This is a genomic window from Sphingobacterium sp. HMA12 (genome assembly GCF_002933815.1).
In the GTDB taxonomy this organism is placed as follows: domain Bacteria; phylum Bacteroidota; class Bacteroidia; order Sphingobacteriales; family Sphingobacteriaceae; genus Sphingobacterium.
This window is the reverse complement of sequence record NZ_BEYR01000001.1, coordinates 2,554,479-2,785,164: the sequence shown is the minus strand read 5'-3', so window position 1 is coordinate 2,785,164 and position 230,686 is coordinate 2,554,479. Positions and strand designations below refer to the sequence as shown.

Here is a 230,686-nt window from a genome sequence, read left to right as displayed (position 1 = left end):
CAAACAAGCAATTACTGGGTATTATATTGGCCTGTCTATGCTTCTTTTTTATTGCCGCGGGGCTATTGCTCCAGGCAATTGATCCTACGGCTGGTGTATTGGATATCGGCATATTGTCCGTGCTGCTATTCGGTATATTGTCCGGATTGCTGGTCATTTACTGCTGCTATTGGCTACAGGAGATCCTTTGGCAACCGTTTAAATTCTTTCGGGAAAATTTCAGTTATCACTTTAATCAATTGACATCATGGCAACAATGCATTATTTATTTTTCGGTGTTCTTTTTTTCAATGTTCTCTTTCTTGGTGATTTTGGCCATCCTGCTGTAAAGCGGGGAATCTTTGGCAATCAGCCCAGGGCTATAGCTATTTGGGTCAGACCTGGGCATGACGGATCAATAACACGCGTTCGCGAACGCATTGTGGATATCGCCCTAGGGGAGATCGGTATCCACGAAGCAACAGGCAAGAATGATGGCGCTAAGGTGGAGGAATACCTGGCCTACACAGGTCTAGGCAAAGGTTATGCCTGGTGTGCGGCGTTTGTGTCCTGGTGCTACGGAAAGGCCGGACTTGCTGCGCCGCGCAATGCCTGGAGTCCGGCGCTCTTTCCCTTAATCCGGCGTTATACCGAACCGCAGATAAAGCGGGATAGCATTCGGCCGGCAGATCTCTTTGCGATCTATAGCCAGCAGCAGGGACGAATCAACCATGTGGGCATAGTTCGGAAAATCGAGGGGAACTGGTTGCTGACGGTGGAGGGAAATGTTGCAAACAGGGTATTGTCCAAGCGACGACCAATCGTGACGATCTATGCATTTTCAAATTGGTTAGACTGAGAGGATAGAGGCTATGGAAATAAAACCAACTTGTATTTTGTCTATACTCATTGGCTTGCTTACGCTGACTTCATGTAAGATCTATGAAAATAAACAGCGCGATAAACGGAAAGAATTTGAAATGGACTGGCAGCATCTCCAGCAGCGTCAGCGGCAATATACCTTCCGGAAGGATACGCTTTCCCGCTTATGGTATTTTTGGACGGATAGTGCTTTCCGCTTCCATCCGGATAGTGGATTGTTCGCACAGTCGGGAAGTTTACTGGGGCAAGAGCTGCAAGGAAGCATCAGCACACAATCGCGGGATCGGTCCGAAACAGATGAGCAGGGAAGGTTAAAGGCCAGTAAGCAACAACGGAATAGCAAAAAGCTGCTATCTGCGGAGTACCTATGGCCCTTCGGCTTTGTCTTAGTCTTGTTTCTCCTTTGGAAATGGTTTAGATCCCGTCTGTCCCCATAGCTGGTCATGGAAAGATGGTGTAGGATACTGAGTAATTGAATCTGCCGTTGGGCATTTTAGCAGACAACTCTTTAAAATCGAGTTTTGTCTGCTTTTTCTAGATTTAATTCCCTGTTAATTTTGAAGATGCTATCTGTTCGAAAATTGTCCATGGATGACTGTTCCCGTACAATATTGTGTATCGAAAATAGCTACTTCTATTTCTTCTTTTGGGGTAACTTGGACATTGAAACAAATAACACACCTCGTGGGACAGTCCCATTTTTCACCAAGATTACCTTCTTATTTTGTAACTTGGAGTATTTGAGTTCAAGATGTGTTATTAACCTCCGGTATTTTACACCTTTGATTTCAGATAGGGGATATGGTATTGTTCGTTGAATCTTTTCTTGTCATCTCGATAGCTCCTGACAGCGCCAAGTTTATGCATTATTTTAATATAGCACCAAGCAAGATCAATTTGATAGGGTTTAAAGCCACTCCGAGCACTTTTTGGATACAGATGATGATTGTTATGCCATTCTCCAGCAACTATTCCCGGCCATACTTGATTTATTGATTTATCTTTCTCATTAAAATCGATGCCTTCCCGTTGTTTGTCTTCTCCTTTTGCGTGACCTTCATAGTTGAATGTTCGTACACCTACAGACCAAAATCCAGCGGCGCCAAAAAGAGTACAGGCGAGCGCATGGCCACCGATCAAATAAAATATTGCATACCAGAATGCCCAATTTAATATCCAGGACCATATCGCATGTGAAGGATTTACATACGAGCCCCATTTTTGATATTGTGCATAGCAGTTGGCTTTTACACCTGTATGGCGCATGAGGAGTTTGACTCGATTATAGGAATTTTCTGTCAGGTCTTTAGCAATAGGCTGATGATTTACATCCGCTAAGAAACAGTATAAGAACCCTGCTTGCGCATTATAAGGATCACCGGGTTGATCTGATTTTGCATGATGCACGTGGTGCGAAATCACATATATTTCTTCCGGTATAACATTGATTGTTAAGTTCTGCGTAAAAAAACGCCAAAACCCATTCCGAAATTTGAATGCTCCGTGTGTGGCAAATCGATGATGCCATATTGTTCCATGGGTGCCCATGACGATCATACTGTAAATGAATGCAGCAAGTACCGTCCACCAGCTGAAATGGTATACTAAGAATAGCACAAAAAATGGAATAAGGCACGCTACTTTTAGCCAACTAAAAAATGGTAACCAATTGCGCTTGTCTTTAAAGATATTCAGACGTTTGAAGAATTCATTCAGAAGTTGTTTTTTACTAGGTTTTACGAGGTTTCCGTCGCTGTCTTTCCATCCGTAGGTAGGAACTTGTAGGACATGATCTAAAAAGGGCATTTATAATTATTTAATGAAAAGTTTTGCTAAGTTACCATATAATAAGGATAAAAACTGTTAATATTCAAAGTTTAACATATCATTTGCTATTATTCCGATATACTATCATTACGTTCTTTCAGTTTATTTTTGTATATTGAAGACCCTCTCTACGTGCAGTACCCTATCGAAGATACAAGAAGATCGTATGCAAGGGTCTTAAATGGTAAAAGAATTACAGGCGATAATCGTGTGTAATTTTAATGGACAATGTGAAATATCGTTCTTATTAATTTTAATACAGCCTTTTGCTGATTATATTCTCTAAGTCGATAATGTCGAATGGTTTTTCCAGATAGTCATCAGCTCCAGCCTGTTTAGCCAAGCTTTGTATATCTTTGTTCGCTGATAGATAGATTACAGGTATTCTATTGAATTCCTGATGGTTTTTTAATAATTGCGTCGCTTCAATTCCTCCAATGGAGGGTATCCAGTTATCCATTAAAATTAAGTCGGGTTGTATCTCATTGACCTTTTCTATTACGTCGTGGGAAGTAGAGGATACAGCTACTAAATATCCAAAGCTCTCCAATATCATGGTGATCATCTCCAACAATTGTTTGTCATCGTCAAACAGTAATAATTTTTTCTTTTCCATTCTTAAAATTTTTCGATCAGCGGAATAAGTTCATCAATATCAATAGGTTTAGAAATATAACCATCGGCGCCAGCACTTAGGCATTTTTCCCGGTCACCGGACATGGCCTGTGCAGTCACCGCAATTATGGTTACTTCATTAAACATTTCGCTGGACCTCCTAATCTTAGCGATGCCTTCATATCCATCTATTTCAGGCATCATCATATCCATCAGCACGATATTGACACTTTTATGCTGATGGAGTATTGCAAGCCCTTCTGCAAAAGAGGAGCTGCTGAGCACAGCATATCCTTTTGACTTAAGAACCAACTTTAGTGCAAAAATATTATAAGGTTCATCATCTATGATCAGAATCAATTTTTTATTGTCCATATTTTAATCAGTTGTATAACCAGACACGTAATAATGAAAGTAATTGATCGGTATCCACCGGTTTTGAAATATAATCAGATGCCCCGGCTATGATACATCTTTCTCTATCACCGATCATGTTTTTAGCTGTTATGGCGATTATCGGTATTTCACTGTAACGGGGATTTTGACGGATCATTTTAATCGTTTCATACCCATCCATTTCCGGCATCACCATATCCATCAGAATGACAGAGATATCTTGGTGCTCTTCAATTTTTTCTAGTCCCTCCTTTCCGTCCATTGCAGAAACAACATTAATATGATACCTTTCAAGGGCCTGAGTGAGATAATAAATGGTGCGTATATCGTCATCGACGATAAGTACCTTTTTATTTTTCAATACTTCTGTAATGGTTCCTAAAGACGAGCTCTTTGACCGTTCTTCACCGGAATAATTCCCCACTAAATGCAAAAATAGTCCAACTTCGTCCAGTATTCTCTGGTAGGAATTGGCAGTTTTGATGACAATTGAATCAGCATATTGCTTCAATTTTAGCTCTTCGGATTTCGAAAGATTCTTCCCTGTGAATACAATGATAGGTATATTTTCTAAACCGGATTTTTGACGTATCGAGTCTAATGTATCATATCCCATATTGCCCGGAACGCCCATATCCAGTATAACACAATCTGCTTTATCGGAACATAGGCTTTCTACGCTTTCCGCAATAGTGGTCTTTATTTCAGAAGTGATATCGTAGCTTCCCAGAAAGTTAGCAAGCGCTGTCGCATGTTTTGAATTTTCCTCAACAATAAGCACCTTTTTCGGATTCCGTGCAAGTGCTTCCTCAATTTTTATAAACATCTGGGCCATTTGTTCCACCGCAATAGGTTTATCAATAAAATCGATAGCCCCTTGGAGCAAACTTTCACGTTTTACTTCAAAAGATGACATAATATGGACTGGAATTGGACGCGTTATTGGATTGTTTTTGATCTCTGCCATAACCTGCCATCCATCTTTTACAGGTAATTGAATATCCAATAAAATTGCCATAGGCTTATACATGAGCGCTGCATCGGTTGCCTGGTCTCCACGTACGATAACTACCCCTTTATACTTTTGTTGCCGGGTGTACCGAAGCAATGCTTTGGCAAAATTAACATCATCTTCCACGATCAATATCACTTTATCGCCTTCTTTGATGTCATTGCGGTCATCATCAACATCCGGTGGGATAATGTCAGCGATGTGTGGGTTACTGGACATTATGATTTCCTGTGTTTCTTCTATGTTTTCCGCAATAGACTGTATAAGTTCTCCTGTTGTCGGAACAGTATTTTCTTCTTGATTTTGGGGAAGTACAAGGGTAAAAGTACTTCCTTTTTTTTCCTGGCTACTTAAGCGGATTTCCCCGCCCAACAAACGCGAGAGTTCACGGCTGATCGAAAGCCCCAGGCCGGTCCCGCCAAATTTGCGGCGTGTGGACCCGTCAGCCTGCTGAAAAGCTTCAAAAATGACTTCCTGTTTGTCCGGTGCAATTCCTATGCCGGTGTCAGTTACGGCAAAAGCAATCTGTCCATCTTGTGCATCGCTTGGAAAGATGGAAAGTGTGACCTGTCCCTCTTTCGTAAACTTGATGGCATTCGATAATAGATTCCGTAGGATCTGGTCCAGTCGCTGCCGGTCAGTTCGTATTGTCTTTGGCAGGTTGTCTGCCAATTTAATTGTAAATGAGAGTGCTTTTTCCCTTATAATCGGAGAAAATAGATTGTCCAGGTCTTTCGTAAGATCCGAAATTGTAACCTCTTGATAATCGAGTTCCATTTTACCGGACTCAATTTTTGAAAGATCGAGAATTTCGTCGATAAGGGTCAATAGGTTTTTTCCGGATAATTGGATGACCTCGGCAGATTCAATCTGTTCGGTTGTCAGGTTCTTTTCCGGATTATCTGACATCAGGCGGGAGAGTAGTAAAATTGAGTTGAGCGGTGTACGCAGTTCATGTGACATATTTGCCAAAAATTCTGACTTATATTTCGTACTCCGCGCCAGTTCTTCCGCTTTTTTCTGAATTTCCTGATTCCGGTCTGCTATCAACATATTTTTTTCCTCAAGCATTGCAGAGCGTTGCTCCAGCTCTCTATTGGCTTGCAGCAGTTCTTCCTGTTGTACGCGGAGTTCCTCTTCGGACGTCTGGAGTTTTTGGGTATGGATTTCGAGATTTGCGTTGAGATTTTCCAGCTCGGCTTGCTGTGCCTGGAGCTCCTCTGTCTGCGATTGTGTTTCTTCAAGCAGATGTTGTACTTTCAGTCGGGCCTGGGCTGCGACAATTGCTGCACCAATATGGCGGCCTGCTTCTCTATAAAAAGGGAGCTGAGGCCCTTCGAATTTTCTGAAAGAACCAAGTTCGATAACACCTATACAGGTATGACCATCAAAAATTGGAAGCAATAGGATCGAATGCAGGGGGAAATATCCTGCAGTAAAACTGACCACATTTTCCGAAGGATTTGGATTTTCTATGGTCCGTATTTTGCCATCCAAAAATACCTGCCCAACTGCACCTTCACCGGGCGCAATAAACTGTCGCATGGAGTCTTCATGACCATAAGCCCCTATCAGGACGAGCTGCGAATGCTCAAGGATATAAAGGGAGCCATTTGCACATGCACCATACGTGACCAATGTTTGCAATGCCTCGGAGGCTAGGTCTTCTTTCATTTTGTTGCCGACCAAAACTTCGTTTAGCAAGGCGAGCCCGGTCTGGCGCCATTCATTGTTGCTCAGGTCATCGAATGATTGTTTTAACGAATCCGCCATATTATTCAGTGAACCCGCTAAACTTCCTAGTTCATCATGCTCCTGGTCATTGATTTTAACCGAATAGTTGCCGGCAGCAATCTGTCCTGCAATACGTTGTGTTGCTATGAGCCGTTGGGTGATCTCACTATCTTTTTTCTTAAGGTCTTGTTCAAGTTGTACGCGTTTTGCTAGGTCGCGTCTTAGCCTTATATATGAAAATATGGTAATGAACAGTGAAATTATCGCAGCGATGATCACAAAAAGTGAGGTCAATGTAGATGCAGCATTGAGCTTTCCAGATCTACTGTCGAGCAATTTCTCTTCATTGTCCGTAAATCTAGCAATGAGGGCACGGCATCTGTCCATATATTTCTTGCCCTCCTCCATATCCTCTAAGGTGACCGTACCCCGGCTCTTTTTTATAGTGACCAGTCCGGTCATTGTATTGAGCCGGGACTCGACCAACTGACCGACACTATCTATTATTTTTTGCTGTGGAGGATTGTCCGATACCAGGTCACGGGCAGTGGCAATTGACTGAGGAAGGGAGTGTAAGCTGCTATAATAGGGGTCCAAAAAATGTTCCCTTCCGGTGAGCAGAAAGCCCCGCTGTCCAGTCTCTGCGTTTTGTAGGTCAATCAAAATTCTGTTCGATCGTGCAATAACACGTCGACTGTGATCAACCATTTCACTATTATGGATCTGATTTCGGATACTGAGATATGATGCTGTCGAACTGGTCAATAATAGGGCCAGTGAAAATCCAAAGCCGATCTGTAGATCTCTTAAAAAATGTTTTGGCATTGCCTGGTTCAATTTAAAGGTAAAGAAAAATAAAAAGTAGATCCTCCTGTGGGGGCGCTCCGTACCCCGATAGTTCCATTGTGCTGCTTAATTATTTCAGCGCAGATATAAAGACCTATCCCCAACCCCTGAAAGTTTACGGACGATTCTTCCACACGGTAAAATTTATCAAACACGTGTTTTTGTCTATTTTCCGGAATACCAATGCCACAATCGGTGACAAGTACGCTGACCGACTCAGATTCATACTGTACGTCTATTGTTATACAGGGTCTATTGACCGAGTATTTTATCGCATTACTGAGAAAGTTGACCAGGACTTGTTCAATACGTGTTTTATCACTCGTTATCGTGCGGTTGATAAGTTTGGGAGCGTAACGAAAATAAAAATCGACATCCGTGTTCATCTGTTTTATTGAAGCAACAGTCTCTTCAATAAGGTTTTCAATTTCAAAATCTTCTTTTTTTAAATTAAGTTGGCCATTGTCAATTTTAGAAATATCGAGCAGGTCTTTTATCAGCTCCTGTAATTTATCTACATGTCCATCTAGGGTAAGGAGATGTTTTTCGATAGAAGCAGTATCATTTAAGCTAATCAAGCGCATCATAAACTGAACGTAACCCTTAATACTTGTCAAAGGTGTCTTCAGTTCATGGCTGGCAATGCTCAAGAATTCGTCTTTCTTTCTTTCCAATTGTTTTCTGTGGTCAATGTCTGTCAGGGTTCCTACCCAAATTGGACCGGATTCCTGCTCACGGATCGGTGCGATGCGAAGAAGAAAATATTTGAAATTCTCTGCGCCAAGTTCTTTGATCCGAACTTCTTTTTCATAAACAGATCTGTGGGAAACAGCTTCATTCCATAGTGTTTTAATCTCGGCTTCCTCTGGATGTGTCGGAGGAAAAGAATCAGCAGACTGAACAAACTGATACCATTGGGAATTGACAAATTTTATGTGCCCGTCGAAGTTTGCAGTGAAAGCCAGTTGCGGTAAGGATTCGAGTGTCTGGTGGAGTTGGTCAACCTGTTTTTCAAGGGCACGCTGAGCTTTTTTGCGCTCGTCGATTTCAGATAGGAGTTGTTCTTGTATTTTGTTTAGCGCGACTGTCTTCTCATGGAGATCATAGAAAGTTTTGACTTTCAGAATGAGGATATCCGGATCTACAGGTTTAGTGACATAATCATGGCCACCGGAGGCATATCCTTGCGTGATGAATTTTTTGTCCTTGTTGACTGCCGATAGGAATATAATCGGGATATTTTTTGTTTTATTGAGACCCCGCAAGGTGGCTGCAACTTCAAAGCCGTCCATATCGGGCATCTGCACATCTAGAATTATGAGTACGTACTCGGTTTTCAGGGATTTTTTTAGTGCTTCCTCGCCAGAGAGGGCCGTGTCCACTAAAAAGTTTTTTGATTCTAAGAGCTTCTTTAATGAAAATATATTTTCTTCTTGATCATCTACAATTAAAATCATGGTTTCTGCATTTATGTTTGACGGTAGTTTAGATTCTATAAGTAAATGTTAAATATACACAGATTATTTGTAGCAATGCGCACTCCTCTGACTCAAATGGAAAATTTTCGATAAATTATAAAAACCGCAAGCAAATATAAATTTAACAATTACAGCAAAGGCATTGGACAATATAATAAGCAATTCAGTTTTTACTACTACATCCCGGATCTATAGGCAAAGTCCCGAGATCAATATTAGACGCGTATGTAATGCCACTGTGACGCTTATGATGTTTGCGTTTACCATTATTTCCTCATTAGTTAATATTTTGATTATATATTCTACTCGATTCTAAAACATCTTTGGAGGCAAAATAGTTGTGTAAAAATGTAGATAGACTAGACCTCGTTTATAGGGAAAAAAGATCGCTCGATTTACGAAGTTTCACCGAAGGGTCTATTTGACAGTACCCATGCAATTGCTCGCATGGGTACTGGTTTGAAACGAATCATTAGCAGATAAGCTGTCAATTTTTAAAGATCTAGTCTGGCGGGCTGAATTTATATGTATTTTTAGTAAACTATTTTCAATTTTAGTAAACTGTTTTCAATCAATATTGTTAGCCATATGATATATTCTAAATCTATGATCCGAAGCCTCCTGCTATTTTTTTTGCTGTTATCTTCCGAGATATTATTTGCCCAGCGTGCAGATTCAGTCCAAAATGGCTATGTAGCAAAAATGGAACGTTTTTTTAAGGAATCCGCAAAGCGGAGTATGCAGGATCTGGAAGTAGACAGGGCTGCGATCAGACAGAACAAAGTTTTGGAAGAAATTAAGCTGTTGGCGAGCCAGTCGCATACTTTTTTGAAAAAGGGATACGATTCCTTGCACGCTAATAAAGAATTGAATAAGTTGATCGCTTTGCACCAAATGGCAAAAGATGGCGTTTTCAGTCACACAGGATCTGCCCAGTCTTCCCGAAACCTTACCGTTACTTACAATATTTTAAATGCATTAGCTGCCGAATTGCAGGCGAATAAAAAGAGTATCGACAATTATCAGGACAGGTTGAGAAGATATAGGCTTGAACTGGATTCATTGAGCAATGATCCCTCGCTTTTTGTTTTCTCACATGATTCTGCTGAAGTTGCGCGTTATATGAAAAGGCTTCGGGTCGTGGCCGTTGAGATCTCTCCTTTAACGTTGCAATTAGAAGAAACGATCAATTACATTCAGGAAATACAAAATAACATCAATATGGAAATACTGAAGATAGGTGCCGATAAAGCTGAGATTGAGTTTTATCAAAAGCAACTGTCTATTCAGTCCAGCCAGCGTAATTTTGTCAATATATGGGAACCAAGGAAGTTCGACAGACCAGTACAGACTATTCTATATTTTTCGGCTGTTAAGGCCAAACTTCTTTTATCTTATTATTTGAAAGGGCACTGGGTAGCCATATTGCTATTTTTAATGCTGACCACAGTTATTTTAACTTACATTAATTCGCTTACAAAGGGTATCGATAACAAAACCATAGCTTCCTCTTTTTTATTATTAAAACGTCCCTTTTTTAGTGGACTTTTGATCGCGTTATGTATCGCGCAATTCCTGTTTCCTGCACCGCCATTCATTCTGACGTATCTATTTTTGATAAGTAGTGGTTTATTTCTCTCATTTGTGATGCGTGGATATATTACAGCTTATTGGATGGGTATTTGGCTGACGTTTTTCATCCTTTTTGTATTTGCCGGTTTGGACAATCTTATTCTACAGCCTTCACGGATAGAACGTTGGATAATGATTGTCATCGCATGTCTAGCTGCAATAGTGGGTTTGGCAGCTTTGATCTATAAAAAACCGAAATCAGATCTAAAAGAAAAATGGATTTTATATCCCATCGGATTTATGGTGATGCTCGAAATATTGTCCATTGCACTCAATTCCTTTGGCCGTTTTAACTTTAGTAAGGTCTTTATGATTGCCGGTCTGAGTAATGTGGTTGTTTGTATATTGTTTTTATGGGTGGTACGATTGGTCAACGAAGGTTTACAATGTGCTTCGACCTATTATAAGAATAAAGAGCGGAGGCTTTTTTACTTAAATTACAATCGGGTCGGACAACGCGCTCCATTATTTTTTTATGCTTTGTTGGTGCTGGGATGGTTTGTGTTATTTGGTCGAAACTTCTATGAATTCCGATTTTTATCGGATCCACTGAATGACTTGCTGAATAGCAACTATCGTCTTGGGACTTATCAATTTTCTGTTTTTAATCTGATTCTTTTTTTCTTCATCATTAGCTGTGCAACTATACTGTCTAAAATCGTTTCTTTTTTTGCTGCGGATTCGCAGTGGGTGAAAAGAGATAATTCACAGGAAAAGCAGTTTCGGTTGGGAAGCTGGATTCTTTTGATCCGGATTGCAATTGTTGTTATTGGATTCTTTTTGGCTTTTTCAGCACTTGGGATCCCCGTTGAGCAAATCGGTTTGGTGATAGGGGCCTTAGGTGTTGGTATTGGATTTGGTCTACAGACCTTGGTCAATAACTTGGTCAGTGGCCTGATTCTCGCATTTGAAAAACCCGTTAACGTGGATGATCTGATCGAAATAGGGGGTAAAACCGGGAAAGTTAAATCCATAGGGTTCCGTAGCAGCGTCATCGGTACGGCAGAGGGTGCTGATCTGATTATGCCCAACGGCGATCTTCTCAATGCGCATGTCATGAATTGGAGTTCGGGTGCCTCCAGGAAGCGATTCAGTCTGAGACTTGAGGTAAGGTATGGTACTGATTTGGACAGCATGTCCAGATTGGTAAAGGAGATATTTGAGCAAAATAACAACATACTACATTCGCCCAGTGTCGCGATACAGTATGCGTCGGTGAGCTCGCAAGCTGTCGTGGTAGACATTTATTTTTGGCTTAGATCAGGAATAGATGGTGCGCAAGTAAAGAGCGACCTTTTTACCAGCATACACGAGGTCTTTCGAAATGAAAAGATTGAATTCGCCTTACCTATTCAGGAAATTAAGCTCGACAATGCGGGAGAATAGGGAATAAGATCATTCATTAAATACATAATGTTAAACTTAAATAAAATACCAATGAATTTAATCAAATTTTTACTACTTGTGCAGCTCTTTCTATTGGGTGGGAAGAATATGCTATTGGCGCAGCAAAAAGATGATGTGATTTACCTGATGGACGGGCAACAAAAAAAAGGAAAAATCGTAACGATTGCTGATGATCTAATCAAGTTTTCCTATCCGGGTGAAAGCGTCTTGTACGAATTAAAGAAAGATAAAATTAACAAAATTGTATTTGCAAACGGCCGCGAGGAGGTATTTGAACAGACAGCCACCACAGAAACTACAAATGCAACTAAATCGTTGGGTCCCAGTGGTAATTTGTTGGCAGTCATTCCATTTGAAATTGCGAGTAATGACCAGAGCATTATGACCGATGTGATGCGAAAAAAAATACAGGAGTCCTGTGCGGAGGCAATTCAGGGACAAAAATTGGCAGTACAATTACAGGATCCGCGCACGACTAACGCCATTTTAGCCAAGAATGGGATAAACTTTGCAGATATTGAACACCACACGCCAGACGATTTAGCCAAGATTTTAAATGTTGATTACGTTGTTATGGGCGTTTACGACATCGAGAATAAAGGTGCCTCCACCTATGGATCCTCGGTGTCAACATATGATGCAAAGCAAAAAGGCGATAAAGAAAAAGGTACAGCGGTGACTTCAAATAATTCGTATACTGTCGTAAATTATGATACAAAGGTACATGTGACGATCTATGATAATACAGGCCGTCAATTGTTTTCGGATTCGCGATCCCCGTTTTTTGGAAATCTAGACTCTTACAAAGGGGCATTAAAAACCTTGGCGAAACGAATGCCGTTAAAATAAATAAAGCGATTTGGGGTCAGGCAATGATATGTTGAGGATTAATTTTTAGGAACAGATAGGCAGAGGCAATAGTTAAATTTTGGTTCAGTCTGACATAAGCATATGATATACGGGGTCGAATCCCATGGAGTGTGCAAAATGGAGCAAAAGAACGTTAATAATAAAAAAAAAGAAGAATTTTAAAACCTTATAGTATTGACAATGGTTTTTCCAGTACCTTAAATTGTTAGATTATTGTATTTTTTATAGGCTAGGTGTTGATTCCCTAGCCTATACTATTTTTTGGATAGACGATCGACTTTGCCAATGACAGATTTAATATTATCAGCAATGGATTGGTATATTTCGTCGACTGTTTTCATCGCTTTAATTTTAGAGGACGATTTCTGATCTAACATAAATGTGACGATTTTTTTCAGATCGCTCGTTTGTTGTATAGGTGGCAAGGAGAGACGGAGCAAACCCTGTAAAATTTAATATCGATTATTTTAGATAGGTCAGAAATTGGGGCCATAAAAAAACGCTTGATCGGGGAGATGCGAGCGTTTTAAACTAACCAATTATAAACCTAAATTATGAGTATAAAGGAATACACTTTCTGTGCCAAATTATGCAGCATGACAAAAATGCAGTGAATATTTTTGCTTACGCATATCAAATTGATCATTTTGCCAATATGATCGGAAATTAAAATATTACCTTTTGGCTTATTTTAGCATGCATATTTTTTTATTGATCTTGCAAGATGTACAATTTAATGTTATATTAACATCACAATTATACCTTTGTATAAATCCTTTGGAAATCTGATATAGCGTAAATATAGTTTAATGCGTCATGAAAGAGCTGTCTGATAAAGAACTGTTTGATGTGGTGAGAGAAGGCGATACACAGGCATTTTCTGTCCTGTTTGATCGCTATGGCGAGACTTTATTGAGCTTTATTTTAAAACGTATCGGTTCGATTACGGATGCAGAAGATATCCTTCAGGATGTTTTCGCCTCGTTGTGGAACAGACGACATAAGATCGAAATTCAGGATTCGATCTACCCTTATCTCTTCAAGGCGGCCAAGTATGAAGTCATCGACTGGATGGTTCGCGACCAAAAGCGGATCTCACATTTCGAACAGCTAGTCCTTCCTCTTAAAAATGAGCCTGCTGCCCCCAATGACAGTGATGAGCAATTGATGGCTAAAGAACTATCCTTTTTCCTTGACAATGAAATCGCCAAGATGCCCTTGACCATGCAGTCTGCATTCAATCTAAGTCGTGTGGAAGGCTTAAGCATTAAAGAAATTGCATTTCGATTATCAATATCCGAACAGACTGTAAAGAATAATATATCGCTGGCTTTGAGTCGATTAAAGCTTAAGGTGAAATAAAACTCAATTTTCTTCGGTACCTCTTCAGACTATCTCAGGTTATATTAATATATGACAGAAGATAATCAAAGAGAGCTGGCTCAAAAGTTACTCAAAAAATATTTAAGGGGAGAGTGCACTCCAGATGAAGAACGAATCGTGAACAAATGGTTCTTTTCATTTGATGACGAGCCCTCTCTGCCCATGGCGGAAAGTGAGGCGATATTGGGGCGATCCAAGAATGTGCTGTTGCGCCGATTCGAAGGGGAGATGGATGTTGCAAAACCCAACAAGAAGGTGTTCGTTTGGAAACGGATTGCTATCGCAGCCTCAATTCTCCTTGCATTAACGACAACGGTTGTACTTCTACAAAAAAAACAGACAGTTGCTGTGCCGCAGCTCGCTGCAATCACACCCGATACCTCTGGCGTGTTTAAAAATGATATTCTTCCGGGTGAACGCTTTGCTAAACTTTCCAATGAACGTGGAGAAACGCAGTTATTGGGAAAAGAAAATCAGGCCGAAGACATACAGCCCACAGCATTTAAGGGAAATCTCAAATTAGAAGTGCCTGCCGCGGGGACCTATAGCGTCGTGCTGAGCGATGGAACCACGGTCTGGTTAAATGCGGCCTCTACATTACAATACCCGGATCAATTTGCTGACGATGAGCGCAGGGTGAAATTGGTCGGCGAGGCCTTTTTTCAGGTGGCCAAAGATGCCAGCAAACCTTTTCGGATTGAAGTCGAAAACTCCGTTATCGAAGTACTCGGTACGAGCTTTAATGTAAATGCCTACCACAAGGAAATCAACACCTCATTGGTAGAAGGTAAGGTGAAAATTATGAGCCAGGGGCATGAAGCCTACCTCTCTCCCGGAAATGAAGCGATCATCAGTGTGGATAAAATACGTGTTCAGCCAGCAGACATACAAAAGAATACGGCTTGGCAACGCGGGGAATTTGTACTTGAAGGCAGTAGCTTTGCCGAGATTATCGACCAAATCGCGCGATGGTATAATGTGGATTTTGTCAATGCCGAGGATATATCTCCTAACAGTAGATTTGACGGGACACTCAGTAGGGAGGTCAGGCTCTCTGAGGTATTGAAAATTCTGTCGTACACAACAAACCGAAAGTTTGAGATCGATGGACGACGTATCATCATCCGTTAATACAATTAAGTTTTTACCAATTAAAATTTATAAAATATGATATAACCAGACGAATTAATCAAAAGGTCCAATACAATAGAAAAGGGGATGTTGACGCATCCCCTGTTGTCAAAGGCCAAATTTATTGAAGTGCGAATTCTATAGATTATTAAACCATTAACAATTCAAAGTTATGAAATTTTTTTCTCCATTAATAGCATGGGGGGACCGGAGAAGTCATTCTTATACCCTAAGCATTAAAGTCATAGTGACTATGAAGTTGATTTGTGTGCTGCTGCTAGCATTTACGATTGGTGCTAGAGCATCGGGATATGCGCAACAAGTAAATCTATCCTTGAAAAATGCCAAGATTGAAACTGTGCTTAAAGAGATTTCCAACCAGACCAAGCTCCGCCTTTTTTACGACGAAAGGCTATTTGAAAACACCTCGCGATTAGATATTAACGTAAGTGGATCCGATGTAAGGGCTGCACTGGCAAAGACATTACGCGGACACAATCTGATCTTTGATATCATGGGAAGTACCATTGTCATTAAAGAGAAAAAGCAGACAGACCGTGAAGTCTCGGGTGTCGTAAGGGATGCCTCCGGACCAATGCCTGGAGTGACCGTGACGGTATTGGGAGTGACGGGAATATCAACAAAGACGGATAAGGACGGCCGGTATAGCATACGCGTCCCGGAGAAGGCAATCCTTTTATTTCGTTTTATGGGCTATAAGGATGCCGAAATAAATATCTCTGACAAGAACAAAGCCGATGTACTGATGGAAACGTCTGAGTCGCACCTGGATGAGGTCATCGTGGTGGGCTACGGTACGCAGAAAAAGATCAACCTCTCGGGAGCGGTCGATCAGATCGGCGAAAAGTTTCTGGATAGCAGACCCATTACCAACGTCGGAACGGCCTTGCAAGGCGCTATGGCCAATCTGAACATTACACCGACTTCAGGAAGAGCAAACAGCTCGCCCGGGATCAATGTACGGGGATATACTTCCTTATCTGGGGGCGGGCCGCTGATCGTAATCGATGGGGTGCCAGCAACCAACGAAGAACTCAACCGGATGAATCCCATGGATATCGCCAGCGTGACAGTATTAAAAGATGCCGCATCGGCAGCGATCTATGGTAGCCGCGCTGCTTTTGGGGTTGTATTGGTGACGACCAAATCGGGAACAACAAAGGATATCAAAGTGACTGCCAACTCGATTTTTGGCGCAAAGGCGATTACACGGACAGTAGAGGTCGAGGATGATCCTTATCAGGTGATGAAATACAGAAACATTATGTCTGCTCCCTGGTACAATCTGTACGACGAGAAAATGCTCGAATATGGTAAACAACTGAGTGAAAATCCGTCGTTGCCTCGTGTGATCGTCGATCCCCAAAATCCAAATGCTTATATCTACCTGGGGTCTACCGATTGGTTTAAGGAAGTGTACAAAGATATACAGCCCTCGTATACCAATAATATCAGCATTGGACAAAAGAATGAGCGTTCTTCGTTCTATCTCTCAGGCGAATATTATAGACAAAATGGTATGCTGCGGATTAGCCCAGATACCTATGATCGCTATAATTTCAGGGTGAAAGGCGATTATAAAATTACGAATTGGTTTACCTTATCCAATAACACCACCTTTACAAGTGACAAATATGATCAGCCTTCGGCAATTGATCAGGGCTATCTCTATTGGCATAATGTCAACCGGCAGCCTTCACTAAATACCGTGTACAATCCGGATGGTACTTATACCGAAGCCGGAGTAAACATGATCGGTGCGGTAGCTGAAGGGGGGCGTAGCGTTAGTCGAAATAATGATTTTCAGACCAGCTTTGGTGCAAAAATTGACTTCATCAAAAATGTGTGGACCTTAAATGGGGACGCTACCTTTAGAAGGATTTCTGGTAAATCACATTTCTTTCAGGTACCGCTTGCCTACAGTACAGGACCCAATGTGATGAACAAGCAAAACTTTAACAGTTATGCCTCTAATGGAAGTGCCGAAACGCGTTATAATGTGTATAACATCTACTCGCAGTACCAACGGACACTCAAGGATCACTATTTTTCGGTGATGCTGGGTTTCAATCAGGAAGAACGGATCTATGAGTCTTTCTCTGCATCCCGGGATCAGTTGATTTCCAATTCGCTGCCGACAATAGGACTCGCTACTGGTCAAACTCCGTCAGTAGGGGCATCTGATTATGCCTGGTCGGTAAGGGGAGCTTTTGCCAGATTGAACTACTCCTATAAAGATAGGTATATCCTGGAGTCTAACCTTCGTTATGATGGTTCTTCAAGATTCCCTAAAAAAGATAGATTCGCCTTCAATCCTTCGGTGTCAGCAGCCTGGGTCGTTTCGCAGGAAAACTTCTTTCAGCCGATTAAGGAGACCCTGTCTAATTTTAAACTGCGGGGATCGTACGGGTCATTGGCAAACCAGGATTTAAGGGACAACTATTACCCTTACATTGCCAATATGTCCAAGGGGAGTGGTGCTATTTTGGACGGCAAGATTGTACCAATTGTAGGTAGTCCGGGCTTAGTGTCATCGACACTGACCTGGGAAACCATTACGCAGTCCAATTTTGGGGTAGATATCGGCTTGTTTAACAATCAGCTTTTTGGTTCATTTGATATCTATCGCCGTGATACAAAAGATATGTTGACAGCAGGTCGGACATTGCCGATCGTGCTCGGTACTGGTGTACCGCTAGAAAATGCGGCTAACCTGAAAACCAATGGCTGGGAATTGACCGTGGGATACAACAAAGAGTTTATGGTGGCCAGCAAACCGTTTTCGGTCTCGGCAAGGGTCAATCTGGCCGATAGCAGGGCTTATATTACAAAATACAGTAATCCGAAAAATAACTTAAACGATTATTACGTCGGTCAGGAATTGGGTGAGATGTGGGGACTGACGACCTTGGGATTCTTCCAGTCGCAAGAAGAGATCAAGGCACATGCCAATCAAAATGATGTCACTTCTTATCCCGGCACAAGGGGATTGGAACCGGGCGACCTCAAGTTTGCCGATATCAATGGTGACGGCAAAATAAACCGGGGCGACTGGACCTTGGATAATCATGGCGATTACACGATTATCGGTAACTCCAGACAGCGTTACAGTTATGGTATAGATCTGAATTCAAGCTGGAACGGTATTGATCTGCGTGTCTTCTTACAGGGGGTTGGAAAACGGAATTATTACCCTCCGGGTGGTGACCATTATTTTTGGGGTATTTATGCGCAGCCCTGGGCGAGTCTGACCAAGTTTAATCTGAACCATTGGACACCTGAGAATCCAAATGCGTATTTACCGAGACCCAAATCTTATGTAGCCGAGCAGAGTGGTATCGAACTGGCTGCCACACAGACCAAATATTTGCAGAATGCAGGTTATTTGAGGGTTAAAAATGTGACCTTGGGCTACACCCTTCCAAAGCTCATCACCGATAGATGGGGGATAGACCGATTGCGCCTGTTCGTCAGCGGTGAAAACCTCTTTGAGTTTACCAAACTAATGGATTACCTGGATCCAGAAATTGTTGGCGACCGGACGGCATATCCTTTTCAGCGGACATACTCGTTTGGCTTAAACTTTAATTTCTAAAATGACTATTATCATGCAAAATATAAAAAGACAAATTATCAAGATTGGAGCACTGGTAGGGGCCTTGTTCCTGATCATGAGCTGTAACGATGATTTCATGGAGCGATATCCCACCACATCGGTCACGCCGGAAGTGTTTTTTAGCAATGTAAATGATCTGAAAACCTATACCGATGGTTTTTATGGTAGTTTGAGTGCGCCGATAGCGGATCTGGGAACAGATAATCTGGCGCACCATAATTCCGGGAGCACAATTGATGAGATCATGCGCGGGGGGGTAACCCCTCAGAATGCTGCCGTATGGAGCTGGTCTACCCTGCGAAATATCAATTTCTTTCTTGAAAATGCCGGTCGTGTGAAGGGGGCCAGCCCTGCCGATGTGAACCATTATATCGGTATCGCCAAGTTCTTCCGTGCTCGGTTCTATATTGACAAGGTGAATCAGTACAGTGATGTGCCTTGGTACGGTAAGACAATGGGAACCTCGGATCTTGAGCTATTGAACAAGAAGCAGGACAGCCGAACGCTTGTAGTGGACTCGATCATGGCTGATCTTGAATTTGCCGCGGCCAATATCAAACCTGATGGTCACAAATCGACAGTCACCAAATGGGGAGCCCTGGCGCAATTAGCACAGTTTGCCCTGCAGGAAGGAACTTACCGTAAATATCACACCTATCTGAATCTGACTGGATCGGCCAATACTTTTCTGCAGCGCGCCGTTTCAGCAGCGGAAGAGATTATGAAATCGGCCAAATTTTCCATCAGCACCGCCGGTGGTGTCAACCGTGCTTATCGTGATCTATTTATCAGCCTCAATCTGCAGGCAAACCCTGAAACCATCTTGTTTATAGACTACGATAAGGATTTAGGTCGAAGACGTAATGCGCATACCGTTTTGGACTATGAGTGGGCACTGAGCCAAACGCTGATGGAAAGTTATCTGATGAAAGATGGAAAGCGTTTTACCGCACAGCCAGGTTATAAAACAAAGAATATTGATCAGGTTTTCGTTGACCGCGATCCCCGCTTTGAGCAAACTTTTATGAAACCTGGATTCCAAGCAGTCAATGCTTCAACCCCACAGCGTCTCAAACCAACATTGGGCGGGTATAATCAGATTAAATTTTATCCTGAAATAGCGGATATGATTAGCTGGGAAGCTGCCTATACAGATGCCTTTGTATTCCGTTATGCCGAAATCTTGTTGATCTTTGCGGAAGCCAAAGCCGAGTTGGGAATTCTTACAAGCCAGGCTGACCTCGACAAATCGATCAACCTCTTGCGCGCTCGTGTGGGGATGCCGGCTATGCAACTGGGCGAGGCGAATGCCAATATTGATCCGGTATTGCAAGCCTACTACGCCAATGTGAAAGGCGGCAATGTGGGACTTATCCTCGAGATCCGCAGGGAAAGACGTATCGAACTGGCTTGTGAAGGTCAGCGATACCGGGATGTCTTTCGATGGGAAGTGGGCGAACGCCTAGCTGATCAACAACAAGGAATGTATGTAAAAGCATTGGGAGCAATGGACGTGACCGGTGATGGAAAAGTTGATATTGCGATACTCGAATCTGCAAAAGATACCGGCCCGATCAAAGATTTGACAGAGGAGGAAAAGAAGAATATTTCCCTCTATTATTTAAAGGATGCCAATGGCAATAATACGTCCATCTATCTTGAAAATGGAAACAGTGGCCATATTATGTTCACCGTAGCAAGAGATAAAAAGAAGACGTTTGAAAAACCCAAATACTACTATTACCCGGTAGCCAATAGCCAAATGGTGCTGGATGGTAGCAAATTGGTACAGACAAATTTTTGGTAATTGATAGATTTTTTTTGACAATAAAGGGAAAGATAGGTGAATCCGATTGGCGGAAAGATCCTATCTTTCTTTATATATTGCTAATGAATTTTGAATAGATAACATGTTGACATGAGACGACCGATATACAAATTTATACTTCCTTTTTTACTGCTATGCAGTAACGCGATGTACGCACAATACCAGGGACATGTTTTTTTGGATCTTGATAAGAACAAAAAGATGGATGACCATGAAAAAGGAATGTCGGAGATTGTGGTATCCGATGGTTACGAAGTCTTGCCAACTGCTGCTGATGGTAGCTTCAGCCTCAAGAGGAATGAAAAGGCAAAATTTATCTTTGTGCGTATCCCGGCTGGATATAAGGCAAGTGGTACCCATTACATCAAGATTGATCCGAAATTGGACCGTTATGATTTTGGTTTACTCCAGGATGAAAAGCAAGCGGCAGACAAACTACGGTTTATCCAAATTACAGATACCGAAACACCTTTATATGGCGAATGGATAGACAATATACGTAAGTTTTCGCAACAGCAACAAGCCGCACTGATTATGCACACGGGCGATATCTGCTACGAACCCGGCATGCAGTTTCATGCCCGGCAGGTCAATAGCGAACTGATGGGCGTGCCGACTTATTATACCGTAGGTAACCACGATCTTGTCAAAGGGGAATACGGCGAGAAATTATTTGAGGATTTATTTGGTCCAGTCTACTATTCATTTGAGGCCGGACCAGCACACTTTGTCGTTACACCGATGCCCAGCGGCGACTATGCGCCAAGTTATAATCAGGATCAGGTCATCGCCTGGCTCAAAAAGGACCTCGCCCTGAAAGCGAAAGATAAACCGCTTATCTTTATCAATCATGACCTGATTGTAGGAAAGGATTTTGTGATGAAAGGAAAAACCGACTCCATCGATTTAAAGGCGTATAACCTGAAAGGGTACCTGTATGGACATTGGCACAATAACTATAGTTTTGGCAGCCGGGAGGGGGTAGCGGTCATATCCACAAATGCGCCGAACAAAGGGGGGATTGATAATTCTGTTGCCCAATTTATGGTGATTGATGTCGATAAAAACGGGATAAGAAACATAACGCCAAAGTACCCTTATCTGGCGGATCATATGGCATTGATTTATCCACAAAACAAGCAGATGCAAATTGAAAATGGACAGAACCTGGAAATTAGCGCGAGTGTATACCATACCGAAAAGCGTGTGCTTTCAGTATACGCTACTCGTATAAATCAAGAGGGCGCTGTACTAGAGAAGACCAAATTGAATAATGCCAGTGACTGGAATTGGCGTGGAACAATTACAGGTGCAGCTCATATGGATCAAAAGCAGGCTATCATGCTGGAAGTTAATTATGGTGATGGTACCCAGGCATTGAAGAAATTTGGATGGGATAGGGAATCTGCTCCGGCAGCGCTACTGCAGTTGACCTGGTCGAAAAATATGGGTGCAAGTGTGTGGAAGAGTTCTCCTCTGGTACAGGGACAACGGGTGTATGTGGCCAGTATGGATGATGCCATTGGTGGTAAAAGTAAAATTCAGGCCTTGACAAAGCAATCTGGAGAAACCGTTTGGACTTTCCAGACCCAGAATTCCGTAAAACAGAAGTTGGCGTATAGCAAGGGTTTGATATTGGCAACAGATATGGGGGGAACTGTTTATGCGATCAACGAAAAGGATGGTAAACTGGTATGGAAGCGGGAGCTGAGTGGAGGAAGGCTTCCGGGATATGTGAGCGCAGGTGTCGTTAACGATGGCATTTATTACACAGGCGCGGGAAACTATCTATCGGCAATTAAAGCGGATGACGGTACCATCATCTGGCAAAATCAGGATTGGAACGGCGGTGAAGGTATGCCTGGGGAGCTATTGGTCACCAATGGCTATTTAATTACAGGAGCAAACTGGAATAGCTTATTTGTCCATGATTGCAAGACCGGCAAACTCCTGTGGAAGAAAAATGATGCGGGTTTGCGTTTTAGAACGGGTGGGGCCGTTGCTGATGCCACTTCTTTCTATGTCGCTGGACTGAACAACCTTTTTCAATTGGATCAAAAGACTGGCGCTGTAATCAACAGGACAGAGAGCCAAGACGATTTTAAAATAATGGCTTCACCACTCTTGACGGAGGAATTGCTGATCATGCCGACAGCGACAAATGGGATAAAGGCCTTCGATCGTAACAGCTTGTCCGAAAAATGGAATTTCCAGACCGGAGAGGCTCTTATTTATACCTCTGCTTACTCAACGCCGGATCTGCATAAAAAAGTCGGTACCGTAGAATCGGGTATCCGCTATGCGGCCGGGAAACTATTTTTTGGTGGCTTGGATGGTTATCTATATGTGTTAAATCTGGATGGATCTTTAGCGCAAAAAATTAATTTGGGTACGCCGATATTGGCCGAAGTCACAATTCAGGGAAATGAGGTTTATGTGGCAGATTTTGCGGGTAATATCTATTGTTTTGCAATGGCCAAAAAATGAATGGATAAATCTGCTCGAAATTGAAAGCTACTCTTTTATTGTATGCTTTACAAAGAAAGCTTCCCGGTATGGATTGATGATGAAAGCATTAAATAGTCTGTCTGCCTCTATCCAGAGGCAGACAGACTATTAGCCTTTATATGGTTTTTTAGCGGCTTCTATCAATTCTTTCATTTCCAATTTGATATAGTCCACGTTGGGCGTGGATCCGGTAAGAAAGTATCTTATGTTTCCTTCCTTATCAATAATAAATTTGGCCGGGATACCATTGACACCATATTGAGCTGCCATGACTTTTCCTGTCTGTGGATCTTTTTGATCATCATAAAGCACCTCAAACGGATAGTTGTGTTTTGTGATAAAAGACACGACATTTTCTTTGTAGTTCTTATCCCGCTCCCAAGTGTTCATAAATAGGAATTGTACTTCTTTATCGTGTGCGTAAGATTCTTGCGCAGCCTTCATTCCCGGGAATGAGCGCACACAGGGCTGACACCAGGTTGCCCAGAAATCCAAAATCACAACTTTTCCTTTTAAACTGGCCAAGGATACCTTTTCACCCTTTAGATTGAGCAGTTCAAAATTAGGGGCAGGTTTAAAGGTCGCCATCTCTTTGATATGATTGCGGATGTTTTGTGTTAACTCCAGTTTCAGGGAAGCATTGAACTGCTCATAACCCTGGACCGATCCGTTCAATTCGGTATATAATCTTTTAAGATCATCTTCAACGGCAAACTGTCCTTTGGCATATAACTTTGTTAAAATATTATATGCCTCAAGCTTTCTGCCGGTTCCCATCAGCGATTTATAGTATACCATGGCTAATCCATCTGCTTGCTCGGGTGCTGCTTTCAGCGCATTTTCGATATATTCGACAGCCTCAGTGAATTTTTTTTGTGCAACAAGAATATTCACATAGGCCGACATCGAACTGGCATAGCCCATCGCCGCGAAGCGGGCCTTATTGTCCTTTTGTTCTTCGGGCAGTGTGAGGTAATAATAACTATCATCCATGGCAGTCTTCAAAAGTGGTGCAGCAGTAGTCGTATCGCCTGCCTTCAGCAGGATCTGACCAACTGGAATATAACCATTTCCACGCCAGAACCGTTCTTTCATTTCGCCAAGATAATGAACAGCCTTTTGGGCATTTCCATCATTGGCAAAATTCTGTGCCAAATTGGCCAAAACGTAATCATAGGTCAGTGGTTCTTCACTGAAATTTTTAAAGGGCCATTTTTTGATCAGTTCATTATATGCTTTTTCTTTCTCCTTTGACGTTCCAGCAGTGTAGAAGACATCCGTTATAAAGGCATCCCGTGTTATTGTGCCCTTTGGGTATTTTTTCTTGGCGATATTTTCAACGGTAGCCATTTCGTTTTCTTTGTCCAACGAACGGAGGATATTGATGGTCGTACGATAGTCCGCTTCCGTTTTGTAACCTTTGACTTCTGCGAGTAATGCCTTCGTTAAAGAATCTTTTTGTACCAACGTGCCTTTCTCAATAATGGGAAGGTATTGTTCGTATCTATTCGCTGTTTGTTGTTGCGCATAACCTACTGTCGTAGCGAGCAGGAGTGCGAGTGTTAAGGCTTTTACTTTCATGTTTTTTTGTTTTATTTTTCAACATTTTGTTTAATTGACCCGTTGCCCGGATTCTCTGTTGCTCCCAATGGAAAAGGCATAATCCAGAGATGTGATGTTGGGCTCAGTTGGACCGTCTTGCCGTCGATCGTTTTGGTCAGTGTGGTCGCAAGCGTACTTTCTTTGTTGAGGCGTTTGTAATCGGCAAACGGGATAATGGAATGAATCAGTTCATTCCGTTTAAGCTGCTGTATTTTTTTTATGGCATCCGTGGCATTTTGAGCGGTCAGATCCGTATAGTTTGCTGCAAGGATCCTTGTCTTACGGACTTTGTTGACAAGATCCATGGCCTTTTGGATATTTCCCTGACGCGCCTGACATTCTGCGGCAATGAGGTAGACTTCGACCGTAGTCAGGCCCTGTGTGTTATAGAATCCGGTCATCGTGCTGGTATAATAGGTGTTGGGCACCACTGTACGCAACTTCCAGCGTGAAGCGAATTTACTGTCTCCTTTTTCAAATCCAGCGGCACGTTCTACCTGCAGGGATAATTCCGCAGCAGTATAGTTTGGTGATTGGCCATGTCTGAAATAGTAATTCTCGACATAGGCAAAATCCATGGGCGTCTTCTTCAATGCATAGTTCGCAGGCTCTTCGATCTGCGATTTATTGGCATTATAGTAAGCTGTCCAGTCATAAAGTTTGTCATTGTATTCCAGCGCTTTTTCGCTATTTTCCAACGCATCCTGATAGTTGTCCATTTGTAGATAGATGCGTGCCAATAATGCATAGGCGGCTCCTTTGCCCGGATGCAGGATCGTTTGCCCCTGGTTAGGTAGCTTAGGGAGGGCGGTTTTGATATCATTGATCATGTAATCGTATATTTCAGCGATAGTGACCTGCTTTGATGGGGCACCTATATCCGCACTTTCAATCAAAGGAACCGATAGCAATTGGCCTGCTGTTTCACTGTCATAATCCGCGGCATAATAATTTGCTAAGGTATAATAACTGATGGCCCGGAGCACGCTTGCCGTAGCCATCAGTTCATCCCGCTGTTGGGCTGTGGCCTCCGTCATCGTCGGCCCGTGCTCTAAAATGAGATTGCAGACAGATATGCTCGAATAGGCATAATAGTAGGTGCTTTCATCGGAATTGTTGTAGACCTTCCGGTCCTCTTGTTCCTTCCAGTTATAGTTAATGTCCCACAATTTATAATAATTGAGGTTGGCCGGAGAGACAAAACGGTCATTGGGCAAAATAATAGCCTGGGGGATAGGGACCTGGTGAACAGTTGCTTCGTCGCGCAGTAGCGCCTCAAAATCCGCATAGGTTTGTGGGATTTTCTTGCCTTTGGGCAAGATGTCCAAATACTTATTGCAAGAAGCGAAAAACAGAACGGGTATGATCACAAGTAGGTATATTATCTTTTTCATAAGAATTTTAAATTAGAAGGTTAGGTAAGCGCCAAAAACATAATTCGGGGTACGATAGCCGCCCAGCATATATTTTGCGTTGCTGGATTTGGTAAACATGGCTACATTTTCAGCGTTGAACTGTAACCTTGCCTGTGCCAGGCGCATCTTTTTTATCCAGTCAGCCGGAAGCCGATAGGCGAGACTAATATTTCGGATCTGTACATTACGAGCGTCCAAGACATTGAGGTCAGCATATTGGTACACGGTGCCACTTGCTGAGTTGTAAAGATTTGTTTCTTCTGGAAATACCAAACGTGGAATATCGGTCTTTAGTTCATCTCCTTCCTGTTGCCAACGGTTGCGAATATCTTTGTTCATCGGTGCAAGGGTCGTAAATGTCAGATAATTGCCGATACCCATATAAGGTAGATCTGTGTTTCTGATCTTATGACCGCCTTCGTAGGTGAGCATCATTGAAAAATCAAAGTTTTTATAGGAAAGGCTATTTGTCCAGGAAAGCGTATGTGTAGGTACCTTCGTGCCTGCATAGACAATCGATTCCAACGTCGTTGGCGTTTGCGTGGTTTTGTTTCCATTTTCGTCGTACACCTGCGGTATTCCCTGCTGATCGAGTCCGGCCCATTTATAGGCATAAATCGCCTCGTATGGATTTCCTATACGCGGATAGGCATCGGGGTAATCCAATTGTAGGATATAAAATGGCGCTTTGACATTGACATAAGTAACTTTGTTTTTGTTATAAGCATAAAGTACACTGCTATTCCAGCTGAAATCTTTGTTCTGCAAGATGTTGGCATTTAATGTCAGTTCAACACCATGATTGGTCATCTGGCCATTATTGATGGCATAGGTGGAATAGCCAAAACCTTCCGTGGGTACACCCATGGTGGAGGCGAAGAGGTCTTTCCCTTGTTTCCGATAGTAATCCAAGCTTCCCGAAATGCGATTTCTGAACAAACCGAAATCCATCCCAACATTCGTAGTGGTTGTTTTTTCCCACGAAAGTGACGGATTGGGGCGGTCGGAGACCGTCCCTTGTGTTCCCCCGACGTGAGAATTGGTATTGTAATACGCTGTCATAAAAGGAGCAACATTTTGTAATATATTACCGCCGATACCATACGAAGTTCTTAGCTTAAGCTGATTTAACCAGTCCAGTTGCATGAAATTTTCCTCATTCAGATTCCATCCGGCACCCACGGACCATATCGGTTTGTTCTGATATTTTGAGCTTGTTCCCCATAAGTTTGATCTGTCCCAGCGCAAGCTTCCCGTGAGGAGATATTTTTTCGAATAGGCATAACCAACATTCCCATAAAAGGAAATAAAGCGATTGATAGATTCGTATTGACTGGCATAGTCATAATTTTGATTGAAAGATCCCACTGTACCTATTTTCGGATCGAGCATGGTGTAGGTGAGCGCATCGGGATCAAAATTGTAGAGATTTTGAAGCTGAGAACGCATGCGGTTGTTCTTGATCTCGCTACCCAATATGGCATTCAGGCTGTGTTTTTCGCCAAAGTCCTTGTCAATATTGATCTGTTGTCTGAAATTGAACGCATTATTCTTGAGATCTGTTGTTTTATTGATATTCCCATTGGGCATCATTAGTGTTGCTTTTCCATCGGCGATTAATGCAAATTGATTGACTCTCGATCTTGTATAATACGAGTTTTTACCATAGAGAAGCTCGAATTTTTTATTGCTGATCTCGTACTGAAAAGAGGCCGAATAGCTGAGCCAGTCTGCAATCTTTGCATTCAATTTGATGAAACTTCGGTTGGAGAAACCACTGGACTGTTCGATATTGTTTTTTATCTCGTCCAATGGCGTGATGTCCAATGTATTCAGGCCATACTGTTTGATACTGTTGATATTTGCCAAGCTCATATAATCGGCCATGTAAGCGGTATAATTGCTGCCGTCGCTATTTTTTAATGGATTGTAAGGCAAAAAAGAAAATCCGGGTTTTAGCACATCATAAGTTTGTCTGTCATCATCCGCATAGTTGAGAAATGAGCTCATTTCTACTTCCAACCATTTGTTGATCTGGGTGATATTCCTGAGATTGATACCCAGATTTTGGTTTTTACTGAAACGGTCTTCCAAGAGGTCCTTTTTGTAGGTCGTCGAAAAGTAGAATTTGCTCTTTTCCGTACCATTGGAAAGGTTCAGGTTGTACTGCTGGGAAAAAGGACTCCGTTTAGCATACTTGGCTACATCGTCATAATAACGATAACCCTGTTGGGAGAGACCGTCCAGCTCGGCATTCATTTCAGATTCATTGATCTGACCGGCGTATTTTTTGAGGATGGTGCGGATACCGAGACTTTGGTAAGACATATCGTCTAACGTACTTTGCGCCTGCGCTGGCGTCATTGTTTTTAAATTTGGGTTTTTCGCTGCCCATTCCCGTTCGATTCCGATCATATCCGCGGATGATGCCAGACGATCCGTATTAAAATAATAGGGGTTATGTGTCAGCGTTGCTGAAACATTGATTTCAGTCCCTTTATTTTTTCCCTTTTTTGTGACGATAATAACAACTCCATTGGCCGCGCGTGCGCCATAAATGGATGCTGCAGCTGCATCTTTTAAGACGGTAATGGACGCTATATCTTCCAAATTGAGGTCAGGGAGATTTTCTACTACGCTGCCATTGAAATTCATGCTTGTATTGTCTACGGGGAAACCATCGATAACATACAGAGGCAAGGTAACTCCCCTCATAGAGGTTGTTCCGCGAAGTAGGCCATTGTGGTAACCTGCAATACGGCCTTCTAGCAAGCTTCCTAGGTTGTTGAGCCGCTGCTGCTGCAGGCTATTTTTCGGTAGGCTGGAGAATGCCCCTGTAGCACGTTCTTTGGCAATGGTCTGATAGCCCGTATTGATGGTCACATCAACTTCCGAAAGACTGGTATTGCTTGGCTTGAGTACGATCGTAGCCAATTCTTCATTGACATTAATTTCAAGGGTCTCGTAACCCAAGAATGATACAGCCAGCGTGGCGCTACGCTGCGGTGAAGTCAGCTCAAACCGTCCGTTTTGATTAGACTTTGTCGAGATATTCGTGTTTTTAATTTTCACCGTAGCACCACTGAGCGGGATTCCGGCAGCATTTGAAATTTGTCCCTGCAATTTGTACTGTTGGCTTGGTGCTGATGGTGCTGTAGAAATTGAATTTCCGGCAGGTGCATTTTTTAATAAAATGGTGTTTTTAACAATCTTGTACTGGATGTTGTTGGCCGTAAATGTCGCGTCCAGGGCTTCCTTGAGTGATACATCGTTGAGACGAAGTTTAACTTTTGGAATAGTTAGCTGTGCCTCATCATAGACGAAATGATAGGCCGACTGTTTTTCAATCTGTTTCATGACAGAAAGAGCTGATTCGTTATTGGCCTGGATGTTAATCTGTCCGAAACTGTAGGAACTGCACAGTACCGAAAAGCCATAGAGTAGCACGGCCCTGGCTTTTTTGTTAAGCCTGGACGAATAGGTTTGTTTCATAGTAGGTGTGGGGTTAAGTTATCTGTTTATGCTATTGTTTTTTGATGGTTAAATACACTTTGTTGTTTTTCATCTGGCCTTGGATGTCAAAATAGGAAAGGATCTGCATGACATCGTCAAGATTGACGTTTCGAGGGATTTCTCCTGTGATCAGGCGGTTTTCGGCAGCTGCCTGGTCAACGACAAAATCAATATTATACCAGCGTTCCAATTCGCGGACAATACTTTTTATCGAGCTCCTTTTGAAGCTGAAAAGTCCATTTTTCCAGGCGGTAATACCGCTGATATCCGTATTTGCCTTTTGTAGATTTGTCTGTGCTAAGGTTTGCTGTCCAGGTTGTAAGATCAGTGATTGCTGTGCTTTATTTTTGCGCGTGACTTTTACCTTTCCATGGACCAGTGTGGTGATAGGCGTGGCATTGTCCGCGTAACTCTGGATATTAAACCCCGTACCCAGCACTTGGATTTCATCGTTCCCAACGGTCACTTTAAATGGCTTTTTTGCGTTGTGCGCAACTTCAAAATAACCTTCACCTTTTAAAACGACAGATCGTTCGTGACCAACAAATTTGGCTGGGTAGCTGAGGGTTGATCCGGCGTTGAGCCATACTTGGGTACCATCTTCGAGCTGGACCTGAAACTGCCCCCCGCGGGGTGTCTCCAGCGTGATCATTTGATTGTCCGCAGCAGTGCTGAGATCGAGATTGCCTGTATTCAGTTGTACCATGCCATCCCTATTGATCAGTTTGTCTTGTTGACCCAATGCAATTACCTCGCCATTGGGAAGGTGGAGGGTAGCTTGGTCATGCCCCGGTTTTATTGCGGCAAACAGTTCGGCAGCATGTTGCGTTTCTTTTTCGGAAAGCTGTTGCTGTGTATACTTATACATGCCAAATGCTGAGCTGAAAATGATGAGCGCTGCTGCAGCATATTTCCATACCGAAATACGTTTTTCTTTTTGTGGAAATAAATTCCGATCCATTGCATCAAGCTGCTCCTGAACAAATTGATCGTCCGGTATCTCCGGTGAACGATTTGCTTTGTGCAGATAGAAGCTATGAATGATCCGCAGTTCTTCGGGGGACGCTGTCCCCGATTTATATTTCCGGAATATTTCTTTTAGTGTTTCTTTCTCCATGCATTAGGCCGATAGCCATAAGTAGGCTATCTAATTGTAATGACGGCCAAACAGGGAAAAGGGAGTATAAAAAAAATAAAAAAAATGATCAGAAAAAAAAGAAAGAACCAAATTTCGTGCGCAGTATCCGTAAGGCATTATGTACCTGCTTTTTAATTGTTTTCTCGGAAGTAGATAAGAGCGCACTGATTTCTTTATAACTATGGCCCTGCTCGCGATTGAGTTCAAAAACCTCCCTGGTACGGGGCGACAGTTTACTCTTTTCCCGTTCGATCATAGCGGCAAGTTCTTTTTCTAAGAGGAAGTCATCCGTGTAGCAGATGCCCTGCTCTACAAAGGATAAGGTATCTTCCCGATATTTTTCTACTACCTCCTGATGGCTAAAATAGTCGAGTATTTTATTGCGGATGGATTTGATCAGATACGGTTCGAGCGACTGGCTGATTTCAATGGATGCTCTTTTATTCCAGAGCACAAGGAAAATGTCCTGAACGATATCCTTGCTAAGTTCGCTGTCCTGGGTCATTCGATAAGCATGGCGAAACAGGAGTTCTTTATAACGATCGAACAATTCCTTGTAGGCTAACTCATCGTTGGCCTTTACAAGTTGGAAGAGTGTCTCTTCGTTTAAATTGTGGTAATCGTACTGCACCGGGTTGTTGAGTTGATACTAGTTTGTAGAGCTAATTTAGGACATTGTTTTCAAAAATAAAAAACGAAAGTTTTAAAGCCTATCCTTCGATTTCGCGTTTACTTCATTTTTTCTTTGTTCATTGACCCAATTCGCTGATGGCCTCATCCGCCTATAGAGGGATGAGACCGTAAGCGAGTATCATTTTGTTTTTCTAAGTATCAGCATGCTGGTAGAAGAAGGAATTTCGTAACGATTGAGTTTATCTTTTTTGATCCCTTCAATTTCATAGCCACTTTCCGGATTGACTGTAAGTAAAATATTTGGAACCATAGCCGATTGATTTGTATTAAAATTTAACACCACACTTTTATCCTTTTGATTGTATTTAAGTGTTTCGATTTCTCCGACATCCGTGGTCAGCCACAAATTTTCTTTTGCCAAGAAAATGCGGCTTTTGGAAGCTGTTCTTATAGCCACTTCGATGCTGTTTTTAGCTACTTTGAGGTTGCCGCTGAATGCCAGCCAGCCAAATTCGGGATGTTCTATGATATAAGTGCCTGAATTGACAGCATAGCCATAAAATCCAGTGCCATAATCACCAGAGATGCCATCGTTCGCTAATGTCGAAGGATAAGAGTGGAATGCTGCAGGGCCAAAGCCGTCTGCAGTGACATTGGCCAATGCGCCCATCATACCGGCATGGCCAACACGAAGGAGGTAGAAATCATCCGGATGGTCACGGTATTCGGTTAATACTGGGATCGCATTTAAAGCTGAGCCATAATGATGAAGTTGACGCTCAATTCGGGATAATTTCCCGCCATAGACAAAATCCCAGTAGCGACGGGCACTACCGTTGTATCCCCAATGTGGTACTGTCGGCATATACGCTAGAATAGCATTTAAGGTAACCCGGGTTTTGTCGTCAAAACCAAAGTAGCGAGACCATAAGTAAACTTCTTCCTGACCCGTTGAATCCCAGGGCATTTCGCTACCGAATGGATAAGCAAGGCTTTTCCAATGTTCAGCCCGTTGGCGCATCACGGTTTCAAGTTTATTGGCAGCCTCCGTCAGGCCCTCACGACGCAGATCCTGGAGGATAAGCAAAAAGATACTGCCTTCCATCTGCCCGAACTGTGCGTAGTAAGGGGCTTTTTCGATCATGGCCATGCTGGTCTGGAAAGCTCGGTCTAAATAGATATCCCAGCTTTCCTCTTGGATCAAATTGCGGTAATTACGGGCGAGCCGATACATCACCCAATGTGCCGCTGCAACATGGGGATAGTTGTAGGAGCGTCCGATGTTGTCGGCTTCTTTTTTCGGCCATGCAGACCAGGTCTTCCAATTGATGTCTGTCTGATAAGTCCCTGCAGGCATGGAATCCGGTTCGTAGTAAAATAAGCTCTTGACCACCCCATATTTTTGATCTCCCTCCCTGTACTGGATACGGCCATACATCGTTTCATTGACAAAACGTTTTAATTTGCTGATCTCAGCAGGATTGGGTTGTACAACCTGTTTCATGATAGCCGCTAACCAGCTTGCGGCCCCGGCTTCATCACTTAGGCCGGCATACCAGGCGCGCTGTTCTTGGGTAACCAGTTTTTTTTCTTCGTAATCGTAGGTGATAACAGATGGTGATCGGCCAAAAAGGTCTTTGTCATTCTCGTACCACTGTGTCGTTGTCAGGAAATTTCCAAGATCATTGACCACATCTTTTTCGGATTTGATGACTTTATACTGAATCGTTTGTTCAATGCCATCCTGATAGGTGATGGTCAGACTTGCACGTCCCCATTGCTGCCCTTTTATCTCATACTGATGCCATTTGTGTGGTGTGTCTTTCAGTTTGGAAACGGTTAAAGCACCTTGAGGATAAACAGTTATATTTTTTACCGCTTTATGGTGTTTGATAAATAGTTTGACCGGATTATCCAAAGGAACAACATAGCCGGGAGCTCCGATCGCTACAGGTCGCTCGTTTTTCAAAAGCGTGCTTTCAATTTCTTTGATACTAGGTGCCAGTACAAACTTGAGGGCAAATGTTTTGGATTCATTTGGTTTTAATAAGGTCGAAGTTGCTGTGTTCCATTGTTCTATTCCTTTCCACTCGGTTTCGGCAAGGGCTTTGCTATGGATCATCCATTCATGGAAGCCTTCGAAAGTAATACTTTTGGGAGTAGGATCAGTATTTAAGGGATTATATGCTTCAAATCCGGCATTGATATAGGGCAAGACTAACAGACTCGGTCCGTTTCCATGTAAATGGTTGACTTGCATATAACCTGCATCTTTACCGATATAGGGATCGAAGAAGACATTTTGTGCATGCGCTTGATTCAAATTTTTCCGATCCATATTATTATTGAAAGGGAGAGGTATACCTAATGCTCCTATTTCAATAGTCTGTTCGGTAGGATTTTTTAGCTCAAATTTTAAGATCAGATCGCCCCCTACATTCTCCCAGCTACGCTTGACTATTAAGGGAATGTCCCCTAATGTCGAAGAGATTTCAGCAGCAGCTAAGATCGTTTTGGACGGGGGCAATTCGATTACCCTCTTGCGGTCCTTAGCCGAAGAATAATGCGACCAATCCTTTTCCCCCTGACGTTTAAGACTGATGTTGATATCTCCGATATGAAAGAAATTGTTGCGGTCCCGCTTCGTCAACAATTCTACTGCTGTATAATCGAAAGCCGTATCGCCCTGGACTTGCTGGAATGCGGACAATGTTTGAGAGGCGTTGAGAATCTTGACTTTCAGCTGGTTCAGCACAAAACTTTTGGCCCCCTGTCCAATTTCCAATGTTGCCGGCTGATTTTTTGTAGACTTCCATACGGGATGCTCATCCTGCTGACAAAATGCAGGCTGTAAAGATTGGATATAGAGTAGACTCGCTAACAGGTAGCAACTTTTCGTTAAATTCATTTCGCGCGATTAAAAGCGTTATTATTCCGATGGATATCAAGTAAACTGGTACAAATTTGACTTATAAAAGTCTTTTTTAATTACCAGATTTTAACCTAATGCAACTCATTATTGATATAATCAACTGCAATTGTTGTTTTGTAGACAGCTAAATCATAAATTTAATGTATAAGTGACATTTATTGTAAATTGTTTTAACCTTTAACGATTCTAATTTATGAAACCAATTCAATATCAGGTTGCTATTCCCAAAGATAGGACCGTTTTTATTCAGGAGGATTTGTTGGATAAGTTTTATCCTTATATGCATCGTCACGAGGAGTATCAGTTAATCTGGATCAAGGAGGGAACCGGACGGCTATTGGTCGATGATAATGTACATTGTTTTGAGCGGGGAGATATTTTCCTCTTGGGTTCTAACCAGGCGCATGTCTTTAAAAATGATTTTATGGATGGATTTGTGCAATCTGTTTCTGTCTTTTTTAATTTAAAAGGAACATTGTCCAGGATTTTAAATTTGCCTGAATTAAGTATGTTGTTGGATTTTATTGGTAAAAATGGTCGCGGTTTTAAAGTACCTAAAATATATCTTGCACAAGTCAGCAGGAGAATAGAGTCTTTAAAAAATTCAGATAGTTTAGGTCAGCTGGTTAGTTTTTTTTACCTGTTGCAATCATTAAACCGACTTTCATTCAAACTGAAACCCCTCTCAGGAGTGACAACTGCTGATTTTGGTGCTGGAGGATCCCTTAGAATTACATCGTTATGTGACTTTCTCGAAAATAACTATAAGGAGAACATTGGGCTAAATGAGATCGCCGAAAAGGCTAATTTAACTCCACAGGCCTTTTGTCGTTATTTCAAAAAAAGTACCGGTAAAACGTTCATCTCTTATTTGAATGAATTGCGGGTAAGAGAAGCCTGTCGCTTGTTGGGCAGGGAAGATTATGATTGTATTTCCAGAGTTGCCTATAATGCAGGATTTAATAGCGTCACTAATTTTAATCGGGTTTTTAGAAGCATTCTCGGCATCTCACCCAAGATGTATATCGCTAATTATAGAAATGTACGCTACCAATAATTGTAAATGTCAATATCCAGTAAGTAATGATTAAAAGCCGGTTAGTTTAGCGCTGATATAGTTGCTTTCTTTGATTATAAAAATTTTAAATGACTTAATTAAAGACCAACTATGGCTGAATTAAATTGGAAGGGTGTATACCCAGCAGTACTGACCCCCTTTAAAGAGAATGGTGAGATTGACTTTGACATGTTTGCTAAGAATACTGAAGCACAGATTAAGGCAGGGGTGCATGGTATTATCATTGCAGGATCATTGGGTGATGCAGCAGTTTTGGAGACAGATGAAAAATTTGAATTATTGACTTATGCAATCAAGGTTATTGCGGGGCGGGTACCAATTATATTAAATATTTCAGAAAATACAACAAAAAATGCGGTTAATTTTGCCATTAAAGCAAAAGAACTGGGAGCAGATGGTTTAATGTTATTGCCACCAATGCGCTATCGGGCTGATGACCGTGAAGTGGTCACGTACTTTAAAGCAGTAGCACATGCCACAGACTTGCCTATTTTGATTTACAACAATCCTGTGGATTATTCGGTTTTTGTGTCAACAGCTATGTTTGATGAACTGAAAGATTGCCCCACAATCGTTGCGGTGAAAGAGTCAACGCGTGATCTGACAAATATCACCCGAATGAAAAACAAATTTGGCGATAGATTTCATATTTTAGGTGGGGTGGACACGATCTCATTGGAATCTTTGGTCGTTGGAGCCGATGGCTGGGTTTTTGGTTTGGTCGATGCATTTCCAAATGAAACTGTTGCGATGTATAATCATGTCGTAAATGGTGATTACGATAAGGCTTTAGCGATCTATCGCTGGTTTATGCCCTTATTGGAACTGGATATTCATCCAAAGCTTATTCAATATATTAAGTTGGCCGCAACGGCGGAAGGAATAAGTACACCTTATTTACGCGCACCCAGACTTCCATTGGTGGGTGAAGAGGCTGAACGGATCAATCAGGTTATTGCTGACGGTATTGCTAGTCGTCCTCAGTTAAATTAAGAGCTGCAGATTAAATAGAAATAAGATACTGTAGGCGTTTGGTGGACACTGTTCGCCTACAGCTCATTTAAAAAAAATCCGAAATAGAATGAATCAACCACAAGAATTTTTAGATGACCGGGTTTGCATGGCTGCAGAGGCATTTCAATTTTTGAAATCCACCACGATTGCCGAGCGTGCTGCATTTATGCATGCTGTTGCTGATAAAATCGAGGGATTAGGCCCTGAATTGTTGGACACTGCCCATGCAGAGACGGCACTTCCTTTACCCCGGCTCACGGGAGAGAAAGCGCGTACAGTAGGACAGTGGCGCAGTTATGCCAATGCGGTAGCGTTAGGTACCTATACCGAAGCCCGCATTGATTTGGCAAATAGCGAAACTGGTAAAAGTGATATTCGGAAGTTTAATTTGGGAATAGGGCCAGTAGTGGTATTTGGAGCGAGTAATTTTCCATTTGCCTTTTCAACAGCCGGCGGTGATACGGCGAGTGCGATCGGCGCAGGTTGTCCGGTGATCGTTAAAGGGCATTCCGGACATACCCAAACGTCGGTTATGATGGCCGATGCGATCACTGCGGTCGTCAAAGATTATGGCTGGCCGGAAGGGGTGTTTAACCATATTCTTGGCGAGAATGTCCTGGGAACAGGTACGAAGATAGGGGCCTATCTGACTGCTCACCCGCTGGTTAAAGCGGTCGGATTTACCGGATCATACTGGGGTGGTAAAGCCTTGTTTGATCTTGCTAATCAGCGCCAGGAACCGATCCCGGTATTTGCCGAAATGGGTAGTGTAAATCCGGTATTTGCTTTTTCCCATATGTTGCAGGATCGCGCTGAAGCGCTGGCCAAAGAATATGCGGCTTCGCTAACCTTGGGTGTAGGGCAGTTCTGTACCAATCCTGGGGTATTTATAGCGGTAAAAAGCGAGGGGCTGGAGCGTTTCAAAAAAGCGCTGGCATCAGCCATCCTTGCTACTGCACCGGCTACAATGCTCAATACAGGCATCTATGCACATTTTGAAAAAAATAAGGTCACATTAAGCGGCCAGGCTGAGGTAACTGTGCTCGCAGAGTCAGGTATCGAAGCTGCAGAGGGACAGGGCCGTCCCAGAATCGTCAGTACCTCAGCAGCCAATTTTTTAAGAAACCAGGTGTTGAGCGAAGAAGTATTTGGCCCTTTTGCGGTACTCGTGGAAGCGGAAAATGAAGCGGAAGTACGGGCAATTGCGCGGCAGCTCAAAGGGCAGCTAACCATTACCATTGCAGCGACAAGTGAAGATGTACGGGCACATCAGGAGGTTTTCAATGTGGTAAAAGATAAAGCGGGACGTCTGCTGTTTAACGGCATGCCAACTGGAGTAGAGGTAGTCTATGCCATGCAGCATGGCGGCCCCTTTCCTTCCTGTACTGATCCGCGATTTACCTCTGTCGGACCGGATGCGGTGAAGCGTTTTGTACGCCCCTTAGCTTTTCAGAATTGGCCTGATGAATTCCTGCCAGTGGAGTTGAAAAATGAAAATGCATTGGGCATCGTACGTATCGTAGATGGTAGTGCGACAAAAGCAAGTATTTAAGACATTTTTGTATAGCAATTGATGAAGAAAACATTTTTTTGTATCGACTCACACACCTGCGGTTGCCCCGTGCGCCTGGTCGCAGGGGGAGCACCAGTGCTGCAAGGGCATTCGATGATGGAACGCCGGCTGCATTTTATGGAAGAATATGACTGGATTCGCAAAGGATTGATGTTTGAGCCCCGTGGACATGATATGATGAGCGGAAGTATTTTGTATCCGCCTATAGATCCCGACAATGATACCGGTGTACTGTATATTGAGACAAGTGGATGTCTTCCGATGTGTGGCCACGGGACGATCGGTACAGTGACCATTGCCATCGAAGAGGGGCTGGTAACGCCTAAAGTACCGGGAAAGCTCCGTCTGGAGACGCCCGCAGGCTTGATTCTGATTGATTATGTACAAGATGGGCCAAAGGTTAAGACGGTGAAACTCACAAATGTCAAGTCTTTTCTTTACAAAGAAGGGCTTAGCGTCGTATGCCCGGATTTGGGGGAGATTATCGTCGATGTTGCCTATGGCGGAAATTTCTACGCCATCGTTGACCCACAGAAAAACTTTAGGGACATCAGTGATTTTTCGGCGAGCCAGCTCATTCATTACGGAAAAATTATTCGTCGCTTACTCAATGAGAAAACGGATTTTATTCATCCCGAAGATGAAAATATATATGGTCTTAGCCATATTCAATGGACCGGAAAACCAACGAAAGAAAATTCTACGGGAAGAAATGCGGTGTTGGTAGGTGAAAACGCATTGGATAGGTCTCCTTGCGGGACGGGAACTTCCGCGCGCATGGCACAATGGTATGCCAAAGGGAAGTTGAAAAAAGGAGAAGAGTTTGTTCATGAGAGTTACATCGGTTCGCAATTTGTTGGTCGTATCGAACAGGAAACGACGACAATATTGCGTCAGCCAGCAATTATTCCTTCGGTAGAGGGATGGGCAAGGATTACGGGCTACAGTCAGATCATTATTGATGACGAAGACCCGTATAAAGAAGGATTTCAGGTTATGTAATTACTATTAAAATAGCAAAAAACGTGTCAACACAGCATAAAGGAAAAGTGGCTATCATAGGGGCGGGTATCGCAGGATTGTCCACGGCTTATTATCTCTTACAGGATGGTTGGGAGGTTCAGATTTTGGAGAAAGGTGACGGCCTGGACAATTGTTCCTATGGAAATGCAGGAATGATCGTTCCCAGCCATTTTACCCCATTGGCCGCACCGGGTATGGTGGCACAAGGAGTAAAATGGATGTTGAAAAGTAAAAGTCCATTTTACGTCCGGCCCGCATTGAATCTCTCATTGATCGACTGGGGACTGAAATTCTTGAAACATGCCAATGAAAAACATGTCAACCGAAATGCAGCCGCGATACGCGATCTGAATCTTGCGAGCAGCCGCTCATATGATGAACTGGCCCGGCAGGAGGGGTTTGATTTTGAGCTTAGGCAAAACGGGATTATGATGCTCTACAAGTCCGGTCATGTCGAGCAGGAAGAAATTGAACTGGCAGAAAAAGCCCAAAACCTGGGACTGGATGTAGAAATTTTTGATCAGGCAGGCATTCAGGCTTTGGAGCCTAATCTACGAATGAATACGATCGGCGGTATTTTATACAAATGCGACGGTATCTTGTATCCACCCAAACTAATGAAAATATTGACAGACTACCTGCTTGCCCATGGGGTGCAGATCAACTATCAGACGGAAGTAACAGGATTCAGATTTTCAGGCAAAAGGGTATCCGAAATCGTTACGTCAAAAGGAGCATTTCATGCCGATGAAATTGTCGTAACCGGGGGAGCATCGCTGCCAGCGTTAGCGTCGAAGCTGCATTTAAAGTTGCCTTTAATGCCTGGAAAAGGCTATTCTTTCATGTATAATACAACAGGCAATAATCAGATGATCCATGCCGCTTTACTCTTAGAGGCTCGCGTAGCGGTGACGCCAATGAATAATCAGATTCGCTTTAGTGGAACCATGGAATTAGGTCCGGCAAATGATAAGATATACAGTAACCGCGTCAAAGGTATCGGTGAATCTATCCCTAACTATTTCCCGGACCTACGGGTCGATTATCCGCAGGACATCTGGTTTGGTTACAGGCCTTGTTCGCCGGATGGGCTTCCTTATTTGGGTAGGACTTCCAAATACAGTAATGTCAGCATCGCGGGCGCGGGGGGGATGATGGGTTTGAGTCTAGGGCCCGCGTATGGAAAAGCGATTACGGCTTTACTGTCCGACAAAGCCACCGAAACGGATATTAGGGGCTTTAGTCCGGATCGGTTTCAATAGACAAAAATAAATCAAATGATGAAGAAAAACCACAATAACCCTAACCCAAAGAAATTTATAGTCATAGGCGTGCTTTGTATGGCTTCTTCGCTAACAGATGCCCAAGAGATGGATTTGTATCAACACACAACACCCATTGAGCCTTATATCATTCAATACCGCCATGATCTGCAGGCTGTTAATTATTTTTATGGTCCTATGCCCAATAACTGGGGATTTCAGCAGTCAGCGGCCTCCCCCGAGCAGATCGATAGATTGGTCAAAGTAGATGATGATTATTTGGCTAAACTGAAAAGTTTTGATTATAGACGGTTGAATACCAATGGGCAAGTCGATTACATCCTATTGAGCCAAAAAGTGCTACGGCATAAAGAAGAGCACAAAGAAACATATGCTTTATATAATCGGTTGCAGCTTTACTTACCGTTTGCAGACAATATCCTTCAATTTGAACAGCAGCGTCGTAGGGGTGCCGCGGTCGTGGGAAAGGATGTGGCGGTAATATTTGAAAAAACCACAGATCAGGTCGAGGCGGCGATCCAAAATCTAACAAATGTATCATCGATCGAATCTGCCGATGTCAATTTTTTGGTCAATATGGTAGAGTCATTGCGAACCCGTTTGGAAAGCGCATTTGATTTCTATAATGGATATGATCCGATGTTTACCTGGTGGGTGCCCAAATCTTATGAAAGTTTAAACGAAAAATTAAATCAATATAAAAGTGCTTTGCAGGCCAGGAGCAATTGGAAAGTCTTCAATGATGGTAGTAATATTGGTGGGCAGCCGATCGGAAAAACTGCGCTTGACAAAAAGCTGCGCGAAGAAATGATTGCTTACGATGCGGATGAACTCTTGCGTATCGCAGATCAGGAATGGGAATGGTGTGTGGCAGAGTTATTAAAAGCTTCCCGTGAGATGGGATTCGGAGACGATTGGAAAGCAGCGCAGGAAAAGGTTAAAAATACCTATGTACCGGAAGGACAGCAGCCCGGTCTGATCAATCAGTTATATGATCGAGCTCAGATATTTATCAAGCAGCATAAGCTCATCACGATTCCTGAACTGGCAGATGAAACCTGGGGGATGATCATGATGACTCCTGAGCGGCAATTGGTCAATCCATTTTTTACGGGAGGACGGGAGATCAGTATTTCTTATCCAACCAATAACATGACCTATGACCAGAAAATGATGAGCATGCGCGGTAACAATCCATACTTTTCTTTGGGTACGGTGCAGCATGAACTCAATCCGGGGCATCATTTACAGTATTTTATGAATAAAAGATATAAGCCCTATCGGGAGCAGAATTTCAATACACCATTCTGGACCGAAGGCTGGACCTTATATTGGGAGTTACTGTTGTATAGAATGGGTTTTGCCAAGACTCCGGAAGAGCGTATCGGAATGTTATTTTGGCGAATGCATCGTTGTGCGCGGATTACTTTCAGTATTAAATTTCATTTGGGTGAATGGACACCACAACAATGTATAGATTACTTAGTCAACAAGGTCGGTCATGAGCCTGCCAACGCACATGGTGAGGTGAAGCGATCTTTTGAAGGTGCATATGATCCTTTGTATCAATTGGCTTATTTGATCGGTGGCTTGCAGCTGCTAAGTATCAGTGATGAATTGGTAGGATCGGGGAAAATGTCCTACAGCGAATTTCATGACCGGGTCATCAAGGAAAATTACTTACCCATGGAGATGCTGAGGGCTATATTGACAAACCAAAAGCTTGGACCTAACCATCGGGCGAAATGGAAATTTTATAATTTTAAATAAATGTGATCCAACCCTAAATTATGAGTAATCAGGAAAATAGTCAAGATTTCAAAAAGTCATTGAGTTTATTGGACGCAACGATGCTTGTTGCCGGAAGCATGATCGGCTCGGGGATCTTTATTGTATCGTCGGATATCGCCCGAAATACGGGTTCTGCCGGCTGGCTGATGGTGGTGTGGTTGATCTGTGGATTTATGACGTTGGCTGCCGCCTTGAGTTATGGTGAGCTCAGTGCCATGTTTCCGAAAGCCGGTGGTCAGTATGTTTATCTCAAAGAAGCCTATGGACCGGTGGTCAGCTTTATGTTTGGCTGGACTTTTTTTGCCGTTATCCAGACGGCTACGATTGCAGCCGTGGGGGTAGCTTTCGCTAAGTTTACAGCTTATTTATTTCCGGTACTGGATGAAGATGTTTATTTGCTGGTGATAGGAGACTATCATATTTCATCTGCTCAGGTGTTGGCTATCGCTGTTATTTTGCTGCTCACCTTTATTAATACCGGTGGTGTAAAGAATGGTAAGACAGTACAGACCGTGCTGACACTGATCAAAATATTAAGTTTGGTGCTGCTTGTCATCTTTGGCTTTGCGGCTTTCGATCCGGAGGTCTGGAATCAAAACTGGTCTGCAGCGCGTATGTGGAATCTACAGCGATTAAATGTGGATGGATCGACAGTGGATTATGCTACCTTCGGTGCATTTGGTGCGATGTCTGCAGCACTTGTGGGGGCATTATTCAGCAGCGATTCCTGGCATTCATCTTCTGCGGTAGCGGGCGAAATCAAGAATCCACAACGCAACATTGGTATGAGTTTAGCCTTGGGTACCCTGATCGTGACGGTGATCTATATTTTGACCAATGTGATGTATACCGGTGTGTTGACGATCGAACAGATGTCCAGTGCACCTAAAGATCGCGTGGCTATGCTCGTGGCGCAAGAAATTTTCGGTCCCGTTGGAATCGCCATCTTGGCGATCATGATTATGGTCAGCACTTTTGGCTGTAATAACGGACTGATTCTTGCCGGTGCAAGGATCTATTACTCCATGGCTAAGGATGGTTTGTTTTTTAAGAAGACAGCGACCCTAAATAAGAATGCAGTACCGGCTTACGCCTTGTGGTTACAGGCGCTCATTGCATCGATATGGTGTCTGACAGGTAAGTATGGTGATCTGCTGGATATGATTACCTGCGTGGTAGTTATGTTCTATGTTTTGTGCATCATCGGCATCTTTTGGCTGAGATATAAACGTCCGGATGTACCGCGGCCTTATAAAGCTTTTGGCTATCCTTTTATTCCGGCCGTCTATGTTTTGATGGGGATCTCGTTTATTGTTTTGTTAGTCATCTATAAACCGCAGTTTACCTGGCCGGGCATTATTATCACACTTTTGGGGATTCCGTTATATTATTTTGTGAAACAAAAGGAAGCGAAGACATAAACCTACTTATTTTTAATCTTGCCTAGTTGCAATAGGAGGCAAAACAACACATAGGATTTAAAGAATAACAGATATGAAGTTAACATTTACAGCTGTTTTAGTGGTGCTATTGCAGCTTATGGCAATAGGGCAGGGGACATTGGCGGATTATAAACGGGCCAAAGAGATCAGGAGTTCATTGAGTAAGGTGTATCAGGTGCCACAGCAGATTATCTGGTCTGAAAAAGGAGATAGTTTTTGTTATTGGGTGAATCAGAAAGACAGCAAAAGGAGCCTATCTCTGGTGGATGCGCTCAACAGAAAAAAAATAGCTACTGATGTTGCCCAGATTGAAAAACAGTTATCCGCTCAGCTGGGTAAAGAAGTGAAATTAGGTGTTTTGTGGGGAAGGGATCTGAAAGTGCTATCGACAAACGAGGTTGAGTTTACGGAAGACAACGTGGTGTGGAAGTGGAATGGGGAGGAAAATAAGCTGAGCAGATTGCGTGATATGCCTACAACTGGCACTGACCGTCGATCGGGCGGATATTGGGGAGCACGCTGGGATGATAGCAAAGGTGAACCGACTGATTCGCCCGATAAGGTCTATACGGCTTATATTAAAAATAGCAATGTATATATCCGCAAAAAAGAGGATTCAAAAAGTGAGCGCCAGTTGACTTTTGATGGAAGTCCCGGGGAGTATTATAGCGCCCGTATCCAATGGTCCAATGATTCAAAAAAATTGGCTGCTTCAAAAGTGAGGAAGGCTGAAATCAGACAGTTGACTTTATTGGAATCTTCGCCGACCGATCAATTGCAGCCAAAATTACAGACCAGAGACTATAATAAACCCGGAGATGCGCTGTCGCAATACTATCCGACCATTATTGATGTCATCGGGGGGCGGGTGATAACGGTAGATCCTGCTCAGGTAGCCAATCAATTTTCACTTTCTGCACTTGTGTGGAAAGCGGATAACAGTGGAATCACATTTGAATATAACCAACGTGGTCATCAACGGTACGATGTGATGGAATTGAGTGCTATGGACGGAAAAACCAGAACCGTTATTTCAGAACGTAGTGCGACATTTATTGATTATAGCGGAAAGAAATACCGGAATGATCTCAAAAAAACAGCGGATATCATTTGGGCGTCGGAACGTGACGGATGGAATCATCTCTATCTATTTGATGCAAAAACGGGGGCATTGAAACAGCAGATTACAAAAGGAAATTGGGTGGTACGCAAAGTTGTCAACGTAGATGAGGATAACAAAAAGATTATTTTTGAGGCGAGTGGCATGCATCAGGAAGAGGATCCCTATCTTATCCGTTATTATGCAATTGGTTTTGATGGTAAGGGTTTGAAAGAACTTACTCCGGAAGCAGCCAATCATCAGGCAACATTTAATGCGGACCATTCTTTATTTGTCGATCTATATTCCCGGGTTGACCAGGCTCCGCAGGCCGTATTACGTCGGGTAGCCGACGGACAGATCGTCATGAATCTGGAACAGGCGGATATTTCGGAGCTGGAGGCTACGGGATGGCGTAAATCTGAAGTGTTTAAGTCCTTGGCCAGAGATGGTAAAACCGATATCTGGGGTATTATTGTCCGACCACGAAATTTTGACCCGAACAAAAAATATCCGGTGATCGAATATATCTATGCTGGCCCACATAGTTCTTTTGTCCCTAAATCATTTTCTGCTAACCCATCAGGACTTGCTGAACTTGCCGAATTGGGATTTATCGTAGTGCAGATTGATGGAATGGGAACGTCCAATCGCTCGAAGGCATTTCAAGATGTCGCCTGGAAAAATCTAAAAGATGCTGGTTTTCCTGACCGGATTGCCTGGATGAAGGCTGCTGCGCTTAAATATCCATCTATGGACATTGAAAAAGTCGGTATTTATGGTACTTCTGCCGGCGGACAGTCTGCTGCCGGAGCACTCTTGTTTCATCCTGAATTTTATAAGGTAGGGGTTTCATCCTGTGGCTGTCATGATAATCGTATAGACAAAATATGGTGGAATGAACAATGGATGGGCTGGCCGATCGGGCCTGAATATGCGGCGTGTTCTAATATTGAAAATGCGTATCGATTAGAAGGCAAGTTGCTGTTGATCGTGGGGGAGCTGGATGATAATGTGGACCCTGCATCGACCTATCAGTTTGTGAATCAGTTGATCAAACATGGTAAGGATCACGACTTCATTATGGTTCCGGGAATGGGGCATGCCTCTGGCGGAGATTTTGGAGAAAAGAAACGTCGCGATTATTTCGTGAAACACTTACTCGGGGTAGAACCTCCGGCCTGGAATATTTATTAGCGAACAAAAATCGAGCTTGCGAGCTCATAATTGATGATATAGCGATGAAAAGTTACCTATTTTTTTTGCGTTTTATTCTTGTTGCCACAATACTGACGAAAGGGTTCGTTATGGTACGGGCACAAAGCGGTGATCAGATATTGGATGGAATCGGTGAAACGGGCATGATCGCGCGATATGTATTTAACGGAGATCTGAAAGATTGGTCCCGCAACAACCTGCATGCGACAGCTGGTCATCATGCTACTTTTGTCAACGACAAGCGCTTTGGAAAAGTGCTGTCGCTATCGGGTGAAAAAAATGATTTTATACAGATCCCTGCCGATGCATTGACCGATATGGAGTCATTGAGTATCTCGGGTTGGATTTATTTGCGTTCGAAAAAAGAAGGCCAGGTTTTATTTGACTTTGGAAAGGATGCGCATAAGCATTTCTTTGCGGCTCCTTCGGGAACGAATGCTCAAGCTGGATTCCAAAGTGTAATGACTACAGGGGAAAATAATCAAAAAGGAGCTATCGCGCCAGCATTGGCATTGAATAAGTGGGTTTACCTGACGATCGTGGTGGATATTCCCGCTAAAACGATGACGACTTATGTAGATGCTGTACCTGTTGGTGAATCGAAGCAGATACCGCGTGAATTGACGGAAGTATTTGGATCATCCCGAGATAAGAATAAATTGTATATCGGAAAATCACTTTTGGCAGGATCGCCGACATTGGATGGTATGTTGCATGATTTTCGGATCTACCGTGTTCCATTGAGTAAAAATCAGCTTACAGAGATTTATACCAATGCACAACGTGGAGTAAGTAATCGTGCTGTAAATGTAACTAAGGTAGAGGATAACCTTCCTGAATTTCCATTGACGCAAGCGCAACTCTATAATGCATACTTGCTTGCTGTCCCGGATGTGCAGGTGGAAACAGCATTGGGAGATTTGCCACGTTTGCCAAGCTATGTACCGGGCACATATAAAGAGGGGGTGATCGGTCCCAAAGTACGGGTATTATGGCCTTCGCCAGCGGATAACAGTACCGTCCTGGAAGCCGGACGTTATACCATTACGGGCCGGGTCCCGGGAACAGCGATACAGCCTAAAGCAATCGTGACCATAAAGGCAGGCAAGACCGCTGACGCACCAAAGTTGAAGCTGGAAGCTTTTGATCTTAGTCAGGTTTCGCTACAAACCGATGCGGAGAATCACGAAACAAAATTTATTGAAAATCGGAATAAGTTTATCGAGACCTTGGGGTCCACTGATCCCAATTCTTTTCTCTATATGTTTCGTGATGCTTTTGGACAGCCACAACCGCAAGGGGCCAAGCCTTTGGGCGTATGGGATAGCCAGGACAGCAAACTCAGAGGCCATGCGACGGGTCATTATCTGACTGCGATCGCTCAGGCTTATGCGAGTACGGGTTATGATAAAACTTTGCAAGCTAATTTTGCCGAAAAAATGACCTATATGGTCAATACTTTGTACCAACTGGCCCAATTGTCGGGTAAACCGCAGCAATCAGGAGCTGGAGCTACAGCTGACCCGACTGCTGTACCTTATGGTCCCGGTAAATCGGCCTATGACTCGGATCTGAGCCGGGAAGGTATTCGGACGGACTATTGGAATTGGGGGGTCGGTTATATCAGCGCGTATCCGCCCGATCAATTTATTATGTTGGAAAAGGGGGCGAAGTATGGTGGACAAAAAAACCAAGTTTGGGCGCCCTATTATACTTTACATAAAATTTTGGCTGGCTTAATTGATATCTATGAAGTGAGCGGCAATGAAAAGGCGCTTCAGGTGGCCACGGGTATGGCAGACTGGGTGCATGCGCGACTTAGTCAGCTGCCAAAGGAAACGCTGATACAGGTGTGGAATACGTATATTGCCGGTGAATTTGGGGGAATGAATGAGACAATGGCGCATCTGTACCGCATCACCCATAAGGATCACTATTTGAAAACCGCACAAATGTTTGACAATATCGATGTGTTTTTTGGCAATGCGCAGCATGCACATGGATTGGCAAAGAATGTCGATACTTTTCGGGGATTACATGCCAATCAGCATATTCCACAGATTGTGGGCAGCATCGAGCTATACCAGGTGTCCAATCTCCCGGAATACTACCGGGTGGCCGACAACTTTTGGTATAAAGCTGTCAATGATTACATGTATAGTATAGGCGGGGTCGCGGGCGCGCGCAATCCGGCCAATGCGGAAGTTTTTACAGCAGAACCCGCCACCTTATATAAAAATGGTTTTTCCGAAGGTGGACAGAATGAAACCTGTGCAACTTACAATATGCTGAAATTAACAAGCAACTTGTTTCTTTTTGATCAACGCACCGAATATATGGATTACTATGAACGCGGATTGTATAACCATATTTTAGCTTCTGTGGCTGAAAATACGCCGGCCAACACGTACCATGTACCGTTAAGGCCCGGTGCGATCAAGCAATTTGGAAATCCCAATATGACGGGCTTTACCTGTTGCAATGGTACCGCAATCGAAAGTAGCACCAAATTGCAAAATAGTATTTATTTTAAAAGCAGGGATGATCAAGCTTTATATGTCAATCTATTTATTCCTTCTACTTTGGAATGGACCGAAAGGAAGGTGACTGTAGTGCAGAAAACGAGTTTCCCAAAGCAAGACGAGACGGAGCTGACCATAAAAGGGAACGGCAAATTTGATCTTCATGTTCGTGTGCCGGGCTGGGCAACTAAAGGATTTTATGTGACTATTAACGGTAAAGATCAAAAAGTACAGGCAGAGCCGGGTACATATTTGAAATTGAGCCGCAACTGGAAAAACGGTGACCGTATCAAGCTCAAAATGCCTTTCCAGTTTCATTTAGATCCGGTCATGGATCAACAGAACATTGCCAGTTTATTTTATGGACCGATTTTATTGGCGGCTCAGGAACCCGAGGCGAGAAAAGACTGGCGTAAAGTGACGCTGAATGCAAAGGATATCAGCAAATCTATCACAGGTGATCCGCAAAGTTTAGCATTTAAGATTGATGGGGTTGATTTTAAACCATTCTATGATACCTACGGACGACACTCGGTTTATCTAGATGTCACACTGAAATAATTTCGATTAATACAAAAAATTTTGAGGGGTACTTTGCTTGGCGAAGTGCCCCTTCTTATTCTACGTCAGTATAATCAAATTTTGATCTGCGCTTCGTCAATTTCTTTTTTGACGGCTTCATGAGCCAAATCGAACAACGTATTGTCCCACAGGACCTAAACGTTGGACGGGGTAGGTTTAGCATAAATTATAAAGCTCCTGCGCATAGTTGAGCTATGTCTGTACGTGAGACAGCATGTTAAAATACGTCAACTTTAGGATAATATAATTTCATGAATTTGGAATAATGATTTAAATTTGAGCGGAATAAGTCACCTAGACTCATTACAAAATTCATATTACTTATTTATAATGGAAAGTAAACAGTGTCATTTATTCAGGAGAATAACACTCTTGATTTTAATCGTATTAAATTTTTCATGTTTCTCTCCTGATCATAAAAGTGATACCGATGCTGGATTACCGGACACTGCGTTAGTGAATAAGCTCAACTTCAGGGCTTATGAGCATTGGTCCAGCTTTCCGGATTCTACGATTATGCTGAGCAAAAGAACGCTCTCGATGAGTGACAGCATGAGATATAGGACCGGAAAAATAGATGCATTCCGAAATCTTGGTATAGGGGCTTATGAGAAGGGGATGTACAGTGAAGCTATCGCGTATTATAATCAGGCCGTAGCGATTGCCACAGAGGAGAGCGACTATGGCAGAAAAGCTAAAATATTAAGTAATTTGGCAATGCCCTATATTGCCCTGGGGGGCCATACTGAGGCACTGAAACAATTAAACCTTGCAATCGAACTGGCCGACAGGTACCATCTTCCGTTGATAAAGGCGCATGCCATTCATAATATGGGAATGGTCTATCATTATCAGCAAAAGGATGATAAGGCTATTCTATACTACAAGGAGAGTCTCAGGCAATACGAATCGTTGGGAGACTCATCCAGATCGACCTTTATTTTAGGGAATATCGGCCATCTGTATTTACATAAAAATGATCTGCAACATGCGAAAGAGCTGTATGATCAATCTTTAGATCTGGCTGAAAAAAATAAAAATTATAAAGCCATTGGAAATGCGCTCCAATCACTGGGATCATTATATAGGGAAAAGAAGGAGTGGGATAATGCAATAGCTTACTATCTGAAGGCCAAAGCCACCCTTGAATCCACCGGCGAGCAAACTGAGTATTTAAGGTTGCTGGACAATCTTGCCACATGTTATTTAGATATGGATAATATGGATGAGGCCATTCGTTATTCAGAATTATGTTATGAAATGGCAAAGCAGAATAAACAATTGTATTATATACAGAACGCTGCAAACCGGCTTGGTACGATATTGGAAAAAAAACAGGAACTTTCCAGGGCAATTTTCTTTTATAAAGAATATAAATCCGCATCGGATTCGCTTTATAGTGCAGATAACAAAGAACAACTGGTGCGGAATGAAGAGGAATTTAAGTTTAAAAACCAACAAAATGAGCTAGAATCACGATATAATGCCAAAGTTTTGCGACGCAATTACATTTTGCTGGTAGCCACGGTGTTGATTGTTTCATTGTTAGTCATTGCGGTTCTTTTGGTGAAAAATGTCCAAGACAAAAGAAAAGCCAACGAGACGCTTCGTAATACAAATGAATTTATTGAAGAGCAGAATGCGTTATTGGAAGAATCGGATAATTTCAAAAGGTCACTTTTATCGTTGGTGACCCATGATGTACGCTCACCGATAAATAATTTAAACAGTATCCTCATGCTGATAAGGGATGGGCTTGTTCCGCCGGAGGAAATTAAAAAATTACTTTCCTCCAATAGCGAGGAATTTGATTCCATGATCAATTTAATTGAGAACTTACTGCTCTGGGTCAATCAACATCTGCACACATCGGATCTGGTCATGGGAGATTTTTATGTCAGGGATATTTTCCGGCAGATTCATGGTATAAATATGAAACGACTGGAGGAAAAGAAAATTAAACTACTGATTGAATGTGATGACGAGCTGAAGGCATCGGCTGATGCTGAGGTCGTCATGATAATTCTCCGAAATTTAGTTGACAATGCGATCAAATTCTGTAAACCGGATAATCAGATTACGTTAAGAGCAGGTATCAATGAGCAAAATAATCGCATTACATTTAGTGTCATCGACACGGGTGTAGGCATGTCTCAACAGGTTCAGGATAATTTATACGCTGTTTCTGAACCTGTCAGCCATCGGGGAACAAAGAATGAAAAAGGTTATGGTATCGGATTACAACTCTGCCGTTATTATCTGGCACTCAGCGGCAGTGAGCTTTTAATCGATAGCCGTGAAGGGCAGGGATCCATTTTTCGATTTGACCTGGACGGTTCTACCGATGGATGCTGTATAAAAAATATTAAATCACTTCGTGTTCCCGAGCAAATGTAATTAATTGTGTGATTGACTGGCAGTTTATTTTAGCCATCATTTTCCTTCTATGGGCCACGACGGTGTGGGGACTCAAAAATAATTTTTCGGCTGTTTTGGCAATACTGTCTCCACGGGCGAAATGTTTTAAAAGTTCAATTTCGCGCGGTGTAAATTTGACCGGGAGGGATTGATGGTTTTCAAGCAGCTTTTCAAAAAATGGATCAATAAAATTCTTACCTAACCTGATCGAAGCAACACATGATTTCAAGGTGTCAAGATTACTGGATTTACTTAAAATACCATCGGGATTGTAATTTTTCAACGTTTGGATGAGAAGTGGCGAGACAGCACTGGTCAAAAAAATTGTCTTCGCATCTCTGTTCAACCGGCCTATTTCAGGCAACAGGGATAGCCCTGTTTCTTCTGATAGGTAGTAATCTAAAAAAATATAGACTTTTTGGGTACCTGACGATTCTAAAAACCGAAGGAAGTCATCCTTACTGTCAAATGATTTTACAAAATGAAAGAGCCTGTACTTTTCTAGAAGTAAGGAAAAAGATGTGGCAAATAGACCATGATCATCTAAGATAACCGCAAGTTGTGAATCATTTGTTAACATAGCGAATTTTGAGTTCAGTAATCCAAAGTTACCTATTTAATTGACATTTCTTTTTATTTACCACTGATTTATTGTATTGTTTTTCGTAGCAAAAATTTGTTATATGGTTATAAAAACATAGCAAAAATTTGCTATTCGGCCATTTGTTAATTGATAATAGCATTTGTTTGTAGTTGATTTGGCGCAAATTTCCGGATATCTCTTCACCTACGGTTGAAGTATAGAAAAAATAGAAAAGTAAATAGTCTCAAATCAATGTTAATTAACATGAAATCTAAGTTTAGAAGTATTGGCAACATGGGAATGTTGTCCTTTGCAGCCTTAGCCTGTACAACCATTTATTCTTGTAAAGAAAGCAAAGACAGTGTAGCGGCAAGTGGCAAAGCCAGCGTCAGTATTCAGTTACTCGGCGTAGAAAACCCTATCGTCACCACAAAGAAAGCAGTTAAGGGTGGTAGCACTGCGGCCGCACAGACGGTAGTGATCCCTTTGACAAAATCAAGTTCTTTTGAAGCCACATTGACCAGCGAGCCGTCCTTAACAAGTGGCAGTCTATTGCGGGCCTCCTCCGGTATCCGCGCAGCGGTGACCGAAGAGCGGACGCCATTAGCAGATAACATCAAGTATAAAATCGTGGTGTACAACGCTGCCGGTGATTATGTAACCGAAAAGACCTATACCAATTCAGTCGATAATACGGCTGCGATCGCATTGGATGCAGAACAAACCTATACTTTTGTGGCTTATTCCGTCAATAGTACCGCAGCAGTTCCCGCGGTAACGGCACAGGCCGATCTTGCGAATGCCAGCCTGGACAACGTCAGTGCGGATCTGATGTATTTCAGGAAAGATCTAACGGTTCACTCGGGTGATAATAATCTGGATGTGGTCCTGAAACACAAGTATAGTGAAGTCACGACCAACTTAAGCATGGCGACTGAAATGACAGGGGCCATTACCAATCTGGGAACGACGACCATTGATCCTACACATCCGGGCGCAAATCTGAAATTGGCTGATGGTACGATTACGTACAATGGATCTACGGCGACGGCCAATGTTGAATTCCCTGGATTAGGTACCGGCCTACGTACGGTGTCAAGTACACCGACGCTATTGATCCATCCCGGAACAACAAACGGTGTTTTTAAGTTCGGCTCTATTACCATTGACGGCGAAACGAAGAACAATGTATCTGTAGCAGGCTTAAATATCGTCCCGGGCCAAAGGTATAACCTCAACCTGAACTTCAAAACCTGTACACAGCCTGTGACAGGTGGTGCCGATCTGAATTGGACCTATCCGGCTTCTGGTTCTGGTGCTGTGGTAGATGGGGTAACCCGTCCAGCAGGATATGTCGTGACAAAGACGTTAACAGCACCGGGCGCTGACTATGGATTCGTATTCGATATTCAGCAACTGGATAATTCCTTTAATATGGAAGTAAACGGCCAAAAATTGGCAACACAGGAGATTCAGTTTGAGGCAGGCATCGCCATCGCACCGCGGAATGTACGGTTTGCGGACGGAAGTCTTTATGGTGGAACCAACACAGCAGGCGGTACTGTCCCTCAGGTCTACAACCTGACCGGCACTTCGGCAAATCCGGTTGTTCGTGTAGTCATCAGTCGTGCGGGTGAGGTGTCCATGTATGGAAGCAAAAGCAATGGCGGAGAATTATATCCATTGGTGCTGACACAGGGTTCTTTCAACACCGTGCCATGGAACTCTACAACTAATACGGTAAAAATTACGCAGGTTGTACAGGGAGCGACAAAAATGGTCGGCGCCGGAAGCGGTAGAAAAAAGACTGCATGTCCTTAATACACGGTTAATACATTAGTTAAAAATAACAATAAAAAATTGATCAGATCATGAAAAATACAGATAGAAAAATTTATATAAGTCCACGCATTGAAACAATGGAAGTAGAATTGGAACAAGGCATCGCTGCTGGGTCAGCTGCTCCGGCAGATACCTTTGGCAATGACCCACAGGAGTCATGGAATAAAGGGGATGATGATAGTCGACTGATCAACTGGTAAAGATAAGCTCGATTTCTCCCGTAATTTTGAGAGTATATCTGCTACCATCCTCAATATTATCTCAGAAGCGCCGGTTTTTGATGCTGGCACTTCTGAGATAATGTTAACATGATCCACGATTTCAATTCGCTGAAGTTATTCTTGTACTTTTTCATATGCTAAGATACCTGTCTTATCACTGCTGATGACGCGTTTTTTTTCATCAAAAGACTCTACCTTAAATTTGATCGAAATTATACTTATTTTAATAGTAAGCGTCTTATTATCGTCGGATAATTTCCATTTTCCGTTGCGGGAGTCACCATTATGGATACCTTGAAATTTTCCGTTTTCCATAAAAACCTGATAGGTATCTTTAGGAGTAGAAACTTGGCCATTACTGTTTGTCTGTTTGACGAGTTTCCATTTACCAATAAGTTCTTTAGCAGTTTGGCTATACCCTGCAAAGGAACAAAGGATCAAAATTAGTGTTGCTACTATTTTCATGCTGTTGATTTGAATATATAACTTGAATAAATTTATGAAATATTTCCTCTTCTTTACCTGAAAATTTCTGTAGGAGCAATGCCGGTCCATGATCTGGGAATAGCTTTCAGCCCAAATAGCCTTGCCAATATCCAAGAGGTATTCCGATTGCTGTTAAAGAATATGTCTGTAACGCCCAGGTTTTTGATTTTTCTGCCGGTAATGCCAAATGGTACTTGCATCTCGTTCATCGTGACGCCACCATGACCTTTAGCAATGCCACCATGATCAGAAAGCAACAGAAAATAGCTGTCCTCGTAAAGTTGCTGTTCCTTCAGTTGATGAATAAAACGGCCAATTTCACCATCGACTTCTTCGATTGCCGAAATATATTCAGGCGACATCCAGCCATGTCCGTGACCGGCATGGTCAACGTGAACACTGTACAAAAATACCAGCGTAGGATCATTCCTGTTCTCACTGATAAATTTTAGTGCCTTCGCGTAGTTGTTCTGGTATTTATCGTTTTCTTCAAAGGAAACTTCATCGAGGTACTTTTTATTGATCGGATTGATGAGTTCGGCCCAGTTATAATAGAATGCAGTTTTTGAACCTGGTTTTTTATCTTTCAGTACCTTAAATATGGATGGTGTATAGCCATCAGTGTCTGTTTCGATCGCCTGGAGCGGATGCTTTGCCAATGTCCAATTATTCGCAGTGATGCCATGCTCTTCAGGTCCTTGTCCGGTAAGATGACTTGTCCAGTTGGGTAGGGTCACCGAGGGTAATACAGGTCTACTGCCGAGCGTTATTAATCCCTTTTCAAACAATTGGTCGATATTGGGATGTTTGGATCCCTTGAATCCTTCGGTACTAAAGCCATCTATGCCGATGATGACAACACGCTGTGCATCTACCTTCATGCAGGTAGCTACAAATAGGAATAAAAGTAGTGATTTCATTTTCATATGTTAGTTCTTAATAATTGAATTCGCTTGCGCGCTTCTGACCCTGTGATCAATTTGTTGATAAATGATCGCGTTTTTAGTTTTGACAAAGCTTATGATTGTGGCACATATCGCACAGATAAGGGCTACAAATAGAAAAATATTGGCTGTATTACCGGTGTAATCGATGAGTTTACCAAACAATGGTTCACCGATAGCGGCAAAGACATAGGCAAACATATTCATCACGCCTATGCCTGTGCCCACGAGTTTGGTCCCCAATAGGTCGGGACTTAGTGTCCAGAAGTTGGCCTGTGGACCATAGACAAAGAATCCTGAAGTAAACATCAATATACCAACCAAAAAATGGTTGTGAATAGGGACACAATAAATAAGAATGGCGATGATGCAACTGATGATCATTCCGGTACAGATGGATTTGCTTCTGTTTTTGTTGAAAATGAGGTCTGAGATATAGCCAAAAGAAACGGCCCCCAGCGCCATACCGATAGGGATAAGCAGGGTAAGCCACATATTGCCGGAGGATTCTTTGTAGTTGTTTCCCAAAAAATGGATCGGTACCCAGAAGATAAGCCCATAGCGTGCCATACTCTGAAAGCCGATAGCAAAAGAGGCGATCATAAAGTTGCGGTTCTGAAATACTTTTTGGTAGGATTGCTTCCAGTTTTCCTGTTTTGCGACGGATTCTCCTTCTTCATCCCCGATTGTATAGCCTTTCCTTTTGGGGTCACTATAGGCAACTGTCAAAAATACGAGTAATGCCGCAGCGAGCAATAGGATAGGATACCTGAAAAGGCTGCGCCAGCTTTGTTCCTGCTGGACGAGAATCAATGCCATAAAAAATGTCAGAACGGAAGAACTTCCTGCTGCCATGGTATAAAAACCAAAGGCTTTACCTCGCTCTGAACTGCTCCACCAATTGGAAATCAGCTTACCGCCAGATCCCCATGCCATGGATTGAAAATAGCCGTTCAGCGTCCAAAGAACAAGAATCACTGTATACGAACCGGCAAAACTAATGGCCAGGTTGCAAAGAATGGAAACACCTCCACCGGTGATGATCATCAGTTTGGGGCTCAGTCGGTCGGCGAGATTGCCATTGATCAGCTGGCCAACAGCATACCCCATCAGCATCGCAAAACTGATCCAGCCCACTTGTTGGAAGCTGATGTCAAGCTCTTTGGCTATCCCGCGGGCAGCCCAGCCAAAGTTGTGACGTCCCGTATAAAAGAACAGGTAACAAAACATGGTGACAAACAGCATCTTCCATTGATCTCTTCTGAACTTCTTTTCCATTAGAACTTTTCGTTTGAGGTATGAATAGATAGACCGGCACGAATGGGCTTTTGGCTTATCGCATAAGCTATCGCTGTATTGACTTCCTCGAGGGGAAATTCGTGTTCAATCAATGATTCAAATGGATATTTTTGCCAGTTTTCAATAATAAAATCTACGGCTGTAGAGAAATCTGTATAGTTGTAATTATGTAAGCCTTTTATGGTAAGCATTTTTCGGATGACTTTTTCGGCATCGATTCCGGTCTTACGTTGATTGAATACTGCTCCGACAAGGACGGCATGGCCATGGAGTGCCAAGGTCTCGATGCCCGTTTCCATGGCGTCAGGGGAGCCGCTCATGTCAATGAACCTGTCGACCGCAATATCCTGCAATAAGGTGCTGTCTTTGAGCTCGCCGAGGTGGACTGTATGGGTGGCACCAAAACTTTTCGCCATTGCTAAACGGTCGGAATTAATATCAGATGCAATAATGTTGTTTGCACCTGATTCCTTGCACATCGCTATGCTAACCAATCCTAATAAACCAATGCCGGCAATATGGATGTTTTTCCCGGCTACCGTATCAGCAAGTCGAAGTGCGCCGGCCGAAGTCGCTACGGCACAATTGATTGTTGCTGCCACAGCTAAAGGAATCTCTTTGGGCAGTGTACGTATACCAGTATGTGGACGAAGGATAATATGGGTGGCCAAGCCCCCGTGCAGATTGTCCTGCTCGGTAATCTGACGGTGTCCATATTTATATAGCTTATCGTTTTTTTGCGGTATTTCGGACTGGTAAACGTCCGTGTTGGGATCACTAGAAAATATGGTCCAGGTGACTATATCGCCGATTCGGAGTGGATTGCCCTGCATGTCAAGACCGCTGTGGGATGAAGAAATCTCTTCGACAACGCCGACAATTTCATGGCCTAAAATAGTTGGACAGGGCTCGCTGCGCAAGCCGCAATAGGTATGCAGATCGCTACCACAGAGTGTGGTGTATCGTATACTGACCAATATTTCACCTTCATTTAATTCCGGAATAGGTTTGTCAACTTTGAGAAGTGGTGTATTGGCACTGCTAAAAACATAGTAAGTTGCTAACTTTTTCATTCAATATAAATATACATAAGTTTTGTAATACTAAACAAAGTTTATGTATACTACATTTAGAAACTGTTAAATTTTTATGAAAAATTTGTTTCGCCTAGCTAGACACTTCATGAAGAGCGGTATATAGAAAAAGGTATATTTTACATGTTTTCACTATTTTTCTACATCACGAATAGCGTTAATATGAGTTCTTTTGTATTTAATATTTTAGTTATACATCAATTATGACACGATTATCCTTAATTATTGGAGTTTTCTTCTGGATTATTTCAATTCATTCATTTGCACAGAACACACAAAATTTGGACGGATCCTGGCGCTTTGCACTCGACGGGAAAAACAGTGGACTGGAGGAAAGGTGGTTTGAAAAGGATCTTGCCCACACGATTCATTTACCGGGGACAACAGATGAAGCTAGATATGGGACAGAAACAGTCGGATCAGACTTTGGTATATTAACCCGCTCATTTAAATATTATGGACCGGCCTGGTATCAGCGCGACATTGTAGTACCTGAGGGCTGGAAAGATAAACAGTTGTTTTTGAATCTGGAACGTGTGATGTGGCAATCCATGCTTTTTGTGGACGATAAACAAATTTCGACCAGGGATGCCTTAAATTCGCCACATCTGTACACACTTGGGACACTTAGCCCCGGTAGGCATCGGCTGACAATCCGTGTGAACAATGACATGATCTATAATATTGGGGACAAAGGGCATGCTTATACGGAGTATACGCAAAGTATCTGGAACGGTATAGTCGGTAAAATTGAACTTATTGCAAAAAATTCGGCTCATTTTTTCAATCCGCAAGTTTTTACATCGATAGCCCCGAAAGCGTTTCAGCTCAGGGATACTTTGCTGAACTTCGACGGAAAAAAAAGGTCTGTCAAGCTAGCCTACTCCTTTCGGGAACGCAACAGTGGCATTGTGGTATTTCAGGGAATACGGAAGTTTACTTTGCTGTCGGCGAAACAGCCAATCGAAATGACTGAAAATGTACCGGAGTCAATTCGGTTATGGGATGATATCAATCCGAATCTTTACACATTGACGATCAAATTGCTGGATGAGAAAGACCGGCAGTTGGATATGAAGGAGATGGAAATAGGTTTCCGTGAAATCAGTGCTTCCAGATCAAAGATTCTGGTAAACAAACGCCCCGTTTTTTTGCGTGGAAATTTGGACTGTGTGCATTTTCCATTGACCGGTTACCCGTCAATGGATGTTGAGGAATGGGAAAGGATCTTTCGCATTTATAAGTCCTATGGATTGAATCATGTTCGTTTTCATTCCTGGTGTCCACCGGAAGCGGCTTTTGTTGCGGCAGACCGAATCGGGCTTTACCTCCAGCCCGAAGTGATCTGGCTGGATTGGTGGATGGCCGTAGATAATCCGGGGCGAGAGGAAATGAACACCAAGGGCAGACCAAAAGGTCTTGGTTATAATGCCTCTGCAGATTCATTTGCGCAAAAAGAGATTGCGACGATGCTGGCCAATTATGGAAACCATGCTTCTTTTACAACCATGGCCATCGGAAATGAACTGGGCAATTCGGACTTTGGCGTGATGGAATCTTGGTTGAAGCCTTACAAGGAGAAAGATTCCCGAAGATTGTATGCGGTTTCTTCAGCACGAAAGATCACCGAATTGGATCAGTTTATCGTGACGCATTACATTGACAAACTCGGGGGGACCCGAGGATTACGTGGTGCTACCACGGACTGGGATTTTGAAAAAGTATATAGCCAGTCCAATATCCCCGTTATAGCACATGAAATCGGTCAATGGCCGGTTTACCCCAAGTGGGATGAAATAAAAAAGTACACAGGCGTATTAAAAGCAAGAAACCTCGAGCAGTTTCGCGAGCAAGCCAGAAAAAACAATCTGGAATCGCAAAATGAAGCTTTTGTACAGGCATCCGGCGCACTGAATCAGCTGATGTATAAGAATGAGATCGAGTCTTTTCTTCGTACACCTTCGGCTGCCGGGATACAGCTGTTAGGTATGCAGGACTACCAGGGACAGGGGGAAGCGCTCATTGGCTGGCTTGATGCTTTCTACGACAGCAAGGGAATTACAAGCCCGGAAGAATTCAGGATGCACCATGATACCACAGTGATGTTACTGCGTATGCCGAAATTTGTCTGGCAGACACAAGAAACATTTCATGCAAAAGTACAGGTCGCACACTACGGCAAGGCTAATATCCGCGATGCGGTTTATTGGAAGATTTACGATGGAACAGCACAGGTACTTTCATCGGGGGATTTCTCCGGTCAATTGTTTCGGTCGGGGAGTTCAGCGATTATAGGAACTTTTGAGAGTGATTTTTCCGGGATCAAAAAGGCGACGAAACTGACGGTGGAGGTGGGACTAAAGGGCCGGCCCAACATAAATCGATGGGAAATATGGGTTTATCCACCGGTGGAGGAGGATATGAAGAATATCTATGTAACCGACCGCTTTGACAGGAAGGCCGAGCAGGTTTTAAATGCAGGCGGTAAGGTATTGCTGGATGCTGCTGACCTCGGAAATGTGGTCACGGCAGACCTGATCAGCTTCTATCCGCTCTACTGGTCACTTACTTTTTTTCCGGGACAGGGAATCAATACCATCGGTCTTTTACTGCGCGACAAACATCCTGCTTTTGCTGACTTTCCGACAGATACGTATGGCAACTGGCAATGGCAGTCGATCTACAAAGGTGCCAAGGGGTTTTACATCAACAATTTTCCGTCTGACTATAGGCCTATTGCCCAGCCGATAGATGATTTTCATCGCAATAATAAGCTGGCTTCCATTTTTGAATTAAAGGTTGGCAAAGGGAAACTGCTGGTGACGGGCTTTAATCTGCAGGATGAGAGCAATCCGGTGAGCCAACAGTTGAAAGCCAGTCTTAAAAAGTATATGGCTTCGGATGATTTTGCACCTGAGTATGAGCCTAATTTGGATTCTTTACGAAAGATGTTTGTCTTCATCGAGCCTTTAAAAAGTGTGGCGCCGAAAGCCTTTAAGAATGCATTGTTGTATGTGGAAGCGGGAAAAAAAGTGAAAGAAATGGGGCAAAATATGGATTGGTCCAGTCTTTTGGATTTGAGTGAATCCAAAAAAGGAACGACTTATACTGTAAAAGCAGATGGTGTCTGGAAAGATGCGGTAGCATCGGCCTGGCAGGGTAAACACATGGAATTGACCCTGGATGTGCCACAGGGCATGATCGGTACTTTTTATGTCTTTTTCCATGACTGGAATAATCTAGGACGTCGCGCGGATATTGAATTTGAAGGTCGGCAATATACTTTAGGCCAGCACGATAAAGATGGACAATGGGTCAAATTGCATGTCATGCGGGAAGATTCCAACGACGGTGTATTAAAAATGAAGGTAAATACGAAAAAAGGTCCAAATATCATGATTGCAAAGATGGCTTTAACAGAAGAAGTAGATTGAACCCTAAAAAAACGCTTGAACAGGGGTATTATCAGGTTCTTCTTTTCCCAATGTTTAAACATTTAATAGTAATTTAAAAATATAAGGTGTTGTTAAAATATTTGTTTAAATTAAACGTTATATTAATGTGTTAAAAGGAGAAGACAATGACCCAAATACTGTTAGTTGACGACCATCAAATTGTACGCACCGGATTACGGATGCTATTGGAGTCTGACGAAAAGCTGGTTGTAACCGATGAAGTGGGGAGTGCAGAAGACGCACTGGTTTACCTCGAAAAATGCAAGGCGCCCAATCTTGTATTGACAGACCTGCAAATGAAGGAAATGGATGGCATTGCGCTTATAAAAGTATTGAAAAAGGTATATCCTGAGGTCAAAGTTGCTGTTTTGTCAATGTCGGAAGATCAGGGCAAGGTAATCGAAGCCTTCGATGCTGGTGCTGACGGTTACCTGTCAAAAGCAGCGGATTATACCGAAATTTTGTTCGGTATACAGCAGATCGCTGGAGGAAATCGTTACATGACGACTTCTTTAAGCTTAAGTTTTATGCAAAATTATAAAAATTTCACCACAATTGCCGTTGATATAAACACGATTTTAAAATACTATGATATCTCCGAAAGGGAATTTGCTGTATTGGAACTGATTGCTGAAGGTCTTACCAACGGTGAAATCGCCGATAAGATTTTCCTGAGCAAAAGGACTGTTGAAGGCTATCGCCAGCATCTCCTGGAAAAAACAAATACCAGAAATACAGCGCAACTTGTCCGCTTTGCCTTTCGGAATAATCTTCTTAAGTAAAATCCCTAAAGTTTCCCCAGTCTATTTTCTCTAAATAAATTTGAAAAATTGGAAGCAAGATTGTTCAAATAGGGGCGAGTAGCGATGGAAAATTGAAAATTTTCGAGTAGAATTACATTCGCCGGATTTGGATTTGATTATAGATCTTTTTTTAGCAGTAATGTATTGTTTTTTACAAAGTGTGATATCTATGTGAAAGGCAGTTTTTCTTGTTTCTTTCTTTTAATTCAAATATTTGCCAAGCAGAATAAGGGAGGACATTTCAGTTTGAGAGTTGCTGGATAGAAGCACTGCAAAAAGATATTGATAAAGACTTTTAACTACTGGCTGTATTGAATTATCGCTCGGGCCTAATTTGCGTGGGAGCTCGTGATAATATATTTGGATTATCTCGGCGGGGATCATCTGAGCCCTGCCGAGTTTAGTTACTCGTATTACCTATTTCCTCTAAAAATAATGTCAACTATTGAAGGGATTTATCAAAGAACGGAAAACGAAAATTTACTGAAAAACTGTATATTCTGATTATGAAAGTTTAACCATCAACAAATTCTGGGATAGAACCTAGACTTCGATCCCTATCATAATAGCGAGGGTTGAAATTTACAGTCGCCCGGTGGTACTTTAGCTTCTTTTGCTTCACTTCTCATTTTACCTATCTGGTATTTTATATCACCTGTAGCTATAGATTTTCCAGCTCTGGGATTATTTTCAGCTTTAATTAAGGTTGTTGTATCTGCTCTTGATTCTGATGCTATGAATTCATCTTTTTTGCAGGAATGTCCTAAAAGAATCAGTGTTGATGCAGCAATTAAAAAATATTTTTTTTTCATGTCTAATTGATTAGTTAATAGTACTATTAGTAATTGGAATGATAATCATCATTATCTGTTCGATCCGGCTTACCAGATTAACTATGATATATAATTTCGGTTCTAATATTTATTGTTCAAAGATATAAATTTATTTTCAGAGTCTATTGTGGATTTTATCGGCAAAGAGTTATTTCCCTATATCGAAAAAAACTATCGCTCCAATGGTTACAAAGTGCTTAGGCCATTCTTTGGCGGTCTAACAGCGATCAATAACTTATTGATGGATCCGCTGTTCAATGCTTACATCCCAATGATCCTAGCCTCTGGTGGGACAATGAGCTCCTGATTCAGAAAAACGAAGCGACAAGACAGAACTTTAAGGACATCCGACTCTTTTTGGCGCAAGCCAACAATGGGCTACTTCGGAATGTGAGCGAAGATGAGCATGAAATCGCTATTACCAAGTTTAAAACGGTATTGTAAAACGAACAACTCAAAAATCTCCAATGGAAATATGTCTTCTATGAAGATGATGACCATGGCACTGTTCCGCTGCTGGGCAACAACGATGGCCTGTGTTTTATATTTTCGGCTTATCGCTGGAACTTTCGTGATGCTCTAAAAGATCCGGCAGCCATTCGCAGCCATTTTGACCGTCTCTCCGCGGATTTAAATTACAAATTTCAGCCCACCGATTTTTTTTCAAAAAATGACCGACTTAGCAGTGGGGGGTCGGGGGGAACCGTTAAACAACTGGAAAAGATGCGACAGGAATATTATCCGAAAAAAAATAATTAAAACCATTTTTCGCCAGCTTTGTTCATTACTTGATATTTAGAAAGATTAATAGGTAAACGTAGGGTTAAAGGATAGTTTTTTTTGAGGCCGGAGCAGTAAGTGCTCCGGCCTTTTTTGTTTTGAAAAAGTGAAGGTCGTTTAATGAATTGGTTAATACAGTGTGCTATACAAATACAAGTCCGCTAACCTTCGCTGGATCGGAATCGTTCTGTTGTGCGCCGGATCGACAATAGAAGGATTCCAATAATTTAAAACAAAAAAGAAAAAGAGATGGTTATAACTATAGCATATTATCATTTACTAACTTATTCATAAATTCATGTCAGAAGAAAAATTATTACAGACGCTCATTAGAACCCAAGATGAAGTATGTGTTACAATCTCTGTCAACACACATCGAACACATCCTGATAATCTAAATGATAGAATAAAGATTAAAAACTTTACAAAAGAAGCAATTGATCGGCTTTTGGAAAAATTTGAGAAAAGAACTCTGTCCAATATCATCGGACGGTTGGAGCAGGTTGAACAGGAGATTGATGTGAATTATAACCTGGAAAGTCTACACCTTTTTATTTCGGATACTGTGGTAGAGGTATTCAGATCGTCATGGGAGACCAGTCAGGAAGGTGTTCACATCAGTGGTAACTTTGCGGTCCGTCCTGTTATTAAAGAGATCGGCCGCCAGACACATTATTTGATTATGTTGCTTTCACAAAGCGGAATCAAGCTTTATACTGCTCTGAATGGAAGTATTGTCCGCGAAGTGCAGAATGAAGAGTTTCCGATTGATGAAAATAGATTTTACAATACGCTCCCGGATCGAAGTAGTGATGCGAAACACCTAGACGATCTGTTGCGTGAATATTTAAACCGGGCGGATAAAGCGCTCATCAACTATAGCAACGAGGAAAAATTGAAAACACTCGTATTCTGTACAGAAGATAACTATAGCAAGCTGATGCAAGTTGCAGATCGACCGTCTGTATATTATGGTTACCTACCTATTGATTACAACAATGTCGAACCACATCAATTGGAGGCACGCGCTTGGGACTTTATGAAACAAGAACTGGAACGAAAAAATGAAGACTATTTCGGGGAGCTTGAATCGGCGATTGGTCAGGGCCTGGTACTGACTGACCTGCAAGAGATCTACCGGGCTGCTCAGGATGGCAAAGGGGATTTTCTAATTGTACAGGAGAGCTTTCATCAGGCAGTGAAATTAGTGTCAGATCGTGATATCGAAATTGTAGAAGACAATGTAGGTAAAAATATCGTAGATGATATCAGCAGCTTACTTGCATTATTTGTTGAAGAAAGAGGCGGACAAACGCTCTATGTACCAGAGATACCGAATCCTGAATGTCGGCCCATTGCCTTAAAAATAAGATATTAACCTGTACATTCAGATGTTATGTTACAGTAAAAGGGACTTAGGTTAGCTTTTAATATAGCATTAAGCCCCTAAAATCAATCGCCCAAAGCTTATGTATGTGAACTATTGGTAGTTGGTTTTAAAAAGATCCGGGTACAACAGGGTACCCGGAGCGGTTTTGATTGAGACCTTTCCTTTTTCCGCTTCTGATGGAATGATGGGCTAAAATGGTCAATTTCGCGTTCGAGTTGCAGATAACTTTGATAAATCTTCTGATCCAGGATACAATTATTGACTGCTTCCAATACAGCATAGCCAGGTTCATTGTGCTGTATGCAGTCTTTAAAGCGGCACAGTCCAACATAGTCCTTTATGTCCAGTGTATCGGTCTATCGGTCAGTTGTGGGGTGCTGTCAGTAGTCAGTCCGAATTGACGGACTCCGGGGCTGTCTATCAGTATCTCGGACTTGACGGGGTACAAGCTGGCCGCCACCGCCGGATTTTGTCGTTTCGGAAATTTGGTCCGAGAAATTCAGAAATTATTTTTTAATTTAGATAGCAGTTTAAACCAATTATTCGCAATCAGCCAAAGAATATTGAGGTAAAAGTTTATGTTCGCTTAACAGTAAAGTTAAATGGACGTTGTTAATTTATCCATATTTTTTTACCATAGATAACGAACCATGAGCATCAGGGAAACGCCTATTGAATTGAATACATTCACTCTTTTCCAGCAAGGAGATGAGAAGGCTTTTCGGCTTATATTCGAAAGTTATCAGCCTATGATCTTCGCGCGGGCCATACAGTTTTCTGGGCAAGTGGAGGAGGCCGAAGAAATTACCCAAGAAGCGTTTGTACAGCTCCATCACTATCGTGAGAGAATAACGGGGCCCGAATCACTCTATCCCTTTTTACATCGGGTGGCCAAACGTATCGCGGTCAGCAGCTTCAGAAGGAGGGTGCTGCACGAGCAATATGAACTCGATCAGCGATCAGGTTGGGAGGAAGCTTCTCCCGCATTGACGCAGCAGCTTGATTACAATGAATTGCAGCAGGAGCTGGAGAAGATCATCAGCGAGCTTCCCGAACAACAGCAACGGATCTATCGCCTCAATAAGTTGGAGGAGCATAGCTACCAAGATATTGCCGATCAGGTTGGCCTCTCAAAAAATACGGTACGCAATCATTTGGCTCTGGCCAGTAAGTTTGTACGTGTACGTCTGGACAAGATTTTCACCTTTTTTTTATAAAATTTACTTTTTCATTGGTACATCTTTCGCTTTCGTTCGATTAATCATCATAGAACAGCAAAGAAAGCATGAACGACAACAACGGATATCGTGAACTGATCCGAAAATATAGAAATGGCTCCTGTACCGCCGACGAGCTCAAACGCATCCGTGAACTGATCCATACACCTGAATTTTTGGCTGCACTGGAACAGCAATGGGAGGCTGGGATAGAACAGCCCTTTAAAACGACGGAACTCGACAGACAACGACAGTTTCAGCAGATCATGTCCGGTATATCCATGGCAAAGGAGAATAACGCTATTCCTACAAAAACTGGGAAGAGCCTGTGGAGCTCAATTGGGTTCAAGGTGGCTGCCTGTATCGCGTTCTGCGCCTTTGCCTCGCTCTTGTATTTTCTCATACAGCCAAAAGTTGGTCCCGGGGATTCGACCGCATTGTCGGATATCAATTCGTTGGTTCTGCCGGGAAAACAAACGGCGCAGATCTTGTTTGATGACGGTACAGCTGTGGACCTAGAAAAGATTGTCGGTGATACCACTATTGTACGGCCTGAATTTTCCGTCAGCAAAACCAGGGACGGTAAAATTACCTATCATTTCCATCGGGGCCAGAATGAAAACAGATTGGTTTATAATACTATTGTAACTCCCAAAGGGGGAGAGTACAAGCTGGTATTGCCGGACGGTACGGTTGTTTGGCTGAATGCCATGACAAAGCTGCGCTATCCTGTAGCTTTTCAGTCGGATACGCGGGAAGTGAATTTGGAGGGTGAAGCGTATTTTGAAGTAACCAAGGTGACAAATCTGGGGAAGCGCGTACCTTTTATTGTGAAGACAGGCGAGCAATCTCTGGAAGTTTTGGGTACCGCATTTAATATCTCAAATTACAATCAACAGGTAGTGACCACACTAACCGAAGGAAAAGTAAAACTGATCTATGCCGGCAATAAGGTGACAGAGAAATTCCTCGTTCCCAATGAACAGGCAAAATACGATGTCAGGAAGGCGACTTTTACAAAAGATGTTGTGGATCCGTTTTATTTCATGGCTTGGAAGAATGGAAATTTTGCATTTGACAATGCTTCGATTTACGAAGTGATGGGGGCCATAAGCCGATGGTATGACGTGGATGTTCATTACCACGGTGATCTGGACAAAGTCCGTTTCTCGGGATCCATATCCCGCTATGAAAATATCGATAAATTATTAAAGACGATTGCGCTGGCCGGGGGTGTCCGCTTCGATCGGAAAGAAAGGAGGGTGGATGTGATGTAGTACATAGACTTATCTCACAGAGCATCCGTCAAAAAAAACAGGAGTGTTGGAAGCACTCCCGTTTTTACTCGATGGATCCTGAACAAATCCTAGATTGATAGATCATTCGCTAATCATTAATTTATCAACCAATGCAAATTTATAAAAAAAATCGGGTACGTGTTTTCCCGATCAAGGAAAACATATGCTTTAAAATTCCAATTTCAATGAAATTGTCTATTGCTTTGCCGCTCTTATTTGCTGCAAATATGCATGTCGGAGCCATGACTTACGCGCAAAGGGTAAGCCTATCCATGAAAAACGCCAAACTATCCACTGTTTTGAAAGATCTGCAAAAGAAAAGTGCTGTAAATATCTTTTTTAATGAGTCTATCTTTTCGGGAAATAGCCGCGTCGACGTCAATTACAAAAATGTACCCTTCAACGATGTACTGGAAGATTTATGTACGAAATATGCCATTGCGTACAAACGTGTGGACAATAATATTGTGTTAAGCCGGAAAGCAGATGCTTCTTGGGCAACGGCAACAGTGCGTATAAATGTACAAAAGCGACCGGTCACAGGTGTCGTGAGATCTGCAGACGGTAAGGGACTTGCCGGAGTGACGGTAGCGGAAAAAGGCTATGCAAACCGGACCAGCACACAGGCTGATGGAAGTTTTCGCATTGAAGTGCAGGATCAAAATCCAGTGCTCCAATTTACCACTGTGGGTTATCAGGCGAAGGAAGTTTTTGTTCGCGACAACAGCCCGTTGGACATCCGGTTAGAGGCGCTGATCAATGCCATGGATGAAGTCGTCGTCGTGGGTTATGGTAAGCAGACCAAGCAAGATCTCACCGGATCGGTCAACCAGCTGGATGAAAAGAGTTTTAGGCAGGGGGCGGTGATCTCGGCCGATAATCTGATTCAGGGTAAGGTGCCTGGTGTCCGTGTTGTGGGCAATAGCGGTGAACCCGGAGGTGGTGTGGATGTCACCATTCGTGGAGTAGGCTCTATTCGCAGTGGCAGTACACCGCTGTTTGTGGTGGATGGTGTGCCGCTGAGCAACGAAAATGTGAGTCCAGGTGGTCAGGATATCGGATTCGGGTCCAGCCGACCTAAAAACCCGTTAAATTTTTTAAATACGAGTGATATCGAGTCCATTACCGTACTGAAGGATGCTTCTGCAGCGGCGATCTATGGTGCCAGGGGGTCGAATGGTGTAGTGATCATCACCACTAAAAAGGGAAAAAAGGGGGAGGCCAGCCTCACGGCAGATTCCTACCTGGGCTTTTCCTCGGTCGCACACAAGGTGGATGTAATGTCCGCAGATCAATACCGTGCCGCCATCAAGGACAAGGCTTTTGATCATGGAGCTAGTACGGACTGGCAGGATGTGGTCTACCGGACGGCAAAAACACGAAACAACTCCCTTTCTTTTTCAAAGGCGACCAATACCGGCAACTATTATGTCTCGGCAGCACAGATGGATCAGCAAGGGATTGTCAAGAATAGTGATTTTAGGCGGACTTCGGCCCGGGTCAATGCCTCGGAATCCTTTCTGGATGAAAAAAGACTGACCGTGGGATTTAACCTAACAGCCAGTGAAACCAAAGATATCGGTGTCCCCACAAGTGATAATACCGGCGCATTTGGCCAGTTGATCACCCACACGCTGATGGCCAATCCGACCCGATCGGTATTCGATGAAAATGGAAATTTCACCAATTTTAATATGAATGCCCACTACAATCCGATGTACTTGTTGGATATCTATCGGGATAATACGCGGACCCTAAGGGCACTGGGGAATCTGGATATTTCGTTTCGTATCATCGAGGGCCTTGTTTATAAGTTCAATCTTGGGATAGACCGTGCTATGGGTGAGCGCAATACAACAATCTTTCCCAACATCACGGACCTCAATCCGCGGGGCAGGTTTATGAAGTACAATCAGAATTCAAAAAATACTTTGCTGGAGCACTACCTTAATTACACCAAGCTAATTGATAAACATAAGATCGAAGCATTGGCGGGCTTTTCTTACCAAAAATTTGATAACGGTGGCAATGGATATACCATTGACGGAATCGCCAACAAAGGGGAAGGTGTCCTCCCCGAAAATAATCCCGGCTATGCTGGGCGTCCAACGACAGCAACGGGGTTTTCCCAGGTCAATGAATTGCAGTCATATTTTGCCCGTGTCAACTACAACTATGACAATCGCTATCTCCTGACAGCCTCCCTGCGTGCGGATGGATCGACACGATTTGGTAAAAATAACAAATATGGCTATTTCCCTTCTTTCGCGCTGGGCTGGAATGTGTCAAAAGAAAACTTTTTGAAGGATATTAAAGGGGTAAATGAGTTGAAAATCAGGGCAAGCTGGGGGAATACAGGAAATCAAGAAGTTCAAAATAAGATTACCAAAGCCAGTTATTCCCTGGCGGCGGGAAATGGTTATTATATGAACGATGACCTCGCTCTGGTCAATGGAGTATCAGTCAACCGTACGCCAAACCCGAACCTGAGATGGGAAGTGGTGACACAGACGAACTTTGGGGTAGACTTTGATCTATGGAAAAGTAAATTGTACGGAACGCTGGAATACTATAATAAAACCACAACGGATGCCATCTTAAATATTCCTTCACAAGTGCTGAGCCCTACGGCGGATATCTGGGTCAATATTGACGGAAAACTAGTAAACAAGGGCTTTGAATTCCTGCTGGGTTCAAAGCTGGTCAATAAGGAGCATTTCAGCTGGTCTGTCGATGTCAATGGTGCAACATTGCAAAATAAAATACAGAATCTGCCGGTTTCGGAGATTTTGTCGGGAGCCATTGCCGGTCCGGGACAATCGGGCGTGAATGTCAATATTTACAAAAGCGGTTACGCGGCGGGATCCTTCTACCTCTGGGACTATGAAGGGGTAGACGATAAAGGAAATTATAGCTATAGCGACAGCCGCCGCATCATTGAAGGGGCTTTGCCGAAGTTTACCTATGGACTGAACAGTCAGCTCTATTACCGCTCTTTTGATTTTTCCTTTTCATTTATAGGCCAGACTGGGGGGTATAATTTTAATAACATGGCGATGAATGCGCTCAATATTAATAATCTGGCTTCCGATAGAAACGTGTCAAATCGCTATTATGGGACGAACATCAGTCCGTCAAATAATCCGCAGATCTCAACGCTTTATCTTGAAAAATCGGATTTCCTCCGCCTGAATTCCGTTAGGCTCGGCTATTCGATTCCCCTGGTCAGCAAACAATGGGTGCAATCGATAGGACTGTATGTCACGGGACAAAACTTATGGACGCTGACCAAATACTCCGGTTATGATCCATTGATCAACAGTCCGCGTGTGAGCAACGGCAACCAGTCATTGGGTGTAGATTATACGGCTTATCCATCGGCGAAGACATTTTTATTTGGTGCAACGATTAAATTTTAACGATGAAAAAGATTTTTTTAAACAAATATGTACTCTGGCTATCGTTTTTATTGCTTTTAGGCAGCTGTACAAAGTTGGACGAACAGGTATTGGATGAGGTGCTCGGTGAAGATGCGTCAGATCCCGAAGGTGCCCTCGCTGCGGCTTACGACCGTTTGGGCAAAGGTACTTTTGTCGACCATGGCGGTGTTTTTGCCTTACAGGAATATACGACAGATGAGGCGGTTCTGGCTACCCGGGGAAGCGACTGGGGTGATGGCGGAAAATGGCGCTCCATGCACGAGTTTACCTGGGTGCCAGATAATGCAATTGTAACGGACAACTGGAATATGCTGACCAATGGGATTACGCGGGCAATGACGGCCATAAAATCCGTTACCGAATCGAATATTCCGCAAAAGAAGCTCTTTCTGGCTGAATCCAGAGGTTTATTGGCTTTTTATATGTATACCGTATTGGATCTGTACGGACAAGTACCTTACAGGGATCCATTGAACGAGCGTGCACCGCTCGAGATAAAAAAGGCAGCCACGAGCATTGACGAGCTGATCCTCGAGGTGGAATCGCTGATTCCTGACCTGGCAGCATTGGGTGAGCAATCCACGCACAATGGACGCTTTACCAAAGAGGCAGCCTATAGTCTATTGACACAGATGTACCTGAACAGGGCGGTATTTAAAAACCGGATGGCAAACACCTACGATTTCACCGAAAAAGCGGTTTCGGGTGAAGGTACAGATATGGACCGTGTGATCTATTATTCATCTTTGCTGATCAATTCGTCTAAGTTCAGGCTGGAAAGTAACTACTTCAATAGTTTTTCCATCAAAAACGAAAAAGGACCGGAGCTGATCTGGGTCATTACCCAAAAAATAGACAAAATCAGAAACGGCTCCAATTCTTTTGCCTATGTCTGTGTCGAACGGAATCAGCGGCCGACGCCGGCGAATCGGGGGACAAATGCAGCATGTATCACACCTGAATTTTATGCCACATGGAACGGCAATCATGATGACCCACGTTTTTCGAGGAAATACCAATATGGTGACGGCACCTGGTTTTATAATGACCGTGAACAGAGCGTTCCCTCAACCGATATTGTACCGGGGACCAATTTAATGTGGTTTCACTTCAACCGTGGTATTATGGAAGGACAGCAGTATGGCCCCAAATTAACCGCAAACGGTGCGTTTGAAATGACTTCTGACGGACGGATCAAAGTATCGGAACTGTTTATGGAAAAAAGTGCCGGCACAAAAATGATCTTTACCCCCGAACTCAATTTTGATGACCCCAAACAGGCTGTATTTAAACAGGATCAGATCAACCGTGGAGTGCGTGTATTTAAATATGAGTACGACCCGGGTGATGGAAACGGATCCAGTAATGTCGATATTCCGCTGGCGCGTTTAGGCGCTATTTACACCATGCGCGCCGAGGCTTATTTTAGGAAGGGAGAAATCAATCTTGCGCTCAATGATATCAATAAATTGCGCAGTTCACGGACTAGGGAAGCCCTATATGGCAATGCGCCGGGTAAGACAATTTCTTCGTTAACAGCCAATGATCTTTACCGTGAGATCGCTTTTGAGACCTACTGGGAACTGCTCCGCCGTCCGCAGATGATTCGATTTGGTAAATTTGACCTGCCCTTTAGCGCCAAACCTGCCTCGCAACCCTTCAGACGCCTGTTCCCAATTCCACAAAGTGTTATGGATGTTAGCAAGGAATTTAAGCAAAATGAGGGCTATTAATTATTTTAGAAAAGGCAAAACAATTTCCTACTGACCGATGTCAATAACCAAGTTAGGTTAGTGTATTCGATAAAAACCGGGGATGGATTTCCCCGGCTTTTATCGTTGCGCTCTTTTTTATCCTGGTCCATACATAGTATCCTCTTCCTTTTCCAGGAAGTGTTTTGCCGTGCTTATTAATAAAAAAGGAAAGATTGTAAGCAAAAAAGCTTTCCTTGAGGATATTGAAAACTATTGGGTGAAAGAATTGGGCGGGTAGCCCGGCAAAAGATCTATCTTACAATTTTGTAAGTTCTTTTATGGTGATTTAGGGATGGATATCTTTGAATATATTAAATAAAAGAATATGGATTTACAAAATAACATCATCGGTTTTCATCATGTATCAATAAAAGCGAAAGACTTCGAGCGCACGGTAGATTTTTATAAAAATTTCGGTTTCGAAATGGTGCACAAATGGTCTTTGCCCGATTTCAATTTGGAAAAATGTGTGATGCTTCAGCATCGGGCGATCAATTATTACCTGGAAATATGTGACGAAAATGCAGATATACCGACACAGGGAAGAAAGAGGAAGCCCGGTGACGAGTATATTGAGAATGCGCTATTGCATTTTTGTTTTATAGTGAAAGATGCTGATCTCGCCAGAAAACAAGCCCTTGCCTGTGGCGCAAAAGATCTGAGTGAGGGACTGTTTGAGCTGGATTTATCCGGTGAAATCAAATCGGTTCATGTGAGAAACAGTCTGGTATATAGTCCCAATGGGGAAGTAATCGAGTTCTTGGAGAAAGTAGATTTTGATTAGTCCTGAACCTGAAATTCGGACAGGTCGACCAAGATTTTTTCCAACTTCTGGCCCTTGGCTGTAAGCGTGTATATGGATGAAATCTTAGTCTTATTTTTTAAAATCAACCCATCCCGTACCAAATCATTCAATTGTTTGGAAAGTGTCCGGTCACTGACTTGGGGCAGAAGATGTTTGAAGTCCGAATAGCTTGCCGTTGTCTTAAGCAATTTAAATAAAATAGAAAGCTTCCACCGTCCGGTGATTAATGATAATGTCTTAAAAGCATTGCAATACTGTTGTAATGCTTTTTCATTGATTGTATTGGTCGAGTTTTCTTTACGCATACAGTTGATACTTTTAAATACCTCTATTTTTTTCTTCCGCACAATCCTTTTTCTTAAGATTGAATTTTACTCGTGGGGATAAGACTATGCAAATTAAAATAATTTGCGCAAACGTTTGCTCTCAAAAATTGATTTTTAAATCAAAAAAATCCTGTAAGTTTGTTTTGACGACCAATCATATCATTATAGGCCAGCAGCAAGAGTATGAAATCGACATTGTTAATCAAAGATATTTCTGATTTTGAAATGTTGGTGAATACCCATACCGACAAGCTAACACAGACAGCTTTTCTGAAAATTGGAAACCTGCAGGATGCAGAAGATCTTGTACAGGATCTCTTTGTCAACCTCTGGATAAAAAGGGAGTTCATCGTTGTACATGGATCGGTTCACAATTACCTTTATGTAGCCCTCCGGAATAAAATTATGAACTACTTTGCCAAAGCTAAGCTTCATCAGGATGTGAAAAATAGGCTAGCGGTAAATCTAGAGATCATGGATCTTTCTTTAGTCAATCTGTTAATCGAAAAAGATCTAAATACCTTATTTTCGGAAATTTTGAGTGAGTTACCTGCTCACATGCAGAGCATTTTTAAGCTGCGCAATGAAGATTTTACACTGAAAGAGATTGCTATTGCCCTAGGACTCGCGGAGCAGACCGTAAAAGGGTACAGTGCAGAAATGCACCGCCGTATTAAAGAAATGCTCATAAAGAGACATCCCGAATTTGCGCGCTCACTGACAGCATTGCTATCTTTTTTGCTGATCAAATAAATTTTAAATTCCTTACATACTTTTGAATGCCTCCAACTGTCTTTCTAGAAAGAGCAAACCTAGAAAGATTACGCGTGGATCAAAAACAGTTACAAAAACTAATTAAGAAATACCAGGACGGTACAGCCAGTGCGGCTGAGAAATTTGTTGTGGAATATTGGTACGAATCCTTGGGGAAACATACAACCGAAGATTCAGAAATAGATTTTATTCCAGACCGTAAAAATCTCAGAGACCGAATTATATTGGCAGCTGCTGAATACACCGATAAGCGTTCTGACAGCCGACGGGGCTGGTTATATACCGCCGTGGCTAGTGTCATACTGTTGATATTTTCAACTGTTTTATATTATCAATACTATTCAGGATCGCAGATCGATAGCCTGATCGAGCCGATCAAAATGGTATACCTAGATAGCGGAACCATATCCACTGGTACCGCCGAACGCACAACAGTCATCCTGAATGATGGTACCAAAGTAATTCTAAATGCCAATTCAAGCTTAACGGTTGGCAATTACGATCGTCTGCGGGATGTGAACCTCTATGGCGAAGCATTCTTTGATGTCAAGAAAGATCCGTCCAGGCCATTTACCGTACATGGTGGTGGATTGCATATCAAGGTGTTGGGTACCAGTTTCAATGTTAATGCTTATCCGGATATCCATAATACAGCGGTATCGGTGCGTACAGGTAAGGTTCAGGTTGACAATAACGAGAAAAATCTACGCACGTTGTTGCCGGATGAGAATATGGTCTACGATCGAAAGTCTAGTGATTTTAAATTGACAAATGGGACTTACCCCTTGGAAAGCTCCTGGTTATCTGATCATATTAAACTGGATCAGGCGAGCTTTGAAGAATTGAGCCAAACCTTTAAGAATTTCTACGGACTGACACTTTATACAGACGATGAAAAAATCCTGTCGGATCGTTATAATATTAGCTTCCGACAATCCAAAACAATGGCAACGGCGCTGGAAGAGATTCAGTTATTGACCGGAAAAAAAATCAGTTTTAAAAATAAGAAGGAGGGCAAAGAGATTATTTTATACTAAAAATAAAAGGGCTCACATAGTGTAAGACCCTTTACAGATAATTATGGAATCTATCTCACCCGATTCCATAATTGGTTTCATGGATGTAAAACCTTTAATCAATACAAAATTAACAAATGATTAACAAAAAACTAATAACAAAAGAAAAAAGAAGCAACAAATACCTTTCTTTAACTCTTGGTGGGACCCTGCTGCTATTTTCAGGCATTATTCCTTGGAACAGTACATTCGCACAGGAAAAAGGCAAGATAAACAACTTGAGTTATCAAAAAACGACGTTACGGGATCTTATCATCGATCTGCAAAAAAAGTCTGGATCAGATATTTCGTTCACGGAGAGCCTGGGCTTAAAAACTATAAGTATCACCAAATTTGATACTAAAAATGAATCCTTGGAACAGGTCTTGCGTAGATTATTGATACCTTATGGTATCCAGGTAAAAAAGACGGATAACGGCTATGTTTTAGCCAGACAAACACCGCGTGAAGGAAAGCCTATTTCTGGAAAAGTAATTGATCCGTCCGGTATGCCTGTTTCGGGAGCTACCTTAAACTTAAAGCGTGCCAACACAAAATCCAAAAGTGATGACGAAGGCGCGTTTTTGCTCGATTCGACCTTTCCTTCAGATACTTTATCCGTACATTTTATGGGCTTTAAGACCATCGATACCTTGGTGACAAACGACCTTGCGGGGGATCTGGTAATCCGATTGGCGGCTGACCGGGCACGCGAACTTGACGAAGTTGTTGTGGTGGGCTATGGCGTCCAAAAGAAAGTTAACCTCACAGGATCTGTTGCTGTCGTCGATGGCAAGCGCTTACAGGATAGACCGGTAAACAATGTCTCTCAATCACTTTATGGAACCGTCAGTGGCCTGACTATCGCTTATGGAAACAATGGCTTTGAACCCGGTGCCGCACCATCCGTGCAGATACGGGGGCAGGGTAGCCCCTATGTGCTGATTGATGGTACCGCAGGAGATATCAATACAATAGACCCCAACACCGTCGAAAGTGTTTCTATTTTAAAAGACGCTGCTGCATCGGCAATCTATGGTGCGCGTGCGCCCTATGGCGTCCTGCTGATTACGACCAAATCGGGGAAAGCTAATCAGAAACCACAAGTCGATTTTTCGATCAATGGAGGACCTACAACCATTATCAATAAACCAAAGATGGTGGATTCCTATACATTTGCGCGTGCCATGAATGAAATGCATGATAACCAAGGGGTCGCTAGATTGTTTTCCGAATCTACGATTGACAGGATCATAGCATATATTGATGATCCAACACTTCCCGAAACTGTTCCTGATACCAACAATCCGCGTAAGTGGTCAACCTATCAATTCTCGAACGGCAATAACGACTGGATAGATATTCATTATGGTAATGGTCTCAGAATGCAGGAAAATCTATCTGTAAGAGGTGGATCAAAAGACATGTCCTATTTTTTGTCCCTTGGACATGCCACTGAAAAAGGGGTGTTGAAAATCGTGGATGATAAGTATAAGCGCTACAATTTTCAGGGAAAGCTCGATGCCAATATCACGGATTGGTGGAAGATCAGTTCGAATACTCGCCTGACAAATGAACTGCGTAACCGGCCAATCTACAATGGTGAAGGGGGATACGGAATGATAATTCATCAGATCTTCAGGACACATCCCGAGGTGTTCCTTAAATCGCCAAATGGCTATTACTCGCAACTTTCGCGTGTACCGCAGATGCAAGCGGGCTATCAAAAATTGACGGACAATAATCTGGTTCAGCGTTTGGCCACAGAGATCAGCCCCCTTAAAAACTGGAAAATCAATGCAGATTATTCCATAGATTATAAAATCAACAATTATGAGGGCGTCAATCAGGTCGCTTATGAGGATGAAGTAGATGGTACGCTTGTACCAATAGCGCTTACGGTTCCTTCCTATATCAGTAAAGACAAATCTAATACCACCTATAAAGCGCTTAATATTTATACAACCTATAATTTAGATTTAGGAACGGAGCACCATTTTACGGCACTGGCTGGATTTCAAAATGAAACGAATTCCTATGATATGCTGAGTGGTCTGAAAAGGGAACTTATAACACCAGATGTACCCTCCTTAACAACAGCAACCGGTGAAATGCAAATAGCTGATGAACTTAGTCATTGGTCTACACTCGGCTATTTTGCACGTTTAAATTATAATTATGCGGATAAATATCTCTTTGAGGGTAATATACGGTATGATGGCACATCCAAATTTGCACGCGGTAAAAGGTGGGGTTCGTTTCCGTCGATATCAGCAGGGTGGGTTGTATCAAAAGAGAAATTTTGGACGGGAGTTGAGGCTTATATTCCTTTCTTGAAGCTTAAAGGATCTTGGGGACGACTGGGAAATCAAAACGTCGCAGCCTATCAGGATCTGGCATTATTGGGGGTGCAAAGTAACCTGAGCTGGCTTATTGATGGTATGCGTCCCGCTTATACGATTGCGCCAAACTTGGTCAACCGATTTCTTACCTGGGAGTCATCTCGTTCAATGAATACGGCCGTCGAATTGGGCTTTTTCCAAAACCGCCTGCAGGCCGAATTTGAATATTACCAACGTTTGACCTATGATCGTCTCGGACCGGCGCAGGCTCTTCCTGCTGTTCTGGGCGCCAAGATTCCACAGGAAAATAATTCGGAACTTCAGACTAGGGGCTGGGATTTTAGCTTGCGCTGGAATGGGAAAATAGGTTCCGATTTTAACTATTCCGTAGCAGCCAATGTGTTTGATTATAAAAATATAATTACAAAGTTTACCAATCCGACGGGTATCCTGACAACGGATTACGTAGGTATGGATGCCGGAGAAATTTGGGGTTATGAAACTGTTGGCTTGATCAAAACTAAGGAGCGCGCTGAAGAGATCAATGCATCGGGCTACCAAAAATTTATCAATGGCCAGACTTGGCAGACAGGGGATATAGAATACCGTGATCTCAACGGGGATGGGCTAATCAATAAGGGTAAAAACACCATAAATGACCATGGAGACCTTAAAATTATTGGTAATTCAACGCGCCGTTATCAGTTTGGACTTAATTTAACGGCTAACTACAAAAATATTGATATAGCGGTGTTTATCCAAGGTACTGGAAAGCGTGATTTATGGCTGGATGGGAATCTATTCTGGGGATTTCGGGCATGGAATCAGTCCTCCTTGTTCCCAGGGCATATAGATTACTATCGGGATGTTGAGGGAGACCGATATTCGGGACTCGGTATAAATACTGAGGCTTATTTTCCCCGTCCTTACAGTAATACCAGCCAGGACAATAAAAATAAACAGCAGCAAACGCGTTATCTGCAAAATGGTGCCTATGCACGTCTTAAAAATCTTCAGATTGGATACACCATTCCGCCGTTAATGCTCCAAAAAATTGGATTAAAACGCGCCCGCATTTATTTTTCTGGTGAAAATATCTATACCATTTCTAAACTTCCAAGCGGATTTGATCCTGAGACGGCAATGCTGGGAGAATATGGTAATGGAAAAAGTATGTTTTCACAGGCGATTTGGGCATTTGGGATGAATATCTCGCTGTAAACGCATTTGATTTGAATGCATAAGTAGCTACTTAAATAGCGAAGAAAAATTATATCAAGAAATGAATAACCAATGAAAAAAAATATAACCTTACTATATACGACAGTCATCTTACTGTTGTTGAGTTCCTGCTCCAAAGATTTTTTGGATAAACCGCCATTGACAGCGATTGATAATGAGATCTACTGGAAGACGGCTAATGACCTGGAAAATTATACCATACAATTCTATACTCGGTTTCCAGCCTTTGATTCTGTGGGTAGCTATTTGGGGGTGATCGGTTGGGATGGCACCCGTGGATCCGACGTTCAGATTTCCAGTTCGCCTAGTACGGTCTGGAATGGTACCGAATCACCTGTTTCATCTGGCGGAAACTGGAAATGGAGCAATATCCGAAGCGTCAATATTTTTTTTAAGAACTATAACAAATGCAAAGATCCTTTTGAAAAATATAAGCAGTTTTTGGGAGAAGCACATTTCTTTAAGGCCTGGTTCTACTTTGAAAAGGTCAGGCTCTACGGTGATGTTCCCTGGTATACGGAGCCATTGGAGATGGACTCTGAAGAACTTTTCAAAGCACGTGACCCACGTACGACAGTAGTCGACTCGATTTTGGCACACCTGGATAAAGCGATCGAATATCTTGATCCTGTGGCTACAGTAAAAGGTAAAAACAATAGACTTTCCAAACAGGCGGCTCTACTGTTCAAATCTAGAGTTGCCTTATTTGAAGGCAGCTGGCAGAAATACCATAAAGGGACAGTATTTGGTACCGCTGGCGTTGATCCCAATAAGTACTTTCGCCAAGCAGTTACAGCTGCCGAAACCTTGATGGATGCAAAATATGGGATGTCGCTGTATAGTAATAATGATCCCGAAAACGATTACTGTAAACTATTTTCCCTGAAAGATCAGCTTGCCAATAAAGAGGTGATCCTTTGGAAAGCCTATTCGATCAACCGTGATCTGTCACACTCTTTTCAGATCTATGTGTCCGATCGCACAGCGGGGATATCTATGACTTTTGAACAGGTACAGCATTACCTGGGACGCAATGGTCTTCCATATGATTATATTTCTCTTGGTAAGACTGTGAAAGGCAATGCTTTTTTAGAAAAAATACGGTCCGATTGTGATCCGCGGCTATCCCAGACGATCTGGACGCCAGGAGCCTTGATGTGGGATAATACCTTTGGTAAAGCCACTTTCAAAAAGCCGTTTTTGGATAAATCTGGTGAGGCCTTGAATAATACTGGTTTTCAGATTCGGAAAGGAAATGACCCAAAATCAGCTTTGGCCGGTGGTGGGGTCTCCTGGAGCTCAAGTGACGAAACTGGTGCCATCGTGTTTCGTTACGCCGAAGCCTTATTGAACTATGCTGAAGCGAAGGCTGAACTTGGTGAAACAGTCGATTATACCAAATCAATCAATTTGCTCCGCAAAAGATCAGGTATGCCGGATTTTGCTATTACCAACGATCCCAATAAGGACAGGTATGCTGATTATGGTTATAATTTATCAGACCAGTTAAAAGAAATCCGTCGTGAACGTACTGTCGAACTTGGAGCCGAGGGATTTCGCTATGATGATATCCGGCGATGGGCCGCGCATAAACTGGTGAAGGGAAAACGTCCCAAAGGTTATCCATTTCTGGCATCGGACTGGACAGGTACAAAAATCAACTATAAAGTTGATGCGGAGGGTTTGCTAGATCCTTTTGTAACACAGCTGCCGAATGGCTATGGATTTAAGGAAAACCGCGATTACCTGGAATGTATTCCGCTGAATGAAATCACATTGAACAATAACTTAAAACAAAATCCAGGATGGGAATAAAAATATTTTTACCGTTGTTATTCAGCTTATTTTATAGCATAGGCCAGGGGCAATCGTTGGTCAGGATAGGTTTGATCGCCGATCCACAGTACGCAGACAAGGATAGCCGTGGAAGCCGTTTTTATAGGAATTCACTTGTTAAATTAGATGCTGCCGTTGTGGCAATCAATAAGGAAGATGTAGACTTTACAGTCATGCTTGGGGATTTGGTTGATGTGGGAACAAAAGATCTGCCACCTGCAATTCAGCAGCTCGACAAGCTCAAAAAACCAGTCTATAATATCTTAGGGAACCACGATTATGTGGATGTTGAAGATGGAGCCGATTTATATAAGGCTTATAAAATGCCTGCCCCTTACTATACCGTAGCCAAAGGAGAGTGGCTGTTTATTCTGCTCAATACCAATGAACTTGCCGAGTATGCCACAACAGCAGGATCAGGCCAGCGCCAAGCCTGGCAATTACTTAACGATAGGCTCAAAACGGCAAAAAGGAGCAATGATCAGCCCTGGAATGGCGGTGTAAGTACAAAACAGCTCAAATGGTTGAGAAAGCAGCTCCATAACGCGCAGTCAACATCCAAAAAGGTGATCGTCTTCACACACCACCCTTTATATCCCGAAAATGGCCTCGAAGCACTGAATAATCGGGATATATTGACTCTCATCGAAAAATATCCGGTCGTAAAGGCCGTGATCTCAGGCCATCATCATCCCGGTAATTTTGCAACCTATAAAGGTATTCCAATGATTACCCTGGAGGGTATGATCGAAACTGACAGCCAAAATGCCTTTGGAATCTTGGAACTAGGGGCAAATCAGCTCAGTCTTCATGGGGAAGGCCGGATGACGTCCAGAAAAATTGATTTTTAAACGAATAAACTTAATATTTAAACACAAAAATTATGAAAAAAACAACGTTAATGTTTGGTAAGGCAGTCTGTATGTTTGCCTGTATGGCCTATTTGTTTTCTGGCTGTCAGAAAGATATGACAAAACAGGAAGAGAGCGCCCCCAAAAAAATGGGCAAAGTCAATACGACATTAGCTGGACCGACATTTGTTAGTGCACATCGATCCAACGATCTAATTAAAGTCGATGAAATTATTAACGAAGGCATCAATAGTCTGGAAGTGGATATTTATGTTGGCAATAAAGGCGGACAGCAAACCTGTCTCATTGGGCATGAGGCGGGAACAGCTACCGGACAGACTCTGGAACAGTATTTTGCTAATCTAAATCAGAAGCTTCCGAGCTATACCTCCCTTTGGTTGGATTGTAAAGATTTGAACAGCAGTGCAAATGAACAGTTATTCTTAAAGACGCTGAAGAAAATGGATAGTCTATATTCTATTAAAAATAGAGTATTGATAGAAAGCATGTATCCACAGTATTTAACTGGCTTTAAACAGCTTGGCTGGAAAGTAAGTTATTACTGCAATTGGTCAGATTTGAGCGGTAAAACCCCTGCGCAGCAACAAGTTGTAATGGATGACATGTACAGCAAACTCAACACTTATGGGGTGGATGGAATAAGTTATGATGCAACGGTGGACAATGCAATGAAATCCTACTTCCCGACTAAAACTGTGGGTGGCGAGCGCGTAAAGATGTATGCTTGGGCACTGTCACGTTATTATGGTGAAACTGATCTGGCGAGTAAACTTGCTACATATGCACACCTCGATATTTTATTGATTACATTTTATTCGCCACAAGGCATTTTGATCGATGGAGCCAATTATAAAATCGCATCCGCATTAACAAAAGAACCTAGTAAAGTTGTTGATGTCAATGGCAATCCCCCGGTCAACGGTGAAGATGTGACATTATGGACTTACAATTATCCGACGTCATCCAACCAGGTCTGGAAGTTGAGAAGCGTTGGCAGCGGGTATTATGCGTTGAAGAGCATAGCTGACACCACTAAGGCATTGGAAGTAAGGGGTGGAGGATCGGCAAACAGTACACCTGTCCAGGTAGCCACCTTTACGAATACTTCGGCGCAACGGTGGAAGCTCACCTATGTGGGAAGCGGCAATTATAATCTAGAACCTGCATCTGCCCCAGGTAAAAACCTGGATGTAAATGGATCAAGTACGGCGGATGATACACAGATTCAGATCTATTCCGCCCATACTGGCAATGCACAAAAATTTAGATTAGTTAAACAATAAATCTCTGTGGTTATGGTATTTATTGAAAAAGTAAAAATGACAAACCTGTTTAATTTGCTGGGGATCCTAAGTGTGACAGGTCTTCTGTTTTTTTCCTGCGGAAAAAGCCATCCTGTCGAGGATACTCCAATTGGGATAACTGGTAAAAAAAGTTTAAATGTGATCCAGGGAGGCGTGAACGACCTGACGGTTGCAATCCCGATGGGAGGGAATTCCTTTGTGACCAATGGCCTCAGTGGAGCAGAAATTTTTGATAACTCAAATTATGGACTTCGCAATTGGACCAGTCTTTCAGCTGTAGTAAGTACCTATTTTAAGGTCACACAGTCTGGTACGTTGCATTTGGGTATAAAAGGCTATGTTACCACGGGGAGTAGCGTCGTTCGTCTGACTGTCAATGGGCAGAGTTTCGATGTGGCCATGACGGGGGGAGCGCCTGCAAAAGATTATTATGCGGGCTCGGTGGAGATTGCTACACCTGGTTATGTAAAAGTAGACCTTCAGGCAGTTAGCAAAACAGCTACATATATCGGTAATATGACTGACATTTTAATTGGTGGTACAGCCGCTTCGTCTGGTCTTACTTATGCGAATATACCGACAAGCTACTATTTTTCGCGTCGCGGGCCTTCAGTGCATTTAGTCCCTAGTCTTCCGACTGGTAATTCGTACGAATGGATGTACAACGAAGTTATCGTCCCTGCCGGACAGGATCCGGTAGGCAGCTATTACATGGCAAATGGATTTGGACAGGGATATTTTGGTTTTCAGGTCAACTCGGCAACACAGCGAAAAATTATTTTCTCTGTATGGGATCCCAGCAAGGAATCTGACGGAAAAACTACCGTCGTAAGCAACGGCACCGATGTGGCCGTCAGCGGTTTTGGCGGTGAGGGGACCGGAGGAAAAAGTAATTGGACCTTCAACTGGTCAACAGAAACTACATATAAGTTTCTGACCAGAATAAGACCGGACGGACTCGGCAATACATTGTATTCATCTTGGTTTTACGCGCCCGAATTGGGTACATGGAAGTATATTGCTACGTTTAAAAGACCAGCTATTTCAACTTATATAACAGGTGCCTATTCCTTTCTTGAAAATTTTAACAATACAATGGGGTACCTAGGCCGAAAAGCTTACTATTCAAACTTTTGGGTTCGGTCTACGACCGGTACCTGGATCGAATCGACATCCTGTAGGTTTAGTGTGGATGGTGCTGGTGACAACAACCAACGGGGAGATTACAAAGGTGGAGTTGAGAATGGTAGATTCTTTTTGCAGAATGGCGGATTTTTTAATGATTTAGTGGCTGAAAATAGTGTTTTTACACGACCAGCTATTGGCACGGCGCCAAATATAGATCTAAATAATTTGCCCATAAATTGATAATGGATTAGCTAAAGGTAAAAGGTCGTATTCCCTTTACCTTTACCTTTTATCAACCTGGGGAGTGTACGATATAGTTTCTGAGCCGGTAGCTCAATGACAACAATACTTTTCTGTTGTACCGAAAATCTAAATAGAATACCTTAAGGTCGCTGAACATCTTTTTCTCTTTTATATATTATCATCTATATATTATTTCATGGATCCAATTTTACATTGACTATGTGTTTTGGATTACAGTCTTTGGTATGACTAAGTTTTTCTTCAGCAGCAAGCGATAGCAGAATAAGCAGTATGATTATTCTGGTGATAATTTTTTAATTATAGTTTTATTACTTAGTTTTGGCGACTAGTAAACCATACTATTATTTTCTTATTATCTTTTTATTGTGGATAGTCAAACTATTATTACATTGCTTATTGTCGGGATTGTTATCAGTAAAACACTTATCGGAGTACTGATTTACTTTTTGATTCGAAAAAACCGTCTTCTGAAATCCAAGCAGTTAAAGTTAACAGCAGCTAATACTGCGCTTAATGAACAGGCCCAACGTATCCGGCATTATAATGAAGAACTTAAAATAGCGGAAAATTTTAAAACAAAGGTCCTGTCAATAGCATCACACGATCTACGCGCTCCATTTGCTTCGGTCGAAGTACTACTGACGATCAACGATATTTCTCTAATCGACAAGGAGGACCTCAGCCTGATTTTTACGAATTTAAAGAAGCAGGTTGCTAGATCCCGGGCGATGCTCGAGGAGGTGTTGCTCTGGACAGATTCCCAGTTGCGGGATAAACTTGAAAATACTGAAACCTGCAATATCATTGATCAGATAAATGGTATACTGGAAATGTATAGCATCGAAATTCAAAAATCCAAGATGCTGGTTTTAAATAATGTGGAGCAAGATTTTTCTGTCAATATACATAAAGAAATATTTTGTTTCGTGATTAGAAATGTCATCAGTAACGCAATTAAATATGGACGGACAGGCGGAAAGATACAGATCCTGCTGACGGATAACAAGATCGATCAATGGGAATTGACCATTATAAATGATGGCGATGAATTGTCGCCGGAGGTTCTTTACAATCTCAATTTTGTAAATAGCTGGGAACGTAAGAAAGCTGAAAATAAGAACGGTGCCGGATTGGGTATTTCCCTCTGTAGAGATCTCCTGAAGCGAATTAACGGAAGTCTGTGTTTTGAAAATAGAAGTAGCGAGGGCGTTTCAGTTAAATTGATTTTCCCCATAAACGTATAGGCGAATAGCACGAAAGAAATCGCGTCATCCAAAACATTTTCGGGGAAGTATTGTTGTAAGATGCAAGGTATGGCCCGAATGATGAAAATATTTCTTTTAAAAATAAGACCTTTTCTTGTATTGCCTTTTCTGTTTTTGACCGGCTGTTCAACTTTGATCAATAATGTTCAGGTGCAGACGCTGACAAAGAATTACTGTGCGCCGAATGTAGCCTATAAATCAATTCCCGTACAGGCAATTCCATCCGTCGACAGTACCAGGCTCAGAGCTGTTTTTTCTGACCATGATTTTGTATTGGTCAAATATCTCAACCTTTCGCCGCATATCATCGGTTATCTGGACAATCCCGGTAATCCCGCGGTGAAGCTGGCTGCAAAACAAAAGGTGACCGACAGATATATGCTGTTTGAAACGGAATTGAATGCTATTGCCGCGGAATTGGACTGCAATGGCGAGCGTATTGATAAGCTCGCAGGCTACATGGATGAATTGAATTCGAATACACAGACCCGACTGACAGTAGCCTCCATACTCTTGGGGGCTGTCACGGCGGTTACAGCGACCACCATCAAAAATGATAAGCTCAATAATGGCTTGAGCATCGCCGGCGGGGTAGGCACAGCGGTGTTGGGATTTATGACCCTAAATCCCAAAGGAAAAAGGGTCAGCATGCATTTGGAGCGCAATCTGCTCCAAGGTATCTGGTTTCAAAACAACAATGCACAAATCTATCCTGCGTCGGTATGGGGTATTTTATCGGAGAAGGGATTCAGTAACTCCGAAAATTTTTCGCTGGTAGAGACAATGCGGCAACGCTGGTTAAAATATGGCCTCGAGGATCAACAGAACAGTCCCTTGGAGAAACTTTATTTTAACACGGGTGGCATCTTCACAGCGGAGCAACTGCATGATCTAGCCAATATGCACAATGAACTGCAGGCGACCATTCGCTCCGTGCAGCAGGATTTGCGGAGCCTGATGCACACCCTCAGTACACTGGACTGAGCTCAGGGTATGTCGACATCGCTTTTTCGTTCGTTTTTTTTACCTTCTATTTTCGTTTGACCCGTCTATTTCCGTCTGATCTGCAATTTGACACCGAGGGCAAGCCCAATGTAGTCATCAAATTTTAGGTATTTATTCTGGATACCACTGACTAGATACAGATCACTTGTATGTAGATCATAATAAAATTTTATCCCTTCAAAATAGGAGGATTTGGATTTTAATTTATAACTGAAGTCTTGACCAACAAAAATATTGATACGTAGTCGAGTAGAAAACCTATAATAGCTGTTCGGATATTTGTCGGGTTCCTTGTACCAGAACTGTTTGCCCAGCGTCGTATTGAGGTAAACCCCGGTGCGCAGTGGATGATAGCTGATCTGCTCATGGAGTTGCACCTTAAAAGGGGTGTACGTCTGACGAAGTGTTAAGGTCAGCTTGGCACGGTCGGTATCATACTTGGGTACATAACCCAGCAAAAAGTCGGTCGACCACTGTTTCTGCCAACCATAATCCCAGCCCACACCCGCAGAAAATAAACCGATGGATCCAGCATACTGAACGAGGTAACTGGATGGTACAAGGTTGAAGGCCGCTTTTTTAAGTTCCTTGCTGTTATTGCTGCCGATATGCGTGCTGCTGCTATCGGTACCGAAAATCATGCCTTGCTCTTGGACGATTGTCTGGGCCGCACTGATTGTGGAAAAGAAAAGGGAAACAAACGCGAGGAATGATTTGCGTACTTTAATAGGAAACAAGTTCATGAGTATAGTGATCCTTGGTGATTGTAAAAATTATAAATTGACGTTTGCCGATGTTGGGGGTGCCGTAGTAGATGATGCCGTCCTTGAAAATATCATCTTTCTGGTAAATATGGTCATGGCCATTGTTGCAGTAGAGTAGGTTGGGGTATTGTTTAATGCTGTACTGGAAGACAGAAGCCACATTGTTGTTGAACTGATCGGATGTCGGCCTGGCATGCATGACCACCACGCTCTGCTCAAAGCGCCCTTTGTCCATCTGGCGCTCGTGCTCAATAAATGAAAAATCGGGTACCGGTGTGGAATAATCAGATTCCAATGCATTTGTATTTAAGCATAGAAATTTTGTTTTCCCCGCTATAAAGCTATAATTGGGGCTGCCAAACACCTGCTGAAAAATCTCTTCACCATTTGCGAGACAGTCGTGATTCCCCAACAGAGCGACGTAAGGCTGTTTTAGTTTGCCTAGAATATCGCGCTGCCATAGAAATTCCTTGGTAAGGCCAAAATCACTGAGGTCACCACCGTGAATAATAAAATCGATATCGTTACGGTTGTTGACTATTTTTACAAAATCGTCAAGTTCGTCGTGCCATCGCTGTGAGTCACTGATAAAAGCGTATCTAATGGTATCTCGTTCAGCATAATCATGTTCTATTTTTGCGATATTTTCAGCATTAATATGCTGCCTTCCATCGATTTTTCCGGAATAGGGATGGACATCAAACATATTACAGCCATGGATAAGAAGGAAGATGGGGAAGAGTACGAGGTATGTGCATTTTTTTTTCATTTGAATACTTTTATTGACTTTTTGAACTCAAAAGTAAGTTTTGAATATTAAAAGATACTTTTTGAGGATTATTATTACCCCAAAATGATATTCTATGATCTTGAATCAACAGAATCAGCCCGTTTTTTTTCCTTCTTTTGATCGCGTTAATGCATCTATAATTGCTCAATTTACGATAACGTTACCGCTACTTTATCCGGTAAATCTGTTGGATTTCTGTTCGTTAAGGTCTTTCTTTGGGATATAACGCAATTGAATAAACTCAAAATCTTACCTAAAAATGGATAAATTATGATAGTTCATATCCACAGTAATCGCACAGTTGCCGTTGGGACGATGCTGGGCTGTCTCTTCCTTTGGACAGGCATCGCTGCCGCGCAGACGACAACTGTCAAAGGAAGGGTCAGCAGCGCTGCTGACCAAACCGTCCTGATAGGGGCCACGGTTAGTAACCTGATGAACAAACTAGCCACAAAGACCGACAAAGAGGGCAATTTTAATATTTCAGCCAATGCAGGCGATAAACTCAAGGTTTCGCTGCTCGGTTTCAAAACCGTTGAAATCGCTGTTCCGGCCGCAGGCGATCTCCAGATCACACTCGAAACGGAAAGTCAGCAGATGGAAGAGGTCGTGGTCACTGCACTGGGGATCAAGCGCCAGGTCCGGGGACTGACTTATGCGACACAACAGCTGGATGGTGCCGCGGTCAACAATGCCCGCGACAATAGTGGTAACGTGCTGAGCAGTCTGACGGGGAAAGTCGCCGGTGCCGTAGTCACCACTGCAGCAACAGGGCCGGGGGCATCTGCCAGGGTAGTTCTCCGCGGTAACAAATCTATTTCAGGCAACAACAATGCGCTGATCGTGGTGGATGGTGTGCCCTACGATAACTCCAGTGCGCAACAGGCCAGCGGCACCACCTACAATTATGGTACAAGTGATGGAGCAGCAAATATCAATCCCGATGATATCGAATCCATCAATGTGCTCAAAGGGCCTTCAGCTGCTGCGCTTTATGGAAGCAGGGCCGCAAACGGTGCCATCCTTATTACAACGAAACAAGGCAAAGCGGGCCGGTATCAAATTGACTATAACGGCAGTGCATCCCTGGACCAGGTCAACCTGCTCAGTAAATTCCAGAATAGCTATGGGCGTGGAAATGGCGGCGTCACGGGTACCAATGTCGGAGAAAGCTGGGGACCCAGGGGAACGACCTACAAAAATAATGTCCGTGATTTCTTTGAAAATGCGGCTAGCTTCAATAACAGCGTCAGTACCTATGGTGGTACCGAAAAGGTGCAGGGCTACGTTTCTTATACCAATAATAAGATCGGCGGCATCATTCCGGGTAACGACCTCAAACGGAACAGCCTCAACCTACGGGTCAATACGGAGCTGATCCCCAAGCTGAAAACTGATGTTAAACTCAACTATGTCAACCAGCAGATCGACAACCGGCCCCGGCTGGGTGATATGGGGATCCCCGTGGAAGCCTATGTGATGCCCAGGGATATGGATAAGGCTGAACTACAGGATTATGAAACCATCGACCCCGTCACCGGCGAACCGCAACGGAAATATTGGTCTGGCTCTGCCGTCTATGACAACCCTTATTGGAGCACCAATCGCACCTCGGTCAATGAAGTCCGGGACCGTGTCACCGCCATGGGCTCGGCAAGCTACCAATTGACGGACTGGTTAAATGTCATGGGCCGGTTCAGTTATGATAAATACATAGATAAGACGGACGGTTCTTTTTATGCGGGTACAGTCTCCCTGGGCGATGTCCGTCCCGGCGGTAAATATTTTGAAACGCATGCACGCTATCAGGAACGCAATTTTGATCTCCTTTTCAACGGAAAGAATTCGATCAGTGAAGCCGTTAAAATCAGTTACAATGTCGGTGCAAGTTCGTTAAACCGACAGTATAGCAGTTTTCAGAATATGGCTAATGGGCTGTCCATTCCCAATGAATTCAGCCTAAAAATGGCGACAACACCTGAATTTCTTCTGATCAATGGCTATCAGCGACGCCTGAATTCGGTTTATGGTAGTGCGCAGCTGGCTTTTTTTGATAATATTTTTCTGGATATGACAGCACGAAACGACTGGACGTCGACCTTGAAGTCACCGCACAGTTACTTTTATCCTTCGGTCGGTGTATCTGCGATCTTTAACGAATGGCTCAAACTACCGGCTTGGGTCAGCTATGGTAAGCTGCGCGCCTCCTACACGCAGGTGGGTAACGACCCGGATCCTTATCTGCTCCAGCAGCTGTATTCTTTTGGTCTAGGTGCCGGAAAGGGCTTTATCTCACGCTCGCCGATAAAGGCGATCCCCGAATTGAAGCCAGAACTGACAAAATCCTATGAAGCAGGGCTGGATATGAAATTCTTTGCCAACAGATTGGGCTTTGACATGACGATATATAAAAGCAATACGATTAACCAGTTGCTGTTTCTGGGTCTGCCCATGGCAAGTGGTTATAGCCGGCAGTACATCAATGCCGGAAATATTGAAAACAGGGGAATCGAGGTGCAGTTGACCGCATCACCCCTGAAAAAAGAAAATCTGGAATGGCAGACCACCTTCAACTTTGCCGCCAATACCAACAAGGTGATAGAACTGCACGAAAAAACAAAACGTGCGACGATCACTGAAAATACCAAATATGCTTCAGTAGTGGTCAATGAAGGAGAGCGGTACGGTGATCTGTATGGCTATAAATGGAAAAGAGATGGGCAGACCGGTAAATACGTAGTGGACGGTAGTGGTCTTCCTGTGGTTGAGGCCAATCAGAAACTTGGTAATTTTAATCCAAAGGCTTTATTGGGATGGTCCAATTCGGTGCGTTACAAAAACTTTACGGTCAATGCCTTGATTGATACCCGTATTGGTGGCGAGATTGTGTCGGGAACCTCTGCTTACCTAGCTGCTTTCGGTGTGGCGGATTATACCGCTGATTACCGTGACGGCGGTCTGGTGCTGGATGCCGTGGATGCCAGTGGTGCCGCCAATACCAAGGCCATCACTGCACAGCAGCTCTGGACCCGCGTGTCTCAGAATGGCCGTGATGCCTGGGGTGAGTTCTTTACCTATGATATGACCAATGTACGCTTGCGTGAACTGTCTGTCAGTTATAAGTTTAACCTCAACAGCACAGCGGCGATCAAGAGTGCGCAGCTGATGCTGACGGGCCGCAATCTATTTTTCTTTTACCGTGGAAAATCCAAACTGGATATCCCGGGCATAGGAAAAACAGCTAATCCCATCGATCCGGAAGCAGCACTTGGCGCAGGGAATTTTCAGGGGGTCGAAGTGGGCTTGCCGCCTACCGTCCGCTCCTTTGGGCTGAATGTGAAGTTAACTTTTTAAATCCTTGAAAAAATGAGAAAGAGCACAATATATACCTCGCTATTAGCATTAAGCTTGCTATCCTGTACAAAAGACTTCCAGGATATCAATACTGATCCCAACAATATCACGGTGATCACGCAGCGTGAATTGCCTTTTATGTTTGCCAAGGCCCAGTCTTCGGCTGCGATGAACAGATCTTTTTACCAGACAGTGCAAAATCTGGGTGCGGATTTATATGCGCAGTATTTTGCACTTACCACCAATTCCTTCAGCACGGACCGCTATCTGCTGACGCCGGACTGGCAGCGCCGGTTTTGGACCGTAGTCTATGTGGATACAGCTCCCCAGCTCAAAAGTATTCTTGAAAATACCGATCCCAAATCGGGGGAGGCCGCATTGGCTAATATCATGTGGGTCTATGCCTTCCATCGGCTGACAGACCATTTTGGGCCGATCCCGTATTTCGGTGCTGCCGAAGCCAATGATATCATTCCATATGATCCCATGGATAAGATCTATGCAGATTTCTTTGAAAAACTGACGGCCGCCGTGGCTAATTTAAAGGCGCTGCCTACAGGGACGAAGATCTTTCAGGGCTACGACCTGATTTTTGATGGAGATACCGATCGTTGGATCCGTTTTGCCAACTCACTCCGTCTGCGATTGGCCATGCGCATTGCTAAAGTGGATGCCGGCAAGGCGAAAACCGAAGCGGAGGCCGCTGTGGCAGCAGGCTTAATGTCCAACAATACCCACAATGCCAGCATGCTCAAATCTTTATCAGGCAATGATACCAACGGACTGGCACAGGTCGCCGTATGGAATGAGTTTTCCATGAGCTCCACCATAGCCTCTTATTTAAAGGGCTATGCTGATCCGCGGCTAGGTGTTTATTTTCAGCCCAGTTACACTGGGAAGGTATTTAATAGTGTGCGCAATGGTGCCACGGCAACCGACCTTGGCAATCTACGCAACCAGTCGGGGTCCAATTCCAATGTGGGTACATACTGGGTGCGCTACAACGGTGCAGCTATCGAAGGAAACTTTACGCAGAACTTTCATGTGATGTGTGCCGCTGAATCTTTTTTCCTTCGGGCTGAAGGGGCCCTGAATGGTTGGAATATGGGGGGAGAGGCCAGGCAGCTGTATGAAGATGGCATAAAAACCAGTATGGAGCAATGGGGGATAATGGAATCGGCCCAGATCAACGACTACATCATATCAGATCGTGTACCTGCAGCACCGGGTGACTACTACAATTCAGCTGCAGTCGCCAGTACCCCAGTCAGATGGGCAGCGAGTCCTGCTGAACAGCGTGAACAGATCGGTATACAGAAGTGGTTGGCCATATACCCCAATGGCATGGAAGCCTGGGCTGAATACCGACGTACCGGATTCCCTAAAATGTATCCGCTCATCCAATCGGACAACGCGGACTTGCCTGTAGGGACATTCATCAAGAGATTACCTTATCCATTGACCGAGGCGACGGACAATCTGACTGAACTTAACAAGGGGCGCGCTCTGCTTGGCGGTACCGACAATGCAGCAACAAAACTCTGGTGGGATGTGGACTAATTTGGGTAAATTACAATGATAGACTTCAAAATAGGGCTAATAGCTTTAGGCATATTTATGGGATTAAATTCGAACATACAAGCGCAACATCAGCAGGTATTACCCCACGTGCTGGCAATGCCGGCAGAAATAGACCCGCTAAGGGTCGGGATGGAGGATCGGGCGGAACAGCTTATGGCGGCATTGGATCATGACACTGCGGCAGATCCGCAGCAAATTATCCGGGCGGTGAGAAGCAACCTGAAACTGGACGGATACGAAGTGCCACCACTGGATATGCAGCTTATTTCTTCGATCAAGCAGGATAGCTATACCATCCATACTTTGGTCTTCCAGAGCCTGCCTGGGGTATATGTACCGGCAAGCTTATATGTGCCAAAGGGAAAAGGCCCCTTTCCGGCGATACTGAACAGTCACGGGCATTGGCCTCCGGGAAGGCGCAGTGAAATCGTCCAGCGCACAGCGCACATGCTGGCATCCAGCGGCTATGTATGTCTATGCATTGATGCCATGGGCTCGGGCGAGCGTGGCCGCGAGCATCAGCATGAATACCATGGAGCCAACCTGGGGTCGGCGCTGCTCGATCTGGGTACACCCCTGATGGGAATGCAGCTGCTCGAAAATAGCCGTGCGATCGATCTGCTCTGCGGTCTGCCAGAGGTGGATCCCGAAAGGATAGGAGCTACCGGAGCCAGCGGTGGCGGCAATCAGACCATGTGGCTGGCTGCCATGGATCCTCGGGTCAAAGCGGCTGTCCCCGTCGTTAGTGTCGGTACCTTTCGCGCTTATATCATGAACAGCAATTGTGTCTGTGAACTCCATCCGAATGGGTTACTGCATTTTGAAGAAGGGCAGCTTTTGCAGACAATGGCACCCAAAGCAATCAAAATTATTACGGCACTCCGCGATGGTAATGGGGCCTTCAATGCGCAGCAGATGCTCAAATCTTTTCGTATTGCGAAGCGCGCTTATGTGCAGCAGGGGGTAGCCGAACGACTCGACTATGAACTCTTTGATGAGCCGCACAGCTATACCGGAGAAATGAACAAAAGTATGATCAGCTGGTTTGACAGGGTGTTTGCCGTGAAGCGCCGCGGAGATAATCTCCGAATTTCGGACTTCCAGCCTTTGGATACCAATGCGCTTGCTGTGCTGAAAGGGGGGAACAAGAAAGCTGGGATCCTTAGTATCCCAGCTTTTATCAACCGAGAATTCAACCGTGTAGAATCGCAGATTGCCACCTCGCTGCTGGACGGGGCTACATATAAAAAGCAGTTGCAAAAAATAGTCCTGATGGATACTGCTGACCACTTACTCCATGTGCAGTCGCTGGAGCCGCAGCAGGGCTGGCGTCGGATTATGCTGGAGAATGCCTCCGGGCAACTGATTCCGTTATTGATTAGTCCACCCCGTGAAGCGGTGAATGCCTTGCATGTCTACTTTCCTTCAAAAGGTAAACAAGTGGCGCCATTGTCGGAGATTGACGCGCTAAGGAGTAAAGGTGAAGGGGTTGTATTGGTAGATCTATATGGGCTCGGCGAGCGCGCCTCGGCGACCGCTGATCAGATTGATGGTGCCCTACCACGCTTTCATACGCTATCGCGCTCCCTGCTCTGGATGGGCAGCAACATGATGGGGATCTGGGCCACTGAAATCGGACTTGTCAACGACTATCTGCAACAAGAATATAGCAGCTATAAACGGCTGCTTGTAGCTGACCGTGAGACCGCCATCGCTGCACTGATCAGCAACGTGCTGGCTGACGCCGGGCAGACATTGCTCCTACGGGAGTTGCCTGTCAGTTACCTGCCGGACGAGAGCGGTGCACTGGACAGCTATAATATGGCCATCCATATGCAGGGTATACTCCGCTGGGGTGATATCCCGATGTTGCTCGCCCTCAATAAACCGCAGGTCAGCCTCGAGGGGCTCTATCATTTGAACGGTAAACAGTGTGGGCAGTTCGAAAAACAGCGGTTACAGGACAAAGTACGGGGCTATAAAAAGCAATTGAATAACCAAGGAGTACTCCTTATCAACTAAATACTATGGGAACAAATCGAAGATCATTTTTAAAACTGTCAGGACTGGCCGGAATTGGACTGATGACTGGCTGTACACAGGAAAATAAGGCTCCGACAACGGCCAAACTGGATCATATCAGACTGGAGGCCACAAAAAAATACAGTTCTACTTTTAATATGTCGGGCTATGCAGCTCCAAAAATACCCACAGTACGTGTCGGGTTTATCGGTGTCGGCAATAGGGGATCAGCTGCAGTAGAGCGCCTGAGCCAGATCGAGGGGGTAGCTATCAACGGCATCTGTGATGTACGGCCTGAAAAAGCTGCTGAAGCTAAAGGCAGGATCAAAACTGCCGGCCACCCTGCCCAGCTTTTTACCGATAATGCGGAACACTGGAAAAAAATGTGCGAACAGGCGGATTATGATCTGGTTTATATTGCTACACACTGGCAACTGCACGCTGAAATGGCCATCTATGCGATGGAACAGGGGAAACATGTAGCTCTGGAGATCCCCGCAGCGACGAGCGTGGAGGACTGCTGGCGACTGGTACAGACTTCGGAGAAAACCAAAAAGCACTGCGTCATGCTCGAAAACTGCTGTTACGATTACTTTGAACTCCTGACTTTAAACCTGGCCAGGCATGGTTTTTTTGGCGATATCGTTCACTGTGAGGGCGCTTATATCCACGATATCTTGGAGAGCTTTTTCGATGCTGAAAAGCGCTTTGACTTCTGGCGGCTCAAAGAGAATGCGGCGCGCAACGGCAATCTATATCCCACACATGGCCTGGGACCGGTCTGTCAGGTGCTGAAAGTAAACCGCGGAAATAAGATGGAATATATGAGCTCCATGTCTTCCAAAGATTTTATGCTCCAGCAAAAAGCGAAGGAAATGGCAGCGAAAGATAAACAGTTTGAAGCCTATGCAGAAAAACCGCTCCGCGGAAATATGAATATATCCAATATACTCACCCATAGTGGCAGTACAATTATGCTGCAGCACGATGTGAGTTCGCCCAGACCGTATTCACGCCTCCATCTGATCAGTGGCACCAAAGCTTTTGCGCAGAAATATCCGCTGCCGGGCAAGATCGCCATCGGCCATGCCGACTTTTTGCCTAGCGAAGAGATGGCCAAGCTCGAACAGCAATATACTCCGGGGATAGTCAAAAGGATCGGAGAACTGGCCAAACAGATCGGGGGCCATGGCGGTATGGATTTTATGATGGATTGGCGCCTGATCGATTGCCTGCGCAATGGCCTGCCGATGGACATGGATGTCTATGATGCGGCCAGCTGGAGCGTCATTGGTCCCTTGAGTGAATGGTCCGTAGCCAATGGATCCCAACCGATTGAAGTGCCAGATTTTACCTGTGGCAACTGGAAAAATAATAAAGTACATGATATTGACCTGGCAGCAGCAGAGACCAGCGCTGCCCTATCATAAAAGAAATTGAATGAGAACAACGCTATAAAATCAAGAAACGTGAACATTAGAACATTTAAAACCCGGGAAGAACTCGGACTACATGCAGGAACTGCAGGAATTGAAGCAATCAATGCCGCTATTGCGGAAAAAGGCGAAGCCAACATTATACTGGCGACAGGACAGAGCCAGTTTGAAACCCTTGAAACCTTGGTGTCCAGCGATTCTATCGACTGGAGCAAGGTGCGCATGTTTCATCTGGACGAATATATCGGTATGCCAATCAGTCATAGGGCCAGCTTCCGAAAATACCTGACCGAGCGCTTTGTGAATCAGGTGGAGCCTTTAAAAGAAGTCGTATTGATCAACGGTGAGGGGGATCCCGCCGCGGAATGCGTACGTCTGCATAACAAGATCAAAGCGCATCCGATCGATGTTGCCTTTGTGGGAATCGGGGAGAACGGCCATCTCGCTTTCAACGATCCACCCGCCGATTTTGACGTCAAAGAGGCCTATCTATTGGTCAACCTGGATGAACAGTGCCGACGTCAGCAGCTGGGTGAAGGCTGGTTTGGCTCACTGGCGGAAGTGCCACTACAAGCCATCAGCATGTCTATCCAACAGATTCTATCGTCCCGGAAAATTATCTGTGCTGTACCGGACGGGCGCAAGGCGCAGGCGGTGAAAAACTGTCTGACAAAACCGATTTCCAACCTGAATCCGGCCAGCATATTGCAGCAGCACGCCGACTGCACCTGCTATCTGGACGCGGAATCAGCATCACTTTTAGACTAATTGGACTCTTATGACAGCACCAGCACCCGATCGGAAAACCACCTGGGTATCTATAGGTATCATCGGAACGATGTTTTTTATCTTTGGATTTGTATCCTGGATCAATGCCATTCTTATTCCGTATTTTAAAATCGCCTGTGAACTCAGTAATTTCCAGTCATACCTCGTTGCTTTTGCATTTTATATTTCCTATCTGCTGATGTCGATGCCTTCCTCTTATCTGTTAAACAAAATAGGCTACAAAAACGGAATTATGGTCGGCTTCTGGATTATGGCCCTGGGGGCATTTTTATTTGTTCCTGCGGCTTATAACCGGGCTTATCCGATCTTTTTGCTGGGGCTATTCACTTTGGGGAGTGGACTGGCGCTGCTACAGACGGTAGCCAATCTTTATATCACGCTGATCGGCGAAAAGGAGCGGGCGGCCCAACGCATCAGTATGATGGGCATCTGCAATAAGGGCGCCGGTATACTGGCTCCCTTACTCTTTTCCTATGTCATTCTGCGGTCCCAGGACAATGAGCTCTTTAAGCAGTTGCCCCATATGGCGGATACCGCACGTGCCCTGGCTCTAGATGAATTGATATTACGTGTTGTCGGCCCTTATACCGTGGTTGGTATCATCTTGTTTCTGATCGGAATATTGGTCAAATTTTCTATTCTACCTGAACTGGAACAGCAGCGAGGGACAGCGGAAAATAGCAATGGCGGCAACAAGAGTATCGTTCAACATCCGCACCTAATCTTGGGTGCCGTGGCCATATTTCTGCATGTCGGCACACAGGTCATTGCGATTGATACGATCATAAATTATGCCGGTGCGATGGGGTTATCACTCCTGGAAGCCAAGGCGCTGCCCTCTTATACACTGACGGCAACGATACTGGGATATCTGTCAGGAATTGTCTTGATTCCCAAGGTATTTAGCCAGCGAACAATGCTGCGTTTCTGTACGGTTTTTGGGCTGATTTTGTCTATCTTGGTGGTGACAACACACGGGCATGTTGTCCTCTTTCAAATGGATCTGGATATTTCTATCTGGTTTATTGTGCTGATCGGGTTTCCAAATGCCCTGATCTGGGCAGGTATCTGGCCATTGGCGCTGGAGGGGCTTGGCCCGCTGGCCAAGCAGGGATCGGCCCTATTGATCATGGGGCTCTGCGGTAATGCGGTCCTACCCTTGCTCTACGGGGTACTGGCGGATACCATTGATCCTAAATCGGCTTATTGGATACTGACGCCCTGTTTTTTATACCTGGTATTTTATGCCTTTAAAGGACACCGGATTCAGCGATGGGCCGGACAAACGAAAACAATAACTTAATATGCGGATCATTACAAATGTTAATATTATCATGCCTGACCGCATGATTGCGGGTGGAACGTTATGGATTGCCGATGGTAAAATCGTAGCCATTAAGGAGGGGTATATCGCCAGGCAGGCGGTCGATGCTGCCTGGTCGGCTGCTGAGTGGATGGATGGGCAAGGCTTCTATCTGGCACCGGGATTTATAGATATTCATGTGCATGGCGGTGGCGGTGCGGATTTTATGGACAATACCGTGGCGGCATTTTTGACGGTTGCCGAAACGCATCTGTGCCATGGTACTACCGCCATGCTGCCCACTACATTGACCAGTGAACCCGAAGAACTGCTGGAACTTTTTTCGGTTTATGAGCTGGCGCGGGAACGAAACACACTGGGGAGCCGTTTTCTGGGCTTACATCTGGAAGGTCCGTATTTTGCGATGAACCAACGGGGGGCGCAGGATCCGAAATACATCCGCAATCCTGACCCGAAGGAATATATGCCCATCCTCGAGCGTTATCACCCAATCATCAGCCGTTGGAGTGCCGCACCGGAATTGCCGGGGGCACTGGACTTTGGACGTGCGGTAAGCAGTTACGGCATCCTGCTGGCTTTGGCACATACTGATGCGGTATATGAGGAGATCCTGCCTGCAGTGGAGGTGGGCTACCGCCTAGCCACGCACTTTTATTCGGGGATGTCCGGTATGACACGCCGTAATGCCTACCGTTATGCGGGTGCCATTGAAAGTTGTTTTCTTCTCGACCAGATCGATGTGGAGATTATCGCCGACGGGGTGCATTTGCCCGAACCTTTCCTGCGGCTAATCCATAAAGTGAAGGGCACAGACAAAATGATATTGATTACCGACGCAATGCGTGCTGCAGGTATGCCCGAAGGGAAAAGTGTGCTCGGAAGCCTGCGTAGGGGGACCGAAGTGATTGTAGAGGAAGGCGTGGCTAAATTGCCTGATCGCTCTTCCTTTGCCGGGAGTGTGGCTACGGCAGACCGCCTGATCCGGACTATGATTAATCAGGGTGGCGTGAGCCTGCCAGAGGCAGTACAAATGATGACAGTTAATCCGGCGCGCTTGCTTGGACTAGATCATCATATCGGGTCGATAGCAGTAGGTATGGATGCGGATATCGTGCTTTTTGATGATCATATCAATATCCAGCACAGCCTGATCGCAGGTGAACTGCGGTATAGTAAATAGAGGCTAGCCACGTGGACGTTTGGTCGAATCCCGTTGGATCAGCTTTCCGGGTAATATGATGTCCTGAACTTCGAAATCCAGATTTTTGATATGACGGATCAGCAGGGCACAGCTTTTTCTGCCGATCTCCATGGCAGGTTCTTCGATGGTGCTTAAATTGGGCTCAACGACAACAGCGATAGGATCATTTGTGAATCCGATGACACCAATGTCCCGGCCTACCCGAAGTCCACGCTGTTTGATGGTCAGGATAGCACCTACGGCTTTGCGGTCATTGGCCGCGAAGATCGCGTCGGGCGGGTCGGGGAGGGCAAGCAATTGCTGGGTATCTGTGGATCCCTGCCCCTGTGAGAAGCCGGAGAACACAATAAGCTGCTTATCTACGGGGATGTCATGTTGCTCCAACGCCTTAAGGTAGCCGCTTAGGCGCTGCTGGGTAAATTGCAGATTTTCGGGACCCGCGATGTGGGCAATGCGACGGTAGCCCTGCTGGATCAGGTATTCGGTGGCCTGCATGGCACCGGCAAAATCATCCTGAACAACTTTTGAAGCGTGGATGTTGCGGGGTACCCGGTCAAAGAATACGATGGGCATTCCTCTGGCCATGAGCTGCTCGAAATGCTCATTGGTCGATGAGTCAGAAGAGATCGAGATTAGAAGCCCATCCAGACTGCTTGTCGAGAGGTTTTCCAGAAGCGTTTTCTCACGTGCCACATTATCATTGGTCACATACAGTATAACATTATAGTCACGTTCATAGGCTTCCTCCTGGATGCCTGAAATTACCATGGAAAAATAGTAATTAGTGATAAAGGGGATGATCACACCAATATTTTTTGTTGAACCGGAAGCAAGGGCCGAGGCATTTTTGTTGGGTTTGAAGTTCAGTTTCTTGGCTAGTGCCAGTACTTTTTTTCGGGTTTCAGGGTTGACATCATGTGTATCCCGAAAAGCCCGTGAAACTGTTGATACCGAAATTTGGAGCATGCGGGCGATATCCTTGATGCCTAAAGGGTTTTTCATAGTGTTAGATAGGTTTAACAAATTTAGGATACAAAATACTAAAAACTATCGAAATAAGCAGGATTTCTCTTGCTACAAATCGCCGGTAGCTGGATGGCCGGAATTATTTCTATTCTAAAGTTAATGCCATAAATAATCCAATTTTAAGGAAAATGCAAGAGATGACAAGGAATATAATGTAATTTTGATTCATAGAACAAGTGTTTTATAAAGTATCAAATAGCATATTACTCAAATGATGATAAATCCAGAAGTGAGCAATCCTGATCATACGGGTTTTGTTCAGGTTCGCGGAGCGAAAGAACATAACCTCAAGAATATAGATGTTGATATCCCACGAAATAAACTGGTTGTGTTTACCGGCATATCGGGCTCTGGAAAGTCTTCGTTGGCTTTCGGGACCATCTATGCCGAAGCGCAACGACGGTACCTGGAATCCGTTTCACCTTATGCGAGACGTCTTTTTAACCAGATGTCAGTCCCCAACGTAGCTGCAATCCATGGACTGCCTCCTGCTGTTGCGCTGCAGCAGAGCCGTGGCGGAACTACCGTCCGTTCGACGGTAGGCAGTGTAACCACGATTTCCAACTTGTTAAGGATGCTGTTTTCGCGGGCAGGCGACTATCCGGCCGGACAGGCGATCATCTATGCAGAAGGATTTTCTCCCAATACCCCTGAAGGGGCCTGTCCTAAATGCCATGGTATTGGCCGTATCTATGATGTCACTGAAAAGTCGATGGTACCAGATGATTCGCTATCCATTCGCGAGAAAGCGATTGCGGCATGGCCATCAGCATGGCAGGGGCAGAACTTACGTGAAATACTTATGTTCCTGGGTTATGATGTGGACAAGCCTTGGAAGGACCTACCTAAAAAAGACCGTGACTGGATCTTATTTACGGATGAGACACCTACAGTTCCGGTATATTCCGGGCTTTCTGCAGCGGAGATGAAAAGGGCACACGAAAAGAATATGCCGCCCAGTTATATGGGGACATTTTCCAGTGCAAAACGCTATGTGTTCCAGACCTTCGCCAATACCAACAGCCAGATGATGAAACGTCGTGTAGCACAGTATATGCTGAATACAGATTGTCCGAGCTGCGGGGGCAAACGCTTGAAAAAGGAATCGCTCTCGGTAAAATTCGAAGGGGACGATATCGCCGAGATGTCGAATAGGTCGCTTTCCCAACTAATGGATATTTTTATGCCTTATGCGCAGGGTAAACACCTGAAAAGGGAGAAAAACAAACATCCTGAAAAAGGCATCGTGGCCCAGAATATTGCTATTGACCTCGTTGCAAGATTAAAGATCATGCTTGACCTTGGGCTTGGGTATCTTTCCTTGGAGCGGAGCACACCGAGTATTTCTCCGGGAGAATTGCAACGGCTTAGACTGGCGACACAGGTACACTCCAACTTATTTGGCGTCATCTATGTGCTGGATGAGCCATCGGCTGGTCTACATCCTGCAGATACTGAAGCCTTGTTGACCGTTCTTCAAAAACTGAAAGACGCCGGCAACTCGCTGTTTATTGTCGAACATGAGGTGGATGTTATCCGGCATTGTGACTGGATCGTGGATGTTGGTCCACAGGCGGGTATAAATGGGGGTGAAGTACTTTATAGCGGCCCACTTGAAGGCCTGCTTGCTGTGGATCGGTCATTGACACGTCGATTTATCAAACCTGAGCCGATAGCAAAAAAGGAGGTACGAAAGGCTGAGCATTGGTTGCAACTCAGCAAGATCAGCCACAATAATATAACAAATCTTGATGTGGCATTCCCCTTGGGCGTGCTCACCAGCATAACAGGAACATCTGGCTCTGGAAAAAGCAGCCTGGTCAGCCAGGCATTGGTGGATCTGGTCGCTGATTATTTGGGGCAGGAGCCAGAGGATGCAAAGGAAGTACAGCCTGAGCTTTCTGAGGAAAATCTGTCACATGCTTCGGGACTGATAGTCGATGGTATACAGCATATCAAACGGCTGGTGCGTGTGGATCAAAAGCCGATCGGTAGGACTCCCAGGTCAAATCTGGCGACTTATACCGGATTGTTTGACAAAGTACGTCAGTTATTTGCAGATACAGCGCTGTCCAAAAGCCGTCGGTATGATGTCGGCCGTTTTTCATTTAATGTGCCCAAGGGACGTTGTTCACATTGTAAGGGCGAAGGCTTTGTGATGGTCGAACTCCTGTTTCTGCCTAGTGTTTATACGCCTTGTCCAACTTGCAAAGGCACAAGGTACAATGAGAAGACCCTGGAAATAAAATATCAGGATAAAAATATTGCTGAAGTACTGGACCTCACGGTAGATCAAGCCTGGGCGTTTTTTGCGCATGACAAATCGCTACGCCAGAGTCTTGATGTGCTCAAGCAGGTAGGGCTGGGCTATATCCGTCTGGGGCAGCCTGCTACTGAACTGTCCGGTGGTGAGGCGCAACGTATTAAACTGGCTTCAGAACTGCAGCGTGTTCAGCGTAATAAAACGCTCTATATTTTGGATGAACCAACAACGGGTTTACACCCTTCGGATGTCGAGAAACTGATCAGTCAGCTTAACTTTCTGGTCGATGCAGGCAATACGGTTATCGCGGTCGAGCATGATATGCAGGTAGTGGCTTCCAGTGACTGGGTCATTGATCTGGGGCCGGGAGCAGGAAATGATGGTGGGAAAATTGTCGTTGCGGGTACGCCAGCAACTGTTGCCAAAAACAAGCAGAGTAAAACTGCTAAATATTTGGCAGCTTATATTTAATACTTATTTTTTGAAACTTTTTGGCCTCGGCGCTGGTCTTTCAATTACCTTAGGCAAGTTAGATTATTGTATTTATTTAAGGCCAGATGAGAGTCTGGCCTTTATTCTGCTTAAGAAATCCTTTTTGGTTCGCTGGATAATCGCGAAGGATACGAGTTGCATATTAGCTTCAATTTTTTTAGCCAAACAAATGGCATAAACAAAAAGTACCGAAGGATTTCATCTTTGGTACTTACTTTGGAACTGAAACTGCAGCGATCTTACACTGTTTTGCCATCACGCATCATCTTGATGAGATTATGCGCTTCTACCTGCTTGCCGAGCTGTGTATTGATTAGACTATGGACCAATTGCGAGAGCTGATCTGAACCTTCGTCAAGGGCGGTTTGATAAGCTGACTTAAAGGCATCTTCGCCTTGCTCACAGGTCTCCAGTAAGCTTTTTTCATCGTCTCCGATAATATTGACTTTTATCCCCATCCAGAGCCTGAATAGTTTGCCGCTCAGCATGGTGCTGTCAGTAGGTTGTTTTCCTTCAAGTTCGACATAGGGTGTCAGTTCAGTAATAAATTCCTTTGACTGTTCGATAAATTTTTCGAAAGTCGGTACGACTGTATTTAGGGCATGGCTGTTCGCCAATTCGATGGCCTTTTTATACCCTTCGATACGGTCGTTGTTAATTTTGATAATGTCATTGATAATTGCTGGATTATTGATGCTATTTTCCATAGTGTTCTTGGTTTATACGTCCACGTTTTTTATTTACAAAACAGGTAGACAAGAAATATCGTTTGTTTAAGGTTGAGTTTCCGTATTTTTCGACGTACCCGTATTTGTCCCAAATTTATTGTATTGGGTTAAATCTTTTTTTTAAAACTTTCTTCGGGATCAACGTGTTCTTAGGCGGAATATCGCCAATCATGCGATGTAATCGGAACTATGCAACAAGAAATTCATATAGCTATCATCGGGGGAGGCCCCAGTGGCCTGTTCATGTATAAAAGATTAATCGAAAAGAATATAACTGGTCTAAAGGTATCTATTTTTGAATCCAGAAAACAGCTTGGAGCGGGGATGCCCTACAGCTATGAAGGGGCGACAGCTGAGCATCTTACCAATGTTTCGGACCACGAGATACCGACACTTGTTACTTCGATCGAGGAATATGTACAGTCTTTATCGGAAACAACGCTTCACACTTATGGTATAGACGTAGATGACTTCAACAGGTATAAAGTTGTCCCCAGGTTGCTTTTCGGTCGCTACTTGTCCGAGCAATTTATGCTTTTGAAAAGACAGGCTGACCTTCAGGGCATCGAAACCCAGGTTTATCTATGTAGTCAGGTGAGTGATATTGTTGACATGGAAAGCCAGGGGCAGGTGAAAATAGTCGTTGGTAGTACCGATACGTATATTGTTGATAAGCTCATTATCTGTACTGGTCATAAATGGCCCACCAAATATGAGGGGAATGTCGAGCATTATTTTGAATCGCCCTATCCGCCATCCAAGTTAGCGTTAAAGACTAACCATGCTGTTGGAATCAGGGGCGCTTCGTTGACGGCGATCGATGCCATTCGTACACTGGCTCGTCATAATGGTGCGTTTGAACGCAACGATAAGGGAGAAGTATCCTACACGATAGATCCCGGTAGTGAAAATTTTAAAATAATGATGCATACCCGAAGTGGTTTGCTTCCAGCGATCAGGTTTCATCAGGAAGAACCTTTTTTAGCCAATAGCCTGCTGATAAGTGAAGAGGAGCTGATGCTGAATAGATTGGAAAATGATGGATTCGTTTCCCTGGATTTCTTATTTGAACGTAATTTTAAAGCACAGTTTAAAGAGAAGGATCCTGAATTCTATGCAATTGTAGAAAAGCTTAGCCTAGAAGATTTTGTGGAGACGGTGCTCAGCTTAAGGGGACAGAAAGAGCCATTTGATGTTTTTCGCCAAGAATATGAACAAGCGTTGCAATCTATCAAAAAACGTGAATCGATCTACTGGAAAGAAGTACTGTCGGCCTTGAGTTTTACATTAAATTATCCTGCAAAATATATGTCTGCCGAAGATATGTTGCGTTTGAAAAAAGTGCTCATGCCCTTGATCTCCATTGTGATTGCGTTTGTACCGCAAGGCTCAAGCCGGGAGCTATTGGCCTTGCATGATGCAGGTCGACTGGAAGTTGTCAACGTGGGTCATGACAGTCGGGTAGAGCCTGCTAGTGACATGGGAGCATACTATTATTACGCGGATGAATCCGGAATAGATCAAAAGACACATTATAAAACTTTTGTTGATTGTGTGGGGCAGCGTCCCATGGGATATGAAGATTTTCCGTTCAGAAGTTTGGTGGACAGTGGAAATGTTAGTCAGGCTTACCTCCGATTTAGATCTGCAGATCGTGCCAAGGATGAAATGCTTGCAGGTAATGACCATATTTTTGTTACCGCAGAAGGGGCGATTTTTTTGCAAGTACCAGGTATAAAAATTGACGATAGCTTCCGATTGGTGGATCAAAAGGGAGTTTCCAATCATCGTATTTATATGATGGCAGTACCTTATATAGGCGGATATAATCCAGATTACTCCGGACTGGATTTCTGCTCGGAAACTTCAGCTATCATTGCGGGGCAGTTGGCCGAAGGGGGATAAATACGGGACTTTTTAGGAAAAATACTGTAACATACTATTGTAGTATCAGCTGCTGATTTATTGTGATGTGCTATTGCTATATTTGGCCGCCCATCTAGGCCGTCAGGTGGTAGCCCCTTAAATCAATTGAAAAACATGCCTAAAACTATTTTAAGAAACCTACAGATAGGTTTTGGAATATCGCTGTTGTTGCTGATCGCCAGTTCTACAGCGTCTTATATTAGTATTCAAAAGCAGATTCACAATAGCGCCATGGTCGACCACAGCCGACGGGTGATGGGACGCGTCAATAAAATTCTGCAAGATCTCCAAAATGCTGAAACTGGCCAGCGTGGTTATTTGTTGACGGGGATGGAAAAATTTCTCGATCCCTATAAAAACGGACTCCAGTCCTTGCCTCAATCCTTAAGTCGTGCACATGATCTGACTTCGGATAACCCCGAACAGCAACGTGTTATCGATACCCTGTCTACATTGGTTCAATCCAGATTGGATAAGCTTGAAAATCTGGTGAATATTAAAAGGCGTGGCGGAGTCATCAGCGTTTCTCAGCTCGAACAGGGAAAGACTTATATGGATAGCTGTCGGCTATTGATCAGTAAAATAATAGAAAAAGAGGAGTCGCTGTTGAATAAACGTTCGGATGAATTGGCACGCTCTTCGGGCTATACCTCCATATTCGTGCTATTGGCGGCAGTGGTATCCCTATTGATCACTATATTTTTCTATTTCCGGTTAAGAAATGATTTTTATCAGCGGGAGCAATTACAGGCTGACCTGAAGCGTAAGGATGAAGAAATTCAGCGTCGCTTAAGTATTACGCAGCGCATAGCGCGTGAAATAGCTGCAGGAAATTACGATATGCAGGTTCAAGATGCCGAACAGGACGATCTGGGCAGTTTAAGTGGGTCACTCAATGAAATGGCCAAATCCCTTAAAACTTCTTTTGATGAACTGAATCAGAATAATTGGCATCAAGCTGGGCTTGCTTTATTAAGCAATCTTTTAATGGGTAATAAGATGCAAGCAGAGCTTGCGACAGTTACCCTGGGGCATCTGATTAATTATAGCAATAGTATCAGCGGTGCTATCTACCTTTTGGAGCAGGATCAGCTTGTACTGAGTGGCTCTTATGGGTTGGAAGATCTAGGAAATAAACGCTTTGCCCCCGGGGACGGTATGGTCGGTCAGGTGTTTAGCGATGCTAAAGAGAAAATCTTTGAAAATCTGGAAAAAGCAGATTATGTGGTCAGTTTTGCTTCTGGAAAAATTAAAGTAAACCACGTGGTAATTCTTCCGGTCTTTGATGGAAATCAATGTATTGGCGTGATGGAATTGGGTGCACTAGCGCCCTTTACCCCAATTCAACTTTCCTTTTTTAGGGATGCGGTGCAAAAAGTAGGGACGTCTCTCGCTGCCGCACAGGCAAGACTGGTGGTACAGAATCTACTGGAGGAAACGCAGGCCCAGACAGAGGAACTTCAGGCACAGCATACGGAACTGGAATCGCTAAATTCGAGTTTGGAAATGCATACTTATAAGTTGCAGGCCTCTGAGGAGGAGCTTCGGGTACAACAGGAGGAACTCGTGCAATCTAATCAGGAGCTGGAAGAACGGTCGAAATTATTGGAAGAGAAAAACTCGGAAATTGCTGAACGTAATATGGAGATCCAAAGAAAGGCCGAGGAGTTAGCGCAGAGTACCCGTTACAAATCGGAATTTTTGGCCAATATGTCTCATGAATTGCGTACACCGCTCAATTCAATCTTGCTACTTTCGCGGTTGATGGCCGAAAACTCGGACGGAAATCTAAATTCGGAACAGATGGAGTCGGCAGCGGTCATTCAAAGTTCTGGAAAGAGCCTACTGACATTAATTGACGAAATTTTGGATTTATCGAAAATAGAATCTGGTAAGATGGATCTCGACATCCAGTCGGTTTATTATGCCGATGTACTCAATGGTCTTTCCGCGATGTTTGGACCAATTGCGGCCGACAAACAGCTTGCCCTAGAAATGAAGGTTACTGAAGAATTGCCTTTGAGTTTGGATACCGATAAACAGCGGCTGGATCAGATCTTGCGCAACCTTTTGTCCAACGCCATCAAGTTCACTGCATCTGGTAAGGTATTACTCTCGGTATATGCGTGGCCAGCGCAGATTGGCCGTGTTGTTTTTGAGGTTCGTGATACCGGAATTGGTATTCCAAAAGATAAATTGCATGTCGTTTTTGAAGCCTTTCAACAGGCTGATGGATCGACGCGCAGGAAGTTTGGAGGTACGGGTTTAGGTCTTTCGATCAGCCGTGAGCTTGCACGTCTACTCGGCGGTGAAATTTTGCTCGAAAGTGAGGAAAATAAAGGTAGTGTGTTTAGACTTATTCTTCCTGAAAATAAAAATGCCGACATTCCAGCGCTTTTCGAACAAGTACAACTGTCATCAGCTACCTCAGCGGTGAGATTAGCCGGTAAGGAGGAGGAACAAGAAATCCTAGTACAACCTATCAAAAAATTACTGGATATCCCTATTCCGGCAGATGTTCCCGATGACCGGGAAAATATTGTGCCTGGAGATAAGATGATTTTAATTGTAGAGGATGATATTGAATTTGCCAAAATCCTTTTGAAATATACGCGTCAGCAAAACTATAAGGGGATTGTTATCGTTCGTGGGGATGTTGCTGCTGACATGGTCGCCCGCTATATGCCTTTGGCGGTATTGCTGGATATTCAGCTTCCGATAAAAGATGGTTGGCAGGTTATGGCCGAGATTAAGGAAAATCCAAAGACGCGCCATATACCAGTACATATTATGTCATCATTGGAAGTGAAAAGGGAGAGCCTGCTGCAGGGAGCAATCGATTTTATCAATAAGCCTGTGGCGCTGGAGCAAATGGGCGAGATGTTCAAGAAAATAGAATATGCTTTGACACGACATCCAAAAAAAGTACTTATTGTCGAAGAGAATCCTAAACATGCAGCGGCCTTGTCGCTTTTCTTGGGAAGCTTCAATATTGTCTCCGAAATCAAAACAAATGTAGCGGATAGCATTGTCGCCCTAGGGTCGGATGCTGCAGATTGTGTGATTTTGGATATGGGGGTTCCTGACCGTATAGGCTACGAAACTTTGGAGGCAGTCAAACGCAATGCGGGGCTTGAAAACTTACCGATCATTGTTTTTACAGGGAAAAATCTTTCGCAGGTGGAGGAAATGAAACTAAAAAAATATGCTGATTCAATTGTTGTAAAAACAGCTAATTCCTACCAGCGTATTTTGGATGAGGTGGGTTTATTCCTGCATTTAGTAGAAGAAAATAGTGGTTCTTCTTCTAAGGGCAGTCGTAAGCTGGATTTTTTGCAGGATGTACTTCACGGAAAGAAAGTGCTTGTTGCCGATGACGATATCCGAAATATCTTTTCCCTGACCAAAGCACTAGAAAAATATCAAATGACAGTGGTGCCGGCAACTGACGGAAAGGATGCCCTGCAGCAGCTTGAAGCAAATCCGGATATCGCAGTCGTCCTAATGGACATGATGATGCCTGAAATGGATGGCTACGAGACGACTGCTTTGATCCGTAAAAATCCGAGCTACGAAGACATGCCTATCATTGCTGTTACTGCCAAAACAATGATGGGCGACCGCGAGAAATGCATTGCTGCGGGAGCATCGGACTATATCTCCAAACCGGTTGATATTGATCAGCTGCTATCGCTGCTCCGGGTTTGGCTGTATGAAAGATAAGCTTATATAATAAAATAGAATGGATAAGAATAAGGTCATATTGATCATTGATGATGATCAGAACAATATATTTGCTTTAAAATTGGCCTTGAAATCAAGAGGCTTTCAAGCGCTGGGCTGTTTATCTGCTGAAGAGGGAATCGCTCAGCTCCAGGGTAACAGTACCATTGCTGTTGTACTTATGGATATGATGATGCCGGAAATAGATGGTTATGAAGCCACGCGGCTTATCCGGCAATCATGGTCTTCGGTGCGGCTCCCTATTATTGCAGTGACGGCACAAGCGATGCCGGGCGATCGCGAAAAATGTCTTGCGGCGGGCGCGAATGGGTATATTTCCAAACCGATTGATATTGAACTGTTAGTACACATGTTAGGAGAGTTGGCTGGATGATCGGTGGAAAACAGGTGGTAAACCACGAACAGGTAAAGGTATTGATGGAGGATGTGTTGCAACTGTATGGTTATGATTTTACCAACTATACCAAAGCATCTTTACTACGTAGGCTCAATCAGCTTTGCCTGCTCGATAATTTTGCGAGTTTTGCGGAGCTGCGGTATCGCGTTGTCAGCGACGCTAGTTACCTACAGCGATTTGTGGAAAAGATCACCGTCAATGTGACAGAGATGTTTCGTGACCCTGATTTTTTTTCATATTTACGGGCTGAGATCTTGCCTAAGTTGGGAACCTCGCCGTTTATCCGAATTTGGATCGCTGGCTGTGCAACGGGAGAGGAGGCATATTCCTTGGCTATCTTGCTGCATGAAGCGAAACTCTTACATAAATCATTGATATATGCCACAGATATCAATCCAACGGTGCTTGAGCAGGCGAAGAAAGGTGTTATCTCTATGGCCGACTTAAAATTATATAAGGAAAATTATCTGCTTTCGGGTGGGAAAGCAGATTTTTCAGCCTATTATACGGCTAATTATAATTGGGTAAAGCTTAATTCAAAATTGCGGGACCGTATCCTTTTTTCTTCCCATAATCTTGTCAGCGATGCTTCTTTTAATGCCTTTCAATTGATCCTATGCCGGAATGTACTTATCTATTTTGATACGCAATTGCAGAGTAGGGTACTGTCGCTATTTGACGAAAGCCTAGATACCCTCGGGTATCTAGCCCTAGGCAGCAAAGAAACGCTTCGTTTTTCTGCTTTGGCACCCAACTATAGTCAAGTTGGAAGTGAAAAAATCTGGCGCAAAATGAAGTAGAGGATCATTGCTTTATTTTTTTTCCGCTCCAACCGGAAGATCTAAAATGGCCATCAACAATAAATAATAACCTCTTTCCAATCCTGCTTTTTTTGCTTTTTGATCTATATTGTCCATCTGATGATTAATTTTTTTAGTTCTCATTATTCGGTTCATATAGATCAAAGGCTGTACCCAAAAGCTTCTTTCAATTACATAAACGTATTTTTTTACGCAAAATAGCGTAAAGACTTTCGATGGATATTGTGTGAAATACGAAGTGGATAGGTATTTAATACGCTGCTTACTGCGGCTGGGAGTATATGCACTGTAAAAAGAACAACAAGGTGCTCCTCCGTTTTAGATGATCACCTTGTTGTTTGTACATCAGTTTATGTGGCCGCTGATTTCATTCAATGCGGCTCCATCGGAACTCTGACTACGGAATTAGTAACCCGGATTCTGCTGATCTTTCATATTTGGTGCATTGTCAATGTCTTTCTGTGGAAAAGGCATCAAATAGTCTTTATCTTTTCGGAATATTCTGTTTTCTGTTGCTCCTTTGGTTTGTCCACCATTTAAGACGATGGACCTGTTGAGTACCTCCTCTGCGATTTTCCAGCGGCGTACATCCGAATAATACAGTCCTTCCCCTGCAAATTCGATCCTTCGTTCGTGGCGGATGCGTTCACGCATCTGTTCTTTGTTGAGTCCGGATGGTAAAACAGGCATCTTCACGGATGGCCTTGCGCGCACCTGATTGATGGCAGCATAAACTTCTGCAGTGGGTCCTGATAATTCATTCAATGCTTCGGCATACATTAATAGGACGTCAGCATAACGAATGACAATACCGTTAATCTGAGAAAGTCCGGTTCCACCAATCGCATTGGAAAGGCTCGTGTTGTTGTCATATATGGTATACTTCTTATAGCTATATCCTGTGTAAACGCCGGGCCAGCCATCTTCAGTAACAGGATAAGGAACAGAATTGTATAATACGCCCTTTCTGAATATTGTCTGATCGAGTCTCGGATCTCTGTTATTATTTGGATCTTTGGGATCCACAATGGGATTACCGGCGCTGTATTTACTGCCGTCTTTCATTTCATATTCGTCGACAAGATCTTGCGTAGGCTCTATTGAACTCCAGCCGGGGGCATTCGTAGGCGCATAAATGCCTAAGTAAATATCCCAGTTTGTCGGAAACCTGGGCTGTAAAAATTGGACATCGAAGATCACCTCGCTATTGTTTTCATTCGCTTCTAAAAAAAGTCCGCGATAACTTGGAAACAATTGGTATCCTAACTTCATCACTTCGGAGGCTGCTTTTACAGCGTCGTTCCATTTATTTTGGTAAAGACTGACACGTGTTAATAAGCCGTAGGCTGCTCCTTTGGTTACCCTTCCTTTTTCTGCAGGTTCTAGGGGAAGGAGTCCAGCAGCTGTGGTCAGATCTTTTTCGATTTGTGCATACACTTCTTCTTTGCTGCTTTTCTTTGCGTTGATCTGATCAATGTTAGGCGAGTCCAATACCATAATTACGCCACCCCAGTAGTTAACGAGTAGGGAGTAGTAATATGCTCTTAAAAAATATGCTTCTCCTTTCATCACGGCTTTTCGCTCCTCGTTCATCTGAATTTTATCGATGTTCGCCAAGAAATTGTTCGTTGCGGATATGCCACCATAAGCACCGGTATAAACACCGCCCATACCACCCAGACTTGTAGGCGTCTGCGCGCTTAGTGAAATATTCTTCCATCCTTCCCATGGGTAATTGCTATAAGCATTTGGTGTCAATACATCCAGATAGGGAAGTACTTCGGTCGTGACATCCCAAAGTGCTGAATAACAGCCAATATTGGCGGCCTTGGCATCTTCTTCTGTTTTCCAAAAGACTTCGGGTGAGACCGAGTCTTGCGGAAGCTTATTTAAAAAGTCCTTTTTACAGGAGATAGCAAGCGAGGATAGCGCTGCTAATCCAATCGTGATATATTTTGTTTTAATCATGAGATCCTTTTTTATATTAAAATTTTAAGTTTAAACCCGCGCTGATGATCCGGACATTTGGATATTGAGCTGGGGAAGAATTTGCGAGATCGCGCTCCGGATCCAGCCCCTCAAACTTGGTAAATGTAAATGCATTCTGTGCGTCAATATAGACGCGTAGACCTGCAAGCTTAAGTTTAGCAATTACATCGACAGGGAGGGAATAGCCTATCTGAATATTTTTAATGCGTAAAAATGAGGCATCTTGAAGCCAAAAGCTGTTATCAGCATAGTTTTGGCTATTTGAAGCGCTGTATTGTACCAATCTGGGGAGTTTAGCATTTGGATTTTCCGGGGTCCATGTATTTCCAGATTCCCATCTTTTGGCTACACCGGCCCCATTTAAGAAAGGAAAAAATAATTCACTTCCAACATAGGATTCGACATCAGAAACACCTTGTAGATTAACGCGTAGATCTACTCCTTTGTAAGCTAAATTGATATTGGCTCCATAGGTCCAGGTTGGGATAGGTTTACCCACAATTTGCCGATCATAGGCATCAATGATACCGTCGGGTTTTCCATCGGGGCCACTGAAATCTTCAAACTTGATATCTCCAGGCTGGGTGGGAACTGCATGCTGTTTGGCGCTTTCATCAACTTCTTTTTGAGACTGGAATATACCCAGTGATTTCCACATATAAAAGGCGTTGATGGGGTCGCCTTGAAGCAGGGCGTTACGCCCTTTTTGAGGATCAGGGATATAGTCTATTTTATTTTTTACATGAGTCAGGTTGAAACCCGCATTAATATCCAATGCGCCAATTTTGTGCTGGTAATTTGCAGATAATTCCCAGCCTTTATTGCTAACAGTCGCAAGATTGCGGAAAGGAGCGTTTCGAATACCAATAAAATCCGGGAGTTGTATTTGGCGTAAAATTCCCTCACGTTTATCCGTGAAATAATCAAAAGTGACATTGAGTTTGCGCTTGAGGATTGTCGCGTCAAATCCAATATTTCGTTTTGTCCCAACTTCCCACTTAATATTTTCATCCACAATCGACATTTGCGCAATACCGGTCGCAATATTATCGTTGATCGGATAGAAGCGGGCAAAGGCCAGTGTCGGTATATAGGCATAAAGGTCACGTTGGTCATTAAATCCCATACGGTCATTTCCGGACTTACCCCATGAACCACGTATCTTTAACTCGTCGAAAATTGTCTGACCTTTCATGAAATGCTCCTGTGTCACACGCCAGCCGACGGAAAGTGAGGGGAAGAATCCCCATCTATTTTTTGGTGAAAAACGAGAAGAGCCATCATAACGGGCTATGCCCTCGAATAGATACTTCTCCCGGAAGGCGTAGTTTAACCGACCGATGTAAGAACGAAGGGCCCATCCGTAAGTTGTCCCATTTGTGAGGGGAGTGGTCAGACCAGCATTGAGTTCCGATAGGGAATTGTTGACAAATCCCATAATCGAACCGGAAAGGGTACGATACTCCTCTTCCTCCTGACTATAGATCCCTGCTAAAGTAAAGTCATGGTCTCTGGCAATAGCCTTGTTGTAAGTCAAGCTACTAAACAAAGTTTTGTAAAGTGTTTTGTCCCAACTATTGCTGGCATTGGGACCTGATGCATTCATTGTCGAAGTAGCCGTATTGGTTTTTGGATTGTAAACTAAGGTTTTGGGAACAAATAACTGATTGTCATTGGTCGAATAGTTTATCCCGGCTGTCACATTGAATTTAAGTCCTTCAAGAAGATTATAATTTAAGAATATGTTGGTATTAATATTGCCATAGGCACTGTTGTTTTTTCCTTCGTTGACCATCGCCAAAGGATTTCTAAATTGGGCATTGATGGAGTTTACCCAAGTGGACGCATATTCGCCTGTAGATGTGTAGGTTCCGTAATAAGGCAATGTACGATACAGCTCTGTAAATAAGTTTCCTGAACCATTAAAGGACTCTTTTCGGTTTTGGTACCGAACCCCAGAACGCAAACCGATAGCTAAGCGTTCATTCACCTTCGTATCAATGTTAGTCCGTAAATTGTATAATTTAGCGTTTCCATTTTGAACAATACCATCTTGATTAATATAACCCAGTGAGACATTAAATTGTGTATTCCCCTCACCACCAGAAATACCAAGCTGATTGGTCTGTATCATAGCATTGCGCATAATAACGTCGAGCCAATCTGTATTGGGATAGATAATTGGATCTTGGCCATTCTGATATTCGTTTATTGTAGCCTCACTAAAAAACTTGGGGGCTCCTTGGTTGACGAGGGCTTGGTTGTACAGATTCATGTAATCCACGGAATTGGTGATCATTTCCGGTAATTTTGTTGCTGTCTGCTTACCATACGAGGTGGAAAAGTCTATTTTCACTTTTCCTTTTGCTCCTCGTTTGGTTTGAACCAGAATGACACCGTTTGCTGCTCTTGAACCGTAGATTGCCGCTGAAGCATCTTTTAAAACGGATATGGATTCAATGTCATTAGCGTTTAATGAACCGAGGGAGCCTACAATTCCGTCAATGATGACAAGTGCATCACTTGTCCCTATTGTGCCGATCCCCCGCACTCGGATGCTGGCACCATCGCGACCTGGCTGGCCCGATTGCTGATTGACCCATACTCCGGGTACTTGGCCAGAGAGCGCCTGACTTGCATTTGTAATGGGCCTATTTGAGACAGCATCGCCTTTCATTACACTGACAGAACCTGTAAGTGTCGCTTTCTTTTGTGTTCCAAATCCAACAACAACAGTTTCCTCAAGCTTGTGGACATCTGCTGCTAAGCTTATCGTCAAATTGGAGGAATTTTTTGTTAGTTGAATTTCCTTTGATAGGTAACCTATGAAACTGGCAAGTAGGACTCGATTTTCTGCGGCGATAATTGTAAATTTACCGTCAGTATCAGTTGTGGTAACTGTGGATGTTCCTTTTACACTGATATTTACCCCAGCGATAGGCTTGCCATCCGGATCCACTACTACGCCAGAGATGGTTTTGTCCTGCAAATTTAGCGTAGCATTTGTCAAGGCGTAATGGAGCGCACTTGCTTTCGTAAAGGATACATTTCCTAACAAAAGTAAAAATGCCGTCATCCCACCCAGAAAGTCAACGTTTAGCTTTCTTTTCATGTATTAAAATTTAGTTTATAAAAAAGTTCTGTAAATTTTATAGCTAAGAAGAATCACTTATTTGTTTGAATATTAATGTGATGTAATTTTTTAATATCTATAGGTGATGCTTCTATTCATTGGTCAATAGCCTTCTGTCTTTTGGGACTGATCGTGCTCATTATTTGTAGTGTAAAATTAGTGTGGCAGAAAATGGATTACCAACACTATTCTATCTGTTATTGGAATTATTCTACCCGTATTTCGATTGGGGATTGACCAGAATACGGGCTGAAAAAATGATGTTTTGAAGCTGGATGACCAGTGATGATTACAAAAGGATATAGGGCTATTGGGAACAGGCCTAAAAATGAAAAACCACCTAAAATGGTAGCGGCTTAAAGGGGGTGAATTGGAACACTATAAATCCATTTCTTTTCGAAACTCCCGAGGTGTCTTGTTCATAATGGATTTGAAAAACTTATTGAAGTTGGTCAGATTTTGATAGCCACACTCGTAGCAGATCTCTGAGATACTGAGTGTGCGGTCCATGAGTAATTTGCAGGCATGGCCAATGCGCATTTCATTGACAAAACGGGAAAAAGGTTTCTGCGTATGGCGTTTGAAAAAACGGCAGAAAGCATTTGGCGTCATATGGAGCATGTCACTGGCAACTTGTAGATTGACATCTTCTTTAAAATTGCTCATAACATAAAGGTAAACCTTATTGATGCGCTGGGTCTCCTGCTCACTAAAAGTCGGTCGATAACCCTCCGAAGCCAAACTTTCAAATTCCTCCGTTTCTTGTAGCAATTGAATGAGTTTGAGGAACTCTATAATTTTGGGAAATCCGTCTTTATCCCTGAGATTTTCCATAGAGGCATGGGCTTTATCCAATGTTCCGCCATAAAATCGGAGCCCACGCTGTGCTTTGCGGATAAAATGTTGCATTGCCTGAATCGTCTGGTGTTCGTCTGTCAGACGAAGTAAAAAATCTGCTGGAAAATAGACCACAATGGCCCGTGCACGCAGTTCATTTTCGGGTTTTAGAAATAGATCATCATTACGCCAGATATGGGGGATATTAGGACCCATAAGAACCAAGTCACCCTCCGTAAATGTAGCGACGTTGTTGCCAACTATACGCTTACCGAAACTTTCTAAAATTAAGACCAGTTCACATAACTCATGAAAATGAAGTGGATTGCTCAAAAAGTCCTGATCGACCAATTTGACATGGATTGTCTTTTCGCTGGGAGGAGTAAGTTCGATAAATTGAGGTTTCGATAATTTGTTCATAGCTAGATACATTGGTTGACTACAAAAATAAACGATTTGTCGGTATTTCAAACAATATTCACTTATTAATATGAAAGTTGTTTTTAATTGGGTGTAAATAGTTTTAGTTTTTGTATAATCAGTTTTAGTATTGCTTTTTAATGGCCAGTATCTTTACAAAAAGAACGTAACATCCGTATGGCGCGTTTGAATGGTGTGGAATTACAACCTATTATGACATGAAAAAAAGTAAAAAACTTGTTTTGTTGGTACTCTGGATCCTGATGGGAAGTTTGGGTATTGCACAGCAGGCAGCTTATCAATTACCGTACAGCCTGACTGGGGTTAAAGAGCCTATTCAGTCGTTGAATGGGAAATGGGAATTTAGATTTGACCGTGAATCTAATTGGGAGCGTATTCAGGTACCTGGGGAAGCTGTTATGCAGGGTTATGGTATCCAGCACGACAAATCATTTTTTTATCGGCGTAAATTTTTGATACCTCATTCTTATAAGGGAAGAAAGACGGTTGTCCGTTTTGATGGCGTATATAGTTTTGCCAAACTCAATATCAACGGAAAAGCCGTGACAAGCCATTATGGTGGATTTACACGGTGGGAAGTTGATATTACACCTTACGTTAGTTTTGGCAAAGAAAATGAAATTGAGCTTGAAGTGCAGGACCAGCTGGATGATATTTCTTATGCATCGGGTTATGCGCATCATCCCGTGGGGGGCATCCTCCGCGATGTGACTTTATTTGCAACAGCGAGCCATGCATTGACAGATTTTAACCTCGAAACACACTTTGATGCGTCTTACACTGATGCGGAGTTGAAATTGGATTTTATTGGTTTTGTAAATAAAGGGGCAAAGATTACTTATAAATTGACTGACCCAAGAGGCAAGGTTGTTTCCTTGGATGATAGTGAAAAGGTTATACGGGCTGGTAACAATAGCCATGTGTTTATGGTGCGTAAATCTGAAAAATGGGATGCCGAGCACCCGAATCTTTACCAATTGGAAGTGGAAGTAAAGGAAGGTGGCAAGCTGACCTATGCTTTTCGGAAATCATTGGGTTTCCGCGAAGTCAAGGTAATCAAGGATCAGCTCATGGTGAATGGAAAACCTGTGAAGCTACGCGGAGCCAACCGACATGATATGAACCCGATCCTGGGACGTAGTGCCTCCGCCTATTATGATAGCCTGGATGTGCAGTTGTTTAAAGAGGCGAATATCAATTTTATTCGTACTTCCCATTATCCACCCACCGAACGGTTTGTTGAATACTGTGATAAATATGGTATTTATGTGGAAGTAGAGACGGCTATCTGTTTTGTGGATACCTATAGACAGAAAAATTATGCTCCGGGTGCCTCGCAGAATGATCCCAAAAAAACGGATCAATACCTCAGTCAGTCAAGGGAGATGGTGAGTACCTTTAAAAGCCATCCGGCAGTGCTGTTCTGGTCTATTGGCAATGAATCTATCTACGGCGATAATTTTAAGAAAAGTCATGATTACGTTAAACAGGCGGATCCCACAAGACCGATTATCTGGAGTTATCCCGGATCGCAGACCACCGAACCAAAGATTTATGAAATACTGAGTATGCACTATCAGGATGTGTATGGCAACCTAACACAATTTGGCAAAAAGACGCGCAATTTTCAGGGGCATGGCATTCCGGCTTTATTCGATGAATGGGCGCATCCAGCCTGTTATACCTATAAAACATTACAGGATGATCCAAATATCCGGGAATTTTGGGGAATTTCAATGGATATGATGTGGGGCGGTTTGTTTCCGACACAAGGTGGTCTCGGTGGAGCGATCTGGGGTTATGTAGATGAGGTTTTTATGATTCCGCGGAAGCTGAAAAAAGGTACTGCTTTTTGGAAGGAATTTTCCCATACAGCTAAACCCGAAGATTTTCAGGGAGCGGCAGTGGGTTACGGTGAATGGGGGATTGTCGACGTGTGGCGCCGTAAGAAGCCTGAATTTTGGTCTACCAAAAAAGCGCAGTCTCCTGTACAGATCACAGTGAAAGGTAAGGTCTTAATTGATTTTAATCCATTTCAGCCTTTGATAATTCCTGTTTACAATCGCTTTGACCACAGTTCGCTGCAGGAAATAAAACTACAATATACCTATGCCGGAAAGACCTATGCGATGGAAATGCCCGATATTAAGCCGCATCAAAAAGGATATTTTCAAATTCCGGGCCTTGCGTGGCAAAACGGTAAGGAACTAGTCTTGCGTTTTGTAGACCGCAACGGTATGCTGCTGGATAGTTACCGCTATTATTTAGGACAGCATGATGTTAATCTGCCTGAGGCGAGCCAAAATGGCAATATCCAGCTGATGGAGGAGACTGATCGTTACCTGATTCAGGGAAAGAATTTTACCTTCCCAATTTCGAAAACTACAGGACTGATCGAAAATGCAGTGATCGATGGCAAAGTGGTGATCCAAAAAGGGCCTTTCTTGAATATGGATATTAATTTGAATCATTTGACTGGTGCCGAGGTACGTAAAAGCGCAAGTAAATACTTGCTTGAAGATAAAAATTGGGAATTAAGCAGCTTGGTTGTGCGTAAAAAGGATAATCTTGCTCTGGTTTCAGTGCTTGGGAAAAATGGAAGCTTATCCATTCAATTTGATCTCGTAATTGATGGAAAGGGGGAGATGAGAACAATGTATCACACAATAGGTGAACCCAATGGCTTCCTCCGGGAAATCGGACTTAAATACTACATCAGTAATAGACCTGATCGTATCAAATGGAGTAGAAATGGTTACTGGAATGATTATCCGGAAGAATCTTTTGCAGGTAATGAAGGGACTGCGAGCTTGTCTTCGGTGGATCAGGTGCAGTACGGTCAGGAGCCCAGACAACCTTGGTACATGGATACGCACAATTATTACTATTGGGCAGATCAAGGGGCACGTAGCCAGCATCCCTTAACGCAACAGGCGAAGGGGATGAAAGAAAATATCTACTTCTATTCGTTGGGGACAGGCAGTAAAGAACTATTGCATGTTGTCTCCAAAGAAGGCAATAACGCCTGTCGTATGGATCGGCTGGAGAATGGACAGCTGGTACTGTATATCAACAATAAATGGGATTATCCTGAAATCGCCTGGGGTAACTATTGTAAAACGTTGGAAGCATCTCCTTGCCAAGGATCAATTATGTTGAAATTCTAAACCTATTGTTATGCTGGCTTGGATCGATAAATTAATCTATCTCCTGTTAGTGATCGGTGCCTTTTTGGCGCCCTTATTACTGCATCTGGATCAAGGCTTTCAATTTATCCAGGAATTTACGGGATTTATAACACCGGAGCTATCTCCACGTTTGCTTATTCCTTGCTATTCAAGAATTTTTGGTTGGGTCAAAGCCCATTTATGAATCGCATATTAGTGGTTTTTATATGCACCATAGCGACGATGGTTTTAGTCAGTTTTCTGGACAATAGTACTTATCGTAGCCAAACAATGATCGTTAATAAATCGTTTTTTGTAACCTCCACAGGTTTCAAGTTGCTGAGTTTATTCATCTTTGGGGTAGTGGTGGCCTATATGTCTTTTTGTAGTAACATTACTTAATTATTATATAGAAAAAATGAAAGAAAACAATCTGGTGGAATGGGAGAACGATGAAGCGCTTTTTGCGCTTATCCGTAAAGAACTTTTTACAGCTGTCATCGGGGATGTCATGGACAAAATGGGGTTATACCATCAATTTTTACCACCAAATATACGACCTTTAACATCAGATTTATTTTTGGTAGGTCGTGCAATGACCGTGTTGGAAGCTGATGTCTGTGGAAATGCCGAGTATCAATCGAAAAACCCTGTCTTAGGGAAACCATTTGGATTTATGCTTGAAGCGCTGGATGATCTACGCCCAGGTGAAATTTATATTTGTAGCGGTTCTTCGCCAGATTATGCTCTTTGGGGGGAAATTATGAGTGCAAGAGCAAAAAAACTGGGCGCACATGGTGCAGTTGTCAATGGTTATTCAAGGGATACAACGGGTATTCTGGCTTTGGAGTTTCCTTGTTTTTCCATGGGTTGTTATGCGCAGGACCAAGCACCACGCGGAAAGGTCATTGACTGGCGTGTGCCTATCCATTTTGGGAATGTACTAATCGAGGATGGGGATATTCTGATCGGTGACATTGATGGTGTCTGTGTGGTACCACGTAAACACGAACAGGAGGTTTTTGCTCTGGCTTTTGAAAAAGCCAGAGCGGAAAAGGTGGTATTAAATAAAGTTATGGAAGGTATGGGAGCCAAAGAAGCATTTGAAAAATATGGAATTATGTAAGTTGAAATTATCCAAAGGCCGGTGGCTGGCGTTATTGCTGGCTTGTTCTACTTTGCGGCATGTGTCCGCACAGCAGCAGTTGCTGACTCCAATACCGGATCAATTAATAAACAGCAAAACCAGCAGTCTCTTGTTGAATGGTCAATGGAATTTCAGTGTTGCTGATTCTGGGCCGGTAGCTATTCGGGTACCGGGAGAGTGGGAGATGCAAGGGCAGCATGTAGCGACAGGGGAAACGGCGATTTATGAACGTACATTTGATATGCCTGAGGAATGGGTGGATAATCCGGTCTATATCCGCTTTGACGGCGTCAGCTCACATGCACGGGTTAAGATAAACGATCAGGTGGTCGGTGAACATGAAGGTGGTTTTGTTGCTTTTCAAGTTGATCTGACAGGAAAAGTAAAAAAAGGAAAGAATAAGCTGACTGTAGAAATACAGGCGAATACCATTAGTGATATCCTTTCCTGTGTATCGCAATATGCGGTTCATACTGTTGGTGGAATTTTACGTAAAACTACTTTGTTTACAGTACCTAAGGTGCATATTTCGGGTGCGATTGCGGAAACGGATTTTGATGCAAATTATGTGAACGCACAGCTTAAGCTCAAAGGACAGGTGGAGAATGGCTCAGCTAAAAAGCAACAAATTCAGCTGCGCTATTCGCTCAAAGATCAGCGTGGAAAATTAGTGCTGCAAAAGTCTTCTGGACAGGTGCAGCTTGAGGTAGGAAGTACGCGTGTGATCGAAAGCCAATTGAACGTTAAAAAACCAATGCAATGGTCAGCGGAAACCCCTTACCTCTATGTCATGGAAACGGACTTGATTGTCGAGGGCAAAGTCGTTCAGACGAATAAACAAAAGGTAGGATTTCGTGAAATTGAAATCGTCAACAATCAGTTACTGGTCAACGGAAAACCCGTGAAATTGAGGGGCGTGAACAGGCATGCTGTACATCCGCTAAATGGTAGGGCTTCGGACCCGGAAATAGATCGACAGGATGTTGTTCTGTTCAAACAGGCGAATGTCAACTATATTCGTACCTCACACTACCCTCCATCCGAGGAATTTTTGAATGCTGCGGATGAATTGGGGATGTATGTCGAAAGTGAAGCTGCCTTGAGCTGGATTCAGCACCATGCATCCCCGATCTGGCGTAAATGGGATTATAAGGATACCCGTTTTTTACCCATTATGCTTAGCGCAAACATCGATAACGTACTAACCAACCGTAAGCATCCGTCCATATTATTCTGGTCGTTAGGCAATGAATCCCATTGGAGCCCGTTGTGGGCAGAGATCAACCAACGTGTGAAAGCATTGGATCCAACACGTCCCACAAGTTTTCATGATCAAACTTGGGGCGGCTTCAATAACGGTGGTAGTAAGGCTGATATTGCCAACTACCATTATCCGGGGATTAACGGACCTTCGGCTACTGATACCATGAAAAGACCAACATTATTTGGAGAGTATGCCCACCTTTCGACGTATAATAGACGTGAATTATTGACCGACCCCGGCATAAGGGATGCTTACAACGCGCCGCTGGTGACATTTGTTGACTCGATCTACAGACACGCCGGTAACCTAGGGGGAGCAATCTGGAGTGGTATAGACGATACTTTTCACCTCCCTGACGGTCGTATTGTCGGTTATGGACCTTGGGGGCCTATCGATGGATGGCGCAGACCTAAGCCGGAGTATTTTGGTATGAAAAAGGCCTATTCGCCAATCAAAATAGGTAAACCGGTCTTAAAAGATGGGAAGCTTGTCGTCAATATTGAAAATAGGTATGACTTTCTTTCACTTGATCAGCTCAAACTCGTGGCTATAGTCGATGGTAAACAATTTCCGTTCAAAGGTGCTATCGGACCCCGTAAACACGGCCATGTAGTCCTGCCAGTCCCAACGGAGTATAGTTCATTGCAGATTATCGTCAGGGACAAGCAGGACTATGAGATCGAAAATGAACTGTTTCTGGCGGAGCGAAAAAATCAGGAAGAGTTTTTAGCGACAGATTTACAACTGAAACAAGATTCGGCGTATATTTATGTAAAACAAGGAAATCTGAATTATACATTTAGCCGAACCTATGGTAAATTGGTGGCTGTGCGGAAAAACGGTAAACTTATTTTGACCAAAGGGCCGGCGGTTGCACTGATCGAAGCCAATACGGAGGATGGAGGTAAACCAAACGTCGCAGGAGAAACTTATCAGAATAATATCGCACCACTGAAACAATATGAGCAATACACCTTATTTGCAGGCGCAGTGCAGGCGACGGATAGTGGTGATAGTATTTCAGTAAATATGGACCTTACTTATCAAAATGGAATAGGAAAACAGAAATTTATATTCCTTAAGAATGGTCTTTTGCGTGTGGAATATGACATGTGTTATCAACGGGGACAAGAAATGGATCTTTATCAATCCGGTTTAATGATGGAATTGCCCTTATCGTACGATAAATTAGCCTGGTCGCGCAAAGGTGCATTTTCAACCTATCCCGAAAACCATATCGGGCGTAATGAAGGTGAAGCATCAATGAATGCTGTAACACTATATGATGTGGAGGAGCAGGGGAAACCGCAGGCCAGGGATTGGAAAGATGATGCCAACAGCTTAGGGTCAAATGATTTTAGATCGACCAAGGGAAATATTCACTGGGCAAGCCTAAGTGGTCCTGATGCTAAAGTAACTGTTCTTTCCAACGGGCAACAACATTCCAGAGCATGGAAGCAAGATCAGCATATCCAATGGCTGGTAGCTGATTATTCAAACAATGGATCAGAACCTTTTTATGGATCGCCACATAGTTATGGCCGTAAAAAAATAAAAAAAGGGGATAAGTTAAGTGGACAAATTGTTTTAAAAATAAATTAAAAATCGAATAACAATGAAGATTATAGATGTTAAAGTCTGGTTGGTCGAAGGAGTAAAATACAATTGGACTTTGTTAAAGATTTATACGGATACAGGTCATACCGGTGTTGGCGAGGCTACCAACTGGCCCGGCAGTCCTATTGTGTTTGAGGCTGCCAAACATGTGGGCCAACGGATTATTGGTCTGGATCCCATGAAAACAGATTTTATCTGGACCAAGCTTTATCGAGACCTGAACTGGATAGGCCCCTATGGTGCCAGCATGTGTGCGATATCGGGTATTGATATGGCGCTTCTGGATTTGAAAGCCAAGGTGCTTGGCGTACCCTGCTATGAATTGTTGGGTGGAGCTTTCCGGAAAGAAATCCTGCTGTACGCGAATTATTGGTTCACTGGTGGTGGCCACAATCCGGAAGACTATGCCCAACAGGCGAGCGCTGTGAAGAGGGCCGGCTTCACGGGGTTAAAATTTGATCCATTTGCTCATACAAACTATCTGTATGGTGAGGATCTGGCTGCCAACCTTACCCTGACAGCCGAACAACAAGATTTAGCTTTTGAAGTGAGCAAAGCAGTACGCGACGGCGTGGGCGCCGATTTTGATATCATGATCGAAACGCATGCGATGTTGAACTATCGTGTAGCCGTGCAGATGGCACAGCGCCTTTCTGAACTGAATATTACCTGGTACGAAGAGCCTGCAGGACCGGAAAATGCAGACAACTTGCGTGCAATGCGCGAACGCATACCTTCCAATGTATCGATTTGTGTGGGAGAAAGGCATTATACCAGGCATGGGATCCGACCGGTACTGGAAAAGAATATCTGCGACATTATGATGCCTGATATTACCCGCTGTGGTGGCCCCTCTGAGATGAAACGAATGGCAACAATGATGGAAGCTTACAATGTACTGCTGGCACCGCATAATCCGAATGGACCGCTTTCAACTTTGGCAAGTGCCCATGTGTGTGCGTCAGTACCGAACTTTTTTAGGCAGGAATTTATGTTCAACGATGTTTCCTGGCGTGATGAAGTCATTGATCATCCCATTCAGGATATGGTGAAGAATGGTCATCTGGTGCTGAGTGATAGACCCGGACTGGGAGTGGATCTGATCGAGGAGGAAATGCTTAAACATCCGGGGATATTGGAACCGAGACCAGGTTTTTATGTATAAATTTTTTTAAGTAAAATGGCATTTACAATCGATCTGACAGGTAAAGTTGTTCTTGTAACAGGTGGAATTTCAGGAATTGGACTGGGGGTGAGCATGCAATTTGCACAGGCTGGAGCAACGGTAATAGCTTGTGCCGAATTACCGCTTAGCGATAAAATGGTGGCTTCATTTTTTTTAGAAATGGAGCCCTATCAACAGCGGACGTTCTATTATGAGGCTGATGTTTCGCAGGAAGCAGCGATTACGAAATTGGCCACGCTTCTGGAACAGGAACATGGCCGCCTGGATATATTGATATCCAATGCAGGACGAAATGTGTTCAAGGGCTTGGACGACTGTACGGTGGCGGACTGGAACAGTAACAGTACGTTGAATCTCAGTTCACATTGGCTGTTGGCCAAAAACCTTAAGCCGCTCCTTGTACAAGCTTCGCCAGGAGTTATCATCATCATGGCTTCTAATCATGCTTATGCGTCCATTCGGGGATGTTTTCCCTATAATGTTACTAAAGGCGCTTTATTATCCTTGGTACGTGCCATGGCTATTGAATGGGCACCGACAGTAAGAACCGTGGGGCTCGCTCCGGGGTTTATAGATACACCAGGAAATCAAAAGTGGTTTGATACATTTCCGGACGCTCATCAGGAACGTCAGAAAACCATCGATAGTCATCCTGTGAAACGCCTAGGTACAGCCGAAGAGATCGGCGGCTGGTGTGTATTTCTTTCCAGCGGATATGCTTCATTTGCAAGTGGAGCCACCTATCTGATTGATGGAGGCAGAAGTGCGTTATTGCAGGAGGAGTAGAAGACAGGGATATCGGTCAGGAAGCTTGAATCACAACCATTATGGAAAGTAATTTAAAAACAGCGCAGATATTGATAAATAGGAAATGTGTTCTCGGTGAGGGCATTTTGTGGAATAAACATGACCAATGTTTGTATTGGGTGGATATCCTACAAAAACGCATTTATTCCTATCATTTGGAAAGCAAGGAATCTGCGTTCTGGGAGCTACCGGGATATGTCAGTAAGATTGTTCCTCTGAAAGATGACCCGGGCAAATTTCTTATTGCCATGCAGGAAGGACTGGCAATTTGGACAAAGGAAAATCATCACCTCTCTATCTTGATACAGCTAGACACTGAAAATGGGCAAATTCGGACCAATGATGGAGGAATGGATCCGGAGGGGAATTTCTGGATCGGAACAATGCATATGAAAGCTTTACCGGATCAGGGAAAGCTGATGCGCCTCCGTGAAGGTGTTTTGAAGACGCTTATTGCTGCGGTGACTATCCCCAATGGAATTGTATGGTCCACAGACTCGCTCCATTTTTATTTTATAGATACTTATACGCGGGAAATCCGTCGTTATGCCCTAGATAAAGGAGGCGATCTCATGGAAGGATACGATACCTTGGTACGTGTACCAGGTGAACTTGGCATGCCTGACGGGATGTGCATGGGGCCGGATGGTCATTTATGGGTGGCACATTGGGGTGGTTTCGGTGTTTATAAGTGGCATGTCAAGACTGGAGAGCTATTGGATAAAGTGACTGTAAATGCGCCCAATGTGACTTCTTGTTGTTTTGGAGGACCTACAGGAATGGACCTGTTTATCAGTACGGCTCAAGAGGGCTTGGGGGCGGCGGAACTGGAGGCATATCCTGATAGTGGGAAGATTTTCCAGTTTAAGAATCTCGGATGCGAGTAGAAGAAGATTATAATCTGAGTTTAGCGCCCCTCTTTTTTATACGAATAATCTACTTTTATAGTTGGATGGCGTAGTACCTTTGATGGATTTAAAAAATTTATTGAAGTTGGGTAAAGAATTGAATCCACAGGCATAAGCAATATGGGTGATCTGGTTTTCGTCTTGGCCCAAAAGCCTGCAGGCTTCCTGTATACGGACTTCATTTACAAACTGTGAAAAGGTTTTTTTTGTACGTGCTTTAAAAAATCGACAGAATGCGGGTTTTGTCAAATTGGCTAACCTGGCTGCTTCTTCTAAAGAAATGTTATTTTCGAAGTTTTTCAAAACATAATTGTAAACATTATCAATAGCCTCACCATCCTTCTTTGAAGGACTAATAAGATAGGGCTCACTGGATAGTAACGTATACTCATCTGTATCAAGAAGAATTGCTAAGGACTCAAATAAACAGGCTGTTTTTTGAATGTCGGATGCACCGAGCATTTTTCGGAGCAACTTTTTCAGTTTACTTTTTGTGGCGCCATAAAATAACATGCCTTGCTTAGATCTGGCCAAGAATGCACTTAGATCTGTAATGTCGAATAATGACGAACACACGGAGCTGATTGCATCGGGGTGAAAAAATAGGGTTAAAGACTCAGGGGCTGGGCTGTTGATACCCATTTTTTTTTCATGATACCAAACGTGAGGAAGGCCTGGTCCAATAAATGTTAACTCGTCAGCTTCAAAATCATTGAATTGATTGCCTATGTACCTGCCGCCATTGCCTTCAATGATATGGGTCAATTGGCATTCGCTATGAAAATGATATGCTCCGGAAAATTGATTCTCTTTTCGGATTTCAAAAATACGATTTTTGTAATTTTCAAACGCTTTAGCATAAACTGGCCTCATGGATTCCAAGATATTTTAATGGAGAGTCTGGCAATGTAGACTCCAAACTTATGAATTGATTAATGATTTGTCACGTTAATCAAAAGACGTGATATAAATCCAACGGGCCATGTAATAAATGCTTAAAATCATGTAAAAAATTATTCTTCACTATAAAGCTGAGTCTATATAGGAAATTGAGTCGTCTTTTAAGTTCTCATTAAGCTGTTACAGTTTTATTAATATTGTCGATTTTGTGAAAGTTTTGGTCGATAAAGTGGTTTTTATTCGAAGAGATTACATCTAATTTTGTTAGTTAGATAGAACGAACCAATAGAAAAAGAAGGCATTGACGTACTTTTTGGTTGCCGCGCTTGTGTCGTTGCAAGGTGGGGAGAACCTAAAAAAGGCATGATTCAATAAATATTCGACTTAAAGAACAAAAATATCCATCAAGGGAATGAAAGCGATAGAAATTATAAAAGAAGGTCTTGTACAAACCGTGGAGCTGCCACTACCTGATTTGCAGGTGGGACATGTGTTGCTCAAAATAGATTATGTGGGGTTTTGTGGATCTGACCTTAACACGTTTCGGGGACTGAACCCGCTCGTCAAATTGCCCATTATTCCCGGCCACGAAATTGCGGGGACGGTGGTCGAAATAGGGGCGGATGTATCACCTGAAATTCAAATCGGTATGCGGGTCACCGTAAACCCATATTCTAATTGTGGACGTTGCGCCGCATGTAAAAATAATAAGCCCAATGCCTGTCAATACAATGAAACCATGGGTGTACAACGTCATGGTGCCATGGCAGCTTATATAGCAGTACCATATGAAAAGGTAATTCCGGGAGATGGCCTGTCAGCAAAGGAACTGGCGCTTGTCGAACCGATGAGTGTGGGCTTTCATGCCGTAGATAGGGCATCGGTAACCGACAATGACGTCGTATTGGTATTGGGATGTGGCATGATCGGAATCGGGGCAATAATTCGGGCCGTTAGACGTGGAGCTTCGGTGATCGCCGCAGATGTAAGCGAAAGTAAGCTTGCTCTGGCCAAACGTCTTGGCGCAAAATTCAGCATCAATACAGCTACAGAAGATCTACAACAGCGACTGGATGAGCTGACCAACTTCTTGGGTGCAGATGTCGTCATTGAGGCGGTCGGTAGACAGGAAACTTATCTGGCGGCAATTAATGCGGTGACGTTTACTGGAAGAGTAGTCTTCATCGGCTATGCAAAGGAGCTTATTCCTTTTGATACACAGTTTTTTGTGAAAAAGGAACTGAATATCATGGGCTCAAGAAATGCATTGCCAAAAGACTTTGAAGCGGTGATGGATTATTTAAAATTGGGAACCTGCCCAGTGGAACAACTGATTACAGCTGTCTGCACTCCTGATGGGGCACATGCTGCTCTTAACGCTTGGGTGAAAGATCCCGGAAGTGTGTTTCGGATATTGGTCGAATTCTGATCAATGACCCTACGACACGTAAATTTAGATTAAAAAATATTAAAAAAGCACGTTTCGTAAAAATTGAATCGACAGTGATTGCCGGAAATGGCCGCTCATTGGCCATAGCTGAGCTGGATTCCTTGAAACCTTAAGAAGTAAAACGATCAGGTATAGTAATATACCTGATCGTCGCTTGTGAATACATGGATAGCCCTAAATCAATCCTTTAGGGTGAATGCTAAAATAATTGCAGCTCGAATGGCAACAATTATTATATTTGCTACATTGTCAACTCATGAAAGCGAAACAATTCATATGGATCTTACTGCCTTTGATGCTCCTCCAGAGCTTCTCCACAGTGTGGATATGGACTGTTTTTCAGATCAATAGGGATTATATTGCCAAGTATGAATGTGTCAACCGCTTCAACGAACAAGCCCTTTCCTGTAGAGGGCAATGCATACTGATGAAAAAGATGCGTGAGCACGAAGAAAAGGAGCAAAAAAATCTTGAAACACGCATTATCGATGTTGTCTTTATCAACAATCCCCTGAATTTTATCTTCGAAACTTCGGTTTATGACGAAGCTGCCGCAACACGCACTTTTCCGGAAGTAAACGAAGAATATGCTTACAGCCCCATCTTTTCTATTTTTCACCCACCGCTCGTTTAATGTCTTTTTAAAGAACTTACGGGATAAATCGATTGCCTTTTTATACTAATGAGGCAATCCGTGTGTCTTTTTCCCTACAGGGATGACTTTGCATAATTTTCCGCGCCATTTAATACTTCCCGGTATATGTTCGGGATCCGATTGCCAGATCAGTTATCTGCATCAGATCAGTAAGCTGGAGGACGATATCGAATCGTCTGATCAACGGCAGCAATATGGGTTGGAAAACTGATTTACTGTTTTAAACAAAAATAAAAAAGAGAGCGAAATGAAAGCTATAATGAATATTGTCCTTACTTGTCTTGTGTTTATTGTCCTCATCGCCTGTGGAGGCAATGGCGGCAGAAAGACGGACTCAACTAGTCCTGCTGCAACACCGACAAAGATTAAATCGACTGATGAAATGTTGGATTATAAAACGGAAGGATCCAAAGGGGTAGGCGCTATTACATCTTTTACACACAAACCCTTCGATGCGCAGCTTGCAAACAAAGGGGTGGAACTATTCGTCTCAAAATGTGCAATGTGCCACGGTTTTGACCGGACACTGGTAGGTCCATCGCTTGACGGAGTGGTCAAACGCCGTACACCGGAATGGATCATGAATATGATGCTCGATCCCGCGACCATGCTTGACAAAGATCCGGATGCTAAGGCACTGAGTAAGGAGTTTGCGTCTCCAATGATAAGTCTGGGCTTGCAGCAGGAAGAAGCGCGGGCAATTTTGGAATACCTCCGTGAGCGGAATAGTGTGACAAAGTGATAGATTGAAGCGAATGAAATCCTACAAATTGAAAGCACTATTCAGTGTACTGATGGCCTGGGCAATTTGCCTGCAGGCAACAAATCTGTTGTGGGTATTTATTGGCTTTGAATGCAATCGTGATTATATCGAACAAAACCTATGTATCAATCGCTATGGTCCTGCCGCGACCTGTAAAGGTTTCTGCTACATTAGCGAAAAAACACTCGAACAGAAGGATGTCAGCGATGTGCTCGTCAAGGTGAAAAGTGCCGAGATACTGTTATTCGCACGACTTGACGATGCCGTAAGCTCGGAGTGTCCGTTTAGCTTTATTTTAAAAATATGTTATCCGCAATCCAGAGGTCATCAATTGTCTCAAGGTATTTTTATGCGGATTTTTAAACCCCCTATCGTATAACCATTCCCCTTGAATTTTTTATTAAAGAAAAGACTAAGACAATGGTAATACGAAAAGAAAAACTAGATTTTTTAAGACTAGAAGATATTGATTCGGCTTCCAACGGGATTGTTATTATGCCCATAGCCGAGTATTTACAGGTCAAGGGAAACCAGAACACATTGCATGCACGCTCGTTCTACAGCTTGCTGTTGATAACGAGCGGCAACCTGATGATGGTAGCAGATAAAAGAATGTATGCCATGGGCAGACATGATATCGTCAGCATAAGTTGCAATTGCGTCTGTAGTTTCCAGCATCATGTACCTGTTGAAGGATGTATTATTCTATTTACAGAAGCATTTTTTATGCAACGGTACAATACGGAAGTGATACATTATTTTAACTTTTTAAAATGTAACCAGATGCATGGCTTTGTATTGACAAGTGATGAAATTGAACGTTGTATTCATTTGATGGAATTGATGCAGGTGGAATATGATATAGCAAAATTGGGTTCAAGAGAAGTGCTACGCAATTATCTGAATATTTTACTTCAGATGCTGGGTCGGCAAATCACTAAAAATTTCGGCTTTGTGCAGATGGATGAAAAGGAGGAAAGAATAGTTGCATTTGAGACCTTGGTTGATGAAAATTATAAGCATAAACGATTTCCGTCTTTCTATGCTGAACGACTGAATATTTCAGTGAATTATCTGAACCGAATTTGTCGTGAAAAGAGAGCTATTAGCTGTGGTGCACTGATCAGAGATAGGATCGTATTGGAGGCGGAGCGCCTATTGTACCATACCTTCAAAACGGTAAAGGAAATTGCCTTTGAACTGGGGTTTGAAAATGTGCCTTATTTCATCACATTTTTTAAAGCTAAGAAGGGGCGCAGCCCAGAGGAGTTTAGAAAAAACCAGGAGACATAAACGACAGCCAAAGCGTCTTTTTCATCTGATGAAAAAGACGCTTTGGCTGTCTAATGGGCGAGAGTTACGAAAATGGAAGTATGTTGACCCTTTATCGAATGAGATCGGATAGAAATAGAAGGTATCGGAACTGTTATTTCTGCTTTTTGAGAGGATATAGCTGGATCTTTGAAAAAAAGAATAGCGATGGATTTTCCAATGTTTCATTTAGATTGGTTGAATGACCGATTTTTAATCGCTGCGGTGGCGATTATACATGTAATGATCAATCATGGCCTTGCGGTAGGTTTTATCCCTTACATTACTTGGCTTGAGTTTAAAGGGGTACAGCGTGCTGGCAGGGAACAGATCGCAGATTGGGAGTGGGATAGGCTTATCCATAATAAAATGAAAGTCGGTTTTATCATTACGACGACCATTGGCGCTATGACCGGTGTGGGGATATGGTTTACGGTTGCACTCGTCAGCCCTAGCTCGATAGGAAGTTTAATTCGGGTATTTTATTGGGCTTGGTTTACCGAATGGATCGTTTTCGTCACCGAAGTAGTTCTGATTTCTATTTACTACCTGAGCTGGGAAAGCGCCAATAAATCGCTCCGCTCCAAGTTGAAACATATCCGATTTGGCGCATTTTTGAGTATTGCTTCCTGGATTACCATGGTTATTATCGTTTCCATACTGAGTTTTATGATGGATCCGGGAAATTGGAATACGCATAAGAGTCTTTTCAACGGTTTTACGAATCCAATTTATATTCCACAGCTATTTTTTAGAACTCCGGTCGCCATGCTGATGGGCGGTGTATTCGGTATGTTGCTGACGACATTATTTACAAAAAAAAGATCAACGCTCCGCATTCAGGTGGTCAGACTGGGCGGCAAATGGATCTTGAGCTGGACACCGATTGCACTTGCAGGAGCACTCTATTACTGGAATGCAATGCCTGAGGCCATGAAAGCTAATATGAGCACAGCAGTGGGATCGATGGACTTTGCTGAATATTATGATATACTCAAGTATTTTATTGTGGGAGCTACGATACTTTCTGTTCTGCTTGCGATCTGGGCAATTTGGAAACCTCAAAAAGTAAACGTTACGTTGGTGATCGTCCCTTGTTTATTGATCTTTGGTTTTCTGGGGATTTTCGAACGGGTACGCGAGTTTGTCCGAAAACCTTATGTCATCGGTGGGTATATGTATTCGAATTTGTTGCGGGAAGAAGACTATGCGCTGTATAAAAAGGATGGAATTTTAAAACATGCCACCTATACTTCAGTCCAGGAAATAACGCCGGAAAACAAAATCGAGGCTGGTAAAAATGTTTTCATGCTTACCTGTAGCCGTTGTCACACCAGTAATGGCATCAATTCCATCGTTGATGTTTTTGAAAAAATGTATGGACGGGGCAAGCCGCTGGATGAGGAATCCATGTCGGCCTATATCCCCAATATGCACCAGGGACGTACGTTTATGCCCCCATTTCCCGGAAATAAAAAAGAACTTGAAGCAATTGTTGCTTACATCAAACAATTGCAAGGGACTAGAGAATCCCTGCAGGGTGCGCAGGTCGAAGGTATTAAGGTCAATCCGTTACAGAATATGGAGCAAGCAGTAAAAGCGTACGGAGATTCAGTATTAGTTTCAAAAAAATAAAAAAAAGAACTTTTAAAAATGCAAGTGAATTTACTACAGGTGTCTACTACACCCGTTCCCAGGGATCTACCTTTGGACCTTCCTTTACCCGAATGGCTATTGGTCACTTTATTGATCGGCTCATTTTTGCTTCATATCATATTCGTCAAATTAATGGTTGGAGGGAGCATCATTACTCTTTGGGCAGAAATTAAAGGATTGAAAAATCGTGACTACGATTTGTTTGCTTATGAAATAGCGAAGACGGTGACGGTCAATAAGAGTATGGCAGTCGTACTTGGGGTTGCCCCTTTACTGAGTATCAATACACTTTATACCATCTATTTTTATTCGGCCAATGCGCTAACGGGGCTGGCCTGGTTTATGATTATCCCGTTGGTAACCGTTGCTTTTTTGCTGACCTATTTACACAAATATACTTGGAGAGCAATGGCCAGCTACAAGTATTTGCACATCAGTATCATTGCATTGGCTGTGATGATTTTTTTAATTGTTCCAACGATATTCTTGACAAATGTTAACCTGATGCTGTTTCCCGAACGGTGGGGATATATTAAAGGTTTTTTAAGTGCATTGACACTGCCTAATGTGCTGCCGCGGTATCTGGAGTTTATTGGTGCTTGTCTGACGGTCACAGGTATATTTATCGTTTGGTATAACGGTAGAAAGTCATACCAGGTACATCTGTTGTATGAGACATTCAGCCGGGACAGATTGAAAAGACTGGGCTATTATATCACCACAGTTGGACTTGGTTTACAGGTAATCTTTGGCCTCATTGTTATGATCAGTTTACCTGCAAAGGGGATAAATTTTGAAGTCATTGAGTTGATGGTAGTCGGTGGGATAATGCTCCTTGTAGCGATGTGGTTTTCTTGGAAAGCACTGTCTGCGGATAACGAACTCAAACGGGATAGACAATTTTGGAAGGTCTTGATCAGTATCCTATTTTTTATTCTGGTTTATGGAGGAAGTCGTCAACTTTACCGCGAACAAGCGTTGCATCAGCATCGCGAGCTGATGGCAGCAAAAACTAAGGCGTTTGAACAGATGAGTAAAAAGGCCCGGGAAAGTCCGGTCAGCGATGCTGAAAACTTAGATATTGATCCCGCGTTGGGGAATCTAGCGAAAGGCTCGGCGTTATTTAAACAAAATTGTTCCAGCTGCCATAAGGAAAAACAGCGCTTGGTAGGTCCTCCGATTCAGGAAATGACGACGATCTATCGCGACAATGAAAAAGGATTGAAAGACTGGATCAAAGCGCCGGGTAAGAAAAGAGTGGATTACCCGCAAATGCCTGGCTTTCCACAATTGTCGGAGGTAGAACTGACCGAAATAACGAAGTATGTGTTGTCGATAAAATAAAAAGGCGATGAATTTGAATAAATTAAACCGTGATAAGGATCTGTTGCTGGATATGATACTGATAAGCGTGGCGTTAGGACAGGTCATTTATATGATTTTGGAAATAGTAAAATAAACAGTATGAGAAAATTTAAAGTTTCAAGAGGCTATCTGTCTTTTTTGTATCTCTTAGAGGCCACTTTATTGATGGCCTCGGCCTGGACATGGTATCAACACAAAGCGCCTCTTGTATGGCTGACGGTGTTGACAGGAATATTTTCAGCATTGATTGTGGTTTTTCAAGGCATACATATTTCTAGTCTGTACTTATTTATGCTAAAGGATAATACGCTGTGGCATAGTGATGATCGTCTAGAAAAAAACTATCAGTTTATTAAGGGGCTCTATTAAGATCTTTTACATAACCTCAAGATTCGGCAGCAGGCCAGAATTTAGCTCATTCGCCTGCTGCTCGAATCGTTTTTGAAAGTTGTTACGCTATTCCGCCAGTTCGATTTTTGAGACCAGGTATGTCTTTCCGAAATTTTTCGAATCATGACTGACGGTCGCCCGGATGGATTTCCATTTAGATACTGGTCGATTTCCGGTATTGACATTTTGTTTTATAGCTTGCCAGATTTCTTCTAATTTTTCGCCGACGATTTCATCGCTATAGCTGAGATGGATGGTGGTTCCTATATTGATGAAATACTTATTTCCTTCCTTTCGAAGTATAACTACATCGGGGCTGGGGATTATTCCCCGTATCAGTGATATTTCAAAAATCTCGTTATCCGTATATTTTTCCTTGCTAATAATTTTAATAAACTGAAGCACGTCTGAAGGGCCTCCGTCCATTAGTTCGGGACCTTTATAAGGAACCATCTTTGCTTTAACTTTATAATTATACCCCGGTTCTCGATCCTCAAAGCCAGACAATGGTAGCTCTGGGGATTCATTTTGTGGTAAAAGTAATGGTTGGTCATTGATAGAGCCATAACGGTGGCTGACTAAAAGTTCGACCTCTTGCCCTTCTTTCAAGTTAAACCGGCCGTATCCTTTCTCTTTTGAGCATGCGGAAAAAATAAATACTGTCAATAATAATAAAATATGCTTCATGGCTTAATAAAATGGTTTATAAAATTATTTCATTAACATTTATAACGATGAGGCAAATCTTTATGCTACATCTATTTACTTGCATTAATTTTTTATTTTGATGTTATTCTTTTTACATACACCGTTTGATGAGATATAAAGTGGGGCCTCTAGCTCTTTGTTTTCTAAATACCAAAGAATAGTGCTGTTGTTTTGTCGAGATCGCAATAGCGATGCATTTGGTCAACGGTGAGCAGCACTACGTCAAAATATTTCCTGCTTCTGAGCAGCAAAACCTTCCTTTGCTGAAAAAACATGAAGAAACAAATTTTATGTGCTATCTTGTTCAGTAGCTTAGCGACAATGACGGCACATGCCCAAAATGCGGTATCTGGACAGGTTGTTGTTGATTACGTCCCGCTGTCAAACTATATCCGACCGGAAGATAGTGTAAAGACTGGTTCAAAAAGTGACTTCAAAAGGATACGGTTTAATCTAGAGATCCCTTTGTCGACTAAGGTTGATTCAATGGGCAACATTAAACGTTGGTCATGGAAAGTGGGGGCTGCCTATGCGAAAATGGAAAACCGTAACTATGAGCAATCACTCTTTCCGACAGAAATGTTGAATGCTGAGATAGGACTGCAATATTTGACCTCGCTAAAGAAAAATTGGTCTCTGCTGACCTTTGCATCTGTTGGTATTTATTCCGATATGGTCAAAGTAGATGGTAAAGATCTGCTGGGGCAGGGAGGGGCGCTTTTTATCAAACGGTTTAAACCCAATTTAGCCTTTGGTTTTGGCCCGGTACTGAGCAATAGCTTTGGGGTACCGATGGTTCTACCTGGATTGTATTTCGACTGGAAGACAAATGGAAAAGTAAAATTTAACGTGAATTTTCCCCAAGGTCTTTCCGCTGCTTATCAAGTTAACAAGTTTATGGATTTGAGGGCGGTGGTCAATCTGGACGGGATGACGGCCGAACGCGAAAAGGACGGAAAGTCCACACTTGGAGGATTTATGTTGTTGACAGCCGGTCTTCAGCCCCAGTTTAACCTGGGCAAAAACCTCAAGTTACAACTAACGGGGGGGAGCACACTCGCACGGATGTATGTCGAAAACGATAGATCCATAAAGAGTATCTTCAAAGACAAGAAACAGGCTGATCCCCGTTTCTCACCAACGTTCTATGCCTCTGCAGGATTTAAATGGAATATGCCCTATTAACGGCTGAGGAGCTTTTTAAAAACGACGTTTTGGAGAAGCTCCTCTCTTTTTGTACGTGAAATGGGCAATTCTTGTTCAGCAATGTATACCCGTCCGCCGGAGATGATATCAATATGGTTGACATTGACCAGGTAGGATTTGTGAATGCGAAAGAAATGATTAGTGGGCAGAGCTTCTTCCAGCGCCAACATGGTCTGATGAATCGTAAGTGTCCGCTCTTTAAAATGTAATTTGGTGTAATTTTGCATACTTTCGGCATAAAGGATGTCGATCCATGAGATTTTGACAAAAGCGTCGCCTTGTCGGACAAAGAGCATGGTGTCGTTGGGACTGTAATCCTGTAACGTTTTGGTACGTTGCACAAATTGTTGATAGGCTTTGGTTGCCGCCTGAAAAAAACGCTGAAAAACAATTGGTTTTAGGAGATAATCTACGGCCTGTAAGCGGAACCCTTCCAATGCATACTCCGAATAGGCTGTAATAAAAATGCATAGGGGCGGATTATCGAGTGACTCCAAAAAATCAATCCCATTGAGGTACGGCATATTAATATCCAAAAAAATAAGGTCTATATCACCCTGTTGTAACCTGGATGCCGCGGCAAGGGCGGAAGGGAAAGTATCCACAAGTTCCAAAAAATCAACTTGCTCGGTCATTTCGGCAATATGCTGCCGTAATAACGGTTCATCGTCTACGATGATACATCTCATCTTTGTTTGTTCCATTTTATTTAGCAATTAAGATCGATCGTCAACTCGACGCAAAAGCTATTATCATACTTTTCAATCGTAAGGGAATAGTTTTTTTCGTATTGCAGCTCCAATCTCTTTTTGACATTTTCCAATCCAATTCCAGAATGTCTAGTCGAAGCCTGTTGTGGATAGGCCTGATAGCTGTTGCTGATTTGAAATCTGAAATGACCATTTTTTTCAGCGCAGTTGAGGCTGATTTTGCCTTTTTGATTTGGAAGCCGGTCAACATGTTTGAAGGCATTTTCGACAAAACAAATCAGCATCAGTGGTACAATATGAAGATCTTCTGTTGACTGTGACCAAGTGCAGTCGACTTCCAGTTCATCTCCCCAGCGCATCTGTTCAATACTGATGAAATTTTGTAAATATTGCAGTTCGCGGCTTAACAGTACGAATGACTGGTTGCATTCATAGAGTTGATAGCGCAGGATGTCAGAAAATTTCAATAGTAAATAATCGGCCATATCCACATTTTTTTTCATCAGAATATGGATATGGTTCAATACATTGAACATAAAATGGGGATTGACCTGATCTTGCAACAATTTGAGTTGGCTTTCCAGAAAATTCTGTTGCAACTGGCTATGGTCCTGCTGAATATTGGCATGTTCCTGATAAAACCGGATGCCGCAGGCTGTACCATTGATCAGCAAGGAGGAAGGAATAGATTTATAGCATTGAACAAATAAAAGTGTGGCCCGTTCATCTTCTGATAGTACCTGGCTATGCATAATAAAATAAACATCCACCACACTGATCAGTAGCGCTAAAATAAGGACGAAAAAGATAGCTTTGATAACAAAAGGCTTCATTTTCTGTGTCTTAATAGCTTTGGGTAAGATGCTATCACTCAGGAACTGCGAGATACTGATGGAACAGATCATAATTAATGAACTATGGATCAGTGCGCTGGCTGTATCCATATCCTGCTTCACCTGTATCCACAGGGCAAACCAGAGGACAAGCCAGAAGAGTGTGAGAAACAGGTGCCTATGGAGGTAGTTTTTTTTGAGAAACATGGGACAAAAATAGTCAAATATATAACAAAAACCTTTGAAGGCGAATACAATTGCCTCCAAAGGTTCTCATGTTAAAGGTTATGTTAGAATAAGAAGTAACCTACCCCAATGGAAAATGCCTGTGGTTTGGATTTAAAGGAGTTGCTAAGGTCAGAAAATCCGCGTTCGTAACGAAGATCGATGCTGAACTTTTGGATATCGACGCCAAGACCGCCCGTAAATTGGACATTGGACTTATCGAAATGTTTGACACCTTCTTTAATAGCTTTAAGTGGTGATAGGTTGTCATTCAAGGTGTAATTATATACTGCACCAGCAAATACACGTAAGTTCATATCCTGCTGTTGAATGATTTTATAGCCAACCATCACCGGAATATCAATGGCGTTCCATTTAAGTTTGGTTTCGGTTTGTCCTTGTGGTTTAAGAGCTGCTTTCCGTTTGCTGAATAGGGCCTCTCCCTGAATATAGGCGCTACCGAAGTTGACACGTGCCATACCACCTACATGGAGGCCCAAGGCATATTTGTCGTCCAGATCCGCCAGTTCCGTATTGAGTTTGTTCAAGCTGCTTCCACCTTTGATACCGATCTGAATGCGGGGTTGTTCCTGTGCGAATACCATTTTGCTTAACATCATCGCGAAGAGTACAACGCATGATAAAATTGTTTTTCTGTTCATTTTTATTGTTTTGATATGTACAAAAAGACGAATGTTCGGACCAGTATGGAAAAATCTTTGACGAACGGTGGCTTAGCGTTGACGAAAGCAGAAATGACGATGATGTCGTCGGGCACTGTATTTTCATGATGTCGATATGTGCATACTTTAAATCGATATCGCATAAGATATATTGTACTATTCTCCGTAAAATTGGTCTCTTAAAAAGAGTATTCATGATATCTAAAGCGAGCGAGAAAACGACTTTTACATGGCTTCCAAAAGTTATTTATGGTACAAGTAGTTTAGGCAACTTGTACAAAGAAATATCTTTTGTAGACAAATTAGAAATTATTCGGGCATGTGTTCAGTACGCCGAGGGCTTGGCCGTTTTCGATACAGCAGGTAAATACGGTGCTGGTCTTTCGTTGGAATCCATAGGTGCAGGGCTCAAGCAATTGAATGTTGATCCATCAACGGTGTTGGTTAGCAACAAACTCGGCTGGTATCGCATTCCTTTAGAAACGGAAGAACCTACATTCGAACCCGGTGTATGGAAAGGACTTCACTATGATGCTGAACAGCGCATTAGTTATACCGGCATCTTATCGTGTTTTTATCAGGGGAATCAATTGTTGGGCGATTATCCGGCACAATTAGTCTCGGTACATGATCCAGATGAATATTTGGCAAAAGCGGTGGATTCAGCCGATGAGAACAAACGCTATCAGGATATTTTGGAGGCTTACCGTGCGCTAAATGAATTGAAAAATCAAGGCAAAGTTCTCGCTGTTGGGGTAGGATCCAAAAACTGGAAAGTCATTCAGCGCATTGTTCAGGATGTTGAATTGGATTGGGTGATGATCGCCAATAGTTTAACGTTACACGATCATCCGGCTGAATTATTGGAATTTATTGCCAAATTAGCGGCCGCAAATATTGCTGTAATCAATTCGGCGGTATTTAATGGCGGATTTTTGGTCGGTAGTGAATACTACAATTATCAGCTGGTGAATAGGGAAAGCTTGGCAGGTGAAACATTGTATAAGTGGAGAGAGCGATTTTGGAAAATTTGTGAAAAATTTGCTGTTAAGCCCGCTGAAGCTTGTTTTGCTTATGGTTTCGGAATTGCGGGCATCAAAGCAGTCGCGTTGAACACGAGCAAAGCTGAAAAAGTGAAGGACAATGTGGCCATGGTGAATCGGGTGATTCCAATGGAGTTTTGGAATGAATTGACCGTTTCAGGTATAATCTAATTAGGGGTAGATGGCTCATTTGTTAATGCTGCCACGCTGCGTTTGTAACTTGTCGGTGTCTCTCCGGTCACTTTTTTGAATAGTCTATTGAAGTAAGATATATTTTCAAACCCCAACCTAAAGCTCAGTTCCTGAATGCTGCTGTCATCAACCAGCATCATTAACTGGGCTTTCTCTATTTTTTTGCGGTTCATATAGCTCAAAGGTGTGTCATTCATATGTTTTTTAAAAAGCCGGATAAGATGGTCTTTGGAAAGAAAAATTAGATCGGCAAGTTGGTCGATGGAAATGGACTGGTGAATATGCTCGTCGATATAGTTCAATACACGGGTGAGGCGCTTTTCGACCTGAGGTATTTTATCGCTTGCTGCCGCTAAGAACCGGCTCATCAATAACTGTATAATTGCGTGGCTTTCGGCTTCTCGGGCAAATGGCGATGTCACCTGTAAGGCAATGCTTTTCATCAATTCGGTTGAGTTTTCATAACGCTGAGGGTCATAAATAGACAAAGCACTTCCAGGATTGATCTGATGAAGACGAATGATAAGTTCCTGCAACAGTTGATTGGCCTTGATAACTTTAGGAAAAATGTATTGGTCAAAAATACTTGACATAATATTAGGATTTTCATAAATATGGATATAATATAATGAGAATTTTCCAATACATTCATAGCTATGATGGACATGGGCCGGTGTCAAATATAGATGTCCGGGAAGCATTTTAATCACTTCATTCTGTAGCATAATCTGTGCCTCTCCTTCGCAGACATAGTGTATCCTGGCAAAAGGGCTTTTAATATTTTTAAAATTCCAGTCCGCATCGTGCACAGCATATCCAATGTTTAACAATGTAAAATCTAGTCTGTTATTTTCCCTGTTTATCATAGTGATCTAGGTGAGTTATTCCGTACAATGATAAATAATTAGATCAGAATTACCTATAAGATTTTATAAGTAAATGTCGATAATGTGCTATTTAATCTCGGTAATGAAATTTCTTCATTTGGTTAATTCGACTACTTTGAGGGGAGAAGCTATAACTAGCTGTTCAGTAAAATTAATAAAATGCAGAAAAGATATGTTTTAATAAAGCAACTCTGTTGCATTTATTAAATATTGTTCCTAATTTTGTTCGAAACTAAAGCAAGAGGAGTGTCGCTGCTGGGGATTGGGGAGAAGTGAGATGAATCTGAAAATTAAAATTTAATAGCAAATACCATGAGTAAAAAACTACCAGTAACTGTCTTGAGCGGCTTTTTGGGGGCTGGAAAAACATCTTTATTGAATCATATTCTACACAATAAAAACGGTAAAAAAGTTGCCGTCATTGTTAACGATATGAGTGAGGTCAATATCGACGCACAGACCGTCGAACGAGAAAATGTACTGTCCCGGACAGAGGAAAAGCTTGTTGAAATGAGTAATGGCTGTATATGTTGTACATTGCGGGAGGATCTTATGGTCGAAGTTGAACGCTTAGCAAAGGAAGAACGATTTGATTATCTCCTGATCGAGAGTACAGGAATTTCGGAGCCAATTCCTGTAGCGCAAACGTTCAGTTACGCAGATGCTGACAACAATATTGATCTATCCTCCTTTAGTTATATTGATACAATGGTCACTGTGGTCGATTGTTTGAATTTTGCGAAGGACTTTGGCAGTGCTGAGACTTTGTGGGATAGGGAATTGACAGACGATGATCGTGACAATAGGACGATTGTCAATCTTTTGACTGATCAGATCGAATTTGCCAATGTCATCATCCTCAATAAAGTGGATCTCGTCGCCGAAGAGACAATAGGCACCCTCGAGGCCGCTATTGGTAAACTCAATCCTAAGGCCAAGTTGATCCGGACACAATTTGGACAGGTGAATCCGGAAGCGATCATGGGGACTGGTTCATTCGATTTTGAGGAAGCTTCGGCTTCTGTCGGTTGGATACGCGAACTTGAAACTGAGCATATTCCGGAGACAGAAGAATATGGTATATCTTCATTTGTATTCCGCTCGCAACGACCTTTCCACCCGCAGCGTCTACATACTTATCTTAATGAACGCTACCCACATAATATCATACGAGCAAAGGGCCTTCTCTGGTTGGCGTCTCGTCCTGATATTGCGATCAGCTTTAGTCAGGCAGGCGGAAGTGTGCGGATGGAAAGCGCTGGGGCATGGTGGAGCAGCATGCCTGAGGCGACACGCAACCAATATCCGATCTATGCTGAAGTGAAAGAAGATTTATTGAGGCGCTGGCACCCTGAGTGGGAAGACCGAAAAAATGAACTGGTATTTATTGGTCAGCATTTGAATAGAGCGGAATATTTGGCCGAATTGGAATCCTGCCTGTTGACAGCAGAGGAAAGCGATGATTGGCGCTTTACCTGGTGGAAAGATGAATTTCCTAAAAATCTTTAGACGGATCCTAAGATATTGATGTATGATCGGCAAGGTCATTAAACATCTGGCCTTTTCTTTTGATGCTATCTTGTTCATTGATAGTGACTAAAATATAATAATAGGAATCATGACTTTATAAAATACATAAGAGCAATTCATTTCTTGAAACAATTTCAGATTATTTATTGTCTTATGATTAGTTGAATGAGTAAAATATATATTCTTATGAAAAAAATAATTCCTTTTGCTTTAATGTCGAGTTTATTGGTCCTCGTTTCCAGCTGTGCTGCGATTGAAGGTATATTTAAGGCCGGTGTATGGTCCGGTATATTGCTGGTTGTAGTCGTCGTGGCAATTATTATATGGATCATTAGCAAATTATTCGGCGGGTCTAAGTAATCCAAAAAGGGTGATCGGATCAGGGCTATGAATGAACATTTTATTTACTGGCCCTGTTCTGATCACTGCCTATTGTTTTTCGGTCAAGTACTTCCAATATCGTTTAGGTACATGTTTCAAGTGGAGTTTTAAATTCTTCCGGGATTCAATCGTAGTGCTTTTAAAATAGGTTTTCCAGAGATGCTGGAATTCTTTTTCCTTCGAATCCAGATCTATTTCCAAACTGTGGGGGTTTTGAACCTCATTTTCACTACAGATAGATACTTCCTCTACATGGCGGCAATCGTAATAAAACCCGTAATTTCGCCTTATATCATAGATCAGCCACTTTTGGTCAGTAAAGCGATTCTTAAAAAAATCAATTACTAATGGAATGACATTAAAATCAGGTTCCACAATAGCTGTATACAAACCGTTGTCAGATTTGATAAATCGTATGAAGGCCTTCATCCGGTGTCTCTCCCGGCTCACTTTCTTAACCGTCTGATGTATGCGCAGCAGATCCGGGCGTCCATAGTTATGCATATCTATGTTTCCGGATTTGAAAAGTTCTACGATGAGCCGAAAGCCGTTGACCCATTCGGATGGACTATCGCTTAGAAAATTGTGGTAAAAGATCTTGGCATTTTGTGCCCCTATTATCTTATTCATTGCAGTCAGAATACGTAAAGCTTTAAGCTTATCTGTATGGATCTGCCGTTTCTGCAAAAAGATATTAATTTCAAGTTGTTGTGAAGTGGTGGGATTGATATCAAATTCTTTTCGTTCAAATGCTTCGAAAACACAACATAAATAGCCGTGATAGCTCCCATCGAAAATATAATTCATCAAAATAATGTTAACTGCTTTTGAATGCTATTTGATTCGGTGTTAGATTGATGTCCAAGAAGAGTTTTCCGAATCTGTTCCGGGTAATGAAATCCGGCACTGATGACGGTATCCTGGCAAATCATAAAGTATTTGGCTCTGTTAAAGGCAATTCCTAGCTTACGCAACTGGTATTCCTTTAATTTTCCGTATTGACGTGCCTGCACGATTTTGTTTGCGGATTGCCTGCCAATTCCGGGAATTCGAATAATTGCGCTATAATCGGCCGTATTGATATCGATCGGAAAGAACTGAGGATTTCGCAAGGCCCAAGCGAGCTTGGGGTCGATATCCAGTTCAAGCTGTTGATGTTTGGTATTTAGGATTTCGTGAAGGGAGAATCCGTAGAACCGTAACAACCAGTCTGTTTGATAAAGTCTATTTTCGCGCACAAGGGGTGGTGTGGTGCCGATTTGTGGAAGCGTACTATCCGTGGCGTTTATAGGTATATAACCTGAATAGTAAACGCGCTTAAGCTTATAATCTTTGTAGAATTCATTAGCGGTCTGCATAATCTGTAGATCGGTCTCTGGAGTAGCCCCAATGACCATCTGTGTACTTTGGCCTGCGGGGACAAACAACGGAAGTTTTTTAACAATCTTTCTATGCTGTTGTACGTTAAGGATTTCGTTTTTGACAATCGCCAAAGGCTCGCGGACGGATTGATGATCTTTTTCTGGAGCAACAAGCTTTAAGCCCTCCTCCGTAGGGATCTCCAGATTGACACTCATCCTGTCAACATATAGGCCGGCCTGCTTCAATAGGGACTCGCTGGCTCCTGGAATAGCTTTTAAGTGGATATAACCATTAAATCTTTCTTCGGTACGAAGCTTTTTTACGACGAGCATCAACCTCTCCATCGTATAATCCGCGGATTTAAAAATACCGGAACTTAAAAATAGGCCTTCAATATAATTACGGCGATAGAAATTCATCGTCAGATCGACGACTTCCTTCACTGAAAATGCTGCTCGTTGGACGTCATTGCTGCGCCTACTGACACAAAATGAACAATCGTAGATACAATAGTTGGTCATTAAGATCTTTAACAAGGAGACACACCGGCCATCCTCGGTATAGGTATGGCAGATACCGCTCGCTGATGCATCACCGATACCGTTGGTATTTTTTCGTTTTCCCCCACTTGAGCTACAGCTGACGTCATATTTTGCCGCGTCAGCTAAGATCTTCAACTTATCATCAAATCCAATCATGATCAATATTTTAGTAACACGATGTAAAATTACTATTTTTATTAGTAATTCAAGTAAGGGCGGGGCAAAAAAAAATGAGTCTGATCGGAGAATCATTTTTATCTATCCTTATTTCTATCCACTAATTATAAGAGTATAAGAAAGGACTTTTTTTATTGTAATCTTGACTAATATGATGTTTTCTGTAAGAGCACAAAAAAGCTTCTAACGCTGAACCGCTCGATGATGCTTTTTTTTTGAAAGACGCGGTGAGCAAGGCGAATGAAGCCTCTGCTTATAGTATTTTCCCCAGCTGCAATTGTTGCAATGCATATTTTCTTTTCATAAATACAAATTGATGTCTGATCGTTATAAAAATAGAAAAAAAAACAGCGCATTCGATTCACTCACCAGCGAAGAAATAAGAGTGGATGTGGGAAGGACAGGGATGACTAAAGTAGGAAGCCGTAAAGAACTACATGTTCATTACGGCCTCTATATTATAGTTTAAAAATTGTTTTTAGCTTAGCGTCTAAATCTTCATCACTTCCGCCTCCACCCCCATAACGGCCAACGATCATACCATTCGGATCGATGAGAATTTTGGTGGGAAGGGTATGGATACCATAGGCTTCGGACCGATCTTCGGATTTGTCAAAATCACCTTGTGCTGTTGTCTTTAAACCTCGTAATACATGTTTCCAAATACCGATCTTGTCCTGATCGACAGCTTTTCTCCAGGCTTTTGGATTACTGTCATCATCCGAAACACCGATGATTTCAAAACCTTTCCTTTTGTATTTGCTATAAAGTTGTAAAAGGTGCGGATTGCCTTTGCGACAAGGGACGCACCAGCTTGCCCAAAAATCCAGCAATACATATTTACCGCGATAATCGGATAATTTGAGCGCCTTGCCGTGAATGTCTACGCCCGCAAAATCGGTAGCCGGACTTCCTGGAGAGCCGGATTTTAACTTTGTAATTTCCTCCGCCAGTTCTTTCCCCTCAGCAGAGTTTCTGATTTCTGGTCCCATCTGCCCGTAGATGCTTTGCAGTTCTGTCAGATCAAGGCCACTGACAAAATAACGTAGCTGCGCGGCAGACACAGGTGAATTGGGATGTTGTTTGATATAAGATAACTGCTTGTCACGTATGATCTGTTGCGTAGGCGACATATCTTCTTTGATCTTTTCAAGCTCGTCAAGTTTGGCATTAAGTATAGTTTCCGTCGCACCTTGTTTCTTTAGTGCGATGTACTCCATGTTTTTTTTGTTGTACGACTCATTTAATGGCTTTAGCGTCAGTAGTTCGGCCTTGATCAAACTGTTATAGGTGTTATATTCGTCTTGCGTTTTTGATCCTGACAATATAATTTCTTTGGGGCGACTGGCATTGCCGCGAGCCTGTAGGACTCCAGATTCAACATAAAAACTGAGATAGCTATCATATGTCTGTGGTGGGCCACTTTTGCCATCATTGAAATAGCCCATAGCCTGGGTCGGGGACTGTACGTCACCAAGGTAACTGAATACTCCGTTGAAAATTTGTGTGCTATCGGATACTGTTTTGCCCATGCTATTGGTATAACGGATATGAAACCAGGATGCTTTCTCCGGGTTGTCAATTGCACCTTTAACAACAAAGGTGTTTTTATCCATGGCGGGGTCGCCGAGGAGCTCTGCCAGTTTTTTGTCGAGGTCTTCACCACGGAGGTTCTTGGCAATAATAACACCTTTGGGGTCGATCAAAAGGTTGGAGGGAATGGATTTGATATCATATAAAACCCCAACTTCGTTTTTCCAGCCCTTGAGGTCCGAAAGCTGCGTCCAATGGAGATTGTCGCTGTGAATTGCATCGAGCCATCTTTTTTGTTGTCCTGGATAATCGAAGGAGATGCCTAATACAGTGAAGTTTTTGTTTTTATATTGCTGATACGCACTGACGACATTCGGATTTTCCATGCGGCAGGGGACACACCAGCTGGCCCAAAAGTCGATTAGCAGGTATTTGCCCTTAAAGTCATCCAAGGATACTTTCTTGCCCAAAGTGTCTGCCTGTGTAAAGGCTAATGCCGTACGGCCAACACCGGTTAATTTATCCGTTTTAATACTGTGTTCTATTGCTTTAATGGGAACATTATTTTTTGCTTGCGTGCTCACTTGCTGCAGGAGTTCGTCTAACATCGCTAGCTCTTCACCATTACGCAGTGTAAAGAACATCGGATAAACAATGGCCGGACTGTTTTTGTGTTTTAGGACGAAAGCTTTGTCCAAGTTGGCCTGTTCTGCATTCTTGCGGTCTATCTCTTTTCGCAATGCCGTCATTTTATCCTGATCTTTGCTCTTCCGGGCTTCGCCAAATTGCGCATACAGGTCATCCAGTCCTGTCACTTTTGGGCGCTGCTGAAAGCTATTGTAATAATCTGCGAGTTTGCCCCCACTGTATTTAGCTTCTCTCAACAGGGGACTTTTGCCGCTGATATTTAATTTGCCTTTTTCCAAAAAAATAAAGGCACCATTCATCTCCCCGGTAGGTTTCATTTTTCCCACCTGAAAGATGTAAAAATCACCTTCGCCTTCAGGAATGTCCAGATCAAACCGGAACCCTTTTTCGGTCTGCTGGACTGAATCCTTCTGTCCATTTCCGAATCCAGAAAGATAAATCCATTCCTCTTTAGGTAGATTGTTTAATTTACCGGTCAGTATAGTATTTGTTTTTTGGGCGAAGGCCTGCGTGGCCAGTGCCAAAAATAGAAATGATAGTGTGCTCTTTTTCATGTTGCTATGGTCTATTTGAATTTCTTGGCTATAACGTGTTGAATGTTGCTTTCAGTTGGTTATCCATTTCTTCTTTTGATGTCGTATGTATAATAATTTTCCCTTCTTTGTCTAACAGGATGTAGGTCGGCAGACTTGGGATATCGTACAAAGTAGCAATCCGTGCGGGACTATTTTTGATCGGAAAATCGTCAGCTACCTGAATCCAGGGCATTTTTTCCTGTTCAAGAGCCTTGAACCAGTCGGGCCAGCGGCTATCATTGGTGACACCGACAATTTCTAAACCTCTGTCGTGAAAAGTTTTGTATGCTTCTTTCCAATGTGGGATGGCCTTGCGACATGGAACACACCAGCTGGCCCAAAAATCCAATAGAACGTATTTACCTCGTAAACTGGACAACTGAAAGTCGCTGCTGTCTGGTTTCAAGGCCTTGAAGTCTGGAGCTTGTTTTCCAGGCAATAGGGATTTTTTTAGCTCTACCTTGTTTTGTAGGTTTTTTACATAACTAGATTCCCTGGCAGGCGATTGGAAGACTTTCAGACGTTTGTCAAGCTCCGCAACGGGCATAGATTCGTTAAAGAGCTGATAACGCTGGAGCAGGTACGCTCCGGCCACGAGTGTTGGATGTTGTTGTGAGATACTGTCAATCCAATGCAACTCCCAAATTTTTTGTTTTTCAGCATACGTTTCCATTTCAGCACGGATGATTTCTTTATCTTCGGGTCTAGCCGCCGCCTCATATTTTTTATTGAGCGCTTTGAACATCGCTTTAGCCGCAAGACTTTTGGGATGATTTTCAAAAGCATTGAAAACCGACTGATTTTCTGAGCCACTCAGGCTAAAGTTTTGTAAGATGGCACCTTTACCCTCACCGTAGGCTGTATAATCGTAATGGTTGGATCCACTGGTGTCAGCTTGTAACCGAAGATCGCCCGATTCAATAAATAAGGTGGCCGACCAGTTGCCGGGTTCAATATTAATTGACATCATTTCGGGACGACTGATGGTGCCCATGAGCTTAAAAGCACCGTTTTGAATTTGTGCACTGTCTATGGTGATCGACTGTCTTGTAGAATCATCGAGCCGTTGTAACTTGATTGTCCCCATTGAAATGCCTTTGATCTGTCCACTTAAGGTATATTTGTCATCGGATTTCGGACGAACACAGCCCTGGATAAAGATGAGGGCTAAACAGGATAGCAAGGTATATCTCATTTTATTGACCATTAAAAATTTCACTTAATTTTTGTTGCAGCGAGGCACCACGAAGGTTGCGCGCAATAATTTTTCCGTCAGGATCGACTAGTAGTGTACTTGGTATCCCTTGGATGCCGTAGTAGGTAGAGACCTCATTTTCGAAACCTTTAAGCGAAGATACCTGTGACCAGGGCATGCCATCGTCTTTGATGGCCTTTTTCCATTTTTCAGCATTGTCATCCAGGGAAATGCCCACAACGGTAAAGTTGCTATCTTTGTATTTGTTGTAAGCTTTCAGAACATTTGGATTTTCGGCGCGACAAGGACCACACCAGCTTGCCCAAAAGTCGATAAGGACATATTTTCCTTTAAAGTCGTTGAAACTGATGGCTTTGCCCTCGGGGTCGTTTTGAGTGAAATCTAATATCGTCGCCCCAAGTGCACTTCGCTTAAGTACCTCCAAGCGTTGGGTAAGCTGCTTTCCCGTTGCCGTTGTCATCACACTTTTGTCCAGTACATCGTAAAGTGGTTTTACCTCTTCGTAGCTTCCCATCGCCGATCGATCGGAAACCAAACTCAAACTATAGGCACTCTTTGGATGTGCAGCAATATAGGCTGCTGCTCTAGAACGGCGTTCGTCACCGATTTGGTCAAGTTCCTGCTCCAGTTTTAATTGTTCCGCTTCGGTTACCTTGCCCCATTTCTGATAAAGGGGGGAAGAGCGTTGTTCCAGATCTTTTAGGGTTGCCTGATAGCGTTCGGCCTCAGCTTGAATTTTACTGCCCTTTGCTTTTAGCAGATGAAGCGAATCGGCGTGCCCAGTGATGTTAATTTGTCCGGCTTCCAGAAAAAGTTCAGCGTAACGTGAAGGAAACATGAAATAAACTTTCTGAGGTTCCGGCAGCTCAGCCTCCCAGATGAATCGGTCTTTTTTGAATTTGACCGTATCATTTTTCATTTTACCATCTTTTAAATAACTGATGGATACCTGTGCGTCGCCGATACCTTTGATCAAACCGGATACTTTTGCTTTTTGTGCGAAACATCCTATTGTTATCGTAAGCAACAATGCGCTAACGATATATTTTTTGTAGTTCATATTCTTGTCTTTTTTTTATAAAATACTATAAGTCAATGTTGTAACCTGGATTTTGTTCGCCAAATTTTGCATTGTCTGCAAATTCACTTTTTGGAACCGGGAGGATATACTGTTGTTTATTGGTTAGTTTGGGCCGGATGGCTGTCACGGTCGTTAGTGGTAAGCGTAGCAGACATAACCATTCCTGTCCATCCTCTGCGACCAAGCTTTTGGAGGTCTCTTCAAAATTGTAACGAAGCATATCTTCACGAGTGGTCAATGCGTCAAGCTTTGAAAAATCGGATAGCCCATTGTGTGTACCAATTTCTTTTAATATTGCTTTAGCGTGAGGGATAGACCCGTTATTTCGGAGCAGCGCTTCGGCTTTGAGTAGGTGTATTTCAGTTAGCCGGATCGCATAATAGGTTTCGGAAACAACGGTGGGTACCGTGCCTTCAGCAATATATTTGGTAAAAAAATAGTTGGCATAATTTTTACGAAAACTGCCGACCATCCATTCCTGCCTTGGGTCAGCTGTTAGCAGATCGCGTAAACCTTGTGTCGCACAGTACAAGGATGAGGCGCCGGGATAAAACTGCCGGCTGCGACTATAGGCGTAAGCTGGCTGGTTGGGTTGAGGCGAAACGGTCAGCATAACTTCGGTGCTGCTAGCTCCCTTGGTCCGGAAAATATCCTTGGCTAAAGGTTCAAGCCGATAAGGACTCTCATTGATAATGGCATCTGTGAGTTTAATGACTTCGGCGTAATCTCCCGCCTGACCACGGCACATAAGAACACGGGCCTTTAGCGCTCTTGCCGTCCAAATAGTTGCATAAAATTTTTCATTTTCCGCAGGACAGTGTGCAATCGCGTAATCAAGATCTTGCAAAATAGAAGTATAGCTTTCAGCAACGGAGGAGCGGGCCTTGGGAATATTACCGATGGTCACTGCCTCGTCGCGCAATAATACACCATAAGGACTTGAATGATCAAACCATTGACCATAAAAAGTCAGTAGTTTAAAATGTCCATATGCTCTTAAAAAACGAGCCTCTGCCTCAATCGGTTCACGTTCGGCTGTGGGAATGCGGCCTTGCGGCAATTTATCCATTCCGCCGATCAATGAGTTGGCAGCGTTTATAATACCATAGCTATAGGACCAATAGATCTCGGATGAACTGACCATCTGATTATCTTCCGGTGCTCCAGCCCCTGTACCATATCCATAGATCATATACCCGGATAACTGGGCTGGAAGACGCTCATTGTTTGTCCATTGAGTGATGTTATTTCCTAAGGAGACATTGGCAAAGCGAAAATAAACGCCATTTAACGCTATACGTGCTGTTGGTGCATCTAACACCGTATTGCCATCTACTTTCGCGTTTTCAGGCAGCGCTCCGAGCTGATTCTCGCAGGACATCAGACTTAGGGCGCTTGACATACAGGCTAATCCAACTAGTATATTGATGAATTTTCTTTTCATATTCTTTTCATTAAAGTGAAAAACGTAGTCCTAGAATAAATTGCTTTACGGCGGGGAAGGTCCCGGGATCACTTGCCCCATTGACTAAGCTATAAGGGTCATTGCTAACCTCGGGATCTACGCCCGGGTAACTAGTCCATGTCAGGATGTTCGTTGCTGAGCCAAATACAGAAGCTTGTGGTAAACCAATCCGTTTACGCCATGCTTCGGGTAGGGCATAGGTCAGCGTCAGTGATTTAAGGCGTAAAAACGAACCATCATAGACTGCGGCGCTATTGGTGTAAGCCGTTCCATTTTGGCCATAAAGGAGTCTAGGTCGGGTAGATGTCGGATTCTCGGGAGTCCATCGACCTAAAATTTCCGTTGTTTTATTTGATCGGTTGCTTACATTATTGTTTTGGATGTCGCCTTGGTATAGAATGTCGTTCCCATAACTGAATGTGAACAGTGTAGTCAGACTAAGGCCTTTATAGCTTATGCTATTTGTGTAACCGCCATAAAATTTAGGTTCGGCATGCCCAATGATTTCGTTTGCTGGGAAAAATTCACCTTCAGGAATTTTATAGCTAGGATCACCAATACCTAAATAAGGATCAAAATACATCCAATACTGATTTTTCTCTTTATAGGCATCCACTTGTTCCTGAGTTTGCAGAAGTCCTGTAAATACCTTCCCATAAATCAGGCCGAGCGGTTCGCCTTCACGAACGATCGCATTTCCAAGATTATAGTCTGTAATATCATTTGGGTTGGTAAAATCACGGTTTACATTCGTGACCAAAGAGCGGTTCAAAGATATATTGAATGCACCGTTCCAGTGAAGATCTTTGTTATCTATAAACGTGCCACGAAGTGAAATTTCCAGACCGCGGTTGCGGATATTCGCCAGGTTGGCGATGACGCTGCCGTAGGAAGAACTACCTGCTATGGCGCGTGTGAACAAAATGCCGGAGGTCGCTTTTTCGTAAATCTCAATGCTGGCACCGAATCTAGCGTTAAATAAACTGATATCCAATCCGGCGTCTTTCTGTAGTGTGGATTCCCAACGAATAGCCTCATTGCCTAACTGAGTAGGCACCATAGCACTTTTTCCACCATAGGAATAAGGACTGTATAAGGTATAGAACATGTTGTCCCCAATGTTTTGCGTACCAGTATAACCGGCACTCGCGCGGAGTTTGAGGTCATCGATCCATTTTAGACTTTTCATAAAGGGCTCGTCGGATATGCGCCAGGCGACCCCTCCAGAAGGGAAAAATCCGGTCCGGTTTACTTTTGGAAATTTGGAAGAAGCATCCGACCGCCCCGTAAAGGTAACAATATAGCGGTCTTTCCAGGCATAGCGTGCTCGCGTATAAAAACTGAGTAAGGAATTTTGGCCGCTGGTTCCCACTGCTGCTGTCACAAGACTAGCAGATGAGAGGTTGTTGAGATATTTGTCGTCCGGATAGCCCTGCGCAGTAACGCCAAAGAGCTGGGAGCGGGTTTTCTGCCAAGAAGTACCGCCCACAATATTGAATCGGTGTTGTGCATTAAAGATTTTATCCCAGGTTATTGTATTCTCAAAAAATAGATCGGACAATTGATTTTGTGATTGTGAACCGGTACCCAGGCTGGAAGTTCCTACGCCGTTAGCTGCCGCAATTAATGCATCTCCTGTGACGTAATTGCGCTGGTTTGTACTATTGTAATTGACTGAAGCCGTGCTTCTGAAGATCAGTTCAGGTAATATCTTATAGTCCGCAGCCACCGATCCTAAAAGTGAATGGCTTGTTGCTCTATTGATCCCATCAAGCAGAACAAGTGGATTCTGATAACCTTGATAGTCGTATCCACCGATAGACGCCCCTGTATATTTAGCGATAGAGCCATCGGCATTGTAGGCTGCGAAGGTAGGTGGAGCAAAGAGCGCTTGTGTATAGAGACCATTTGTGATATTATTCACCGTATACCCATAGCCAAATGTTGCCTGTGTGCGAAGTTTACTGGTAATTTCATTGTCCAGGTTAATCCGTCCGGACAGACGTTGAAAATCAGTTCCCAAGACTGCGCCTTGATTGCCGGTATAACCCAGAGAAATAAAATATTGGGAGGCATTGCCACCACCTCTGACAGAGAGATCAGCATTGTCAGATTTGCCCGTACGGGTGACTAGATCCAACCAATCCGTATTCGCTGGACCATAGAAATTAGGGTTATTGATGCGATTATCAAAATCCGCCAGTTCTTCCGGGCTGAGCTGCTCGCCAGCCGCCTTTCGGGCATCAAGTAGGTTGCGGTTTGCCTCTTGCATGACCATAATATATTGGTCACGATCGAGTAATTTGATCGGGCGCTGCTTACTGATACCATGGTAATAATTGGCTTCAAGTGTTGGTTTTTGATCGCGTTTGCCACGTTTGGTCGTGATAATGACAACACCATTGGCTGCGCGGGATCCGTAAATTGCTGTCGCAGAAGCGTCCTTCAATACATCAATTGTTTCAATATCACTGATGTTTAGTCCTGCAAGACTATTTAACCCGCGTGCAAATGAACCGGAGACTGCGCTGTTAGGATCATCTGATCCAAAACGGTCGACAGGATTGACTACTTCCGCTGAGTTGCTCACGTAACGGTTTTGTACGGTCATTTGTACGCCATCGATAATATACAAAGGGTCGTTACCACCCATCAGGGAAGTCCCGCCCCGAATGCGGATTTTGGCGACACCACCCGGTGAACCATCTGCCTGTATAACTTGTACACCGGCTGCTTTTCCCGTAAGCGCCTGATCGATGCTGGTAAAAGGTATATCGCGGATTTCTTTCACATCCACGGAGACAACTGATCCCGTCAGATCCTTGCGTTTGACACTGCCATAACCGACCACGACAGTCTCCTCCAGTGTATTTACGCCAGTTTCTAGTGTTACATTCACGCCTTCTCGACTATGCACCGCGGTGAGTTTAATATTTTGTGAAATATGGCCGACATATGATATGCGGAGCACTTGTCCGACAGCTGCACGGATCCGAAAAATGCCATTTTGGTCGGTCAATACAGTATTATTGTTTTCTCCGGAAACGTTTACTGTGACACCGGGCAAAGGGCGGCCCCGGTTATCGCGTACGAGTCCCTGAATACCAGCTTGGGCGGTTCTCACCGCTTTTTCCTCTTTGGAAATAATGATTAGGTACTCCCGATGCATCCGAAAACTTAGATCGGTATTCGTCAATAGTTCCTCAAGAATATCTTTGACGGGTTGGTTTTGGGCGTGTACAGCAAATGCTTCGCCCAGACCTTCGACGAGATCGTCACCATAAACAAAGCGATACTTGGTCTGGCTTTCAATTTCTTTTAACACCGTGCCTAACTTTACCGATGAAAGATGTAAAGTGGCGCGTTCATTTTGTGCCAAGGAATTACCTATCGCAGTCAGGTGGAACAGCAGGGTTAGGATGATGGTCAGTTTCACGAGAATGATAGCATTAAAAAGTTTAGGGTAATATCTTCCCTTAACGCGATTTGCGTTATTTTTCATAAGTTTGCAAGGTTAATGTAAACAATCGACAACAGTGCCTAGATTCGCCGTCGGAGCCTGTTGGGTTAATTAACGATTTTGGGAGTATGCCTAGCATGCTCCTTTTTATTTTATGTCTGGTTAGGTCACTGTCGCTTTCATAGTTTTGTTTTAAGGGTTAGTTAGGTAAATGCTGATGGTGCGCGGACCGATCTTTCGATAGTTGAAGGGGAGACTGCTGCGCAGACTTTGGAGTACATTTTGCAGCTCTTCACGATCATCGAATGCAGCGGTATATTTCCGGGAACTGATGTCCGAATTTTGGAATTCAATTTTAATATTATACCAGCGTTCCAGTGTTTTAGCGATTGAAGAAAGTGGCTCGTTGACAAAAACGAGCTTTTGATCTGCCCACGAAGTTTCGGCCAGTCGTTGTTCGGCATCATAGTGGGTAACGCTTTCCAGTTTATAGTCTGCTGGTTTTTTATGCACAGGCAGTTCAGTTGATATGCTGGCCTGAGGACTGCTTATCGGTGCGACAACTTTGTCCATGGGTTTGAGGAGAATCGGAGCCTCTGATTTGTTTTTCAAAATAATTTCTGCACTACCCTCAATAAGCGAAGCCGCAGTAAGCTCTTCATTGGCATAAGCCCGGACATTGATTGTCGTTCCCAATACGCGCACTTGCAGCGCTTGTGTCGTTACGGTAAAGGGTAAAGCTTTGTTCTTCGCAACTTCCATGTAGGCTTCACCGACAAGTTTAACCGCACGGTTTGTCTTGCCAAATCCAGCTGCGACATCCAGTTTACTGTCCGCGTTTAACTTGATCAGCGTACCGTCCGCTAACTTGATCGTTTTCTTTTCAGCGGGCAGCGTCACATAGGCGGTAGTTTCTGGTTTGTTGAAATGATATTGGAAGATGTACAAGGCCGTGATTAAACATAAAAGGATAAGTGAAGCTGCGGCATAATAGGTCCATTTTTTCTTTAATCGGACGTTTCTGACCGGTGGATTCAACTGCGCGGCAAGCCGCGCATAGTTTTGTTGGGCGTCAACCAAATAGAGCGCATCCTGCATTGCTAACAGTTCCTGTTTGGCGCGCTGTATGAGTGTCCCCTGTTCAGGATGATCCTTCAAGTAGCTCTCCCATTTCACGATTTCTGACGGATCTTGCTGTACGGCATAACGAAAGAAAGATTCGTCCAATATGAAATCCTGAATAGACTGGTATACACGCATGGTCTAAAAATTAGTAGTTTATATAGATAGAGCGCGCCAAGATTAGCTTTTACCAGTTATTTTTAGATAAAAAGTATAAGTTGCTGTTTTTCTGTTTGTTATTTTTTATATGGGAGGGACTAAAACAGGATTAGTAGTGGGAGAATTTGCTTCAGGTTCTGAAGATTCGTGTCTTTTTTTAGGGCATTGATAGCACTATGAATCTGGTTATAAACCGCACGTTTGCTCAAATTTGTTTTCACCGTAATTTCTTCGTAGCTCAAGCCTTCATAATAGCGGAGCAAAACAAGCTCTCGCTGTCGTTTCGGCAATTGGAGGATCGCATTTTTAAGGATGGTAACACGGGTGTTTTCTTCCTGACTAATAATGAACTGGAATTCTTCTACATCAGCGATATCGATGTTCGTATTGCTTTCGTGGAGGGCTTCAAATTTAGTTGTACGATCGAGGTCTTTAACCAATTGACGCTGGTAGCTTTTAAAAATATAGTTACCCACGTGATTCGCTGTACCGATGCTTTCGCGTTTTTCCCAAAAATAGAGGAAGGTGTTGTTTATACTGTCTTTGAGGGTATCCCGATCTTCCGTATACCGCATGCCATATTGCAGCAGGCTTTTGTAATAGGACATGTATAACTGCTGTAAAGCGGATTGTTCTCCACTTTGTAGCGCTTCCCACAATTGTATTTCCAGTATATCGCGATCCTTACTCATGAATGTCTTGTCCACTACAAAGTTAACATTATGGATATATAAAACGATAATGTTTTAAAAAATGAACCAATAGGATGTGACCAGGTTAAAAGTTGCAAATCCCTTTCCTTGACATCGCTTTCATGCCGCAGGAAAATAATCAGCAAAAGAGTTCGCTTGCCGCGCGCATGGCACATGAACGGTTAGCACCCATCTGACCTTTTCTTCAGATGAGGAAAATAGCTGCCAAAGAGGTTTCAGTCACTTGCATGTTACAATAGAAGTTGGCGATCCGCCATTTTAGGGGCGTTGTTGGAGCTCGTAAGAAAATTTATTACATTTTATTATTTAGATTGATTAAAAATAATACATTTGCAAAAAACTACCCATGAAATTGAAAACTGCAAAACGATGGTTTAACTGGCATAAATGGACAAGCCTAATCTGTACCATTTTTTTGTTATATCTCTGTATAACGGGGTTGCCGTTAATCTTTCATGAGGAAATTGAGCATCTTTTGGAGGAAAATAAGGAAGCTGTGGCTTCGGGACAGAAACTTAGTTTGGATGAACTTGCGCATATCGCCGAATCTAACTATCCAAATGAAAGCGTACGCTATGCTTTCTGGGATGACAATGAAAAGAACAAAGTCCTATTTGATGTGGTCGATAGACCGGATGCTCCTTATGAAAAAAGTAAGTACCTCGTACTGAATGAATATACCGGGGAGATCTTGGGCGCGCCAAAGACTGACGGACTTATGCACATCATCCTTAAACTTCATACGGATATGTTTTTGGGTATTCTCGGGAAACTGTTTTTGGGACTGATGGGGATATTATTTATGATTTCTATTGTATCCGGCATCGTATTATACGGCCCAATTATGAAGAAATATGATTTTGGGATGGTGCGAAAAAATAAATCAAAAAGACTGCAATGGTTGGACACACATAATTTGCTCGGTATTGCCCTCACAGCATGGATGGTGGTCGTTGGATTTACCGGAGTGATCAACACGCTGTCCGATGTGATTTTAGGACTTTGGCAGCAAGGTCAGCTCGCTGAAATGACTGCTCCCTATAAAAATCAGGAACCGCTGACCGGTAAACTCAGTTCGCTCGAAGAGGCCCGGAAAGCAGCGGAACTCACCGTTAAAGACATGAAAGTGTCGGTCATTGCTTATCCTGGGACTCCATTTACCAGTAAACATCATTACGCAGTTTTTATGCGTGGCAATACTGAACTTACCTCCAAGCTGTTGAAACCTGTATTGATTGATGCAAAAACGGGATCCGTGACTGATAGCCGTGAAATGCCCTGGTATGTCAATACTCTTTTTCTTTCCGAACCATTGCATTTTGGAAACTATGGCGGCCCCATTTTAAAGATTGTATGGGCTGTTTTTGATGTCTTTACCATTATTGTGCTCGTCACCGGTCTATACCTTTGGGTCGCCAGACGACGAGCCGAAAAGCAACAACAGTTACTTATCGCCAAAGAACCCCTATCATGAAAAAATCTTTCCTAAAACTTTGGGGAATGCCAATCCTGTTGGCCGTACTATCTCTTTTTGGACTTATCGCCGCACTATTGGGTGAGGGCTGGTTGGACCTTTTGGGATGGCTTGCGTTATCGGTTCCGCTAGTGCTTATTATCAGAAATTATTACAAATAAATTTTCCATAATCATGAAGAAGTTAATACTCAGTGCTTCTGTATTATCAAGTATCACCGCCTTTGCGCAACAAAAAGATTCTGTCAAGACACAGAAAATGGATCAAGTCATCATCAATGCCTACATCAAAAAAGACAGTGAATATGCGAATAAAATGCCGCTTAGGGCCATTGAAAATCCGCAGGTTTATTCCTCTATTGACCGAATAGCATTGGAAAATCAACTTATTTTCACTGTCGATGATGCCTATAGAAATGTAACGGGCTTGCAAAAAATGTGGAACGCGACCGGACGTGCCGGTGATGGCGGAGCCTACGTCAATCTACGTGGATTTATTTCAAATAATTCCATGCGAAATGGACTGGTAGCCCCTGTAAGCGGCACGATAGATGCCGTGAATATTGAAAAAATTGAAGTGCTGAAAGGCCCTTCCGCCACCTTGTATGGAAGTAATGTGACTTCCTATGGGGGTGTAATCAATCGGGTTACTAAAAAACCATATGATAGCCTTGCTGCACATGTACAGGTAGCCGCGGGAAGTTATAACTACTACCGTGCGCAGGCCGATCTTAATGCGCCGTTGACAAAAGATAAACAACTGTTGTTCCGGGTGAATACAGCCTACACGACCGAGGGTAACTTTCAGAATACGAAGGTGCATAACAAGTATTTTGCCTTTACCCCAAGTCTCACCTGGAAAATAAATGATAAGCTGGATGTAAACGTCGAATATGAATTATTCAACAATAAAGCACAGTCTGAACAGAATTTCTTCCTGATGGGGCCGCTATCACAATTTGGTTATTCTGGTATAAAAGATTTGGAGAAAGCCGGACTTGATTACAAAAAATCTTATGTGGGGTCTGGGCTTTACAATACGGGACGTACAAACAATCTTTTTGGGCAGGTCAATTATAAGATTAATGAATATATTCGCTCGTCTACTTCGATAAACAGTGCTTCGAGCTATTCGAATGGTTTTAACCCTTATTTCTATATTACCACAAAATCCTATGGTGCCGATGTGAACGATAAAGAAGTTGGTCTATATCGAGGTGATCAGTCTACAGCGGATAGCAAGCAGCGTTATCTACAATTGCAACAAAACTTTAATTTTGACTTTCATATTGGCAACATGCGCAATCGTACGGTTGTTGGTGGAGATTATCTACGGACCCGTAATGATCAGTTTTTTTATTTTGGAGTAATTGACTTTGTCCCGTTTACCGGCGATATGGATTACACTAATTTTAATGCAGATTATGTTACGAAATATTATAATACAATCCGAAATACGCCCGCTTGGGACGGCGCGACCTGGCCTTTGCGAAATAAATCAAACACCTATAGCGCCTATCTGTCGAATGTAATCACGCCGGTCGCGGGACTGAATGTCATGACTGCAATTCGTTATGAGAGTATTCAGTTTAAAGGTGGTGTAAAAGGATCCAATGAGACTCCCGATTACACACAGCGTGCCTGGTCACCCAAATTAGGAGTTGTCTATGAAATTATCAAAGATAAATTATCGGTATTTGGTAATTACCAAAACAGCTTTACAAGCAATGGGTATTTTGTTTCAGACACAGCTTCCAACCTCTCGCTTTCGGATCCCGAAAGAGCGAATCAATGGGAAGGCGGATTTAAGGCGGATCTATGGCATGGTAAGGTTAATGCAACGGTTAATTATTATAATATTGACGTGAAGAATACACTTCAAACCATTGGCTACACACCGCAGGGAAGGGCGATCGAACAACAGATGGGAAAACGTAATAGCCGCGGAGTTGAATTGGAAGTTAATGCTTACCTGGTAAAAGGATTCTCTCTTATTGCAGGACTGAGTTACAACGATTCGAAGTTTACAGAAACAACTGATGCGACTGTGCTAGGCAAAAGACCGAATACTGCTTCCTCCCCTTGGCTGGCAAACTTCAATGCTACGTATCAGTTTTTCGATGGTCACCTAAAAGGACTTGGCCTGGGGGTAGGTGGCAACTATGCAAGTGCTAATAAAATCATCAATTCGACAGTTGGTACTTTCGAACTACCGCAATATTTTGTCCTAAATGCCAATGCATTTTATGATACCCCTAAATTTAGAATTGGGGTGAAAGCGGATAATTTAACCAATGAGCATTACTGGATCGGCTATACTACCGCTAATGCACAACGATTGTTGAACGTTTTAGGAAGCTTCAGTTATAAATTTTAATCGGCTCCTTTTGGAAAAGCAAAAACCTTCAACTGATTAAAAATGAGGGTTTTTGTTTTTTTTCTGTAATGTTTTTGCGCTCTACTATCCTGCTGCTATTTTTTTATTGCTTCCAACATAAAAAGTCCTTCGGTCGTCAATGGAAGTTCCAGTATACGGTTTTGAGCATACACATCAATCTCAACCGAACCGAACCCAATCGTTTGTAATAGGTCGATATCTTTGGCCGGACGTTCGTGCTGGCTGATTTCCAATGCCGACTTGATCTCGTTTACTTCTTCGATGGCACCGGAAGGACATTGGTCGTGTCGGTCTGCGCTAAATATTATCTTCCCAAAATCCGCATCAAGGTTAATCAGTCGTCCGCCGGGTTTGAGCACACGCTCCATTTCCCGATAGCATTTCTCCAGATCGGGAATAGTCCAGGTCATCAACCGGGTGAAAACGAGATCAAAGGTATTATCTTCAAATTGGAGATGTTGTGCATCCATAATGCTATAATCGACATTCAGCTGTAAGTCTTGGCTGACTTGTTTTGCCGAATTGATCATCTGGGGAGATAGATCAACTGCTGTCACTTCAAAGCCGGCAAGATTCAGAATATTGGCGAAATAACCAGTAGCAGTTCCCACTTCAAGAACTTTAGTTCCTGATAACTTATTCCGAACCGATTTAAAAAACTCAAGCCATCGCTCTGTCTCCGGACGAGACCAGGCTTCTTCTCTTTCCTTAAGCCAGGAAGCACTTCTTCCATCCCAATAGGTTGCTATTCTTTCAATCATCCCGTTATTTTTTATGTCTACAAATTTATCCATATTATCCCGAACAAATGGTTGATTTTATGTCAGGAAGAATATAATTATACATACGCGATGATAGTAGAAGCTATATTGAAATAAAAGTCTCTGAAAAAAGCTATTCAACGAAATGAGCTCTATGTTGCGGGTTCCGCCATTATTTATCGTTTGGGATAGCAAAGAGCTGTTGGAAGACGTTGATAATATTGTCTTGGAGATGTTCTTTTATCGGGGCAAGTCCCTGTAGTAAGTTTCAAACTTAATCGAACTATTTGGTAGGAGCGGTTGTTCAATAGCAAACGACATATTATGGCAGAGAAAAATATGAACAATCAGGAAGCATTGGATAAACTGAAAACAATCATCGACCAAATCGACGTAGGTACTGTTTGTTCTTTTGGTAAGGGGGCTGTATATCCACATGGTGTTCCTATGAGTAGACAGGAAGTTGACGCTGCAGGGGATATATGGTATATCTGTTCAGCAGAAAGCGAAACTCATCAAAATATCGAGAACGACCCTAGAGTCTCGCTCTTTTATGCAGATCCAAAAAATTATACTTTTTTGAGCGTCAATGGTACGGCAAGTTTATCCAGGGATCAGGCGAGAATTGATCGTTACTGGAACAAAATGATGGAAGGCTGGTTTAAAAAGGGGAAAGAAGATCCTAACATTAGGTTAGTGCGTGTAACTCCTCAAGATGCGCATTATTGGGACTCGAATTCCAATATGATAGTCAATCTTTTTAACATGCTGAAGGTGGCGGTAACTGGTAATCCCGAAGATATCGGGAAGGAAGGTGATTTAAATCTCTGATCCGGAGGCTATGACATTATTTATGCCCACCTATCATAAGATAGATAACTTTTTAAAGGCTTGATCGAAGCGTATGTTGGTATAAAGATATAGCTGAATCGCGGGCGACGAATAGATCTAAAAGTCTACATATATTATTTTATGTAGACTTTTTTTGTTGTCACGTTTAGTTTTTACATGATTTTATATCTGATTTTCTCCTTATTAAGGATCTAGACTTGCTTAAGCCAAGAAAGTTTTTAAATACATAACAGAATCTAAGATATCCTATCTTCTAATAAAAAAATAGTATATATCCTTGTAGTGAAATATGAAGATAATTTTTTAGTGTGTATATTTGAATCATATAGACTGACCAAAACATTGACACTATGAAAGACCGAGAATTAAATGAATTGACTGACCAGGAATTATTGGAAAGAAAAAAGCAGCAAAAAAGCAACAAACTGATTAATGCCATATTAGTTGGATTTTGTGCTGGCGTATTGATTTATGGTATCGTGAATAAGGGGATTACTATTTTCACATTTATGCTGCTCGTTATGGGGGCTTGGGCATTTATGCGTTGGAAAAAAAATGACGAAGCTCTTGATGATGAACTAAAATCCAGAAATCTGAATAAGGAGTAACCTGTATATGTAAAAAAATAATACCGAAGCCTCAAAGCTTCGGTATTAGGATTGTGAAGAAATCCATATATCAATTTAACCTAGTCATTAGCTATTTTACAACGAAGCATTATCGCGCAACATTTTTATGTTGTCGTGCGCTTCCAGCTGTTTGTTTAATTGCATTGTCAGTACATTCTTTACATTAGGCGTTAGCTCATCAGTATCTTCCTCTAGTACCTTTTTATAAGTAGCTTTAAAAGCGTCCTCACCTTTTTCACAGCTTTCCAGCAAGCTTTTTTTATCGTTACCGGTGACATTCACTTTTATACCCATCCAAGTTCTAAAAAGTTTGCCACTAAGCATGGTAGCGTCTGTAGGCTCTTTTCCTTCGAGTTTTATGTAAGGTGTCAAATCTGCAATAAATGATTGCGATTGTTCGACGTATTTTTTAAAGTCTGGTTCCAGTTCATGTAGACCGTGGTTGTGTGCAAGTTCGATCGCTTTGTTGTATCCTTCGATTCTATCGTTATTGATCTTGATAATATCATTGATGATCTCGGGGTTATTGATGTTATTTTCCATATTAAATTTGATTTATATACATTTAAAAGACCTGATCAAGGGCTGTTTCGTTTGCCCAATATGCGATTCAAGTATTTAATCTATATTTAGGTATTTTTACGAACAGGGCCTCGGAAAACTTTAAAAATGGCATGATAACGGTGGGATTCGATATTTACTATTCCAATGCACGGGGCCTTCTTAAACGTTAATATTGCCAGATAGATCGGGTTTGTCATCGTCCTTTTCCTCCTGTTCGGACTGAGCGTCGTCCGGATCATGGGTGCGATCATCTTTGATCCCTGATATATCTGTATTTGGATTTTTATTATCCTCGTTAGGATCTGCCGTGCGACCATGTTGGTCGGTGAAGGTGTCTTTATTTAGCTTACTCAGATCCGGACTTGGCTCCCTTGGATCCGGGTTGGGAATAATTGTCATAAGAAAGATGCACATACCCCGATGTACAACTTTTTGGTTATTGAATGTTTTCATATAATGATCTTTTTTATATAGAACAGATCGAAGAAGCTTAATGTTGACCGAAGTAATACGCAATTTACTGCGTTTATACCTGAATGATATGAACCAAAGTATTGCAACCGAAAAAAGAAATTTTTAGTAACCGTCTTTAATAAAAATAATGCAAATTACCACCGTTTGGATTTGTTCTGACAACATTGATATGTCATGGAATGTATGGGATCGATTGCGTAGAAATTTTTGAATAATCTACAGCTAAAATGCTAATTTCAGAAAACTCTAGTCCTAAGATGCAGGGTCTTTTCTTGGTCACATTAGAAAGAAAGAATGCAGTAGGGGTATGTATTGTTTTTGTTGAAAAAAAGTACTGTTGATAGCTGCAGAGAGCATAATGATATCTGTAGTTTTAATATTCCATTGGGAGAATTTTTTTATGAGGAAAGAAAGCCAAACAATCGTCACGTTTAATAAAAATTTTATATTCTTTTTTATTCTACTGCTTTTCGGCCCCGGGCTAAGGGCTGGGTCGCTGGATAGTATCACGGTTGATCAAAATGGGAATGGTGATTTTACAAGTATACAGGCAGCGATAGCGTCAATTCGTGCTTTTCGTGGCGATAATGCCGTTAAAATTTTTGTAAAAAAGGGGATTTATAATGAAAAGGTGGTAATTCCCGCACATCTTGAAAATATTCAATTGATAGGGGAAGATGTGATGACAACCAAAATTGTCTACAACGATTATTCGGGTAAGACTGTGAACTGCCCGGATGAGACCGGACGCACAGTTCTCGGAACTTTCGGCAGTTATACACTTATGGTACGTGGGGATAAGATTTTAATTCAAAATATCAGTATTGAAAACTCCGCGGGTCCAGTTGGGCAGGCTATAGCACTGCACATTGAAGGAGATCGAATTGCGTTTGTGAATTGTCGTCTGCTAGGATTTCAAGATACGCTGTATCTGGGTAAGGGCAGAAGTTTTTTTTCGCAATGTAGCATCAATGGCAGCACTGATTTTATTTTCGGTCCAGGGACTGCTTTTTTTGAAAAGTGTAAATTAGTCTCATTGCGTAATTCTTATATCACTGCCGCATCGACAACGGTAGAACAAGTTTATGGTTTTGTATTTAATCAATGTGATTTTATCGGCATGGATAGTACGGTAAATCAAGTTTTTCTCGGTAGGCCTTGGCGTCCATATGCCAAGACAGTTTTGGTTGACTGCTATTTGGGATCGCATATTACAGCAGAAGGATGGAATGAATGGAAAGGAGATAAATTGTTTCCAGAGAAAGAAAAAACTGTTTTTTATGCCGAACTTGGATCCAAAGGGCCTGGCGCGATTGATCTTACGAAAAGGGTCGTATGGTCTCGGCAATTGCGTCTCAATAAACGACGAGAATATTCCTTGGCGAAAGTGTTGGGAGATTGGGATATCCATAAAATGATAGACGGGGCTCGCTAGCTTTCAGAACCAAGATAATATGAATTAAACTATTTCGTGCGGATGAAGCATTAAATAGAGAGTTCGGTCCAACAAACAAAGTAGCTAATCTTTAGCTACTTTGTTATTTATTCATGCGGAGTAAGTGCCAGTGACACAGTTTACAGAGATGTCACTCAGTTTTAATCGTTATTTTTTGGCATCAATATAAGGCTTATGGTACTGCTCATTGAAGCGTTTTTTGTCGTCGCGATAGCTACTGACGGCACCTAATTTGTGCATCAGTTTGATATAACACCAGGCTAGGTCGATCTGATAAGGCCTAAAACCACTCCGAGCACTTTTAGGATAGAGGTGATGGTTGTTGTGCCATTCACCAGCTACGATACCGGGCCAAAGTTGATTAATGGATTTGTCCTTTTCATTAAAATCTATCCCCTCCCGTTGTTTATCTTCACCTTTGGCATGGCCTTCATAATTAAAAGTACGTACGCCAATGGCCCAGAATCCAGCTGCACCAAATAGGCAACAGGCCAGGGCGTGTCCGCCGATCAAAAAGAATACAACATACCAAAATGACCAGTTCAGCACCCAAGACAGAATCGCATGGGTCGGATTAACATAGGAACCCCATTTTTGATATTGTGCATAACTATTGGCTGCAACGCCAGTATGTTTCATAAGTAGTTTGACACGGTTGTAAGAGTTTTCATTCAGATCTTTGGCAATGGGTTGATGGTTTACATCTGCCAAAAAGCAATAGAGAAATCCTGCCTGTGCATTGTATGGATCACCTGGTTGATCTGATTTTGCATGGTGGACGTGATGAGAAATTACATAAATTTCTTCCGGTATTACATTTATTGTGAGATTTTGCGTAAAGAAACGCCAAAAGGAGTTTCTAAATTTAAAGGCACCATGTGTGGAAAACCTATGATGCCAGATGGTACCATGTGTACCCATAATGATCATACTGTAGATAAAAGCTGCGAGGACCGTCCACCAGCTAAGGTGGGCAAAGAGAAAAACAAAGAAAAATGGAATAAGACAAGCTACTTTCAGCCAGCTAAAAAAGGGCAGCCAGTTGCGTTGGTCCTTAAAAACATTCAATCTCTTGAAAAATTCGCTGAATATCTGCTTTGGGCTAGGTTTAATAAGGTCTCCATTGTCGTCTTTCCATCCGTAGCTGGGGGTTTGGAGTACATGATCTAAAAAGGGCATTCTGTTGGTTGATTCTAATTATTGATAAAGTGCTAAGCTACGGTATATATCGGTTAAAAAGTGTTAATTCAAAAAGTTTAACATAATAAGATAACATTTTTAATGCTATTATTAGTTTTTGAGGTACAATAGCCTTTTTTGTCCCGGCCCACTATCTTTACAGGATCTACATGTGTCGATATAACTCCTCAGTAGGAATTTGACTACATTAATTTTAGTAAAATCAATAATATCTATCAAATTAGTAGTCTTTATGAAATTATTCCTATATTTGATTCATCGCACTTAATAGAATAGACGGATATGGCATTAAAATTTCTCGCAGAAAAAAACAGACAACAATCTTTAAGCGGAATTTCCACGCAAATCAAATGCGATGATATCCTGCGTGAGTTAAGCAAGTTGAAGGTTTTCAATCGGATTTTATATGTAGGTGCCCATCCCGATGATGAGAATAATAAACTGTTAACATTTTTTGCACAAGATCAGCTTGCTGATGCGGCATATTTGTCACTCACACGAGGTGAAGGTGGACAGAATTTTATAGGTACTGAGAAAGGGAGGGAGTTAGGTGTACTGCGTGTCCAAGAATCGCTATCTGCCCGGAAGACGGAAGGAACGAGGCAATTTTTTACGCGTGCAAAGGACTTTGGATTCGTAGAATCTGCGGCTGAAACCATGCTTGTATGGAATGAGCAAGCGGTACTCGCCGATATGGTATGGACTATCCGATATTTTCGCCCGCAGGTCATTATTACTCGATTTTCGCCGCATATTCCTGATCTCCATGGCCATCATCAGAGCTCGGCAATTTTGACCGAGCGGGCTTATGACCTTGCGGCAGATCCACAGGCCTATCCTGAACATTTAGAAAAGCTGTCTGTCTGGAAAGCGCAGCATCTCCTTTGGAACGTCTATCGGGAAAGTGGTGTCAAAGATATTGGCGGTAATGTAACACCTTTACCTGAGTATCTTGCGCTTCATATGCCTGCGTATAATCGTTATTCAGGTGTGCATTATGGTGAGATCGCTGCCGAAAGCCGCAATAAACATCGCTCCCAAGCTATGGCTAGTTTAACACAGCATACGCCCTCCGTTGAATATTTTGAACTATTGAAGGGTGAGCCTCTGGACACAATAGGGCTTGATTCTCTTTTTGCAGCACCAGAATCTTCGGATCAGTATATTCCTATTTTTAAGAAACAGGTTGATGGTTTGCTGATGAAGCATGCTGATGGAAACAATCGTGAATTTCCATTGGCCGTAGCGACAATTTTGCTCTGGATGAATACGGTACCCGCAAATAGTGCCATCCAGGAAAAGCGCAGTAGTTTGGAGTTGCTCTTATTGCGTTCACTGGGCGCATCTTTCGAAGTACATTCCACAGATGACAGGTGGGTGCCGGGAGCCAATGTTAACTTATCTTTGCAGGCCAATATACCAAAGGAGTCTGATTTGGTCTTGAACAGTGTGATAGTTCCTTTTTTTGAAACAGCGTATCATGAATCCTATCGATTATCACAGACTGAACGGGTTGAAATTACTGGTCGTCTCAGTCAGACGATCGATCCTTCATTCCCAACTTGGTTAAAGGAGGAGGGAGATAGAGGTAGTTATTCCCCCCGGTCTTCAGCCGATATTGTACTGTCCCAACAGGATAATCCAATCGTAGTGCAATTGCAGTTACAGTTTGCAGCTTTATCCATAGCGCTTACTGTACCTGTATTGAGCAACAATAAGGCCGTCACTATTTCCCCGGCGTTTACCGGAGCTTTTGAAACAGATATTGTTGTTTTGGCGGATTTTACAAGGCGTTCTATTTCGCTTGAGATACAATCCAATGTAGCTACGGTAGAGGCTGTCAATGTGAGGTTGACCGCAGCGGATGGACTGGAACTTTCTCCCAAAGAACAGTCTGTGGTCATTCGCGGCAATGCTTCTGAAATAGTGAATTTTCAGTTAACATCATTGGGACATACTGAAAGCATACAAAAGCTTGGTTTTGAAATTGAAACTGTTTACGGTGTCCATCAACATAGCATAAAATCGGTCAGTTATCCCCATATCGAAGAGGTGCGGTATTATCCTAAAGCAGAGTTACGGGTTTTAAATAGCTCGGTTGCAAGTCTGGCTAGCCGAATTGCCTACATATCGGGCAAAAATGATGAACTTGTAGCAAGCTTAAAACAGCTGGTGAATCATTTAGAATTGATATCTCCTGCAGCATTGAAAGATACAGATCTATCAGCTTTTGATGCAGTAGTTTTGGGTTTCCGAATTTATAATACAGATCCATACCTAGTGGATTTCCATGGGAAATTGCAGGAATATGTCCAAGCAGGTGGGGTTTTGATCAATCAATATAATACCCCCTATGACCTTTCTGCCGTGGAGGTGGGTCCGTATCCTTTGGCTGTTTCAGGCGAACGGATTAGCGATGCAGAATCGGCTATTCGCTTTTTGAATCCCACTCATCGGATTTTGAATTATCCGAATAAAATAGGCCAGCAAGATTTTGATAACTGGGTACAGGATCGGGGACTGTTTTTTCCAAAAGATTGGAGGAAAGAGTTTGAACCTATCCTGCGTACTCAAAATTCAAATAAGGGAAATGAAGATGGTTTGTTGCTCGTGAGTAAACAAGGCAGAGGTTACTATATCAACAGTAGTCTTTCTTTATTTAGACAACTCCCTGCTGGTGTGGTTGGAGCCTACCGTCTCTTTGCCAATATGTTGTCCATTGGTAAAACTGATGTTTACTAATCGCACGTTACTTTATTCCGCAGATAGGGTATAGTTCAATTGAGATCTGATTATTTTCTGATCCTTATCCAGCATGATTAACTTACCGGGTTGTGCCGTAAGGCGTACGAAATAGCGCTTATCCGTGTCGCTATCTGGATTCAGAATGTACAAAGTCGCATCATTATCTTTTTCGTAGCCACGCTCGATAAGGATTATTCCCTCGGATTTGATCGGCTGATCAGATTTTCCTAAATAGGTTTCCTCAAGCTTATAAGTTTCATTGACAAAGGTCAAAACCATTTTTATTCCTTCGCAGTCTGCACAAGGAATAGTTCCGATATAACGTTTTTGTATAACAGTTAAAGCTGTATCCTGCTGGTTGTTGTCATTGCTGGACATCTTGTCTGTGGTTGCAGAAGTGTCGATGGCTGTACTAACAGTTCCTTCATTAATATTGTGACAGGAGGAAATTATCAGGGTTACCATTCCGAAGGAAAGAAACTGAGCGATTTTGTTCATATATGTTATTGTTTAGATAAAAAATACAATTACTATACCAAGAAAATCGTATAGTAGATGATGTTGATCATGATTGATTTTATGCAACCATAACGGTATACATTGCTCTACTAGTATAAGAATAACCTGATGTTTTGTTTGCCTTGGCAATCTATCAAACCCGCAGCTTGAATTTTAGGAATAAAATTTTTGGAAGTAACGGGAGAAACTTAAAAAAGTAGCAAAAAAATATAAACTTTTTCAATCCTGGCATTGTGTTATACAGAGTAGTAATGTAACCACTTCGTGGAATAGCACTTTGATAAAAACATGTTGCTATATCATTTTCGAAGATAAACATTGAACGTATGAGTTTAAGCAAATACCGCGAAAAACGGAAGGATGAAAAAACACCGGAACCCTTTGGCGGAAAGCCGAACGGCAAGGAACTGAGATTTGTCGTACAGAAACATGATGCCTCTCATTTGCATTATGATTTCCGCTTGGAGATGGAAGGAGTGCTGAAAAGCTGGGCAGTGCCAAAGGGGCCTTCTATGGATCCGAATATCAAGCGACTAGCGATGATGGTCGAAGATCATCCCTACGACTACCGAAATTTTGAGGGAATTATCCCTAAAGGTCAATACGGCGGTGGAACTGTGATCGTTTGGGATGAAGGAACATATGAACCCGTAGAAGGTGCAAAGGATGATATTACCAATATGGACAAAAATCTCAGGCACCAGCTTTATTCCGGGAAACTCAAATTCAGGCTTCATGGGGAAAAGTTGAAAGGAGAATTTGCCTTGGTCAAAGCGCATGGGCGCGGGGATAACGGTTGGTTGCTGATGAAACTCGAGGATAAATATGCCAGCGATCAGGATATCACAAAAAAGGATAAATCGGTTATCTCCAGTAAAACCATTGCACAGATGGAAAAATCACCAGATAAGGTATATGGGAAAAAGATTATCAAAAAAGAGAGCACACTAAAGGATAAACACAGTACAACAAAAAAAGCTGCCGAAATGATTAGCGACCAGCTTGAAGCGAAGCCTGGACGACAATCAGAAGCTCGGGCTGTGCCAGATAAGCTGTTGAAAAACTCTCCGGCGCAAACCTTTTATACCCATATTGAGCCTATGCTTGCAACCTTGGTGGATAAACCTTTTGATAATGATGACTGGGTTTATGAGGTGAAATGGGACGGTTATCGGGCAGTGGCCTTTATGCATAAAGGGGAAGTGGAATTGAAGTCCCGGAATGACAAGAGTTTCAATGAAAAGTTTTACCCCATTTATGATCAGCTCAAGGAGATAAAACTCAATGCGATTGTGGATGGAGAAGTGGTTGTGTTGGACAAAAATGGTGTAGCAAATTTTGGTAGTCTGCAGAATTGGCGCAGTGAAGCTGACGGTGATCTTGTCTATTATGTATTTGATATCTTGTGGTATGAGGGGAAAGATTTAAAGAGCCTATCTCTTCTCGAAAGAAAGGCCGTTTTAAAAACAGTACTTCCGCAAAGCGAACAAATCCTTTTCAGTGAGCATTTTGATACTTCCGGGGCAGACTTTCTGAAAGAGGCGAAAAAACTAGGCCTGGAAGGGATCATGGCTAAGCGAAAAGACAGTAGTTATCACGCGAATAACCGCTCACATGATTGGTTAAAAATTAAAGCCAATAAGCGTCAGGAAGTTGTTATTGGTGGTTATACCCTGAACGATGATTCGGGGAAGTTATTTAGTAGTCTGCTTGTTGGTGTATACAAAGAGAAAAAACTCATTTATACCGGAAAGGTCGGTACCGGCTTCAATGCCAAGATGCAAAAAGATATGATGACCTTATTTAAACCATTGATCATAGAAACGACACCTTTTGCAGAAGAGCCGAATATCAATAAACCTTCACGCTTTCGTCCCAATCCACCACATGCATCGGTGACTTGGTTGCGGCCGGAGCTCGTATGTGAAGTTAGTTTTACGGAAATAACGAAAGATGGCGTTATGAGACATCCCTCATTTGATGGTATGCGAGAAGATAAAAATCCAACGAAAGTGATGCTTGAACAGGAAGAGTCAGTACAACAGTTTGTTGCAGATAAAACGAATCATATGCTTAAATCGCGTATAGCTGGAGGACGCAAGATTTTGTTAAATCCAACAGAGAAAACCCAAGTAAAAAAAATCAATAAGCGGGAGCTCAAGTTTACCAATCTCGATAAGATTTTTTGGCCAAATGAAAAGATCACCAAAGGCGAACTTATCAATTATTATTATCAGGTAGCACCTTTTATATTACCATACCTAAAAGGTAGGCCACAAAGTATGAACCGATTCCCAAATGGTATCAATGGAGAAGGGTTCTATTTTAAAGATGTTACCGATACCGCACCGGATTGGGCCGAACTTTATTTATATCAAAGTGAAGCAGATAATCGAGATCGACATTATTTAGTCGGAAAGGATGAGGCAACATTATTGTATATGGCCAATTTAGGTTGTATCGAAATGAACCCATGGAATAGCACAATTAAAAAACCGGATCATCCAACCTACTGTATCATTGATCTTGATCCGGATAAAAACTCTTTCGATCAGGTGATCGAAGCCGCTCAGGTGACCAAGCAGATTCTGGACAACATGGGCGTTCCTAGTTATTGCAAGACAAGTGGCTCAACGGGGCTCCACATTTATATCCCTTTGGGAAACAAATATACGTATGATCAGGCGAAAGAGTTTGCCCGTATCATCGTTACGTTGGTGCATGCTGAGATTCCGTCATACACTAGCCTCAAGCGCACCGTACGTGACCGTAAAGGGAAAATGTACCTGGATTTCCTTCAAAACAGACCTCATGCAACCATTGCATCTGTTTATTCGGTCAGACCCAAAGCCGGTGCTACGGTATCCATGCCGCTCCACTGGGATGAGGTGAAAAAAGGATTAAAGATGACCGATTTTACTATTTTTAATGCAATGGAACGGATAAATAGTATGGGTGATATTTTTAAACCTGTGTTAGGCAAGGGAATTGACCTCAAGAAGATCATCGGTGCCTATTCTGCGAAGTAATCTTATTTACATTAACGCATACGTCCGATGCGGAGCATTTGGCGTTCTTTATTTACGAACGGTTTCTATATTTGATGAAATAACGCAAACGGATGGTAAATGAACTTAATTTTATAGATATAAATTATGCGGTTTTGGCATCATAAGAAATCGGGCAAAAATCCCATTTTTATTGTTCTCAACATATAAAAATGGGATTTTATAATCGTGTTGTAGGCCTGTCTTTGTGTATTTCAGAACGGAAAACTTTTATTGACAGCGTTTTATTGTTCCAGCAGAGCCAATAGTTCTCTTGCAGTTTCTTCCGATGAACCGGGATTCTGACCGGTGATCAGCTTACCGTCTCTGACCACATGACTGCTCCAATCTTCACCTTTACTGTATTTTCCACCAAGCTTAACCAGTTCATCCTCAACCAGGAAAGGGACGACGTCTGTCAATTGTACAGCTTCTTCTTCGGAATTGGAAAAGCCTGTTACCTTCTTGCCCTGTACCAATGGACTACCATCGGCATTCTTAACAAATCGGAAAACACCGGGAGCATGGCATACCGCGGCTACAGGTTTATTGTGTTTCCAGAATGATTCAATCAATGTAATAGAGGTCTTATCATTCGCAAGGTCCCACAGAGGTCCATGGCCACCCGGATAGAAAATTGCATCGTAATCCTGTTCGTCCACTGCTGTTAGGACGATGCTGTTTGCCAGTTTGTTCTGAAGTTCCATATCGGCATCAAAACGTTTTGTTGCTGCTGTTTGGAAATCAGGAAGTGCGCTTTTGGGATCAATAGGTGGTTGTCCGCCTTTGGGTGAGGCAATTGTTATCGTGACTCCCGCATCGGCCATAACATAGTAGGGAGCTGCAAACTCTTCCACCCAAAAACCTGTTTTAGCTCCTGTATCTCCCAGTTGGTCATGTGAAGTCAAAACGACCAATACCTTTAAGTTCTCTTTTTTCATCTTTTAAAAAATTAATTGTTTAAATGATAGTACAAAGTAGGGCATAAATCTTTAGGCATCTATGTGATATACATCACATTTTAAAGAATGGTTTGTTTTGGTGATATAGATCACATTATTTACTCTGATAGAGTCGGCTGAGCGTCTCCCGGGAAACACCAAGATAGGCTGCAATCAAGTGTTTTGGGACAAGATTGTATAATTCGGGATATTGGAGCATCAATTCCTCATACCGACTGCGGGCGTCATTATTGAGTAGGGATAGAATTCTCTTTTGTAGACCGATATACCCCTTATTCGAACGCCATCGTAAAAATGTCTCCACCTCATGGATTTTCTTGCATACACGTTCACGGTCCTCAGCAAGTAGACAAAGCGTATCTGCATCGCTTACACAATCCAGGTTGACCGTTGCTTTCGTATAGTTGTGTAAGGCATTATAATCGGATGCCCACCAGGTTTGTGTGGCAAACTGTAGAATATGCATTTTTTGTTCATCATTAACCACAAAAGTTTTTAGGCAGCCATTGAGGACAAAATATTCGCATTCCACCGTATCGCCGATATTGATGATCGCTTGTTTCTTTTTAAAGGATACCGGTCTGAAAAAAGAAAAGAAATAATCAAATTGTTCATCATCTAATTGGACGGTTTTATTGATATGTTGTCTGAGAATTTCGCGACCGGTCATAGTTTAAAGTTATTTAATGGACTAAAATTAAGCAAAATCTCCTAATCTCTGAGCCGTGCATCTTTTTTTGGGAGCGCTTATATTTTTGATTATTCACTAGATAGGAAGGATGGAATAGCATCGTAGTATATGTCTTATCAACAAGTTAATACCATTTTCTAAATTAAAAGTGAAATAACACTATTTTAATACTGTATTAACAGGGGTTTAACAGGGGATTATCCCTGATAAAACCCTGTTAAATCCCTGTTATATCCCTGTTATTACGCTATTACTATCGGATTTGGGGTTAATTAGTTCCGAGCTTGTGTACCAGATAAAGAAGATTATGTTGTTTGTCTAAATCAATGTTTAACCGGTTTAGCTGAGATTGAAAATCTGTTTTTTTTACTTTTTATTTTGTTTATACAAAGTTTTTTTCTACTTTAGTGTTGCCCTTCACGGGCACTTTTCATAAAATAGGTTAATAATATGGCTAAAACACCCGGAGTACCCCATGCTATCGGGTGTTTTTTTTTATTAAGACTTTTTTCTGTATTCATTCGGCGTAACTCTATGTTGTTCTAATAATTTTGAAAGATGGTTTTCTTAACTGGACTCCATAGGCGATTTCACCAAGGCGTTTTTAGTGCTTTTTTGCTGCATTCAAACCAACGGGAAAAGATGTTGGTAAATTTAATTTCTTGTTGAATGACTTGATGGTTTTGATGCTAAATTGATTTGAAAATAAGTGATATATTTTACATTATTTATTCAGTGGGTTAGAATTTAATACCCTGATCATCCTTAAAAACGACGAATCATAAATCATCTAAGACGAATCGTAAGCGAAAGGAAATAGGGGTAAAGAAGCTCTTTATATTTGCGTCGAAAATTATTGTAGCTGTATCCCATGTGTTAATATTATGGAAATTATTAAAGCATTTATCACTTATTTGGTTACTTACGCCATTACTTATTATGGTATTAAGTATTCACTTTCCGATCACTTTTTGGTCAGTACGCTAAATATTGGAATTTCTGCGTTGGCGGCGACATCCATTACTGCTTTATTGTCAACTGATCGTTTAAAAAGAAATAAAAACGAAGCGTAAAGTCCTGTGGTTTGAAATTGGGAAAATAGAAAAAAAGAGGACGCTTTTTATGTAAAAGCGCCCTCTTCGAGATCGAAAAAAATAATCTCATTTATCTTTTTTCAAATTTATACGACAGCGTTGCCATAAAACTGCGCGGTGGAATCGGATTCACACTATAGTTTTCATGGATGTAATAGTTAAATGCATTGGTAATATTGGACAATTTTCCAAGAATACTCCAATTTTTATAGGTGTATCCAGCGGAAAAGTCAATAGTTGTAAATGGACTGACAGAAATCAGACGATTTACACCATCTCGGATATTTGCTTTCGTATTGTTCCATCCGGCATTACGTCTTCCGGTATAGAAGGAAGAGAATCCTAGTTTGAGTCCCTTCAGGCTGCCATTTTGCAAAGTATAAAATATGGTTCCATTTGCGGTGTGAGGTGTAGACCCGACCTGTCTCTCTCCCTCGGCATTCCCCATCTCACTAGTCTTTGTATATCTTCTAAAATTATAACTATAACCGGCAATAATATTTAATCCCTCTGCAAGCTGTCCACGTAAATCCAGTTCAACACCGTCCGATGCTGTTTCTCCGGTAAATTCTTTCATCAGCGCATCCTTGATCGTGCCATCTTCTGAAATAATCGCTTGAGCGAATCTATTGTTTTTAATTCGATATACGGAAGCATTCGCTGTCAAACGGCCATTCATAAACTCATTTTTTACACCGAATTCATATTGATCGATGATGGAAGGTCCTAATGAACGATACTCACGATCGTATCCGGAGTTAGCCTCAAAGTTGCTTGCGTAAGTCACAAATATGCTTGAGCTAGAAATCGGTTGGTAAATAAGACCAAATTTAGGAGACCATGCTTTATCAATTTTTGGACCAGCAGGTTTATTTTCAGTCAATGTATGGTTTCCTTGGTTATCTATAATCCTGGATTCCGGAGTTTTTTGATACGTGTATCTTACTCCTGCTAAAACCTTGAATTTTTCCGATAGTTCAATTAAATCTTGCACAAATACACCTGAACGGTAAATATCTGTTCTCGTGGAATTCTTGAAGGATGCATCTGGGATATCCGTACGTTCTCCTCCCGGTTGATAGATGTTTATGAGGTCATAGACTTTTGTCTTTCCATCTACACCGACTACATTTCCTTTATCGGAAATTTTAAAAGCAAAGTTCTTAACATCGGATTGATCTGCATCAGCACCGACCAATATCGTATGTTTAATTCCGGCAGTATAAAATTTACCAGTCAAATTTACCTGCTGATTCATGGTGATTTCTTTAGACCTCGTTTTATTCAAAGCAATGTTTAAGTCCCCATTTGCTTGAATCTGCACGCGCTCTGCGCCGAAGTAATCTCTATTGTACGATTGGGCACCCAATGCAATATTTAGCTTCCAGTTGTCATTAAACTTGTGATTTAACGCGGTTTGGAAATTGGCCTGCTCGGTGTCATTAAAAGCCCAAACTGTATTGAGAAATCTCTTTCTTCCAATAGATTGATCAATTTTACCATCAATAGTGCCGATACCAAAATCAGGCGTATTGTTCGCCTTCATATAATCGCCGTTTATTTCGATCTCGGTCTTTTCCGAAGCTTTTATGAGTAATGAAGGATTTACATATGTCCGTTTATTTTCGACGACATCACGAAAACTTTTTGCATTTTCATAAGTTCCTATCAGTCGAAAGGCTACAGTCTTGGATAATGGTCCATACACATCAACCGTCGGCTTGTAGAAATCATAACTCCCTGTTCGGAAGCTAACCTCTCCACCATAGTTAAATTTAGGTTTTTTAGTGACCATATTGATAACTGCTCCGCCACTTACACCACCATATAATAGCGCTGCACTACCTTTTAAGATTTCTATGGACTCCAACGTTGAGGCTTCAATAGATGCACTATTGTTTGTTCTGATTCCATTCTTAAAGATATTGTTCGCGCCTAAACTATAACCCCTCGCATAGAAATTTTCATTGACTCCACCTCGGTTGGCACCTAAGGCAACACCATTTGCATTTTTGAGTGCATCACTTAACCGATTCACCTGCTGGTCGGCAATGACCTGTTCATTGATGATCTGTACACTTTGCGGTAAGTCTTTATCAATAATACCAGCTTTCCCAATATGAACTTTTTGGTTGTTATGGGAATTGTATCCAAGTACTTCAACCTGCTCCAACTGGGACTCAGAAATATTCATCGCGATATTAACTGCTGAAGCTTTACCATCTTTAACCGTCACTATCTGCTCTGCAATCGTATTTCCGATACTTTTGATCCGAATGGTATATGTTCCATCCGAAAGATTGGAAAATTGAAAACTGCCATCAGAAGAGGTCGAAGTGGATTTCCCTAGTCCCATAATGGTTACTGTTGCCGACTCAATTGGTGCGCCGTCTTTCGTTTTTACACGTCCATGTACCCCTTTACTTTGAGCCGAAACATCCAGATGTATAGCTCCTACCAATCCCAGACTTAAGATAAGCCCCAGAAAAGATCTTTTCATTGTTAATATTGAATTAGTCTAAATTATTTGTCGACGCAAACATACAATTATTTTAGTTATTTAGACTGATTTAAAATAAAAAATAATTCATTTTTTATCTGACTTGCATCACAGCTGCAAGTCGCTGATAAGTCTGTTATTGGTCAACTTATCCTTAGTGGCTGTTATAGATCAACGATCATTTACGGATATACGGTAGATACGAATCGTAAATAAAAAAGACGGATTGTAAATAGATGGTATACTGGAGAAATAGACTTGATATATTTGGAATAGGAGATCAACACGTACCGGTAACGGTATAGCTGTTTTTCATTAGGTTAGAAGAAAGCCGTTCGGAATTCCCCGTTCCAACGGCTTTCGTTTTTTAGAAATTTGCGACTCTGATGATTAATTCTATCTGCTGATGCTTGCACGAGATGCTGTTCCTATGCTTGTGAAGGAGTTTTTTATCTTATCCATTTGTTATTCTGATTTTTATATAGGTTAGAAAAGTATTTTTGTATATCTTTGGTAGAGAACCAAAAGCCTTTAGCCTTGCCGCTGTTAATACGGAAATATTTTGACTTTTGGAAAGCGAGTAATTTTTGAATCATGAAATATCTTTTTGTACTGTTGCTCGGTTTGTTTTTATTGTCCGGTTGTGACAAGGAGGATGTTGATCCCGATTCTGTGGAGATCGATGGTAGTACATTAGCTAAAAAATTTCAGTTTATTAGTCGTTCTGTTGGTTTTTCGGTAAACCAGCTCTATGTGGATCAGACCGTGGACAAAAATTTTTATTTGGGAACGGTGTGGGGACTGAAAGATACCATGCCTACCGTTGGATTAACTTCCTTGCGCAGTCATTATAAGCCATTCAAAATCACAATAGTACCAACCACTCCTGTTATTTCCAGTGCCAAGATCGTACCAACGTTTGAAGGTGTTCGTTCATATGCCCGAAAAAATAAAAGTTCAGAGCTTGCTATGTCGGGGTTTTCTGTGACAGATTTCTTTGATTATGAGTCAATTCGTTATCACCTCAATAATAGTCCTGACGTAGACAGTGTCCTAAAGCTTGTGGAACACCATGATTCAACTACCATTAAACGAGCATATAGCTGTTTGATGCGTAGTGAAAATATCGCATTTTCTTTAATGGCGCAATTCAATGAGTTTTCGTCTGCCTTTCCAAGTAAAGATGTCGCTCAACTACTGCAGGCTGGTTTTAATCCCTATTATACGAATGTTGTGAATTACGGTACTCATGTGATTATGATGGGGGAAAGTGATTTTCCGCGAATTGATTTCAAAAACGCACTCGATAAATTACTGAGCGGTCAACCATTGACTGAAAAGGAACAAACGGTCCTTAACGCCTCAGATCTGTTGATCTATTTACGCGGAGGCAAAAAAGAAAGCTTTATCAAACGTGAAAATGGTCTACAAGGAATAGCAAAACTGGTAACGGAATTTAAAAAAGAGTTTGAAAAGCAAAGTAATTCATTTGATTTTCCCATAAGCTATTCACTCCGGAGCCTTGACAATTTTTCACTTTTGAAATTTTGGTATTCCTATGATTTTCTTGTCCGCGAGGAAAACAATAATTGAATCCACTAGCGAGGGGTTGTCGCTTTTTTCTTGCAATCTTAAACTGAATTTGTTTAAATCACATACGAATTGTGACATGACCAGCTCTGGTCAGAAAAACGGTGTTGGTTCCAGGCGTCGACCCAATGTTGGGCAAGAGCTATTGGCCGGTTAAAATCACTTGCTGTATCCACACTGTATTAAAAACAAACCTATATCAATTGTATTTGACTGCTGTATCAAATTCTTAAAGCAATATACATAATTTAACTGTTTTATCTGCCGCGCGGACGGGTTAATCGCGTTAGACCACCATATTTGTCCAGGCGGCTAAATTGAACAAACGGTTGCGTTTTGATCAGAGTTGCCAATGTTGATAATTCTCATTATTATCGTAGGGCTATAATCTGCCTGTAAGGAGATTGGCATTGTTCGTTTATAAAATCAGAAAATTGTGAAAAAATATATATTCCTTGCCAGCATTCAAATATTGTCAGCACTAGCGCTATCGGCTCAAACGGCAAAGTCAAACGCAGCATTGCGACTTTTGGGAACCCGGAGCTGGATCCGTGTGGACATGAAGGATAACCAGTCGGACATGTCTGGGACAAAAGTCTTCTGGGCGAAAACAAATAAAAAACCGCAAACTGCCAACGCCATATGGGCTGATGGGGCCAGACGTTATTATATTCAACAGGTAGATCCCGAAACGACCTATTATATCTGGTTAGAGTCTGCCGGGGGTAAATCGCTGGCAAATGGAAAGGTATATACAAGCAAGGAATGGGAGTTGGATGATACTGAACTGGATGAAGTGCAAAAAAATCCAAGTTCAAGAGCCGTTCCACTTGGCATGGAAGTCTATTGGCAGGATGAGTTTAATGATCAATTACTTAATCGCAATAAATGGACGACAAATTACTTTTCGTCCCTGAACTATCTGAATGCGAAATCCAGGGATGAAATGTTGCAAGATCGATTGCCACAACCTGCTTATACCTTAAATGGATCGGCGATCAATCTGTATGTCAATGATACAATTCCCAAACGGATCTTTACTGAAGGGGGAAACCAGAAAATTTCATCTATCCAAACCTACGATTGGAAGTCCAATGAAAATCTATTGGACAACAGTAAGGGCGGGTATTTTGAAGTTAAGGTAAGACGTAATCGTCAAGGGAATCCAAAAGGAACAAATACGGCTTTCTGGTTTGATTCACCCGGACCGGATATTCGTTATTACCTGCAGGCAGGTTCTGAAGTGGATGGAATAAAGGGGATCCGTCCAAAGGGACAGCTTTTCGAAATCGATGTTTTTGAGTATATCACGGCTCAATTTGTGATTCATGGACATGTTGATTCAAAAGGTGTATTTCAACGTAATCTTGCCACGCATATTGCAGAAGGTTATGAACACGTAGGACAGTGGCTGACCCACGGTGTGTTATGGACGCCGACGAGTATTAAGCATTACATCAATGGAGATCTGATCAAAGAATACACGAATAAAAACCAGATTTTCTCACCTAATCACTTTATGAATGTATTCCTTGGCGCTTACGGATCTGAAGGTGGAGTCAATATGGAGGTCGATTACATTCGTGCATACAACTGGCCTTTAAAGGCGGGGAATGAACTACCTAATCCTGATTTTGAAAGTAAAGCTGGACTTGCGCCTTGGGAAGGTGAGGCCACGATCGAAGATGGTAAGGGCGAAAAGGGGAGCAAGGCTGTAGTGCTCGCATCAGGGCAAAAAATCGAGCAATATGTTTATCTGGATCCAGAACAGTTATTTAACCTTACATATTGGGGTAAAGGTGAAAATATAAAGGTAGAGGTAGCTAATGTGGCTGTTGTTACCGGAGACCTGTCAACTGTGACACAACAAGTGCAGGATTTAGAAAAAAAAGGCAAAAAGCAAGAAATTAGTTTTGTAACCGGTCAGGAAATCAAGCCAAATAAAAAAATTGTACGCATCACATTTACGAATACAGGCAAGGACATGGTATACTTGGATAATATAACATTAAAGAAAAAATAGGCTGATTTAATTTCGCGGAACAATTAACCCTTCAAAACACGATTCTTGGTGTTGATAGTTTTAAGTAGACCGATGAAACAGCCTCCTTTAATAAAATGTGATCGTGTTCTGTGAAACTTACCTGGTGGAATACCAGTCAATTTCTTAAAGAAATGAGTGAAGGCAACCTGATCCCCAAAACCAAGTTCAACCATTGCGGCTTTGACCGAGATGGGAACAAGGCTCAAAAGACGCATGGATTCGACAAGTATGCGTTCTCTGATAACTTTTGCTGGTGATATCTCCGTGTGCTCTCGTGTCAGTGTAGCGAGATGACTTGAGGTAACATTTAATTTTTTTGTGTAGAATGTAACAGCACGTTCTTTGTTGAAATGGATTTCAACAAGTTGCAGAAATTTAAATAAAACAGGAGGTAAACTCCGATTTTGTAAGATTTTGCACAGGGTATTTTCTGTATAGGTACTGACTAAATCGCAGCGCGAAGCAAATCTTTTCGAAATTTAGTCTGTCAATACGAAGTTGATAAACAATGGTATGGTCCAATGCGCTAAAATGGCTCCGTTGTCCGGGAAAGACAAGATGTAATTGATATCCCCGCAAGTTATGTTTGCACTATCGGCTGTTTGGATATTCCTGTATCCAATGAAAAGAATGTTTTTTTAATTCCAATTGTTGGGGATCCTGTTTGATAAGTTTAATTTTCTCCAGACGGTTTTCAACCGTTTTCGCCAATAAGATATTTCCATTTTGATCGATTTCATAATCGTATTGATAACTATTCAATGTGAGTTTTTGTTGTTGGACATCAATTAGGATGGGTAAGGTCTGCGGATTGTAGTCTATATCACGCACAAAGACATGATCGTTGTCATGCTGAAAAGTGATCTGTCGCCATTCTTTGGGAATAGTTTTTATATCCTCATTGTTTTTTTCAAAATGGTAGATCCCGTAGAGTGGTGATTTTCTAAAATAGGTATTCATCAGCTCCACGGTTTTAAAAATCCCAATTACCTGTTGTACTCCAAAGATGATAAGTATTAATATTTTGATGACGGCAAGTCCCTTTCTCTTCCAAGCTGTATTGAATCGCGGTGGTTGAATCGTGGTCAACTGTGCTGGTCGTCCTTTTATAAATATGGAAAACAGTGTCTGAGCGAAAGGAAGCAACAAAAACAGGGAAAGTAAAAATAGTGCGGTCGAAATCATCTTGACAGGGACATCGTAAAAATAATTGATGGACATGATGTTGATGCTGGTAACAATAGTTACCAAAGCTCCCAATACAACCGTTTTTCTGAATAGAAGCAGTCCCGATAATATTTCGGCTATGCCAATAAGGATATTATAGCCTTTAGAAAAACCAATAAATGTCCAGGCCAATCCCATCGGAGAGTATTCGCCCAAGGGCTGCATGAGCTGCGTCAACGAGGGTGGTCGCATCTGCAAATGCATTACCTTGATTACGCCATAGTTTATCAACATGAGTGCAATATAGTAACGTATAGCTGTGGTCAGCCAATAATATAAATTTTCATAGTTTGGTCGCCTTGAATCAAATAGAGACCACATAACTGTACCTGCCGAAGCAATTATGATAAGGAGAAGTAACGATATCCAGCCATAGGAAGTGTCCCCACTACCATTAATAAAAACCGTGTAATCGTACTGATATCGTAAAATGGTTTTCGCAAACCAGGGAGTAAGCCAATGCATAAAGTCGGTTAGCGGTTTGCTGATGTACCCGAAAATTGGAAAGGCGCCATTATTGAATACAAATAGGAATGAAAAAATGAAAATAAATGAAAATCGGAAGATGAATTTCTTTGATGGGGACCATATTTTGATACTGTAGTCTGGTATAGAAGTCATAATGAAAGTTTATAGTGATTAAATTAATATTTATCCATGAAATTAAGTGCTTAAATAATTAATAAATTTACGTTTTTTCTTGTTTGACCAGAAGTTCTTATCTTGTTTTGAAGTATGGATAGCATGGATAAAATCAAAGCGTATTTCAATTCGCTCATTACGATGGAGACGAAGGACTGGGATATTTTTTCTTCGATGCTTACCAAAGTAGTTTTTCCCAAAAGATCACTGATTCTGGAAATGGGTAAAACGGAACGATACCTGTCTTTTATTGAGAGCGGTATTATTCGTTTCAATATTCCAAAATTAGAGTATGATTTTACATTTGGTTTTGCATTTGAAAACTCTTTTGTAAGCGCCTATGATTCATTTCTTACCCAGACACCATCGTCCTATAACCTTGAAGCAATTACAGATTGTGTCTTGTGGCGAATATCTTATACTGATTTGAATACCGTGTATAAAACGACACAGGTAGGGAATTTCATCGGCCGGAAGGCAATAGAAGATATATTTTTGAAGAAAATGAAACGCGAGTTCACCCTTCTTGAAGATTCAGCCAAGACGCGGTATCTCAATTTGATGCGAGAACAGCCTGAGCTGATTAAAAATATACCCTTAAAATACCTCGCATCATATATCGGAATCAGACCCCAGTCCCTGAGTAGGATCCGAAAGGAAATTTCTTAACAATTGTTCATTGATGAGGAACAGAAAGACCTATAACTTTGAAAAAAAAAGATTATGAAACCACTTTTTGTTTTACTTATTGTCTTTGTCATTGGCAACTTGTTCATTCGACAATACAAAGGTTGTATGGATTATCATCTGGCTGGGAAACTCGCTTTAGCTGCAACCTTATTGTTCACCTCACTGGGACACCTGATCTACACAAAAGGTATGATGCTGATGCTTCCTGATTTTTTTCCCTTGAAAAAAGAAGTGATTTATTTGACCGGATTGTTGGAAGTTATGGCCGCTTTCGGTTTGTTTATATCCTCACTAAGCCGTCTCACGGGCATACTGTTGATTGTCTTTTTTATCCTTATACTACCAACAAATATACTCGCCAGTATAAGACATCTAAATTATGAAACGGCAACTTTTGACGGGAAAGGTACCGAATACCTGTGGTTTCGCATCCCATTTCAGGTACTGTTGATTTGTTGGACTTATTATTTTGCACTATGTTAACTCATGTCTTCTTAACTTAAATATAGCAATAAGTTAACATTTAAAAGTTTAGTTTTATTTAACAATTTTTTATTTTTGCTAAACATTTAATAGTTAAATAGATGAAAGAAGCGATCAAGATGGTGGTATTTGACATGGCAGGTACTACCGTAAATGAGAATAATATAGTTTATAAGACACTTTGCCATGCGATTAATGATATCGGTGGTTATGAACTTACACTGATGGAGGTATTGGAGCATGGAGCGGGGAAAGAAAAATTACAGGCCATTAAGACCGTATTAAAAAAATGTGTGAACGTGGAAGACGAGCAACTGGCCGAGAAGATATTCCAATCATTTTTACAAGCACTTGAGAAAGCTTATGAGGTGGAAGACATTTATCCGAATTCAAACGCCAATGAACTTTTTGCAGTTCTGAAGGACATGAATATACTTTGCGTGTTGAATACAGGGTATGACCGAAAAACAGCAGAATCTCTTCTGAAGAAGCTTGACTGGATTGTCGGACGGGATATTGATGCATTAATTACAGCATCCGATGTACCTAAAAATAGACCTTATCCAGATATGATTGATCTTGCAAGAGCAAATTTTTCAATTACAGATCCCACCGCTGTTGTGAAAATAGGGGATTCAATTATTGATATTCAGGAAGGTCAGAATGCTGGTTGTGCTTTAAGTATTGGCATTACGACAGGGGCTCATCACGCTGATCAGCTAAAATCAGCCAATCCGGATTATATTATTGATGATTTATTGGAAATTGTTCCGATTATAGAGAAATACAATATTCCGAGTCAGGTGGTTTAATAAATAGAGATAATATAAAAAGAATTATAGCAGAAAGAGACCATCCACTTGGTCTCTTTCTGCTATAATAGATCAATCTAAATATGCGTATCTATTGCATCTGTATCCCTTCCATCGAATTTTGGTTTTTATTTTTCTTGAACATATTCATGTCCATTTTGCCAAAACGATAGGATAGGTTCAATTTGACAAGCTGCGGGTTGGAGAGACGATAATAATCCTGGTAGAAACCATCACCCGAAGAGATTATGGTATTTCCACGGGTTCTAAAGATATCGTTTACCGCCAATGTCACGGAAGCGGCCTGATTTTTCAAGAAACTTTTCTTGATGGCAAAATCAATTCCATAAAACGGTTTGATGTATCCCTGAGAGGAACTTTGGGCCTGATTCATCGGAGGACCAAAGGTCTGATTTTGTGTGACTGGCATATTTGTTTTCCCTTGATATTCAAAAGCGAGCTGAAGGTTCCAGTTCTTTTTCAGGTTGAATGTATTATTTAATTTTCCAAATACTGTCCACATACCTTCCGATGGTGTATTGTCATCTATTTCAATTTTTGAATTGTAGAAATTGAGATCTGCTGTCAGGTCCCACCATTTTTTTAAATTATTGGTGTAGGTAAACTCCGCTCCATAGTTTTTGCTTGAATTTGCATTAATATAGGTGTTGATGAAATCCATTTTATCGGTAATGGGATTGAGTTCCTGAGTCAGGTAACGGGTGATCAGGTTAGTGGTATATTTGTAATAAACCGAAGCCAGGAAGGTGCCTTTACCGTGTGTCCGGCTATAAGACAATTCGCCAGAAGTTGTAAACTCCGGAACGAGGTCAGGGTTACCACGGGTGATATTTAAGCTGTCGGTATAGTCAACAAATGGAATTAACTGAAAGAAGTTAGGACGATTGACACGACGGGTGACACTCATCTGTAGCTGATCTTTCTCTGTCAGTTTCTTGCTCAGGAATAGGGAAGGAAAGAGACTAAGAGGGTATTTATTGTGGAACTTTTGGTTCGTGTTGATTAGTTCACCGTCATAGGTGGAATTTTCTACACGCATACCGACTTTATAGGATACCCAATCCTTGAGGTTGCCACCAAGTGAAGCATACGCTGCATAGACCGTATTTTTGTTGTCGTAATTGGCTGACGCAGCGCTGATATCTTTATACTCATCTTCACCGCGGGCTTTGAGGGTGTTGCTATTCAGATTTTTGAGTTTGTTAATCTGCGCGCGAACCCCCGTCTCAAGTTTCATCCCATTTTTGAATGGTTTGACATAATCTGCCTGTACGGTCATGAATTTGTTGTCGCCAGATCCAACGTTCTTTTGGATCTGTGAACCAATGATTTCCCTGTTATCTAAATAATTGGTCGTGTAAGTGCCATTAGATTTGTTTGTTCCACCGAAATAATTGAAGTCCGCAGTCAATTCTTCACCTTCAGTTTTGAATTTCTGAACTAGGCCTGCCTGTAAACCCCTTGGTTTGAAACTACGTTCGGATTCGGAAATTCTATTGCTATTGCCTTGCGATTCCGTTGTTATCATTGTATTTTCATTTGGGCGAAATTTGCCTTCGACAAAGATTCCAGCAACAGATACCGTCGTGCGGGGACTAAGGTCATAATCTAATCCGAGCCTCCCAAAGGTGATCATTCCCTTTGTTTTACCCTCGATATCTTGTTCAACGGTAGAATTAACCCCATCAATTGTACTTTTCCGATAGCTATCGCCTTCGGTATTTGTCCGCATACGCATATTCATTCCCGTGAGGGATATATTGAATTTGTTCTGACGTAAATTGAGACTTCCCATAAAATTGGTTCCACCGAAACGATCTGCCCCAAGGGTAAGCATACCGTTGTAACCTGTTTTTTTATTCTTTTTCAGGATAATATTTAAAATTCCGGCCATACTCCCCGAAGCATCGTATTTGGCAGAAGGATTGGTGATGATTTCGATCTTTTCAATCACGTCAGCAGGTATTTGGTCTGGTGTTAGTGTTGTCGGTTTGCCATCTACAAAGATAGTCGGTGCCGCATTCCGGAGTTTGACATTCCCATCAATGTCGACTTGCACAGAAGGCATATTGCGCATGACATCAATAGCGGTACCGCCCGCTGCTACAATATTCTTTTCTACATTGTATACTTTTTTGTCGATATCCATTTCCAATAATGCTTTACGACCGGTAACGGTGACCTCTTCTAGCTTTCGATTGTCGTTCTCCAAGGTGATCGTACCGAGGTCTTTATTCAATACTTTGTCATCGGATCCATATTCGACAGTAAGGTCTTTAGCGGTATAACCTACTGAGCTTATTTTTAATTTCCATTTATCTTTAGTGGAGAGAGCGGTGAAATTAAATTTCCCATTTTCGAGTGAGCTCGTGCTTTTGAACAAGATCTCCCGCTCTTTGCCCGTAGACTGATCATGGATCACTCGCAGCAGATTGACAGAAGCCTGTGCGATAGGCTTGCCCTGAAGGTCGGTCAGTTGACCGGAGAGTTTGCCTTCAGTGACGGAAAAACCACTTGGACGACCACTTGGAGCCGTTTGGGCATGTAATGAGGCAACAGCGGTTGCCAATAGGAATGCTGCTATAATTTTTTTCATTTTTTCTTTGCTATACGGATCAATAGCCGGTGTTGAACAAATTGACCCAAGCAAATTTGAAAATGATTTCTATACGATGCAATCATCTGTAGACCGACGAACCGAATGTGTAGACGAATGGCTGTTATCGGATGATGTTATCTTGATTCGATGCCGCCTTCATATGGAACTGGGCCATATTTTTGACATACTTTTTGCCAATAGGTAAAGCGATTTCAGGTAATGTAAGTTTTGCCACTGTGCAATGTTCGATTCTAGCTTTGTTAACAATAAAAGAATTGTGTATGCGTAGGAAATCGCTTGCTGGTAATAGCTTCTCCATACCACGTAAATTACTTCGGGTTAGCAGCGGGGTCTGCCGGTCAACCAAATAGATTTTTACGTAATCTTTTAAACCTTCGATGTAGCTGATTTCGTTGAGATAAATCTTTGTTTTTTTATATTCCACATGAACGACAATATGTTCTTTTTCGACAACCTGTTTGTTGCGTAGTGTCATGATATCCTCTACCTTTCGAATCGCGACCGTGAGCCGTTCTTTTGAAATAGGTTTCAAAAGATAGTCTATGGCATTTAATTCAAATCCCTCAACAGCATATTGATGATAAGCTGTGGTAAATATAATTAGAGGTGGATCTTCGAGGTTCCGGACAAACTGCGTTCCTAATTGCTCGGGCATTTGGATGTCCAGAAAAATGAGGTCCACCGCCTGATTTTTTAGGTATTCGGCAACATCGACAGGGGAATGGAATTTCTGTAGAATTTCAATTTGGTCAAAACTCAATAAGTCATCCTCGAGCAGATTAAGCGCGAATGGTTCATCATCAATTAGTATACATTTAATCTTCATCTGTCATTAATCTGAGTGCAACTTCAAAGTATCCATCTACCGTTCTTTTGATGGATAGATCATGGCGATTGGGATAAAGCAATTGTAGTCTTCGTTTCACATTTGTTAACCCGATGCCTTCATTTGGCCGATGCTCGGTATATTGCAATATTTTGTTAGCAGATTTAAATACGAGTCCACCTGGAATATCTATGAATTGAAATTGTATGTCGGGAATATTTTTACTGTCCACGCCATATTTGAATGCATTTTCTACAAAATGAATAAACAATAAAGGTGGGATCATTCTGTTCTTGAGGGGGCTTTCGATTTTCAGGTCAACTTCTCCCGGAATGGGGAGCCGTAATGTCTGTAAAGCAATGAAATTGCGCATATGATCAATTTCTTTGAAAAGTTCGACCTTTGGTCCATCAACTTCATAAAGTATATAACGAAGCATTTCGGATAGCTTGACTATTGTACCTTCAGAATCAGGGGATTGTTTGCGGATCAGCCAACGAATATTGTTGAGCGTGTTGAATAAAAAATGTGGACTGATCTGGAGTTTCAAAATAGTCAGTTCTGCGGTTGTCTTTTCTAATGCGATTTGTTTGTTAAGTTCCTTTTGTCTTGCCTGTTCATTATAAAGAAAGATCATGGACGAGGTGATCATGCAAAGCGAATAGATAATTCCCGGACCGACAACAAGGCGAACAAAAAGTATATTCTCCTTTTTAAAATGAGCTAATTCTCCATTGGGGTTGAAATAGACGATTGCATAATTGAGCAGGACGTAGGCTATAAAGCCCAGTGCGATAAATAGGATAAAAACCTTTCGGCGGCCAAAGAAATACCTCGGTGCGACAAGGTAACAATGTAGATAAAAATTGCTCGCCAAAAAGATGATATTAGCAAGATGCGATAGTGCCGAATAGATTTTAAAATCAGCGATTTTGTCAGGCTGATAGAGATAGGTAATAAAAGGTAGTAAGAGCAAAATGACCCATATCACAATATGTAAATAGAATTTTCTAAAGAATCTACTGATCATGGGATATTCTTACTTAACGCTGTGTTATTATTGGACGATAATCAAAAATATAAAAATATTTGTGATACCAGCATAGATCTGTTGTGTGGAATGGTATAAATTTTAGTTCAATTGTTGTATATCGAAATATTTCAAGCGCATTGCCAGGTATAATTGCTTAGACTCTTCAAAATAGTTTTGTATTTTGCATACATAAACTTGACAGCGTGACATTCAATCCAAACCGATATAATAAAATGCCATACAGGCGATGTGGGAAGAGTGGTATCCAGCTTCCGGCTATTTCCCTTGGGCTATGGCAAAATTTTGGTGATATCGATCAGAAAGAAGTGTTTAGGCAGACCCTACATACGGCTTTTGACAATGGTATCACCCATTTTGATCTTGCGAATAATTACGGACCGCCTCCGGGCAGTGCGGAGCAAAATTTTGGAACGATAGTGACGACAGATTTTGTAGGATACCGGGATGAGCTCTTGGTATCCACCAAAGCGGGGTATACGATGTGGGAAGGACCTTATGGCGATTGGGGGAGCCGTAAATATGTTATGGCAAGCCTGCATCAGAGCTTAAAGCGTCTAAAGTTAGACTATATTGATATTTTTTATCATCACAGGCCCGATCCCAATACGCCATTGGAAGAAACCATGTGCGCGTTAAGTGATATTGTACGACAGGGAAAGGCCCTTTATGTAGGTTTATCGAACTATCCTGCGGATTTGGTAACGGAAGCGGCAGCGATATTACGCGATCTGAATTGCCCCTGTTTGATCCATCAACCAAAGTATTCCATGTTGGTGCGTAACCCCGAAGAAGGGCTGTTGAACATACTGGATGAAGAGGGGATCGGGATTATCGCTTTCTCACCTTTGGCCCAGGGCTTACTGACCAATAAATACTTACAGGGTAGTATTCCAACAGATTCTCGGGCCTCAAAAGAGCATTTTTTAAAGAGTACTGCTGTTACATCCGAGCTTATTACAAAACTGTCTGCTTTGAATGGCCTTGCTGCGCAACGTGGACAATCACTCGCACAAATGGCAATTGCCTGGTTATTGAAGGATCAACGCCTGACTTCGGTTTTGGTCGGAGCGAGAAACAGTGCGCAATTGACTGATTCTTTAAAGTCGCTCGAAAATTTAAGTTTTAGTCAGGAAGAGCTTCAGCAGATAGAAGCGATTCTATCGTCGACTTAATTTTTGGATAAACAATAAATGTCGATATATATGTTTGCCTTTAAAGCCAAATTGGAGATAATAGGAATCAACCCTTTTGTTTTTGTGCCCGATGAAATTTTACATAATCTCTTCGCCGAAGCTAGAGTGGATAAGGGCCATATCCCTATTAGTGGAAAAGTAAATGGTAAAGATTACAAACAGACCCTATTACGTTATAAGGGCGAGTGGCGATTGTATATCAATACCCAGATGTTGGCAAACTCTCCTAAGCGGATCGGTGAACTATTGGAAGTGTCTGTTGTTTTTGATCCCACTGAACGAAGTTTAGTGCCACATCCCGAACTTGAGCAGGCATTGACGGAAAATGACGTGGCAAAAGCTGTCTTTGACCGCTTGGCACCATCCAAAAGAAAAGAGATTATCCGTTACATTTCTTTCTTAAAGACAGATGAAAGCCGACGAAAAAATATTGAAAAGGCAATCGGATTTTTACTTGGTAAAAATCGGTTTATCGGGCGCGAGAAACCGGAATAAAAAAGTTTGTTGGAGGAATAGATAAAAAAAATAAAATGGAAGACGCAAAGGTAAGATGGGGAATCATCGGGTGCGGCGATGTTACAGAGAAAAAAAGCGGACCCGCATTTAATAAAGTTAAAGATAGCAGCTTGTTGGCGGTAATGCGGAGAGACGCTGCTAAAGCTGCCGATTATGCCCATAGACATCAAGTCCCGCATTGGTATTCGACGGTCGAGGACTTATTGGACAATCCGGCATTGAATGCTATCTATATCGCTACTCCACCATCCTCGCATTTTGACTATGCATTGAAGGCCTTGGAAGCCGGAAAAAATGTCTATGTTGAGAAACCGGTTACATTGAATGCAGAGGAAGCGAGGCTACTTTTGGAGGTTGTCAGGAAGACTAATGGCAAGTTAGTGGTGGCGCATTATCGCAGGCAGTTACCCTTATTTCTCAAAGTAAAAGAGTTGTTAGAGGCTGGGCAGATAGGAGCAATTCGGACGGTGCAGCTCCGGTTATGGCAGAGTCGGTTACCGGAATTAGTGACCAAGGGAGCAGCAGACTGGCGTACAGACCCAACAATTTCCGGAGGTGGATATTTTTTTGATCTTGCACCACATCAATTGGATCTGATGTTGTATTTTTTTGGCTTACCGATTTCCTTTGGAGGATTTAGCCAGATTCAGGATGCAGCCAGTACTGTCGCTGATCACACAACTGGAACTATATTATTTGAGAATCAGGTTGTTTTTAATGGAAGCTGGTGTTTCAATGTCAGGCAAGAAGATCATGTAGATCGCTGTGAGATCATAGGTAGCCGGGGGAGGATCAGCTTCTCCATATTTGGCAATTCCATAACAGTTCAATCTGATAGTGAAGAGCATGAACTTGTATTTGAGCATCCTGAGCATATACAATATCCAATGATCGCTAGTACAGTCGCTTTTTTTGAGGGGAATGGTCCAAATCCTGCACCTATGGAGGAGGCTTTGACTTTAATGAAAATTATTGATTGTTTTGCTGAGATAAAATAAGCGGCTAGTAGTAGACTAGCGATAGATTTCAACTCTTATAACAGGACAATCCTGAAAAGGAGTACTGTCATAAGAGTCATTTTTTTGTGCTTAAATTTTAAATCTTAGACAAGGCAGTATTGATAAATGATAGTTCATCTATTGTAAGGTCAATTGCTGTCGCTCCGGCATTAGCAATAGCCTGGTCTGCGTTTCGCGCTCCAGCTAATACAACGGTTATAGCAGGTTGCAAGCTCGTCCAGCGTAGTACCAATTGAGAGAGCGTAACGCCTTTATCAGCTGCCATTGGGCTGATGGTGTCTAAGAAAGTTTTTACGTTATTGAGGTCAAATTGCTGAAAGTAGCCGTTACGGTGATCATTTTCTTTCAATTTACCTTCATTAAAATATTTGCCTGTAAGCAAACCGCGTTCCATGGGGCTATAAACAATAATGCCTAAATGATGTTGTTGAGCGTACGGTATAAGTTCTTGTTCAATGCTGCGGTTCAACATGCTGTAACCTACTTGATTACTTGCGATTTGTATTGAATCCTGAGCTTCTGAAACTTGTTTGACACTATAGTTGCTCACTCCAGCTGCACGAATTTTTCCTTGTTGCAAAAGCAAATCTAAGGCCTCCATTGTTTCAGAAATGGGTGTGGTACTGTCAGGCCAATGGATTTGCAATAGGTCTATATAGTCGGTTTGCAGACGTTTTAGACTGTCTTCGACTTCTTTGATAACGCTAGCTTTGGCAGCATACTTGTAGACCGGGATAGTTTTGCCCTTTTCCTCGGCATCGAAGAAGAATTCACCTTTGCCTTGATTACTTCCGTCCCATACTAAACCAAATTTGGTTAGCAACTGAAGTTTGGATCTATCGTAACCCTTTATCGCTTCGCCTATCATCTGCTCACTTAAACCAAAACCGTAGAAAGGAGCTGTATCTATCGTGGTAACCCCATGATCGATGGAAGCCTTAACAGACTCGATAGAGTCTTTTTTTTCATTACCACCCCACATATTTCCTCCTATGGCGAAAGCACCATACGTGATTGCCGATAATTCTAAATCTGTTTTTCCTAATTTCCTGTATTCCATTTTTTATTATTTTAATTTTTTGTTTGCCCTCCACATATTTTCATCAAAATAAAAAGGAGCAACTTGCTCAATACACTGATTTGAATGATTGATGCTGCAAAGGTAGAACAGTATTTTCTATCATTAAAATAACTTAAATTGCATTTGTGTATAATTTTAATGATAGTTTGCGCTCCTTGTTCACAGATTGAATTTTATTTCTCTTTGTACTTCAGAAGAGAAACAGGTAAATTTAAGGGAACCAAAAGTGAACTTACGCACAAGAACCGTAAAGAATATAGAACCCATTGATATTTATAGTATGCGGATAGAAGAAGAATTTAAACCTGATGCAATCATTATCGGGACTGGCCTAGCAGGATTAACTGCAGCAATGGAAATTACCAACGCAGGAAAGAAGGTACTTCTATTGGATCAAGAGACCAAAAGAAATCTCGGGGGACAGGCATTCTGGTCTTTTGGCGGCTTATTTTTTATCAACTCACCACAACAACGTCGTATGGGGATCAAAGATTCTTTGGAGTTGGCGCAGCAAGATTGGTTCGGTACCGCAGGTTTTGATCGGGCAGCAGATTACTGGCCTCGTCAATGGGCCGATGCCTATTTGAACTTCGCTGCTGGTGAGAAATACGCGTATGTAACCAAGTTAGGTATTAAATTCATGTTTATGGTAGGCTGGGCGGAGCGTGGAGATGGCCGTGCTTCTGGTCACGGAAACTCGGTACCTAGATTTCACGTAAGTTGGGGAACCGGAACAGGAGTCGTTCAACCTTTTATAGAAAAGGCCTATACCGCAGAAAAAAATGGACTCTTGCAATTTAAATTTAGGCATCGTGTTACCGGGTTGATTACAGAAAATGGTGCTGTAAAAGGAGTATTTGGTGATATTTTAGAAGATGATGATCAAGAAAGGGGAGTTGCGACCAATAGAAATATCATTGACACATTCGACTATCATGCCCCGCACGTTGTCATTGCTTCGGGCGGGCTTGGCGCCAATCACGAACTGGTACGAAAGAACTGGCCTGAACGGCTGGGTAAAGCTCCATCCGCGATGATTTCTGGAGTTCCGGCATATGTAGATGGAAAGATGATTGCTGTCGCCGAAGAAATTGGTGCCCATACGATCAATAAAGATCGCATGTGGCATTATACCGAAGGCATCCAGAACTGGAATCCGATTTGGCCCAATCATGGTATACGTATTTTACCCGGTCCTTCCTCACTTTGGTTTGATGCGAAAGGAAATAGACTTCCGGCGCCATTTTTACCGGGGTTTGATACCTTGGGTACACTAAAGCATATACAAGATAGTGGCTATTCGTATTCCTGGTTTATTTTGACACAAAAAATCATAAAAAAAGAATTTGCGCTTTCTGGCTCCGAACAAAATCCAGATATCACCAATAGGGATTATAAACTCTTCCTCAAACGGATTTTCGGTAAAAAAGCCCCCGCACCGGTTGAAGCGTTTAAGGAGAATGGGGTAGATTTTATCGTTTCGGACACATTATCGGAATTGGTCCGAAAAATGAACCTGCTGTCGGGAGATGATCTGTTAAATTACGAATCTATTGAATCACAGATCATGGCAAGAGACCGCGAGTTGGATAACAAATTCTCTAAAGACACGCAAGTCAATTATATCCGTAGTACGCGAAAATATCTCGGTGATCGGCTTGGAAGGGTCTCGTCTCTACATAAGATATTGGATCCGAAGAATGGACCATTGATTGCTGTACGTTTACATGTGCTTACACGTAAGACGTTGGGCGGGATTAAGACAAACCTTGACGCACAGGTCCTGACAGTGGACGACCAAATTATCGAAGGACTGTATGCAGCCGGTGAAGTTGCTGGTTTTGGCGGTGGCGGCATGCACGGGTATAGGGCATTGGAAGGGACATTTTTGGGCGGTTGCATTTTTTCGGGTATGAAAGCAGGAAAACACATCGCCTGGAAGATGCCGAAGGCTCCCTAAAAACGTAAAACTCGTTTCAATAGAAAGAGAATTTCTTTATTTTTCCTAATCCTCCTGATTAAATGTTATATTAGTTACCTCTAGGGAAAGTGCTGCATGAATCGTCTTTACAAAAAAGATAGTAGAGCAAATCAAAATAAACCAAACTAAGCAATGAAAAGAAAAGATTTTATCCGCAATGCAGGAATCCTGACAGCCTCAGCACTCTTTGCCAATACACGTGTTTTCGGTTTTCAATCTGAACTTATCCGTGTTGGACTGATTGGTGTAAACGGTATGGGCTGGTCCAATCTAAATGCAATATTGAAAATTCCCGGTGTCCAATGTACAGCACTTTGCGATGTTGATGAAAATATACTCCGCAATCGGGCTGAAGAGTTAAAAAAACGAAATATTACGGTCCGAACCTATATCGAGTATAAAGATCTGCTCAAAGCAAATGATGTGGATGTTGTAATCGTGGCCACGCCAGATCATTGGCATTGCCTACAGATGGTAGATGCTGTTGCAGCAGGCAAGGATGTATATGTTGAAAAACCTATTGGAAATTCCATTCGGGAATGCGAGCTAATGGTTGCTGCAGCAAAAAAATATAAACGTGTGGTCCAGGTTGGACAATGGCAACGGAGCCAGCAGCATTTTAGGGACGCTATGGCCTTTGTACATGGTGGAAAACTGGGTAAGATCCGTTTGGTAAAAGCTTGGGCGTATCAAGGATGGATGAAAAGCATTCCGGTGCTGCCTGATGCTTCGGTGCCTGCCGGTGTTCATTATGACAAGTGGCTCGGACCTGCCCCAAAACGGGCTTTCAATCCCAATCGTTTTCATTTTAATTTTAGGTGGTACTGGGATTATGCCGGGGGCCTGATGACGGATTGGGGCGTGCATATGCTGGACTATGCGCTGATCGGGATGAAAGTTTCTGATCCGGTATCCGTTATGGCTGCCGGAGGTAAGTTTGCTTATCCTGATGATGCCGCGGAAACTCCGGATAGTTTAACCACCGTTTATGAGTTTGACGGATTCAATGTCCAGTGGGAACAGGCAACCGGAATAGATCTCGGGCCTTATCAAAAAACACATGGGGTCGCCTTTATCGGAAATAATGGCACATTGGTGGTCAATCGTGAAGGCTGGGAGGTTATCCCCGAAAAAGGTCGTATGGAGGCTGTTGCTTTTCAACCTTCAAAAGATAATGGACTGGATAAGCATATGGTCAATTTTATAGAAGCTGTTCGCAATAAATCCAGTGAAGGACTGCATGCGCCGATCGAGGCCGGTGCCCATATTGCCATTTTCTCTCAGATGGGGAATATTGCTTATCGAAGCAAAAAGAAGCTGTATTGGGATAAAAATAAACGCACCTTCAATGATAAAGATGCAGATCGCTATCTGGCTAAAAGTTATCAAAATGGGTATAGTATGCCTAAGGTATAATATTGTATCTGATGTATCAAAAGTTATTATCGATGAATTTTAAAACGATCGTTTTTGGGATAGCAATCAATACACTTTGTCCACATCATACTCTTGGGCAACGAATGGAAGAGATGTGGGATGGTGCTGGCGGGAAAAGTGCTATTTCACAAAATAGGGGAAAGCTGTTTCGCGAGGGGAAATATGCCCTATTTATTCATTGGGGTATTTATTCCCAATTAGCAAATAAATGGCAGGGAAAAACCTATTATGGAATCGGAGAATGGCTTATGAACAAGAGCATGGCGAATATTCCGCCTGCGGAATATATGTTGGCAGCGTCTTCTTTTCATCCGGATCAATTTGATGCCAAGGCTATTGTGCAGCTGGCAAAAGATGCTGGAATGCGTTATATCGTTATTACCAGTAAACACCATGATGGGTTTTCGATGTTTCATTCGAAAGTTAACCCGTTCAATATCGTCGATGCGACAGATTTTAAACGCGATCCGATGACCGAATTGGCTAAAGCTTGTAAGGAAGGTGGGATCGGTTTTGGTTTTTATTATTCTCAAAATCAGGACTGGACTTATCCCGGTGGAAACGGTGGACCCAAGGTGGATGCACAGGGGAAAGTGAAATCTTTTGACGATTACTTTTGGGAGAAATGCTATCCTGAGGTACAGCAAATTACAACAGGCTATGGTCCAATAGAACTGGTATGGTTTGATACGCCGGGCGGAATGGATAAAAAATATGCACAGAAGCTCGTTGAACTGGTGCATAAGAATCAACCGGGGGCGTATGTTTCCGGGAGGGTAGGGCATGGGCTGGGGGATTATTCTACGTTGGGAGATATGGAGGTGCCCAGGGAGAATGTGCAAGGGCTCTGGGAAACTGTTGACGTGACCAATGATTCTTGGGGTTATGCTTGGTATGATAACAACTGGAAGAGTAGCCGGGAGATATTGCAACGCACACTATCAACAGTTGCACGCGGAGGGACGTATATGTTGAACGTAGGACCGAAACCGGATGGTTCTATTCCGGATCAGGCAGATTTAGCCCTCCGCAATGCAGGTACCTGGATCAAGCGCTATCCAGAGACCGTATACGGCGCCCAGGCATCGCCCTGGAAGCATGCGCTACCTTGGGGGGACGCCACGGTACAGGGGGACCGAATTTCCTTACTGGTCTATAATTGGCCTGCCGATGGAACCTTATACGTTCCGGGGTTGACAAAAGGGATACAGTCTATCAGACTCCTGGGGACGGACAGTCAGGAAAAATTGAATTATAAGCTTGAAAAGGATTGGCTTAAAATTGACATTCCCAAAATCGCACCCGATAAGATGGTTTCCGTTATCCAGATTAAGGTAAACGGTGCGCCTCAGGTCGAAAAAATGCTGGGTGTTGATCCTGCGCTTGAAACCGTTATTCCTGTTGATTTTGGGGAGGTGGTGAACTGTACGAAAGAAGGGAAATCCTGGATGGAGAAATTTGGTGAATGGAAACATGTCGTTCAGGTCAATAAATGGACAGAAAAAAGCCGGTTCTCCTATGAAATAGCTATTGAAAAGCCGGGCTACTATCAGATAGACATGAATTATGCGGGCGAAGGACGGATGGTGTGGCGTATTGAAAATTCGGCAGGAGAACTGGTACAGAACCAACAGGAATCTGCACATGTGTATAATTGGTATCCTTGGGGCTGGATGAAATTCAGTAAGGCAGGACGGTATAAAATTAGTGTTTCGTTGATTGAGGGTAATGCTGATAAGGCGAGTCTGACCGCTCTTCGGTTTAAATATGTGGAATAGGAAGGATTGACGAAGATGGATATTATTTTCGGTATTTATTCGTCAAAAACCTGACAAGTCCAGTCATGGCTTTGAAGGCAAGCAACCCCAATCCTATACCCAACACAATGCCCAGGCCAATGCCGATCAGAATAGCCATGTTATTGCTATACCAATCATATACGGCATTAAGGAAAATACAAAATATAACGGAAACTATGCTGCTGCCCACAACGGCTGAAGAAAGGAATAGGGTTTTGAATCCTTTGGTTATGGACCGCTGTTGTAATCCGACGATAACCGATGTTGAAATAATGCCGGCGCTAATAAGCAAGATAATTGTTGCAACAAAGAGTAAACCAAGAAGGATGCTTATGACCGTGAGTGCTAAAAACACGAATGAACCCATCAGGAGCAGTACAGCTAAAAAATCATCATCGTTACGGAAAGAGTCAATCACATAATAATGGCTCGGTAAGAATCTGATTAATAATGTGGATAATAATGCTAGCAACCCCATTCCGCCTTGTTTTACTGCATGATCAGATTGATTTTTTCAATGGAATCTTCATTTTCAAGGAAATCAATATAGGGGATCAAGGGCTCGATATCTTGCTTGTCCATTGTTTCCAAATCGTCAAACAATGCTTCTACAAAATCATTACAGAAAGATTTGCCAAAACTATAGGCTCTGATTCTTGTTAAATCATCGTAATTTATCTCTGTTGCATTCAGATTAAGCACCTCTTCGGGAATCTCATAGTCGCCATCGGCTGGATAGCCAATATACCTGAACATTCTTTCTTTCCATACCCTGAATAAAATCTGATGTGAAACGTGGTTCCCAAAGTATGTGAAAATCTGAGTGAGAAGTTCAGATGCTATTTCTTTTTCAAAAATACCTGAGATACTTTTGTCAAGCAATTCAGCATAAGCCAAGAAAATAGAGCTGTTGAAACGGACATCAAAATGGGAGGTCAACATAGAAACCACGTTTTCTTTGCCCTGGGTTCGTAGTAATTGTCTTGCTGCTAATGAGGTGAGGTTGTGTTTTTGCTCGTGGCCGTGGTTATCGGGGATGAGTACAGTATGATCCTTTTCAAAGAGGGAAATGACGAATTTCCAATCTTCAGGTCTCTTGAGGATTTTACAGTTGTGGGCTAAGTAACCACTCCGCTTGGGATCAGGCTTCTTGTCTCCGACTATGACCTCAGCAGGCTGAATAATATGCTCTGGAGGAATTTTAAACCTGCGTATATGCACAAAGAGTTCTTCTCCGGAAGGTAACGCAAGGGTACCAAATCCTTTGTTATTGTCGAACCATTTGACAGCGCCGATAAACATGGCTGGTGTTGAGTTTTGTTTCAATGCTATAAAGGTAATGAATTAAAATATTTATTATGCATTGAAAATTAAATATTTGCGATTATCCGTTGAATAAAGATATTTTTAGGGGCATTCGCACATCTGAAGTGATTTTCCGGTGGTGAAGATGCAACGAAAACCAGTCAATTGAAGTGATTTATGGATATATAGCCCATTGATCCATGACTGAAATTCATATTTGCTAATAATTATTTATGTATTTTTCGTTAGTGTATAATCAATGGGTTTTGAAAAATGTATTATTATGAATAATTTCATAAATAATAAACTCATCATTTTACTATGCACTATCAAGCCGTATATCAGAAGATAGATTATAAACGCTATCAATTTTTAAGACAACAGTCCGGGTTATCGCCAAAAACGAACGAAGCTGCACGTCTAGGAATGGAAAATTCCTTATGCTGTGTGGCTATTTTGGATGGGGACAATGATAATGAAATAGTAGGTATGGGTAGGATCGTTGGCGATGGTGCTTGCCATTGCCAGGTCGTTGACATCTGTGTGCTCCCCGAGCATCAGAAAAAAGGGCTTGGAAAACTGATTATGCAGAAACTTGATGAATACATGAATTCGAACCTGCCAGATAGCTGCTATGTCAGTTTGATCGCAGATGGTCCTGCTTTCCAGCTCTATGCGCAATATGGTTTTAAGGAGGTGTGGCCTGCATCAAGAGGTATGGGTAGAACGTTTTAAAATGAATAGGCTATGATGCATCGTATAATTGCGAAATCCATCCTCAATAAGACAAAACGAAGAGATCCTTGGTTTCTTGATGATTATACGCTGAATCCCTACAGTGGTTGCTCTTTTAATTGTTTGTATTGTTATATCCGGGGAAGTAAGTACGGAATCAACATGGCAGAAAAGCTGAGTATGAAGGGGAATGCTGTCGAATTGCTGGAAAAGCAGCTGGCATTACGTGCGCGTAAAAAACAATATGGAATTATTGTCCTTTCTTCTGTAACAGATCCTTATCTGCAGCTGGAACAGTCCGAATTGCTTACCCGACAGTTGCTGGAAGTCATCCTGCACTATCGTTTTCCGGTACATATTATTACGAAGTCGAACTTAGTTACCCGGGATTTTGATTTGTTAAGAAAGATTGATGCAGAAGCAATACTTCCTGAAGATCTTCAGTCGAGATTAGGACATAAGGCGTTTGTTACCTTTTCATTTTCGACGATAGATGATCGTGTTGCCGGTATTTTCGAACCGGGGGCTCCCAAGCCTTCACTACGATTGGAAGCATTAAGGCAAGCGCGTGAACACGGGCTCCATAGCGGCGTCAGCCTGATGCCACTGTTGCCCTATATATCGGATACTGGGGCGAGTCTGGAATTGCTATTTCAGACTTTTCAGACTATTGGCGCCAGCTATGTTTTTCCTGCTACGCTCGTCCTATACGGAAATGATCCTGCGGACAATAGCGCACTGGTCATGCGCGCTATCGAAAAACATTATCCTCAGCTATTACAAAAGTATCAGCGACTATTTGGTGCAGATGGAAAATTGCAGGGTTACTACCGCCAAGCCTTTGCAAATAAGGCTAAGTCGTTGTCTTCACAATATGGATTGCGGGATAGTCTGTTTTGTTCAGAAAGTCCTGACGAGTAGTCTACCTTTTCAAAAATGCCCAACCCTTTTTTATCGACGAAACGCCCTTAATTGACCCAGCGTTTTTCCGTTTCTACCTTCCCTTAGATCATCCATTTACACACTATTATTCAGTTATTGAGCTTATATCTACGTTCGTTTTTATGCGTTTTTTATTTATTTATTGAGTTATATTGCGCTATTTAATTTAGATTTATTAAAAATAATTTTAATAAGTGCCTTTAAATCGCCTATATTTGCAATTGTTTAGAATGATTTTAAACAGATGAATTTCTAGATGCGTTTTTGTTCGTACTTATGAAAAAAGAATATTGGACTTTTTTTGCCTCACTTTGTCTTGTTATGGATGTATATGGACAATCCGTTTTAATTCAGGGGAAAGTTACTGATGATAGGAAAGCGTTATTGCCAGGAAGCACTGTAATGCTGAATCAACTGGATCTGTCAAGTGTAACCAATAATCGCGGCGAGTATAGTCTAAAAATTCCAACCGGGCAGTTTGGGAAATCGATTATTTTATCGGTCTCTTATTTGGGGAAAAAGGCGATAGAGCGGACAATTTTATTGGACTCTTTAAAAAAGGTCGAGAATTTTGTCTTGCAGGATATGAGTCTTGCACTTAATGAGGTAGCTGTACAGGCGAAAAAAGGGGAATTAAGTAACTCTTCCTTGGTATTTGACCGTGAAATGATCGAAAGATATCCTGCCCTTAGTGTAAATGACCTATTGAACCGTCTTCCGAACCGCAAAAACACCGCACCTTCCGTGCAAGATATGCAAATGTTGACACTGCGTGGAGCCTTTGAAGAAACTACTGTTGGCGCACGGAATGCGAATGAACTCAATAATGCCTTTGGTGTTGCCATCGTTATGGATGATATTACCCTTGGAAATAACGGGAATATGCAAGGACGTAACCCCGGTATATTTGGAATGTCAGGCGCAACCAATTCGATCAAACCTTCAGATTATGGATTGACGGGGCGTCCTGGGACGACAAAATCCTATTCGGGCGAGAATGTTTTTGGGGGTGTGGATCTGCGTCAAATCCCTGTGGAAAATATTGAGCGTTTGGAGGTAATATCGGGGGTCGCCCCGGCACGTTATGGCGATTTATCCAACGGTGCTGTGATCATTGAAAGGCAGGCAGGAAAGACCCCCGCTTTTTTCCGGCTTCAGGTCCGTAGTAATGCCACCTCCTATGGATTATCCAAGGGTATGAGCCTGGGGAAGAATTTGGGGACGATTAACACTGATCTAGGTTATGTTAAATCCTATGCCGACAATAGGGATAAATTGAAGCAATATGACCGCGTCAATGGGACATTGATCTGGACAAATTACTTTGGAGCTGAAAAAAAATTAAAACAAACTTTTTCAGGATCTTACAATAAAGTGATTGACCGGGTGAACAAAGATCCGGATGATCCGCAGTCCAATGCAATTTCATTTGGTGGTTGGGGTTGGAATGCTGCTAGCCGCACAAGTTACAAATTGGAGCATGAATTTCTCAAAAACATCAATTTTAATGCAGGCATAAGTTCCAGCCAACAAAACACCTACCGTGAACATTATTATAATGGTGGCGTTGTCCTCTATACGGATTCTGTTCAGACAGGTGTTGTGGAAGGACAATATGCGCCAGGACAATACACTGCGTTCGATGCAGTTGATAATAGACCCTTAAATTTAAATGGTAGACTAGAGGCAAATGCTTTTGCGATCACCGGAAATATAGTTCATAAGATAAACTTTGGTGCCAATTACAGCTATGATATCAATCGGGGTAAAGGGCGCTTGGCGGATCCTTCAATACCCAAGAAGGATCTCGGTAGCAGATCAGATCGATATTACGATTTCTCATTAACACATGCCTTGCAAAATTTTGGTTTCTATGCCGAGGATGCCGCTCGTATGAAATTGTTTAATAAAGACCTGGCCATAAGAGCGGGTGTTCGTTGGGATGTCATGAATGGTCATTCTTCCTTTTCTCCCAGAACGAATATCAATTATGCACTTTCCAAATCCACGCAGATTGGACTGGCGTATGGGCTGTCTTTTAAATCTCCCGGATTGGCTCAATTGTATCCCGGACCTACATTTGATGAGATAATTTTGCTAAATGCTTATAACGGCAGAGAGGATGAGAGCACAGCCTTGATTTATCTGAGAAGGTATGAAAAAGACAATAGCAATCTGAAAAGCAGTATGGGACAGACTTTAGAGTCTTCCTTGTCCTGGAACAAAAATGGTCATTATTTACGGACTAATCTTTTCTATAAAAAGAATGCGCGTAGTATCAATACTGCTACTGCTTATGAAGTGAGAGACTTACCTGCATATGAGGCAACCCCGGTTCCGGGCGCTAAACCAGTTGTCAGGGAGAAAGGAACAAAGCGGTATCTGTTGTCCAATCTATATTTTGACAATAGTAATAGTTCATCCAACTTCGGCCTTGAGGTCATGTATTCAGCTCCGCGGATTCCGTCTCTCATGACAACTTTTTCGGCCACGGCTGCATTTACGCTTGCTAATGCAAGTTCTTCGACGTTAAATAGTACTCCGTTTAATGCCGAACGAACAGCATTGGATGATATTGTAATCGGTTTTTTCCCGGCTAAATCTACCAAAAGTTATTTGAGCAGAGCACAACTCAGAAGCTCTACACATTTTCCGGCGCTGCGATTGATCATCGAATTCAGTGCAGACTGTGAATTGTATAATTATAGCAAAACTGCCTATGGGGATATCATACCCGTAGGGTACTATACCCGCGACTATGAATATCATGCGATTGATCAATTTGATATAACGAATCCAAAACATCTCGAACTCTATGCGAAAAGAAAAGTCGATGCGGATCGTGTCAATGCCGATAATAATTATGTGTATTGGAGCTTTAATCTCAATATGGCCAAGGAAATAGGCAAGAATATCTATCTCTCTTTTAATGTCTATAATTTCCTGGATTATCAGCCGCGGTTTTATAGAGAAGGGGCGACTGGCGTGAAGGCACCCAATTCGTCACCAAACTATGGTGCACAATTAACCTATAAATTCTAAACTCAAAAAATTAAACAATATGAAAACACGTTATTTGATTCCGCTTTTATTTTTACCTTTTATATCTTGTAAAAAGGATAATACACCCGGTGTACAGCCATTGGATATTAAATTAAATTTGAAATACGCATCTGCGGAGCTAAATGGTAAGTTAGATTTGAGCAAGGTGGTGGTTAAAGTGACCAATCTGTCGACAAAGACCAGTATGACCTATTCGCCGACCCAAGGCGTGGTCAATCTGGTATCCATTATGCCAGGCGAGTACGATATAGATGCTTCCATTACAATTCCCAAAGACCAATATTTTAACTCAACGGGGGAAGCAATTTTTGAGGATGTTACATTTAATGCGGCCATAAAAAAAGTAAACCTAACCAGTTCCTCAAGTTTGGATCTTGAATTAATTGCTGGTCTTCTGGGCAATTTTGTTATCAAACAAATCTATTATGCCGGATCAGACAATAAAGAAGGCGCTATTTATAGAGATCAGTTTTTTGAAGTTTATAATAATACCGACCGGGTTTTATATGCTGATAGCCTTTATTTTGGCCGTCTGTGGGGAAGACAGCGGAATACAAATGATCCTGTTCATTATCAGGTCAATGGACAATTGGATTGGAGTCAATCAATGGGGATGACTATCGGCGAAACCGCGAATACAGATTATGTCTATTTAAGAGATCTGTTTATGATTCCGGGAAATGGGAAGAGCTATCCAGTAGAACCAGGTAGGAGCATCGTGATTGCGCAAAATGCATTGAACCATAAGGTGCCATTTATAGGAAATAATGGAAAGGAAGTGGCCATTAAAAAACCAGAGTTAACAATAGATTTGAGTAAAGCTAGCTTCGAGGTGCATTATGGAGATATCCCAGGTAATAAGCCCTTTTCAACCGATATTGATAATCTGGATGTACCTAATGTTCAGATATTGGATTATACGGGCAATGACTGGATCCTGGATAATTTAGGACGTGATGCCTATGTGATATTTAAGCATTCGGACCGGGCTGCCGTAGAGAATCTTCCTAGCTACCCCGAACCGTCCATAAATCCACCAAGTTCTACAGCAAAAAAATACAGACAGTTGCCTGTCAATTGGATGATGGATGCCGTAGATGTGCAACCCAATACGACAGATGATAGAATTCCTAAAAAACTACCGCCAGCTTTAGATGCAGGCTTTACATTCGTAACACTCGGTGGCTACTCATCCCAATCCGTGATTCGTAAAACCGATAAAACCACGAATGGCGTTCGAAAGTTGAAGGATACAAATAATTCAACAGTGGATTTTGTTGTCATAAAAGCAAATCCATTCGGTTTTGCGGATTAAGATGCACAATGCAATTCGATTTCATCTGCTTGCTGTCAAGCAAGCAGATGAAAGTTGAAACAATAACTAACGAGCCGTCCCGGACGATTTCTATCTGCATGCTCATTTATACTTTGAGCAAGTCATTAATAAAACAATTCTATCGATGAAAAGTATTGAATATATTGCTGCCGCTACCGCATTTTTTTTAAGCTGTATTGCTGTGCAAGGGCAAATAAAGCCTAGTGCAACAGTGGATTCATTGACAGCGACACTGTACTGGTCCCAACCTTCATCTATTATGTCTCATGATATGGCTGTTCGAAATAGGGTGTGGATTTCAGAGGAAATGAAGAATAAGTCTTCCATATTAGGGGTTCAACAGTCGATCGCCAAAGGAAGTTTCCAGCCTGCACAGGGTGCTGATGGACTAAAACAGACCTACATTTATACGGAAGGGAAAACAAAATGGCAAAAGACTGATTTTTGGGGACGATTTTCTTACGACCGTAGCTCAGAGGATAGCACTTCACTGCGCCACCAATCGAGATGGAATGAAGACGCTCCAGTTTATTTTGGCTCCCTAAAAAAAAATAAATACAATCGGGAAACATATAAACTAGATGCTGGAATTCAACATACATTTCTAAATAATCGCCTGCCGATTTCCTTAGGGATTGATTATAGGTTAGGTTCTCATTATTCCAATAATGATCCAAGAGGAGATATTAAAGATATGAATTTGCAGTTTGAATTGAGTGTCGGGCACAATCTTCCAAAAATTTCTTATCACCTTTCGGGTAGTTGGGGTTACGGTTCTGAACGGGTAAATGTTGGCTATAAAAATGAAAAATATACCAAAAATACCGAAGATCCATTGTATGTTAATTGGATCATGAACGGTTTTGGAAACGCACGTGAAAAGATAAGCGAGATCAACTACAATGACCTCATCAATCGGACGGGAATAGGGGGACATCTGTTGTTAAAACCCAATGGAGCAGATAGGATCTACCTAAACGGACGCTATATCAATGAAAAGCAGTCTTTCCGAAGAAATGATAATTCTAAACAGACTTATTCATTGTTAAATGATTATACAAAAGATATCAGTTCTGTAGATTTTTTATGGAGCCGTCAGATGCATAACCAAACAGCATTGAAACTGGCATTAACTGGGCAGATCGAAGAAGGAAAAGACTTTAGTTATACCTATTTGTCCAATAACTATACCTATCAGCAAAATCAGATGCAAATCAAGGGTCTGTTTGGTTTTCGTCAGTTTCAGACTGAAGGGAGTATCGCTGTGCGAAATTTTAGAAAAAAAGATGGCGTGACTGGTAACCTGATGGATGTTGATCAGATCAAAGCAGGAATTGGTCTAAACCGCAGATTTGGGGTAAATGAGCGCGCTGATCTATTGGGTTCTGTCCATTATCTCAGGCAATGGTCTCCTGCGAATGATTTAAGCGTGTCCGATTTGAATACAGGTAATTTTGCGAGGCAGATTCTTTATCAGGATTACCTTTATGAGACTGCCCCAAGTAATACCTGGACTACATCGTGGATATGGATGACTCATCGGGACAAAACAGACTGGAGTATACAGTTTCAGCTAGATTATCAGCATCGGGGCGATCTGGTGTCATTAAATTATGACTTGTCTGCCTTACCCGGTAAAGATCGGTTTTTAGGCAAATTGGGTATTTCGTATATTTTCTAATGAAATCCTGTACAGCAGTAAAGAAACTGCCGGTACTTTTTGAGCATATTTGAGGTTGTATTAATAATGAAAAAACATAGTGTAGTATTAGTCGGTATCATCGGACTTGTTGGTTTACTTTCCATGAAAGATCGACAGATGGCTTTGTATGAAGAATTGCAGTTGCGCTATCGAAGACCAGTAAGCGAGTGGCCTAAACCGACGATTGATGCTGGCGTAAACTGGAAAGAATTTAAGTCACTGCCCAAGGTGGATACAAGTTATTTTTCTTTGATGGAAAAGCCGGATGTCAAGCTGGGGAAATATCTTTTCTTTGATCCGATTCTGTCCGGTAGTAATCAGATTTCCTGTAGCAGCTGTCACAATCCCCAGACATCATGGGCTGATAAACTGACGGTTCCGGTTGGTAACGATCATTTGGAGGGTACTCGTAACACACCGTCGTTACTGAATGTGTACGCGCGAAAAGAACTGTTCTGGGATGGAAGATCGAAGTCGCTGGAAGAGCAGGCGCTAGGTCCTATTGAAGCACATCATGAAATGGACATGGAGCTGACCAAATTGATCCCAAAATTGAAAGCAATTCCGGCCTATAACAAACTATTTTTAGCGGCTTTCGGTGAGGAAGACTATTCCATGCCGGAGGTTTTAAAGGCTTTAGGTGCTTTCCAACGGACATTGACAAGTAGACGAAGTCGTTTTGATGAGTTTTTGGATGGTAATTATAAGGTGTTGTCCGAGCAGGAGGTACGTGGACTGCACCTCTTTCGTACAAAAGCGAGATGTATGAATTGTCACAATGGTCAGTTTTTTACGGATGACGCTTATCATAACATCGGACTGAGTTATTACAAGCGAAAATATCAAGACCTGGGACGGTATGAGATTACCAAAGATCCTGCTGATATAGGACGCTTTAGGACACCATCGCTGCGGGATGTGATGAATACTGATCCGTGGATGCACAATGGATTATTCTGGAATATGACAGGATTGTTGAATATGTATAACAGCGGGATGAAAATGAACTCAGCGACGCCAGAGCAGAAGACGAAAGATCCACTTTATCCGGTTACAGACCCTTTAATGCAGCCTTTGAATCTTAGTAAAGAGGAAATAAAAGATATCGAAGCATTTTTACATGCCATCACAGCAACTTCCTATCGCATGCGCCGCCCTGAAAGTTTGCCGCGGTAGTGCCCCACATCGCATTATCTGCTCACATTTTTACTTCGTTTGGTGGTTTTTGTAACATACTCATGATGAGTGTTGTATCTAGAAAAAGAGGCATTTAATTTATTTTTCGTACCTTTGTGCTGTCAAAAGACAGAATGGCGTGAGTTTATTCCGCTAGTACTGGAGCCTTTTTGGGGCGCAGTCGAAGTTGTTCGTTGTACTTGTTGAAGTATATTTGGAGCTGTGTTTAGCATAGCTCATCTTTAAAAGATTAATTTCTTTTTCATCGTTGCTCTTATCGAACCGAGAGTAAAGCGTGTTAGTTAATAAGTAGATTGAACTGAAGTTTAAAATTTCGATCAAACGAATTCAACTGTAGGGATATTTTATGTGAACGAAAACTACGTAGGTGTATAACCTTAGTGGCACGCTCATGCGCTTCTGTTTTATTTATGTTTAAAAAAATTAAAAAATGGATAAAACTAGGAAGGTAAAGGTAAAAGTTGAAGATTTGACCATTGTTTTTGGTAAACAAAAAAAACAGGCTTTGAAATTATTGGACGAGGGATTTTCGAAGAAAGAAATACTAGAAAAAACGGCATGTACCATAGGGATCAACAAAGCGAATTTCGAAATCTATGAAGGTGAGTTTTTTGTGATCATGGGGCTTTCGGGTAGTGGAAAATCGACCTTACTTCGTTGTTTAAACAGGCTGAATGAGCCTACCTCCGGAAAGGTTTATGTCAATGATGAAGATATCACCGGAAAAAATAATAAAGAGCTTTTGGAGGTGCGCAGGACAGAGATGAGTATGGTCTTTCAAAAATTCGGCTTGCTCCCGCACCATACGGTGCTGAGTAACGCTGCATTTGGACTGGAAATAAGAGGGGAGGACAAAGAATCACGTGAGGCAAAAGCGCAAAAGGCTCTTGATATCGTTGGATTGAACGGCTTCGAACAGCAATTGCCAGCTCAACTTTCCGGCGGTATGCAGCAACGCGTAGGATTGGCCCGAGCCTTGGCCAATGATCCTGAGGTCTTACTGATGGATGAAGCGTTTTCGGCACTGGATCCCCTGATCAAAGCCGAAATGCAGGATCAGCTGCTTGAACTACAGGATACGCTACAAAAAACAATTGTCTTTATTACCCATGATCTTGATGAAGCCATTAAATTGGGCGATCGTATCGTTATTATGAAGGATGGAGTAATTGAGCAGATTGGTACTGCTGAGGATATCCTGACGAACCCTGCTAGTGATTATGTAAAAGCATTTGTCGAAAAAGTGGATCGGAAATCAATAATTACGGCAGGCTCATTGATGTTTGAGAAACCGACTGTTGTGCGGTTCAAAAAAGATGGCCCCGAAGGTGCTCTGCGCAAAATGCGTGCCTCCGGTATAGATATATTACCTGTCGTGGACGTGCATGATCATTTTTTCGGATTTGTGCATATCAACGAGGTGATCCAGTCAGCCAAACGTAAAGAACCGACCGTTGAAGCAATCATCCACGCAAATGTTCCTACCGTATCAAAAGACGTGACCGTGGAGGAAATGTTACCCCTGATTTCAGAAGTAAGATCGCCTATTGCCGTGCTGAATGAACATAATCGTTTGCTGGGAATTGTAACCCAGACTTCATTAATCATTGAGGCGACCAAATACAACGAAGAGGAGATCATCGAATTAAAAGAGCAAGCAAATAATCAATAGATATGAATAAAATAATCGACATAGGACAATATATAACCATAGCGGTCAATTGGTTGACAGACAATCTGAAACCGTTTTTTGATCTGATCAAAAACACCGGAAATACATCTATTCTGGGTCTTGAATGGCTATTGATCGCGACTCCTTTTTTTGTGATGATCGCACTTTTTACCGCATTGGCCTGGTGGAAATCCGGCCGAGGCGTTGCACTGACCACATTCTTGGGATTGACATTGATCTATCTGATGGGTTTCTGGACAGAAACAATGGAAACATTGGCTTTGGTACTGGTGGCGACGGTGACCGCATTACTTATTTCCGTACCGCTGGGGATATGGGCGGCCAAAAATAAGCTTGCCGCAAAGATTATCCGACCTTTATTGGATTTAATGCAGACAATGCCCGCATTTGTTTATTTAATACCAGCGGTGTTGTTTTTTAGCATCGGAAAAGTACCCGGCGCTTTTGCTACCATCATTTTTGCCATGCCCCCGGCGGTTCGTCTGACCACTCTGGGTATTGATGGGGTTCCGAAAGATATTGTTGAAGCTGCCCGTTCATTTGGAGCGACAAATAGACAGATTTTATTTAAGGTCGAATTACCTTTGGCAACTAAAACCATTCTTGCCGGGATCAACCAGACAATATTGCTATCGTTATCGATGGTGGTAATTGCGGGGATGATTGCTGCTGGTGGTTTGGGCGAAAGAGTTCTTGAGGGAATCAATAATCTTGACATAGGCCTTGGGTTTGAAAGTGGACTATCCGTGGTGATTCTAGCAATTATTTTGGACCGGATAACACAAGGTTTTGTAAATAAAAAATAAATAATGATGAAAATTAGGATACTAGTATGCTGTGTAATCGTGCTTTTGTTTTCGGCCTGTCATAGTGGCAAGAAAAATAATATCATCCATATTGGGATGGTTGACGGTTGGGCAGAGGGTGTTGCGATGACCTATATTGCCAAAGCGATCATGGAGGAGAAAGGGTATCATGTGGTTATACAGCGTGCTACCCCAGATATGATCTTGGCCTCTATGAATAATGGTGATACAGATCTTTATATGGATGTCTGGCTACCTTTGACACATGGCGCTAAGGTAGCGAAATTTCCAAATCTAAAGGAAATTGGTACCAGTTATGCTTCCGCACGCAATGGTCTTGTTGTGCCCGATTATGTTTCCATTGATGATATCGGTCAATTGAAGGAGCACGAAGCAGAGTTCAATAATAGAATTATTGGTATTGAAAAAGGCGCAGGGATTACAGCGGCTGTAGATCAGGTTGTTAAAGATTATGGATTAAATTACAGACACATAAATTCATCCACAGTGGCGATGATTACTGAGCTGCAAAATGCCATTAAGGATCATAGGTGGATTGTCGTGGCGGGTTGGCAGCCCCATTGGATGTTTGGTAAGATGAAATTGAAATTTTTAAACGATCCTAAAAAGACATTGGGAAGTACAGAAGAGATTAAAATCTTTGCACGCAAAGACTTTGGCGAAGATCAACCGGAATTGGCAAATCTCTTTTCACACATCCACTTTGATGAGGGGACGATGGCTGATCTCTTGGTACAAATGGAAGGAAAAAGAGATAAAGCTGATGCGGCCAGAAATTGGCTGGCGGAGCACCGTTCCCTGCTAAAAATCCCGGAATAGTTTATAAGTGTACTTGCTTTGCCTAGCCCCATTCGACTCTTCAAATGGGGCTATATTTTACTATCTTATTTTGATAAATGATTAGTTTTTGTAGTTATTTTTATATTTTTATAATTATTAAATTATCATCTGTTAGATAGGGTAATTCACCAGTAGAGATATAGCACTTGCTAAGTACGGATAAAGCACAGATAAAGTACTAATTTGTTACAAAACGCAATGTACTTTAAACATACTATATGGGTACTGAAGAAGACTTATAAACGAGTTCGGATGAGCTTGTATGTAAAGACGTTTTTAATTTATAGGAAATGCTCAAAAAGCATGGCGCTCATTTCGCTATACCTCCCTTACCTTAATAATAGATCGACTCTTAAAATATATCAGAATTTGAAATATCGGCATCATAGCTCGTAGTTTGTGCATTTTTCAGGTATATGCGCGCTAAATTAATTTGTTGCTTTTGTTCGACGGAAAGTGGATGGCGTTCGTCATCGACAAAAGTGTCCAGGCCTTTAGGAAATTCCCAGGCAAAGTCCAGTACCATCGCTTTCTCTGCCGCATAAATAACATCAAGCTTACTCGCCAGAGGATTACCGACTTTGATATTATTATAGATGCTATCCGGGATTAAGTGCATGTCGATGTCATCTGTTAACGACAGCTCCATATCGATATTTTTCTTTTGCATACGCCAAATGGTATTAAATAATTAAGAATCATTCTAAATAAATTTGTAATTTAGCCAAAGATAACAGGTAAAGTGCTATCGTTGGGTATACAATGAGGAGTAAAAAGTCCGTGAAAAGGAATAGTTGAAACTTAATGAAATATGGAATGGGATTAAGACTTTATGATATTGATTCGGCAAGTTTGTTGTTGGAAAGAAACTATCCACAGACATTCTTTGCTATCGATGACGGTATTCAGGAGTGCACGACACATTTGGGTACATCATTCGGTAGAGGTTATTACAAGGAGATTTTTTTTGACGGAATTCATATAGGCTATGGCCATGCAAATTTATATGAACGCATACTATTTCGTTTTGAAAGTGATTTTGAGACTGTGGAGATGCATTTTGCCATGAAAGGGAAGAGTCAGGCCACCGGAGAAACGTTGCCTGCGACCATAAATTTTGAAACGTATCAGCATAACATTCTCTACGGCAATTCAATATGCGGTCGGATGCAATGGGAGAGTAACGAGTTTCAAATATGTGAGATAAACTTGTCGCCAGATTTTTTTAAGAAATTTCTGCCAGACAACTCCATCCTGTTTAGTGATTTTAGGAACACTATTGAAAAAAAGAAATCAGGTCTGTTGACAGATGTTAATAGAAGGATTACCCATGAAATGTACGATATTATCGATAGTATAGTCAACTGTGAGCGAAAGGGTATTTTTAAAAAAATATACCTCGAAGCAAGAATCATGGAATTATTGCTGCTTCAATTGGAACAGTTGGCGCAAAATACCATTTCGAACACGAAGCTTAGAAAGTCTGATGTCGATAAAATCTATGCGGTCCGTGAATTTTTACTGCATAATATGGACTCAAATAATACACTTGTCAACCTGGCACATCTGGTCGGGACAAATGAGTTTACATTAAAGAAAGGATTTAAAGAGCTTTTTGGTACGACAGTTTTTGGTTTTTGGAATGATGCAAAAATGGAACATGCAAAAAAACTCATCCTAGACAAAAACATGACCATTGGTGAAGTGTCTGATGCTGTTGGGTATAAAAATCAACGACATTTTTCAGGTGCTTTTAGACGAAAATTTGGATTCCCCCCAAGCAAATTGAAAAGCTAATACAGTTATATTAATAGTCCCTTGATTACCCTTAAATTTATACCGCTATGGGCAGAGCTGAGATGAAAATTATACAAGCAGAATTGAGAGTCAGCCGAAAAGAATACCTGACTCCGCACTACATCCGAATTTATTTGACCGGAGATGGTGTTTTGGAAATTGCGGACACCACCATCGGAGTTAATAATAAGATTATGATTCCTCCCCCCGGATTAAATAAAGTATATTTTCCGGAGTTTGATTTTGAAAAGGGGCAATGGAAACCCATGGACGATGACGTTCGACCGACAGTACGAACCTATACCCATCGCGGTATTGATCTTCGGCGTAATGAAATTTGGATAGATTTTGTAGCACATGGGGATGAGGGACCGGCGTCAGCCTGGGCAATAGGTGCCAAAACAGGGGATGTATTGGGAGTCCTGATGAAAGCCGGTAAGACAGAATTATTTCCGCAGGCCGATAATTATTTACTGGTAGGGGATGCCACAGCGCTTCCTGTATTTGGTGCTATATTGGAAAATCTACCAGCATCCGCCAAAGGGACATGTATCGTTGAAGTTCATGGTCGTGAAGATGTACAAAAATTATATACAAAAGCAGCTATAGACTTTCTCTGGTTGCATAATGAAGTACCACAAGAAGGAAGTCTACTTGCAGATCTGGTGAAGATGAAATCCCTTCCGCAGACAGCTCGGTTTGCTTATGTTGCTGCCGAATTTTCAACCGTTCGGGAGATACGCAACTATTTGCGTAAGGATCTCGGCTGGAAAAGGGAAGAACTCTATGCTTATTCTTATTGGAAAATAGGCGTCGCAGAGGATAAATCTGCTAACGAACGTCGTAAGGAGAGCGAAGAAGTCAATTCATGAGCGAGCTCAGCGGAATAATCTTATAACGTAGCTCTGACCGTCATATACATAGGAGTGGGATTACGTCTAATAGCCGATAAACCATCCATGGATTAAGGTATAAAAATGAGCCATGTCAGATCATTCCGTAAAGTAAATTGCGATCTTACTTGTTATGCGAATATAGTTTTTCAATTTTTATTCCTGCTTTATGATGTGCTGATTGTGGAAACAATCACTTCTTTTGATATATAAAGCCCTGCTGCCCTTTATCACGGCTAAGAGATTTGTGTCTGTAGTATCAAAACAGTATTTTTATGGTTTGGATGAGGAGCGATAACAGGAAATATAGATTATGATGAATATGGAGGAGCAAAAAATTATTTTGGTCGAAGACGAGCAGGACGTTGCAGATTTGATCATTCAGGGATTGGGCGAAGAAGGTTATAAGGTCATTCATCTTGGACGCTCAGAAGGACTTGAACAATTATTGGCCAAACAAGATGTTTCTCTTGTTCTGTTGGATATTCTTTTGCCAGGTACGAATGGACTTGATATCTGTAAACAGATTCGCCAATGGGGGTACACCGATTTGCCAGTCATGATGTTAACCGCACTTGGGACGCCTGAAAATGTAGTTCTTGGACTTGATAATGGCGCCGACGACTATCTTTCCAAACCATTTAAACTTATCGAACTTAAAGCCAGAATACGTTCGTTGATCCGTAGACAGCAATCCATCGTTCAGGCAACACAACGCGAAGCACAACCTCCGAAAGATACCTTCAATTATGGATTCCTAACGATTGATGATTACAAAAAAATTGCCTATTGCGAAGGGCAGGAGCTGAACTTGACAAGCACCGAATATCGGTTACTTCTACTATTCATCCAAAGTCCCAAGAAAGTATTTGAACGTATTGAGTTGCTGGATAAAATATGGGGAATCAATTTTGATATCGGATCGAACGTCGTGGATGTCTATGTGAATTACCTACGGAAGAAAATCGAGAAGGTAACCAGCAAAAAAGCGATCCATACCGTTATCGGAATGGGCTATGTGTTAAAAATTGAAGACTAAATTGATTAAGGCGATAGAATAGGTTAAAAATGAATAATTACAATAGGAAACTCATCTACCTAATAGCAATATTAGTTATTTATGTAAGCTGTTTCGTAGGCTTTATCTTTTACTCCATTACAAATTTCGCTTTTACGGATTTCTATAAACGTCTGGATCTGCGGAGAAATATTGCTGCAGAAAAGTTCCTCAATAGTAAATCTGCTTCACAAACTGACCAATGGAGCCTGGATTTTATTGAGAATCTGAACAATCAGCATGAATTTTTGGTTGAATTTGACAAAAATGGAAAGATTTTGCAAAGCCAGGGGTTTCATTCCGAATTATGGGATAAAATTAACAAGACGGGAACATCAAATTTTAAAGCGGGACACCAGTTCTATTCGACAAAATACTTCTCAAAAAACAACAAGAACTATATCATTGGCGCATCTGCCGAAAATTATTTTTATACCCACCATCTGGCCTACCTTCGTAATTTGCTTATTATCAGTTTGATTTTAGGCATCCTCTTTATTTTGGTGGTTTCGGTATTCATGAAACGTTCATTTTTGAAACCTATCCTGACCATGATGAAAGAAGTTCAGCAAATTGGTTCTGAGAATCTGGATAAACGCTTGGATGAGGAGAAATATAAGGGGGAACTTCATGATCTGGCGTTTACATTTAACAACATGTTGACGCGTCTGGAAACGTCATTTGAAACCCAAAAAAACTTTATCAGCAATGCTTCACATGAATTGAATACCCCCCTAACTTCAATCATCGGACAGGCTGATTTGGCTCTCTCCAAAGAAAGAACCATCGAGGAATACCAGCGTACACTACTTAAAATTATCGAATCAGCCGAACATCTGGAAAAAAAGACGAAAGCACTTTTACTGTTGGCCCGTACAGGCTTTGTGAGCAATTCGACAACATTCAATCCTGTTCGTATAGATCAGATCGTGATGGATGCCGAACTGACGGTTAAAGCCATTAATGATAAATTTAAAATTACAACAGATTTTAGCCTGCTGCCTGATGATAGTATGCGGCTCAAAGTCAATGGAAATGCAATTTTACTCCAGCTTGCCTTATCCAATATTATTAGCAATGCCTGTAAGTATTCTTCCAATAGGACCGCTTATATCGCATTGGGTGCATTGGATAATAAAGTATTTATTCTGATAAAAGATCAGGGAATCGGTATTCCTTCAAGAGAATTGGAATATATTTATGATCCTTATTTTAGGGCATCCAATACTAGTGGTATAGATGGATACGGTATTGGCCTACCACTGGCGAGAAATATTATTAAGCTTCATGGTGGGACGTTAAAGGTTAATTCCATCGTGGGCGAAGGCACTACAGTAGAGATTGAATTGCCTACCTATCTTCGATTTTAATTGCATTTTAATGCCCGAAGGCTGTTTTTAATTCCATTTTAATAAGTTGTTAAAATTCTAATGAAAAGCTAATTTTAGCTTCATTCTGTTGCCATTTGTGCCGACTAACTTTGCCCAAAAGAAGTATGGCCAAAATGACACGCATATTAATCCCAAGTGATTTCACTGTTGATTCACTCTATTTTGTAAGGCAGAGTATTGAATCGTCATCCGCTGAAGAAGTTGATGTAATTCTTGTTTATGGTAATAAAAGTAGTACATCCGCGAGCGAACTAATAGGCATTGGAGTGGAAGATCAACTCGATCAACTTCAGTCTGATGCTTTTTTGAAAGCATGTGAAAGAATATGCCAACGATTTAAGAACCGTAAGCTGACTATTTATGCGGATATTATAAGAACCGATAACGCCAGTTATTTACACCATTACCTGCGAGGGGCGGGTGTAAACGAAATCAAGATACCGGCTAATTATAGCTATCAGAATAAAACACGTAATTTTTTCGATGTAGGGAAAGCATTACGGAAACTAAAGAATCCTGTTCTTCATCCAATTTCGGTAATGTAAGACTACAATGCTTATTTAAAGTAATTATCTCCGCATACTTTCAAACTATTCTCTATTTATATGGCTCACATACAAGGCGGTCCATCAGCTTTACAGCGTTTGGTCAATTTACTGCATACTGAACGGAAGACGATTAATTATATTTTTATTTACGCTATCGTTATAGGTATTTTTAGTTTAACCATTCCTATTGGGATAACAGCAATTTTTAACTTTTTGAGCAATGGTGCAATGTATAGCTCCACCTATATTTTAATTGCTTTTGTCCTACTGGGTGTTATCGTTGCAGGATCGCTTCTGATAGGACAATTAGCTCTCGTTGAATATTTAGAACAGAAGATCTTTCTAAAATCAGCCATGGAATTTGCCTATCGCCTTCCGAGGATAAAACCCAAAGCCTTAATCGGGAAAAATCTTGTGGAATTGGTGAACCGTTTTTTTGATGTGATTATTATTCAAAAGGGTATTATTAAGCTTTTGATTGATATCATTGCTGCGGTTGTAACCATATTCTTTAGTGTGGTACTCTTGTCTTTTTATCATCCGGCCTTTTTAGCCTTTGGGCTTGTGGTTATCCTCGCTGTGGCTATAATACTTGTTTTATATTATAAACGCGGATTGAAAACAAGTATTGACGAATCGGAACATAAGTATGCAACTGTTGCTTATCTGGAACAAGTAGCGGAGGATATTGATCACTATCGTGGAAAGGATACTAAAATGGATGAAGTGACGCAAATTACGGATGCTATCGTAAGTAAATACCTGAAATCCAGAAACCAGCACTTTAAAGTATTAAAACGCTTCTTTGTAGGGTCAGTTCTATTAAGAACCGCATTATTTGGAATAATGCTTTTGCTGGGATCTTATTTTGTTGTTGAGCGACAAATAACTTTTGGTCAATTTGTCGCTGCCGAAGTGGTGATTGTCCAAATTGGCTATGCCATAGAAAAACTAATGACCAATTTAAATACCATTTTTGATATGTTGACCGGTGTTGTCAAGTTAGGTACTGTAACTGATCTAGCGTTGGAGGAGGGCGCAGCTTATTATGCTGATTAAGAAGGAGCAACCTATCAAAACAACCGTCAGTTGGAGGGATCTTTCCCATCATTCGGTTCACGCCCTTTTAAAAGATAAAGGATCACTACTATTGGGCCGTATCCTGATCCTATCAGGACTGGTTTTTGTTTTTGCCTTATTTCTGCCCTGGAGACAGACAATACCGGGAAAAGGGACCGTCACTGCTTTACGGCCGCAAGATAGACCTCAAACCATACAAAATCAAATTGGAGGTCGCATCGAGTATTGGGCGGTTACCGAAGGCCAGGAGGTCAAAAAAGGGGACACAATTCTAGTCTTATCGGAGACATCACAATCCTATTTTGATCCCAATTTACCTTTACGATTAGCGGAACAGTTGCATGCAAAGCGAAATGGGGAATCTGCTGCACAGCAAAAAATGAATGCAACAGAAGAGCAAATTAAAGCCTTGAATAATGGGTTGAATTTTCAGTTGGAGTCCGCGCAAAATAAGGTCATACAAGCTCAAAATTTTGTGAAAAGCGATAGCGCTGAGTTGATTGCGATAATGAGCTTTTTCGAAACAAGCGAAAAAAGACTAAAACGGTATGAAGAAGGTTATCAAGATGGTCTATTTTCCCTTACAGATATCGAAACTAGGCGCCTAAACTTACAGAATGATCGGGCTAAGGTGGTCAGTGCTGAAAATAAGCTGTTAAACTCACGACAGGCGTTATCCAATGCCCGCCTCGAACTCAATAATATTCGGGCAAAATATAATGAATCATTGGCTAAGGCACAATCAGATTTAAGTTCAGCTTTTTCCTCAAAGGCTTCTGTGCAGGGCGATATCGCTAAATTAAGAAATGAGATTTCCAATATCGACATAAGACGTGGCCTCTATATTGTCCGGGCTCCGCAGGATGGCTATGTGGTAAAAACCTTTAAGGCAGGAATCGGTGAAAATATGAAGGAAGGAGAATCCGTGGCAACACTCCAGCCCAAAACACCATTACTTGCCATAGAACTTTATGTAAATGCAATGGACGTACCTCTTATATTGCCAGAGAGTGATGTCAGAATACAATTTGATGGTTGGCCATCGATCCAATTCTCAGGTTGGCCATCTGTAGCGGTAGGTACTTTTGCCGGAAAAGTTTCGGTCATTGATAAAGTGAGTAGCACGAATGGTCAATTTAGAATCTTGATACGTCCGACAGATCCCGTTCCAAAAGATGATGAACCTTGGCCCGCTCAGCTCAATCTGGGGTCTGGCGCCTATGGTCGTATCATTCTAAATAAAGTCCCCTTATGGTATGAGATCTGGAGGCAATTAAATGGATTTCCCCCAAGTTTGGAACGCGAACCGAAAGAAGACAAGAAAAAGTGATTGTAATTATATGAATAAATTGAATTTTATCAGTATAGCCCTGTGTGTCATTTTTTTTCATAACCTATCCGCACAAGAGCAGGCAGATCGTTTAAAAATAGACTTTACGACGGATGATCTGGAAGAACTTTTAATGGCCAATCATCCAGTCGTTAAGCAAATAAATCTATTGACCGAGACGGCTAAAGCCCAGGTTGTGCAAGCTGCGGGAAAATTTGACCCAATTATTTATTCAAATTTTAAAAATAAAAATTTTGGCAATACCAATTATTATAATCAATGGAACAATGAATTAAAAATTCCATTGTGGCTGGCCGGTGCCGACCTAAAAATTGCCTATGATCGAAACGTAGGAAGTTACACCAATCCTCAATCAAGAACGAACAACGACGGCCTATCTGCTGTGGGCATTACTATTCCACTGGGACAAGGGCTAGTAATTGACAGCAGAAGAAACACCTTGTGGCAAGCGAAGGCAATGTTAAGTTATGTTGAGGCAGAAAAGATTAAGCAGATAAATACAATTTGGTATCAAGCGTTGTCAGATTATTGGAACTGGTATTTTGCCTACAAGCAATATGAACTTTTGTTGGAAGGCGTAAAATTAGCCGATAAGAGATTTAAAGCGATCAGTGAACAGACTCTATTGGGGGATAAACCCCTTATTGATTCAGTTGAAGCAGCGGTTGTCGTGCAGGAGAGGAGAATAGAACTGTCAAAGTATGAAGCCGAACTTCAGAATGCAAGAATTGTGTTGTCCAATCATTTGTGGAATGCACAACAACTTCCTGTGGAGCTTCCTGAGCATGCAGTGCCTTATAAAACGGAGCGTAAGGCGGTTTTGCCGGACAGTAAGGTGATTTTAGGACTTCTTGACTCTGCAAAAGTTGTACATCCCGAATTAGTGAAACTCGCTAGTAAAAGCCAACAATTAGTATTTGAGGAAGATTATCGAAAGGAAATGCTCAAGCCAAAGTTAAACATTTCAGGTACACTTATTTCAAGCCGTAAAGGTTTTAATAATTTTATCCCTCCAGAATATGATTTTAAATGGCATAACTATAAATTGGGGTTCGAATTTGCATTTCCGCTATTTATCCGTAGTGAACGTGGAAAACTAAGGGAAGTAAGAATAAAACAAGATCACTTACAGTTTGAAAGACGTATTGAAGAGCGAAATATTTACAATGACATCGTGAGAAAATATAACGATTTAAGTGCATATAGCAAGCAAATTGAACTTCAGTCGGTCAATGTGAGCAATCAGGAGCGATTGCTGAACGGTGAGCTGAATAAGTTTAGGCTTGGAGAATCGACATTATTTGTTGTCAACAGCAGAGAAAATAAGCTGATTGAGATGAAGATAAAGCAGGAGAAACTTTTTACCGACTACCGGAAAGCGCTGGCAGAACTCTATTATAAGGCCGGAACTAAATTTTAATCCCATTTTAATCTTTCGTGTATTTTTAATCTTATTTTAATAAGCCGGTTTAAATTCTAATGAAAAGCTAATTTTAGCTTCATTCCATTGCCATGTGCTGCCATTAACTTTGTTGAAAAATAATTGGGTATGGCAAAAGCAATGCGTGTATTGATTCCAAGTGATTTTACAATTGATTCACTTTTTTTTGTAATCCATAGTATTGAGCATTCTAATGCCGAACAGCTGGATGTCATTTTGGTGTATGGTAATAAAAGTAGTACTTCAATAACTGAATTATTAGGAATAACACTTGAGGACAAGCTCAACGATCTTCAATCTGAGGATTTCTTGAAAGCCTGTCAGATGATCTGTCATCGCTATGCAAATCGCAAACTGAATATCTATACTGATATTATTGGTACGGACAATCCCAATTATTTGCATCATTATCTGAACGGAGCTCGTATTGACGAAGTCAAGATTCCTACAGATTATCAATTTGAAAAAAGAACAAGACATTTTTTTGATGTTGGACAAGCTTTGTTGCACTTAAATGAAAGTAAGCGTAAGCGTGTGAATATTGTCGAAAAACCGGCAACAAACAAAACAGGAAGGAATGTCTTAGCGGATTTATTTTTTAACAAACAATGGGATGTTAACTATTAAAAGAAAAATATTGGCAAGATTCAACTTTGTCTTTTTGGCATTGTTGCTTTTTGGGGCATCAGCGATGGTCATGCTTTATGAAAACCCCGAACGACTTTTAGAAGGAGAGTGGGAAGAACAGGGCTGGTACTTTGAAAAGGTGGAGAAATCGCCAACCTTCAAAAAACAGGCGATTATCCATGAAGGGATCAAAGATGCCGCCATCGCGCATTTGCCGCCTTTACAGGATGGCCTATGGCATTTTGAAAAAATGGGTGAAAAGAATTTTGTGGCCCATCACAAGGATAAACAGTACAACTGGTTTTTGAAAGGAAGAGGACATATCCTTGAGTTACGAAAAAATAACGAACTCGTGGAAAGTTTTGTGATACAGAAACTGAACAAAAATCAGCTGGTACTGCATCTCAACCTGGATATGCAGACCAAGGGAATAGCACGTATCGTGCTGAAAAAAGGAGGAAAGGAAAAATATGCTAAGAAAATATAGCAATCATCGCACGATTCAGGATAATATTAAGCTGGGCGGACTAACGGCGTTTTCGGCTGGCATGGTCAACGTCGCTTCTGTTATTGTATTTTTTTCCTTTACATCTAATGTAACAGGATATTATGCTGTTTTCGCACAGGAGATCGCGAAAGGAAACTGGTATCAGGGTGCTGTCGTTTTGTTTTGGATCTTGTTGTTTTTGATTGGAAGCATGTTTTCCAATCTGATTATCATCCATGGTAAGGGAAAGTTCAGCGCATACCTGACACATTCGATACCATTGGTACTTGAAATATTAAGTATCCTATTTGTCGGGATATACCTCGATCTTTTTTATGAAGATTCGCTAAAGGAAACGGAAATATTAGTCGGAGCCTTATTGTTTGCAATGGGCCTGCAAAATGGACTGACGGCGAGTATATCCAATTCTGTTGTGAAAACAACCCATTTGACCGGATTAACAACAGATTTGGCGATATTGATATCCATGTTCACCAAAGAAGCCAATAGAAGCAATAAAGATTTGGTGGATAAGTTTCATTTGTTGCTGACCATTGTCACAAGTTATGTAATGGGGGGACTACTCAGCGGAATTTCTTTTAATTACCTGTCCAATAAAACATTTTATGTCGTTTGTTTCGTGTTGCTGATTATAGGTTTGTATGATCATTATAAACTATATTTGCTCAAAAAGCAATTCGTAAAACGTCATCGTGAGGTATTGATCTCCTAAATTTTTTGGTGGCTATATAAATAAGGCCAATCATACCTCGCCGTATGATTGGCCTTATTTATATAATCTTATCCAAGTGGTGCGGAAAGTCCTCATTCATCAACTGTCTATAATTGAGGCAGAATTGCTGAAATTTAATACGGGCATCATGCTGTTGATTTAAAGCAAACATCGCTCTTATTTCAGAAAATAAAGCCTGTTCATTTAAGGGATCCAATAAGAAAATCGTATGTGCCAGCTCCATACTTTTTTTATATTGGTGTCCAAGATCCGCCTGCTGGAGTTCTGCCAGTAAAATGGGAAGTAAATTTTGTTCAACTTCAGTTTTTAGGGCATCAAATATAGGTTGATCCAATCCCTGTAAAAACTTACCTCTTTGAATGATCTGAATTAATCTACTTTCATTGCTATTGGAAGGGTTTGCCATCAATTGGATACAATCGACATAATCACAATAGAATTCATCTGTTTCTTCAAGAATGAATCGGCCCTGCTTATGTACAAGTTCTATTCCTGTAAACTCGCTCAGCACTTTTCTTAAGTGGTTGATCGTAACTCCGCGCGAGTTTTTTACCTTATCTTCCGATTTGTCAGGCCACATCAGCTGACTGAAATATTGTGAGCTGATTCCGGACCTATGGGACAAAATGAGGCAAAATGCCTGCTTTAGCTTTGTACTAAATAAGTAGGAGATATCGCGTTTATTGCGATCAAAGGCACGAAACTCGCCAAATAGAAAAATTGAATTAGCGCGAATATATTCATCATTTTGTCGCAATTGATTTGTTACTGTTATTGGAACCGTGCTAAGAATTGGTTCCTCAGGTGTATGGATCATGCTTCTTTTCCTTCGGTTTCGTAGCCAGATAAAGTAAGCGCCAAGCCCACATGTGCCAAACAAGATCGACAATAAGAGTACCTTGTGATTTGAATGGTATGTGGGGAAGCTATTTAATTCGGCGAGGGTTATTGGCGTCATATTTAACGAATAAACCTTTAGCGTAGATTGTATGTCATCTTTTGATTCTTGAACCAATATCAAAAGCCGTCCCAATTGCTTATCAAAATAAAGTTGGGCATGCGTACTTATTTTATCTGAATAGATCGGGACAGAGTCTCCTAATATGTCAAAACTTCCATCTTGAACAGCAAAGCGGTAAAGTTGGATATTGGATTTAGTCAGATACTCCGGATAGCATAAGGCATAAAAGTGAGCACTATCAGGGAAAACCAGACCGCGGGCAGGTACAATATGTTTGTCTTTCCAAACGATATCCCATTTTTTTGTGATTTTCTTGCTGTCCAGATTAATCTGATAGAAATCATAGAGATATTTTCGTCCGACAATGTGTTCACCGGATTCATTTCCCATACCACCGAATATATAAGCTGTCCGATCCTTAGGTCCATGTCCAGCCGTCAGAAAATAGCGTGGGAAAATTTTATCGCCTGACCATCCATCGACGGTTTGCCATTTACCGGAGTCTAGGGAATAGCGTCTAAATTCGCCACTATAAGCCATATTTCCGTAACCACCAAAAATATAGAACTGCCGATGTCTTTCATCATAAAAAGAACCATGATGGTTTAGCTCTTTTTTTATCAGGTCGTCGCTCTCAACTTTCCATTCGAAATTTTCAAGATCGAGACTGGCGACAGTGGGACCTAAGTAAGGTTGTGTATAAAAAAGTTCATAGACATATAGTTTATTCGTCGTCGAGTCTATAAAATTGTTTCCTAAAACCAGTTTGACAGGGCAGGGGTTAAGAAAAGCAAGTTTCCTTGTCTGATTATTCTTTACATTGAATATGGTAATGGAGTCCTGATTAAAATAATAAATCTCTTTTGTGCGCTCGTTGTAACTAGAACCGGCCTGTGATGGGGAATTGCCAGTAAAAATATTTTTCCATTTGTAAGAATCCACAATCAGCCAGGTTGGATTGGAGACACGGCCATAAGCCGTACCGTTTTCATCGTGGACAATATGCCCCGAATTTTCCTTTAGGGGGAAGGAATAATTATTTTTTTTATTTCCAATACGTACATTTTTGATGGACATCATTGGTACATCAATCAGGTAATCACTTTTTCCAAAAATAACCTGGGGGCTATATTGCTGCGGTAGTTTCACCTTTGGAGACTGAAAAGTCTGATCTTGTATTTTGAGCTCAAATAGTTGCTCTTGAAGGTTGAAAGTCAATTGGATATCAATCCACTCTTCTCTAAATAGTCGCTGTTGGCTTATTTTTGCAATGATCAGACTACTTTTGCCTTCTTCATTCAGACGGAAGATACAATTTCCGGCCTCCTCATCATAAAATAGATTGTAAACCGTGTTATTGTCTTTATTCTTGACACGGAAGATATTGCCTAATGAGTTTGATGAATAAATGGATAGTTGGAATGTTAGGGTAAACTGCTTTTCAAAAGAAATATCCTTTTTGTCGAATAATTCATAGGAGGTTCGTTTATCTATAGGTTCATGTCCGGCTCTAAACTTGAGCCCCTGAGATCGGGAAAGTATCGGAATCAAAAGTAAAAAAACAATATATAATATACAGCGTCGCATAGCGCAATCAAAAAAACTTAAACCAATAGTCGTCGACAATGAGCTGTTCAATATAAAGATTGTTCCTTGTCGGCTTTTTATGAAATCGTAACGGTTAGGATATCCCTTATCAATATCTTACAGGATTAAAAGTAGGCAAAAAAATGCGCGCAATAAAATAAAAGCTACGTTACAATCACGACAGGCATTTGTGTCTCCTATTAAGCTATAAAAAAAATAGTCGCTGGGTTATCGTTTTATTTTTGCGTTTTAACCCGATTTTAACCCAAAAATTAATCATTCGACATTACCTTGCGTTAGAATTCCTGCAGATATTTCCAGTGGGAACTCGAACTAATTATAAATCGAAATCTTACTTATGAAAGTCTTTAAAAAGCTGCAATTAATTGTTGTTGCTTCCGTATCAATGATGATCGTTCGGCACGCGCACGGTGAAACACGAACCTCCTTTTCTGTTATCAATATCAATAACTTTCAGTCTGTTCAAGAGCAAAACTTGGTCCGTGCGATGGAACTCGTTGATCGGTCCATGGAAGTTTATTTCTCAGCCGACAGGCAAGCCATGTATCGTTTTTATAACCCAGATACAAAGGTGCGTCCCGAAGAAAAGGCAAGCGTATGGATGTATTCCGCTTCAATAGAAGCTGTCAATGCGATATTGAGTGGTCTCAGACTGCAAAAAGAAAAGGGGAATCATGACCTATTTGATAAACATTATAAGCGCTATGTTGACCTGTTGGACCAGCTCCATGAAAATGCTGCTTATTATTTGGGGAAATTCAACCTGATTTCTTTTACACAAACTAAGGACTGGACAGTATATGCGGTGGACCGTGCACGGGAAAAAGGCGGAGCTAACGCAACAGGTATTCTGAATGTTTATGACGATCAAATGTGGATGATACGCGAGTTGATAGAAGCCTATCACCTGACCGGTAAAGATACCTACTTGAAAGAAGCAGAATATCTAACAGCTTACGTCCTGGATGGATGGGACTGTACCCGCAATGATCAAGGGAATGAGAACGGTGGAATCCCGTGGGGGCCCGGATATGTGACCAAACATGCCTGTAGCAATGCCCCAATGGTTAGTCCTTTGGTGTGGCTGCATGAAATCTATAAGAAAAAGAAGGACCAGATAACATACAATTATATTGATGCCAAGGATAAACAATCCCGCCGTTCTAAAATAATCCGAAAAAGTGATTTTTATTTGGATTTTGCTAAAAGGATTTATGCTTGGCAAAAAGATCATTTATTGAATAATAAAGGTGTCTATGACGATATGATGGGCGACTGTTATCCAGATTGTAGCATTGCCTACGAAATTGTTGATGGCGTAAAATACCGCAAAAATACCCAATTAAGGAAAGCCGTCGGAACCTCTTTTTCCTACAACAGCGGAACAATGATTTCTGGAGCTGCTGATCTATACCGCGCGACCCGATCTAAGGTCTATTTGGAAGAAGGAAAGGAACT

General features: G+C 42.2%; 172 protein-coding genes (2 of these 172 only partly in view). 112 read left to right on the top strand and 60 right to left on the bottom strand.

Features of this window, described 5'->3' with window-relative positions:
- The 3 genes in view from HMAT_RS11940 to HMAT_RS11930 are tightly spaced (at most 37 nt apart) and all read left to right on the top strand, a layout consistent with a single transcriptional unit that may run on beyond the window.
- Positions 1–329, top strand: the 3' portion of a protein-coding gene (locus tag HMAT_RS11940; RefSeq protein WP_158655796.1) for a hypothetical protein. It extends 58 nt beyond the left edge of the window; 329 of the gene's 387 nt are visible here — the last part of the coding sequence; its start codon lies off the left edge, out of view; it ends in the stop codon at positions 327–329.
- The gene (locus HMAT_RS11935) at positions 248–838 is read left to right on the top strand and encodes a CHAP domain-containing protein (protein ID WP_104382910.1); all 591 of its coding nucleotides are present in this window, start codon (positions 248–250) and stop codon (positions 836–838) included. The genes HMAT_RS11940 and HMAT_RS11935 overlap by 82 nt, the downstream gene beginning before the upstream one ends.
- 37 nt (positions 839–875) lie before the next feature.
- The gene (locus HMAT_RS11930) at positions 876–1,298 is read left to right on the top strand and encodes a hypothetical protein (RefSeq protein WP_233789207.1); all 423 of its coding nucleotides are present in this window, start codon (positions 876–878) and stop codon (positions 1,296–1,298) included.
- 337 nt (positions 1,299–1,635) lie between these two features.
- Here the strand turns inward: HMAT_RS11930 and HMAT_RS11925 are convergent, their stop codons facing one another.
- The 5 genes from HMAT_RS11925 to HMAT_RS11905 form a co-directional block, all read right to left on the bottom strand.
- Positions 1,636–2,667 carry a fatty acid desaturase gene (locus HMAT_RS11925; RefSeq protein ID WP_104382908.1) on the bottom strand — a complete coding sequence of 344 codons (1,032 nt, stop codon included), beginning with the start codon at positions 2,665–2,667 and terminating at the stop codon, positions 1,636–1,638.
- Positions 2,668–2,941: 274 nt separating this feature from the next.
- The gene (locus tag HMAT_RS11920) at positions 2,942–3,304 is read right to left on the bottom strand and encodes a PleD family two-component system response regulator (RefSeq protein ID WP_104382907.1); all 363 of its coding nucleotides are present in this window, start codon (positions 3,302–3,304) and stop codon (positions 2,942–2,944) included.
- A 2-nt stretch (positions 3,305–3,306) separates the two neighbouring features.
- The gene (locus tag HMAT_RS11915) at positions 3,307–3,678 is read right to left on the bottom strand and encodes a response regulator (protein WP_104382906.1); all 372 of its coding nucleotides are present in this window, start codon (positions 3,676–3,678) and stop codon (positions 3,307–3,309) included.
- A gap of 7 nt (positions 3,679–3,685) precedes the next feature.
- The gene (locus HMAT_RS11910) at positions 3,686–7,270 is read right to left on the bottom strand and encodes a response regulator (protein WP_104382905.1); all 3,585 of its coding nucleotides are present in this window, start codon (positions 7,268–7,270) and stop codon (positions 3,686–3,688) included.
- Positions 7,271–7,278: 8 nt separating this feature from the next.
- Positions 7,279–8,748 carry an ATP-binding protein gene (locus HMAT_RS11905; RefSeq protein WP_104382904.1) on the bottom strand — a complete coding sequence of 490 codons (1,470 nt, stop codon included), beginning with the start codon at positions 8,746–8,748 and terminating at the stop codon, positions 7,279–7,281.
- Positions 8,749–9,375: 627 nt separating this feature from the next.
- Between HMAT_RS11905 and HMAT_RS11900 the strand changes: the two genes are divergently transcribed.
- Positions 9,376–11,787, top strand: coding sequence for a mechanosensitive ion channel domain-containing protein (locus HMAT_RS11900; RefSeq protein WP_158655792.1), 2,412 nt, complete (start codon positions 9,376–9,378; stop codon positions 11,785–11,787).
- Positions 11,788–11,838: 51 nt separating this feature from the next.
- The gene (locus HMAT_RS11895) at positions 11,839–12,657 is read left to right on the top strand and encodes a hypothetical protein (RefSeq protein ID WP_104382902.1); all 819 of its coding nucleotides are present in this window, start codon (positions 11,839–11,841) and stop codon (positions 12,655–12,657) included.
- Positions 12,658–12,932: 275 nt separating this feature from the next.
- On the opposite strand, the gene HMAT_RS27585 is transcribed toward HMAT_RS11895, so the two are convergent.
- Entirely contained in the window at positions 12,933–13,055 is a 123-nt protein-coding gene (locus tag HMAT_RS27585; RefSeq protein WP_262508754.1) for a hypothetical protein, read from the bottom strand.
- A gap of 439 nt (positions 13,056–13,494) precedes the next feature.
- Between HMAT_RS27585 and HMAT_RS11890 the strand changes: the two genes are divergently transcribed.
- From HMAT_RS11890 to HMAT_RS11870, 5 genes are all read left to right on the top strand, one after another.
- On the top strand, positions 13,495–14,040 hold the full coding sequence (locus HMAT_RS11890; protein WP_104382901.1) for an RNA polymerase sigma factor: 546 nt from the start codon (positions 13,495–13,497) through the stop codon (positions 14,038–14,040).
- Positions 14,041–14,091: 51 nt separating this feature from the next.
- On the top strand, positions 14,092–15,192 hold the full coding sequence (locus HMAT_RS11885; protein WP_104382900.1) for a FecR family protein: 1,101 nt from the start codon (positions 14,092–14,094) through the stop codon (positions 15,190–15,192).
- Positions 15,193–15,445: 253 nt separating this feature from the next.
- Positions 15,446–18,808 (top strand): TonB-dependent receptor, encoded by a 3,363-nt coding sequence (locus HMAT_RS11880; RefSeq protein ID WP_233789206.1) that lies wholly within the window; start codon positions 15,446–15,448, stop codon positions 18,806–18,808.
- A 13-nt stretch (positions 18,809–18,821) separates the two neighbouring features.
- Entirely contained in the window at positions 18,822–20,636 is a 1,815-nt protein-coding gene (locus tag HMAT_RS11875) for a RagB/SusD family nutrient uptake outer membrane protein (RefSeq protein ID WP_104383410.1), read from the top strand.
- Between the two features lie 111 nt (positions 20,637–20,747).
- Positions 20,748–23,144 carry a PQQ-binding-like beta-propeller repeat protein gene (locus HMAT_RS11870; RefSeq protein ID WP_233789205.1) on the top strand — a complete coding sequence of 799 codons (2,397 nt, stop codon included), beginning with the start codon at positions 20,748–20,750 and terminating at the stop codon, positions 23,142–23,144.
- Between the two features lie 129 nt (positions 23,145–23,273).
- Here the strand turns inward: HMAT_RS11870 and HMAT_RS11865 are convergent, their stop codons facing one another.
- The 6 genes from HMAT_RS11865 to HMAT_RS11840 all read right to left on the bottom strand — a co-directional run bounded on the left by HMAT_RS11865 (position 23,274) and on the right by HMAT_RS11840 (position 34,374).
- Positions 23,274–24,746: a TlpA disulfide reductase family protein gene (locus tag HMAT_RS11865; protein WP_104382897.1), complete on the bottom strand. Its 1,473-nt coding sequence runs from the start codon at positions 24,744–24,746 to the stop codon at positions 23,274–23,276.
- Between the two features lie 11 nt (positions 24,747–24,757).
- Positions 24,758–26,161, bottom strand: a complete 1,404-nt coding sequence (locus tag HMAT_RS11860) for a RagB/SusD family nutrient uptake outer membrane protein (RefSeq protein ID WP_104382896.1) — start codon at positions 26,159–26,161, stop codon at positions 24,758–24,760.
- Positions 26,162–26,173: 12 nt separating this feature from the next.
- Positions 26,174–29,674: a SusC/RagA family TonB-linked outer membrane protein gene (locus tag HMAT_RS11855; protein ID WP_104382895.1), complete on the bottom strand. Its 3,501-nt coding sequence runs from the start codon at positions 29,672–29,674 to the stop codon at positions 26,174–26,176.
- A gap of 31 nt (positions 29,675–29,705) precedes the next feature.
- The gene (locus HMAT_RS11850) at positions 29,706–30,812 is read right to left on the bottom strand and encodes a FecR family protein (protein ID WP_104382894.1); all 1,107 of its coding nucleotides are present in this window, start codon (positions 30,810–30,812) and stop codon (positions 29,706–29,708) included.
- An 88-nt stretch (positions 30,813–30,900) separates the two neighbouring features.
- Positions 30,901–31,464 carry an RNA polymerase sigma factor gene (locus tag HMAT_RS11845; RefSeq protein WP_104382893.1) on the bottom strand — a complete coding sequence of 188 codons (564 nt, stop codon included), beginning with the start codon at positions 31,462–31,464 and terminating at the stop codon, positions 30,901–30,903.
- A gap of 180 nt (positions 31,465–31,644) precedes the next feature.
- Positions 31,645–34,374: a DUF5695 domain-containing protein gene (locus tag HMAT_RS11840; RefSeq protein WP_199768608.1), complete on the bottom strand. Its 2,730-nt coding sequence runs from the start codon at positions 34,372–34,374 to the stop codon at positions 31,645–31,647.
- A gap of 217 nt (positions 34,375–34,591) precedes the next feature.
- Here HMAT_RS11840 and HMAT_RS11835 point away from each other — a divergent pair, with 217 nt between their 5' ends.
- From HMAT_RS11835 to HMAT_RS11790, 10 genes are all read left to right on the top strand, one after another.
- Positions 34,592–35,455, top strand: coding sequence for an AraC family transcriptional regulator (locus tag HMAT_RS11835; RefSeq protein WP_104382892.1), 864 nt, complete (start codon positions 34,592–34,594; stop codon positions 35,453–35,455).
- Between the two features lie 111 nt (positions 35,456–35,566).
- Positions 35,567–36,469, top strand: a complete 903-nt coding sequence (locus tag HMAT_RS11830; protein WP_104382891.1) for a dihydrodipicolinate synthase family protein — start codon at positions 35,567–35,569, stop codon at positions 36,467–36,469.
- 88 nt (positions 36,470–36,557) lie between these two features.
- Positions 36,558–38,042 (top strand): aldehyde dehydrogenase (NADP(+)), encoded by a 1,485-nt coding sequence (locus HMAT_RS11825; RefSeq protein ID WP_104382890.1) that lies wholly within the window; start codon positions 36,558–36,560, stop codon positions 38,040–38,042.
- Between the two features lie 21 nt (positions 38,043–38,063).
- On the top strand, positions 38,064–39,065 hold the full coding sequence (locus HMAT_RS11820) for a 4-hydroxyproline epimerase (protein WP_104382889.1): 1,002 nt from the start codon (positions 38,064–38,066) through the stop codon (positions 39,063–39,065).
- A 23-nt stretch (positions 39,066–39,088) separates the two neighbouring features.
- On the top strand, positions 39,089–40,348 hold the full coding sequence (locus HMAT_RS11815; protein ID WP_104382888.1) for an FAD-binding oxidoreductase: 1,260 nt from the start codon (positions 39,089–39,091) through the stop codon (positions 40,346–40,348).
- A gap of 15 nt (positions 40,349–40,363) precedes the next feature.
- Positions 40,364–42,139, top strand: coding sequence for a DUF885 family protein (locus HMAT_RS11810; protein WP_199768607.1), 1,776 nt, complete (start codon positions 40,364–40,366; stop codon positions 42,137–42,139).
- 20 nt (positions 42,140–42,159) lie between these two features.
- Positions 42,160–43,581: an APC family permease gene (locus HMAT_RS11805; RefSeq protein ID WP_104382886.1), complete on the top strand. Its 1,422-nt coding sequence runs from the start codon at positions 42,160–42,162 to the stop codon at positions 43,579–43,581.
- Positions 43,582–43,654: 73 nt separating this feature from the next.
- Positions 43,655–45,898 (top strand): S9 family peptidase, encoded by a 2,244-nt coding sequence (locus HMAT_RS11800; RefSeq protein ID WP_199768606.1) that lies wholly within the window; start codon positions 43,655–43,657, stop codon positions 45,896–45,898.
- A 44-nt stretch (positions 45,899–45,942) separates the two neighbouring features.
- Complete coding sequence (locus HMAT_RS11795) at positions 45,943–49,002, top strand: beta-L-arabinofuranosidase domain-containing protein (protein ID WP_104382885.1); 3,060 nt, start codon at positions 45,943–45,945, stop codon at positions 49,000–49,002.
- Between the two features lie 351 nt (positions 49,003–49,353).
- Positions 49,354–51,420 (top strand): HAMP domain-containing sensor histidine kinase, encoded by a 2,067-nt coding sequence (locus tag HMAT_RS11790; protein WP_104382884.1) that lies wholly within the window; start codon positions 49,354–49,356, stop codon positions 51,418–51,420.
- Here the strand turns inward: HMAT_RS11790 and HMAT_RS11785 are convergent.
- Positions 51,389–52,021, bottom strand: coding sequence for a response regulator transcription factor (locus tag HMAT_RS11785; protein WP_104382883.1), 633 nt, complete (start codon positions 52,019–52,021; stop codon positions 51,389–51,391). The two genes, HMAT_RS11790 and HMAT_RS11785, sit on opposite strands and share 32 nt — an antisense overlap.
- Positions 52,022–52,288: 267 nt before the next feature.
- Between HMAT_RS11785 and HMAT_RS11780 the strand changes: the two genes are divergently transcribed.
- Positions 52,289–53,845 carry a fimbrillin family protein gene (locus tag HMAT_RS11780; protein ID WP_158655786.1) on the top strand — a complete coding sequence of 519 codons (1,557 nt, stop codon included), beginning with the start codon at positions 52,289–52,291 and terminating at the stop codon, positions 53,843–53,845.
- A 50-nt stretch (positions 53,846–53,895) separates the two neighbouring features.
- Positions 53,896–54,066, top strand: a complete 171-nt coding sequence (locus tag HMAT_RS27045) for a hypothetical protein (RefSeq protein ID WP_158655784.1) — start codon at positions 53,896–53,898, stop codon at positions 54,064–54,066.
- Positions 54,067–54,201: 135 nt separating this feature from the next.
- On the opposite strand, the gene HMAT_RS11775 is transcribed toward HMAT_RS27045, so the two are convergent.
- The 4 genes from HMAT_RS11775 to HMAT_RS11760 are packed head-to-tail and all read right to left on the bottom strand — an operon-like array spanning position 54,202 to position 57,889.
- Entirely contained in the window at positions 54,202–54,552 is a 351-nt protein-coding gene (locus tag HMAT_RS11775) for a lipocalin-like domain-containing protein (protein ID WP_104382881.1), read from the bottom strand.
- 53 nt (positions 54,553–54,605) lie between these two features.
- Positions 54,606–55,493 carry an alkaline phosphatase family protein gene (locus tag HMAT_RS11770; RefSeq protein ID WP_199768605.1) on the bottom strand — a complete coding sequence of 296 codons (888 nt, stop codon included), beginning with the start codon at positions 55,491–55,493 and terminating at the stop codon, positions 54,606–54,608.
- Positions 55,494–55,502: 9 nt separating this feature from the next.
- Entirely contained in the window at positions 55,503–56,795 is a 1,293-nt protein-coding gene (locus tag HMAT_RS11765; RefSeq protein WP_233789204.1) for an MFS transporter, read from the bottom strand.
- On the bottom strand, positions 56,795–57,889 hold the full coding sequence (locus HMAT_RS11760; RefSeq protein WP_104382879.1) for a zinc-binding dehydrogenase: 1,095 nt from the start codon (positions 57,887–57,889) through the stop codon (positions 56,795–56,797). Before HMAT_RS11760 ends, HMAT_RS11765 begins: the two co-directional genes overlap by 1 nt.
- A gap of 224 nt (positions 57,890–58,113) precedes the next feature.
- Between HMAT_RS11760 and HMAT_RS11755 the strand changes: the two genes are divergently transcribed.
- Together HMAT_RS11755 and HMAT_RS11750 are read left to right on the top strand one after the other, a co-directional pair.
- Positions 58,114–61,344 carry a sugar-binding domain-containing protein gene (locus HMAT_RS11755; protein WP_104382878.1) on the top strand — a complete coding sequence of 1,077 codons (3,231 nt, stop codon included), beginning with the start codon at positions 58,114–58,116 and terminating at the stop codon, positions 61,342–61,344.
- 146 nt (positions 61,345–61,490) lie between these two features.
- Positions 61,491–62,147 carry a response regulator transcription factor gene (locus HMAT_RS11750; protein WP_104382877.1) on the top strand — a complete coding sequence of 219 codons (657 nt, stop codon included), beginning with the start codon at positions 61,491–61,493 and terminating at the stop codon, positions 62,145–62,147.
- Between the two features lie 581 nt (positions 62,148–62,728).
- On the opposite strand, the gene HMAT_RS11745 is transcribed toward HMAT_RS11750, so the two are convergent.
- A complete protein-coding gene (locus tag HMAT_RS11745) occupies positions 62,729–62,980 on the bottom strand; it encodes a hypothetical protein (protein ID WP_104382876.1) in 252 nt (83 codons plus the stop codon).
- 112 nt (positions 62,981–63,092) lie between these two features.
- Here HMAT_RS11745 and HMAT_RS11740 point away from each other — a divergent pair, with 112 nt between their 5' ends.
- From HMAT_RS11740 to HMAT_RS11705, 7 genes are all read left to right on the top strand, one after another.
- Positions 63,093–63,308 carry a hypothetical protein gene (locus tag HMAT_RS11740; RefSeq protein WP_104382875.1) on the top strand — a complete coding sequence of 72 codons (216 nt, stop codon included), beginning with the start codon at positions 63,093–63,095 and terminating at the stop codon, positions 63,306–63,308.
- A 771-nt stretch (positions 63,309–64,079) separates the two neighbouring features.
- Entirely contained in the window at positions 64,080–65,159 is a 1,080-nt protein-coding gene (locus HMAT_RS11735; RefSeq protein ID WP_104382874.1) for a hypothetical protein, read from the top strand.
- 662 nt (positions 65,160–65,821) lie between these two features.
- On the top strand, positions 65,822–66,388 hold the full coding sequence (locus tag HMAT_RS11725; protein WP_104382872.1) for an RNA polymerase sigma factor: 567 nt from the start codon (positions 65,822–65,824) through the stop codon (positions 66,386–66,388).
- A 68-nt stretch (positions 66,389–66,456) separates the two neighbouring features.
- A complete protein-coding gene (locus HMAT_RS11720; protein ID WP_104382871.1) occupies positions 66,457–67,665 on the top strand; it encodes a FecR family protein in 1,209 nt (402 codons plus the stop codon).
- 206 nt (positions 67,666–67,871) lie between these two features.
- Complete coding sequence (locus HMAT_RS11715) at positions 67,872–71,105, top strand: SusC/RagA family TonB-linked outer membrane protein (RefSeq protein ID WP_233789203.1); 3,234 nt, start codon at positions 67,872–67,874, stop codon at positions 71,103–71,105.
- A 2-nt stretch (positions 71,106–71,107) separates the two neighbouring features.
- On the top strand, positions 71,108–72,859 hold the full coding sequence (locus HMAT_RS11710) for a RagB/SusD family nutrient uptake outer membrane protein (RefSeq protein WP_104382870.1): 1,752 nt from the start codon (positions 71,108–71,110) through the stop codon (positions 72,857–72,859).
- A gap of 346 nt (positions 72,860–73,205) precedes the next feature.
- Complete coding sequence (locus tag HMAT_RS11705; protein ID WP_104382869.1) at positions 73,206–73,664, top strand: VOC family protein; 459 nt, start codon at positions 73,206–73,208, stop codon at positions 73,662–73,664.
- Here HMAT_RS11705 and HMAT_RS11700 read toward each other — a convergent pair.
- Positions 73,661–73,990 carry a helix-turn-helix domain-containing protein gene (locus HMAT_RS11700; protein ID WP_104382868.1) on the bottom strand — a complete coding sequence of 110 codons (330 nt, stop codon included), beginning with the start codon at positions 73,988–73,990 and terminating at the stop codon, positions 73,661–73,663. The two genes, HMAT_RS11705 and HMAT_RS11700, sit on opposite strands and share 4 nt — an antisense overlap.
- Positions 73,991–74,194: 204 nt before the next feature.
- Between HMAT_RS11700 and HMAT_RS11695 the strand changes: the two genes are divergently transcribed.
- The 9 genes from HMAT_RS11695 (at position 74,195) to HMAT_RS11655 (ending at position 87,077) form a co-directional block, all read left to right on the top strand.
- Positions 74,195–74,764, top strand: a complete 570-nt coding sequence (locus HMAT_RS11695) for an RNA polymerase sigma factor (protein ID WP_104382867.1) — start codon at positions 74,195–74,197, stop codon at positions 74,762–74,764.
- A gap of 26 nt (positions 74,765–74,790) precedes the next feature.
- Complete coding sequence (locus HMAT_RS11690) at positions 74,791–75,822, top strand: FecR family protein (RefSeq protein WP_104382866.1); 1,032 nt, start codon at positions 74,791–74,793, stop codon at positions 75,820–75,822.
- Between the two features lie 116 nt (positions 75,823–75,938).
- Positions 75,939–79,403 (top strand): TonB-dependent receptor, encoded by a 3,465-nt coding sequence (locus tag HMAT_RS11685; protein WP_104382865.1) that lies wholly within the window; start codon positions 75,939–75,941, stop codon positions 79,401–79,403.
- A gap of 72 nt (positions 79,404–79,475) precedes the next feature.
- Positions 79,476–81,239 carry a RagB/SusD family nutrient uptake outer membrane protein gene (locus HMAT_RS11680; protein WP_104382864.1) on the top strand — a complete coding sequence of 588 codons (1,764 nt, stop codon included), beginning with the start codon at positions 79,476–79,478 and terminating at the stop codon, positions 81,237–81,239.
- A complete protein-coding gene (locus HMAT_RS11675; protein WP_104382863.1) occupies positions 81,230–82,111 on the top strand; it encodes a metallophosphoesterase in 882 nt (293 codons plus the stop codon). Before HMAT_RS11680 ends, HMAT_RS11675 begins: the two co-directional genes overlap by 10 nt.
- Positions 82,112–82,143: 32 nt before the next feature.
- Positions 82,144–83,415: an RICIN domain-containing protein gene (locus tag HMAT_RS11670; protein ID WP_104382862.1), complete on the top strand. Its 1,272-nt coding sequence runs from the start codon at positions 82,144–82,146 to the stop codon at positions 83,413–83,415.
- Positions 83,416–83,427: 12 nt separating this feature from the next.
- Entirely contained in the window at positions 83,428–84,804 is a 1,377-nt protein-coding gene (locus HMAT_RS11665) for a DUF3472 domain-containing protein (RefSeq protein ID WP_104382861.1), read from the top strand.
- A 389-nt stretch (positions 84,805–85,193) separates the two neighbouring features.
- Positions 85,194–86,072, top strand: coding sequence for a sensor histidine kinase KdpD (locus HMAT_RS11660; protein WP_104382860.1), 879 nt, complete (start codon positions 85,194–85,196; stop codon positions 86,070–86,072).
- Between the two features lie 78 nt (positions 86,073–86,150).
- Entirely contained in the window at positions 86,151–87,077 is a 927-nt protein-coding gene (locus tag HMAT_RS11655; protein ID WP_158655781.1) for a hypothetical protein, read from the top strand.
- A 65-nt stretch (positions 87,078–87,142) separates the two neighbouring features.
- Here HMAT_RS11655 and HMAT_RS11650 read toward each other — a convergent pair whose 3' ends face one another.
- A complete protein-coding gene (locus HMAT_RS11650) occupies positions 87,143–87,841 on the bottom strand; it encodes a hypothetical protein (RefSeq protein ID WP_104382858.1) in 699 nt (232 codons plus the stop codon).
- Entirely contained in the window at positions 87,822–88,631 is an 810-nt protein-coding gene (locus HMAT_RS11645) for a metallophosphoesterase (protein WP_104382857.1), read from the bottom strand. Before HMAT_RS11645 ends, HMAT_RS11650 begins: the two co-directional genes overlap by 20 nt.
- 291 nt (positions 88,632–88,922) lie before the next feature.
- Here HMAT_RS11645 and HMAT_RS11640 point away from each other — a divergent pair, with 291 nt between their 5' ends.
- The 7 genes from HMAT_RS11640 to nagA are packed head-to-tail and all read left to right on the top strand — an operon-like array spanning position 88,923 to position 100,338.
- Complete coding sequence (locus HMAT_RS11640) at positions 88,923–92,006, top strand: SusC/RagA family TonB-linked outer membrane protein (protein ID WP_104382856.1); 3,084 nt, start codon at positions 88,923–88,925, stop codon at positions 92,004–92,006.
- A gap of 12 nt (positions 92,007–92,018) precedes the next feature.
- Positions 92,019–93,566 carry a SusD/RagB family nutrient-binding outer membrane lipoprotein gene (locus HMAT_RS11635; protein ID WP_233789196.1) on the top strand — a complete coding sequence of 516 codons (1,548 nt, stop codon included), beginning with the start codon at positions 92,019–92,021 and terminating at the stop codon, positions 93,564–93,566.
- Positions 93,567–93,623: 57 nt separating this feature from the next.
- A complete protein-coding gene (locus HMAT_RS11630; protein WP_158655780.1) occupies positions 93,624–95,609 on the top strand; it encodes a S9 family peptidase in 1,986 nt (661 codons plus the stop codon).
- 5 nt (positions 95,610–95,614) lie between these two features.
- A complete protein-coding gene (locus tag HMAT_RS11625) occupies positions 95,615–97,039 on the top strand; it encodes a Gfo/Idh/MocA family protein (RefSeq protein WP_104382853.1) in 1,425 nt (474 codons plus the stop codon).
- A 39-nt stretch (positions 97,040–97,078) separates the two neighbouring features.
- The gene (locus tag HMAT_RS11620) at positions 97,079–97,813 is read left to right on the top strand and encodes a glucosamine-6-phosphate deaminase (protein WP_104382852.1); all 735 of its coding nucleotides are present in this window, start codon (positions 97,079–97,081) and stop codon (positions 97,811–97,813) included.
- Between the two features lie 10 nt (positions 97,814–97,823).
- Positions 97,824–99,137, top strand: coding sequence for a sugar MFS transporter (locus tag HMAT_RS11615; RefSeq protein WP_104382851.1), 1,314 nt, complete (start codon positions 97,824–97,826; stop codon positions 99,135–99,137).
- Position 99,138: 1 nt separating this feature from the next.
- A complete protein-coding gene (nagA, locus tag HMAT_RS11610) occupies positions 99,139–100,338 on the top strand; it encodes an N-acetylglucosamine-6-phosphate deacetylase (protein ID WP_104382850.1) in 1,200 nt (399 codons plus the stop codon).
- Between the two features lie 3 nt (positions 100,339–100,341).
- On the opposite strand, the gene HMAT_RS11605 is transcribed toward nagA, so the two are convergent.
- On the bottom strand, positions 100,342–101,361 hold the full coding sequence (locus tag HMAT_RS11605) for a LacI family DNA-binding transcriptional regulator (protein ID WP_104382849.1): 1,020 nt from the start codon (positions 101,359–101,361) through the stop codon (positions 100,342–100,344).
- 235 nt (positions 101,362–101,596) lie between these two features.
- On the opposite strand from HMAT_RS11605, the gene uvrA reads away from it, so the two are divergent.
- Positions 101,597–104,119, top strand: coding sequence for an excinuclease ABC subunit UvrA (uvrA, locus tag HMAT_RS11600; protein WP_104382848.1), 2,523 nt, complete (start codon positions 101,597–101,599; stop codon positions 104,117–104,119).
- A 260-nt stretch (positions 104,120–104,379) separates the two neighbouring features.
- Here uvrA and HMAT_RS11595 read toward each other — a convergent pair whose 3' ends face one another.
- A complete protein-coding gene (locus HMAT_RS11595; protein ID WP_104382847.1) occupies positions 104,380–104,847 on the bottom strand; it encodes a PA2169 family four-helix-bundle protein in 468 nt (155 codons plus the stop codon).
- A gap of 210 nt (positions 104,848–105,057) precedes the next feature.
- Here HMAT_RS11595 and HMAT_RS11590 point away from each other — a divergent pair, with 210 nt between their 5' ends.
- From HMAT_RS11590 to HMAT_RS11575, 4 genes are all read left to right on the top strand, one after another.
- Positions 105,058–106,773, top strand: a complete 1,716-nt coding sequence (locus tag HMAT_RS11590; RefSeq protein ID WP_104382846.1) for an FAD/NAD(P)-binding protein — start codon at positions 105,058–105,060, stop codon at positions 106,771–106,773.
- 135 nt (positions 106,774–106,908) lie between these two features.
- Positions 106,909–110,517 carry a response regulator gene (locus tag HMAT_RS11585; RefSeq protein ID WP_104382845.1) on the top strand — a complete coding sequence of 1,203 codons (3,609 nt, stop codon included), beginning with the start codon at positions 106,909–106,911 and terminating at the stop codon, positions 110,515–110,517.
- Between the two features lie 19 nt (positions 110,518–110,536).
- A complete protein-coding gene (locus HMAT_RS11580; protein ID WP_104382844.1) occupies positions 110,537–110,911 on the top strand; it encodes a response regulator in 375 nt (124 codons plus the stop codon).
- Positions 110,908–111,735, top strand: a complete 828-nt coding sequence (locus HMAT_RS11575; protein ID WP_104382843.1) for a protein-glutamate O-methyltransferase CheR — start codon at positions 110,908–110,910, stop codon at positions 111,733–111,735. The genes HMAT_RS11580 and HMAT_RS11575 overlap by 4 nt, the downstream gene beginning before the upstream one ends.
- A 12-nt stretch (positions 111,736–111,747) precedes the next feature.
- Here HMAT_RS11575 and HMAT_RS27580 read toward each other — a convergent pair whose 3' ends face one another.
- The 4 genes from HMAT_RS27580 to HMAT_RS11560 form a co-directional block, all read right to left on the bottom strand.
- Positions 111,748–111,879 (bottom strand): hypothetical protein, encoded by a 132-nt coding sequence (locus HMAT_RS27580; RefSeq protein WP_262508753.1) that lies wholly within the window; start codon positions 111,877–111,879, stop codon positions 111,748–111,750.
- 282 nt (positions 111,880–112,161) lie between these two features.
- The gene (locus tag HMAT_RS11570; RefSeq protein WP_104382842.1) at positions 112,162–113,724 is read right to left on the bottom strand and encodes a RagB/SusD family nutrient uptake outer membrane protein; all 1,563 of its coding nucleotides are present in this window, start codon (positions 113,722–113,724) and stop codon (positions 112,162–112,164) included.
- A 16-nt stretch (positions 113,725–113,740) separates the two neighbouring features.
- Entirely contained in the window at positions 113,741–116,857 is a 3,117-nt protein-coding gene (locus HMAT_RS11565) for a TonB-dependent receptor (RefSeq protein WP_104382841.1), read from the bottom strand.
- A gap of 399 nt (positions 116,858–117,256) precedes the next feature.
- The gene (locus HMAT_RS11560; RefSeq protein WP_104382840.1) at positions 117,257–118,135 is read right to left on the bottom strand and encodes an AraC family transcriptional regulator; all 879 of its coding nucleotides are present in this window, start codon (positions 118,133–118,135) and stop codon (positions 117,257–117,259) included.
- 218 nt (positions 118,136–118,353) lie between these two features.
- On the opposite strand from HMAT_RS11560, the gene HMAT_RS11555 reads away from it, so the two are divergent.
- The 7 genes from HMAT_RS11555 to HMAT_RS11525 all read left to right on the top strand — a co-directional run bounded on the left by HMAT_RS11555 (position 118,354) and on the right by HMAT_RS11525 (position 128,231).
- Positions 118,354–121,323 carry a glycoside hydrolase family 2 TIM barrel-domain containing protein gene (locus tag HMAT_RS11555; protein ID WP_104382839.1) on the top strand — a complete coding sequence of 990 codons (2,970 nt, stop codon included), beginning with the start codon at positions 118,354–118,356 and terminating at the stop codon, positions 121,321–121,323.
- Between the two features lie 10 nt (positions 121,324–121,333).
- A complete protein-coding gene (locus tag HMAT_RS11550; protein WP_104382838.1) occupies positions 121,334–121,528 on the top strand; it encodes a hypothetical protein in 195 nt (64 codons plus the stop codon).
- Positions 121,529–121,741: 213 nt separating this feature from the next.
- A complete protein-coding gene (locus HMAT_RS11545) occupies positions 121,742–122,449 on the top strand; it encodes an RraA family protein (protein ID WP_199768604.1) in 708 nt (235 codons plus the stop codon).
- Entirely contained in the window at positions 122,436–125,336 is a 2,901-nt protein-coding gene (locus HMAT_RS11540; RefSeq protein ID WP_104382837.1) for a glycoside hydrolase family 2 TIM barrel-domain containing protein, read from the top strand. Before HMAT_RS11545 ends, HMAT_RS11540 begins: the two co-directional genes overlap by 14 nt.
- 13 nt (positions 125,337–125,349) lie before the next feature.
- A complete protein-coding gene (locus HMAT_RS11535; RefSeq protein WP_104382836.1) occupies positions 125,350–126,516 on the top strand; it encodes a mandelate racemase/muconate lactonizing enzyme family protein in 1,167 nt (388 codons plus the stop codon).
- A 15-nt stretch (positions 126,517–126,531) separates the two neighbouring features.
- Positions 126,532–127,323: an SDR family NAD(P)-dependent oxidoreductase gene (locus HMAT_RS11530; protein ID WP_104382835.1), complete on the top strand. Its 792-nt coding sequence runs from the start codon at positions 126,532–126,534 to the stop codon at positions 127,321–127,323.
- A gap of 41 nt (positions 127,324–127,364) precedes the next feature.
- Positions 127,365–128,231, top strand: a complete 867-nt coding sequence (locus HMAT_RS11525) for an SMP-30/gluconolactonase/LRE family protein (protein WP_104382834.1) — start codon at positions 127,365–127,367, stop codon at positions 128,229–128,231.
- Positions 128,232–128,267: 36 nt separating this feature from the next.
- Here the strand turns inward: HMAT_RS11525 and HMAT_RS11520 are convergent, their stop codons facing one another.
- Positions 128,268–129,125 (bottom strand): AraC family transcriptional regulator, encoded by an 858-nt coding sequence (locus HMAT_RS11520; protein ID WP_104382833.1) that lies wholly within the window; start codon positions 129,123–129,125, stop codon positions 128,268–128,270.
- A gap of 439 nt (positions 129,126–129,564) precedes the next feature.
- On the opposite strand from HMAT_RS11520, the gene HMAT_RS11515 reads away from it, so the two are divergent.
- The 8 genes from HMAT_RS11515 (at position 129,565) to HMAT_RS11480 (ending at position 136,721) form a co-directional block, all read left to right on the top strand.
- On the top strand, positions 129,565–130,581 hold the full coding sequence (locus HMAT_RS11515; protein ID WP_104382832.1) for a zinc-binding alcohol dehydrogenase family protein: 1,017 nt from the start codon (positions 129,565–129,567) through the stop codon (positions 130,579–130,581).
- A gap of 277 nt (positions 130,582–130,858) precedes the next feature.
- A complete protein-coding gene (locus HMAT_RS11510; RefSeq protein ID WP_104382831.1) occupies positions 130,859–131,236 on the top strand; it encodes a hypothetical protein in 378 nt (125 codons plus the stop codon).
- 268 nt (positions 131,237–131,504) lie between these two features.
- A complete protein-coding gene (locus tag HMAT_RS11505) occupies positions 131,505–131,999 on the top strand; it encodes a cytochrome c (RefSeq protein WP_104382830.1) in 495 nt (164 codons plus the stop codon).
- A gap of 13 nt (positions 132,000–132,012) precedes the next feature.
- Entirely contained in the window at positions 132,013–132,399 is a 387-nt protein-coding gene (locus HMAT_RS11500; RefSeq protein WP_104382829.1) for a hypothetical protein, read from the top strand.
- A gap of 41 nt (positions 132,400–132,440) precedes the next feature.
- Positions 132,441–133,313 carry a helix-turn-helix domain-containing protein gene (locus HMAT_RS11495; protein ID WP_104382828.1) on the top strand — a complete coding sequence of 291 codons (873 nt, stop codon included), beginning with the start codon at positions 132,441–132,443 and terminating at the stop codon, positions 133,311–133,313.
- Between the two features lie 186 nt (positions 133,314–133,499).
- Positions 133,500–134,966 (top strand): cytochrome c, encoded by a 1,467-nt coding sequence (locus HMAT_RS11490; RefSeq protein ID WP_104382827.1) that lies wholly within the window; start codon positions 133,500–133,502, stop codon positions 134,964–134,966.
- Positions 134,967–134,984: 18 nt separating this feature from the next.
- Positions 134,985–136,331, top strand: a complete 1,347-nt coding sequence (locus HMAT_RS11485; RefSeq protein WP_199768603.1) for a c-type cytochrome — start codon at positions 134,985–134,987, stop codon at positions 136,329–136,331.
- A 120-nt stretch (positions 136,332–136,451) separates the two neighbouring features.
- On the top strand, positions 136,452–136,721 hold the full coding sequence (locus tag HMAT_RS11480) for a hypothetical protein (protein ID WP_104382826.1): 270 nt from the start codon (positions 136,452–136,454) through the stop codon (positions 136,719–136,721).
- A gap of 87 nt (positions 136,722–136,808) precedes the next feature.
- On the opposite strand, the gene HMAT_RS11475 is transcribed toward HMAT_RS11480, so the two are convergent.
- Complete coding sequence (locus tag HMAT_RS11475; protein ID WP_104382825.1) at positions 136,809–137,429, bottom strand: hypothetical protein; 621 nt, start codon at positions 137,427–137,429, stop codon at positions 136,809–136,811.
- Between the two features lie 294 nt (positions 137,430–137,723).
- Here HMAT_RS11475 and HMAT_RS11470 point away from each other — a divergent pair, with 294 nt between their 5' ends.
- Positions 137,724–138,635 carry a DUF6268 family outer membrane beta-barrel protein gene (locus HMAT_RS11470; protein ID WP_104382824.1) on the top strand — a complete coding sequence of 304 codons (912 nt, stop codon included), beginning with the start codon at positions 137,724–137,726 and terminating at the stop codon, positions 138,633–138,635.
- Here the strand turns inward: HMAT_RS11470 and HMAT_RS11465 are convergent.
- The 3 genes from HMAT_RS11465 to HMAT_RS11455 all read right to left on the bottom strand — a co-directional run bounded on the left by HMAT_RS11465 (position 138,632) and on the right by HMAT_RS11455 (position 141,086).
- Positions 138,632–139,360, bottom strand: a complete 729-nt coding sequence (locus tag HMAT_RS11465; RefSeq protein ID WP_199768602.1) for a LytTR family DNA-binding domain-containing protein — start codon at positions 139,358–139,360, stop codon at positions 138,632–138,634. The two genes, HMAT_RS11470 and HMAT_RS11465, sit on opposite strands and share 4 nt — an antisense overlap.
- 5 nt (positions 139,361–139,365) lie before the next feature.
- Positions 139,366–140,406 (bottom strand): sensor histidine kinase, encoded by a 1,041-nt coding sequence (locus tag HMAT_RS11460; protein WP_104382823.1) that lies wholly within the window; start codon positions 140,404–140,406, stop codon positions 139,366–139,368.
- 83 nt (positions 140,407–140,489) lie between these two features.
- A complete protein-coding gene (locus HMAT_RS11455; protein ID WP_104382822.1) occupies positions 140,490–141,086 on the bottom strand; it encodes a porin family protein in 597 nt (198 codons plus the stop codon).
- A gap of 215 nt (positions 141,087–141,301) precedes the next feature.
- On the opposite strand from HMAT_RS11455, the gene HMAT_RS11450 reads away from it, so the two are divergent.
- A complete protein-coding gene (locus HMAT_RS11450) occupies positions 141,302–142,321 on the top strand; it encodes an aldo/keto reductase (protein WP_104382821.1) in 1,020 nt (339 codons plus the stop codon).
- On the opposite strand, the gene HMAT_RS11445 is transcribed toward HMAT_RS11450, so the two are convergent.
- The gene (locus HMAT_RS11445; RefSeq protein WP_104382820.1) at positions 142,318–143,208 is read right to left on the bottom strand and encodes an AraC family transcriptional regulator; all 891 of its coding nucleotides are present in this window, start codon (positions 143,206–143,208) and stop codon (positions 142,318–142,320) included. The genes HMAT_RS11450 and HMAT_RS11445 overlap by 4 nt on opposite strands.
- 333 nt (positions 143,209–143,541) lie before the next feature.
- Here HMAT_RS11445 and HMAT_RS11440 point away from each other — a divergent pair, with 333 nt between their 5' ends.
- Both HMAT_RS11440 and HMAT_RS27265 read left to right on the top strand, forming a co-directional pair.
- The gene (locus HMAT_RS11440) at positions 143,542–144,738 is read left to right on the top strand and encodes a GTP-binding protein (protein WP_104382819.1); all 1,197 of its coding nucleotides are present in this window, start codon (positions 143,542–143,544) and stop codon (positions 144,736–144,738) included.
- A 207-nt stretch (positions 144,739–144,945) separates the two neighbouring features.
- Positions 144,946–145,119, top strand: coding sequence for a hypothetical protein (locus tag HMAT_RS27265; RefSeq protein WP_199768601.1), 174 nt, complete (start codon positions 144,946–144,948; stop codon positions 145,117–145,119).
- Between the two features lie 69 nt (positions 145,120–145,188).
- Here the strand turns inward: HMAT_RS27265 and HMAT_RS11430 are convergent, their stop codons facing one another.
- The 9 genes from HMAT_RS11430 to HMAT_RS11390 all read right to left on the bottom strand — a co-directional run bounded on the left by HMAT_RS11430 (position 145,189) and on the right by HMAT_RS11390 (position 159,172).
- Entirely contained in the window at positions 145,189–145,947 is a 759-nt protein-coding gene (locus HMAT_RS11430; protein WP_104382817.1) for a TIGR03915 family putative DNA repair protein, read from the bottom strand.
- Positions 145,947–147,200 (bottom strand): putative DNA modification/repair radical SAM protein, encoded by a 1,254-nt coding sequence (locus HMAT_RS11425; protein ID WP_104382816.1) that lies wholly within the window; start codon positions 147,198–147,200, stop codon positions 145,947–145,949. The genes HMAT_RS11430 and HMAT_RS11425 overlap by 1 nt, the downstream gene beginning before the upstream one ends.
- A 479-nt stretch (positions 147,201–147,679) precedes the next feature.
- The gene (locus HMAT_RS11420) at positions 147,680–149,956 is read right to left on the bottom strand and encodes a redoxin domain-containing protein (RefSeq protein ID WP_104382815.1); all 2,277 of its coding nucleotides are present in this window, start codon (positions 149,954–149,956) and stop codon (positions 147,680–147,682) included.
- Positions 149,957–149,984: 28 nt separating this feature from the next.
- Complete coding sequence (locus tag HMAT_RS11415; RefSeq protein ID WP_158655779.1) at positions 149,985–151,172, bottom strand: TlpA disulfide reductase family protein; 1,188 nt, start codon at positions 151,170–151,172, stop codon at positions 149,985–149,987.
- Position 151,173: 1 nt separating this feature from the next.
- Positions 151,174–152,253, bottom strand: coding sequence for a TlpA disulfide reductase family protein (locus tag HMAT_RS11410; RefSeq protein ID WP_104382813.1), 1,080 nt, complete (start codon positions 152,251–152,253; stop codon positions 151,174–151,176).
- A 25-nt stretch (positions 152,254–152,278) separates the two neighbouring features.
- On the bottom strand, positions 152,279–153,718 hold the full coding sequence (locus HMAT_RS11405) for a RagB/SusD family nutrient uptake outer membrane protein (protein ID WP_104382812.1): 1,440 nt from the start codon (positions 153,716–153,718) through the stop codon (positions 152,279–152,281).
- A gap of 10 nt (positions 153,719–153,728) precedes the next feature.
- Positions 153,729–157,241, bottom strand: a complete 3,513-nt coding sequence (locus HMAT_RS11400) for a TonB-dependent receptor (protein WP_104382811.1) — start codon at positions 157,239–157,241, stop codon at positions 153,729–153,731.
- A gap of 150 nt (positions 157,242–157,391) precedes the next feature.
- Positions 157,392–158,459, bottom strand: a complete 1,068-nt coding sequence (locus tag HMAT_RS11395; protein ID WP_104382810.1) for a FecR family protein — start codon at positions 158,457–158,459, stop codon at positions 157,392–157,394.
- A 119-nt stretch (positions 158,460–158,578) separates the two neighbouring features.
- On the bottom strand, positions 158,579–159,172 hold the full coding sequence (locus HMAT_RS11390; protein ID WP_104382809.1) for an RNA polymerase sigma factor: 594 nt from the start codon (positions 159,170–159,172) through the stop codon (positions 158,579–158,581).
- Positions 159,173–159,539: 367 nt separating this feature from the next.
- On the opposite strand from HMAT_RS11390, the gene HMAT_RS11385 reads away from it, so the two are divergent.
- Genes HMAT_RS11385 through HMAT_RS11380 form a run of 3 tightly spaced genes read left to right on the top strand, consistent with a single transcriptional unit; the run spans position 159,540 to position 163,043 of the window.
- Entirely contained in the window at positions 159,540–160,667 is a 1,128-nt protein-coding gene (locus HMAT_RS11385) for a PepSY domain-containing protein (RefSeq protein WP_104382808.1), read from the top strand.
- A complete protein-coding gene (locus HMAT_RS27260; protein WP_199768600.1) occupies positions 160,664–160,828 on the top strand; it encodes a hypothetical protein in 165 nt (54 codons plus the stop codon). The genes HMAT_RS11385 and HMAT_RS27260 overlap by 4 nt, the downstream gene beginning before the upstream one ends.
- Before the next feature lie 13 nt (positions 160,829–160,841).
- Positions 160,842–163,043, top strand: a complete 2,202-nt coding sequence (locus HMAT_RS11380) for a TonB-dependent siderophore receptor (protein ID WP_104382807.1) — start codon at positions 160,842–160,844, stop codon at positions 163,041–163,043.
- 95 nt (positions 163,044–163,138) lie between these two features.
- Here HMAT_RS11380 and HMAT_RS11375 read toward each other — a convergent pair whose 3' ends face one another.
- Positions 163,139–163,825: a class I SAM-dependent methyltransferase gene (locus HMAT_RS11375; RefSeq protein WP_158655777.1), complete on the bottom strand. Its 687-nt coding sequence runs from the start codon at positions 163,823–163,825 to the stop codon at positions 163,139–163,141.
- Between the two features lie 324 nt (positions 163,826–164,149).
- On the opposite strand from HMAT_RS11375, the gene HMAT_RS11370 reads away from it, so the two are divergent.
- A complete protein-coding gene (locus HMAT_RS11370) occupies positions 164,150–164,656 on the top strand; it encodes a pyridoxamine 5'-phosphate oxidase family protein (RefSeq protein WP_104382805.1) in 507 nt (168 codons plus the stop codon).
- A gap of 371 nt (positions 164,657–165,027) precedes the next feature.
- Positions 165,028–165,285, top strand: a complete 258-nt coding sequence (locus HMAT_RS11365) for an FUSC family protein (protein ID WP_104382804.1) — start codon at positions 165,028–165,030, stop codon at positions 165,283–165,285.
- 96 nt (positions 165,286–165,381) lie between these two features.
- Here HMAT_RS11365 and HMAT_RS11360 read toward each other — a convergent pair whose 3' ends face one another.
- Positions 165,382–165,849, bottom strand: coding sequence for a PA2169 family four-helix-bundle protein (locus HMAT_RS11360; protein WP_104382803.1), 468 nt, complete (start codon positions 165,847–165,849; stop codon positions 165,382–165,384).
- A gap of 180 nt (positions 165,850–166,029) precedes the next feature.
- Positions 166,030–166,323 carry a hypothetical protein gene (locus HMAT_RS11355; RefSeq protein WP_104382802.1) on the bottom strand — a complete coding sequence of 98 codons (294 nt, stop codon included), beginning with the start codon at positions 166,321–166,323 and terminating at the stop codon, positions 166,030–166,032.
- 421 nt (positions 166,324–166,744) lie between these two features.
- Here HMAT_RS11355 and HMAT_RS11350 point away from each other — a divergent pair, with 421 nt between their 5' ends.
- Entirely contained in the window at positions 166,745–167,779 is a 1,035-nt protein-coding gene (locus HMAT_RS11350; RefSeq protein ID WP_104382801.1) for a pectinesterase family protein, read from the top strand.
- 168 nt (positions 167,780–167,947) lie between these two features.
- On the opposite strand, the gene HMAT_RS11345 is transcribed toward HMAT_RS11350, so the two are convergent.
- Positions 167,948–168,979 carry a fatty acid desaturase gene (locus HMAT_RS11345; protein WP_104382800.1) on the bottom strand — a complete coding sequence of 344 codons (1,032 nt, stop codon included), beginning with the start codon at positions 168,977–168,979 and terminating at the stop codon, positions 167,948–167,950.
- Between the two features lie 303 nt (positions 168,980–169,282).
- On the opposite strand from HMAT_RS11345, the gene HMAT_RS11340 reads away from it, so the two are divergent.
- Positions 169,283–171,742, top strand: coding sequence for a PIG-L family deacetylase (locus HMAT_RS11340; RefSeq protein WP_104382799.1), 2,460 nt, complete (start codon positions 169,283–169,285; stop codon positions 171,740–171,742).
- A gap of 12 nt (positions 171,743–171,754) precedes the next feature.
- On the opposite strand, the gene HMAT_RS11335 is transcribed toward HMAT_RS11340, so the two are convergent.
- Positions 171,755–172,243 (bottom strand): copper resistance protein NlpE, encoded by a 489-nt coding sequence (locus HMAT_RS11335; RefSeq protein WP_104382798.1) that lies wholly within the window; start codon positions 172,241–172,243, stop codon positions 171,755–171,757.
- A 347-nt stretch (positions 172,244–172,590) separates the two neighbouring features.
- Between HMAT_RS11335 and ligD the strand changes: the two genes are divergently transcribed.
- Complete coding sequence (gene ligD / locus HMAT_RS11330; RefSeq protein WP_104382797.1) at positions 172,591–175,293, top strand: DNA ligase D; 2,703 nt, start codon at positions 172,591–172,593, stop codon at positions 175,291–175,293.
- A 263-nt stretch (positions 175,294–175,556) separates the two neighbouring features.
- On the opposite strand, the gene HMAT_RS11325 is transcribed toward ligD, so the two are convergent.
- Positions 175,557–176,252, bottom strand: a complete 696-nt coding sequence (locus tag HMAT_RS11325; protein ID WP_104382796.1) for a type 1 glutamine amidotransferase domain-containing protein — start codon at positions 176,250–176,252, stop codon at positions 175,557–175,559.
- A gap of 115 nt (positions 176,253–176,367) precedes the next feature.
- The gene (locus HMAT_RS11320) at positions 176,368–176,943 is read right to left on the bottom strand and encodes a Crp/Fnr family transcriptional regulator (RefSeq protein WP_104382795.1); all 576 of its coding nucleotides are present in this window, start codon (positions 176,941–176,943) and stop codon (positions 176,368–176,370) included.
- 905 nt (positions 176,944–177,848) lie between these two features.
- Here HMAT_RS11320 and HMAT_RS11315 point away from each other — a divergent pair.
- Positions 177,849–178,037: a hypothetical protein gene (locus HMAT_RS11315; protein WP_104382794.1), complete on the top strand. Its 189-nt coding sequence runs from the start codon at positions 177,849–177,851 to the stop codon at positions 178,035–178,037.
- A gap of 91 nt (positions 178,038–178,128) precedes the next feature.
- Here the strand turns inward: HMAT_RS11315 and HMAT_RS11310 are convergent, their stop codons facing one another.
- A complete protein-coding gene (locus tag HMAT_RS11310; protein ID WP_233789195.1) occupies positions 178,129–180,558 on the bottom strand; it encodes a TonB-dependent receptor in 2,430 nt (809 codons plus the stop codon).
- Positions 180,559–181,152: 594 nt separating this feature from the next.
- Between HMAT_RS11310 and HMAT_RS11305 the strand changes: the two genes are divergently transcribed.
- Positions 181,153–182,151: a hypothetical protein gene (locus tag HMAT_RS11305; RefSeq protein WP_104382793.1), complete on the top strand. Its 999-nt coding sequence runs from the start codon at positions 181,153–181,155 to the stop codon at positions 182,149–182,151.
- 433 nt (positions 182,152–182,584) lie between these two features.
- Positions 182,585–184,171, top strand: coding sequence for a glycoside hydrolase family 16 protein (locus tag HMAT_RS11300; RefSeq protein WP_199768599.1), 1,587 nt, complete (start codon positions 182,585–182,587; stop codon positions 184,169–184,171).
- Between the two features lie 23 nt (positions 184,172–184,194).
- Here HMAT_RS11300 and HMAT_RS27755 read toward each other — a convergent pair whose 3' ends face one another.
- Both HMAT_RS27755 and HMAT_RS11290 read right to left on the bottom strand, forming a co-directional pair.
- A complete protein-coding gene (locus HMAT_RS27755) occupies positions 184,195–184,452 on the bottom strand; it encodes a helix-turn-helix domain-containing protein (protein ID WP_371412048.1) in 258 nt (85 codons plus the stop codon).
- Between the two features lie 331 nt (positions 184,453–184,783).
- Complete coding sequence (locus HMAT_RS11290) at positions 184,784–186,040, bottom strand: DoxX family protein (protein WP_104382791.1); 1,257 nt, start codon at positions 186,038–186,040, stop codon at positions 184,784–184,786.
- A 123-nt stretch (positions 186,041–186,163) separates the two neighbouring features.
- Between HMAT_RS11290 and HMAT_RS11285 the strand changes: the two genes are divergently transcribed.
- The 3 genes from HMAT_RS11285 to HMAT_RS11275 all read left to right on the top strand — a co-directional run bounded on the left by HMAT_RS11285 (position 186,164) and on the right by HMAT_RS11275 (position 188,046).
- Positions 186,164–186,730: a Crp/Fnr family transcriptional regulator gene (locus tag HMAT_RS11285; RefSeq protein ID WP_104383400.1), complete on the top strand. Its 567-nt coding sequence runs from the start codon at positions 186,164–186,166 to the stop codon at positions 186,728–186,730.
- A gap of 54 nt (positions 186,731–186,784) precedes the next feature.
- Positions 186,785–187,234, top strand: a complete 450-nt coding sequence (locus HMAT_RS11280) for a hypothetical protein (RefSeq protein WP_104382790.1) — start codon at positions 186,785–186,787, stop codon at positions 187,232–187,234.
- Between the two features lie 101 nt (positions 187,235–187,335).
- Positions 187,336–188,046, top strand: a complete 711-nt coding sequence (locus HMAT_RS11275; RefSeq protein WP_104382789.1) for an HAD-IA family hydrolase — start codon at positions 187,336–187,338, stop codon at positions 188,044–188,046.
- Positions 188,047–188,137: 91 nt separating this feature from the next.
- Here HMAT_RS11275 and HMAT_RS11270 read toward each other — a convergent pair whose 3' ends face one another.
- The 3 genes from HMAT_RS11270 to HMAT_RS11260 form a co-directional block, all read right to left on the bottom strand.
- Positions 188,138–190,663, bottom strand: a complete 2,526-nt coding sequence (locus tag HMAT_RS11270; RefSeq protein WP_104382788.1) for an outer membrane beta-barrel family protein — start codon at positions 190,661–190,663, stop codon at positions 188,138–188,140.
- Between the two features lie 124 nt (positions 190,664–190,787).
- Entirely contained in the window at positions 190,788–191,513 is a 726-nt protein-coding gene (locus tag HMAT_RS11265; RefSeq protein ID WP_104382787.1) for a LytTR family DNA-binding domain-containing protein, read from the bottom strand.
- A complete protein-coding gene (locus tag HMAT_RS11260; protein ID WP_104382786.1) occupies positions 191,503–192,543 on the bottom strand; it encodes a sensor histidine kinase in 1,041 nt (346 codons plus the stop codon). Before HMAT_RS11260 ends, HMAT_RS11265 begins: the two co-directional genes overlap by 11 nt.
- A gap of 236 nt (positions 192,544–192,779) precedes the next feature.
- Between HMAT_RS11260 and HMAT_RS11255 the strand changes: the two genes are divergently transcribed.
- The 3 genes from HMAT_RS11255 to HMAT_RS11245 are packed head-to-tail and all read left to right on the top strand — an operon-like array spanning position 192,780 to position 195,274.
- Positions 192,780–193,739, top strand: coding sequence for an aldo/keto reductase (locus HMAT_RS11255; protein ID WP_104383399.1), 960 nt, complete (start codon positions 192,780–192,782; stop codon positions 193,737–193,739).
- 30 nt (positions 193,740–193,769) lie between these two features.
- Positions 193,770–194,255 carry a YdeI/OmpD-associated family protein gene (locus tag HMAT_RS11250; protein ID WP_104382785.1) on the top strand — a complete coding sequence of 162 codons (486 nt, stop codon included), beginning with the start codon at positions 193,770–193,772 and terminating at the stop codon, positions 194,253–194,255.
- A gap of 35 nt (positions 194,256–194,290) precedes the next feature.
- Complete coding sequence (locus HMAT_RS11245) at positions 194,291–195,274, top strand: Gfo/Idh/MocA family protein (RefSeq protein ID WP_104382784.1); 984 nt, start codon at positions 194,291–194,293, stop codon at positions 195,272–195,274.
- A 97-nt stretch (positions 195,275–195,371) separates the two neighbouring features.
- On the opposite strand, the gene HMAT_RS11240 is transcribed toward HMAT_RS11245, so the two are convergent.
- Positions 195,372–196,355, bottom strand: a complete 984-nt coding sequence (locus HMAT_RS11240; protein WP_104382783.1) for an aldo/keto reductase — start codon at positions 196,353–196,355, stop codon at positions 195,372–195,374.
- 247 nt (positions 196,356–196,602) lie between these two features.
- On the opposite strand from HMAT_RS11240, the gene HMAT_RS11235 reads away from it, so the two are divergent.
- The 3 genes from HMAT_RS11235 to HMAT_RS11225 all read left to right on the top strand — a co-directional run bounded on the left by HMAT_RS11235 (position 196,603) and on the right by HMAT_RS11225 (position 201,572).
- On the top strand, positions 196,603–198,336 hold the full coding sequence (locus HMAT_RS11235; protein WP_305852142.1) for an FAD-binding dehydrogenase: 1,734 nt from the start codon (positions 196,603–196,605) through the stop codon (positions 198,334–198,336).
- Positions 198,337–198,489: 153 nt separating this feature from the next.
- Positions 198,490–199,773, top strand: coding sequence for a Gfo/Idh/MocA family protein (locus HMAT_RS11230; RefSeq protein WP_104382782.1), 1,284 nt, complete (start codon positions 198,490–198,492; stop codon positions 199,771–199,773).
- A 32-nt stretch (positions 199,774–199,805) separates the two neighbouring features.
- On the top strand, positions 199,806–201,572 hold the full coding sequence (locus HMAT_RS11225) for an alpha-L-fucosidase (RefSeq protein ID WP_199768598.1): 1,767 nt from the start codon (positions 199,806–199,808) through the stop codon (positions 201,570–201,572).
- A gap of 22 nt (positions 201,573–201,594) precedes the next feature.
- Here the strand turns inward: HMAT_RS11225 and HMAT_RS11220 are convergent, their stop codons facing one another.
- Both HMAT_RS11220 and HMAT_RS11215 read right to left on the bottom strand, forming a co-directional pair.
- Positions 201,595–202,071, bottom strand: coding sequence for a hypothetical protein (locus HMAT_RS11220; RefSeq protein WP_104382781.1), 477 nt, complete (start codon positions 202,069–202,071; stop codon positions 201,595–201,597).
- Positions 202,072–202,082: 11 nt separating this feature from the next.
- Complete coding sequence (locus tag HMAT_RS11215) at positions 202,083–202,919, bottom strand: cold-shock protein (RefSeq protein ID WP_158655776.1); 837 nt, start codon at positions 202,917–202,919, stop codon at positions 202,083–202,085.
- 300 nt (positions 202,920–203,219) lie between these two features.
- On the opposite strand from HMAT_RS11215, the gene HMAT_RS11210 reads away from it, so the two are divergent.
- The 9 genes from HMAT_RS11210 (at position 203,220) to HMAT_RS11170 (ending at position 215,212) form a co-directional block, all read left to right on the top strand.
- Positions 203,220–203,633, top strand: coding sequence for a GNAT family N-acetyltransferase (locus HMAT_RS11210; RefSeq protein WP_104382779.1), 414 nt, complete (start codon positions 203,220–203,222; stop codon positions 203,631–203,633).
- Between the two features lie 12 nt (positions 203,634–203,645).
- Positions 203,646–204,554: a radical SAM protein gene (locus tag HMAT_RS11205; protein ID WP_199768597.1), complete on the top strand. Its 909-nt coding sequence runs from the start codon at positions 203,646–203,648 to the stop codon at positions 204,552–204,554.
- Between the two features lie 297 nt (positions 204,555–204,851).
- A complete protein-coding gene (locus tag HMAT_RS11200) occupies positions 204,852–207,617 on the top strand; it encodes a TonB-dependent receptor (RefSeq protein WP_104382778.1) in 2,766 nt (921 codons plus the stop codon).
- 19 nt (positions 207,618–207,636) lie between these two features.
- Positions 207,637–208,953: a DUF4876 domain-containing protein gene (locus tag HMAT_RS11195; RefSeq protein ID WP_104382777.1), complete on the top strand. Its 1,317-nt coding sequence runs from the start codon at positions 207,637–207,639 to the stop codon at positions 208,951–208,953.
- 145 nt (positions 208,954–209,098) lie between these two features.
- On the top strand, positions 209,099–210,655 hold the full coding sequence (locus HMAT_RS11190) for a DUF6850 family outer membrane beta-barrel protein (RefSeq protein ID WP_104382776.1): 1,557 nt from the start codon (positions 209,099–209,101) through the stop codon (positions 210,653–210,655).
- Positions 210,656–210,721: 66 nt separating this feature from the next.
- Positions 210,722–211,852: a cytochrome-c peroxidase gene (locus HMAT_RS11185; RefSeq protein WP_104382775.1), complete on the top strand. Its 1,131-nt coding sequence runs from the start codon at positions 210,722–210,724 to the stop codon at positions 211,850–211,852.
- A 451-nt stretch (positions 211,853–212,303) separates the two neighbouring features.
- A complete protein-coding gene (locus HMAT_RS11180; protein WP_104382774.1) occupies positions 212,304–213,545 on the top strand; it encodes a glycine betaine/L-proline ABC transporter ATP-binding protein in 1,242 nt (413 codons plus the stop codon).
- Between the two features lie 2 nt (positions 213,546–213,547).
- Positions 213,548–214,372 (top strand): proline/glycine betaine ABC transporter permease, encoded by an 825-nt coding sequence (locus HMAT_RS11175; RefSeq protein ID WP_104382773.1) that lies wholly within the window; start codon positions 213,548–213,550, stop codon positions 214,370–214,372.
- A gap of 3 nt (positions 214,373–214,375) precedes the next feature.
- Positions 214,376–215,212 carry a glycine betaine ABC transporter substrate-binding protein gene (locus HMAT_RS11170; RefSeq protein ID WP_104382772.1) on the top strand — a complete coding sequence of 279 codons (837 nt, stop codon included), beginning with the start codon at positions 214,376–214,378 and terminating at the stop codon, positions 215,210–215,212.
- 373 nt (positions 215,213–215,585) lie between these two features.
- On the opposite strand, the gene HMAT_RS11165 is transcribed toward HMAT_RS11170, so the two are convergent.
- The gene (locus tag HMAT_RS11165; RefSeq protein ID WP_104382771.1) at positions 215,586–215,903 is read right to left on the bottom strand and encodes an ABC transporter ATP-binding protein/permease; all 318 of its coding nucleotides are present in this window, start codon (positions 215,901–215,903) and stop codon (positions 215,586–215,588) included.
- 146 nt (positions 215,904–216,049) lie between these two features.
- On the opposite strand from HMAT_RS11165, the gene HMAT_RS11160 reads away from it, so the two are divergent.
- From HMAT_RS11160 to HMAT_RS11110, 11 genes are all read left to right on the top strand, one after another.
- Positions 216,050–217,030, top strand: coding sequence for a helix-turn-helix transcriptional regulator (locus tag HMAT_RS11160; protein WP_104383395.1), 981 nt, complete (start codon positions 216,050–216,052; stop codon positions 217,028–217,030).
- A 47-nt stretch (positions 217,031–217,077) separates the two neighbouring features.
- Positions 217,078–217,902 carry a siderophore-interacting protein gene (locus HMAT_RS11155; RefSeq protein WP_104382770.1) on the top strand — a complete coding sequence of 275 codons (825 nt, stop codon included), beginning with the start codon at positions 217,078–217,080 and terminating at the stop codon, positions 217,900–217,902.
- A gap of 334 nt (positions 217,903–218,236) precedes the next feature.
- Complete coding sequence (locus HMAT_RS11150) at positions 218,237–218,962, top strand: response regulator transcription factor (protein WP_233789193.1); 726 nt, start codon at positions 218,237–218,239, stop codon at positions 218,960–218,962.
- A gap of 29 nt (positions 218,963–218,991) precedes the next feature.
- On the top strand, positions 218,992–220,350 hold the full coding sequence (locus HMAT_RS11145; RefSeq protein ID WP_104382768.1) for a HAMP domain-containing sensor histidine kinase: 1,359 nt from the start codon (positions 218,992–218,994) through the stop codon (positions 220,348–220,350).
- 134 nt (positions 220,351–220,484) lie between these two features.
- Positions 220,485–220,916, top strand: coding sequence for a hypothetical protein (locus HMAT_RS11140; RefSeq protein ID WP_158655775.1), 432 nt, complete (start codon positions 220,485–220,487; stop codon positions 220,914–220,916).
- 60 nt (positions 220,917–220,976) lie between these two features.
- A complete protein-coding gene (locus HMAT_RS11135) occupies positions 220,977–221,978 on the top strand; it encodes an ABC transporter transmembrane domain-containing protein (protein WP_104382766.1) in 1,002 nt (333 codons plus the stop codon).
- On the top strand, positions 221,968–223,329 hold the full coding sequence (locus HMAT_RS11130; RefSeq protein WP_104382765.1) for an HlyD family secretion protein: 1,362 nt from the start codon (positions 221,968–221,970) through the stop codon (positions 223,327–223,329). The genes HMAT_RS11135 and HMAT_RS11130 overlap by 11 nt, the downstream gene beginning before the upstream one ends.
- Positions 223,330–223,339: 10 nt before the next feature.
- Positions 223,340–224,770 (top strand): TolC family protein, encoded by a 1,431-nt coding sequence (locus HMAT_RS11125; protein ID WP_104382764.1) that lies wholly within the window; start codon positions 223,340–223,342, stop codon positions 224,768–224,770.
- A gap of 129 nt (positions 224,771–224,899) precedes the next feature.
- Positions 224,900–225,418: a hypothetical protein gene (locus tag HMAT_RS11120; RefSeq protein ID WP_104382763.1), complete on the top strand. Its 519-nt coding sequence runs from the start codon at positions 224,900–224,902 to the stop codon at positions 225,416–225,418.
- Entirely contained in the window at positions 225,405–225,905 is a 501-nt protein-coding gene (locus tag HMAT_RS11115; RefSeq protein WP_104382762.1) for a hypothetical protein, read from the top strand. The genes HMAT_RS11120 and HMAT_RS11115 overlap by 14 nt, the downstream gene beginning before the upstream one ends.
- Positions 225,889–226,638: a YoaK family protein gene (locus HMAT_RS11110; protein ID WP_104382761.1), complete on the top strand. Its 750-nt coding sequence runs from the start codon at positions 225,889–225,891 to the stop codon at positions 226,636–226,638. The genes HMAT_RS11115 and HMAT_RS11110 overlap by 17 nt, the downstream gene beginning before the upstream one ends.
- Positions 226,639–226,696: 58 nt before the next feature.
- Here HMAT_RS11110 and HMAT_RS11105 read toward each other — a convergent pair whose 3' ends face one another.
- Positions 226,697–229,171, bottom strand: coding sequence for a kelch repeat-containing protein (locus HMAT_RS11105; RefSeq protein WP_158655774.1), 2,475 nt, complete (start codon positions 229,169–229,171; stop codon positions 226,697–226,699).
- A gap of 394 nt (positions 229,172–229,565) precedes the next feature.
- Here HMAT_RS11105 and HMAT_RS11100 point away from each other — a divergent pair, with 394 nt between their 5' ends.
- Positions 229,566–230,686: the 5' portion of a glycoside hydrolase family 76 protein gene (locus HMAT_RS11100; protein WP_199768596.1), read on the top strand. 337 nt of this gene lie beyond the right edge of the window; 1,121 of the gene's 1,458 nt are visible here — the first part of the coding sequence; its start codon is at positions 229,566–229,568; its stop codon lies beyond the right edge, outside the window.

Excerpts from the sequence above, each read along its gene's own strand:
- HMAT_RS11935 (WP_104382910.1), top strand. The coding sequence starts at position 248 with ATGGCAACAATGCATTATTTATTTTTCGGTGTTCTTTTTTTCAATGTT.
- HMAT_RS11925 (WP_104382908.1), bottom strand. The coding sequence starts at position 2,667 with ATGCCCTTTTTAGATCATGTCCTACAAGTTCCTACCTACGGATGGAAA.
- HMAT_RS11920 (WP_104382907.1), bottom strand. The coding sequence starts at position 3,304 with ATGGAAAAGAAAAAATTATTACTGTTTGACGATGACAAACAATTGTTG.
- HMAT_RS11915 (WP_104382906.1), bottom strand. The coding sequence starts at position 3,678 with ATGGACAATAAAAAATTGATTCTGATCATAGATGATGAACCTTATAAT.
- HMAT_RS11910 (WP_104382905.1), bottom strand. The coding sequence starts at position 7,270 with ATGCCAAAACATTTTTTAAGAGATCTACAGATCGGCTTTGGATTTTCA.
- HMAT_RS11905 (WP_104382904.1), bottom strand. The coding sequence starts at position 8,748 with ATGATTTTAATTGTAGATGATCAAGAAGAAAATATATTTTCATTAAAG.
- HMAT_RS11900 (WP_158655792.1), top strand. The coding sequence starts at position 9,376 with ATGATCCGAAGCCTCCTGCTATTTTTTTTGCTGTTATCTTCCGAGATA.
- HMAT_RS11895 (WP_104382902.1), top strand. The coding sequence starts at position 11,839 with ATGAATTTAATCAAATTTTTACTACTTGTGCAGCTCTTTCTATTGGGT.
- HMAT_RS27585 (WP_262508754.1), bottom strand. The coding sequence starts at position 13,055 with ATGTTAGATCAGAAATCGTCCTCTAAAATTAAAGCGATGAAAACAGTC.
- HMAT_RS11890 (WP_104382901.1), top strand. The coding sequence starts at position 13,495 with ATGAAAGAGCTGTCTGATAAAGAACTGTTTGATGTGGTGAGAGAAGGC.
- HMAT_RS11885 (WP_104382900.1), top strand. The coding sequence starts at position 14,092 with ATGACAGAAGATAATCAAAGAGAGCTGGCTCAAAAGTTACTCAAAAAA.
- HMAT_RS11880 (WP_233789206.1), top strand. The coding sequence starts at position 15,446 with ATGAAGTTGATTTGTGTGCTGCTGCTAGCATTTACGATTGGTGCTAGA.
- HMAT_RS11875 (WP_104383410.1), top strand. The coding sequence starts at position 18,822 with ATGCAAAATATAAAAAGACAAATTATCAAGATTGGAGCACTGGTAGGG.
- HMAT_RS11870 (WP_233789205.1), top strand. The coding sequence starts at position 20,748 with ATGAGACGACCGATATACAAATTTATACTTCCTTTTTTACTGCTATGC.
- HMAT_RS11865 (WP_104382897.1), bottom strand. The coding sequence starts at position 24,746 with ATGAAAGTAAAAGCCTTAACACTCGCACTCCTGCTCGCTACGACAGTA.
- HMAT_RS11860 (WP_104382896.1), bottom strand. The coding sequence starts at position 26,161 with ATGAAAAAGATAATATACCTACTTGTGATCATACCCGTTCTGTTTTTC.
- HMAT_RS11855 (WP_104382895.1), bottom strand. The coding sequence starts at position 29,674 with ATGAAACAAACCTATTCGTCCAGGCTTAACAAAAAAGCCAGGGCCGTG.
- HMAT_RS11850 (WP_104382894.1), bottom strand. The coding sequence starts at position 30,812 with ATGGAGAAAGAAACACTAAAAGAAATATTCCGGAAATATAAATCGGGG.
- HMAT_RS11840 (WP_199768608.1), bottom strand. The coding sequence starts at position 34,374 with ATGAATTTAACGAAAAGTTGCTACCTGTTAGCGAGTCTACTCTATATC.
- HMAT_RS11835 (WP_104382892.1), top strand. The coding sequence starts at position 34,592 with ATGAAACCAATTCAATATCAGGTTGCTATTCCCAAAGATAGGACCGTT.
- HMAT_RS11830 (WP_104382891.1), top strand. The coding sequence starts at position 35,567 with ATGGCTGAATTAAATTGGAAGGGTGTATACCCAGCAGTACTGACCCCC.
- HMAT_RS11825 (WP_104382890.1), top strand. The coding sequence starts at position 36,558 with ATGAATCAACCACAAGAATTTTTAGATGACCGGGTTTGCATGGCTGCA.
- HMAT_RS11820 (WP_104382889.1), top strand. The coding sequence starts at position 38,064 with ATGAAGAAAACATTTTTTTGTATCGACTCACACACCTGCGGTTGCCCC.
- HMAT_RS11810 (WP_199768607.1), top strand. The coding sequence starts at position 40,364 with ATGATGAAGAAAAACCACAATAACCCTAACCCAAAGAAATTTATAGTC.
- HMAT_RS11805 (WP_104382886.1), top strand. The coding sequence starts at position 42,160 with ATGAGTAATCAGGAAAATAGTCAAGATTTCAAAAAGTCATTGAGTTTA.
- HMAT_RS11800 (WP_199768606.1), top strand. The coding sequence starts at position 43,655 with ATGAAGTTAACATTTACAGCTGTTTTAGTGGTGCTATTGCAGCTTATG.
- HMAT_RS11795 (WP_104382885.1), top strand. The coding sequence starts at position 45,943 with ATGAAAAGTTACCTATTTTTTTTGCGTTTTATTCTTGTTGCCACAATA.
- HMAT_RS11790 (WP_104382884.1), top strand. The coding sequence starts at position 49,354 with ATGGAAAGTAAACAGTGTCATTTATTCAGGAGAATAACACTCTTGATT.
- HMAT_RS11785 (WP_104382883.1), bottom strand. The coding sequence starts at position 52,021 with ATGTTAACAAATGATTCACAACTTGCGGTTATCTTAGATGATCATGGT.
- HMAT_RS11780 (WP_158655786.1), top strand. The coding sequence starts at position 52,289 with ATGAAATCTAAGTTTAGAAGTATTGGCAACATGGGAATGTTGTCCTTT.
- HMAT_RS27045 (WP_158655784.1), top strand. The coding sequence starts at position 53,896 with ATGAAAAATACAGATAGAAAAATTTATATAAGTCCACGCATTGAAACA.
- HMAT_RS11775 (WP_104382881.1), bottom strand. The coding sequence starts at position 54,552 with ATGAAAATAGTAGCAACACTAATTTTGATCCTTTGTTCCTTTGCAGGG.
- HMAT_RS11770 (WP_199768605.1), bottom strand. The coding sequence starts at position 55,493 with ATGAAATCACTACTTTTATTCCTATTTGTAGCTACCTGCATGAAGGTA.
- HMAT_RS11765 (WP_233789204.1), bottom strand. The coding sequence starts at position 56,795 with ATGGAAAAGAAGTTCAGAAGAGATCAATGGAAGATGCTGTTTGTCACC.
- HMAT_RS11760 (WP_104382879.1), bottom strand. The coding sequence starts at position 57,889 with ATGAAAAAGTTAGCAACTTACTATGTTTTTAGCAGTGCCAATACACCA.
- HMAT_RS11755 (WP_104382878.1), top strand. The coding sequence starts at position 58,114 with ATGACACGATTATCCTTAATTATTGGAGTTTTCTTCTGGATTATTTCA.
- HMAT_RS11750 (WP_104382877.1), top strand. The coding sequence starts at position 61,491 with ATGACCCAAATACTGTTAGTTGACGACCATCAAATTGTACGCACCGGA.
- HMAT_RS11745 (WP_104382876.1), bottom strand. The coding sequence starts at position 62,980 with ATGAAAAAAAAATATTTTTTAATTGCTGCATCAACACTGATTCTTTTA.
- HMAT_RS11735 (WP_104382874.1), top strand. The coding sequence starts at position 64,080 with ATGTCAGAAGAAAAATTATTACAGACGCTCATTAGAACCCAAGATGAA.
- HMAT_RS11725 (WP_104382872.1), top strand. The coding sequence starts at position 65,822 with ATGAGCATCAGGGAAACGCCTATTGAATTGAATACATTCACTCTTTTC.
- HMAT_RS11720 (WP_104382871.1), top strand. The coding sequence starts at position 66,457 with ATGAACGACAACAACGGATATCGTGAACTGATCCGAAAATATAGAAAT.
- HMAT_RS11715 (WP_233789203.1), top strand. The coding sequence starts at position 67,872 with ATGAAATTGTCTATTGCTTTGCCGCTCTTATTTGCTGCAAATATGCAT.
- HMAT_RS11710 (WP_104382870.1), top strand. The coding sequence starts at position 71,108 with ATGAAAAAGATTTTTTTAAACAAATATGTACTCTGGCTATCGTTTTTA.
- HMAT_RS11705 (WP_104382869.1), top strand. The coding sequence starts at position 73,206 with ATGGATTTACAAAATAACATCATCGGTTTTCATCATGTATCAATAAAA.
- HMAT_RS11700 (WP_104382868.1), bottom strand. The coding sequence starts at position 73,990 with ATGCGTAAAGAAAACTCGACCAATACAATCAATGAAAAAGCATTACAA.
- HMAT_RS11695 (WP_104382867.1), top strand. The coding sequence starts at position 74,195 with ATGAAATCGACATTGTTAATCAAAGATATTTCTGATTTTGAAATGTTG.
- HMAT_RS11690 (WP_104382866.1), top strand. The coding sequence starts at position 74,791 with ATGCCTCCAACTGTCTTTCTAGAAAGAGCAAACCTAGAAAGATTACGC.
- HMAT_RS11685 (WP_104382865.1), top strand. The coding sequence starts at position 75,939 with ATGATTAACAAAAAACTAATAACAAAAGAAAAAAGAAGCAACAAATAC.
- HMAT_RS11680 (WP_104382864.1), top strand. The coding sequence starts at position 79,476 with ATGAAAAAAAATATAACCTTACTATATACGACAGTCATCTTACTGTTG.
- HMAT_RS11675 (WP_104382863.1), top strand. The coding sequence starts at position 81,230 with ATGGGAATAAAAATATTTTTACCGTTGTTATTCAGCTTATTTTATAGC.
- HMAT_RS11670 (WP_104382862.1), top strand. The coding sequence starts at position 82,144 with ATGAAAAAAACAACGTTAATGTTTGGTAAGGCAGTCTGTATGTTTGCC.
- HMAT_RS11665 (WP_104382861.1), top strand. The coding sequence starts at position 83,428 with ATGGTATTTATTGAAAAAGTAAAAATGACAAACCTGTTTAATTTGCTG.
- HMAT_RS11655 (WP_158655781.1), top strand. The coding sequence starts at position 86,151 with ATGATGAAAATATTTCTTTTAAAAATAAGACCTTTTCTTGTATTGCCT.
- HMAT_RS11650 (WP_104382858.1), bottom strand. The coding sequence starts at position 87,841 with ATGAACTTGTTTCCTATTAAAGTACGCAAATCATTCCTCGCGTTTGTT.
- HMAT_RS11645 (WP_104382857.1), bottom strand. The coding sequence starts at position 88,631 with ATGAAAAAAAAATGCACATACCTCGTACTCTTCCCCATCTTCCTTCTT.
- HMAT_RS11640 (WP_104382856.1), top strand. The coding sequence starts at position 88,923 with ATGATAGTTCATATCCACAGTAATCGCACAGTTGCCGTTGGGACGATG.
- HMAT_RS11635 (WP_233789196.1), top strand. The coding sequence starts at position 92,019 with ATGAGAAAGAGCACAATATATACCTCGCTATTAGCATTAAGCTTGCTA.
- HMAT_RS11630 (WP_158655780.1), top strand. The coding sequence starts at position 93,624 with ATGGGATTAAATTCGAACATACAAGCGCAACATCAGCAGGTATTACCC.
- HMAT_RS11625 (WP_104382853.1), top strand. The coding sequence starts at position 95,615 with ATGGGAACAAATCGAAGATCATTTTTAAAACTGTCAGGACTGGCCGGA.
- HMAT_RS11615 (WP_104382851.1), top strand. The coding sequence starts at position 97,824 with ATGACAGCACCAGCACCCGATCGGAAAACCACCTGGGTATCTATAGGT.
- nagA (WP_104382850.1), top strand. The coding sequence starts at position 99,139 with ATGCGGATCATTACAAATGTTAATATTATCATGCCTGACCGCATGATT.
- HMAT_RS11605 (WP_104382849.1), bottom strand. The coding sequence starts at position 101,361 with ATGAAAAACCCTTTAGGCATCAAGGATATCGCCCGCATGCTCCAAATT.
- uvrA (WP_104382848.1), top strand. The coding sequence starts at position 101,597 with ATGATGATAAATCCAGAAGTGAGCAATCCTGATCATACGGGTTTTGTT.
- HMAT_RS11595 (WP_104382847.1), bottom strand. The coding sequence starts at position 104,847 with ATGGAAAATAGCATCAATAATCCAGCAATTATCAATGACATTATCAAA.
- HMAT_RS11590 (WP_104382846.1), top strand. The coding sequence starts at position 105,058 with ATGCAACAAGAAATTCATATAGCTATCATCGGGGGAGGCCCCAGTGGC.
- HMAT_RS11585 (WP_104382845.1), top strand. The coding sequence starts at position 106,909 with ATGCCTAAAACTATTTTAAGAAACCTACAGATAGGTTTTGGAATATCG.
- HMAT_RS11580 (WP_104382844.1), top strand. The coding sequence starts at position 110,537 with ATGGATAAGAATAAGGTCATATTGATCATTGATGATGATCAGAACAAT.
- HMAT_RS11575 (WP_104382843.1), top strand. The coding sequence starts at position 110,908 with ATGATCGGTGGAAAACAGGTGGTAAACCACGAACAGGTAAAGGTATTG.
- HMAT_RS27580 (WP_262508753.1), bottom strand. The coding sequence starts at position 111,879 with ATGAGAACTAAAAAAATTAATCATCAGATGGACAATATAGATCAAAAA.
- HMAT_RS11570 (WP_104382842.1), bottom strand. The coding sequence starts at position 113,724 with ATGATTAAAACAAAATATATCACGATTGGATTAGCAGCGCTATCCTCG.
- HMAT_RS11565 (WP_104382841.1), bottom strand. The coding sequence starts at position 116,857 with ATGAAAAGAAAGCTAAACGTTGACTTTCTGGGTGGGATGACGGCATTT.
- HMAT_RS11560 (WP_104382840.1), bottom strand. The coding sequence starts at position 118,135 with ATGAACAAATTATCGAAACCTCAATTTATCGAACTTACTCCTCCCAGC.
- HMAT_RS11555 (WP_104382839.1), top strand. The coding sequence starts at position 118,354 with ATGAAAAAAAGTAAAAAACTTGTTTTGTTGGTACTCTGGATCCTGATG.
- HMAT_RS11550 (WP_104382838.1), top strand. The coding sequence starts at position 121,334 with ATGCTGGCTTGGATCGATAAATTAATCTATCTCCTGTTAGTGATCGGT.
- HMAT_RS11545 (WP_199768604.1), top strand. The coding sequence starts at position 121,742 with ATGAAAGAAAACAATCTGGTGGAATGGGAGAACGATGAAGCGCTTTTT.
- HMAT_RS11540 (WP_104382837.1), top strand. The coding sequence starts at position 122,436 with ATGGAATTATGTAAGTTGAAATTATCCAAAGGCCGGTGGCTGGCGTTA.
- HMAT_RS11535 (WP_104382836.1), top strand. The coding sequence starts at position 125,350 with ATGAAGATTATAGATGTTAAAGTCTGGTTGGTCGAAGGAGTAAAATAC.
- HMAT_RS11530 (WP_104382835.1), top strand. The coding sequence starts at position 126,532 with ATGGCATTTACAATCGATCTGACAGGTAAAGTTGTTCTTGTAACAGGT.
- HMAT_RS11525 (WP_104382834.1), top strand. The coding sequence starts at position 127,365 with ATGGAAAGTAATTTAAAAACAGCGCAGATATTGATAAATAGGAAATGT.
- HMAT_RS11520 (WP_104382833.1), bottom strand. The coding sequence starts at position 129,125 with ATGAGGCCAGTTTATGCTAAAGCGTTTGAAAATTACAAAAATCGTATT.
- HMAT_RS11515 (WP_104382832.1), top strand. The coding sequence starts at position 129,565 with ATGAAAGCGATAGAAATTATAAAAGAAGGTCTTGTACAAACCGTGGAG.
- HMAT_RS11510 (WP_104382831.1), top strand. The coding sequence starts at position 130,859 with ATGAAAGCGAAACAATTCATATGGATCTTACTGCCTTTGATGCTCCTC.
- HMAT_RS11505 (WP_104382830.1), top strand. The coding sequence starts at position 131,505 with ATGAAAGCTATAATGAATATTGTCCTTACTTGTCTTGTGTTTATTGTC.
- HMAT_RS11500 (WP_104382829.1), top strand. The coding sequence starts at position 132,013 with ATGAAATCCTACAAATTGAAAGCACTATTCAGTGTACTGATGGCCTGG.
- HMAT_RS11495 (WP_104382828.1), top strand. The coding sequence starts at position 132,441 with ATGGTAATACGAAAAGAAAAACTAGATTTTTTAAGACTAGAAGATATT.
- HMAT_RS11490 (WP_104382827.1), top strand. The coding sequence starts at position 133,500 with ATGGATTTTCCAATGTTTCATTTAGATTGGTTGAATGACCGATTTTTA.
- HMAT_RS11485 (WP_199768603.1), top strand. The coding sequence starts at position 134,985 with ATGCAAGTGAATTTACTACAGGTGTCTACTACACCCGTTCCCAGGGAT.
- HMAT_RS11480 (WP_104382826.1), top strand. The coding sequence starts at position 136,452 with ATGAGAAAATTTAAAGTTTCAAGAGGCTATCTGTCTTTTTTGTATCTC.
- HMAT_RS11475 (WP_104382825.1), bottom strand. The coding sequence starts at position 137,429 with ATGAAGCATATTTTATTATTATTGACAGTATTTATTTTTTCCGCATGC.
- HMAT_RS11470 (WP_104382824.1), top strand. The coding sequence starts at position 137,724 with ATGAAGAAACAAATTTTATGTGCTATCTTGTTCAGTAGCTTAGCGACA.
- HMAT_RS11465 (WP_199768602.1), bottom strand. The coding sequence starts at position 139,360 with ATGGAACAAACAAAGATGAGATGTATCATCGTAGACGATGAACCGTTA.
- HMAT_RS11460 (WP_104382823.1), bottom strand. The coding sequence starts at position 140,406 with ATGTTTCTCAAAAAAAACTACCTCCATAGGCACCTGTTTCTCACACTC.
- HMAT_RS11455 (WP_104382822.1), bottom strand. The coding sequence starts at position 141,086 with ATGAACAGAAAAACAATTTTATCATGCGTTGTACTCTTCGCGATGATG.
- HMAT_RS11450 (WP_104382821.1), top strand. The coding sequence starts at position 141,302 with ATGATATCTAAAGCGAGCGAGAAAACGACTTTTACATGGCTTCCAAAA.
- HMAT_RS11445 (WP_104382820.1), bottom strand. The coding sequence starts at position 143,208 with ATGATAAACAGGGAAAATAACAGACTAGATTTTACATTGTTAAACATT.
- HMAT_RS11440 (WP_104382819.1), top strand. The coding sequence starts at position 143,542 with ATGAGTAAAAAACTACCAGTAACTGTCTTGAGCGGCTTTTTGGGGGCT.
- HMAT_RS27265 (WP_199768601.1), top strand. The coding sequence starts at position 144,946 with ATGAAAAAAATAATTCCTTTTGCTTTAATGTCGAGTTTATTGGTCCTC.
- HMAT_RS11430 (WP_104382817.1), bottom strand. The coding sequence starts at position 145,947 with ATGAATTATATTTTCGATGGGAGCTATCACGGCTATTTATGTTGTGTT.
- HMAT_RS11425 (WP_104382816.1), bottom strand. The coding sequence starts at position 147,200 with ATGATTGGATTTGATGATAAGTTGAAGATCTTAGCTGACGCGGCAAAA.
- HMAT_RS11420 (WP_104382815.1), bottom strand. The coding sequence starts at position 149,956 with ATGAAAAAGAGCACACTATCATTTCTATTTTTGGCACTGGCCACGCAG.
- HMAT_RS11415 (WP_158655779.1), bottom strand. The coding sequence starts at position 151,172 with ATGAGATATACCTTGCTATCCTGTTTAGCCCTCATCTTTATCCAGGGC.
- HMAT_RS11410 (WP_104382813.1), bottom strand. The coding sequence starts at position 152,253 with ATGAACTACAAAAAATATATCGTTAGCGCATTGTTGCTTACGATAACA.
- HMAT_RS11405 (WP_104382812.1), bottom strand. The coding sequence starts at position 153,718 with ATGAAAAGAAAATTCATCAATATACTAGTTGGATTAGCCTGTATGTCA.
- HMAT_RS11400 (WP_104382811.1), bottom strand. The coding sequence starts at position 157,241 with ATGAAAAATAACGCAAATCGCGTTAAGGGAAGATATTACCCTAAACTT.
- HMAT_RS11395 (WP_104382810.1), bottom strand. The coding sequence starts at position 158,459 with ATGCGTGTATACCAGTCTATTCAGGATTTCATATTGGACGAATCTTTC.
- HMAT_RS11390 (WP_104382809.1), bottom strand. The coding sequence starts at position 159,172 with ATGAGTAAGGATCGCGATATACTGGAAATACAATTGTGGGAAGCGCTA.
- HMAT_RS11385 (WP_104382808.1), top strand. The coding sequence starts at position 159,540 with ATGAAATTGAAAACTGCAAAACGATGGTTTAACTGGCATAAATGGACA.
- HMAT_RS27260 (WP_199768600.1), top strand. The coding sequence starts at position 160,664 with ATGAAAAAATCTTTCCTAAAACTTTGGGGAATGCCAATCCTGTTGGCC.
- HMAT_RS11380 (WP_104382807.1), top strand. The coding sequence starts at position 160,842 with ATGAAGAAGTTAATACTCAGTGCTTCTGTATTATCAAGTATCACCGCC.
- HMAT_RS11375 (WP_158655777.1), bottom strand. The coding sequence starts at position 163,825 with ATGATTGAAAGAATAGCAACCTATTGGGATGGAAGAAGTGCTTCCTGG.
- HMAT_RS11370 (WP_104382805.1), top strand. The coding sequence starts at position 164,150 with ATGGCAGAGAAAAATATGAACAATCAGGAAGCATTGGATAAACTGAAA.
- HMAT_RS11365 (WP_104382804.1), top strand. The coding sequence starts at position 165,028 with ATGAAAGACCGAGAATTAAATGAATTGACTGACCAGGAATTATTGGAA.
- HMAT_RS11360 (WP_104382803.1), bottom strand. The coding sequence starts at position 165,849 with ATGGAAAATAACATCAATAACCCCGAGATCATCAATGATATTATCAAG.
- HMAT_RS11355 (WP_104382802.1), bottom strand. The coding sequence starts at position 166,323 with ATGAAAACATTCAATAACCAAAAAGTTGTACATCGGGGTATGTGCATC.
- HMAT_RS11350 (WP_104382801.1), top strand. The coding sequence starts at position 166,745 with ATGAGGAAAGAAAGCCAAACAATCGTCACGTTTAATAAAAATTTTATA.
- HMAT_RS11345 (WP_104382800.1), bottom strand. The coding sequence starts at position 168,979 with ATGCCCTTTTTAGATCATGTACTCCAAACCCCCAGCTACGGATGGAAA.
- HMAT_RS11340 (WP_104382799.1), top strand. The coding sequence starts at position 169,283 with ATGGCATTAAAATTTCTCGCAGAAAAAAACAGACAACAATCTTTAAGC.
- HMAT_RS11335 (WP_104382798.1), bottom strand. The coding sequence starts at position 172,243 with ATGAACAAAATCGCTCAGTTTCTTTCCTTCGGAATGGTAACCCTGATA.
- ligD (WP_104382797.1), top strand. The coding sequence starts at position 172,591 with ATGAGTTTAAGCAAATACCGCGAAAAACGGAAGGATGAAAAAACACCG.
- HMAT_RS11325 (WP_104382796.1), bottom strand. The coding sequence starts at position 176,252 with ATGAAAAAAGAGAACTTAAAGGTATTGGTCGTTTTGACTTCACATGAC.
- HMAT_RS11320 (WP_104382795.1), bottom strand. The coding sequence starts at position 176,943 with ATGACCGGTCGCGAAATTCTCAGACAACATATCAATAAAACCGTCCAA.
- HMAT_RS11315 (WP_104382794.1), top strand. The coding sequence starts at position 177,849 with ATGGAAATTATTAAAGCATTTATCACTTATTTGGTTACTTACGCCATT.
- HMAT_RS11310 (WP_233789195.1), bottom strand. The coding sequence starts at position 180,558 with ATGAAAAGATCTTTTCTGGGGCTTATCTTAAGTCTGGGATTGGTAGGA.
- HMAT_RS11305 (WP_104382793.1), top strand. The coding sequence starts at position 181,153 with ATGAAATATCTTTTTGTACTGTTGCTCGGTTTGTTTTTATTGTCCGGT.
- HMAT_RS11290 (WP_104382791.1), bottom strand. The coding sequence starts at position 186,040 with ATGACTTCTATACCAGACTACAGTATCAAAATATGGTCCCCATCAAAG.
- HMAT_RS11285 (WP_104383400.1), top strand. The coding sequence starts at position 186,164 with ATGGATAAAATCAAAGCGTATTTCAATTCGCTCATTACGATGGAGACG.
- HMAT_RS11280 (WP_104382790.1), top strand. The coding sequence starts at position 186,785 with ATGAAACCACTTTTTGTTTTACTTATTGTCTTTGTCATTGGCAACTTG.
- HMAT_RS11275 (WP_104382789.1), top strand. The coding sequence starts at position 187,336 with ATGAAAGAAGCGATCAAGATGGTGGTATTTGACATGGCAGGTACTACC.
- HMAT_RS11270 (WP_104382788.1), bottom strand. The coding sequence starts at position 190,663 with ATGAAAAAAATTATAGCAGCATTCCTATTGGCAACCGCTGTTGCCTCA.
- HMAT_RS11265 (WP_104382787.1), bottom strand. The coding sequence starts at position 191,513 with ATGAAGATTAAATGTATACTAATTGATGATGAACCATTCGCGCTTAAT.
- HMAT_RS11260 (WP_104382786.1), bottom strand. The coding sequence starts at position 192,543 with ATGATCAGTAGATTCTTTAGAAAATTCTATTTACATATTGTGATATGG.
- HMAT_RS11255 (WP_104383399.1), top strand. The coding sequence starts at position 192,780 with ATGCCATACAGGCGATGTGGGAAGAGTGGTATCCAGCTTCCGGCTATT.
- HMAT_RS11250 (WP_104382785.1), top strand. The coding sequence starts at position 193,770 with ATGTTTGCCTTTAAAGCCAAATTGGAGATAATAGGAATCAACCCTTTT.
- HMAT_RS11245 (WP_104382784.1), top strand. The coding sequence starts at position 194,291 with ATGGAAGACGCAAAGGTAAGATGGGGAATCATCGGGTGCGGCGATGTT.
- HMAT_RS11240 (WP_104382783.1), bottom strand. The coding sequence starts at position 196,355 with ATGGAATACAGGAAATTAGGAAAAACAGATTTAGAATTATCGGCAATC.
- HMAT_RS11230 (WP_104382782.1), top strand. The coding sequence starts at position 198,490 with ATGAAAAGAAAAGATTTTATCCGCAATGCAGGAATCCTGACAGCCTCA.
- HMAT_RS11225 (WP_199768598.1), top strand. The coding sequence starts at position 199,806 with ATGAATTTTAAAACGATCGTTTTTGGGATAGCAATCAATACACTTTGT.
- HMAT_RS11220 (WP_104382781.1), bottom strand. The coding sequence starts at position 202,071 with ATGGGGTTGCTAGCATTATTATCCACATTATTAATCAGATTCTTACCG.
- HMAT_RS11210 (WP_104382779.1), top strand. The coding sequence starts at position 203,220 with ATGCACTATCAAGCCGTATATCAGAAGATAGATTATAAACGCTATCAA.
- HMAT_RS11205 (WP_199768597.1), top strand. The coding sequence starts at position 203,646 with ATGATGCATCGTATAATTGCGAAATCCATCCTCAATAAGACAAAACGA.
- HMAT_RS11200 (WP_104382778.1), top strand. The coding sequence starts at position 204,852 with ATGAAAAAAGAATATTGGACTTTTTTTGCCTCACTTTGTCTTGTTATG.
- HMAT_RS11195 (WP_104382777.1), top strand. The coding sequence starts at position 207,637 with ATGAAAACACGTTATTTGATTCCGCTTTTATTTTTACCTTTTATATCT.
- HMAT_RS11190 (WP_104382776.1), top strand. The coding sequence starts at position 209,099 with ATGAAAAGTATTGAATATATTGCTGCCGCTACCGCATTTTTTTTAAGC.
- HMAT_RS11185 (WP_104382775.1), top strand. The coding sequence starts at position 210,722 with ATGAAAAAACATAGTGTAGTATTAGTCGGTATCATCGGACTTGTTGGT.
- HMAT_RS11180 (WP_104382774.1), top strand. The coding sequence starts at position 212,304 with ATGGATAAAACTAGGAAGGTAAAGGTAAAAGTTGAAGATTTGACCATT.
- HMAT_RS11175 (WP_104382773.1), top strand. The coding sequence starts at position 213,548 with ATGAATAAAATAATCGACATAGGACAATATATAACCATAGCGGTCAAT.
- HMAT_RS11170 (WP_104382772.1), top strand. The coding sequence starts at position 214,376 with ATGATGAAAATTAGGATACTAGTATGCTGTGTAATCGTGCTTTTGTTT.
- HMAT_RS11165 (WP_104382771.1), bottom strand. The coding sequence starts at position 215,903 with ATGCAAAAGAAAAATATCGATATGGAGCTGTCGTTAACAGATGACATC.
- HMAT_RS11160 (WP_104383395.1), top strand. The coding sequence starts at position 216,050 with ATGGGATTAAGACTTTATGATATTGATTCGGCAAGTTTGTTGTTGGAA.
- HMAT_RS11155 (WP_104382770.1), top strand. The coding sequence starts at position 217,078 with ATGGGCAGAGCTGAGATGAAAATTATACAAGCAGAATTGAGAGTCAGC.
- HMAT_RS11150 (WP_233789193.1), top strand. The coding sequence starts at position 218,237 with ATGATGAATATGGAGGAGCAAAAAATTATTTTGGTCGAAGACGAGCAG.
- HMAT_RS11145 (WP_104382768.1), top strand. The coding sequence starts at position 218,992 with ATGAATAATTACAATAGGAAACTCATCTACCTAATAGCAATATTAGTT.
- HMAT_RS11140 (WP_158655775.1), top strand. The coding sequence starts at position 220,485 with ATGACACGCATATTAATCCCAAGTGATTTCACTGTTGATTCACTCTAT.
- HMAT_RS11135 (WP_104382766.1), top strand. The coding sequence starts at position 220,977 with ATGGCTCACATACAAGGCGGTCCATCAGCTTTACAGCGTTTGGTCAAT.
- HMAT_RS11130 (WP_104382765.1), top strand. The coding sequence starts at position 221,968 with ATGCTGATTAAGAAGGAGCAACCTATCAAAACAACCGTCAGTTGGAGG.
- HMAT_RS11125 (WP_104382764.1), top strand. The coding sequence starts at position 223,340 with ATGAATAAATTGAATTTTATCAGTATAGCCCTGTGTGTCATTTTTTTT.
- HMAT_RS11120 (WP_104382763.1), top strand. The coding sequence starts at position 224,900 with ATGGCAAAAGCAATGCGTGTATTGATTCCAAGTGATTTTACAATTGAT.
- HMAT_RS11115 (WP_104382762.1), top strand. The coding sequence starts at position 225,405 with ATGTTAACTATTAAAAGAAAAATATTGGCAAGATTCAACTTTGTCTTT.
- HMAT_RS11110 (WP_104382761.1), top strand. The coding sequence starts at position 225,889 with ATGCTAAGAAAATATAGCAATCATCGCACGATTCAGGATAATATTAAG.